Source organism: Aureimonas sp. SK2, from assembly GCF_029813115.1.
Lineage (GTDB): Bacteria > Pseudomonadota > Alphaproteobacteria > Rhizobiales > Rhizobiaceae > Aureimonas.
The window spans coordinates 1-225,644 of sequence record NZ_JAPZDS010000007.1; the positions used below are offsets into that span (position 1 = coordinate 1).

209 protein-coding genes, 3 tRNA genes, 1 pseudogene and 1 riboswitch (1 of these 214 running past the window's edge) are annotated in these 225,644 nt (G+C 67.8%); of the genes and pseudogenes, 85 read left to right on the top strand and 128 right to left on the bottom strand.

Annotated elements, in window-relative coordinates:
• Window position 1 precedes the first annotated feature (1 nt).
• Complete coding sequence (istB, locus tag O5O54_RS10240; protein ID WP_279481386.1) at window positions 2-730, bottom strand: IS21-like element helper ATPase IstB; 729 nt, start codon at window positions 728-730, stop codon at window positions 2-4.
• A gap of 5 nt (window positions 731-735) precedes the next feature.
• Window positions 736-1,757 (bottom strand): annotated as a pseudogene (locus O5O54_RS10245) (transposase); the annotation flags it as partial.
• A gap of 83 nt (window positions 1,758-1,840) precedes the next feature.
• Here O5O54_RS10245 and O5O54_RS10250 point away from each other — a divergent pair.
• Together O5O54_RS10250 and O5O54_RS10255 are read left to right on the top strand one after the other, a co-directional pair.
• On the top strand, window positions 1,841-2,872 hold the full coding sequence (locus O5O54_RS10250; RefSeq protein ID WP_279481388.1) for an IS110 family transposase: 1,032 nt from the start codon (window positions 1,841-1,843) through the stop codon (window positions 2,870-2,872).
• A gap of 388 nt (window positions 2,873-3,260) precedes the next feature.
• Entirely contained in the window at window positions 3,261-4,298 is a 1,038-nt protein-coding gene (locus tag O5O54_RS10255; protein ID WP_279481390.1) for an IS110 family transposase, read from the top strand.
• Between the two features lie 446 nt (window positions 4,299-4,744).
• On the opposite strand, the gene O5O54_RS10260 is transcribed toward O5O54_RS10255, so the two are convergent.
• Both O5O54_RS10260 and O5O54_RS10265 read right to left on the bottom strand, forming a co-directional pair.
• Entirely contained in the window at window positions 4,745-4,996 is a 252-nt protein-coding gene (locus O5O54_RS10260) for a hypothetical protein (RefSeq protein WP_279481391.1), read from the bottom strand.
• Between the two features lie 387 nt (window positions 4,997-5,383).
• Window positions 5,384-6,361, bottom strand: coding sequence for a GNAT family N-acetyltransferase (locus tag O5O54_RS10265; protein WP_279481393.1), 978 nt, complete (start codon window positions 6,359-6,361; stop codon window positions 5,384-5,386).
• Between the two features lie 1,346 nt (window positions 6,362-7,707).
• Here O5O54_RS10265 and O5O54_RS10270 point away from each other — a divergent pair.
• On the top strand, window positions 7,708-8,676 hold the full coding sequence (locus O5O54_RS10270) for an AraC family transcriptional regulator (RefSeq protein ID WP_279481395.1): 969 nt from the start codon (window positions 7,708-7,710) through the stop codon (window positions 8,674-8,676).
• Between the two features lie 94 nt (window positions 8,677-8,770).
• Window positions 8,771-9,757, top strand: a complete 987-nt coding sequence (locus O5O54_RS10275) for an AraC family transcriptional regulator (protein WP_279481396.1) — start codon at window positions 8,771-8,773, stop codon at window positions 9,755-9,757.
• Between the two features lie 27 nt (window positions 9,758-9,784).
• Here the strand turns inward: O5O54_RS10275 and O5O54_RS10280 are convergent, their stop codons facing one another.
• On the bottom strand, window positions 9,785-10,780 hold the full coding sequence (locus tag O5O54_RS10280; protein WP_279481399.1) for an AraC family transcriptional regulator: 996 nt from the start codon (window positions 10,778-10,780) through the stop codon (window positions 9,785-9,787).
• Between the two features lie 219 nt (window positions 10,781-10,999).
• Between O5O54_RS10280 and O5O54_RS10285 the strand changes: the two genes are divergently transcribed.
• Window positions 11,000-12,592 carry a gamma-glutamyltransferase family protein gene (locus O5O54_RS10285; RefSeq protein WP_279481807.1) on the top strand — a complete coding sequence of 531 codons (1,593 nt, stop codon included), beginning with the start codon at window positions 11,000-11,002 and terminating at the stop codon, window positions 12,590-12,592.
• Window positions 12,593-12,651: 59 nt separating this feature from the next.
• On the opposite strand, the gene O5O54_RS10290 is transcribed toward O5O54_RS10285, so the two are convergent.
• Window positions 12,652-12,828, bottom strand: a complete 177-nt coding sequence (locus O5O54_RS10290) for a hypothetical protein (protein ID WP_279481401.1) — start codon at window positions 12,826-12,828, stop codon at window positions 12,652-12,654.
• Window positions 12,829-13,138: 310 nt separating this feature from the next.
• Here O5O54_RS10290 and O5O54_RS10295 point away from each other — a divergent pair, with 310 nt between their 5' ends.
• Complete coding sequence (locus O5O54_RS10295) at window positions 13,139-14,371, top strand: NAD(P)/FAD-dependent oxidoreductase (protein ID WP_279481404.1); 1,233 nt, start codon at window positions 13,139-13,141, stop codon at window positions 14,369-14,371.
• 112 nt (window positions 14,372-14,483) lie between these two features.
• Window positions 14,484-15,563: a hypothetical protein gene (locus O5O54_RS10300; protein ID WP_279481405.1), complete on the top strand. Its 1,080-nt coding sequence runs from the start codon at window positions 14,484-14,486 to the stop codon at window positions 15,561-15,563.
• Between the two features lie 60 nt (window positions 15,564-15,623).
• On the opposite strand, the gene O5O54_RS10305 is transcribed toward O5O54_RS10300, so the two are convergent.
• The 3 genes from O5O54_RS10305 to O5O54_RS10315 all read right to left on the bottom strand — a co-directional run bounded on the left by O5O54_RS10305 (window position 15,624) and on the right by O5O54_RS10315 (window position 17,592).
• Window positions 15,624-15,977: a DUF6481 family protein gene (locus tag O5O54_RS10305; protein WP_347814884.1), complete on the bottom strand. Its 354-nt coding sequence runs from the start codon at window positions 15,975-15,977 to the stop codon at window positions 15,624-15,626.
• 161 nt (window positions 15,978-16,138) lie between these two features.
• The gene (locus tag O5O54_RS10310) at window positions 16,139-16,411 is read right to left on the bottom strand and encodes a hypothetical protein (RefSeq protein WP_279481409.1); all 273 of its coding nucleotides are present in this window, start codon (window positions 16,409-16,411) and stop codon (window positions 16,139-16,141) included.
• 278 nt (window positions 16,412-16,689) lie between these two features.
• A complete protein-coding gene (locus tag O5O54_RS10315) occupies window positions 16,690-17,592 on the bottom strand; it encodes a DMT family transporter (protein ID WP_279481410.1) in 903 nt (300 codons plus the stop codon).
• A 176-nt stretch (window positions 17,593-17,768) separates the two neighbouring features.
• On the opposite strand from O5O54_RS10315, the gene O5O54_RS10320 reads away from it, so the two are divergent.
• Window positions 17,769-18,926 carry a Xaa-Pro peptidase family protein gene (locus tag O5O54_RS10320; RefSeq protein ID WP_279481412.1) on the top strand — a complete coding sequence of 386 codons (1,158 nt, stop codon included), beginning with the start codon at window positions 17,769-17,771 and terminating at the stop codon, window positions 18,924-18,926.
• A gap of 40 nt (window positions 18,927-18,966) precedes the next feature.
• On the opposite strand, the gene zwf is transcribed toward O5O54_RS10320, so the two are convergent.
• Window positions 18,967-20,484, bottom strand: a complete 1,518-nt coding sequence (gene zwf, locus O5O54_RS10325) for a glucose-6-phosphate dehydrogenase (protein ID WP_279481414.1) — start codon at window positions 20,482-20,484, stop codon at window positions 18,967-18,969.
• A 259-nt stretch (window positions 20,485-20,743) separates the two neighbouring features.
• Here zwf and O5O54_RS10330 point away from each other — a divergent pair, with 259 nt between their 5' ends.
• From O5O54_RS10330 to O5O54_RS10340, 3 genes are all read left to right on the top strand, one after another.
• On the top strand, window positions 20,744-21,133 hold the full coding sequence (locus tag O5O54_RS10330) for a DUF2946 family protein (protein ID WP_279481416.1): 390 nt from the start codon (window positions 20,744-20,746) through the stop codon (window positions 21,131-21,133).
• 145 nt (window positions 21,134-21,278) lie between these two features.
• Window positions 21,279-22,643, top strand: coding sequence for a PepSY domain-containing protein (locus tag O5O54_RS10335; protein WP_279481417.1), 1,365 nt, complete (start codon window positions 21,279-21,281; stop codon window positions 22,641-22,643).
• A 102-nt stretch (window positions 22,644-22,745) separates the two neighbouring features.
• A complete protein-coding gene (locus O5O54_RS10340; RefSeq protein ID WP_279481418.1) occupies window positions 22,746-23,492 on the top strand; it encodes a superoxide dismutase in 747 nt (248 codons plus the stop codon).
• A 43-nt stretch (window positions 23,493-23,535) separates the two neighbouring features.
• On the opposite strand, the gene O5O54_RS10345 is transcribed toward O5O54_RS10340, so the two are convergent.
• The gene (locus O5O54_RS10345; protein WP_279481420.1) at window positions 23,536-24,069 is read right to left on the bottom strand and encodes a BLUF domain-containing protein; all 534 of its coding nucleotides are present in this window, start codon (window positions 24,067-24,069) and stop codon (window positions 23,536-23,538) included.
• Here O5O54_RS10345 and O5O54_RS10350 point away from each other — a divergent pair.
• On the top strand, window positions 24,056-25,000 hold the full coding sequence (locus O5O54_RS10350) for an HWE histidine kinase domain-containing protein (RefSeq protein WP_279481422.1): 945 nt from the start codon (window positions 24,056-24,058) through the stop codon (window positions 24,998-25,000). The genes O5O54_RS10345 and O5O54_RS10350 overlap by 14 nt on opposite strands.
• Window positions 25,001-25,006: 6 nt before the next feature.
• Here the strand turns inward: O5O54_RS10350 and O5O54_RS10355 are convergent, their stop codons facing one another.
• The 9 genes from O5O54_RS10355 to O5O54_RS10395 all read right to left on the bottom strand — a co-directional run bounded on the left by O5O54_RS10355 (window position 25,007) and on the right by O5O54_RS10395 (window position 37,257).
• The gene (locus O5O54_RS10355) at window positions 25,007-26,152 is read right to left on the bottom strand and encodes an amidohydrolase (RefSeq protein WP_279481425.1); all 1,146 of its coding nucleotides are present in this window, start codon (window positions 26,150-26,152) and stop codon (window positions 25,007-25,009) included.
• A 140-nt stretch (window positions 26,153-26,292) separates the two neighbouring features.
• Window positions 26,293-26,604: an HU family DNA-binding protein gene (locus tag O5O54_RS10360; RefSeq protein WP_279481426.1), complete on the bottom strand. Its 312-nt coding sequence runs from the start codon at window positions 26,602-26,604 to the stop codon at window positions 26,293-26,295.
• A gap of 170 nt (window positions 26,605-26,774) precedes the next feature.
• Window positions 26,775-29,195, bottom strand: coding sequence for an endopeptidase La (gene lon, locus O5O54_RS10365; protein ID WP_279481427.1), 2,421 nt, complete (start codon window positions 29,193-29,195; stop codon window positions 26,775-26,777).
• A 247-nt stretch (window positions 29,196-29,442) separates the two neighbouring features.
• Entirely contained in the window at window positions 29,443-30,711 is a 1,269-nt protein-coding gene (gene clpX / locus O5O54_RS10370; protein WP_279481429.1) for an ATP-dependent Clp protease ATP-binding subunit ClpX, read from the bottom strand.
• A 241-nt stretch (window positions 30,712-30,952) separates the two neighbouring features.
• On the bottom strand, window positions 30,953-31,585 hold the full coding sequence (locus O5O54_RS10375; RefSeq protein WP_055884034.1) for an ATP-dependent Clp protease proteolytic subunit: 633 nt from the start codon (window positions 31,583-31,585) through the stop codon (window positions 30,953-30,955).
• A 145-nt stretch (window positions 31,586-31,730) separates the two neighbouring features.
• Window positions 31,731-34,145, bottom strand: a complete 2,415-nt coding sequence (locus O5O54_RS10380; protein ID WP_279481433.1) for a mechanosensitive ion channel domain-containing protein — start codon at window positions 34,143-34,145, stop codon at window positions 31,731-31,733.
• A 186-nt stretch (window positions 34,146-34,331) separates the two neighbouring features.
• Entirely contained in the window at window positions 34,332-35,690 is a 1,359-nt protein-coding gene (gene tig / locus O5O54_RS10385; RefSeq protein WP_279481436.1) for a trigger factor, read from the bottom strand.
• A 238-nt stretch (window positions 35,691-35,928) separates the two neighbouring features.
• Window positions 35,929-36,966: an acyltransferase gene (locus O5O54_RS10390; RefSeq protein ID WP_279481438.1), complete on the bottom strand. Its 1,038-nt coding sequence runs from the start codon at window positions 36,964-36,966 to the stop codon at window positions 35,929-35,931.
• A 207-nt stretch (window positions 36,967-37,173) separates the two neighbouring features.
• Window positions 37,174-37,257, bottom strand: a tRNA-Leu gene (locus tag O5O54_RS10395).
• Between the two features lie 354 nt (window positions 37,258-37,611).
• On the opposite strand from O5O54_RS10395, the gene O5O54_RS10400 reads away from it, so the two are divergent.
• Window positions 37,612-37,755, top strand: a complete 144-nt coding sequence (locus O5O54_RS10400; RefSeq protein WP_279481440.1) for a DUF1127 domain-containing protein — start codon at window positions 37,612-37,614, stop codon at window positions 37,753-37,755.
• A 176-nt stretch (window positions 37,756-37,931) separates the two neighbouring features.
• The gene (gene trmFO, locus O5O54_RS10405; protein WP_279481442.1) at window positions 37,932-39,347 is read left to right on the top strand and encodes a methylenetetrahydrofolate--tRNA-(uracil(54)-C(5))-methyltransferase (FADH(2)-oxidizing) TrmFO; all 1,416 of its coding nucleotides are present in this window, start codon (window positions 37,932-37,934) and stop codon (window positions 39,345-39,347) included.
• 3 nt (window positions 39,348-39,350) lie between these two features.
• Here trmFO and O5O54_RS10410 read toward each other — a convergent pair whose 3' ends face one another.
• From O5O54_RS10410 to yajC, 5 genes are all read right to left on the bottom strand, one after another.
• On the bottom strand, window positions 39,351-41,033 hold the full coding sequence (locus tag O5O54_RS10410; RefSeq protein ID WP_279481443.1) for a DUF4153 domain-containing protein: 1,683 nt from the start codon (window positions 41,031-41,033) through the stop codon (window positions 39,351-39,353).
• 71 nt (window positions 41,034-41,104) lie between these two features.
• A complete protein-coding gene (locus O5O54_RS10415; protein WP_279481446.1) occupies window positions 41,105-41,935 on the bottom strand; it encodes a phytoene/squalene synthase family protein in 831 nt (276 codons plus the stop codon).
• Window positions 41,932-42,315: an Mth938-like domain-containing protein gene (locus O5O54_RS10420; protein ID WP_279481448.1), complete on the bottom strand. Its 384-nt coding sequence runs from the start codon at window positions 42,313-42,315 to the stop codon at window positions 41,932-41,934. The genes O5O54_RS10415 and O5O54_RS10420 overlap by 4 nt, the downstream gene beginning before the upstream one ends.
• Window position 42,316: 1 nt before the next feature.
• Window positions 42,317-44,902: a protein translocase subunit SecD gene (secD, locus tag O5O54_RS10425; protein ID WP_279481450.1), complete on the bottom strand. Its 2,586-nt coding sequence runs from the start codon at window positions 44,900-44,902 to the stop codon at window positions 42,317-42,319.
• A 121-nt stretch (window positions 44,903-45,023) separates the two neighbouring features.
• Entirely contained in the window at window positions 45,024-45,365 is a 342-nt protein-coding gene (gene yajC / locus O5O54_RS10430; protein ID WP_279481452.1) for a preprotein translocase subunit YajC, read from the bottom strand.
• 144 nt (window positions 45,366-45,509) lie between these two features.
• On the opposite strand from yajC, the gene O5O54_RS10435 reads away from it, so the two are divergent.
• Entirely contained in the window at window positions 45,510-46,382 is an 873-nt protein-coding gene (locus O5O54_RS10435; protein ID WP_279481454.1) for an ATP-binding protein, read from the top strand.
• A 66-nt stretch (window positions 46,383-46,448) separates the two neighbouring features.
• Here O5O54_RS10435 and O5O54_RS10440 read toward each other — a convergent pair whose 3' ends face one another.
• The 12 genes from O5O54_RS10440 to O5O54_RS10495 all read right to left on the bottom strand — a co-directional run bounded on the left by O5O54_RS10440 (window position 46,449) and on the right by O5O54_RS10495 (window position 59,228).
• The gene (locus tag O5O54_RS10440; RefSeq protein WP_279481455.1) at window positions 46,449-47,741 is read right to left on the bottom strand and encodes a M23 family metallopeptidase; all 1,293 of its coding nucleotides are present in this window, start codon (window positions 47,739-47,741) and stop codon (window positions 46,449-46,451) included.
• Between the two features lie 90 nt (window positions 47,742-47,831).
• Complete coding sequence (locus tag O5O54_RS10445) at window positions 47,832-48,473, bottom strand: protein-L-isoaspartate(D-aspartate) O-methyltransferase (protein WP_279481457.1); 642 nt, start codon at window positions 48,471-48,473, stop codon at window positions 47,832-47,834.
• Between the two features lie 13 nt (window positions 48,474-48,486).
• Window positions 48,487-49,248: a 5'/3'-nucleotidase SurE gene (gene surE, locus O5O54_RS10450; protein WP_279481458.1), complete on the bottom strand. Its 762-nt coding sequence runs from the start codon at window positions 49,246-49,248 to the stop codon at window positions 48,487-48,489.
• Window positions 49,249-49,252: 4 nt separating this feature from the next.
• The gene (serS, locus tag O5O54_RS10455; protein ID WP_279481459.1) at window positions 49,253-50,536 is read right to left on the bottom strand and encodes a serine--tRNA ligase; all 1,284 of its coding nucleotides are present in this window, start codon (window positions 50,534-50,536) and stop codon (window positions 49,253-49,255) included.
• Window positions 50,537-50,576: 40 nt separating this feature from the next.
• On the bottom strand, window positions 50,577-51,389 hold the full coding sequence (gene tatC, locus O5O54_RS10460; protein WP_279481461.1) for a twin-arginine translocase subunit TatC: 813 nt from the start codon (window positions 51,387-51,389) through the stop codon (window positions 50,577-50,579).
• On the bottom strand, window positions 51,386-51,898 hold the full coding sequence (gene tatB / locus O5O54_RS10465; protein ID WP_279481463.1) for a Sec-independent protein translocase protein TatB: 513 nt from the start codon (window positions 51,896-51,898) through the stop codon (window positions 51,386-51,388). The genes tatC and tatB overlap by 4 nt, the downstream gene beginning before the upstream one ends.
• A 47-nt stretch (window positions 51,899-51,945) precedes the next feature.
• Window positions 51,946-52,176, bottom strand: a complete 231-nt coding sequence (locus O5O54_RS10470) for a twin-arginine translocase TatA/TatE family subunit (RefSeq protein ID WP_279481465.1) — start codon at window positions 52,174-52,176, stop codon at window positions 51,946-51,948.
• 38 nt (window positions 52,177-52,214) lie between these two features.
• Entirely contained in the window at window positions 52,215-53,336 is a 1,122-nt protein-coding gene (locus tag O5O54_RS10475) for an ABC transporter ATP-binding protein (protein WP_279481468.1), read from the bottom strand.
• Between the two features lie 70 nt (window positions 53,337-53,406).
• The gene (gene nagZ / locus O5O54_RS10480) at window positions 53,407-54,432 is read right to left on the bottom strand and encodes a beta-N-acetylhexosaminidase (RefSeq protein WP_279481470.1); all 1,026 of its coding nucleotides are present in this window, start codon (window positions 54,430-54,432) and stop codon (window positions 53,407-53,409) included.
• 101 nt (window positions 54,433-54,533) lie between these two features.
• Window positions 54,534-56,075: an SPOR domain-containing protein gene (locus O5O54_RS10485; RefSeq protein WP_279481471.1), complete on the bottom strand. Its 1,542-nt coding sequence runs from the start codon at window positions 56,073-56,075 to the stop codon at window positions 54,534-54,536.
• 98 nt (window positions 56,076-56,173) lie between these two features.
• On the bottom strand, window positions 56,174-57,925 hold the full coding sequence (argS, locus tag O5O54_RS10490; protein WP_279481473.1) for an arginine--tRNA ligase: 1,752 nt from the start codon (window positions 57,923-57,925) through the stop codon (window positions 56,174-56,176).
• An 88-nt stretch (window positions 57,926-58,013) separates the two neighbouring features.
• Window positions 58,014-59,228, bottom strand: coding sequence for a deoxyguanosinetriphosphate triphosphohydrolase (locus O5O54_RS10495; RefSeq protein WP_347814881.1), 1,215 nt, complete (start codon window positions 59,226-59,228; stop codon window positions 58,014-58,016).
• 110 nt (window positions 59,229-59,338) lie between these two features.
• Here O5O54_RS10495 and erpA point away from each other — a divergent pair, with 110 nt between their 5' ends.
• Together erpA and xth are read left to right on the top strand one after the other, a co-directional pair.
• Window positions 59,339-59,680: an iron-sulfur cluster insertion protein ErpA gene (gene erpA, locus O5O54_RS10500; RefSeq protein WP_279481475.1), complete on the top strand. Its 342-nt coding sequence runs from the start codon at window positions 59,339-59,341 to the stop codon at window positions 59,678-59,680.
• A gap of 56 nt (window positions 59,681-59,736) precedes the next feature.
• Window positions 59,737-60,531: an exodeoxyribonuclease III gene (gene xth / locus O5O54_RS10505; RefSeq protein WP_279481809.1), complete on the top strand. Its 795-nt coding sequence runs from the start codon at window positions 59,737-59,739 to the stop codon at window positions 60,529-60,531.
• Window positions 60,532-60,538: 7 nt separating this feature from the next.
• Here xth and O5O54_RS10510 read toward each other — a convergent pair whose 3' ends face one another.
• The 7 genes from O5O54_RS10510 to O5O54_RS10540 form a co-directional block, all read right to left on the bottom strand.
• A complete protein-coding gene (locus tag O5O54_RS10510) occupies window positions 60,539-61,354 on the bottom strand; it encodes a tetratricopeptide repeat protein (protein ID WP_279481478.1) in 816 nt (271 codons plus the stop codon).
• A gap of 356 nt (window positions 61,355-61,710) precedes the next feature.
• Window positions 61,711-63,063 carry a long-chain fatty acid transporter gene (locus O5O54_RS10515; protein WP_279481479.1) on the bottom strand — a complete coding sequence of 451 codons (1,353 nt, stop codon included), beginning with the start codon at window positions 63,061-63,063 and terminating at the stop codon, window positions 61,711-61,713.
• Between the two features lie 322 nt (window positions 63,064-63,385).
• Window positions 63,386-66,157, bottom strand: coding sequence for a valine--tRNA ligase (locus O5O54_RS10520; RefSeq protein WP_279481480.1), 2,772 nt, complete (start codon window positions 66,155-66,157; stop codon window positions 63,386-63,388).
• A 166-nt stretch (window positions 66,158-66,323) separates the two neighbouring features.
• Window positions 66,324-67,193, bottom strand: coding sequence for a PopZ family protein (locus O5O54_RS10525; RefSeq protein WP_279481481.1), 870 nt, complete (start codon window positions 67,191-67,193; stop codon window positions 66,324-66,326).
• Between the two features lie 314 nt (window positions 67,194-67,507).
• The gene (locus O5O54_RS10530; protein WP_279481483.1) at window positions 67,508-68,929 is read right to left on the bottom strand and encodes a TolC family outer membrane protein; all 1,422 of its coding nucleotides are present in this window, start codon (window positions 68,927-68,929) and stop codon (window positions 67,508-67,510) included.
• Window positions 68,930-69,178: 249 nt separating this feature from the next.
• Complete coding sequence (locus tag O5O54_RS10535; protein WP_279481484.1) at window positions 69,179-69,829, bottom strand: protein-L-isoaspartate O-methyltransferase; 651 nt, start codon at window positions 69,827-69,829, stop codon at window positions 69,179-69,181.
• 126 nt (window positions 69,830-69,955) lie between these two features.
• Window positions 69,956-70,029 (bottom strand) — tRNA-Cys (locus O5O54_RS10540).
• 185 nt (window positions 70,030-70,214) lie between these two features.
• Here O5O54_RS10540 and O5O54_RS10545 point away from each other — a divergent pair.
• Window positions 70,215-70,604, top strand: a complete 390-nt coding sequence (locus tag O5O54_RS10545) for a response regulator (protein ID WP_279481485.1) — start codon at window positions 70,215-70,217, stop codon at window positions 70,602-70,604.
• Between the two features lie 28 nt (window positions 70,605-70,632).
• Here the strand turns inward: O5O54_RS10545 and O5O54_RS10550 are convergent, their stop codons facing one another.
• Window positions 70,633-70,917 (bottom strand): hypothetical protein, encoded by a 285-nt coding sequence (locus tag O5O54_RS10550; RefSeq protein ID WP_279481487.1) that lies wholly within the window; start codon window positions 70,915-70,917, stop codon window positions 70,633-70,635.
• 138 nt (window positions 70,918-71,055) lie between these two features.
• On the opposite strand from O5O54_RS10550, the gene O5O54_RS10555 reads away from it, so the two are divergent.
• A complete protein-coding gene (locus O5O54_RS10555) occupies window positions 71,056-71,214 on the top strand; it encodes a DUF3563 family protein (protein WP_279481488.1) in 159 nt (52 codons plus the stop codon).
• 145 nt (window positions 71,215-71,359) lie between these two features.
• On the opposite strand, the gene O5O54_RS10560 is transcribed toward O5O54_RS10555, so the two are convergent.
• Window positions 71,360-71,434 (bottom strand) — tRNA-Asn (locus tag O5O54_RS10560).
• Between the two features lie 282 nt (window positions 71,435-71,716).
• Here O5O54_RS10560 and O5O54_RS22435 point away from each other — a divergent pair.
• Both O5O54_RS22435 and O5O54_RS10570 read left to right on the top strand, forming a co-directional pair.
• Window positions 71,717-71,908 carry a hypothetical protein gene (locus tag O5O54_RS22435; protein WP_407061690.1) on the top strand — a complete coding sequence of 64 codons (192 nt, stop codon included), beginning with the start codon at window positions 71,717-71,719 and terminating at the stop codon, window positions 71,906-71,908.
• Between the two features lie 196 nt (window positions 71,909-72,104).
• Window positions 72,105-73,913: a DEAD/DEAH box helicase gene (locus O5O54_RS10570; protein WP_279481492.1), complete on the top strand. Its 1,809-nt coding sequence runs from the start codon at window positions 72,105-72,107 to the stop codon at window positions 73,911-73,913.
• Window positions 73,914-73,959: 46 nt separating this feature from the next.
• Here the strand turns inward: O5O54_RS10570 and O5O54_RS10575 are convergent, their stop codons facing one another.
• On the bottom strand, window positions 73,960-74,451 hold the full coding sequence (locus tag O5O54_RS10575; protein ID WP_279481493.1) for a hypothetical protein: 492 nt from the start codon (window positions 74,449-74,451) through the stop codon (window positions 73,960-73,962).
• The gene (locus tag O5O54_RS10580) at window positions 74,435-75,331 is read right to left on the bottom strand and encodes a rhodanese-related sulfurtransferase (RefSeq protein ID WP_279481495.1); all 897 of its coding nucleotides are present in this window, start codon (window positions 75,329-75,331) and stop codon (window positions 74,435-74,437) included. Before O5O54_RS10580 ends, O5O54_RS10575 begins: the two co-directional genes overlap by 17 nt.
• On the opposite strand from O5O54_RS10580, the gene O5O54_RS10585 reads away from it, so the two are divergent.
• A complete protein-coding gene (locus O5O54_RS10585) occupies window positions 75,318-76,319 on the top strand; it encodes an MBL fold metallo-hydrolase (RefSeq protein ID WP_407061691.1) in 1,002 nt (333 codons plus the stop codon). The genes O5O54_RS10580 and O5O54_RS10585 overlap by 14 nt on opposite strands.
• An 8-nt stretch (window positions 76,320-76,327) precedes the next feature.
• Here O5O54_RS10585 and O5O54_RS10590 read toward each other — a convergent pair whose 3' ends face one another.
• The 6 genes from O5O54_RS10590 to O5O54_RS10615 form a co-directional block, all read right to left on the bottom strand.
• Complete coding sequence (locus O5O54_RS10590) at window positions 76,328-77,167, bottom strand: DUF1499 domain-containing protein (RefSeq protein ID WP_279481497.1); 840 nt, start codon at window positions 77,165-77,167, stop codon at window positions 76,328-76,330.
• 68 nt (window positions 77,168-77,235) lie between these two features.
• Window positions 77,236-79,914 (bottom strand): pyruvate, phosphate dikinase, encoded by a 2,679-nt coding sequence (ppdK, locus tag O5O54_RS10595; RefSeq protein WP_279481500.1) that lies wholly within the window; start codon window positions 79,912-79,914, stop codon window positions 77,236-77,238.
• 137 nt (window positions 79,915-80,051) lie between these two features.
• Window positions 80,052-80,810, bottom strand: a complete 759-nt coding sequence (locus O5O54_RS10600; RefSeq protein WP_279481501.1) for a DsbA family protein — start codon at window positions 80,808-80,810, stop codon at window positions 80,052-80,054.
• A 118-nt stretch (window positions 80,811-80,928) separates the two neighbouring features.
• Window positions 80,929-81,453, bottom strand: coding sequence for a DUF721 domain-containing protein (locus O5O54_RS10605; protein WP_279481504.1), 525 nt, complete (start codon window positions 81,451-81,453; stop codon window positions 80,929-80,931).
• On the bottom strand, window positions 81,450-82,664 hold the full coding sequence (locus tag O5O54_RS10610) for an O-antigen ligase (RefSeq protein ID WP_279481506.1): 1,215 nt from the start codon (window positions 82,662-82,664) through the stop codon (window positions 81,450-81,452). The genes O5O54_RS10605 and O5O54_RS10610 overlap by 4 nt, the downstream gene beginning before the upstream one ends.
• Window positions 82,661-83,410, bottom strand: a complete 750-nt coding sequence (locus O5O54_RS10615; RefSeq protein ID WP_279481508.1) for a glycosyltransferase family 25 protein — start codon at window positions 83,408-83,410, stop codon at window positions 82,661-82,663. The genes O5O54_RS10610 and O5O54_RS10615 overlap by 4 nt, the downstream gene beginning before the upstream one ends.
• Before the next feature lie 43 nt (window positions 83,411-83,453).
• On the opposite strand from O5O54_RS10615, the gene mutY reads away from it, so the two are divergent.
• The gene (gene mutY, locus O5O54_RS10620) at window positions 83,454-84,569 is read left to right on the top strand and encodes an A/G-specific adenine glycosylase (RefSeq protein ID WP_279481510.1); all 1,116 of its coding nucleotides are present in this window, start codon (window positions 83,454-83,456) and stop codon (window positions 84,567-84,569) included.
• On the opposite strand, the gene O5O54_RS10625 is transcribed toward mutY, so the two are convergent.
• Window positions 84,545-85,690 carry a site-specific DNA-methyltransferase gene (locus O5O54_RS10625; RefSeq protein WP_279481513.1) on the bottom strand — a complete coding sequence of 382 codons (1,146 nt, stop codon included), beginning with the start codon at window positions 85,688-85,690 and terminating at the stop codon, window positions 84,545-84,547. The two genes, mutY and O5O54_RS10625, sit on opposite strands and share 25 nt — an antisense overlap.
• Before the next feature lie 158 nt (window positions 85,691-85,848).
• On the opposite strand from O5O54_RS10625, the gene O5O54_RS10630 reads away from it, so the two are divergent.
• The gene (locus tag O5O54_RS10630; protein ID WP_279481514.1) at window positions 85,849-86,532 is read left to right on the top strand and encodes an HAD family phosphatase; all 684 of its coding nucleotides are present in this window, start codon (window positions 85,849-85,851) and stop codon (window positions 86,530-86,532) included.
• Window positions 86,533-86,548: 16 nt separating this feature from the next.
• On the opposite strand, the gene O5O54_RS10635 is transcribed toward O5O54_RS10630, so the two are convergent.
• Window positions 86,549-87,106 carry a hypothetical protein gene (locus O5O54_RS10635; RefSeq protein ID WP_279481516.1) on the bottom strand — a complete coding sequence of 186 codons (558 nt, stop codon included), beginning with the start codon at window positions 87,104-87,106 and terminating at the stop codon, window positions 86,549-86,551.
• 123 nt (window positions 87,107-87,229) lie between these two features.
• Here O5O54_RS10635 and thrC point away from each other — a divergent pair, with 123 nt between their 5' ends.
• Genes thrC through O5O54_RS10655 form a run of 4 tightly spaced genes read left to right on the top strand, consistent with a single transcriptional unit; the run spans window position 87,230 to window position 93,498 of the window.
• A complete protein-coding gene (gene thrC, locus O5O54_RS10640) occupies window positions 87,230-88,639 on the top strand; it encodes a threonine synthase (protein ID WP_279481518.1) in 1,410 nt (469 codons plus the stop codon).
• Window positions 88,636-89,943, top strand: coding sequence for a pitrilysin family protein (locus O5O54_RS10645; protein ID WP_279481520.1), 1,308 nt, complete (start codon window positions 88,636-88,638; stop codon window positions 89,941-89,943). The genes thrC and O5O54_RS10645 overlap by 4 nt, the downstream gene beginning before the upstream one ends.
• A 14-nt stretch (window positions 89,944-89,957) precedes the next feature.
• Window positions 89,958-90,566: a GNAT family protein gene (locus tag O5O54_RS10650; protein WP_279481521.1), complete on the top strand. Its 609-nt coding sequence runs from the start codon at window positions 89,958-89,960 to the stop codon at window positions 90,564-90,566.
• Window positions 90,567-90,606: 40 nt separating this feature from the next.
• Window positions 90,607-93,498 carry an EAL domain-containing protein gene (locus O5O54_RS10655; RefSeq protein ID WP_279481523.1) on the top strand — a complete coding sequence of 964 codons (2,892 nt, stop codon included), beginning with the start codon at window positions 90,607-90,609 and terminating at the stop codon, window positions 93,496-93,498.
• Window positions 93,499-93,514: 16 nt separating this feature from the next.
• Here the strand turns inward: O5O54_RS10655 and O5O54_RS10660 are convergent, their stop codons facing one another.
• Window positions 93,515-94,111, bottom strand: a complete 597-nt coding sequence (locus O5O54_RS10660) for a YqgE/AlgH family protein (RefSeq protein ID WP_279481525.1) — start codon at window positions 94,109-94,111, stop codon at window positions 93,515-93,517.
• Between the two features lie 99 nt (window positions 94,112-94,210).
• Between O5O54_RS10660 and O5O54_RS10665 the strand changes: the two genes are divergently transcribed.
• Window positions 94,211-94,975, top strand: a complete 765-nt coding sequence (locus O5O54_RS10665) for a protein-disulfide reductase DsbD domain-containing protein (protein WP_279481527.1) — start codon at window positions 94,211-94,213, stop codon at window positions 94,973-94,975.
• A gap of 44 nt (window positions 94,976-95,019) precedes the next feature.
• Window positions 95,020-95,505, top strand: coding sequence for a peroxiredoxin (locus tag O5O54_RS10670; RefSeq protein ID WP_279481530.1), 486 nt, complete (start codon window positions 95,020-95,022; stop codon window positions 95,503-95,505).
• Here O5O54_RS10670 and rnhA read toward each other — a convergent pair.
• The 10 genes from rnhA to coxB form a co-directional block, all read right to left on the bottom strand.
• Window positions 95,502-95,969, bottom strand: a complete 468-nt coding sequence (gene rnhA, locus O5O54_RS10675; protein WP_279481532.1) for a ribonuclease HI — start codon at window positions 95,967-95,969, stop codon at window positions 95,502-95,504. The two genes, O5O54_RS10670 and rnhA, sit on opposite strands and share 4 nt — an antisense overlap.
• Entirely contained in the window at window positions 95,966-96,946 is a 981-nt protein-coding gene (locus O5O54_RS10680) for a homoserine kinase (RefSeq protein WP_279481534.1), read from the bottom strand. Before O5O54_RS10680 ends, rnhA begins: the two co-directional genes overlap by 4 nt.
• Window position 96,947: 1 nt before the next feature.
• A complete protein-coding gene (gene ispH, locus O5O54_RS10685; RefSeq protein ID WP_279481536.1) occupies window positions 96,948-97,979 on the bottom strand; it encodes a 4-hydroxy-3-methylbut-2-enyl diphosphate reductase in 1,032 nt (343 codons plus the stop codon).
• Window positions 97,980-98,028: 49 nt separating this feature from the next.
• Window positions 98,029-98,838: an SURF1 family protein gene (locus O5O54_RS10690; protein WP_279481538.1), complete on the bottom strand. Its 810-nt coding sequence runs from the start codon at window positions 98,836-98,838 to the stop codon at window positions 98,029-98,031.
• Between the two features lie 70 nt (window positions 98,839-98,908).
• Complete coding sequence (locus O5O54_RS10695) at window positions 98,909-99,784, bottom strand: cytochrome c oxidase subunit 3 (RefSeq protein WP_279481541.1); 876 nt, start codon at window positions 99,782-99,784, stop codon at window positions 98,909-98,911.
• A gap of 110 nt (window positions 99,785-99,894) precedes the next feature.
• Complete coding sequence (locus tag O5O54_RS10700; RefSeq protein WP_279481543.1) at window positions 99,895-100,503, bottom strand: cytochrome c oxidase assembly protein; 609 nt, start codon at window positions 100,501-100,503, stop codon at window positions 99,895-99,897.
• Window positions 100,500-100,655, bottom strand: coding sequence for a protoheme IX farnesyltransferase (locus O5O54_RS10705; RefSeq protein WP_279481546.1), 156 nt, complete (start codon window positions 100,653-100,655; stop codon window positions 100,500-100,502). The genes O5O54_RS10700 and O5O54_RS10705 overlap by 4 nt, the downstream gene beginning before the upstream one ends.
• Window positions 100,645-101,595 (bottom strand): heme o synthase, encoded by a 951-nt coding sequence (locus O5O54_RS10710; RefSeq protein WP_407061692.1) that lies wholly within the window; start codon window positions 101,593-101,595, stop codon window positions 100,645-100,647. Before O5O54_RS10710 ends, O5O54_RS10705 begins: the two co-directional genes overlap by 11 nt.
• A gap of 110 nt (window positions 101,596-101,705) precedes the next feature.
• Window positions 101,706-103,304: a cytochrome c oxidase subunit I gene (gene ctaD / locus O5O54_RS10715; protein WP_279481548.1), complete on the bottom strand. Its 1,599-nt coding sequence runs from the start codon at window positions 103,302-103,304 to the stop codon at window positions 101,706-101,708.
• 23 nt (window positions 103,305-103,327) lie between these two features.
• Entirely contained in the window at window positions 103,328-104,272 is a 945-nt protein-coding gene (gene coxB, locus O5O54_RS10720; protein ID WP_407061693.1) for a cytochrome c oxidase subunit II, read from the bottom strand.
• Between the two features lie 317 nt (window positions 104,273-104,589).
• Between coxB and O5O54_RS10725 the strand changes: the two genes are divergently transcribed.
• Together O5O54_RS10725 and O5O54_RS10730 are read left to right on the top strand one after the other, a co-directional pair.
• Window positions 104,590-105,087 carry an invasion associated locus B family protein gene (locus O5O54_RS10725; protein ID WP_279481550.1) on the top strand — a complete coding sequence of 166 codons (498 nt, stop codon included), beginning with the start codon at window positions 104,590-104,592 and terminating at the stop codon, window positions 105,085-105,087.
• Window positions 105,088-105,166: 79 nt separating this feature from the next.
• On the top strand, window positions 105,167-106,582 hold the full coding sequence (locus tag O5O54_RS10730) for a TldD/PmbA family protein (protein ID WP_279481816.1): 1,416 nt from the start codon (window positions 105,167-105,169) through the stop codon (window positions 106,580-106,582).
• Window positions 106,583-106,605: 23 nt separating this feature from the next.
• Here the strand turns inward: O5O54_RS10730 and pdxH are convergent, their stop codons facing one another.
• Window positions 106,606-107,223: a pyridoxamine 5'-phosphate oxidase gene (gene pdxH / locus O5O54_RS10735; protein ID WP_279481552.1), complete on the bottom strand. Its 618-nt coding sequence runs from the start codon at window positions 107,221-107,223 to the stop codon at window positions 106,606-106,608.
• An 88-nt stretch (window positions 107,224-107,311) separates the two neighbouring features.
• On the opposite strand from pdxH, the gene O5O54_RS10740 reads away from it, so the two are divergent.
• The 4 genes from O5O54_RS10740 to O5O54_RS10755 all read left to right on the top strand — a co-directional run bounded on the left by O5O54_RS10740 (window position 107,312) and on the right by O5O54_RS10755 (window position 110,329).
• Window positions 107,312-107,722, top strand: a complete 411-nt coding sequence (locus tag O5O54_RS10740) for an RT0821/Lpp0805 family surface protein (RefSeq protein WP_279481554.1) — start codon at window positions 107,312-107,314, stop codon at window positions 107,720-107,722.
• A 130-nt stretch (window positions 107,723-107,852) separates the two neighbouring features.
• A complete protein-coding gene (locus O5O54_RS10745; protein WP_279481555.1) occupies window positions 107,853-108,794 on the top strand; it encodes a J domain-containing protein in 942 nt (313 codons plus the stop codon).
• A 105-nt stretch (window positions 108,795-108,899) separates the two neighbouring features.
• Window positions 108,900-109,718, top strand: coding sequence for an enoyl-ACP reductase FabI (gene fabI, locus O5O54_RS10750; protein ID WP_279481557.1), 819 nt, complete (start codon window positions 108,900-108,902; stop codon window positions 109,716-109,718).
• Window positions 109,719-109,732: 14 nt separating this feature from the next.
• The gene (locus tag O5O54_RS10755; protein ID WP_279481559.1) at window positions 109,733-110,329 is read left to right on the top strand and encodes a histidine phosphatase family protein; all 597 of its coding nucleotides are present in this window, start codon (window positions 109,733-109,735) and stop codon (window positions 110,327-110,329) included.
• On the opposite strand, the gene O5O54_RS10760 is transcribed toward O5O54_RS10755, so the two are convergent.
• Window positions 110,326-110,550, bottom strand: coding sequence for a DUF1344 domain-containing protein (locus O5O54_RS10760; protein ID WP_279481560.1), 225 nt, complete (start codon window positions 110,548-110,550; stop codon window positions 110,326-110,328). The two genes, O5O54_RS10755 and O5O54_RS10760, sit on opposite strands and share 4 nt — an antisense overlap.
• A 189-nt stretch (window positions 110,551-110,739) precedes the next feature.
• On the opposite strand from O5O54_RS10760, the gene aroC reads away from it, so the two are divergent.
• From aroC to O5O54_RS10795, 7 genes are all read left to right on the top strand, one after another.
• Window positions 110,740-111,831 carry a chorismate synthase gene (gene aroC, locus O5O54_RS10765; protein WP_279481562.1) on the top strand — a complete coding sequence of 364 codons (1,092 nt, stop codon included), beginning with the start codon at window positions 110,740-110,742 and terminating at the stop codon, window positions 111,829-111,831.
• 49 nt (window positions 111,832-111,880) lie between these two features.
• Window positions 111,881-112,807, top strand: a complete 927-nt coding sequence (locus O5O54_RS10770; RefSeq protein ID WP_279481564.1) for a histone deacetylase family protein — start codon at window positions 111,881-111,883, stop codon at window positions 112,805-112,807.
• Window positions 112,808-112,837: 30 nt separating this feature from the next.
• Window positions 112,838-113,104, top strand: coding sequence for an exodeoxyribonuclease VII small subunit (locus O5O54_RS10775; RefSeq protein WP_279481566.1), 267 nt, complete (start codon window positions 112,838-112,840; stop codon window positions 113,102-113,104).
• 92 nt (window positions 113,105-113,196) lie between these two features.
• The gene (dxs, locus tag O5O54_RS10780; protein ID WP_279481568.1) at window positions 113,197-115,119 is read left to right on the top strand and encodes a 1-deoxy-D-xylulose-5-phosphate synthase; all 1,923 of its coding nucleotides are present in this window, start codon (window positions 113,197-113,199) and stop codon (window positions 115,117-115,119) included.
• 11 nt (window positions 115,120-115,130) lie between these two features.
• Entirely contained in the window at window positions 115,131-115,877 is a 747-nt protein-coding gene (locus O5O54_RS10785) for a TlyA family RNA methyltransferase (RefSeq protein WP_279481571.1), read from the top strand.
• The gene (locus tag O5O54_RS10790) at window positions 115,874-117,100 is read left to right on the top strand and encodes a class I SAM-dependent RNA methyltransferase (RefSeq protein ID WP_279481573.1); all 1,227 of its coding nucleotides are present in this window, start codon (window positions 115,874-115,876) and stop codon (window positions 117,098-117,100) included. The genes O5O54_RS10785 and O5O54_RS10790 overlap by 4 nt, the downstream gene beginning before the upstream one ends.
• A 7-nt stretch (window positions 117,101-117,107) precedes the next feature.
• Window positions 117,108-117,719 (top strand): DedA family protein, encoded by a 612-nt coding sequence (locus O5O54_RS10795; RefSeq protein WP_279481574.1) that lies wholly within the window; start codon window positions 117,108-117,110, stop codon window positions 117,717-117,719.
• Between the two features lie 160 nt (window positions 117,720-117,879).
• Here the strand turns inward: O5O54_RS10795 and O5O54_RS10800 are convergent, their stop codons facing one another.
• The 6 genes from O5O54_RS10800 to purD form a co-directional block, all read right to left on the bottom strand.
• Complete coding sequence (locus O5O54_RS10800; RefSeq protein WP_279481576.1) at window positions 117,880-118,617, bottom strand: crotonase/enoyl-CoA hydratase family protein; 738 nt, start codon at window positions 118,615-118,617, stop codon at window positions 117,880-117,882.
• Between the two features lie 8 nt (window positions 118,618-118,625).
• Window positions 118,626-120,398: an acyl-CoA dehydrogenase gene (locus O5O54_RS10805; RefSeq protein WP_279481578.1), complete on the bottom strand. Its 1,773-nt coding sequence runs from the start codon at window positions 120,396-120,398 to the stop codon at window positions 118,626-118,628.
• A gap of 67 nt (window positions 120,399-120,465) precedes the next feature.
• Window positions 120,466-122,559: a 3-hydroxyacyl-CoA dehydrogenase NAD-binding domain-containing protein gene (locus tag O5O54_RS10810; RefSeq protein WP_279481579.1), complete on the bottom strand. Its 2,094-nt coding sequence runs from the start codon at window positions 122,557-122,559 to the stop codon at window positions 120,466-120,468.
• Between the two features lie 56 nt (window positions 122,560-122,615).
• Complete coding sequence (locus O5O54_RS10815) at window positions 122,616-123,899, bottom strand: acetyl-CoA C-acetyltransferase (protein WP_279481581.1); 1,284 nt, start codon at window positions 123,897-123,899, stop codon at window positions 122,616-122,618.
• Window positions 123,896-126,172: an acyl-CoA dehydrogenase gene (locus O5O54_RS10820; RefSeq protein ID WP_279481584.1), complete on the bottom strand. Its 2,277-nt coding sequence runs from the start codon at window positions 126,170-126,172 to the stop codon at window positions 123,896-123,898. The genes O5O54_RS10815 and O5O54_RS10820 overlap by 4 nt, the downstream gene beginning before the upstream one ends.
• Before the next feature lie 101 nt (window positions 126,173-126,273).
• The gene (gene purD / locus O5O54_RS10825; RefSeq protein ID WP_279481586.1) at window positions 126,274-127,533 is read right to left on the bottom strand and encodes a phosphoribosylamine--glycine ligase; all 1,260 of its coding nucleotides are present in this window, start codon (window positions 127,531-127,533) and stop codon (window positions 126,274-126,276) included.
• A gap of 141 nt (window positions 127,534-127,674) precedes the next feature.
• Here purD and ubiA point away from each other — a divergent pair, with 141 nt between their 5' ends.
• Complete coding sequence (gene ubiA, locus O5O54_RS10830; protein ID WP_279481588.1) at window positions 127,675-128,676, top strand: 4-hydroxybenzoate octaprenyltransferase; 1,002 nt, start codon at window positions 127,675-127,677, stop codon at window positions 128,674-128,676.
• Between the two features lie 3 nt (window positions 128,677-128,679).
• Here the strand turns inward: ubiA and O5O54_RS10835 are convergent, their stop codons facing one another.
• From O5O54_RS10835 to O5O54_RS10860, 6 genes are all read right to left on the bottom strand, one after another.
• Complete coding sequence (locus O5O54_RS10835) at window positions 128,680-129,255, bottom strand: DUF6101 family protein (protein WP_279481590.1); 576 nt, start codon at window positions 129,253-129,255, stop codon at window positions 128,680-128,682.
• Window positions 129,256-129,430: 175 nt separating this feature from the next.
• On the bottom strand, window positions 129,431-130,861 hold the full coding sequence (locus O5O54_RS10840; protein ID WP_279481593.1) for an FAD-binding oxidoreductase: 1,431 nt from the start codon (window positions 130,859-130,861) through the stop codon (window positions 129,431-129,433).
• A 37-nt stretch (window positions 130,862-130,898) separates the two neighbouring features.
• Entirely contained in the window at window positions 130,899-131,858 is a 960-nt protein-coding gene (locus O5O54_RS10845; protein WP_279481595.1) for an L-threonylcarbamoyladenylate synthase, read from the bottom strand.
• Window positions 131,859-131,966: 108 nt separating this feature from the next.
• Window positions 131,967-133,484 (bottom strand): glycoside hydrolase family 25 protein, encoded by a 1,518-nt coding sequence (locus tag O5O54_RS10850; RefSeq protein ID WP_279481597.1) that lies wholly within the window; start codon window positions 133,482-133,484, stop codon window positions 131,967-131,969.
• A gap of 299 nt (window positions 133,485-133,783) precedes the next feature.
• Window positions 133,784-135,907 carry a glycine--tRNA ligase subunit beta gene (gene glyS, locus O5O54_RS10855; protein ID WP_279481599.1) on the bottom strand — a complete coding sequence of 708 codons (2,124 nt, stop codon included), beginning with the start codon at window positions 135,905-135,907 and terminating at the stop codon, window positions 133,784-133,786.
• Between the two features lie 92 nt (window positions 135,908-135,999).
• Window positions 136,000-136,887 carry a zinc metallopeptidase gene (locus O5O54_RS10860; protein WP_279481600.1) on the bottom strand — a complete coding sequence of 296 codons (888 nt, stop codon included), beginning with the start codon at window positions 136,885-136,887 and terminating at the stop codon, window positions 136,000-136,002.
• A gap of 150 nt (window positions 136,888-137,037) precedes the next feature.
• Between O5O54_RS10860 and O5O54_RS10865 the strand changes: the two genes are divergently transcribed.
• Window positions 137,038-137,451, top strand: a complete 414-nt coding sequence (locus O5O54_RS10865; protein WP_279481602.1) for a DUF4112 domain-containing protein — start codon at window positions 137,038-137,040, stop codon at window positions 137,449-137,451.
• 4 nt (window positions 137,452-137,455) lie between these two features.
• Here the strand turns inward: O5O54_RS10865 and O5O54_RS10870 are convergent, their stop codons facing one another.
• The 3 genes from O5O54_RS10870 to O5O54_RS10880 form a co-directional block, all read right to left on the bottom strand.
• Window positions 137,456-138,676 carry an alanine racemase gene (locus tag O5O54_RS10870; protein WP_279481606.1) on the bottom strand — a complete coding sequence of 407 codons (1,221 nt, stop codon included), beginning with the start codon at window positions 138,674-138,676 and terminating at the stop codon, window positions 137,456-137,458.
• Between the two features lie 378 nt (window positions 138,677-139,054).
• Window positions 139,055-139,957 carry a methylenetetrahydrofolate reductase [NAD(P)H] gene (metF, locus tag O5O54_RS10875; RefSeq protein ID WP_279481607.1) on the bottom strand — a complete coding sequence of 301 codons (903 nt, stop codon included), beginning with the start codon at window positions 139,955-139,957 and terminating at the stop codon, window positions 139,055-139,057.
• 12 nt (window positions 139,958-139,969) lie between these two features.
• Window positions 139,970-140,977, bottom strand: coding sequence for a metalloregulator ArsR/SmtB family transcription factor (locus tag O5O54_RS10880; RefSeq protein ID WP_279481609.1), 1,008 nt, complete (start codon window positions 140,975-140,977; stop codon window positions 139,970-139,972).
• Window positions 140,978-141,071: 94 nt separating this feature from the next.
• Here O5O54_RS10880 and tsaA point away from each other — a divergent pair, with 94 nt between their 5' ends.
• Complete coding sequence (gene tsaA, locus O5O54_RS10885) at window positions 141,072-141,557, top strand: tRNA (N6-threonylcarbamoyladenosine(37)-N6)-methyltransferase TrmO (RefSeq protein ID WP_279481610.1); 486 nt, start codon at window positions 141,072-141,074, stop codon at window positions 141,555-141,557.
• Window positions 141,557-141,868 carry a DUF2293 domain-containing protein gene (locus O5O54_RS10890; RefSeq protein ID WP_279481612.1) on the top strand — a complete coding sequence of 104 codons (312 nt, stop codon included), beginning with the start codon at window positions 141,557-141,559 and terminating at the stop codon, window positions 141,866-141,868. The genes tsaA and O5O54_RS10890 overlap by 1 nt, the downstream gene beginning before the upstream one ends.
• Window positions 141,869-141,927: 59 nt before the next feature.
• Here O5O54_RS10890 and O5O54_RS10895 read toward each other — a convergent pair whose 3' ends face one another.
• From O5O54_RS10895 to ettA, 5 genes are all read right to left on the bottom strand, one after another.
• Entirely contained in the window at window positions 141,928-142,518 is a 591-nt protein-coding gene (locus O5O54_RS10895) for an MOSC domain-containing protein (RefSeq protein WP_279481614.1), read from the bottom strand.
• Window positions 142,518-143,162 (bottom strand): DedA family protein, encoded by a 645-nt coding sequence (locus O5O54_RS10900; protein WP_279481616.1) that lies wholly within the window; start codon window positions 143,160-143,162, stop codon window positions 142,518-142,520. Before O5O54_RS10900 ends, O5O54_RS10895 begins: the two co-directional genes overlap by 1 nt.
• A gap of 105 nt (window positions 143,163-143,267) precedes the next feature.
• Window positions 143,268-143,660: a response regulator gene (locus tag O5O54_RS10905; protein ID WP_279481618.1), complete on the bottom strand. Its 393-nt coding sequence runs from the start codon at window positions 143,658-143,660 to the stop codon at window positions 143,268-143,270.
• Complete coding sequence (locus O5O54_RS10910; protein WP_279481619.1) at window positions 143,647-145,116, bottom strand: PAS domain-containing protein; 1,470 nt, start codon at window positions 145,114-145,116, stop codon at window positions 143,647-143,649. The genes O5O54_RS10905 and O5O54_RS10910 overlap by 14 nt, the downstream gene beginning before the upstream one ends.
• A gap of 128 nt (window positions 145,117-145,244) precedes the next feature.
• Window positions 145,245-146,894 carry an energy-dependent translational throttle protein EttA gene (gene ettA / locus O5O54_RS10915; RefSeq protein WP_279481622.1) on the bottom strand — a complete coding sequence of 550 codons (1,650 nt, stop codon included), beginning with the start codon at window positions 146,892-146,894 and terminating at the stop codon, window positions 145,245-145,247.
• A 332-nt stretch (window positions 146,895-147,226) separates the two neighbouring features.
• Here ettA and O5O54_RS10920 point away from each other — a divergent pair, with 332 nt between their 5' ends.
• Window positions 147,227-147,523 (top strand): Dabb family protein, encoded by a 297-nt coding sequence (locus O5O54_RS10920; RefSeq protein WP_279481624.1) that lies wholly within the window; start codon window positions 147,227-147,229, stop codon window positions 147,521-147,523.
• Between the two features lie 7 nt (window positions 147,524-147,530).
• Here the strand turns inward: O5O54_RS10920 and O5O54_RS10925 are convergent, their stop codons facing one another.
• Window positions 147,531-148,526, bottom strand: coding sequence for a ribonuclease T2 (locus tag O5O54_RS10925; protein ID WP_279481626.1), 996 nt, complete (start codon window positions 148,524-148,526; stop codon window positions 147,531-147,533).
• Between the two features lie 66 nt (window positions 148,527-148,592).
• On the opposite strand from O5O54_RS10925, the gene O5O54_RS10930 reads away from it, so the two are divergent.
• Window positions 148,593-149,567 (top strand): alpha/beta hydrolase, encoded by a 975-nt coding sequence (locus tag O5O54_RS10930; RefSeq protein WP_279481628.1) that lies wholly within the window; start codon window positions 148,593-148,595, stop codon window positions 149,565-149,567.
• 5 nt (window positions 149,568-149,572) lie between these two features.
• On the opposite strand, the gene O5O54_RS10935 is transcribed toward O5O54_RS10930, so the two are convergent.
• The 8 genes from O5O54_RS10935 to O5O54_RS10970 form a co-directional block, all read right to left on the bottom strand.
• Window positions 149,573-150,421: an ATP-dependent Clp protease proteolytic subunit gene (locus O5O54_RS10935; RefSeq protein ID WP_279481630.1), complete on the bottom strand. Its 849-nt coding sequence runs from the start codon at window positions 150,419-150,421 to the stop codon at window positions 149,573-149,575.
• 5 nt (window positions 150,422-150,426) lie between these two features.
• On the bottom strand, window positions 150,427-151,716 hold the full coding sequence (locus tag O5O54_RS10940) for a hypothetical protein (RefSeq protein ID WP_279481632.1): 1,290 nt from the start codon (window positions 151,714-151,716) through the stop codon (window positions 150,427-150,429).
• A 99-nt stretch (window positions 151,717-151,815) separates the two neighbouring features.
• A complete protein-coding gene (locus O5O54_RS10945) occupies window positions 151,816-152,532 on the bottom strand; it encodes a GntR family transcriptional regulator (RefSeq protein WP_279481633.1) in 717 nt (238 codons plus the stop codon).
• A 109-nt stretch (window positions 152,533-152,641) separates the two neighbouring features.
• Window positions 152,642-153,259 carry a thiamine phosphate synthase gene (locus O5O54_RS10950; protein WP_279481635.1) on the bottom strand — a complete coding sequence of 206 codons (618 nt, stop codon included), beginning with the start codon at window positions 153,257-153,259 and terminating at the stop codon, window positions 152,642-152,644.
• Window positions 153,256-154,029 (bottom strand): thiazole synthase, encoded by a 774-nt coding sequence (locus O5O54_RS10955; protein WP_279481636.1) that lies wholly within the window; start codon window positions 154,027-154,029, stop codon window positions 153,256-153,258. Before O5O54_RS10955 ends, O5O54_RS10950 begins: the two co-directional genes overlap by 4 nt.
• Before the next feature lies 1 nt (window position 154,030).
• Window positions 154,031-154,228 carry a sulfur carrier protein ThiS gene (gene thiS, locus O5O54_RS10960; RefSeq protein ID WP_279481637.1) on the bottom strand — a complete coding sequence of 66 codons (198 nt, stop codon included), beginning with the start codon at window positions 154,226-154,228 and terminating at the stop codon, window positions 154,031-154,033.
• A complete protein-coding gene (locus tag O5O54_RS10965; protein ID WP_279481638.1) occupies window positions 154,225-155,184 on the bottom strand; it encodes an FAD-dependent oxidoreductase in 960 nt (319 codons plus the stop codon). Before O5O54_RS10965 ends, thiS begins: the two co-directional genes overlap by 4 nt.
• Window positions 155,185-155,284: 100 nt before the next feature.
• A riboswitch (TPP riboswitch) is annotated at window positions 155,285-155,397 on the bottom strand.
• Window positions 155,397-157,265: a cation:proton antiporter gene (locus O5O54_RS10970; protein WP_279481640.1), complete on the bottom strand. Its 1,869-nt coding sequence runs from the start codon at window positions 157,263-157,265 to the stop codon at window positions 155,397-155,399. It overlaps the preceding riboswitch by 1 nt.
• Before the next feature lie 472 nt (window positions 157,266-157,737).
• Here O5O54_RS10970 and O5O54_RS10975 point away from each other — a divergent pair, with 472 nt between their 5' ends.
• A complete protein-coding gene (locus O5O54_RS10975) occupies window positions 157,738-158,691 on the top strand; it encodes a choline ABC transporter substrate-binding protein (RefSeq protein WP_279481642.1) in 954 nt (317 codons plus the stop codon).
• Between the two features lie 18 nt (window positions 158,692-158,709).
• On the opposite strand, the gene O5O54_RS10980 is transcribed toward O5O54_RS10975, so the two are convergent.
• The 11 genes from O5O54_RS10980 to araD1 form a co-directional block, all read right to left on the bottom strand.
• Window positions 158,710-158,997 (bottom strand): DUF2218 domain-containing protein, encoded by a 288-nt coding sequence (locus tag O5O54_RS10980; RefSeq protein ID WP_279481645.1) that lies wholly within the window; start codon window positions 158,995-158,997, stop codon window positions 158,710-158,712.
• Window positions 158,998-159,134: 137 nt separating this feature from the next.
• On the bottom strand, window positions 159,135-160,355 hold the full coding sequence (gene mmsB, locus O5O54_RS10985) for a multiple monosaccharide ABC transporter permease (RefSeq protein WP_279481647.1): 1,221 nt from the start codon (window positions 160,353-160,355) through the stop codon (window positions 159,135-159,137).
• Entirely contained in the window at window positions 160,352-161,869 is a 1,518-nt protein-coding gene (gene mmsA / locus O5O54_RS10990) for a multiple monosaccharide ABC transporter ATP-binding protein (protein WP_279481818.1), read from the bottom strand. Before mmsA ends, mmsB (O5O54_RS10985) begins: the two co-directional genes overlap by 4 nt.
• 114 nt (window positions 161,870-161,983) lie before the next feature.
• Entirely contained in the window at window positions 161,984-163,051 is a 1,068-nt protein-coding gene (gene chvE, locus O5O54_RS10995) for a multiple monosaccharide ABC transporter substrate-binding protein (RefSeq protein ID WP_279481649.1), read from the bottom strand.
• A gap of 206 nt (window positions 163,052-163,257) precedes the next feature.
• A complete protein-coding gene (locus O5O54_RS11000; protein ID WP_279481651.1) occupies window positions 163,258-163,905 on the bottom strand; it encodes a 2-dehydro-3-deoxy-6-phosphogalactonate aldolase in 648 nt (215 codons plus the stop codon).
• Window positions 163,902-164,828, bottom strand: coding sequence for a 2-dehydro-3-deoxygalactonokinase (locus O5O54_RS11005; protein ID WP_279481653.1), 927 nt, complete (start codon window positions 164,826-164,828; stop codon window positions 163,902-163,904). The genes O5O54_RS11000 and O5O54_RS11005 overlap by 4 nt, the downstream gene beginning before the upstream one ends.
• Entirely contained in the window at window positions 164,825-165,733 is a 909-nt protein-coding gene (locus tag O5O54_RS11010) for an SMP-30/gluconolactonase/LRE family protein (protein WP_279481656.1), read from the bottom strand. Before O5O54_RS11010 ends, O5O54_RS11005 begins: the two co-directional genes overlap by 4 nt.
• 17 nt (window positions 165,734-165,750) lie before the next feature.
• The gene (locus O5O54_RS11015) at window positions 165,751-167,613 is read right to left on the bottom strand and encodes a dihydroxy-acid dehydratase family protein (protein ID WP_279481657.1); all 1,863 of its coding nucleotides are present in this window, start codon (window positions 167,611-167,613) and stop codon (window positions 165,751-165,753) included.
• Window positions 167,614-167,662: 49 nt separating this feature from the next.
• Window positions 167,663-168,733, bottom strand: coding sequence for a galactose mutarotase (locus O5O54_RS11020; protein ID WP_279481659.1), 1,071 nt, complete (start codon window positions 168,731-168,733; stop codon window positions 167,663-167,665).
• A gap of 2 nt (window positions 168,734-168,735) precedes the next feature.
• Window positions 168,736-169,674, bottom strand: a complete 939-nt coding sequence (locus O5O54_RS11025; RefSeq protein WP_279481820.1) for a Gfo/Idh/MocA family oxidoreductase — start codon at window positions 169,672-169,674, stop codon at window positions 168,736-168,738.
• Window positions 169,671-170,669: an AraD1 family protein gene (gene araD1 / locus O5O54_RS11030; protein WP_279481661.1), complete on the bottom strand. Its 999-nt coding sequence runs from the start codon at window positions 170,667-170,669 to the stop codon at window positions 169,671-169,673. Before araD1 ends, O5O54_RS11025 begins: the two co-directional genes overlap by 4 nt.
• Window positions 170,670-170,943: 274 nt before the next feature.
• Here araD1 and O5O54_RS11035 point away from each other — a divergent pair, with 274 nt between their 5' ends.
• Window positions 170,944-172,362, top strand: a complete 1,419-nt coding sequence (locus O5O54_RS11035) for an MATE family efflux transporter (protein WP_279481662.1) — start codon at window positions 170,944-170,946, stop codon at window positions 172,360-172,362.
• Here O5O54_RS11035 and O5O54_RS11040 read toward each other — a convergent pair.
• Window positions 172,352-173,629: an L-fuconate dehydratase gene (locus O5O54_RS11040; protein WP_279481664.1), complete on the bottom strand. Its 1,278-nt coding sequence runs from the start codon at window positions 173,627-173,629 to the stop codon at window positions 172,352-172,354. The genes O5O54_RS11035 and O5O54_RS11040 overlap by 11 nt on opposite strands.
• A gap of 51 nt (window positions 173,630-173,680) precedes the next feature.
• Between O5O54_RS11040 and O5O54_RS11045 the strand changes: the two genes are divergently transcribed.
• The 7 genes from O5O54_RS11045 (at window position 173,681) to O5O54_RS11075 (ending at window position 180,147) form a co-directional block, all read left to right on the top strand.
• Window positions 173,681-174,532, top strand: coding sequence for an IclR family transcriptional regulator (locus tag O5O54_RS11045; protein ID WP_279481666.1), 852 nt, complete (start codon window positions 173,681-173,683; stop codon window positions 174,530-174,532).
• Complete coding sequence (locus O5O54_RS11050) at window positions 174,529-175,272, top strand: SDR family oxidoreductase (protein WP_279481668.1); 744 nt, start codon at window positions 174,529-174,531, stop codon at window positions 175,270-175,272. Before O5O54_RS11045 ends, O5O54_RS11050 begins: the two co-directional genes overlap by 4 nt.
• 12 nt (window positions 175,273-175,284) lie before the next feature.
• Complete coding sequence (locus O5O54_RS11055) at window positions 175,285-175,707, top strand: RbsD/FucU family protein (protein ID WP_279481670.1); 423 nt, start codon at window positions 175,285-175,287, stop codon at window positions 175,705-175,707.
• A 127-nt stretch (window positions 175,708-175,834) separates the two neighbouring features.
• Window positions 175,835-176,818, top strand: coding sequence for an ABC transporter substrate-binding protein (locus O5O54_RS11060; RefSeq protein WP_279481672.1), 984 nt, complete (start codon window positions 175,835-175,837; stop codon window positions 176,816-176,818).
• 222 nt (window positions 176,819-177,040) lie between these two features.
• Window positions 177,041-178,588, top strand: a complete 1,548-nt coding sequence (locus tag O5O54_RS11065; protein ID WP_347814882.1) for a sugar ABC transporter ATP-binding protein — start codon at window positions 177,041-177,043, stop codon at window positions 178,586-178,588.
• A gap of 12 nt (window positions 178,589-178,600) precedes the next feature.
• Window positions 178,601-179,584 (top strand): ABC transporter permease, encoded by a 984-nt coding sequence (locus tag O5O54_RS11070; RefSeq protein WP_279481675.1) that lies wholly within the window; start codon window positions 178,601-178,603, stop codon window positions 179,582-179,584.
• A 173-nt stretch (window positions 179,585-179,757) separates the two neighbouring features.
• Window positions 179,758-180,147: a response regulator gene (locus tag O5O54_RS11075; protein ID WP_279481677.1), complete on the top strand. Its 390-nt coding sequence runs from the start codon at window positions 179,758-179,760 to the stop codon at window positions 180,145-180,147.
• Window positions 180,148-180,150: 3 nt separating this feature from the next.
• On the opposite strand, the gene O5O54_RS11080 is transcribed toward O5O54_RS11075, so the two are convergent.
• The 3 genes from O5O54_RS11080 to O5O54_RS11090 are packed head-to-tail and all read right to left on the bottom strand — an operon-like array spanning window position 180,151 to window position 183,943.
• Window positions 180,151-181,842, bottom strand: coding sequence for an AMP-binding protein (locus O5O54_RS11080; RefSeq protein ID WP_279481678.1), 1,692 nt, complete (start codon window positions 181,840-181,842; stop codon window positions 180,151-180,153).
• The gene (gene mmsB / locus O5O54_RS11085; RefSeq protein WP_279481680.1) at window positions 181,839-182,756 is read right to left on the bottom strand and encodes a 3-hydroxyisobutyrate dehydrogenase; all 918 of its coding nucleotides are present in this window, start codon (window positions 182,754-182,756) and stop codon (window positions 181,839-181,841) included. The genes O5O54_RS11080 and mmsB (O5O54_RS11085) overlap by 4 nt, the downstream gene beginning before the upstream one ends.
• A gap of 44 nt (window positions 182,757-182,800) precedes the next feature.
• Window positions 182,801-183,943 (bottom strand): acyl-CoA dehydrogenase family protein, encoded by a 1,143-nt coding sequence (locus O5O54_RS11090; protein ID WP_279481682.1) that lies wholly within the window; start codon window positions 183,941-183,943, stop codon window positions 182,801-182,803.
• Between the two features lie 237 nt (window positions 183,944-184,180).
• On the opposite strand from O5O54_RS11090, the gene O5O54_RS11095 reads away from it, so the two are divergent.
• On the top strand, window positions 184,181-184,573 hold the full coding sequence (locus O5O54_RS11095) for a hypothetical protein (RefSeq protein ID WP_279481684.1): 393 nt from the start codon (window positions 184,181-184,183) through the stop codon (window positions 184,571-184,573).
• 65 nt (window positions 184,574-184,638) lie between these two features.
• Here O5O54_RS11095 and O5O54_RS11100 read toward each other — a convergent pair whose 3' ends face one another.
• The 4 genes from O5O54_RS11100 to O5O54_RS11115 form a co-directional block, all read right to left on the bottom strand.
• Complete coding sequence (locus O5O54_RS11100) at window positions 184,639-184,959, bottom strand: plasmid stabilization protein (RefSeq protein WP_279481686.1); 321 nt, start codon at window positions 184,957-184,959, stop codon at window positions 184,639-184,641.
• Between the two features lie 64 nt (window positions 184,960-185,023).
• The gene (locus O5O54_RS11105) at window positions 185,024-185,578 is read right to left on the bottom strand and encodes an SIS domain-containing protein (RefSeq protein ID WP_279481688.1); all 555 of its coding nucleotides are present in this window, start codon (window positions 185,576-185,578) and stop codon (window positions 185,024-185,026) included.
• Between the two features lie 10 nt (window positions 185,579-185,588).
• Window positions 185,589-186,878 carry an L-rhamnose catabolism isomerase gene (rhaI, locus tag O5O54_RS11110; protein WP_279481692.1) on the bottom strand — a complete coding sequence of 430 codons (1,290 nt, stop codon included), beginning with the start codon at window positions 186,876-186,878 and terminating at the stop codon, window positions 185,589-185,591.
• 46 nt (window positions 186,879-186,924) lie between these two features.
• Window positions 186,925-189,012, bottom strand: coding sequence for a bifunctional rhamnulose-1-phosphate aldolase/short-chain dehydrogenase (locus O5O54_RS11115; RefSeq protein WP_279481694.1), 2,088 nt, complete (start codon window positions 189,010-189,012; stop codon window positions 186,925-186,927).
• A gap of 199 nt (window positions 189,013-189,211) precedes the next feature.
• Between O5O54_RS11115 and O5O54_RS11120 the strand changes: the two genes are divergently transcribed.
• From O5O54_RS11120 to O5O54_RS11165, 10 genes are all read left to right on the top strand, one after another.
• On the top strand, window positions 189,212-190,015 hold the full coding sequence (locus O5O54_RS11120; RefSeq protein WP_279481696.1) for a DeoR/GlpR family DNA-binding transcription regulator: 804 nt from the start codon (window positions 189,212-189,214) through the stop codon (window positions 190,013-190,015).
• The gene (locus O5O54_RS11125) at window positions 189,999-190,328 is read left to right on the top strand and encodes an L-rhamnose mutarotase (protein WP_279481698.1); all 330 of its coding nucleotides are present in this window, start codon (window positions 189,999-190,001) and stop codon (window positions 190,326-190,328) included. Before O5O54_RS11120 ends, O5O54_RS11125 begins: the two co-directional genes overlap by 17 nt.
• Before the next feature lie 4 nt (window positions 190,329-190,332).
• On the top strand, window positions 190,333-191,739 hold the full coding sequence (locus tag O5O54_RS11130) for an FGGY-family carbohydrate kinase (RefSeq protein WP_279481700.1): 1,407 nt from the start codon (window positions 190,333-190,335) through the stop codon (window positions 191,737-191,739).
• The gene (locus O5O54_RS11135; protein ID WP_279481702.1) at window positions 191,736-192,668 is read left to right on the top strand and encodes an AraC family transcriptional regulator; all 933 of its coding nucleotides are present in this window, start codon (window positions 191,736-191,738) and stop codon (window positions 192,666-192,668) included. The genes O5O54_RS11130 and O5O54_RS11135 overlap by 4 nt, the downstream gene beginning before the upstream one ends.
• 108 nt (window positions 192,669-192,776) lie before the next feature.
• Window positions 192,777-193,862 carry an NAD(P)-dependent alcohol dehydrogenase gene (locus tag O5O54_RS11140; RefSeq protein ID WP_279481704.1) on the top strand — a complete coding sequence of 362 codons (1,086 nt, stop codon included), beginning with the start codon at window positions 192,777-192,779 and terminating at the stop codon, window positions 193,860-193,862.
• Window positions 193,863-193,900: 38 nt separating this feature from the next.
• Window positions 193,901-194,626 (top strand): SDR family oxidoreductase, encoded by a 726-nt coding sequence (locus tag O5O54_RS11145; RefSeq protein ID WP_279481706.1) that lies wholly within the window; start codon window positions 193,901-193,903, stop codon window positions 194,624-194,626.
• Window positions 194,565-196,124 (top strand): sugar ABC transporter ATP-binding protein, encoded by a 1,560-nt coding sequence (locus tag O5O54_RS11150; RefSeq protein WP_407061694.1) that lies wholly within the window; start codon window positions 194,565-194,567, stop codon window positions 196,122-196,124. Before O5O54_RS11145 ends, O5O54_RS11150 begins: the two co-directional genes overlap by 62 nt.
• Complete coding sequence (locus O5O54_RS11155; protein WP_279481709.1) at window positions 196,121-197,074, top strand: ABC transporter permease; 954 nt, start codon at window positions 196,121-196,123, stop codon at window positions 197,072-197,074. Before O5O54_RS11150 ends, O5O54_RS11155 begins: the two co-directional genes overlap by 4 nt.
• Window positions 197,075-197,088: 14 nt before the next feature.
• Window positions 197,089-198,033, top strand: a complete 945-nt coding sequence (locus tag O5O54_RS11160; RefSeq protein WP_279481710.1) for an ABC transporter permease — start codon at window positions 197,089-197,091, stop codon at window positions 198,031-198,033.
• Between the two features lie 41 nt (window positions 198,034-198,074).
• Complete coding sequence (locus tag O5O54_RS11165; RefSeq protein ID WP_279481712.1) at window positions 198,075-199,178, top strand: substrate-binding domain-containing protein; 1,104 nt, start codon at window positions 198,075-198,077, stop codon at window positions 199,176-199,178.
• Window positions 199,179-199,404: 226 nt separating this feature from the next.
• On the opposite strand, the gene O5O54_RS11170 is transcribed toward O5O54_RS11165, so the two are convergent.
• From O5O54_RS11170 to O5O54_RS11185, 4 genes are all read right to left on the bottom strand, one after another.
• A complete protein-coding gene (locus O5O54_RS11170; RefSeq protein ID WP_279481715.1) occupies window positions 199,405-200,148 on the bottom strand; it encodes a phosphatase PAP2 family protein in 744 nt (247 codons plus the stop codon).
• A 71-nt stretch (window positions 200,149-200,219) separates the two neighbouring features.
• A complete protein-coding gene (locus O5O54_RS11175; RefSeq protein ID WP_279481717.1) occupies window positions 200,220-200,603 on the bottom strand; it encodes a DUF305 domain-containing protein in 384 nt (127 codons plus the stop codon).
• Complete coding sequence (locus O5O54_RS11180; RefSeq protein ID WP_279481719.1) at window positions 200,600-200,938, bottom strand: four-helix bundle copper-binding protein; 339 nt, start codon at window positions 200,936-200,938, stop codon at window positions 200,600-200,602. Before O5O54_RS11180 ends, O5O54_RS11175 begins: the two co-directional genes overlap by 4 nt.
• Before the next feature lie 93 nt (window positions 200,939-201,031).
• Entirely contained in the window at window positions 201,032-201,346 is a 315-nt protein-coding gene (locus tag O5O54_RS11185) for a hypothetical protein (RefSeq protein WP_279481720.1), read from the bottom strand.
• A gap of 176 nt (window positions 201,347-201,522) precedes the next feature.
• On the opposite strand from O5O54_RS11185, the gene O5O54_RS11190 reads away from it, so the two are divergent.
• Window positions 201,523-202,188 carry a sulfite oxidase-like oxidoreductase gene (locus O5O54_RS11190; protein WP_279481722.1) on the top strand — a complete coding sequence of 222 codons (666 nt, stop codon included), beginning with the start codon at window positions 201,523-201,525 and terminating at the stop codon, window positions 202,186-202,188.
• A 95-nt stretch (window positions 202,189-202,283) separates the two neighbouring features.
• On the top strand, window positions 202,284-203,075 hold the full coding sequence (locus tag O5O54_RS11195) for an SDR family NAD(P)-dependent oxidoreductase (RefSeq protein ID WP_279481724.1): 792 nt from the start codon (window positions 202,284-202,286) through the stop codon (window positions 203,073-203,075).
• Window positions 203,076-203,079: 4 nt separating this feature from the next.
• Here O5O54_RS11195 and O5O54_RS11200 read toward each other — a convergent pair whose 3' ends face one another.
• Entirely contained in the window at window positions 203,080-203,991 is a 912-nt protein-coding gene (locus O5O54_RS11200; protein ID WP_279481726.1) for a D-alanyl-D-alanine carboxypeptidase, read from the bottom strand.
• A 163-nt stretch (window positions 203,992-204,154) separates the two neighbouring features.
• Between O5O54_RS11200 and O5O54_RS11205 the strand changes: the two genes are divergently transcribed.
• The gene (locus tag O5O54_RS11205) at window positions 204,155-205,003 is read left to right on the top strand and encodes an oxidoreductase (protein WP_279481728.1); all 849 of its coding nucleotides are present in this window, start codon (window positions 204,155-204,157) and stop codon (window positions 205,001-205,003) included.
• Between the two features lie 6 nt (window positions 205,004-205,009).
• Here O5O54_RS11205 and O5O54_RS22440 read toward each other — a convergent pair whose 3' ends face one another.
• Together O5O54_RS22440 and O5O54_RS11215 are read right to left on the bottom strand one after the other, a co-directional pair.
• Window positions 205,010-205,600: a cell wall hydrolase gene (locus O5O54_RS22440; protein WP_407061695.1), complete on the bottom strand. Its 591-nt coding sequence runs from the start codon at window positions 205,598-205,600 to the stop codon at window positions 205,010-205,012.
• A 218-nt stretch (window positions 205,601-205,818) separates the two neighbouring features.
• Window positions 205,819-206,796, bottom strand: a complete 978-nt coding sequence (locus tag O5O54_RS11215) for a malate dehydrogenase (RefSeq protein WP_279481730.1) — start codon at window positions 206,794-206,796, stop codon at window positions 205,819-205,821.
• A 496-nt stretch (window positions 206,797-207,292) separates the two neighbouring features.
• Between O5O54_RS11215 and O5O54_RS11220 the strand changes: the two genes are divergently transcribed.
• The 4 genes from O5O54_RS11220 (at window position 207,293) to O5O54_RS11235 (ending at window position 211,580) form a co-directional block, all read left to right on the top strand.
• Window positions 207,293-208,336, top strand: coding sequence for a substrate-binding domain-containing protein (locus O5O54_RS11220; protein ID WP_279481732.1), 1,044 nt, complete (start codon window positions 207,293-207,295; stop codon window positions 208,334-208,336).
• A gap of 110 nt (window positions 208,337-208,446) precedes the next feature.
• The gene (locus tag O5O54_RS11225; protein WP_279481734.1) at window positions 208,447-209,496 is read left to right on the top strand and encodes an ABC transporter permease; all 1,050 of its coding nucleotides are present in this window, start codon (window positions 208,447-208,449) and stop codon (window positions 209,494-209,496) included.
• A gap of 46 nt (window positions 209,497-209,542) precedes the next feature.
• A complete protein-coding gene (locus O5O54_RS11230) occupies window positions 209,543-210,547 on the top strand; it encodes a hypothetical protein (protein ID WP_279481736.1) in 1,005 nt (334 codons plus the stop codon).
• 4 nt (window positions 210,548-210,551) lie between these two features.
• A complete protein-coding gene (locus O5O54_RS11235) occupies window positions 210,552-211,580 on the top strand; it encodes a carbohydrate kinase family protein (protein WP_279481738.1) in 1,029 nt (342 codons plus the stop codon).
• A gap of 19 nt (window positions 211,581-211,599) precedes the next feature.
• Here the strand turns inward: O5O54_RS11235 and O5O54_RS11240 are convergent, their stop codons facing one another.
• The 3 genes from O5O54_RS11240 to O5O54_RS11250 form a co-directional block, all read right to left on the bottom strand.
• On the bottom strand, window positions 211,600-213,354 hold the full coding sequence (locus O5O54_RS11240; RefSeq protein ID WP_279481740.1) for an ABC transporter ATP-binding protein: 1,755 nt from the start codon (window positions 213,352-213,354) through the stop codon (window positions 211,600-211,602).
• A gap of 122 nt (window positions 213,355-213,476) precedes the next feature.
• Window positions 213,477-213,923, bottom strand: coding sequence for an RbsD/FucU family protein (locus O5O54_RS11245; RefSeq protein WP_279481741.1), 447 nt, complete (start codon window positions 213,921-213,923; stop codon window positions 213,477-213,479).
• A 9-nt stretch (window positions 213,924-213,932) separates the two neighbouring features.
• Entirely contained in the window at window positions 213,933-214,958 is a 1,026-nt protein-coding gene (locus O5O54_RS11250; RefSeq protein ID WP_279481743.1) for a hydroxyacid dehydrogenase, read from the bottom strand.
• 186 nt (window positions 214,959-215,144) lie between these two features.
• Between O5O54_RS11250 and O5O54_RS11255 the strand changes: the two genes are divergently transcribed.
• From O5O54_RS11255 to O5O54_RS11280, 6 genes are all read left to right on the top strand, one after another.
• Window positions 215,145-216,185 (top strand): Ldh family oxidoreductase, encoded by a 1,041-nt coding sequence (locus tag O5O54_RS11255; RefSeq protein WP_279481744.1) that lies wholly within the window; start codon window positions 215,145-215,147, stop codon window positions 216,183-216,185.
• 93 nt (window positions 216,186-216,278) lie between these two features.
• Complete coding sequence (locus O5O54_RS11260) at window positions 216,279-217,067, top strand: FadR/GntR family transcriptional regulator (RefSeq protein WP_279481747.1); 789 nt, start codon at window positions 216,279-216,281, stop codon at window positions 217,065-217,067.
• Window positions 217,064-218,038 (top strand): sialic acid TRAP transporter substrate-binding protein SiaP, encoded by a 975-nt coding sequence (locus tag O5O54_RS11265; RefSeq protein ID WP_279481749.1) that lies wholly within the window; start codon window positions 217,064-217,066, stop codon window positions 218,036-218,038. Before O5O54_RS11260 ends, O5O54_RS11265 begins: the two co-directional genes overlap by 4 nt.
• 103 nt (window positions 218,039-218,141) lie before the next feature.
• Window positions 218,142-218,714 carry a TRAP transporter small permease gene (locus tag O5O54_RS11270; protein ID WP_279481750.1) on the top strand — a complete coding sequence of 191 codons (573 nt, stop codon included), beginning with the start codon at window positions 218,142-218,144 and terminating at the stop codon, window positions 218,712-218,714.
• A 3-nt stretch (window positions 218,715-218,717) separates the two neighbouring features.
• Window positions 218,718-220,124, top strand: a complete 1,407-nt coding sequence (locus O5O54_RS11275) for a TRAP transporter large permease (RefSeq protein WP_279481752.1) — start codon at window positions 218,718-218,720, stop codon at window positions 220,122-220,124.
• Window positions 220,121-221,155: an L-idonate 5-dehydrogenase gene (locus tag O5O54_RS11280; RefSeq protein WP_279481754.1), complete on the top strand. Its 1,035-nt coding sequence runs from the start codon at window positions 220,121-220,123 to the stop codon at window positions 221,153-221,155. The genes O5O54_RS11275 and O5O54_RS11280 overlap by 4 nt, the downstream gene beginning before the upstream one ends.
• Window positions 221,156-221,162: 7 nt before the next feature.
• On the opposite strand, the gene O5O54_RS11285 is transcribed toward O5O54_RS11280, so the two are convergent.
• Window positions 221,163-222,296, bottom strand: a complete 1,134-nt coding sequence (locus tag O5O54_RS11285; protein ID WP_279481756.1) for a siderophore-interacting protein — start codon at window positions 222,294-222,296, stop codon at window positions 221,163-221,165.
• A 185-nt stretch (window positions 222,297-222,481) separates the two neighbouring features.
• On the opposite strand from O5O54_RS11285, the gene O5O54_RS11290 reads away from it, so the two are divergent.
• The 3 genes in view from O5O54_RS11290 to O5O54_RS11300 are tightly spaced (at most 13 nt apart) and all read left to right on the top strand, a layout consistent with a single transcriptional unit that may run on beyond the window.
• Complete coding sequence (locus tag O5O54_RS11290; RefSeq protein WP_407061696.1) at window positions 222,482-223,987, top strand: ABC transporter substrate-binding protein; 1,506 nt, start codon at window positions 222,482-222,484, stop codon at window positions 223,985-223,987.
• Between the two features lie 13 nt (window positions 223,988-224,000).
• Window positions 224,001-224,948 (top strand): ABC transporter permease, encoded by a 948-nt coding sequence (locus O5O54_RS11295; protein ID WP_279481758.1) that lies wholly within the window; start codon window positions 224,001-224,003, stop codon window positions 224,946-224,948.
• Window positions 224,945-225,644, top strand: the 5' portion of a protein-coding gene (locus O5O54_RS11300) for an ABC transporter permease (protein ID WP_279481762.1). The gene runs 116 nt beyond the window's last position; 700 of the gene's 816 nt are visible here — the first part of the coding sequence; it begins with the start codon at window positions 224,945-224,947; its stop codon lies beyond the right edge, outside the window. The genes O5O54_RS11295 and O5O54_RS11300 overlap by 4 nt, the downstream gene beginning before the upstream one ends.

The window sequence follows — 225,644 nt, forward strand, 5'->3', positions numbered from 1 at the left end:
GTCAGAGGCGGTTCTTGAAGCGCCAGCTTTCGTTGCCGGTCTCGACGATGTCGCAGTGGTGGGTCAGGCGGTCGAGGAGCGCGGTGGTCATCTTGGCGTCGCCGAAGACCGAAGGCCATTCGCCAAAGGCCAGGTTCGTGGTGACGATCACCGAGGTCTGCTCGTAGAGCCGACTGATGAGGTGGAACAGGAGCTGTCCGCCGGACTGGGCGAACGGCAGGTAGCCGAGTTCGTCGAGAACGATGAAGTCCATGCGCGAGAGGTAGTCGGCCATGCGGCCCTGGCGTCCCGCCCGCGTCTCGGCCTCGAGCTTGTTGACGAGGTCGACGACGTTGAAGAAGCGGCCTCGGGCGCCGCCCCGGATGCAGGCTCTTGCGATGGCGATCGCCAGATGGGTCTTGCCGGTGCCCGTGCCCCCGATCAGGACGGCATTGCGCTGATGGGCGATGAAGTTGCCGGACGCCAGGTCGCGCACCAGCGTCTCGTTGATCGGCGTGCCCTGGAACACGAACTCCTCGACGTCCCGGGCCAGCGGCAGCTTGGAGCTGGTGATCTGGTACTTGATCGATCGCGCCTGCTTCTCGGAGATCTCGGCCTGAAGCAGATCGCCGACGACCCGGCTCGGCTCGTGCTGGCGCTTTACGGCCGTCGAGACGATCTCGTCGAAGGCTGCCTTCATGCCGTAGAGCTTCAGCTCGCCCATGGCGCCGAGGATCTCGGAGCGTTCCATCACAGTGCTCTCCTGAGGTTGTCGTAGCGTGCGCAGTCGGCCACCGGCTCGTGGCGAAGCCGCAGCGCGTCCGGGGTCATGATGGTGATCGGACGCACCGGCTCGCGGGCTCGCGCCAGGATGTTGAGAATGACGTCAGCGGAGTGGACACCCTCGCCGAGCGCCTCCAGGCAGGCCGACTCCACCGCCGGCAGACCGTCGCTCAAGACCGCGGTCAGGATGTCGACCATCTGGCGACCGCCGTCGGGTGATGTGTCCAGCTTGCGGCGCACGCGCTCCAAGCCGGAAGGCAGAACCCAATCCTTGAACGGCGCGCCGTTGCGCAAAGCGCCCGGCTTCCTCGCCAGCACGGGTACGTAATGCCAGGGATCGTAGATTGTCTGCTCGCGTCCGAAGCCACGCGTGTGTTCACCCACGATCCGACCCTCCTGGCGGATCTCGATCCGATCGGCATAGGCGCGGATCTCCACCGGACGTCCGACGGCACTGGCCGTGACCGAGTAGCGGTTGCTGTCGAAGCGCACGAGGCACGTCTTCGACACGGCGGCCTGCACTCCATGAAAGCCGTCGAAGCGACCGCGATAGGGCACAAGGCTCCCCCGCTCGGCTTCGAATGCCTCCCACACCGTCCGGTCTCGCAGTTCGGGATGACGGTGCGCCTTGGCAAAGGCGATCGTCCTGTCGAGCAGCCAGGCGTTCAGCTCCTCGTAGTTCTTCACCCGAAGACGGGGCGTGAAGAAGCGCTCGCGCACCAGCCCGACTTGGGTATCTCGACCTGACCCTTCTCCCAGCCCGACGCCGGTGTGCAGGCCACCGGATCGACGAGGTAGTGCCCGCACATCTGGAGGAAGCGCCGGTTGTAGGCGCGCTCGCGGCCGACGAAGATCGTCTTCACCGCCGTCTTCATATTGTCGTAGATGCCCCGCGTGCAGGCACCGCGGAAGAAGGCGAACGCCCGGTCGTGCGCGTCGAACACCATCTCCTGGCTCTCGCGCGGATAGGCCCGGACGAACAGCATCCGAGAATGATGGTGTGGAACGGCCCTTCGAAGCAGCTTCGAGGGCGCCTATCGTGAGAGGGCAACCGGCACGATAGACAGGGAGACGTTCCATGGAGAAGATCACGACGATCGGACTGGATCTGGCCAAGTCGGTCTTCCAGGTTCACGGCATCTCAGAAGATGGCCGCATCATTGTCCGCCGCGCTCTACGGCGATCGCAGGTTCTGGACTTTTTCCGTAACCTCGAACCCTGTCTTGTCGGGATCGAGGCGTGTGCCAGCGCACACCACTGGGCGAATGAGATCGGTGCCTTCGGCCATACCGTCCGCATGATGCCGGCGGCCTATGTCAAAGCGTACGTGAAGCGCAATAAAACCGATGCCGCGGACGCCGAGGCGATCTGCGAGGCGGTGATGCGGCCCACGATGCGCTTCGTGCCGATCAAGGCTCCGGACGAGCAGGCCGCGGGTATGGTGCTCAAGACCCGCGAGCTCTTTGTGCGTCAGCGTACGCAGACGGCGAATGCGATGCGCGCCCATATGGCCGAGCTCGGCATCATTGCTGCGACCGGCATGACCAGTGTCACCAAGCTTATCGCCATCCTGCGCGACGAGAACGAAGCCCGCCTGCCATCTGCGGCTCGGGCCGCGCTTCTGGAGATGGCGGAGCAGGTCGAGAGATTGACGACCCGTATCGAGGCGCTCGACACGAAGATCGTGGCCGCGGTGAAGAGCGACGAGACCGCTCGACGGCTCACCAGCATTCCGGGCGTTGGACCGATCATCGCCGCGACGGTCCGAGCAACGGTCCAGGATCCGGGCGCTTTCCCGACAGGGCGCGATCTGGCGGCCTGGATCGGGATCACCCCGCGAGCTCATTCGAGCGGCGGCAAGGAACGGCTCGGTAGGATATCGAAGCAGGGCAACAAGCAGTTGCGCACCTTGCTGATCGTTGGAGCGACGTCGATCCTGAAGCAGGCCCGCCGAGGGGTGAAGTTGCCGGCTTGGGTCATCTCGCTACTGGCTCGCCGGCCCTACAAGGTCGCGGCCGTGGCGCTGGCCAACAAGATGGCGCGCACGATCTGGGCGTTGCTCGTGAAGGGCGGCGTCTACCAGGCGTCGCCGATCATGGCACGCCTGTAGGGATGGAGGATTCCGGCATCATGATGCCGGGATGACAGCAAGGTGCCAATGCGTGATGAACCCGAGGGACGATACCTCGACGCCGACCAGACCGTCTGACGCAATGCGCCAGCGAGCGCGTGAGAATGATAAGGCGATCGGCATCGCGGATCTCATCGTGGCCAGCGGTCTAGCACCGCGCCAACAGGCCGGACATATGACTGCACCGTCCGACGGCGAATGACGCAGCAACTACCTTGCCAACCGGGCCGTTCCACATATGCGTCAGACCCAAACTTGCACGCCGAATGACAAATCGCAGGTGGCACCTCTCGCCGAGGATGAAGCGGTTCCCCAAGCTGGTCATCCCGCAACGATCGGTGTTGCCGATAAGGGAAGGAGAACAAAGATGCCCTCCTATGCAGCTTTGGATGTGTCGCAGGAGACGACGGCGATCTGCGTCGTCGACGAGGCCGGTCGGATCCTGGCCGAGAAGAAGGTCGCAACCTGTCCGGACGCGATCACCAGCTATCTGACGCAAAAGGCGCCCGCCCTCGTCCGGGTCGGGCTGGAGACGGGCCCGTTGGCGGTGTGGCTCTGGAACGAGCTCGCTGCACGCCGTCTTCCGGTCCTGTGCATCGATGCCCGACATGCCAACGCGGCTCTGACGATGAGACCCGTGAAGACGGACCGCAACGACGCGGCTGGCCTGGCGCAGATCATGCGGACCGGCTGGTTCAAGGAAGTGCGCATCAAGAGCCGCGACAGCTACCAGGTTCGCTCCCTTCTGGTGGCTCGCGAGATGCTGGTGCGGATCCGCGTCAAGATCGAGAACGAGATCCGAGGCCTCCTGCGCACCTTCGGCGTTCTGTTCGGCAAGCGTGTCGGAGGGTTCATCGGCCGAGCCGACGAGATCATCGCCGGCGAACTCGATGCGTCCCCGGAGATGCGTCTCATTGCCGAGACACTGATGAAGGCGAGAGCCTCGATGCTTGATCAGATCAAGGTTCTGGACCGCCGCCTCATGGCGGTCGCAAAAACAAACCCCACGGAGCGCCTGTTCATGACCATGCCGGGCGTCGGCGTCATCACCGCCCTTTCCGTCGCCTCGTCCTTCGACGACGCATCGCGCTTCCAACGATCCTCGAGTGCTGGCGCCTATCTCGGCCTCACACCGCGACGATACGAGTCCGGCGAGACGAGCCGCAACGGGCGCATCTCCAAACAGGGGAGCCTGATGACCAGGAAGCACCTTTACGAGGCGGCCACGACGCTCCTGACGCGCAACCTGCGCTTCTCCACGCTCAAGGCGTGGGGCCTGAAGCTGGCAAAGGCGTCCGGGTTCAAGAAGGCAAGGATCACCGCGGCCCGCAAGATGGCCGTGATCCTGCACGCCATGTGGAAGACCAACACTCCATTCCGCTGGAGTCAGGAGGCAGCGGCCTAACCGTCGCCGTGCCGCTCCACTGACGACAACGGATGCGTCCCCGCCGGGACGTATGGCGCGGATCAGGCCGTCCCTGAAAATGCGGTGCCATCGGCAACCGCGAGGACCACTTCGGTCGATCCAACCATCTGACGCCAACATGCGGCGATCCATCGAGGCCGACCGCGGAGAGAACCATGAACCCGGCGTGTGCGCAGACCTCAGTCAGCCAGCTTGACGAATGCGATCAGAGAACTTTTCAGGGGGAAAACCAGGTTTCGAAACGCCTTAGATGATCGCTACGATTGTACGGATCGGCTTCACAGCGAGTCTTCCTCGCGATCGAGCGGTTTCGATTACGCGAGCTGGCGCAGGGTGTAGCGCGTGACGGGGACGTGTATGCCTGCGGCTTCGGCGCGTGCGATCGCGGCCTCGACATCGGCGACAAGTTGGGCCTTGGCGGCGACCTAGTCTATGAGCTTTTTCGAGGCGGCGAGGGGGAGCCGGATGTAGCCAGTCCTCCACCGCGTGGCGACGCGCTTATCGGCTAAGCCGAACAGCATATGAATTTCGTTGTCCGTGTCGGTCGGGAACAGCTGCTCGACGAGCGGCGCAGCGGCGGGTGTCGTGTGATCGAGCGGCGGCATGTCCGGCTCGTCGCTGGTCGTCGAGCGAGGAAGGTTCCTGAGGCTCAGGCGCGGGCGGGGATCGTCTGGCATGCGGCTGGCCTCCATCGCCAAGGGTCCGATAACCTGCGACTGACGCCCTACCCTCCGCAACCCGCTTTTCAAATGAAATTGAAAAATCCATTATGAATTTCGGTCCGTCAAGCTTGCCGGACGGGTACATCCAGGTGGTACACACGACATCGATAGCGGACTGCGAGATCCCAGCATTTGCAGGGCTTCCAGGGGCGTGCGGGTGGAGCCCCATCCTCTCCGCCACGACCCCGCACAACCGCCCAATCCCCTCCGCTGCAGGATTTGAAGCGCTTCCTGCAAGACATTCCGAGCGACACGGCGTACGCGTCGGCGAAGAACGACGCCGCCGGCGTGCCGCAGGCCTTTCGGTCGCGACGGATCCTTCCCTTCCCGATCCCGGGCCTTTCAGCGCGGATCGATGTCGCGGCGGGACGCCAGGACCATTTCGGTGCGGTCCGCGATTGGCGCGAAGCGGCGGTGGCACAGCGCAAGCATGGCGGGTCGCCCCGTATGGGTCTGGAAATAGGCCGGCGAGGCATGCCCGAAGACTTCGGCCTGGCGTCGGTAGCAGTGATGGAAAGCGCCGATGCCCAGACCGGAGCGCCAGAGCGAGGGTTCCAGGAAGAACTCGGCATACTCCACCGCGGGCATGCGGCCGCGCACGAACTTGCGTGGGGCGGGCAGCGCCACGACCCAGCCGACGACTGCCCCTTCACGGCGGAGCAGGATGCTCGTCTCGGGCACCAGGCGGCCCGAATAGGCGAGCGGTCCGCGCATGCTGCCGATGGCCGGGTCGGCGAGAAGGTTTGCGATCGCGCGCCTGTCCGCCGCGTCGGGTTCGACGGGCGAGAACTGGAAGCCGCTTGGCGGCGACAGGCGGTCGCGGACCGCCGGCCAGCGGCCGACGATGTCGGCCATCACGCCGGCCCGCCCCAGGACCCGCAGGATCAGCGGCTCCGGCGCCGACCAACCCGCGCGCTGGAGGATCGTCCCGAGTGCGCCATGGCCCGTAGCGTCGGACATAAAGGAGAAGACCAAGCGGCGCGCGCCCCGCCGAGCGGCCTCGCGCTGCCATGCGTCCAGGAGGGAAAGCCCGTGACCACGGCGCCGATGGGTCTCCGCCACGCACAAGGATAGGAGGCGGGCGTTGCCGTGCTCGTCGCATTCGCCGAGGGCCAGCCCGATCGGCAGTGTCCCATCCGTAATGCCCACCGCGATCCGGTACGGCCCGGCCGAGGCGAGCTCCTTGCGCAGCCGTCGGAGGGTCAGCGCACCAAACTCACCCGCGTCGTCGTCGAGCGGGATCGCAGGCAGGCGTCCGAAATTGACCGCGAAGTCCGGGGTGAGTCGATGGTCGATCGTCGCGCTCCTGCTATGCTGCAAAACTTGAACCGACCTCCGTCTGCGCGGAGGCGGCGTCCGGTCGCCAGTGGCCCGGCGGAGGTTTCCGAACGGCAGTCGGCCGACCTGGGACAAGGACGGGCGCCCCATCGCGCGGTTCGGGCCGGCGCAGAGACGGCCTGTTCCGCCGAGTTCGATCCGCTTGCGTACGGGACCCGAGTTCCGGCCGGGTATCGAGCCGCCGGACCCTCGGTCGAGCGCCTTCGCGTCTCCTGATCGCTTCTTCCCAATCGGGCTACCCGATGCCTCTCGGACCTCTGCATGACTTGACACAAACGAAATTGCAGCTGGGCGCGCCGTCATCAACGTGGCTTCGCCAACTCTCCAGCCGATGGGACGAAATCCGCGAATTGTGGGACGAAATCGCCGGAAGCCTTGTCGGCGGCAGGCACGACCTTCCCCGACACCGCGCAGGGACTTGCCGGCCTCCCCTCAAGCCGTCGATCTGAAAGGCGGAGCCCATGGGACGTGAGAGCGGCATCGTGGGACGCAATGACGAAGAGGCCGCCTTGCCGTCACTCGCTGCGGCCGGCGAGAGGAACTAGACAGGAAGGCGGGCGGGGCCATCGGAGGCGCTGCCTCTCACCGCCCGCGGCGCGAGGCGGGGGTCCGTCACACGAGGACGAGGGTTCTGGAGCATGGTACGGTCGGCACCCATCGCCACGCGGCCGGCGGCATGACCGCGTTCGGCCTCGACCGGAAAGGGCGGGTTGCGGGCGGGACCCTCGCGTGAGCCCCTATGTCCAGGTCCGTGCCGGCGCCCAATGGTTCCTCCTGCCGTCGAGCTGCGTCGGCGAAATCGGCGTGGCTTTGCCGCGGGCAGCGGGGCGCCGTGTCCTCGACGCCCGCCGCCTCGATCCCGCGCAGGACGATCGAAGACGGGAGAGGCCGGTTGCGCTGGAATGGCGGCGCCCTTCCCTTGTGGTGCTCGTCGATGGGGTGGAAGGCTTGGTGAGCCCCGATCCGCGCGACATCATGTGTCTTCCTCAGGCGCAGACGGGGCTTGGCTCGTTCTTCGACGCGGCATGGTACGATCGGACGAACGGTCGATTCCTCCTGCGTGTGCGAGCGGACGCGGCATCCGCGCATCCGGGCCGGCGCGTTGTCGATCTGATCAGGCGGCTCCGACCGGAAAGGACCTAAGGCGACATGACGACGGCGGCGCCCACGCGCCAAGCTTGCCGGATTCGGGGGATGATCGAGAGCGATAAGGCCCAGCGGCGTGATCGCCGAATCACGGCCGGCGGCTGCGGACCGGTGGCTGGTCGAACGGCCCCGCTCCTAAACGAAGGTTCTCCTCTCCGGCTTCAGCCGTCTGGCCTCGCTCGATGACGGGCTTACCGCTGTTTCGCTGGGAGCGGTTCGTGACCGCCGTCGCGGCGGCAGATCTGGCGACGGCGCTGGCCCCCCTCCTCGCCGTGCCCGATTGGGGCGCGGGCAGCTTCCCCGTTGAGTTCGACGCCCGGGCGACGGGCGGTTCGCTTCTCCTGCGCCTCACCGGCCGGTCGCTGCGGCTGCAGCGCGCGCCGATGGCGGAGCGCAAGGGAGGGTGGGACCATCGGCTGGTCCTCCTTCTCCGCGAGGGGAGGGGCGAACTGTCGTACGACGGGTCGGTCGCCTCCGTCGCGCCCGGTGACCACGTCCTCCTCGATATGAGCAGGGCCTTCGCCTTCTCCGCCTCGGGACGCTTCGAGGTGCTGCTCGTCTTTCAGCCCCGTGGATCGATCGCGGCACCTCTTCCCCACGGCACGCACCGGCCGGCGGCCGAGGGTACGGCGACCCTTTTGGCCAGCCATGCGGACTACCTGCTGCGGGAGGCCGTCCTCCTCGACACGCGCGCGGCGCAGGCCGCAAGCGACGCCTTCGCGCTCCTGGCGCATGACAGGCGTAATGCGACGGGTCAGGAAGGGGATGCGCCGTCCGGCGACCGCCCTGCTCTTCTGCGCCGATATCTGGCGCAGCACGCAGCCTCGCCACAGATCTCGCCTGAGAGCGTGGCGCAGGCGCTCGGCGTGTCACGCGCCGCCCTCTACCGGACCGCCGGCCCGGAAGGCGGCGTCGCGGCCATGCTCCTCGACGCCCGTCTGCGGCATGCGGTCAATTTGTTGTTGTCGTGCAATCATGCCGAAAGCCGGATCGCCGAAGTCGCCCGTGCTGTCGGCTTCTCGTCCCTCAACCTGTTCTCCCGGCGCTTCGGTGAACGCTATGGCCTGAGTCCTATGGCTTTCAGAGCCCTCTTCGAGACCTCCGGCGAGGCACGGGTCGATCCGCGCTTTGCGCTCTGGCTCGCCGGATAGGGGTTCGGCGGCGCCAACCCCGCCGCATTCCTTGCGCTGGCATCTGCCTACGCACCCGGCTAAGAGTTCCGGCATTCGCCTCTCGGGCTCTGTCATGCAGCGGATCGATCTCAACGAACTGCCCACGCGCGAGCGCTTCGACGCCTGGACCGTCCTGACGGATCCGTTCTTCATGGTGTCGCGGCAGCGCAAGTCCGACTTTCATTGCCGGATGTCGACCGCGCAGTGGGACGACACGCTCCTGGTCGAAACCGAGGTCTCCGAACAGCGCTACGAGCACACGGTCCGCCATGCACGCAGCGGCGGATGGGACCAGATCGTCTTCCAGATGTATCGCCGGGGAGCCTTTCGCGGGATCTACGGGGATACCGAGGTCAAGGCCGGTGCCGGCGACATCATCCTGATCGACTTCAGCCAGCCCTTCGCGAAGGAGAGCACGGACGAGGTCGACCTGAACCTCGTCGTGCCGCGCGAGATCGTGCAGCAGCGCCTTCCGTATGCGCAGCACGGCGCCGTCCTGAACCACGGCGCTCCCCTGGCGCGCCTCGCCAATATCCATCTCGAAGGGCTGCGGGTCTGCATGGACAGGCTGGAACCCTTGCAGGCGCATGGCGCCATCGACGCCTTTCTCACGCTCCTATCCGGCGCCGGCTTCGCCGAGATCGCCCCGACCGCACTTCCCTTCGTGCGGGCGACGGCGCGGCGCTGCGCGGAAGACTATGTCCGGCGGCATTTGCACGACACCGGTCTCGACATCGCCGCGATCGTCCGTCACTGCGGGATCTCCCGGGCGACCCTCTACCGGCTGTTCGAGCAGGACGGCGGCATACAGGCCTTCATCCGCAATGAAAGGTTGTCCGTCGCCTGGCGTCTCGTGCGCGAGTGTCCGTCCGCGAAGATGCAGGAGATTGCCGATAGTTGCGGGTTCAACGACGCGGCCGGCTTCTCCCGCGCGTTTCGCCAGGCCTTCGACGCGACGCCGAGCGAAGTCCGGGGCGCAGGGCGCACGGCGGAAGGAACAGGGTTCAAGACGCCGGACGAATGGATCGAAACCGTCCGCCGGTTTCAGAGCGAGGCATGAGTCGTCCCGTCGCCTCAGCGACGGGTGTCAACCGAGCGCCTGTTCCGGGCCGCCGCCTTCGAGCCATGTGCGGCGCCATCGCCCGGCCGTGACGAAGTCATTGGCCGGAACGGCCGAGAGTGCCTTGCTGGGCGCGACGCCGTAGCGATTGCGAAAGGCGCGAGCGAAGGCTGCGTCGCTGGGAAATCCGACGGAAAGCGCCAGACGGGCCACGCTGCCGCGGCCGCCGCCCGCCGCCGCCATCTGCCGCCGCGCGCATTCGAGGCGCCGCTCGCGGATGCAGGCCGCGATCCCGCCGATCGGCTCGAAGAGCCGGTAGAGCGCCGAACGGGACAAGCCGAACTGCCGGCAGATCAGGGCGGGCGACAGATCGGTGCGCGCGAGATTGCCGTCGATGAAGCCGAGGATCGCGGCGATCGACAGGTCCAGGATTTCCGCCTGCGCGGTCGGCCTGGCAGCCGCGAGCAGCGTGGCAGCCAGCGTCCCCACGCTTTCCGACAGCGCCTCTCCTTCCTGCGGTGCGAGCAGCGGGGCGACGTCGGCAAGGAGCGTCAGGTGGCCGCCCAGGAGCTGGCCGAGGCCGCTGCCCCCTTCGATCCGCGTCTCGTGGCAGGCGTCGAGCGCCGTCGGCGACAGGCGCAGCAGACGGCGCTCGATCGCCAGCGCTGTCACGCCCGCCGGCTCGAAGCGGATGTCCTCCATCTGGGCGAGGTCGAGGCACAGGATGTCTCCCGGAGCGGCGACGACGGTCCGAGTCCGCGATCGGTAGCGCGTCTCGGGCGTGCAAAGGATCAGGAGGAGAAGATCGTCCGCCCTGTGCCTCCAGGCTCGTGCGTCCGGCCCGGTCACGACGGGACCGGAGAGATCGATCTTCCCGACCGCGAAGCCGGCGAACGCGGCCATCTCGCCGCTCGGGCCGAACCAGCGTCGAACGGCGGGCGTCTCCGCCCCCGGCCCGCCCGCGAGGTAAGGCGTACCATCGGAGGTGGACAGGGATCGCATGGGTTTGGCTGCAGGCATCATGCAAGTCTTTCAACGGCTTGGGCGTCGCATTGTGCCATCAGGATATCGCGCGCGATCGGAAGGCCGTTAGGCGGGGCGTCTCACCCGCAGGCGCGCGATTTGTCTCTGCGTCTCATTCGAAGGGGTATGCCGATCCGTCCGCGGCCGTCGCCGTGGACGCTCCCATGCGTTACGCTTCGGCCGAAGCCTCCAACGAGGTCAGGCGGGAGCGTGAGCGCGATGCGCAATTTCGAGGAACCGGGTCGTTCGCTGGCCGTGGGGCGGAAGGGGATGGCGGCGACGTCGCATCCGGCGGCGGCGCTGACCGCCGTCGAGATCCTCAAGGCGGGCGGCAACGCAGTGGACGCCGCGGTCGCTGCCTGCGCCGTCCAGAGCGTCGTCGAGGCGGGCTCGACCGGCATCGGCGGCGACTGCTTCGCGCTTTTGGCGCCGGGAGGGCGCGATCGTGTCGTCGCCTACAACGGCTCCGGACGGACGCCCGCCGCACTGACGCCCGAGCGCCTCAAAGCCCGCGGCGTGACCGCGCTGGAGCGATCCTCGCCCCATGTCGTCACGGTGCCGGGCGCCGTGGACGCCTGGACGCGCCTCGTCGTCGACCACGGGCGCATGCCGCTCGCCGACATCCTCGCCCCCGCCGCCGCCATGGCGCGCGAAGGCTATGCGGTGACACCGCGCGTCGCCCACGATATCGACGGCCAGCGCGTGCTGCTGGACGCCGATCCAGCGGCCCGCGACCTGTTCCTCGTGGAGGGCCGCGCCCCGCCCGTCGGCACGCTCCAGCGCCAGGAGGCTCTGGCGGGAACGCTGGAGGCGATCGGCCGGGAAGGGCGCGACGCCTTTTATCGCGGCCCCGTCGCCGCAGATATGGTGGAGCACCTCACCGCGCTCGGCGGCCTGCACACGCTTGCCGACTTCGCGGAAGCTGCCGGCGAGTATGTCGAGCCGATCCGCGCCGACTATCGCGGCTGGACCGTGCACGAATGCCCGCCCAACGGACAGGGCATCATCGCCCTGATGATCCTGAAGATCCTGGAGCGCTTCACGCCGGAGGGCGATCCGCTCTCCGCCGACAATCTCCATGTGGAAGTGGAGGCGACCCGCCTCGCCTATGCCGCGCGCGACGCCTTCGTGGCCGACATGGACGCCGCGCCCGTCCCGGTCGAGCATCTCCTGTCCGATCGGATGGCGGACGAGCTTGCCTCTCGCATCGACCTTTCCCGCGCGCTCGACCCGCTGCCCGTCCTCGACGCGGTGGAGCATTCCGACACGGTCTACATCTCGGTGGTGGACGAGGATCGCAACGCGGTCAGCTTCATCAACTCGATCTTCCACCCCTACGGCAGCGGCATCGTCGCGCCTCGCTCGGGCGTTCTGTTCCACAATCGCGGACAGAGCTTCTCGCTGGAGCCGGGCCACCCCAACCGGATCGGCCCGCGCAAGCGCCCGATGCACACGATCATTCCCGGCATGGTGACGAAGGGCGGACGCGCCGTCATGCCCTTCGGCGTCATGGGCGGCCACTACCAGGCCATGGGCCACGCCCATTTCCTGTCCAAGCTCATCGACCACGGCCTGGACCTTCAGTCCGCCATGGATCTGCCGCGCCTTTTCCCGCTGCCGGGCACCAAGGTCGTGGAAACGGAGGCCCGCCTGCGCGACCTCGTCGGAGAGGAGCTGACGCGTCGCGGCTTTTCGATCCAGCCTCCGAAATCCGCGATCGGCGGCAGCCAAGCCATCTGGATCGACTGGGAGAGCGACGCGCTGCTGGGGGGCTCCGATCACCGCAAGGACGGCTGCGCGCTAGGCTACTGAACGAGATCCGGAGCGTATCTTTCCTGCGCCGAGCTAATCGTCGTTGAGCACAGAGAGGGTCAATCCCGCTCAACCCGTTCCGCGTGCTGCCGGAAAGCCAGGTCGAGACGGAGCAGCTTGTCCGCCAGGTCTTCGGGGATCGCGTCGTCGAGCTTGAAGACCGGCCGGTGGCTCATCGCCTTTCGTACCCGAGCCTGCTCGTTGGCGACGAAGATGGTCCGAAGGGCTTGCGACATGACCATGGTCCCGCTTCCAACCGCGCCACGGGCCGACGATGGCATGCCCTACGCTTACATTTGCCTAACCGATTTAGTGGTCGCGAGCCTTACGTCCACGACTCGCCGCCAAACAATGTCCTTCCTATGGGCATCCCCTATCGGTGGCCCGCAAGACACAGGCGTTCGCGTCCGTCGGACCGCGATTTTCCACGACGATGAATTTGGCCCGCCGGCACCTGCCTCGGCATTCGGCACCGCCAACGGCGGGAACGGAGGGTGCCGTCCGAGCGTATCGGAGGCCCAGCCTCCAACCGAGCGTTTACTCCGCATGGCCGACGACATCGACTTCCTGATCATCGGCGGCGGTGCGGCCGGGATCGGCGCCGCGCGGCGCCTAGCGGCGCTCGGCGCTTCGCCGCTCGACGTGGAAGCGTTGGACCGGATCGGCGGGCGGGCCCATACGATCGAGGCGCGGGGCCAGCGGCTCGATCTCGGCTGCGAATGGCTGCATTCCGGCGACCGCAACGTCTGGACAGGAATCGCGGAAGACCTGGGGTTTCGCGTCGACCGGCGCGATCCGGTGTGGGGCGAGCAGTTCCGGGACCTCGGCTTCCCGGCCGCCGATCAGGCCGCGGCGGGGCGCGCCTTCGACGCCTGGGCCGAACGCCTGATCCGTTCCCCTCCGGCCAGCGACCGCTCCAGCGATGCCTTGGAGCCGAACGGAGAATGGAACGGCTTCATCGCGGCGATGACGGGCTTCATCAGCGGTGCGGCGCCCGAGCGGTTGTCCGCCGAGGATTACGTCGCCTACGAGCGCGCCGCTACGGAGGCGAACTGGCGCCTTCCCGCCGGCTACGGCACCCTGGTCGCCGCCAGCCTTCCCGCCTCCGTCGCCGTTCGGACCGACACGCGCGTCGAAGCGATCGACCTCGCGGCCAGGGGCGTCGTCGTCGTCACGTCTCGCGGCACGCTGCGCGCCCGAGCCGTGATCGTGGCCGTGCCGACGTCCGTGCTGGCGGACGGCGCGATCCGCTTGCCGCCCGAAGTCGATCCCTGGCGCGTCGCGGCGGCGGCGCTGCCGCTCGGCCGCGACGAGAAGGTGTTTCTGGAGATCATCGGCGATGCGCCATTCGAGGACGAGACCTATGTGCTCGGCAACCCGCGAACCGCCCGAACCGGCGGCCACTATATCCGCCCGCTCGGCGCTCCGGTGATCGAATGCTTTCTGGGCGGCGGCGCGGCCGACGTCCTCGACGACGGGCCGGACGCGGGCTTCGCCTTCGCGGTGGACGAGATCGTCGCGCTGTTCGGATCCGACGCGAGGCGCTCTCTGCGCCCGCTTGCGGTGTCGAACTGGAGCCAAATCGCGACGATCGGGGGCGCCTACAGCTATGCCCTGCCGGGGCATGCCGGCGCGCGGGCGCTCCTAGCAAAGCCGTTCGACGATTGCCTCTTCTTTGCCGGCGAGGCGACGCATCCCTTCGACTTCACGACGGCGCACGGCGCCCACGACAGCGGCGTGCGCGCGGCGGACGAGGCTTTCGCATCCGCGAGTCGGTGAAGGCCGGCAGGGCAACGCCATCGATATGCGCCGGGGGCTGCCCTCCCCGGCCGGACGGTGGTAGCCAGCGGAACGGCGCGCAAATCGTCGCCACCGAATGGGACAGGACGGCATGACCAACAGGCAGGATCGGCGCTTCGCCGCCAAGCTCGCGCGACAGGCCGCACGGCGCGGCAAGGCGCCGGCCGAGCGCGCGCTTCTGGTCGCGGCTTCGGCCTACTCGGCGGAGCAGCCGATCGAACTCGATTTCGGGATCGAGGGGATCGACGCCGCCTGGGTCAGGCTGGAACCGGAACTGTGGGACATCCTCGATGACGCCTACGAGGACTTCCGCCGCGACCTTTTCGCGGATGCGGCCTGGGGGCCGATGGTGATGCCGTCGGCCTCCGGCGGCGCAAAGGGCCATGATCTCCAGCCGATCTTCCTGCCGGTGACCGGACGGGCCGGCGACCTTTCGGCCTTCGCGGCGGACGCGGCGCGACGGTCCGCTCTGGCGAACTCGCTGCGCGCCTCAGGCATCTTCCCCGAGGATGCGGGGGTCTGGATCCTACCGGTTCTGCTGGCGCCCGAGGCGGTCGATCTCAGAACGGTCGGCCCCGCGGCGGCCTTTCATCTGACGCTGGGACTGGCCGAGGCCATCGCCGCGCCCGAACCGCCGGAGGCGGATAGTTTGAAGGGCTTGGTCGAGAGAGCCGGCCTGCCGATAATTTCTGTGGCGGACGGAGATACGCCGCTGTCCGCCCTCTTCCTCGGCGTGGCGCTGACGCCGGCCGACGAGCGGGAGATGACCGAGGAGGAGGCGGAGGCGCGACGCCTTTCGATGGCGGCGACGCGGGCCTCCTGGCTCGACACCTATGCGGCCGACCTGCCCTTCCGGCTGGACGAGCCGGTTCTCTGGCACGAGGCGGGATCCTCGTTGGCCTGGCATGGCGTCGTCGGCGAGATCGAAGCGGAGATCGCCCAGAGCGGCGGCGGCGACCGCGTGACGCAGCTCCACGCCTGCCTTCTTCCCGAACAGGGCGAGGCCGTGCTCGCGGCCAAGCTGGGGGACAGGTTCATCGGCCCGTTCCATGCGTCGAAGTCGCTTGTCGCGACCGACGTCGACGGGTTCGCCGGCCTGGCGGAGCACTTCGCCGGAGAGCTCGTCGAGCATGAACCGCCGGAGGCGGTCCTGCGCCTCGTCGGCCGGTAGCTCGCGGGGCGTCGAGAACCCTTGTATGGGACGTGGGCCGCTCGCGAGAGCGGCTCCCGGTCAGCCCTTGCGGCTCTGTCGTGCTGCGTAGCGCGCGTCGCGCTTGGCCTTCTGCGCGGCCTGATCCTCGAGCGCCTTGGCGATCAGCTTGTCGCGCTCGGACACGGCCGCCCGCTCGGCCTCCTCGGCGGCGGCGGCACGCTCGGCCGCGAGGGCTGCCTGACGCTCCTCCTCCTCGAGCTTGCGCTGAGCGCGCTTGGCAGCTTCGCGCTCCTCGCGCGCGGCCACCAGCGCCGCGTGCTCCTCGCGGCGGGCCTTGGCGGCCGGGTCGTTCTGCTTGGCCTTCATCTTCTCGAGGAGCGCAGCCTTTGCGTCCTTGGCCGCCTTCTGGCGCTCGACGAAGTCCTTGTCCACCTGCTTCAAAATCTGTCTCGCTTGATCTTTTTGGGTTCCGGCACCGTGTCAATCGCAGGGGCTCAGATGTGGCCGATGCGGGCGGTGCCGGGCAAGGGCCGGTCGTAAGGGAGCCGGCCTTCGAACGCAATGCCGCACCACGTGGAAGCCCACAGGCCCGGTCAGTCCGTCGACGATCGTTCGCTTCCCGCATCCGCCGGACGATCGTCGCCGGCATCCGCCGCCGAGTGCCCCTTGGACGCCTTGGCAAGCGCCTTCTCCGCCTTCTTCGCGGCTTTGGCCTTCTCGCGCTCACGACGCTCGAAATCGAAATTCGGCTTCTTCACGAGCACCTCCGCTGTTTGCACCGTCACTTGGATATGGTGATACGACGGCTCCATTGCACCCTCTGGGGCGCAGACAAAAAAGGCGCCGACGGGAGCCGACGCCTTCACTTTCCATGCCGCCCGCAACGCGTCGCGCCGGTCGAAACCCGACCGACGACGCGCAGGGCCGACCGTTCGTTCAGGCCTTCTTGCCGCCGGGGGTCGTGCCGCCCTTGAGGCTCGGTGCCGCCGCGATCGTCTTCTCGACGACCTTCTTGGGCTTCCTCGCCTCTTTTCCGCCGCGTCTCTTCTCACCCATGATCGCATCCTCCCGAAGTTGCCGGGTCAGGATGACACGGACGCCGGACAAGACAACATCATTCTTTCACACGGGCCGAGACGCGCGCTCAGCTCGCCCGCCTCCGGCGCGCCGGAAGCGTCATCGCGATCACGCTGACGACCACGAAAACGAGCCCGATCCAGGCGGTCGGCTGCGGCGTTTCGCCAAGCGCCACCATGCCGATGCCCACGCCGATCGGCACGCGCAGATAGGCCTGGGCCGTGGTGCCCACCGAGCCGAGGCGCTTCAGAAGGGTGAAGTAGAGCGTGAAGGCCAAGGCCGTCGAGAAGACGGACAGGGCCACGAGCGCCAGGATCGACTCCCGCGAGGGAGAGATCGTCCAGGGGCGGTCGACCACCAGACTGACCGGGATCAGGATCACGGCGCCCCAGAGCAGCGAACCCGCCGCCGGCACCATGGGGTCGAGATCGCGGAACGTGCGCCCGAAGGTCACCGCCGCGCCATAAGCCACCGCCGCCAGCACGATCGCGCACTCGGCCGCGAACTGCTCGCTGAGGCCGCCCAACGCGGAAGGGCCGATGACGAGGCAGATGCCGAAAAGGCCAGCGGCCACGCCGAACACCTTGGTCGCCGTCACCGCCTCGTGCCGGGTGATGCCCCAGTTGATCAAAAAGGCGAAGACCGGGGTCAGGGAGTTGAGGATCGTCGCAAGGCCCGCATCCACGTGCCGCGTTCCCCAGGCGACGAGGACGAAAGGCACGACCGAGTTGAGGCAGGCCTGAACCAGAAAGCGGCCGAGATTCCGCCGATCGGTCGGTAGGCGCACCCGCCGCAGCCGCAGGACGGCCAGGAGCAGCGAGCCCGCAATCAACGTGCGGGCCGCGATCAGCGTGACGGGCGGGATCGTCTCCACGCCGATCTTGATGAAGGTGAAGGCCGCGCCCCAGAGCGTGGCAAGCGCCAGAAGCAGCGCGAGGCTGACGAGGAGGCGGGGCTGCGCAGGCACCATGGGGGAGCTTTCGGGAACGGGCAGTGTCGGCAGCGGCCGGGAGGCGCGAGCGTCTTCCTGACGGATGAGCCATCGGCTGGCAAGCCGCCGCTCCTGCGATCGACCTTGCGCCGCCACCGGCCGCGCGGCATGTCTGCAACGCGCGAAGCACCGCGCCCCCCGCACCGGAGCCGACCATGTCCTCTTCCGCCGCCTGGATCCACCCTGTGCCGCGCATCGGCGAGGCGGAGCGGACGGAGCGGCTCGACCGTCTCCGCGCGCTCCTTGAAGCCGAGGGGCTGGGCGGGCTCCTGCTCGGCTCGACCGAGAGTCTCCGGTACTTCACTGGGTTGGTCTGGCATGCGAGCGAACGGTTCTGCGGCGCCCTCGTCACCCGCGACAGGCTGATCTACATCGTGCCGGGTTTCGAACACTCGCGGGTCGAGACCCTGCCGCGACTGGCCGGCGACATCCTTCCCTGGCAGGAGGAGGAAGAACCCGTCGCCCTCGTCGCCGACCTCCTCGGGCCGGCCGGCACGCTGGCGCTCGACGAGCAGCTTCCGCTCTTCCAGTATCACCGCCTGGCACGCGCGCTCGGCGTCGATCGCCTGCGAGATGGCGGGCCTGTCGTCTCACGCTTGCGCATGCGCAAGTCGGCGGCAGAGATCGCGCTGATCCGCCACGCCATGGGCCTGACGCTCGGGGTGCATCAAAGCGTGCGGTCGATGATGCGCCCCGGCATCCGCGCGTCCGAGGTCGTCACCTACATCGACGCCGAGCACCGGCGCCTCGGCGCCGACGACGGCTCGAACTTCGCCATCGTCTCCTTCGGTGCGGCGACGGCCCTGCCCCATGGCGCGGACGGCGAGCAGACGCTTCGCGACGGAGACGTGATCCTGGTGGACACGGGCTGCCGGCTCGACGGCTACCATTCCGATCTCACGCGGACCTATGTGCACGGAACACCCTCCGCCGAGGTGGAGCGTATCTGGCGCATCGAACGGGAGGCGCAGGACGCGGTCTTCGCCGCGGCCCGGATCGGCGTGCCCTGCTCCGCTCTCGACGATGCCGCACGCGCCGTACTCGGGTGTCACGGGCTCGGACCGGACTACCGCCTGCCCGGCCTGCCGCATCGGGCGGGGCACGGCCTCGGGCTGGAGATCCACGAGGCGCCCTACATCGTGCGCGGCAACGACACGCCGCTGGAGGCGGGCATGTGCTTCTCGGTCGAGCCGATGATCGTGGTGCCCGAGCGTTTCGGTATCCGGCTCGAGGATCACGTCTACATGACGGACGACGGTCCCGAATGGTTCACGCAGCTCGACGACCGGCCGGCCGTCGCGCGGATGTCATGATCCGGCAGCCGGGAGGCCGGAGCACGGCTCCCTTTAACGTTCAATCGGCAGCCCCTTCGGCCATGCGCCGGCCGGCCCGCCGGTCCGGTTCCGGGGCGAGCGGAGCCCAAGCGCGCCCGTCCCTCGCGAGCAGGGCCTCAGCGCCTTTCGGGCCCGCGCTGCCAGCGGGATAGAGTTCCGGCTCGCCCGTCTTCCAGGCTTCCAGCACCGGCTCCACAGCCCGCCATGGCGCTTCGATCGCGTCCGCGCGCTGGAACAGCGAGGCGTCGCCCATCATGCAGGCATAGAGCAGCGACTCGTAGCCGATATTGGGGACATGCGCGAAGAAGTCGTCGTGGCGGAAGCTCTGCGCGACCGGCGCGATGGCCAGTCCCGGCCCCGGCGCCTTGATCTGGAACTCGGAGCGCAGGCCCTTGTCGCCGTCGATATGCAAGATGAGACGGTTGGGCGCCACGTCGCGGCCGAAGAGCCCGTCCGCGGCAGGCTTGAACTGGAGCACGATCTCCGTCCGGTGCGCGGTCAGGCGCTTGCCGGTGCGCAGGTAGAAGGGCACGCCGGCCCAGCGCGGCGTGTCGATCTCGAGCTTCAGGGCGGCATAGGTCTCGATGCGGCTTTGCGGATCGACGCCAGGTTCTTCGCGATAGCCGATCCGCGCCGTTCCGCTCACCGTGCCGGCGGCATACTGGCCGCGCACCATGTCCTCGGGCTTCACCGGCTGCACGGCGCCGAGCACGCGGCCCTTGGCGTCGCGTACGGCCTGTTCGCCGAGGTCGGCGGGCGCCTCCATCGCCACCATCGCCAGAATCTGGAACAGGTGGTTCGGCACCATGTCGCGAAGCGCGCCGGCACGCTCGTAGAAGCTCCCGCGCCCTTCCACGCCCAGAACCTCGGCCGCGGTGATCTGAACATGGTCGAGATGCTCGGCCGACCAGAGCGGCTCGAAGAGGCGGTTCGCGAAGCGAAGGGCGATGATCGCCTGAACCGTTTCCTTTCCGAGGAAATGGTCGATCCGATAGATCTGGTTTTCCTTGGCCAGCGACAGGAGCCTGGCATCCAGCTCGCGGGCCGAGGCCAGGTCGTCGCCGAAGGGCTTCTCGATGACGATGCGGCGGAAGGCGCCGTCGCGCTCGGCCAGGAGCCCGACCCTGCCCAGCCCCTCGGCGATCGGCGCGAAGAAGCGTCCGGCGACGGCGCAGTAGAAGATGGCGTTGCCCTCGATGCGCTGCGCGAGGGCGTCGAAGGTGGAGGACTGCGTGATGTCGCCCTTCAGGAAGCTCAGGCGGTTCGCGATATCCTGCCAGATGTCGTCGCGGATCGTGCCTGCGTTGAACTCGGCGGCCGGATCGGCCGCCATGTCGTGCAGCGCCTTGCCGATATGCTCGCGCCACGTCTCGTCCGACAGGTCCGCGCGGTCGACGCCGATGATCCGCATGCCGGAATGGAGAACGCCGCTCACGGCAAGGTCGTAGATCGACGGCATCAGGAGCCGTTTCACGAGATCGCCGCCCGCTCCGAAGAGGACGAGCGTGCAGGCCGGAGCGGTGGCAGGTGCGGTCATGGTCTCCCCTTGCATCGATGGCTCGGTCCGAAGGCGCGGCCTGCGCCGAACCTTTGGCGCGGAACGCGATTCGCGCCACCGATCCGTTCCACATTTCCAGGCGGGGCTAAAGACCGAAGCGGTCACTCGCTTCTATCGCCGGGCCTGCGCACGGGATTTCCTCGTCCGTTTCGCGCCGGCGCGGTGGACCAAGCGTCCACGTTTCATCCGACCCTGCCGCGTGCTATCGAACCTCCGTGACGGGTGGGGATACGCGAGCGTGACGGCACGACGCCGAAACTGGAGGGGATGGGTGGTGCGCGTGGTCGCGCTGCTGTTCGCCGTCCAGGGCGTTCTTCTTGCCGTCTCGCAGGGCGCGGCCGCCGACACGGTACGTCTGGACCAGTTCGGCAACGTCCTCTGCCTCGCCAGCGCCGATGCGCACGGCACAGTCCCGAGCGGGACCGGTGACGAGCATCCCGGCCTGATGGACTGCTGCGCGCTCGGCTGTCCGATGTTCGCGAGCCTCGTCGGGCCGCCACAAGGAGTGGTATCGCCGCTGGCGGTGCAGGTGCCGGCCGAGATGGCCGCCTTCGTCTCCTATGCCGACGCTCTTGCCAGCGTGGCGGACAGTCCAAGATGGACGCGAGGGCCTCCGGAAGCGGTTTGAGACTGGCCTAGACGGCCGAACCGCCTGCCTTCGCCCTTCCAACGGATGCCGCTCGCTTCGAACCGGCGAGCATCCGCGAGGCGAGGCATGGCATCCGGCGCGCGGCCCGAGCCGATGCGCTTCCCTCCCCTTTTCTGGATCTCCCATGTCGGACCTCACCCTCGACCGTCCGGAGCGCGCCGCGCGTTCCGGCGGATCGGTCGATCTTTATCGCGCCGTCTGGCGCTGGCACTTCTATGCCGGCCTGTTCGTGCTGCCCTTCCTTGTCTCCCTCTCCATCACGGGCGGCCTCTATCTCTTCCGGGACGAAATCGACGCCTTCGTCCATTCCGACCTCAAGCGTGTGGAGGCAATGGCGGACTCGCCTCGCGCCCTGCCTTCCGCCATGGTGGCGGCCGCCCTCACCGCCCATCCCGGCGCTGCCGTCAAGTTCACCGACCCGGCCGATCCCGGCGCGTCCGCCGAGATCACGGTCCGCACCGAGACCGGCGAGCGGCTTGCGGTCTATGTCGATCCCCACGATGCGTCGGTCCTCGGCGCGCTGCCGGATCGCGGCACGGTCATGTGGACGATCCGCCAGCTCCACAGCCTGAAATACTTCGGCGCCTTCGCGCGCAACGCGGTGGAGATCGCGGCCGGCTGGTCGATCCTGCTCGTCGCGACAGGCGTCTACCTCTGGTGGCCGCGCGGCCAGTCCGGGGGCGTCGTCAGCGTTCGCGGTACCCCGGGCCGCCGCGTCTTCTGGCGCGACGCCCATGCCGTGACCGGCATTGCGGTCGGCGGCTTCATCGTCTTCCTGGCCGTGACCGGCATGCCCTGGTCGCAGGTCTGGGGCGGCCAGGTGAACCAGTGGGCCAACGGCTCCAACTTCGGCTATCCCGAAGGCGTACGCACGAACATTCCGATGTCCGACCGGAAGCTCTCCGCAGAAGGCGCGACGAGCTGGTCGCTGGAGCAGGCCGAGATTCCCGCCTCGACGCCCTCTGCGACCCGGCCAATCGGCCTCGACGCGGCGGTGGCGACCTTCGAACGGCTGGGCCTCCATCGCGGCTATGCCGTGACCATCCCGACCAAGCCGACCGACGTCTTTACCGGGTCGGTCTATCCCGACGCGGTGGCCGAGCAGCGCGTCGTCCATCTCGACCAGTACACCGGCGAGCCGCTGCTCGACATGGGCTATGCGGACTACGGCTCGCTCGGCCGGGCGCTGGAATGGGGCATCAATGTCCATCTCGGGCAGGAGTTCGGTCTCGCCAACCAGCTGGTGCTGCTCCTGGTCTGCATCGGCAATGTCGGCCTGGCGGTCTCGGCGGGCGTGATGTGGTGGAAGCGGCGGCCGAGCCGGTCGATGGGCGTGCCGCCCATGCCCAAGGACAAGCGCGTGTTTCGCGGATTGCTGGCGCTTCTGGCAATCGGCGGCGTCCTGTTTCCGCTGGTCGGAGCCTCGCTCCTTGTCATGCTGGCGCTCGACTTTGCCGTCACCCGCCTGCGCCGACACTCTACGCCGTGAGGCAACCTCTCGCGTCGGACACCTCGATCACAACTTGTTTTTGCAACGCCGGGATCGGGGCACCGTTCCGCAGGAGTCTTTAAGACCCCTGCGGAGTTTTCCATGCGCCGACTGACGACATCCGGATCCATCGCCGTGCTGGCCCTGACGATCGGGGCTCTCGCGCCGACCTTCCCGGCCACCGCACAGCAGAGCGCCCCTGCCGCGAGCGAAGCGGCCGCGCAGACGGAGCCCTTCTCCCTGCCCGAACTCGGCTACGGCTACGATGCCCTGGCCCCTGCGATCGACGCGAAGACGATGGAGCTGCACCACTCCAAGCATCATCAGGCCTTCGTCACGACCCTGAACAACGCGGCCAAGGACGACCCGCAGCTCGCCGGCCAGTCGGTCGAAGAGCTGGTCGCGACGGCAGGCCAGCGCCCCGCCGCGATCCGCAACAATGCGGGCGGACACTGGAACCACACGTTCTTCTGGCAGATCATGGCGCCAGAGGGCCAGCGCGGCGAGCCTTCGCCGGAACTCGCGGCCGCGATCGACGAGACCTTCGGCTCCATGGATGAGTTCAAGAAGGCCTTCCAGACGGCCGGCACCGGCCGCTTCGGCTCCGGCTGGGCTTGGCTGATCGTCGACAGCGACAAGAAGCTCGCCATCACCTCGACGCCCAACCAGGACAACCCGCTGATGGACGTCGCAGAGACGCGGGGCACGCCGGTGCTTGGCAACGACGTATGGGAGCACGCCTACTACCTCACCTACAACAACCGCCGCGCCGACTATCTGTCGGCCTGGTGGGACGTGGTGAACTGGACCAAGGTGTCCGAGAACTACGCGCAGGCCCTCGCCAACTGATCGCGAGGTGCGTCCGGGGGTGCCATGCGGCGCCCCCGGACCTTCAGAGCGTCATCGCCAGCATCACGACATCCACCATGCTGCGGCGGACCATTCCCCAGCTTCCGAAATGGCGTGCTTCGATGAGGCGCCGGTCGATCTCGATGACCTCGTGATGCCGGCCATCGCCACGGATTCGCTCGTAAAGCGCGCTCACGATCTCCGGCGGGCCTTCCAGGATCTGAAGCACGCGGCGACCATCGACTGCGAGCATGCCCGTCACGCCCTGCCGCTCGTTCCGTGCCTGGGACGCTTCCACGATCCGATCGATGCTTTCGGGCGACATGCTTTCGGAAAGAGAGGAAACGTAGGCAATTCTCAGGAACATTCGGGCCTCCAACGCCCCTGACCATTGCCATTCGCACCAGGAGGACGCAAGCAAGAGGCACGCGGCGAAGCGGTGCCGCTCAACCATGAATCGAGACGGAATGAGCGAGCAGGAACGCCTGCGCATCGACAGGGAACTGGACGTCGCCAGTGGGACCACGTCCGATCCCTTCGCTTCGGCGGTGCGCGCCACGCGCATGCCGATGATCATCACCGATCCGAACTCGGACGACAACCCGATCGTCTTCTGCAACGATGCGTTCGTCCGCCTGACCGGCTATGAGCGCGAGGAGATCCTGGGTCGCAACTGCCGCTTCCTGCAGGGGCCGGCGACCAATACGGACGATGTGCGCAAGCTCAGCCGCGCGGTCGAGGCGCGCGAGTCCATCGAGATCGATCTCCTGAACTACCGCAAGGACGGGACGACCTTCTGGAACGCCCTTCTCGTCTCTCCGGTCTTCGAGAACGGGGAGCTGACCTACTTCTTCGCCTCGCAGTTCGACGTGACCGAGCGGAAGCGGGCCGAGGAGCATCGGTTCCTGCTCAATCGCGAACTCGACCATCGGGTCAAGAACACGCTGGCGACGGTGCAGAGCGTGGTCCTCCAGACGCTGCGCGATGCGCAGGTGCCCGCCAACGTCGCCTCGGCCGTTTCCGGGCGCATTCAGGCGATGGCCCGCAGCCACGACGTGCTGACGGCGGAAGCCTGGGCTAGTGCCCTTCTGGCCGACGTCGTGATGGGCGCCCTCGAGCCGCTGCATTCGATCGTCGGCGGCCGGCTCACGGCCGTGGGACCCGACGTGCGCCTCAAGCCACGCATTGCCACCATGCTGTCGCTTGCGGTTCACGAACTGGCCGAAAACGCGCTCAGGCACGGCAGCCTGTCCAATCCCACAGGGCAGATCGACATCCGCTGGGCCGTCCGGGACGACGACCTGGAATTCGAGTGGCGCGAGAGCGGAGGGCCGCAGGTGTCCCGGCCGACCCGAACCGGCTACGGCACCCGCATCGTGGAGCGCGTCCTGGCCGCGGAGTTCGGTGGAACCGCGCGCATCGACTTCGCTGCCGACGGCCTGGTCTTCCACCTGCGCGCGCCGCTCCTGCCGCTCGGGCGTGAAGCGACGATCTGGACCTTTCCGTAAGGGCGATCAGCCGAGGCGGTCGCGGATGACGCGCTCGAACACGCCCGCCCCGATCGGAATGAGCGCATCGGGAAAATCATAGTCGGGATTGTGCAGCCTCGGGTGATCGAGGCCCGCACCGAGAAAGAACATGGCCGAGCGCGCATGATCGGCGAAGCGCCCGAAGTCCTCGGACGCATGCATCGGCTCGCCGGGCTCGTGACGAACGCCTTCGGTGTTCAGCGCCTGCCGAAGGATCTCGACCGCCTCCGGGTGGTTCTCGCTATGGCGGAAGACATCCTCGTAGCCGAGCGAGAGCTCCAGCCCGTGGCGGCAGGCGCAGGCTTGCGCCAGGGCTTCGGCTTCGGCGCAGAGTGCGGCCATTCCCTCGTCTTGCAGGGTCCGCAACGTCGCCCAGACTTCGGCGTATCCCGGCGCGATGCCGAAGGCGGCTTCTCCCAATCGGGCATGCGTGAGGGTCGCCAGCCGAAAATCGCCGTCCAGGGGGCCGCCGGCGCCGAGCTTCGGCAGCGCCTCGAGAAGTTCGATCACCGCTGGCATGGGCGAGAGCCCGTCCCAAGGAGTCGAGGCATGGGCGGTGCGCCCCGTCAGCGCGAGGCGCAAGCCGCGCGAGGCGCAGTTCACAGGCCCCTGTCGCAGGGCGACCTCGCCGAAGGCGAGACCGGGCCGGTTGTGAAGGGAAAAGGCGTAGTCCGGCCGCAGGCTCGCATAGCGCGGATCGGCGATCACGCGCGCCGCCCCTTCGCCCGTTTCCTCGGCCGGCTGGAACAGGAGGATGACGCGCCCCCTCGCCGGCCGCTGCCGGTGCAGACGCGCGGCGACGAGCGCCAGGATCGCGCTGTGTCCATCATGACCGCAGAGATGGCCGACGCCGTCGCGAAGCGAGCGATGCGGCCAGGATCCGATCTCCGGGATCGGAAGGGCGTCGAGCTCCGAGCGCAGGAGAAGGGTCGGGCCGTCGTCAGCGCCATGGAAGACTGCAGCGAGCCCATGACCGCCCAGACCGGTCAGGATCTCGTCCGGCTCGAAGCGTCGGAGAAAGTCGGCGACCGTCCGGGCCGTCGCGGCTTCCTCGTTGGAAACCTCGGGATGAGCATGGAGCCGGTGCCGGAGCGCCACGATCTCCGGCAGGAGCGGGTCGGGCTGTCTCATGTCCGGTCATCCAGGCTGGGGCGGCGGGCGGAAAGGCGCTCCGCGACGAAACCGCCCGGCATCGACGATGCTGCCGGACGGCGTGAATGCGGAAAGGACGAAACGTGAGGCGCCTGGGAGGGCGCCACGCGGTCGTCGAATTACTTGCTCTTGGCCTTGGCCTTCGGTGCGGCGGCTTCGACGTTCACCGCGTCCTTCAGGCCCTTGCCCGGCGTGAACTTAGCGACGTTGCGCGCCGGGATGTCGACCTCGGCGCCCGTGGACGGGTTGCGGCCCTTGGAGGCGGCGCGATGCGAGACGGAGAACGTGCCGAAGCCGACGAGGCGAACGTCGTCGCCCTTGGCCATCGCGTCCTGCAGCGCGTCGAACACGGCATCCACGGCCGTGGTCGCGTCCTGCTTCGAAAGCTTGGCCTTGTCGGCCACGGCGGCGACCAGTTCGTTCTTGTTCATGCACAGACTCCAGCGTTGGTTGTAGTCGGACCGACTCGGTGCGACACACTGCGTAAAAGAAGGGTGGCCTTCAAGGCCGAGATGGGGCCAAACCCGCGGAAACAAGGCCTTTGAACGAAAAATGCCGCCCGGAGGGCGGCATTTTCTGCATTTTGGAGGTCCACGACGCCTCAGTGCGCCATGGCGCCCTGCGAATCGTCGGCCTTGTCGCCGATGCGGGCGGCGGTTTCCTCCTCCGACCACTCGATCGCCTGGGGCATGCGGATCAGCGCGTGCTGGAGCACCTCGCCCATGCGGGCGACCGGCACGATCTCCAGGTTGTTCTTCACGTTGTCCGGAATGTCGGCCAGATCCTTGGCGTTCTCGGCCGGGATCAGGACCTTGGTCATTCCGCCGCGAAGAGCGGCCAGGAGCTTCTCCTTGAGGCCCCCGATGGGCAGCACCCTGCCCCGCAGCGTCACCTCGCCGGTCATGGCGATGTCGCGGCGGACCGGAATGCCGGTCATCACCGAGATGATCGCCGTCGCCATCGCGATGCCGGCGGACGGACCGTCCTTGGGCGTCGCGCCTTCGGGCACGTGGACGTGGATGTCCCGCTTCTCGAAGAGCGGCGGCTCGATGCCATACTCGATCGCGCGGCTCCGGACATAGGACGCGGCGGCGGAGATGGACTCCTTCATCACGTCCTTGAGGTTGCCCGTCACCGTCATCTTGCCCTTGCCGGGCATCATGACGCCTTCGATCGTCAGGAGTTCGCCGCCGACCTCGGTCCAGGCCAGACCCGTGACCACGCCGACCTGATCCTCGGCCTCGGCTTCGCCGTAGCGATAGCGCGGCACGCCGAGATAGTCGGCCAGGTTCGCGGCCGAAACCTCGACCTTGGTCACCTCGCCCTTGAGGATGCTCGTGACGGCCTTTCGCGCCAGCTTGGACAGCTCGCGCTCGTAAGAGCGCACGCCGGCCTCGCGGGTGTAGCGACGGGCGATGTCACGCAGCGCATCCTCGCCGACCGAAAACTCGTGCGGCTGGAGCGCGTGATCCTTGATCGCCTTGGGCAGGAGGTGCCGCTTGGCGATCTCGATCTTCTCGTCCTCCGTGTAGCCGGCGATCCGGATCAGCTCCATGCGGTCCATCAGCGGACCCGGGATGTTGAGCGTATTCGCCGTCGTCACGAACATCGTGGACGAGAGGTCGTACTCGACCTCCAGATAGTGGTCCATGAACGTGGCGTTCTGCTCGGGGTCGAGGACCTCAAGAAGGGCCGACGACGGATCGCCCCGGAAGTCCTGGCCCATCTTGTCGATCTCGTCGAGCAGGAAGAGCGGGTTGTTGCGCTTCGCCTTCTTGAGCGACTGGATCACCTTGCCGGGCATCGAGCCGATATAGGTCCGACGGTGGCCGCGGATCTCGGCCTCGTCGCGCACGCCGCCGAGCGCCATGCGGACGTATTCACGCCCCGTGGCCCGCGCGATCGACTTGGCGAGCGAGGTCTTGCCGACGCCCGGAGGGCCGACGAGGCAGAGGATCGGACCCTTGAGCTTCGCCTGACGGCTCTGCACGGCCAGATACTCGATGATCCGCTCCTTGACCTTGTCGAGGCCGTAGTGCTCCTCCTCGAGGATCTCCTCGGCCTTCTTGAGGTCGATGCGAACCTTAGAGGCCTTGCCCCAGGGCAGGCCCAGCAGCCAGTCGAGATAGTTGCGCACCACCGTCGCCTCGGCCGACATGGGGCTCATCTGCCGCAGCTTCTTCAGCTCGGCCGAGGCCTTCTCCTTGCCTTCCTTGGAGAGCTTGGTCTTCTTGATGCGCTCCTCGATCTCGGCGAGCTCGTCGCGGCCTTCCTCGCCGTCGCCCAGCTCCTTCTGGATCGCCTTCATCTGCTCGTTCAGGTAGTACTCGCGCTGGGTCTTCTCCATCTGGCGCTTGACGCGCGAGCGGATGCGCTTCTCCACTTGGAGAACCGAGATCTCGGCTTCCATGAAGCTGAGGGCGCGCTCCAGGCGCTCCTGCACGCTGACGATCCCGAGCATTTCCTGCTTTTCGGGGATCTTGATCGCCAGATGCGAGGCCACCGTGTCGGCGAGCTTGGAATAGTCGTCGATCTGTCCGGCCGCGCCGACGACCTCGGGCGAGATCTTCTTGTTCAGCTTGACGTAGTTCTCGAACTCCGAGATCACCGAGCGAGCCAGCGCCTCGACCTCGACCGGATCCTCCTCGACCTCCGGCACGATGGTCGCGTTCGCCTCGTGCCAGTCGGTCCGGTCGGTGAAGCCGGAGATGCGGGCGCGCGAGACGCCCTCCACCAGCACCTTCACCGTGCCGTCGGGCAGTTTGAGAAGCTGGAGGACGTTGGCCAGCGTGCCGAGATCGTAGATCGCGTCGGGCGCGGGATCCTCGTCGCCAGCGTTCTTCTGCGTCGCCAGTAGGATCTGCTTATCGGCGCCCATGACCTCCTCGAGAGCCCGGATGGACTTCTCGCGCCCGACGAAGAGCGGGACGATCATATGCGGGAACACCACGATGTCGCGGAGCGGCAGAACCGGATACTGACCGGCCTCGCCGGTGGCGGCAGGGAATGTCTGGTCTGACATGCTTGTCCTTTCTGCGGCTTATGCCGCCGGAGGCCCTTTCGGATCGGCCCATTTGGCACCGGATCGAAAGGCCTCTTCGCACTGGCAATGTGGTCGCCGTTCCCCCTCCGTTCAACCCATCGCAGGTGGCGGGATCCGTTCGGGAGGTGAACGGTGCGGTCGTGAAACCGCTCCTTCGAAAAGTTAAGCCCGCCCCGGCGCTCCGGAGCGGGCTCAGATGGTTCAGACGATCCGGTCGGAGCGTGCGTCAGGCACTCGCGGTCTCTTTCTCGTCCTTGCGGTCCGAGTAGATGTAGAGGGGCCGCGCGTTGCCATCGATGACCTCTTCCGAGATCACGACCTCCTGCACGCCTTCCAGCGTCGGCAGATCGAACATCGTGTCCAGCAGCATGGCTTCCATGATGGAGCGCAGGCCGCGGGCGCCGGTCTTGCGCTCGATCGCCTTGCGGGCGATCGCCTTCAGCGCGTCCTCATGGAAGGAGAGCTCGACGTTCTCCATCTCGAAAAGCCGCTGGTACTGCTTGACCAGGGCGTTCTTCGGCTCGACCAGGATCTGGACCAGCGCAGGCTCATCGAGATCCTCCAGCGTCGCGAGGACCGGCAGACGGCCGACGAACTCGGGGATCAGGCCGAACTTCAGGAGATCCTCGGGCTCAACCTTGCGGAAGAGCTCACCCGTGCGTCGATCCTCGGGGCTCTCGACATTGGCGCCGAAGCCGATCGAGGTCTTGCGGCCGCGATCCGAGATGATCCGGTCGAGGCCCGCGAAGGCGCCGCCGCAGATGAAGAGGATGTTGGCCGTGTCCACCTGCAGGAACTCCTGCTGCGGATGCTTGCGGCCGCCCTGCGGCGGGACCGAGGCCACGGTGCCTTCCATGATCTTCAGGAGCGCCTGCTGGACGCCCTCGCCCGACACGTCGCGCGTGATGGACGGGTTGTCCGACTTGCGGCTGATCTTGTCGATCTCGTCGATGTAGACGATGCCGCGCTGCGCGCGCTCGACGTTGTAGTCGGCCGACTGCAAGAGCTTCAGGATGATGTTCTCGACGTCCTCGCCGACATAGCCGGCTTCTGTCAGCGTCGTCGCGTCCGACATCGTGAAGGGCACGTCGAGGATACGGGCGAGAGTCTGCGCGAGCAGCGTCTTGCCGCAGCCGGTCGGGCCGATCAGCAGGATGTTGGACTTCGCCAGCTCGACGTCGTTGTTCTTCGACGCGTGGGCCAGGCGCTTGTAGTGATTGTGGACCGCGACGGACAGGACCTTTTTGGCGAAGGACTGGCCGATGACGTAATCGTCGAGGACCTTGATGATCTCCTGCGGGGTCGGCACGCCCTCGCGCGACTTCACCATGGAGGACTTGTTTTCCTCCCGGATGATGTCCATGCAGAGTTCGACGCACTCGTCGCAGATGAAGACCGTCGGCCCGGCGATCAGCTTGCGGACTTCGTGTTGGCTCTTTCCGCAGAAAGAGCAGTAGAGCGTGTTCTTGCTGTCGCCGCCGCTCACTTTGCTCATCGTTCTTCCTTCCGTTCCGCACCCCGGACGTGGAGGTTCGGAGATAGGTCGAGTGACCCGTGACTCATCCTATGCTGCAACGCGCACAAAGCAACCGCCTGTCACGAACGCGATTCCGGCCTCGACCCTCTCGCATCCGTGACAGTCTAGCGACGCTATCCTTGATCGACGCTTAATACGGGCCAAGCTGGAGATGCTATGGCCGCCTCGTGGCGAGATCAAGGAAAGGAGCACGAAAGGCTCAGGACGAGATAGCCGCCTCGACCGCCTCGCGCGTCGAGTGCACCTTGTCGATCAGGCCGAAGTCCTTGGCCTCGTCCGCCGTCATGAAGTGGTCACGATCCAGCGTCCGTTCAATGGTCTCGTAGTCCTGGCCGGTGTGCTGGACGTAGACCTCGTTGAGGCGGCGCTTCAGCTTGATGATGTCGAGCGCATGACGCTCGATGTCCGACGCCTGGCCAGAGAAACCGCCGGACGGCTGGTGCACCATGATGCGCGCGTTGGGGGTGGCGAAGCGCATGTCCTTGTGGCCGGCGCAGAGAAGCAGCGAGCCCATCGACGCCGCCTGGCCGATGCAGAGCGTCGACACGGCCGGCTTGATGAACTGCATCGTGTCGTAGATCGCCATGCCGCTCGTCACCACGCCGCCGGGCGAGTTGATGTAGAGCGCGATCTCCTTCTTCGGGTTCTCGGCCTCGAGGAAGAGGAGCTGGGCGCAGACCAGCGTCGCCATCCCGTCCTCGATCGGGCCGGTGATGAAGATCACGCGCTCCTTCAGGAGGCGGGAGAAGATGTCATAGGCCCGCTCGCCCCGGTTCGTCTGCTCGACGACCATCGGAACAAGGTTCATCATGGTCTCGACGGGATGCTTCATGGTGGTCTCTCGTGAAGGGGGGCCGGCCGGCGGCTTGCCGGTCGAATCGGGCTTCGTTACTTCGCTTGCCTAGATAGGGTGCGCGGGGCGGCCAGCGCAAGCAGCGCCATCGGCACGGGGAAAGCTCCGCGCAGGCAGGCCGGATTCATCGTGAAGGATCCCCTTCGTCGCCGTCGTCGTCCTTCGGGTCGGGCGGGATCATCGTACCGTCGGGGTTGCGCGTGACGACCTGGATCTCGTTGTCGCTCAGTCGTCGGCGGTCCTGCGACGATCGCGCCTCGCCCCTCCCCGCGGCCTCGACGACCGGCGCTTCGAGGCCGGCGACCCGAAGTGGCGGGGCGTCGTGCGCCTTCGTCTCGCCGAACCAGACCGTCGTCTGCGGGAACGGGATTTCGATGCCGCGTTCGTCCATCAGGCGCTTGATGAACTCCCGGTAGAGCCGGCCGACGCCCCATTGCTTGCCGGGAAGCGTGCGGATCCGGCCCCGAATGACCACCGCGTTGTCACCCAGCATCTCGACGCCCAGCATCTCGAAGTCGGCAATGATGCTGACGCCCTCGCCGCTTTCGCGCACGCGTTGGAAGGCTTCCTGCATCAGCGCCTTCACCTCGGAAACGTCCTCGCGGTAGGCAACGGACACATCGGCGACGAAATGCGAGAAATCCTTCGTCATGTTGGCGACCTGATCCACGGAAGAGAACGGGATCAGGTGGTAGGTCCCGTCCACCGAGCGCAGGCTGACCGAGCGGATCGTTAGCTTCTCCACGACGCCCGACACCCCGCCGAGCTGCACGACGTCGCCTTCGTTGAGCGCGTTCTCGATCTGGATGAAGGCGCCGGTGATGATGTCCTGCACCAGCTTCTGCGCGCCGAAGCCGACTGCGAGGCCGACGACGCCGGCGCCGGCCAGGAGCGGCGCGATGTTGATGCCGATCTGCGAGAGCACCAGCATCAGCACGATCAGCGCCAGAGCGATGGTCAGGGCATTCCGGAACAAGGAGAGCAGCGTGCGCTCGCGCGCCGTCGGCACCGAGCCGAAATTCGGATTGAGCCGGTATTCGACCCAGGACGAGAACACGAGATGGATCGCGAAGCCGACGGTCAGGATCACTAGCGCGCCGACGAGACCGGTTGAAAAGCGCTGACCGAGCTGGCTGGAGGCGAAGCTGTCGAGCTCGATGATGGACCAGGCATCGAGGATCACACCGACAACCACCCCGATCGTGATGACCCGCAGAACGAGAAGCATCTTCGGGATGAAAGAGTTGATCCGGCGCTCCAGAAGCGGAAACCGCTCCCGCGTGGCCGTGGACACGCGGATCCCCCGCGCGATCACCTTGGTCAGGATCGAGACGACCAGCCCTCCGACCGCCATCGCCGCGACGGAAATCAGGGACGCGCCGAGCATGAACTGGAAGCCGTTGCGCGGGCTCGAGATCCACAGGGCGAAGAGCGCCGTGACGAAGGACGCGCCGAGTAGCCACCACACCGTGCCAAGGAGATGGTAGAAGCGCGCCTGCGGGTTGCGGGCGCCCTCGCGATAGGAGCGCTGCAGCCTTGCCTTCACCCGCTCGCGATTGGCGAGGATCAGCCAGAGCGTGAACAGGAACGAGGCCGTTACGACCAGGAACCGCACGGCGTTGGCGGCTACGAAGCTGGAGATGGATTGCACGACCGGCGCCACGAACAGGAACGTGTAGCCGAGGAGGGTGATGACGAGCGCGAGGCGCCGATACCAGTAGCGCGCCTGACCGTCGCTGAATGGGGTCAGTCGTAGCGCGGGGACGTGCGGCGAGACGAAGGCGGCAAGGCCCACCTTGATCAGCTCCGTCAGCGCGAAGGCGTTCAGGAACAGCGCCTCGTTGATGTCCGGAGGCCCGCCCGTCAGGAACAGCGAGGTGGCGTGGCCCGCCGCCGCCGCGAGGATCACCGTCAGGGCGTCGGCCAGCATCGCGCCGGCAGCCAGCGCCAGGCGCAGGACGGGCGCCTTGGGCTTTGCCTTGGATCCGAGCCAGCGCGCGAAACGCGCCCGAAGGATCGACAGGAGGCCAAGCGACAGGAGCGTCGCGAAGGCGATGGTGGACACCGGCAGGATGGCGCTCCACACCCGCGGCAGGTTGATGTGGGTGGCGCCGGACAGAAAATAACCGGCCTGGGTCGCAAGGGCGCCCACCTCGTTCGCTCCCTGCTGAACGGCCGCGACCGCCGAGCGCGTGTAGCTCGCCAGATGCGCCGGCACGGAGTTGGCGAGGTCTCCCTCGGCTGCCAACACCGACGTCTCGCCGCCCTGTGCCGCTTGGGCCGTCGGCTGATAGGCTGTGGCCTTGAGAGATTCGATCAGCCGGTTTCGCGTCTCTTCGGTTTCGAGGATCCGAATGAGATCGTCGAGTTCCTGTCGCTGCTGCTCGGACGGGGCGTCCGCTTCGGCCTGCGGGGTCTCCGCTGGCGAAATGCTTGGCAGGAGGTTCGTTTGGGCAGAACTTGTTCCGCCGCCGATCAGGAAGGCGAACAAGAGAAGAAGCGCCAGAAGCGGCACTCGGACAACGGTGTGTCGGATCATGAAGCTCCGGTCCGTGGGAGGCATGGCTGGGCGAAGGTCGGCCGCAGTCGAGGCGCCCGGTCGATTCACCTGCCGAACTAGAGTCCGGATGCGACGATGCCATGGCATCCGCGCGAATCTCTTCGCAGATGCGAACAAAAAAGGCCGCCCCGAGGGGCGGCCTTCGAAATCTCGATGCAGGAAGCCTCAGGCGGCCGAGGACAACTCTTCCTCGTCGTCCTTCATCAGCTCTTCCTTGGTGACGGTCTTGTCCGTCACGTCGACCGTGGCGAGGAGGTGGTCGACCACCTTCTCCTCGTAGATCGGCGCGCGCAGGCTCTGGATCGCCTCCGGCGTCTTGCGGAAGTAATCGTAGACCTGCTGCTCCTGACCGGGATACTGGCGGACCTGATCGATCACCGCGCGCTGCAGTTCCTCGTCCGACACGGTGACGCCGGCCTTCTCGCCGATCTCCGAAAGGACGAGGCCGAGACGGACGCGCCGCTCGGCGAGCTTGCGGTACTCCGCGCGCGCCTTTTCCTCGGTCGTGTCCTCGTCCTCGAAGGTCTTGCCGCTCTGCTCGAGCTCGCGCGACACCTGGTTCCAGATGTTGTTGAACTCGGCTTCGACGAGCTTCTCCGGCAACTCGAACGAGTACTCGGCGTCGAGCTGGTCGAGAAGCTGGCGCTTCACCTTCTGGCGCGTCGCCTGGCCGAACTGGCTCTCGATCTGGCCGCGCACGATCTCGCGCAGGCGGGCGATCGACTCGAGGCCGAGCTTCTTGGCCATCTCGTCGTCGAGTTCCATCGCGTCCGGCGCGGCGACCGCCTTCACGGTCACGTCGAACACCGCGTCCTTGCCGGCGAGATGCGCGGCGCCGTAGTCGGCGGGGAACGTCACGTTCACCTGCTTCTCGTCGCCGGCCTTTACGCCGACCAGCTGGTCCTCGAAGCCCGGAATGAACTGGCCCGAGCCGAGCACGAGGTTGGAATCCTCGGCCGAACCGCCCTGGAACGCCTCGCCGTCGACCTTGCCGACGAAGTCCATGGTGACGCGGTCGCCGTTTTCGGCCGCGCCGTCTTTGGGCTGGAAGGTGCGCGCGCTCTCGGCGATGCGCTTCACCTGCTCCTCGACCTCCTCGTCGGCGATCTCGACCACCGGACGCTCGATCTTGATGCCGTCCGTCTCCTTCAGGTCGAAGGTCGGCAGGGTCTCGTAGGCGACGGTGAAGCGGAAGTCGCTCTCGCCGCGCAGGACCTTCTCGGCCTCGCCCTCGTCCTCGGTCATCTGGATTTCGGGCATCATGGCCGAGCGCTCGTTGCGCTCCGCGATCACCGAACGCGGCGTGTCGTTGATGATCTGGTTGACGATCTCGGCCATGACCGAGCGGCCATAGGACTTGCGCATGTGGCTCATCGGCACCTTGCCGGGGCGGAAGCCCTTGAGCTTGACCTGGTCCTTGATCTCGAAGAGGCGGGTCTGCAGCCGCGCTTCCAGATCGGACGCCGGCACGACGATCTCGATCTCGCGCTTCAGGCCTTCGGCCTTGGTTTCCCTAACCTGCATCGTCAACCCTTCATGGTCTCGACCGGCGACCGTTCGATCCCGCCGCCGATCCTGATTGAATTTCGTTGTTGCCGCTCTGGCGCGGGCCGGGGAACCAGCCCCGCCACGCCGCAGTCAGGCGGACTGCATACCCGCCACCCGGCCATCGGCGCCTTTTAGTTGAGGGGGCCTAGGGGATCAAGGGGCTATGCCCGCCGAGCGCGCGCGTGTCCGTGCGGCACCGCACGCTTCGTGCGGGTCAGTTCGATGCGCTCGCTTCGCGAAGCCCGGCCGAGCCGCCCCGCCCCCTGCCGCGGGTCAGCTCGAGGATCGGCCGCTCCAGGAAGCGCCAGGACAGCATCGATAGGGGAACGGAGATGCCGGCCGTCAGCACGAAGTTCTCCAGCGGCCCGAAACCCGCGACATAGAAGATCGCGGCCAGCGGGAAGTGATAGAGGTAGAGACCGTAGGAGATGCGCCCGAGATAGGTCAACGCCGGCAGGGACAGGGCATCGTTCAGCGTCGTCGCGGAACCGCCGATCACGCCGAGGATCAAGACGGCCGAGATCGCGTTGGACCAGTAGTGCTCCCAGGTCGAGGGGACGAACAGGGCGCAGGCGAAGCCTGCCGTGGCGGCCCAGGTCACCGTCGCCGGCAGCTTGAACGACGGGACGGCGCGAAGGGTGACGGCGATCATGCAGCCGTAGAGAAGACCGTCGCCCCGCGCGTCGAGCGACCGCCAGTTCCAGATCGTGTCGTGGGTGGCGTAGCGCGACGTCCAGACGCCGACGACGGCGACCGCCAGGGTCGCCAGAAGCGCCCGCGTGCCCCCGCCGCAGGATCTCACCGCGAAGTAGACGACCGGCCAGAGCAGATAGAACTGCCATTCCGTCGCCAGGCTCCATGTGTGGCCGAAGCCGGTCGGGAAGCCGAGACCCGCCGCCTGGGTGTAGTTGGACACCATCATCAGCGAGGCGGCGACCGATCGCGGCGCGTCCCCGTCGAACCATGGGAAGGCGGTCGCCAGGCCGGCATAAAGAAGACAGGCGAGGATGAGCGCCGGGTAGAGACGAAAGAAGCGCCGCTTGAAGAAGCCTGGAAAGAAGCGCGTGGGGCCGTCGTCATAGCCGCGGGCGATGATGTCGGTGATGAGAAACCCACTGAGAACAAAGAACAGATCGACGCCGATCCGCCCCGCCTCCGGAATGTTGGACGTATGGCAGGCCAGAACCGCCAGAACCGCGATTCCGCGCAGTCCGTCCAAAGGCTCGAAGCGGCCCTCGCCTACCCTCTGCATATCGCCCCCCACAGGATGTCGGGATGGAAATACGCGCCAGAGGCGATGTAACGCAAGCTCTAGTTGAAAATTCCTTTCGCATTTCAACGCCGATAAACGACGATCGTCGCAGAACGATCGCGGAGGATCGCCACCTGTCCGGCGCGGAGGCTCGAAAAGGAGGCGCCAAACATCTTGGCTTCGCGTACAGCAGGGCTGGAACAAGGATGGTGCGGGTGGAGGGACTCGAACCCCCACGCTTTTGGCGCTAGAACCTAAATCTAGTGCGTCTACCAGTTTCGCCACACCCGCAACCGCCACGCTTCGGGCGAGGAAGCGGACGGGCGCCTCTATATCATTCGATCCTTGTGACCGCCACGGCGAAAAGATCGAGCGCTGTTTCGGCTTGGCCCGAGTTGCTGCATTGCACTTGCCTCGCCCTTCTGCGGGGAACGACGGCTGGCCCCAAGCAAGACAATGTTGACCAAGCGTTAATGAAACACGAAGGCGGCGCGCATGAACGCGATTGTGCATTGCACCAATCGCAGGGCTGCCATGCAGCCAAGGGTGTAACTGCCGGCGCTTCAACCGATTATATTCACCTCATCGAAGCGACGCACTGAGGTTTCGCTTCTCCACGACAACCACCGAGCCTTTGGCAAAAAGATGAACATCGTTCGCTCCTACAACAACTGGCGTCGTTACCGCGAGACCTGCGCGGAGCTGAACCGTCTTTCCAGCCGCGAGCTGTCCGATCTCGGCATCGCCCGTTCGGACATCCGCGAACTGGCCCGCCAGGCGACGCGCTGAGATAGAATTCCGCTTTCGCGAAGGCCCATCCTCCTCCCAAAGGGCCCGAGCGGATCCGAGCCTGCGGTCTCCTCCTCCCATCCGCAGGCTTCCAAACGACACCCGCCGGTCCTCCCCCGGCGGGTGTTGTTCTTTGTGGGTGTTCCGTGCACGGCCGGCCGGTGCTATCAAGCCGCATGACACACGATCCCATCCACATCGTCGGCGGCGGCCTCGCCGGTTCCGAAGCCGCTTGGCAATTGGCGCAGAGCGGCGTTCCCGTCATCCTGCACGAGATGCGCGGCACCCGCGGCACCGACGCGCACAAGACCGACGCGCTGGCCGAACTGGTCTGTTCCAACTCCTTCCGTTCCGACGACGCCGAGACCAACGCCGTCGGCGTGCTCCATGCCGAGATGCGGCTGGCCGGCTCCCTGATCATGCGCTGCGCCGATGCGAACCAGGTACCGGCCGGCGGCGCGCTGGCGGTGGACCGCGACGGGTTCGCCGACGCGGTGACGGCCGCGCTCGACGCCCATCCGCTGGTGAGCGTGGTGCGAGAGGAAGTTGCGACGCTGCCGCCCGCCGAATGGGGTCGCACCATCGTCGCCACCGGCCCCCTCACGGCCGAAAGCCTTGCCGAGGCGATCCGGGCCGAAACGGGCGCCGACGCCCTCGCCTTTTTCGACGCGATCGCCCCGATCGTCCATTTCGACTCGATCGACATGGACAAGGCCTGGTTCCAGTCGCGCTACGACAAGGTCGGACCGGGCGGCACCGGCAAGGACTACGTCAACTGCCCCATGGACCGGGCACAGTACGAGGCTTTCGTCGCCGCGCTCGTGGCAGGCGACAAGACCGAGTTCCGCGAGTGGGAGGGCACGCCCTATTTCGACGGTTGCCTGCCGATCGAGGTGATGGCCGAGCGCGGCCCGGAGACGCTGCGCCACGGGCCGATGAAGCCGATGGGCCTGACCAACGCGCACGAGCCGACCGTCAAGGCCTACGCCGTCGTGCAGCTCCGCCAGGACAATGCGCTGGGCACGCTCTACAACATGGTCGGCTTCCAGACGAAGCTGAAATACGCCGAACAGGTGCGCATCTTCCGCACCATTCCTGGCTTGGAAAACGCCGAGTTCGCCCGGCTCGGCGGCCTTCATCGAAACACCTACCTCAATTCGCCGACGCTGCTCGACGGCACGCTGCGCCTTCGGAGCCGGCCTTCGCTGCGCTTCGCCGGACAGATCACGGGCTGCGAGGGCTATGTCGAGTCCGCCTCCGTCGGCCTGATGGCCGGCCGGTTCGCTGCAGCCGAGGCGCTTGGCCGCCCGGCCGCGCCGCCCCCGCCGACGACGGCCATGGGCGCGCTTCTCGCCCATATCACCGGCGGCCACCTGGCGACCGAGGAAGAGGGCGGCAAGCGCTCCTTTCAGCCGATGAACGTCAATTTCGGCCTGTTTCCGCCGGTCGAAGTGCCACGCGAAGAGGGCAAGCGCCTGCGCGGCAAGGAGAAGACGATCGCCAAGAAGCGCGCCCTGTCGCGCCGGGCGCTGAGCGACTTCTCGGCCTGGCTCGCGGGCGAACGCGACGCGTTGCCGGTCGCCGCGGAATAGGTTTCAGGGGCCGGCCCATTCGCCGTGGCGAAGGGCGAGCCATCCCTGGACGAGGACCGGTTGGCCGGCCGCGTTCCAGCGTGCATGGGTCACGCGCAACCGGATATCCCGCCCCTCCGCGGAGCGAAGGTCCAGAACCAGCATCGGCAAGGTGGCTCCCTCGTCACGAGGGGCCGCTTCCAGTGCGGCTGCGAGAGCGAACCGATCGGTCCGGCCGCGATAGGTGACGACGAGCTCGCCGCCATCGAGGCTGGTCGGCGGCACCGCGTCGCCCGCATGGGCCGAAGCGCTGATCGGCGCGAGCATGCGGTCGAAGCCGCCGGTGTCCCAGGCCTCCTCGATCGAGAAGCTCTGATCCCGCTCCTGCACGGTCTTTGCCTCCGCCACCGCGGCGGCGTCGAGGGCGCGGCGGAGATCCGCCAACCGTTCGGCGGGTCCGACGCCGGCAAAGGCGCCGAGCACTTGAGCCAGTCGCTCTTCTTCGGCCACGTCCTCGATCGCGCCGATCCGTGACTGGAGTTCGGCCCGTGCGGCGCCGTCCAGGCCGCGCGTCGCTTCCGGCCCGCGTTCAAGGACGCTGCCGTGGCGGAGGACGATCAACGCCGTCTGGCTTCGCCCGACCGTGTCGGCGACACCCCAAGGGCCGAAGGTCGAGAGCACCAGAAGGATCGGCGCTATCGCGACGATCGCGCGAATATCCCCCCGCGTCCTCGGCAGGACTTGAAGGAAGACCGCGATCGCTGCCGCGAGCCCGTAGACGGCGGAGAAGTAACGCTCGATCGTCCAGCCCTCGCTGCCGACGCGTAGCGCCAGCGCATAGCCGAGAAGCGCGAGCGGAACGACAAGCATGGTGGCCCAGAACCGCGCGAAGAAGCGTGCCGGGTGCGGAAGGTCGGCTAGATAGGGCTCGAGCCCGACCCGCAGCGAGAGCATGAAGCCGGAATAAAGAAGGACGATCCAGCCGATCTCGTTGGTCGGCACGTCGCCTGTCAGAACGATCCGCGCGGCGTAGACGTGGATGATTACGCCCGCCGCCAGGACCAGCGGCGCCGTGACCCATTCGAACAGCGGCCGCACGGCGCGCTCCAGCCGCTCGCTCGCACGGTCCTCCGCCGGCGTTTCGTCGGGATGGGGAATGCGCCCCAGAGCGAAAAGCGGCCCCACGAGGGTCAGCCCGGTCGTGAAGAGGTGCGCATAGGCGTCGCCCCCGAGACCGACCCCGAAGAGGGTGCGGATCATCTCGAAAATGGCGGTGAAGCCGAGCAGGAAGATCAGCACCGACAGCCAGCCGAGTGTTGCGCCAAGCGCCGTCCACAGCGTGAAGTCCCAGAAGGCGCGTGAGGAGCCCCGCCCCACGAAGGGCGCCAGCGGCACCGCCGCGACGATGGCGATCGTCAGCGCCGGCCCGGTCAGCAGGAACGGATGCGCGAATCCGACCGCCGCGCCAAGGAGTGCCAGCCCGAAACAGCCCGCAAGCCGCGCCGCACCCAGCCCAGCGCCCCGACTTTCCGCAAACAGCGTGGCGGCAACGGAGGCCGCCGCGCCGGCCGTCAGCGCGAGCAGCGCGCGTGCCCAAGGGTCGGTCGATTCGAGATCGAAGGCGACGGCCCAATTGGCGATGGCGGCGACCACGCAGATCGCCGCGGCGGCGGCGGGAAACCGATAGGTCGCCTGTCCAGCGCGCAAGGCAAGAGATCGAAGGAGACGAACCGGGCGGGACAGGGTGAATCTCACGTCGGACACTCCACGGCGGCGCTTCAGCGCCGCATCGTCCGCCAGTAGAACCAGAGGCGACGGATCGCCTCCCCTCGACCTTCGCCTTTCTGGTCGAGCCCCCGCGCGGCAAACAGGGCCGGCAGGAGAGCGGCGCGAACCGAGCGTGGAAGACGGGGGATCTGCGCCTCGGCCTGGGCCAGGTGCTCGCGGCCATAGGCGAACATGGCTCTTTCAGCGGGATGGGCCTTCGCTCCGCCCGCCAGCCAGCCCGACGCGTCGAGCCCGGTCGCGGCCAGAATATCCGCCGGCACGAAGACCTGATGGCGCGAACGATGGCGTTCCACGTCACGCACCGTGAGGGCGGCGCAGGCGGCGACGCCAGCATGGCCTGCGGCGTCCGCGACCTTCGGCGCCTCCGCACGGTCGAGGACCATAGCGGCCAACATCACGATGGCGGACTGCGTTTCGCCGGCATAGGCCTCGAAGTCGGTCCGGCTTCCCATCGGATCGGCGTAGAGATCGAAGATCCGCGCGTCGAGATAGCGATCGAACGCGTCGAGCGGCAGGTCGTAGCGGCGCACCGTGTCGATCAGCGCCGTCGCCACCGGAGAGCCCTGCCCTGCCGCCTCGGCCTCCGTCTCGTCGGCGTTCAGCCGGTCGCGCCACCACTGGAGACGGATCTCGCCGGGCAGCGGCTGGCTGACATGGTCGCGCACGCGCGCCGTCTCCAGCGCGAAGGCGTAGAGCGCCCAGAGTCCGTCCCGCCGGTCGGCGGAGGCGAAGCCGACGGAGACAGCCCGGTCCGGGTCGCCTTCCTGCACGATGCGGGCGCATTCGGCATAGGCGGCGGCGTGCGCCGAGGCGCCGCTCATTCCACCGCCACGAGAGCCGCTGCGACCGGCCGCCCTTCGAGCAGCATGATGTTGAAAGTGCGCACGGCGGCGCCCGTGGACATCGGATCGCAGGAGATGCCACGTTCGCGCAGACGCGCCAGAAGCGCGGCAGGCGGGCGACGGATGTCCTTGCCCGTGCCGAACAGGAGGAAGCGGATGTCGTCCGCCTCGTCCAGCACCTTCATGAGCCGCTCGCCGGAGAATGGCTGCTCCTCGGTCGCCGTCCAGCCGTAGATGCCGGACGGCAGGCAGAGGATCGAGCCGCGATGCGACATGTCGGCGAAGCGGAACCCGCCATTGCCGTAGGCGTCGATCGGGGCACGACGCGGATAGTGCGCGTCGCGAATTTCGCTGCTCACCTCAGGCCTGCCCGGCCCGGGGCGTGTTGCCGATGCGAGTCTTTTCGCCTTCGACGGCTTCCTTCTGATCGCCGCCGCGGATCATCTCCGGTCGAAGCTTGAAGTAGATCAGGACAGGTGCCGCAATGAAGATCGAGGAGTAGACGCCCACCAGCACGCCCGCCAGCATCGGTGCCACGAAGACACGGATCACGTCGCCGCCGAACCCGTAGAGCGCGACGAGCGCGAGCACCAGCGTCACTGCGGTTAGGATTGTTCGCGACAGCGTCTCGTTCAGAGAGCGATCGATGATTTCCGAGATCGGCATCTTCTTGTACTTGCGGAGGTTCTCGCGGATGCGGTCGAACACGACGACCGTATCGTTGAGCGAGTAGCCGACGATGGTCAGAAGCGCCGCGATCGACGTCAGGTTGAACTCGAGTTGCGTCACGACGAGGAAGCCCATCGTCATGGCCACGTCGTGAGCCGTCGCCAGCAGCGCGCCAATGGCGAACTGCCACTCGAAGCGAACCCAGACATAGGCCGCGATCGCCAGAAGCGACGCGCCGACGCCCACGATCGCGGCCCAGGCCAGTTCGCCGGAAACGGTAGGCCCGACGACCTCGACGCGTTCGAACGTGTAGTCCGCCTCCAGCGCCGTACGAACGGCGTTGACGCTCGCCTGCGGCGTCTGGGCATCCTGCTCCTGCACGGCGTAGCGTATGAGAACGTCGCGCGCGGAACCGAACTCCTGGACCTGAACGTCGCCTTCGACGATGGGCGAGAGATCCTGGCGGATCCGTGCGACATCTGCTTCGGGAGCCTTCGAGCGGACCTCGAGCACCGTACCGCCGGTAAAGTCGATGCCGAAGTTGAGACCGCCGACGAACAGGCTGCCGATCGAGACCAGCGACAGGCCGATCGTGATGGCGAAGGCCCATTTGCGGATCGCCATGAAGCGGATGTTCGTGCCGTGCGGCACGAAGGACACCCAGCCCTTCGGCACCTCCTTCGGACGACGCTTCTTCACCCAGAAGGCGACCATCCAGCGCGTCAGCGTCAGCGCGGTGAAGATGGTGGTGAAGATGCCGAGCGCCAGCGTGACGGCAAAGCCGCGCACCGGGCCGGAGCCGAGGAAGAACAGGATCACGGCCGCGATCAGCGTGGTGACGTTGGCGTCCATGATCGTGCCGAGCGCCTTGTTGAAGCCCGCATCGATGGCTTGGATGACGGATCGCCCGTTTCGCCGCTCCTCCAGGATGCGCTCGTAGATCAGGACGTTCGAATCGACCGCCATGCCCATCGTCAGCACGATGCCGGCGATGCCGGGCAGCGTGAGCGTCGAGCCCAGCACCGACAGGAGCGCGACGAGGATGATCACGTTCACCAGCAGCGCGATATTCGCGATGATGCCGAGGAAGCCGTAGGCGATGAACATGAAGGCGATGACGAAGACGCCGCCGATGATGCCGGCGTTCTGGCCGGCGGCGATCGAATCGGCTCCGAGGCCGGGTCCGACCGTCCGCTCCTCAATGATGTCGAGCGTCGCGGGCAGCGCGCCGGCGCGCAGTAGCACCGAGAGATCGTTGGCCGACTGAACCGTGAAGTTGCCCGAGATCTGAGCCTGGCCCCCGAGGATAGGCTCGCGGATATTGGGCGCGGACAGAACCTTGTCGTCAAGGACGATGGCGAAGGGCCGGCCGACATTCTGCTGCGTCACCTCGCCGAAGCGCTGCGCGCCGCGCGAATCGAAGCGGATATTGACCACCGGCTGATTGGTCTGCTGGTCAAATCCGGCCTGGGCGTCGGTCAGGTTCTCCCCGGAGATCATCACCTGCCGCTGCACCAGCACGGGCACCGGCGGCGTATCGTTGGTCTCCAGAAGCTCCGATCCGGCCGGGACGGGCTGCTGCCCCGCCTTCACGGCCTCCGGCGAATTGTTGATGTCGACCAGGCGGAAGGTCAGGCGCGCGGTCTGGTTGAGCAACGCCTTGAGGCGGGCGGGATCCTGGAGACCCGGCACCTGCACCATGATGCGGTCGAGGCCCTGGCGCTGGATGACCGGCTCGGTGGTGCCGAGTTCGTCGACGCGACGGCGCACCACCTCGATCGACTGCGCCACGGCGGTCGAGAGGCGGTAATTGATTCCGGCGTCGGTCAGCGTGAGGCGGAAAGAGCCGGGCTGCGGCTCGACGAGGTCCGTCTCGGTGACGGAGCCGCCGGCGAGAAGGCTGGTGGAAACGGGCGAGGTCAGGTTCTGCAGAGCTGTACGGGCCGCCGCGCCCTGCGTCGGATCGCGCAGGGTGAACTCGATGCCGCCGTCCCGCTCAGTCAGATTCGCGAAGCCCACATTGGCGTTGCGGAGAGAGAGCTGCACGTCGTCGCGCAGACCCTGCAGCCGGTCGTTGACCAGCGAGGCGCGGTCCACTTCGAGAAGGACGTAGGATCCGCCCTGCAGATCGAGGCCGAGCGTCATCGGCCGGTCGGGCAGGAAGCCGGGCAGCGCGTCGCGCTGCGCCTGGGTCAGGAGGTTCGGCATCGCGAACAGGACGCCAGCGACCACCGCGAGCCAGATGAGGACGGTTTTCCAGCGGGAGAAGTGAAGCATGACGTCCTCGACTCATGACGAGGGGCGAGAAGCCCGAAGCCCTCGCCCGCTACCGCCCTCAGGCGGATCGGCTAGGAGAAGACCGGTCGTCCCGGCCTTCCGAATGCAACCCCGAAAGTGGTTATTTCGTGTTGGCCGCGACGGGCTCGCCCTTTGTCCGCACGTCGGCGATCATGGACTGCAGCACACGGATCTTAGTCTGCTCCGAAATCTGCACCTCGAGCTCGCCGTTCTCCATCACCTTCGTCACCTTGGCGATGATGCCGCCGCCCGTCACCACCGTGTCGCCGCGGCGGATGTTGCGGAGCATCTCGTCGCGCTTCTTGGCCGCCGAACGCTGCGGGCGGATGATCAGGAAATACATGATCGCGAAGACCGCGATGAACGGCAGGATGCTGATGAGGATGCTCTCCGGCCCCCCGGCTGCGGCGGCGGTCTGGGCGAAAGCCGTCGTGACGAACATCAACTACTCCTTGGGCAGAACGGAAACGGGCGATGGCGCCCTTCACAAGTCGGCCGCAATATACGAACGGTCCGCCCGATTGCAACATGAGCGGACGGGGCGCCGGACTCCGTTTCGTCGGCACCATAAGGACATAGCGAGACTGTGACCTCGACCGAAGACACCCAGCTCGTTCTCCTGCGTCGCATCGCGGATGCGCTGGACCGCCTGGCCCCCACCCCCCTGCCCGCCGCCGACCTCGCCCGCGCCGACTGTTTCGTGTTCCAGCCGCCGACGACGCTGCAGCCGGTGCCGAAGGTCAACCGGGTGCCGGTCGAGCTCCTGCGCGGCATCGACCGCTCGCGCGAAATCCTGCTGGAGAACACCCGTCGCTTCGCCGCCGGTCTTTCAGCCAACAACGCGCTCCTTTGGGGCGCGCGGGGTATGGGCAAGTCGTCGCTGGTGAAGGCCGCGCACGAATGGACCAACCGGGAGGCGGGAACCGGCGACCGGCCGCTGAAGCTGATCGAGATCCACCGCGAGGACATCGACCACCTGCCCGGCCTGATGCATGTCCTGCGCGCGCAGCCGTTCCAGATTCTGCTGTTCTGCGACGACCTGTCCTTCGACCACGACGACACGAGCTACAAGTCGCTGAAAGCCGCGCTGGACGGCGGCGTCGAGGGGCGCCCGGCCAACGTCCTCTTCTATGCGACCTCCAACCGCCGGCATCTCCTGCCGCGCACCATGATGGAGAACGAGCAGTCGACCGCCATCAATCCCGGCGAGGCTGTGGAGGAGAAGGTGTCGCTGTCCGACCGCTTCGGCCTCTGGCTCGGCTTCCACAAGTGCTCGCAGGACGACTATCTCGCGATGATCGCGGGCTATGTCCGGCAGGCCGGGATCGCCATCGACGCCGAGGCGCTCCGGGCCGAGGCTTTGGAATGGTCCACGACGCGCGGTAACCGCTCGGGCCGCGTCGCCTACCAGTTCGTGCAGGACCTTGCCGGCCGGCTCGGCCACCGGCTCGACATCTGACCCTTGAACGATAAAGGCCCCGACGCTGAACGCCGGGGCCTTTTCGAACCGTCGTCTGTCGCGCGCTCAGCGCAGGTAGGTCATCGGGTTGACCGGCGACGAGTCCTTGCGCACCTCGAAGTGCAGCATAGGTGCGTCGGTGTCGCCCGTCATGCCAGCCTTCGCGATCTCCTGGCCGCGCTTCACGGTCGAGCCGCGCTGCACGAGGATGTCGTCGGCATGGCCGTAGACGGTCACGAGGCCGTTGTCGTGCTTCACGAGCACGGTCTTGCCGAACTCCTTGAGCCCCTCGCCGGCATAGATCACGACGCCGTTCTCGGCCGCCTTGATCGGGGTGCCACGCGGTACGGAGATGTTGAGGCCGTCGTTGCGGCGTGAGCCGACCTTGTCGCCAAAGTTCTTGACGACCCGGCCCTGGACCGGCCAGCGGAACTGGTCGATGCCGGTGGAGGCGGGCGCCAGCGAGGCCTCTTCCTTGGCCTCTTCCTTGGCGACGGTGGTGGGCGCGGCCGGCGCGGCGGCGGCAACGGCCGTGTCGCTCGCCTTGGGCGCGGCAGGAGCGGCAGGAGCCGCAGCCGCCGGCGCAGCGGCGGTCGCCGGCTGGTAGGGCTTGGGGCTCTGCGCCGTCGCGGCATGGGCGGGCGCAGCGGCAGCCGGAGCCGCGGCTGGCGCGGCAGCCGCCGGACGGTTGGCCGGCGCCGAGCGCGGCGCCGGAATGGCGGCGGCCTGGGCCTGGAGAGTCGTCGGCGGAGCGCCGAGAGAGGCCACGCGGGTGTTGGATGCCGCGGCCGGCGCCGAGCCGCCCGGCACCACGAGGGTCTGGCCGATGCGGATATTGTCGCCGCTCAGGCCGTTCGCGGCGCGGAGGTCCGCGACGCTGACGCCTGTGCGGCGCGCGATGCCGAGAAGCGAGTCGCCCGGCTCGACCTTGACGCTGGCGCTGCGCGAGGACGAAGCCGCCGGCGCGGCCGGCATGGCGCGAGAGACGGAGGTCTGCGCGACCTGCGGCTGGCCGACGGGTGCAGCCGCCTGGACCGGAGCCGGCGGGGGATAGGACGAGGGGGCCGTCGGTGCGTTGCCGTAGGACGAGGCCGGCGGGGGCGGCAGCGACGAACGGCTGACGGCCGGGGTCTCGACGGCGGCGTAGGTCTGCTGCGGCTCAGCCTGATAGGTCGGAGCGGCCGGAGCGGCGGCGACCTGCGTGTTCTGGATCGGCGCCTTCGGGATCGCACCCGTGTAGAAGCCGTCCTGAAGTCGCGTCGCATCCGCGCTGCAGCCGGCGGTGATGGAGACCACCGACACCAGTGCGGCAGACCGAACGAGCCTCTGCCGGAAAAGCCGCATAACGTGCGTGCGCATCTCAGTCCCCATGCCTTGCCAACCTTGTCCCATTGAACCGCGTTAATGTTACCCGGCGGTTAAGCGCGACAGGAAAAAGGAGCTATTCCTTTACAGGATGGAGGCTTTTCCGATTTCGAGAGGCTGAAGTCGGATGGGAAAGAGCGGCGTCAGTTCGAAGCGGCTTCCCTGCTTGTGGTGGCGCACGACCTGCTGCTCGCCGTCGCCGGGGCCGATCGGCGCAACCAGCATGGCACCGGACGCCATCTGCTCGACGAAGGTCTTCGGCAGCTCGTCGAAACAGCCGTGGACGACGATGCGGTCGAACGGCCCGGCCTCCATATAGCCCGCCCGCCCGTCCTCCTGCACAAGGGTCACGTTGCTGAGCGAGCAGTTGCGCAGGCGATCGGCAGCCGCGCTCGAGAGCGTCCGGTATCGCTCCAGCGTGACGACATGCAGCGCGAGGCGGGCAAGGAGCGCGGTGACGTAGCCGCTGCCCGTCCCGATCTCGAGGACGCGGTGCTCCGGCTGGATCCGCAGCGCGGCGGCGAGCCTGACGGCGGTGCGCGCGCTCGGCATGGTCTGGCCGCAGGGCAGCGGAAACGAATGCTCGCCATAGGGGTCGGCCACGTCGGCCGGCACGAAGAGACGCCGCGGAACGGCCTCCACCGCCTCCATCAACCGTCCGGCGACGAAGTCCTCCGAGCGCACGCGCATCAGAAGCGCCGCGAGCCCTTCGCGATCCCCCGGCATCTCCATGGCGCCGTCAGCCCGCCGAGAAGACGGACCGCATCTCCTCGCGCAGCGCGTGGTGCGTGAGGTCGAGCTGGAGCGGCGTCACGGAGATGAAGCCGTCGCGCAGGGCGGCGAGGTCCGAGCCTTCCATTTCCGGCCCGGACTGGCGCCCGAACTTCAGCCAGAAATAGGGCAGCCCCCGTCCGTCCTGGCGCTCTTCGATCCCAAGCGCGTAGTCGAGCTTGCCCTGCCGCGTGACCTTGGTGCCCTTCACGGCCTCCGGCGCGACGGCCGGGAAGTTGACGTTGAACAGCGTGCCCTCGGGCGCAGAGACGGCCAGAAGCTTGCGGATGATCTCCGCGCCGTGGCGCTCGGCCGTCTCCCATTGCAGCTCGCGCGCGCCGTCGGCCCGGAAGCTCTGGCTGAGCGCCACCGAGCGATAGCCCAGCATCATGCCCTCGATCGCCCCGGCGACCGTGCCGGAATAGCTCACGTCGTCGCACACGTTCTGCCCGGCATTGACGCCCGACAGGACGAGGTCGGGCTCCTCCGGCATCAGATGCTTGGCCGCCATGATCACGCAGTCGGTCGGCGTACCGGTCACGGCGAAGCGCCGGTCCCCCTCCCGGCGCACGCGCAGCGGAGAGGACAGGGTGAGCGAATGCGACAGGCCGCTCTGGTCGGTCTCGGGCGCGACCGTCCAGACATCGTCCGACAACTGGCGCGCGATCGCCTCCAGCGTCTTCAAACCGGGTGCGTGGATCCCGTCGTCGTTGGTGAGAAGGATCCGCATCGTGTCACTCCCGGCCGATGATCTCGAGCCCGCCCATATAGGGCCGCAACACCTCGGGAACGCGGATCTCGCCGACCTCGGTCTGATAGTTTTCCATCACCGCGATGAGCGCACGCCCGACGGCGGTGCCCGAGCCGTTCAGCGTGTGGACGAAGCGCGGCGCGACTTTCTCGCCGGACGGGCGGAAGCGCGCGTTCATGCGCCGGGCCTGGAAATCGCCGCAGACGGAGCAGCTCGAAATCTCGCGGAACGTGTCCTGGCCGGGCAGCCAGACCTCGATGTCGTAGGTCTTCTGCGAGGAAAAGCCCATGTCGCCGGTGCACAGGACAACCGTGCGATAGTGAAGGCCGAGCCGCTCCAGAACCGTCTCGGCGGCGCGGGTCATCCGCTCGTGTTCGGCCAGCGAGGTTTCCGGCGTCGTGATCGAGACGAGCTCGGCCTTGTAGAACTGGTGCTGGCGCAGCATGCCGCGGGTGTCGCGGCCCGCCGATCCCGCCTCGGACCGGAAGGACGGGGTCAGCGCGGTGAAGCGCAATGGTAGGGACGCCTCGTCCAGCACCGCCTCGCGCACGAGATTGGTGAGGGACACCTCGGCCGTCGGGATCATCCAGCGGCCGTCGGTGGTGCGGAACAGATCCTCGGCGAATTTCGGAAGCTGGCCGGTGCCGTAGAGCGCGTCGTCTCGTACGAGAAGCGGCGGGGACACCTCCTCGTAGCCGAACTCACTCGTATGGACGTCGAGCATGAACTGGCCGAGCGCGCGCTCCAGCCGAGCCAGCTTGCCGCGAAGCACTGTGAAGCGGGAGCCGGACATTCGGGCGGCGGCGTCGAAGTCCATCTGGCCGAGCGCCTCGCCCAGCTCGAAATGTTCCTTCGGCTTGAAGGAGAAGGCCGGGCGCTGACCGGAACGGCGGACCTCGACATTGTCGGCTTCGTCGGCGCCACGCGGCACCTCGGGCAAGGGGGCGTTGGGCAGGGTCGCGAGGAAGCCGTTCAGCTCTTCGTCAAGCCGACGCTCCTCGCGCTCGCCGTCCTGGATCTTCGCCTTGAGGTCGGAGACCTCGGCCATGATCGCGTCGGCCCGGGCGGCGTCGCCGGAGGCCTTGGCCTTGCCGATCTCCTTGGACGCCTCGTTGCGGCGGCTCTGCCACTCCTGCAGGACCTTGAGGTGCTCGCGCCGCGCCTCGTCGAGCCGGCGCACCTCGGGCGAGGCGGCGGCAGCACCTCGGCGCTCGAGCGCCTCGTCCAAGGCCTGCGGGTTCTCGCGGATCCATTTCAGGTCGAGCATGTCTCTCCAGTCCGCGCCGACGCGAACCGGAGCCGGAGGGTCACTCCGTAGGCGCTTCCGCTTCCGCCAGGCGCTCGGCTCGCTTCTTTTCGATCAACCGTGCCGTGATGATCGAGACCTCGTAGAGAATGATCGCAGGGATCGCAAGGCCGATCTGGGACAGCGGATCGGGGGGCGTCAGCACGGCCGCCACGATGAAGGCGATGACGATGGCATACTTGCGCTTGTCGGCCAGCCCGGCCGTCGTCACCATGCCGGCACGTACCAGAAGCGAGCAGATCACGGGCAGCTGGAACACGAGCCCGAAGGCCACGATCAGCGTCATGATCAGCGACAGGTATTCCGACACGCGCGGCAGGAGCAGGATGGCCGCGTCGCCCCCCTCGCCCGTCTGCTGCATCGACAGGAAGAACCACATCACCATCGGGGTGAAGAAGAAGTAGACGAGCAACGCCCCCAGCAGGAACAGGAGCGGAGTCGCGACGAGGAACGGAATGAACGCCGCACGCTCGTCCCGATAGAGGCCAGGCGCCACGAACTTGTAGACCTGAATGGCGATCAGCGGGAAGGCGAGGAAAAAGCCACCGAAGGCCGCCACCTTCACCTGCGTGAAGAAGTACTCCTGCGGCGCGGTGTAGATCAGCTCCACCGACGCGGGATCCATGCCGGCCCAAGAGGTCGCGATTTGGTACGGCACGACCAGCACATTGAAGATCTGCTTGGCGAAGAAGAAGCAGATCAGGAACATCCCGAAGAAGCCGGCAATCGCCCAGATCAGGCGTCGACGCAACTCGATGAGGTGGTCGATGAGCGGCGCGGAAGAGGCTTCGATGTCGGCTTCCGAACGCTTCACGAAATCTCTCCAGCGCGCGCGGGCGCCTCGGGTCTGACTGGGGCAGCGGCCGGTGCCTCGACCGGCTGCGGATCGGACGCCGGCGCGACGGGCGCGATGTCCACCTGAGCGGATGCGGCTGCACCTGCCGGGTTGGACGACATCGCGACCGTCGGCTCGGCCGGCACGGCCGGCTCGCCCGCCTGCGGAACGCGAGGCGGCGGCGACGCCGTCGCAGCGCGCAGCGTCGAGCGAATCTCGTCGCCGACGGCCCGGATCGGGTTGAGGTTCTTCGAGATGCTCTCGCGCGGGTCGAGCGAGCGCACGTCCTGCGCGGTCTTGCGCAGCTCGTCCAGCTCGGCCTCGTTGAGAGCTTCGTCGAACTGCTTGCGGAAGTCGCCTGCCATGCGCCGCATCTGCGTGGTCATGCGGCCGAAGGTCCGAAGCATCTTGGGAAGATCCTTCGGCCCGACCACCACGATCAGCACGATGGCGATGACGAGGAGTTCAAGTCCACCGATATCGAGCATGGTGGTGTCGAATCAGGCATGGCGGCGCGTGGGCGCCGCCATGGCCTTCAGATCCGCGACTTCTCGACGGGAGTCTCGGTCGCCAGCGGCTCGCCGTCGCGGTTTTCCAGCGTGCGGCGCTCCTGGACCGTCGCCGCATCGTCGTCGGCCATGCCCTTCTTGAAGTTCTTGATGCCCTTGGCAACGTCGCCCATCAGCTCCGGAATCTTGCCGCGGCCAAAGAGAAGCAGCACCACCGCCAGAACGATGAGCCAATGCCAGATGCTGAAGCTACCCATGCTAGTCTCCTATGAGCGCCTTGCGCCCGAGATCCGGTTCAAGCCGATCCGCTGGACTCTTCAAACACGAAAGCTTCTTGCGGATCAACGGATACGAAGACCTCATGCACACCGTCCGGCAGGTCGTTCGGGCGGATACGAGCCTTGATCCGCTGATCGACGCCGTCCACGGCGAGGGACAGAAGGTCAGCTCTGCCCACGAACTGCCGCGAAAGCACGCGTGCCTGCACCGCCCCCTCGTCCGGCGAAACGCGCACACCTTCCAACCGCAGTCCGACGGTGACCAGCGTGCCATTCGATCGTGGCGAGTCTGCGACGGGACCGAGAGGTCCGACCACGCGCCCTGCCTTTACCACGCCCGGCAAGACGTTGATTTCGGAGAAGAAGCCTGCGGTGAAGAGGTCGACCGGCCGACGATAGAGGTCGCGTCCCGTCCCGTACTGGACGATCCGCCCCTCGCGCATCAGCGCGATCCGGTCGCCGAGCCGCATCGCCTCCTCGGCGTCGTGCGTCACGATGACCGCCGTGGCGCGCGTCTCGCGCAGGATCGCCACCGTCTCGGACCGCATCTCGTCGCGCAGGCGACTGTCGAGCCCGGAAAACGGCTCGTCCATAAGGAGAACCTGAGGACGGGGCACCAGCGCGCGCGCCATGGCGACGCGCTGCTGCTCGCCGCCAGAAAGATTGTGGGGATAGCTTTCCGCCAGCCGCTCCAGCCCGACCCGGCGCAGCGCGGACAGGGCCGTATGGCGCTGCTGCTCCTTCGGCAGGGCGCGCAGGCCGTAGCGCACGTTGTCGATCAGCGTCATGTGCGGAAACAGCGCGAAGTCCTGGAACATCAAGCCGACGCCCCGGCCCTCCGGCGGCACGAAGCGGCCTGGACCGGACACCTCTTCCCCGCCGATGAACACCTGCCCTTCCGTCTGCCGCTCGATGCCGGAAGCGATTCGCAGAAGGCTGGTCTTCCCCGAGCCCGACGGGCCGAGAAGACAGAGGATTCTCCCGGCGGGAACGGTCAGGTCGATGCCGGAGAGGATCGCGCGGCGCCCGGCGCGGAAGCCGACCGAGCGGAATTCGAGGTCCGCCGCGAAACTGACGCCCGTCCTGCCGGCGCCCTCCGCCGAGGCGCTCCGCCGCTCGCTCGTGCCGGTCTGTGCCATGCCCATCCTTCCGCCGGACGGGAGGATCACCCTCCCCGTCCTTCGGACCTAACCTCTCATGGGAGCGGGCTCAAGCCGTGAGACCTAACAGCTCCGCGAACTCGGCGCGCATCGCTTCGTCGGCGGGCACGGACGGGCCGCAGCGGATGACGTCCCTTGCCCGCTCGGCGCGCGCCAGGCTCTCGCCCGTCAGCTCGGGCACGGCGGAAGCGACGGCACGCATCTCGGTCATGTCGCCGTTGCAATGGAGCGCGAGGTCGCAGCCTGCGTCGATCGCGGCGCGCGCGAGGTCCGCCATGTCGCCCTGCAGTGCCTTCATCGACATGTCGTCGCTCATCAGAAGGCCGTCGAAGCGCAGCGTGCCGCGAATGATGCCGGATATGACGCGCGGCGAAAGGGTGGCCGGTCGGTCCGGATCGAGCGCCTCGAAGCGGATATGAGCGGTCATGCCGGCAGGAAGGTCGGCGAGCTCTGCGAAGGGCAGGAAATCGTGCGCCTCCAGTTCAGCCCGGCCGGCGCGCACGGTCGGCAGTTCGAGATGGCTGTCCGCTTCGGCGCGCCCATGGCCGGGGATGTGCTTCATCACCGGCAGAACGCCGCCAGCGGCGAGACCGGTGGCGGCGGCGCGGCCGAGAAGGGCCACGATCTCCGGACGGTCGCCGTAGGCCCGGTCGCCGATGATCGAATGCGAGCCCGGCGCGGGAAGGTCGAGGCAGGGAATGCAGTTGGTGTTGATGCCGTAGCCGTTCAGCAGATCGTCGGCGAGAAGCCGGCCCTGAAGCCAAGCGGCGCGCCGCCCGGCCGCCTCGTCCGCCAGATAGACCCGCCCGACCTCCGCCGTCGGGGGAAAGCGCGGGGCGAAGGGCGGTCGCAGCCGCTGGACCCGGCCGCCTTCCTGGTCGATCAGGATCGGAACGTGCTCGCCGCCGCGAACCTCCTTCAGCTCGGCCACAAGGTCGCGCACCTGCTGCGGCTCGCCGATGTTGCGTCCGAACAGGATGAAGCCCCACGGCCGTTCGTCCGCGAAGAACGCGCGCTCGTCGGCGTTCAGCCGTTGGCCGATGCAGCCCGAGATCCAGGCCTTCGATCCGCTCATCGCACGCGTCCTGCCGGAAGTGGAAGCTTTGTATTCGTCTGCCGGACCCAATGTCCTGCGCCATGCCGCCCCGACCCCGAGGGCCGCGGCGGCGCCGAGGGTCAGCGCGTCACGAAGCAGCTGCCGCCGGCCGATTTCAGGCTTTCGCACAAGGAGTTCGCCTCGCTTCTGGATGCCGTCGCCACGCGCACGCGGTAGTAGGTGCCCTTGCCGGGAATTTCCGCCGACTTGATGCCGAGGCTCCGACCGCCGATGACGCTGGAATAGCGCTTGCCGAGGTTCGACAGCGACTGCTGCGCCGCCTCCTGCGACGGCTGGGAGGCGATCTGCACGAAGAACGCGTCGGCGGGTGCCGGGGCTTCCTCCAGAGCCGCCACCTGCTGGGGCGCCGTCTCCGGAGCGGCGGCCGGCACCTCCACGGGGGCCGGAGCGGCGGCGGCTTCGACAGGCTGGGGAGCGGTCGAAGCGGTGGTGATCTCGGGCTGGTCCATGCCGAAGGGCATCTGCGGCGCGATGCCGGCGACGGGGTCGAGCGTCGCTGCATGCGCCTCCATAGAGGTCGCGGCCGTCAGCAGCGAGGTGCCGGCGGCGGGAACCTCGGTAGCGACCAGCGTGCCGTCGGGCCGAACGGAGAGCGTGCGCACCTTGCGCGGCTGCAGGGTGCCGTCGTCCGCCTTGGGCTTGGCCGCCTCGGCCGTCTCCTTGCCCGGAAGCGGAATCTGCTCGCCCACCTCGACGCCTGGGAGCGAATCGACGGGCGCATCGTCCTCGTCGGCGATGTCGATCGGCTCTTCCATGGCGGTCACCAGCGCCTCCTGCTTCGGCGGGGTCGCCGAGGAAACGCCCGACACCTTCTGGTACACGGCCTTGTTCTGGTTGGGGATCGTCTTGCCGCCGGGATCGACCGGCGCGATCTTGTAGGGCTCGGCGTCCGCCTTGATCAGCAGCGACCCGTCACCCGAGCTCCCCACGCCGCCGCCGCCGAGCAGCAGCGTCGAGGCGCCGGCCACGGCGACGATCGCCACCACGGCGACGCCACCCATCAGCATCACGCCGCGCAACCGCGACGGCTTGCGAACGGGATAGTCGTCATAGGGCTCGTAGTGGCCCTCTGCATCCAGTTCGTCATCGAACATCTGCGCGAACGCCTCGTCGCGCTGCGTGGGCTGAGGCGTCGGATTGCGGATGGCGGCCAGCTCGCTGTTGATCAGCTCGTCGAAGTCGTCGAGCGTGATGGGCTGACGCGGCTCCAGTTCGAAATCGGAATCGCGGGCGGGCGCGAAGGACTGCGTCTCCGCCGGATTGGTGTTGCGCGGACGCGCGGGCATGCTGAGGCCGAGAAGCGCCTCTTCGATCTGCCGGTCGGCATCGCCGCTGCCGCGGATGCCGCGCGGCAGCGACCCGGGCGCGGGAGCCGCAGCGGCGCGATCTCCGGCACCGACCTGAATCTGGGGCGCAGTGCCCTTCGGCTCGTAGGTGAAGCTCTCCCAGTCGTCGGAGCGGACTTCGACGGGCTCGAAGCCGCTATAGGGACCGGCCTGGGAGCGTGCGGGGGCCATGGGCGGATCGACGTGGCGGGCCACGTCGGAATAGCGATCGCCCTCGCCCGCGCTGCGACCGCCGAAACCCTTCGCGTCCTTCATGACCAGACCCCATTTTCGCAAGACGAGCCGCACACCCGGACCGTGCGATCGAACGAGGTCCGCCTCTAGGGCGCGAACTTGTTCAAAGCGTGGTCCGGTCAGCGCATCTCCTCGGGTGCCTGAACCCCTACGAGACGCAGGCCGGAGGCGATGACGAAGGCCACGGCCTGCACCAGTCCGAGACGCGCTGCGCTTGTTTTCGCATCGTTAGCCTTAACGAAGCGTAACTCGGGGTGGTCCTTGCCCCGATTGTACTGGCCGTGGAACGCCGAAGCGAGGTCGTAGAGATAGAAGGCCAGCCGATGCGGCTCCTTGGCCTGCGAAGCGGCCTGGATCAGGCGCGGATACTCGGCCAGCTTGCGGATCAGCGCGAGTTCGCCCTCGTCGGTCAGGAGCGCCAAGGTCTCGGCGTCCACACCATCGAGGGCCGATGTGTCGATGCCCTCGCCCTCCGCCTGCCGCATGATCGAGCGGGCGCGGGCGTGCGCGTACTGGACGTAGAAGACCGGATTGTCCTTGGACTGCTCCGTCACCTTCTGGAAGTCGAAGTCAAGCGGCGCGTCGCTTTTGCGGAACAGCATCATGAAGCGCACGGGGTCGCGCCCAACCTCGTTCACGACGTCGGCGAGCGTGACGAACTCCCCTGCGCGCTTGGACATGCGCACCGGCTCGCCGTTGCGGAAGAGCTTGACGAGCTGGCACAGCACCACGTCGACATGCGCCTTGTCGCCGGCCACCGCCTTGGCGACGGCTTCCAGCCGCTTGACGTAGCCGCCATGGTCGGCGCCCAGCACATAGACCATCTCGTCGAAGCCGCGGGCGAACTTGTCGGCGAAGTAGGCGACGTCGGCGGCGAAGTAGGTGTAGGTGCCGTCGGACTTCACCAGCGGCCGATCGACATCGTCGCCCACATCGGTGGAGCGCAGAAGCGTCTGCTCTCGGTCTTCCCAGTCCTCCGGAAGCTGGCCCTTGGGCGGCGGCAGGGTGCCCTGGTAGACGAAGCCCTTCTCGCGCAGGTCCTCGACCGCCCGGGTGATCCGGCTCGGGTCGCCCTCGTGCAGCGTCTTCTCCGAGAAGAACACGTCCTGCACGATATCCAGCGCCTTCAGGTCGTCGCGGATCGACATCATCATGGCCGCGATCGCATAGGCCTTCACGGTCGGCAGCCATTCCGACTCGTCCTGGTCCAGGAACTCGCGGCCGTAGCGGATCGCGAGCGCGGCGCCGACGGTCTTGAGATAGTCGCCGGGATAGAGGCCGGCCGGAATCTCGCCGATCGTCTCGCCCAGCGCCTCGCGATAACGAAGGAAGGTCGAGCGCGCGAGCACCTCGATCTGGGCGCCCGCGTCGTTGATGTAGTATTCCTTCGAAACGTCGTTGCCGGCAAAGGCCATGACATTGGCGATGGCATCGCCCACGACCGCGCCCCGGCAATGGCCGACATGCAGCGGCCCGGTCGGATTGGCCGAGACGTATTCGACATTCACCTTATGACCGGTCGCCTCGCCCCGGCCATAGTCGAGGCCACGCGCCAGAAGGCCGTGCAGGTGCTGCGTCCAGAAGGCGGTCTTGAGCCGCAGGTTGATGAAGCCGGGGCCGGCGACCTCCACCGTCTCGACGTCTGCATCCTCGCGCAGCGCCTCGGCGAAGGCGTCAGCCAGCTCGCGCGGCTTGGCGCCGAGCGGCTTTGCCAGAACCATGGCGGCATTGGTCGACAGGTCTCCGTGCGACGGGTCGCGCGGCGGCTCGACGCCGATGCGCGACAGATCCGCATCCGCCGTTCCGCGAGCGCGCAGAACCGCTTCGACCCGTTCCCGAATGCGCTGCTCGAAGTCGGCGAAGATGTTCATCAGATATGTCCGGCTCTGGCGAGAACGGGCGCTTGCGCCGCGCCGCGCGCTGGAATGGGCGGCCCGAAGGCCCTTGCGAGCGGCGGCGCTAGCGCAAATCGGGCGTAGCGTCAAACAATCGGCGGTGCTCGGCGAGCGCGAAACTGTCGGTCATTCCCGAGAGATAGTCCCCGACATGCCGCACCAGCCGCTCCGGCGGAAGGCCGATGGCCTTCTCGGCCCAGCCGTCGGGAAGAAGGCTCGGCGTTTCCACGAACCGGTCGAACAGGGCCTCCACGACCCGTTCCGCCTGCTCCATCGCCCCGAACACCTTGGGGTTGCGATAGACCCGCCGGAACAGGAAGGCACGGGTCTGCGCCACCTGCTCGCGCATCGGGCCGGAGAAATCGACGATCGTCCGGGAAGCGGCGCGCACGTCCTCGGCACTGCCGATTCCGTCCGCGTCGAGACGCGCCAGCGTCGTGGCGATCACGTCCTCGACCATGCGCGTGATGTGCCGCCGCATGATCTCGTGGCCGGTGCGCACCGGGTCGAGACCGGGATGCCGGGCGCGCACCTCGCGCAGGATGTCGCCGGCCAGTTCGAGTTGCTCGAGGTCGTCCAGCGCGATCAGTCCGGCGCGCAACCCGTCGTCCAGGTCGTGGGTGTTGTAGGCGATGTCGTCAGAGATCGCAGCGGCTTGCGCCTCGAGGCTCGCAAATCGGTCGAGCGCCAGGGGGAAGCGCGCGTCGAAGGCGGCGATCTGCGGCGGGACGGGATGGGGCGACGGCGCGTTCGGCCCCGTCAGCGGCCCGTTGTGCTTCACGAGCCCTTCCAGCGTCTCGAAGGTGAGGTTCAGCCCGTCGAACTCGGCATAGCGCCGCTCCAGCGCGGTGACGATCCGCAGCGACTGCGCGTTGTGGTCGAAGCCGCCGAAGGCCTCGAGCTTGCGGTCGAGCGCGCGTTCCCCGGCATGGCCGAAGGGCGTGTGGCCGAAGTCGTGGACGAGCGCGACGGCTTCGGTCAAATCCTCGTCCAGCCGCAGCGCGCGGGCGAAGGCGCGGGCGATCTGCGAGACCTCGATCGTGTGGGTCAGGCGTGTGCGGTAGTGGTCGCCCTCGTAGGCGACGAAGACCTGCGTCTTGTGCTTGAGGCGCCGAAAGGCGGTGGAATGGACGATGCGGTCGCGGTCGCGCTGGAAGGGCGTGCGGGTGCGGCTGTCCGGCTCGGGAAACAGCCGCCCGCGCGACTCCTCGGCATGGACGGCGAAGGACGCCAGCCCGTCATGGCCCGTCCCGATGCGATGCTCCGTCCAGTCCGACATGCGGCCCCGTGCTTTCGGGCGAGATTGACCCTCCCCGTTCGCGTCCATACCTTAGAGGCACGACCCCAACAACAAGAGGCCGAAGCGCGCCAAGCGGTTTCGGATCAGCCATGAGCGACACGCTCGCCACCAACATCACCGTGTCCGACGCGGCTGCCCGCCGGATCAAGGCGATCCTCGCCAGGAGCCAGTCCGACAACGCGCTGCGCATCTCCGTGGAAGGCGGCGGCTGCTCGGGCTTCTCCTACAAGTTCGACCTCACCCACGAGACCGAGAGCGACGACCTCGTGATCGAGAAGGACGGCGCGCGCGTTCTCGTGGACCAGACCTCGCTCGCCTATCTCGACGGCTCGGTGGTCGATTTCGTCGACGACCTGATGGGCCAGTCGTTCCAGATCCGCAACCCGAACGCTACCGCTTCCTGCGGCTGTGGAACCTCCTTCGCGATTTGACAGGGACGGGAGCGGAGGGCATGGCCTCCGCGACCCTTCTGCGTTCGGACAAGCCCATGCTGCTCGCCACCTGGAACATCAACGGCGTCAAGGCCCGGTTCGACACGCTCCTCGCTTGGCTCGACGAGCGCCAGCCCGACATCGTCGGCCTGCAGGAGATCAAGAGCGTCGACGAGGGGTTCCCGCGCGCCGAACTCGAATCGCGCGGCTGGCATGTCGAGACCCACGGCCAGAAGGGCTTCAACGGCGTCGCGCTGCTGTCGCGCACGCCGCCGGTCGCAGTCGAGCGCGGCCTTCCCGGTGACGACGCCGACGAGCAGGCTCGCTTCATCGAGGGCACCTGGGAAATCGGGGCCAAGCGGCTGCGGTTCGCCTCGCTCTACCTGCCGAACGGCAATCCGATCGGCACGAAGAAGTTCACCTACAAGCTGGCCTGGATGAAGCGGCTGGAGGCCCATGCGCGCCGGGCTCTCGCCGCCGAACTGCCTTTCGTCCTCGCCGGGGACTACAACGTCATTCCGCAGCCAGAGGACGTGAAGAACCCGGCCGCCTGGACGGAGGACGCCCTCTTCCAGCCGGAGAGCCGCGAGGCCTATCGGCGCCTTCTCAACCTCGGCCTGACGGACGCGCTACGCGCTTCGACCGACGCCGCCGGAACCTTCACGTTCTGGGATTACCAGGCGGGCGCTTGGCAGAAGAACAACGGCATCCGGATCGACCACGTGGTCCTCTCGCCCGAAGCGGCGGCGGCCCTCCGGTCGGTCTCGATCGACAAGCATGTGCGCGGCTGGGAGAAGCCGTCGGACCACGTTCCGGTGGTCGTGCAGATCGATCCGGCGGCGCTGCGATAGCGACGCCTCACTTCGCCGGATCGGCGCTTGCGGCAAAGGCGATGGCCGTCTTGCGGTCGTCCTCCGAGGACAGCGAGAACGCCTCCTCCTGAAGCGGGCGGATCCACTCGCGGTCCTTCGGCGTCGCGACCTTGTAGGCGCGCGTCAGCATGGCCAACCCGCGCGCCGGTTCGGCCCGCATCGAGATCGCCTCGCCGTCGAAGATCAGATAGCCGAGCAGCGCTTCGGCCTTGGCATAGCCCTTGTGCGCCGACAGCTTGAGCCAGCGCGCCGCCTGGCGCGGATTGGCCCGGCCGCCCTCGCCCGCCAGCAGCATGCGACCCAGCTCGAACTGAGCGCGGGCGTCGCCGAAATAGGTGGCGGCGTGCGTGTAGAGCTGGCGCGCCTGCGCCGCGTCCGCCTTCACCGGCGTTCCCGAAATGCCGGAGCGCACGTATTCGGCGAGCGCCAGGACGGCGCTGACGACATAGGGTGCGTTGGGCGAGGACGCCGTGTCGTCCTCCTGGTCGCGCACGATCTGCTCGAACATCTTGAAGGCTTCGAAGTCGTTCTCGACCACCCCGTCGCCGGCCGCATACATCTGGCCGAGCTTCCAGCGCGCGCCGGCATGGCCGAGCTCGGCGGCATGCTGGAGGGCGTCGATGGCCGCCGCCGTCTCGCCGCGCTTGTAGGCGGCAAAGCCGAGCGAGAAGACGTCGCGCGGGCTGGACGGCTTGGCGAGAACGGGATTCGATGTCGGATCGAGGGCCAGCGCGGGCGCGGCGACTGACAGAAGCGACGCCAGCAGGAGCCGGCCGACGGTCCTAGAGCGAACGATCGTCATGCGTCGCATCGGAAACGAGGGAGAGACGGCGAACCAACGCGGAGCGGCCGGTCAAACGGCCCGAGGCCGTCGCGGCCCCGCTGCCATCGGATTGTGTCTTCATGGTCCGTCCCCCCACATCGGGTTTCGGAAAAACAGCTCGCGCCATCATGCCCTGCGAATTCCGTCCCCGTGCTTCGAGATCGTGGGTGGTCCGCCTTTATGGCGGCAGCACGGCATTCGTCCCCCACCCCACTTATAGGCGATGCTTGCCTGCAATAGTGTTGCCGCCGCTCCACAGTTTCGGGAAGCTTGGACGCGGAAACGAAAACGCCGGCCCGAAGGCCGGCGTTGGAGGTCGAACGATATGCGCTGGTTCAGAACGAGAGCTTGAGCGACGCGTTCACGGCGTAGACCCAGTCGTCGCCGACCGAGCCGTCGAACACGGCGCCGCTGGTCCGGCGCTGCTCGCCGTCCGTCCAGTAGCCGACGAGGCCGCCGACGCGGAGTTCGGCCCAGTCGGTGTTCTTGAGCGCGAGACCGCCGGACAGCGTGTAGAGGTCGGTATAGGTCGTCTCGGCGCCCGTCGAGACGCCGCTGTCGTAGCCGATCGAGATGCTGCCCGAGACGTTCTCGTTGAAGGCGCGGCCGATGCCGATCGTGGCCGTATAGCCATCGTCCCAGTAGTAGGGGCTGACGTTGGAGTTGCCGGCAACCGTGGTCACGACCGCGCGGTTGGTGCTCCAGTCCGTCCAGCGGAAGGAAGCGAGGAGCAGCGTGCCCTCGGCGATGCCCGTCTGGGCGTTGATGTAGAGACTCTGCGGGCTGGTCGCCGTGTTCTGGAAGGCCGGCAGGTTGCTCCCCAGAACGGTGCCGGCGGTGGGCAGGGCCGAGACCAGCGATGCGGGAACGTTGATGCCGCGCTGCGCCAGGAAGGCGGCCGCGGTCGGGATCGACAGCTGGCGCCCGTCGGCGAGCTGCACAAAGGCGTTGTTCGAAGCCACCAGCGTGCCGGTGCCCGTGATGTTGTCGTGCTCGACCTCCGACCGGTAGAGCACCTGCGCGCGCAGGGCGATCTCGGGGATCTCGAAGGCCGCACCGATGCGGAAGCCGGCGGCAAACCCCTCGCTGGTGTCGGCCGTGAGCGCGACCGGCAGCAGGAGCTGACCACCCAGCGCGCCGAGCGCGCCCTGGAGGGCGGCCGGCAGCGTCGGGCCGAGGTTGCGGGTCGCAAGGCTCGTGCCGTTGAAGTTGAAGTCCTCGCCGAAGACACCGCCGAGCAGGCTGAAGCGCATGCCGTTGGTGGAGTAGCTTATGCGGCAGGTGCCGCTGATCTCGTCCGAGTCGACCTTGAGATCGCGGACACGCGGCCCGCCCGGAAAGGCCGCCGGCTGGGCGCCGCCCGGAAGCGACCGGTAGTCACCCTCGGCCGCGAAGGCCTCGACATAGTTGCCGACGCAGGCGACCGTATCGTTGCCGAGCTTCAGCGCGGCGCTCGGGATCATGTAGGTGCCGGTATAGGTGCCGAAGTCGCCCGACACGCCCTCGACCCGATCGAAGCCGCGCTGCGGGTTGACGTAGGTGAAGCCGAGACGCGTGCTGAACGGAGCTGCCTCGTAGAGGACGTCCGTATCGGCCGTGCCGCGCTGGAAGCCACCGGCCTGAGCCGCGCCGACACCCATCAGCACCAGGAAAGTCGTCTGCGCCAGCCGCGTCTTGAAACCCGTCATGTTCCCCCCGGACACATAGTCGTTCTGCGGGTGCCCGCACCCTTGTGACCGAACCGTGTCATGTCGCGGCGGCGTTGGGAATATGGGTCACAACACGGCGACAGGTTGGCGAAAGAAGGATTTCGACGGTGAAAACGATCACCCGATACGGCAGGAAAGCGCGCTAACCCAAATATATATAATATGAATTCTCTTCGGCTCCTGAGCCGCAACTAGCTCTCGCCGAACTCTCGGACCTGACCGCCAAGTCTTCCGTAAACGGAAGAAGTCCACGACCGTTGCCGGAACGCTACAGCGTCCGGCAACGGTCGCGGCGACCTCGCTAGCGGAGCATCGCGAGGGCGGCTTCCAGTTTCTCGGCCTCGGCGAGGTAGGCCGCCCGCTTCTCGCGCTCCTGCTCGACCACGTCGTCCGGCGCGTTGGCGACGAACTTCTCGTTCGAGAGCTTCTTGTCGATCCGCTCCACTTCGCCCCTCGCCTTGCCGGCCGCCTTGGACAGGCGCGCGATCTCGGCGTCGATGTCGACCATCCCGGCGAGCGGAAGGGCGTAGGACCGCTTGTCCAGAACGAACTGCACCGACTGGGGCGGTGCGGCGTCGAGGGTTTCGATGCTCGACAGGCGCGCGAGACGCTTCAGCGCAGCCTCGTGACGGCCGACGCGCTCGCGCGTCAGCGGATCGGCATCCACCACCACGAGCGGCGCCTCGGCGCCCGGCGGCACATTCATCTCGGCGCGGATGGAGCGAATCTCTCCGACCAGGCCGACGAGCCAATTCAAGTCGTCCGACGCTTCCTTGTCGTAGAAGACGAGCGACGGCCATTCGGCATGGCACAGGAGGCCCTCGCGCGGCCGCGGCCCCGCCGTCGCGGCCCAAAGCTCTTCCGTGAGGAAGGGCATGAACGGATGCAGCAGCGCATAGACCCGATCGAGCACGAAGCCGGTGACACGCCGCGTCTCGACCTTTGCCGCTTCGTCCCCCCCCAGATAGACGGGCTTGGCGAGTTCCAGGTACCAGTCGCAGACGGTGTTCCAGGTGAAGCGGTAGATCGCGGCGGCGGCGTCGTTGAAGCGGTAGGAGAGAAGCGCGTCGTCCACTTCCGAGATCGCTGTCGCCAGCTCGCTCATCAGCCAGCGGTTCAAAGGCAGCGTCAGCGCATCGGGGTCGACGGCCACATTGTGTTCGGCCCCGTTCATTTCGGCGAAGCGCGTGGCGTTCCAGAGCTTGGTGCCGAAGTTGCGGTAGCCGCCGATCCGCTGAGGATCGAGCTTCACGTCGCGCCCCTGCGCCGCCATGATCGCCAGAGTGAAGCGCAGCGCGTCGGCGCCGAACTCCTCGACGAGGTCCAGCGGATCGACCACATTGCCCTTGGACTTCGACATCTTGGCCCCGTTCTTGTCGCGAACGAGGGCGTGCATGTAGACGGTCCCGAAGGGCTCCTGACCGGTGAAGTGCAGGCCCATCATCATCATCCGGGCGACCCAGAAGAAGATGATGTCGAAGCCGCTGACGAGGACGCTGGTCGGGTAATAGGTCGCAAGCTCCGGCGTCTCGTCCGGCCAGCCGAGCGTCGAGAAGGGCCAGAGCGCCGACGAGAACCACGTATCCAGCACGTCCTCGTCGCGGCGCAGGAAGCCGTCGAAGAGCGAGCCGGTCTCGGCCATCTCACGAGCCTGCGCATCCGTCAGCGTCCCGTTCGTGACGTAATGGGCGAGCGCCGCCCCGGCGACCGATTCCTCGTCCTCATCGACGAAGACCATGCCGTCCGGGCCGTACCAGGCTGGGATCTGGTGCCCCCACCAGAGCTGGCGCGAGATGCACCAGGGCTGGATGTTCTCCATCCAGTCGAAATAGGTCTTTTCCCAGTTGCGCGGCACGAAAGTCGTGCGGCCCTCGCGCACGCTCGCGATAGCCGGCTCGGCCAGCGTCTTAGTGTCGACATACCACTGGTCGGTCAGGAACGGCTCGATCGGGACGCCGCCCCGGTCGCCGTGCGGCACCATGTGGACATGGTCCTCGACCTTGGCGAGATAGCCCTCGCTCTCCATCCAGTCGACCAGGAGCTTGCGCGCGGCGAAGCGGTCGAGCCCCTCGAACATGCCGACCGCCCGCTCGCCGTCGGCCGGGAAAAGGCCTTCCAGGAATTCGGCATTGTCGCGGATGGAGATCGTCGCGTCCGGCGCCAGGACCGAAATGCGCGCCAGCCCGTGGCGCTCGCCGACCTCGAAGTCGTTGAAGTCGTGCGCCGGCGTGATCTTCACCGCGCCGGACCCCGCTTCCGGATCGGCGTAGTCGTCGGCGACGACCGGAATGACGCGTCCGACCAGCGGCAGGCGCACATGCTTGCCGACCAGCGCCTCGTAGCGCTCGTCGGACCCGTTCACCGCGACGCCCGAGTCGCCGAGCATGGTCTCGGGGCGCGTGGTCGCGACCGTGATGAACGTCTCGGGATTCGCGGGGTCGTAGTCGCGCCCTTCCACGGGATAGCGGAAGTGCCAGAGGTTGCCCTTGATCTCGCGCTGCTCGACCTCGATGTCCGAGATCGCGGTGAGAAGCTTCGGGTCCCAATTGACCAGCCGCTTGTCGCGATAGATCAGCCCTTCGCGATGAAGGCGCACGAACACGCGGCGCACCGCGCGCGACAGGCCCTCGTCCATCGTGAAGCGCTCGCGCGACCAGTCGCACGAGGCGCCGAGGCGGCGGAGCTGGCCGAGGATCGCGCCGCCCGACTCGCCCTTCCATTTCCAGACGCGCTCGATGAAGGCCTCGCGGCCCATCTGGCGGCGGCCCGGCTCCTTGCGCTCGGCAAGCTGACGCTCGACCACCATCTGGGTCGCGATGCCGGCATGGTCCAGACCCGGCTGCCAGAGGACGTTCTGCCCCAGCATCCGGCGATGCCGGACCAGGATGTCCTGCAGCGTGTTGTTCAGGGCATGCCCGATATGAAGCGAACCGGTGACGTTGGGTGGCGGAATGACGATGGAGAACGGGTCTGCGCCGGGTTTCGCCCCTGCCCCGGCGCGAAATGCGTCGGCGGCCTCCCAGCGATCGGCCACGCGGGGCTCGATCGCGGCGGCATCGTATGTCTTCTCCATCGGCGGGCATCCAGCTCTGTCGAAATCGCGACCGGGTTTCAGGGAAGTTCCCGGCATTGTCAACGAACGGCGCGGACGGCGCGGGAACGATCCGGCGAAACGAAAAAGGGGCGCGCCGCGATGGCGGCACGCCCCTTGAACCGTATCGCGCCGGACGGCGTGCGGATCAGCGCTTCGCGCCGCCCCGCGCCAGCCGCTCGATCTCCTCGCGGATCAGGCGCTCGACCATCTTCGGCAGGTTGTCATCGAGCCATTCACGGAGCATGGGCTGGAGCATCTCCTGCGCCATCGCCTCGAGCGAGCGCAACTCGCCCTGCCGAATGGCCTCCGCCAGTTCGTTGAAGGATGCGCCGACGAGTTGGCCGGTCGCGGGGGACACCAGCGGCGGCGGCGTGTCGCCGTAGCGCGACGAGGCGGCCTGGGTCTCCTCCTGCAAGCGCGCATCGGTATTGGCGGGCTCGAAGGCGGTTCGCTCCATCGACGTCTCGTAGTTGGCCGCGGGCTCGGCGGCGGCGGGCGCGTGCGCCTGAGCCTCGGCGCGGTTGGGGAAGGGATAGGGCTCGGCCTGGCCGGCGAAAGGACGCGTGTAAGGCTCGTTGCTCATCGCCTCATTCCTCGTGAACGGATCTGCCGTCGCCTGCTGGCCGGCCGCATCGGGGACCTCGCCGCGCTCGCGACCGATCTCGATACGCTCCCAGGTCGCGGCGAGTTCCGTCTCGAGCTCCGCCGTCAGGGCATCGTCCTCGGCGGCGGGCGCGAAGACCGGCATCGCCTGTTCGCGAGCCGGGCGGACGGTCGCGGACGCGTCGGCGAAGCGAAGCGGCTGCGGAGGAACGGGGTCGGCCGGAGCCGCATGGACGTCTGCCGCTTCCCGAACGGGTGCACCGGCGAGGAAAGCGGGAATCTGCCGCGCCGCGCCGACCGCCGCCTCCCGATTGGCGCCGACCGCCTTCTCGTCGCCGGTCTCGATGATCTTCCGGATCGATGCGAGGATCTCGTCCATCGACGGTTCCTGCGCGACACTGGCCTTGCTCATGAAATCCGCACCCGCTCCAGACTCGCGGCCGCCACCCGACGCGAGTCAGGAACCACCCTACCCCTTGCGCCAGGCCATCGGAATCCCCCGCTCGTGCGAAGGGCGAATTATAAACGAATTTTTAAGGCCTTGCCCTGCCGTAAGGTTGCCTTCCGCTTAACGCTCCACGCCTCTTCGTCGCGACCGGATGCCCCGGAAAGCCGCTTGAAGTGCCACGCGCAATCCCCACCCGGAAACGCGTTCGCCCACGACGAAGCGCCGTGGGCGAAGACATGCGGTCGGAATGCCGATGCAGCTCGGCGACGGATCAGACGTCAGCGGCCGTCGGGCGTGCGCAGGCCGTACCACTTGTCCTGGACGGCCTGATAGTGCTCCTCGGGCTCGTAGCGATCCACCGCCAGCGCGAGACGTTCGGGCTGCAGGCTGCCGACGGCGGAAGCCAGCGTATAGGCGGCGACGATCGAATCGCGCTGCGCGCCCGCGAGCAGGATCTGCGCGGTGATGACGTCGGACTGCGCGTTCAGGACGTCCAGCGTCGTGCGCTGGCCGACATTGCGCTCCTCCACCACGCCGTTGAGCGCGAGCTGCGCGGCGGCCACCTGGGCGCGATAGCCCTGCACGTTGGCCTCGGCGGCCTGCCGCTGCGCCCAAGCGCTGGCGACGGCCGAGCGGACCTGATCCCGCACGTTGTCGACCTCGATACGCCGCTGCGACAGGATTTCCTTGGCCTGGCGCACGCGCGAGGCCACGAGGCCGCCCTGGTAGATCGGCACCGAGAGCTGCGCCGACACCGTGCCCGACACCTCGTTCTGGGTGACGACGTCGACACCCGGAAGATTGTTCGGATCCTGATCGTTCAGGGCATAGGTGTTGTCGAGCTGTCCCTGGACGCTGAGCGTGGGAAGCCGCTCGCCTTCCGCCGACTTCACCTGGAAGGAGGCGGCGTCCACGGCGAACTTCGTCGCCTGGATCGCGGGGTGCTGATCCTGCGAAACGCGGATCGCCTCGGCGACCGACGACGGGATCGCGCTGCGGCCCGGCGGGGTGCCGGCTTCCAGCGTGCCCGGCGGATCGCCTATGACGTCGAGATACTGCGCCTCGCTGCTGGCCACCTGTGACAACGCGGTGTTGAGAAGCGCGGTCGCCAGGGCCTGCTCGGCCTGCGCCTGCGCCACGTCCGTGCGCGTGCCCTCGCCGACGTCGAAGCGAGCCTGCGCGGCGCGCACCTGCTCGTTCAGGAAGGCGAGGCTCTGCCGGCGGAAGGCCGCGATCTCGCGGTCGCGCCGGACGTTCATGAACACGGTCACGGTGTTCAGCAACGTGTCCTGCACCGTGTTGTCGAGGTTCTTCTGGGCCGCCCGCACTTGCGCCTGCGCAGCGTTGACGTTGTTCGGCGTCTGGAAGCCGTCGAACAACGTCTGGTTGATGCGGATGCCGCCGACCAGCGCGCCGGTGCGGTCGTTGACGGTCGGGAGATTGTCGCCACGAGTGGTGCGCGAACGCGACCCCTGCGCCGTGGCGATGCCGGTCACGGTCGGCCGCAGGCCGGCGCGCGCCTGGGGCACGTTCTCGTCGGTGGCGCGCAACTGCGCCCGGGCGGCGTTGAGGGTCTGGCTGTTGGCGTAGGCTTTGGCCAGCGCCTCGCGCAACGTATCGGCGCTCGCCAGATCGACGCTCGTCGCCATGAGGAGCGCCGAGAGAGAGGCCAGGATCCACGTCTTCTTGCGCAAATGCATTCTCCGAGATCTGACGCGCACCATCAACTCGGGCGCGCGCAGGATACGGACGAAGCTCGTCCGAACCATGCCGATAAGCAAATGTACCGACCGAAGTGTGAACGCCAGACTGCTGCGCCAGCGTTTCAACCTTTTGCCAGGCTGGTGTGGCCCGACTATAACACTTCATGAATGTATCGGAGCGGCCACACCGGCTTGATCCACAGCGGGCACACTCAGCCCGGCCGCCCGTCCGACATGCCTATCGGTTCAGAACACGAACTCGCGCGGCTTGGCGAAGCCAGGCAACGCGGGAATATGGCAGTTGAAGGCGAAACGGTCGGACACGATGCCGTCCTCCTTCGTGTAGAGCTTGGCCATTCCCGAAGCGCCCGACCGCTCCACCACCACCAGCCGGCCCCGGTCCTTGAGCTGGTCGAGATGGGTGCGCGGCAGTTCCTCGACCGACCCCTGGAACAGGATCACGTCGTAGGGCGCCTCGCCGGCCCAGCCGGCGGCGAGCGACCCGGCGACGACGGCCGCGTTGACGATGCCCAGCGAATCGAAGGTCTCCGTGGCCTTGGCGGCGAGCTCGGCATCCTCTTCCAGCGCCACGACGGAACCGGCAAGCTTGGAGACCACGGCCGACGAGTAGCCCGTGCCGCATCCGACATCGAGGACGACGTCCTGCGGCCCGATCTGCGCCAGCTGAATCATCTTGGCCAAAGGCGACGGCGAGATCAGGAAGCGGTTGTGGCCGAGCGGAATGTCGCTGTCGATATAGGCCAGCGCCTTGCGCTCGTCCGGCACGAACGCCTCGCGCGGCACGCTCAGGAAGGCGCGCAGCGTCTCGTGGGAGGTGACGTCGGTCGTGCGAATCTGGTTGTCGACCATCTTCACGCGGGCGGCAGCGAAATCCATGTTGGGCCTCGGATCGTTTGCTCGGCCCATCCCTTAGGCGCCGCCCTCGCCCCTGACAAGCGAACCAGGCACGCGACACGGCCGGAAAATGCCGAGCGCTGGACGAAAGGGTAAGGGCTGGGGTGCTGGAGGCCTCGCCGGGAATCGAACCCGGGTGCAAGGATTTGCAGTCCTCTGCGTCACCACTCCGCCACGAGGCCTCAACGGGGCGCTAGGTACTGGCAGCCAGGCGTTTGCGCAAGCCCTCAAATCTCATTCTGGAAAGCGGTGGTCGGCCCGTTCCGAAAAGTCGACCTCACGCCACTCTTCGGGCGAACCGAAGCGGGCCGGCTGCGTTCAACGCCCTGTTCCACCGTTCCACGACGCGCAGTCCAGGCCTTACCCCATGCTCGAAAACAAACAGATCCTGCTTGTCGAAGACGACTTCCTGATCGCGCGCCCATTGGCCGAGAAGTTGGAGGACGCGGGCGCTTCCGTAATCGGCCCGACCGGGACGATCGAGGAGGGCATCGCGCTGATCGCCGGCAATCCGGACATCGACGGGGCGCTGATGGACGTCAACCTGGGCGGCGAGATGAGCTATCCCGTCGCCTATGACCTTCTGCGTCGCGGCGTGCCCTTCGTGTTTCTCACGGCATACGATCCGTCCCTCGTCGCGGCGCGCTTCCGCGACGTGCCGGTCTTCGCCAAGCCCGTCGAGTTCGAGCGCGTGCTGGAAGCGCTTCAGACCGCCACCGAATCCCGGCAGCAGAGGTCGGTTGCCTCGAACGGCTGACGCCGCCACCGTCCGAAGTAGATGGCGGTCAGATCGAGAGATGGCCGCTCAGAATGACGATGTTCGCGATGGCCATCCAGATCGCCGTCGAGATCAGACATCCAAGGATGAGGCCGCGAGCGGTACCGAGCGGTGCGTACGAAGGATTCATCCGTTCATTCTCCCCCGCCTCTCCCCATTCGGCGAAGAGTTCCGAGATCGAAGTGTAATAAAGACCGCCGCCGTGGCAATTCCGTTCGACGGCCTGCCGAGACGAAGCGACAATGCACGCAAGTTTCGGACAGGGTTCGCGGACGTCGCCGACTTGAGGCATGCAGAAGGACTGCGGGCGAACGGAAGACGTTAACCACGGCTGCGTCTATCGCATAGCGGCCTTGCGCTATGCTGCATTGCAACAAGCGCTGCTCAGGACCATTCTTGCCGGAGGACAACACAACCGAAGGCAACGATCATGAACATCGCCCGCCGCTTGCGCGCAGCGCTCAGAACGCCCGGCACCGAAGAAAGGGCACTCGCCTATCTCAACGAATCCACCTCGATCGCGGATCTGGAGCGCCGCGAGCGCGAAATCGATGCCGGGCGCTTCCGGCGCGATCGCTTTCCGTTCTGACATCGTGAAGCAGGATTCGACGAGCGGCCGCGCGCTTCAAAGCATGGCCGTTCGATCCCGGCACTTCTGAAGGATCAGTAGACGACGCGGCAATGCAAGGCCGGCGTCGGACGCCAATCTCTACCAGCGATGTCTTTGCTTTGAGTGGCTCCCCGGGCCGGATTCGAACCAGCGACCGATCGATTAACAGTCGATTGCTCTACCACTGAGCTACCGGGGAAAAGTTCGCCCTGCGAACGAGGGTGCGTATACCCACGAGCTTCCGATTTGCCAAGGCCCGATCGCGCCTTTGTCGAAAAAATCTTCGCCCGCCTCGCTTCTGTCGTGGTTGTCCGCCATCTGCGCTAACCTCACATCCAAGGCTCCGACGGGAGTCAGGCGGAGACCGATGGACGGCGTCGACGAAACGGCAGGCAAGCGGCGGGAGTTCTTCCGCCTGCGCGGACATACCGTGCATATCCTGGGGCGTAGGTTCGCGCTCCCGTCCAATAGGCTTGCCCGAATGGGGGTCGGGATCGCATTCATCATCGGCGGCTTCCTGAGCTTCCTGCCGGTGCTGGGCATCTGGATGCTGCCGCTGGGGCTCCTGATTCTGTCGATCGACCTTGCCTTCGTGCGCCGCATGCGTCGCCGCACGGACGTTCGATGGGAGCGCCGCCGGCGCCGCAAGTCGGTGACGAAGCCGCAAGGCTAGAAGCCTCTCGCCTTTCGGCCCGCAAGCTTCTATAGCGTGGGGCATACGGACGGCGGCTCGCATCTGCGGGCCGCCGTCTTTCTGATTTCGTGCCCGTCGACCGCCGTTCCATCCGGCGCCGGGGCCTCTCCACACAGCGGCATCGCCATTGCGGATGCCGTGCCCGCAAGGGCCGAACATTCCAAGGACGATCCCGTTGGCCTTCCCCCCGATTCACCCCGCTCTCGCACGCGCCCTCGAAGCCCGCGACTACCGCGACCCCACGCCCGTGCAGAAGAGCGTCGTCGAAGCCGCCGCCGCGGAGCGCGACCTTCTCGTTTCCGCGCAGACCGGGTCGGGCAAGACGGTGGCCTACGGCCTCGCCATAGGCGAGACGCTGCTGGCCGATGCCGACACCCTTCCCGAGCCTAGCAGCCCGCTCGGCCTCGTCATCGCGCCGACGCGCGAGCTGGCGATGCAGGTCAGCGACGAGCTATCCTGGCTCTATGCCGGCGCCAATGCGCGCATCGTCACGTGCGTCGGCGGCATGGACGCGCGAACGGAGCAGCGCGCCCTGGCGCGCGGGACGCACCTCGTGGTCGGCACGCCGGGGCGCCTGCGCGACCATCTGGAGCGCGGCAACCTGCGCACCGGCGACCTCAAGGTCGTGGTCCTGGACGAAGCCGACGAGATGCTGAACCTCGGCTTCCGCGAGGACCTGGAGTTCATCCTCGAGGCGACGCCGGCCGAGCGGCGCACCCTCCTCTTCTCGGCGACGCTGCCGAAGCCCATCGTCGCCCTGACGAAGCGCTACCAGAGCAACGCGCTGCGGATCGAGGTCGCGAACCAGACCTCCAGCCATTCGGACATCGAGTATCGCGCCATTCGCGTGGCACCGACCGAGATCGAGCACGCGGTGGTCAACCTCCTGCGCCAGGCCGAATCGCCGACCGCCATCGTGTTCTGCAACACGCGCGAGCAAGTGCGCCATCTCCACACCGGGCTTCTCGATCGCGGCTTCGGCGCGGTTTCGCTGTCGGGCGAGCTCGGCCAGGCGGAGCGCAACCAGGCGCTCCAGGCGCTGCGCGACGGGCGCTCGCGCGTGTGCGTGGCGACCGACGTCGCCGCGCGCGGCATCGACCTTCCCAACCTCGGCCTGGTGATCCATGCCGAGCTGCCCAACGACGCGGAAACCCTCCAGCATCGCAGCGGGCGCACTGGCCGCGCCGGGCGCAAGGGCGTCTCGGTTCTCCTCGTGCCGCTGTCGCGCAAGCGCAAGGCCGACCGGCTGCTGACGGATGCCAAGATCCGTCCGGTCTGGAGCGCCCCGCCCTCAGCCGACGAGATCCGCGCGCTCGACCGCGAGCGGCTGATGACGGACCCGCTCTTCACCGAAGAGGCGGGCGAGGACGACATGGCGACGGCCGGCGCCCTTCTGGAGCGCTTTTCCGCCATGGACATCGCCTCGGCCTTCGCGCGGCTCTACCGCCAGAAGCTGCCGGCGCCCGAGGACATCTACGATCCGGGTCCGGGCCGCGACGACAAGGCCGGCCGCAAGCAGGCCGGCGAGCCTCGCCCGCGCCGCGAAGGCGAGAGGGAAGAAGGTGGCGGTCGCCGTTCGATCGGCCCGTCCGTCTGGTTCCACCTCGATATCGGCCGTCGCAACAACGCCGATCCGAAGTGGCTGCTGCCCCTCCTCTGCCGCCGGGGCAAGGTGACGCGCGACGACATCGGCGCCATCCGCATCTTCGACAAGGAGACCAAGGTGGAGATCAGGGCCGATGCGGCCGAGCGCTTCGCCTCCGCCGCGCAGGGCAGCGACGACGACATCACGGTGACCCCGCTGGAAGGCGGCGCGCCGCCGCCGGCCGGGCGCGACCGGGACGGAGGCAAGGGCGGCCGCCCGCCCCGCGCCCAAAAGGCCTTCGCGCGCCGCAACGACGGCGACGCGCCGCGCAAAGGGCCGAGCAAGTTCAAGGGCAAGGGTCCCGGCAAGGGCCAGGGAAAGCCGCGCCGCCCCGAATGACGCGACAGGCCCGCTCGGATCGACTCCGGGCGGGCATAGGTCCGCTTCAGCCGCAGACGGTGGCGTCGAGATGCGTCGAGGACGCAGCCCCGCCCTGGCGGTAGCGGTACTCGACCTCCTGCACATCGCCGCGCCGAAGCGCCGAACGCCATAGCGCGCAGCGCCGGTCGCGTCCGCTGTCGCGCAGGAGCTGAAGATCGACCCGCTCGTCGGCGACGAATTCCAGGCTGAGCTTGCGCCCGTCGAAGACGACGTTCTCGAGCACCGACCCGTCGGACTGCGCCGAAGGCAGGTCGGCGCGCAGGTCCGCGATCAAGGTCGTCGCGTCCGAGGACGAACCGTAGAAGCCACGAGCGTCGATCTCGCGGACAAGCAGTGCCGTTGCCGTCAGGCTGACCCCCGCAAGTCCGGCCAGACGAAGCTTGCGATTGCGAAACGCTTGCACGACGAACCTCCCAAAGCGGAGCAGTTGCGGTTTAAACGTTTCAATACGGAAATTGTTGCAATGCAGTGAAGACGGGCTAACCGTCGTCACCAAGTTTATTCACACTCGTCATCTGCGCATGTCGGCGTCGAAGGCGCTCTCGGCGTTCGGGGTTCAGTCGGTCGCTACAATGCGGGCATGACACACCCGCCTCGAACGTCGCATCGGCGCGGTCGGCGGGGGAAAGCGGACTGCCGCAGCCGAAACAGGCGAGCCAGTCCGCCTCCCGCACCGCCGCTCCCACCGCCGTGCGATTGTCGAACACGTAGCAGTCGCCGCGCCAGAGGCTCTCCTCCTCGGGTACCGTCTCGAGATATTTGAGGATCCCGCCCTTCAGGTGGCGCACGTCGGAGAAGCCATGGGCGAGCAGGTAGCTCGACGCCTTCTCGCAGCGGATGCCGCCGGTGCAGAACATGGCGATCGTCCGATGCCGCGAGGGGTCGAGTTCGCGAGTGGCGAAGTCCTTGAACTGCGTGAAGCTGTCGATGCCGGGATCGACGGCCCCCTCGAAGGTGCCGACGCGGGTCTCGTAGCCGTTGCGCGTATCGAGCACGAGCGTTTCGGGATCGGCGATCAGCGCGTTCCAGTCGGCGGGCTCGACATAGGCGCCGACCTGCCGCGTCGGATCGGCCTCGGGCGCGCGCATGGTGATGATCTCCGGCCGGACGCGCACCCGCAGGCGGCCGAAGGGCTTGTCCACCGAGCGGGAGAACTTCACCTCGCCCTTTCGAATCTCCACTTTGCGATCGAGCAGATCGAGGACCGCGTCGATCGCCTCCTGCGAGCCGGCCACGGTTCCGTTGACGCCTTCCGTCGCGATCAGGATCGTGCCGCAGACGCCGTGGCGCGAGCACAGGTCGAGAAGCGACTGGCGCAGCCCGACGGGATCGGCGATGGACACGAAACGATAGAGTGCGGCAATGGTCCAGGTCATCGGGCCGCTATATCCCGAAGCCTCGGCGACGGCCAAGCCGGATCGGCGCATCGGCCCGCGCCAGCCCCTGACGGAACGCATCATGAGTCTCGACCTCGACACGCGATTCGACCCCCGCCACGGAGAGGCCGTCTTGGTGGAGCCCGGCATTCGGCGGATCACGGCGCCCAATGCCGGACCGATGACCTTCCACGGCACCAATTCCTATCTCGTCGGGAACGAGCGGCTGGTGATCGTCGATCCCGGCCCGGACGACGATGCGCATCTCGCTGCCCTGCTTGCGGCCGTGGACGGCCGTCCGGTGGACGCGATCCTGGTGACTCACACCCATCTCGACCATTCGGCGCTGTCCGCACGGCTGGCGAAGGCCACGGCAGCGCCCCTCGTCGCGCAGGGGCCGCACCGGATCTCCCGCGAGCTCGCAGACGGCGAGGTCAACCCGCTCGACGCCGCGTCCGACCGGGCCTTCGCGCCCGACATCGTTCTCGCCGACGAGGCTGTGATGCGCTTGGGCGAGACCCTCGTGCGCGGCATTCACACGCCCGGCCACACCGGAAACCACATGGCCTTCGCTCTGGAGGGAACAGGGACCGTCTTCTCCGGGGACCATGTCATGGCCTGGGCGACGAGCGTAATCGCGCCGCCAGACGGCAGCATGAGCGACTATTTCCGCTCGCTCGACCGGTTCCTCGCTCGAGACGACCGCCGCTACCTGCCCGGCCATGGCGGCCCGGTGGAGACGCCAGCCACCTTCGTGAGAGGACTGAGGACGCACCGGCGCATGCGCGAAAGCGCGATCCTCGAAAAGGTTCGCGCAGGCGTCCAGACGGTGCCGGAAATCGTCGCCGCCATTTACCACACGACCGACAGGCGACTGCACGGGGCCGCCGCGCTGTCCGTGCTTGCCCATTTGGAAAGCCTGATCGAGCGCGGTCTCGTGGTGCTCGACGGCTCGTTCGGTGTGGCGGGCCGGTTCCTGCCAGCCTGATGCTTTAGCTATTCCTCCGGGACGATGCCCTCGGCCGCGCGCATCGCCTCGTCCACGCCGTCGAGGAGAGACAGGATGATGCGGCGGTTCTGGCCGAGGTCGCGCTCAAGGTCGCGCGAGGCGGAGCGCATGTCGACAAAGGTCTGCGGGCCTTCTTCCGTGATACGGATCGTCACGTCGCTCGGAAAGCCGAAGACCGGGGCATAGGCGACCGCCTGGATCGTGTACTCGCTGGCATCCTTGAGATCGAACGGATCGGCCGGCTCGGCGGCGAGGCTGCCCCGCAATGTCGGAATCGGCACGAGCACGGTGCCGCTCACGCCGAGGTCGTCGCTGTCGCGCGCCGGCGTCAGATTGGTCTGGACGTCGACGATCTCCACGCCTTTGTCGTCCAGCGCCGCGCGCGTCGCCTCGTAGACCATGGAGGCGGTCGCCTGATAGTCGCGGCCCGGCACGACGGCCTGAGGCACATCGGGGGAGACGGGCACCAGCGCCGCGCCGTTGAGGCCGACGGTCTCCGCGCTCGTTCCTTCCGGAAACAGCCGGTAGAGATAGGCCGCGCCCCCGAAAGGCAGCAGCGCGAGGGCGGCGACGACCAGCGCGGCGACAGCGCGGCCCCCGCCGGCCGCGCCCTTGCGCCAGACGACGGCGATGGCCCCAAGCGCCATAAGCAGGGCGAGCGAAGCCAGCCCCCCGGCCAACAGCAGCGTCCAGGACAGGTTGGCGAGGTCCAGCAGCTGCAGCCGGAAGAGGAGGATGCCGACGGGAATGAGGATCAGGGAAAAGGCCGCGACGCTCCAGGCCCATCCGGCCGTGCGCGCTTGCGCCCTGATGTAGTGTCCGGCCACGCCGCGTCTCTCCGATTTCGTCTTCGCCGGCGGACGTTACCGCAACCGGCTACCCCGTGACATAGGCTCTAATGGCGCCCGCGTGTCTTCGGCGCCGCCGCGGCGCGCAGGGCTCGCTCGAAGCGGATGGCGGCCTGCGCGGCGGCGAGCCGCGCGATCGGCACGCGGTAGGGAGAGCAGGACACGTAATCGAGGCCCGTGCGCTCGAAGAAGGCGATGGAGTTAGGGTCGCCGCCCTGCTCGCCGCAGACGCCGAGCGAGATATCGGGCCGCGTGCGCCGCGCCTTCTCGACGCCCATGGCGATCAACTCGCCCACTCCCTCGATGTCCAGCGTCTGGAACGGGTCGCGCTCGATGATGCCCTGCCGTTCGTAGGTCGAGAGGAAGTTGGCTGCGTCGTCGCGCGAGATGCCGTAGACGGTCTGGGTCAGATCGTTGGTGCCGAAGGAGAAGAAGTCGGCGACCTCGGCGATCGTATCGGCTCGCACGATGGCGCGCGGCAGCTCGATCATGGTGCCGACGAGATACTCGACCGTCTTGCCGCGCTCCTGCATCACGAGATCGGCGACGCGCTCGATGCGGGCCTTCACGAAGTCAAGCTCGCGGCGCAGGCCAACCAGCGGCACCATGATCTCGGGCACCACCGCCTTGCCCTTGCGCTCTCCGGCCTCGATCGCCGCCTCGAAGATGGCACGGGCCTGCATCTCGACGATCTCGGGATGGGAGATGGCGAGGCGGCAGCCGCGATGGCCGAGCATCGGGTTGAACTCGTGGAGCGCGTCGATCCGCTCCGCGACGACGGCCGCGCTGATGCTCAGCATCTTCGCCGTCTCGGCGATCTCCTGCTCGCCCTTGGGCAGGAATTCGTGCAGCGGCGGGTCGAGCAGGCGGATTGTGACGGGCATGCCCGCCATGATCTCGAAAAGCTCGATGAAGTCCGAGCGCTGGACGGGCAGAAGCTGCTCCAGCGCCGCGCGCCGACCGGCCTCGTCCGAGGCGAGGATCATCTCGCGCATCATGGAGATGCGCTCGCCCTCGAAGAACATGTGCTCGGTGCGGCAGAGGCCGATGCCTTCGGCGCCGAAGGCGCGCGCAGCCCGTGCCTCGGCCGGCGTTTCCGCGTTGGTCCGCACCTCCATGCGCCGCGCCCGGTCGGCGAAGCCCATGAGGGTGGCGAAATCGCCGGCCAGCGAAGGGCGCTTGAGCTTGGGTGAGCCGAGGATCACCTCGCCCGAGGTGCCGTCGATCGTGATCTGGTCGCCGGCGTGCAGGGTCCGGCCCATGGCGATCACGGTGCCCGCTTCCTGGTTGATGCGGATCGAGCCCGCGCCGGTCACGCAGGGCTTGCCGATGCCGCGCGCGACGACTGCCGCATGGCTGGTCGTGCCGCCGCGCACGGTGAGGACGCCCTCGGTGACATGCATGCCGTGCACGTCTTCCGGCAGGGTCTCGTTGCGCACGAGAATGGTCGGACGCCCTTCCGCCGCGACCGCGATCGCCTGTTCGGACGAGAACACGATCTCGCCGCTGGCGGCCCCGGGCGACGCCGGCATGCCCTTGGCGATCACGAGGATCTCCTCGCCCCGCTCGATGGTCGGGTGGAGGAGCTGGTCGAGCGACGAAGGCTCGATGCGCAGGAGCGCGTCCTCCTCCGCGATCTGCCCTTCGCGCACCATCTCCACCGCGATGCGAATGGCTTCCGCCACGTTGCGGCGAGCGACGCGCGACTGAAGGAAGAAGAGGTCTCCGTCGCCGACCATGAAGTCGACCTCGGTCGCATCGCCCATATGGGCTTCGATGCGGCGCACATAGTCGGTCAGGGCTCGCAGGTCGGACGGGAAGAGATCAGGCTCGCCTTCGATCCGCTTCAGATCCAGCGGCCCACCGACGCCGGACGGGCCAGCGCCCTCCCGGTTTCCGAAGACGAACTCGCCGGTCAGGCGCGGCTGACCGGTCTTCAGGTCGCGCGACAGGGCACGTCCCGTGCCGGACTTCTCGCCCCGCTCGTTGAAGATCATGGCATGGACGGTGATGGCGACACCCGCGTTCTCGGCGATCCCATGCGCCAAACGGAAGGCCCGGGCCACCGGTCCGCGCCAGCTCGCGAAGCTCGCCTCGATCACGTGGTAAAGCTGCTCCAGCGGCGTCTGCGGCATGGGGCTGCCGACCTCATCCTCGACGAAGCGCAGATAGGCGGCGATCAAGGCGCGCCAGTCCACCAGCGAGCGCGGCTCGTCGCCGGCCCATCCGGCGCGCGCGCGCTCCGCCTCCGCCACGTCCTCGAAGTCGCTGGAATCGACGGAGTGGATGAGGTTGCAGTAGCTCTCGATGAACCGGCGATAGGCGCGGAAGGCGAAGCCGACATCGCCGAGTTCGAGCGCCAGGAGTTCCACGGTCCGGCTGTTCAGCCCGAGGTCGAGTACGGTGTCGGCCAGGCCCGGCGTGACCGAGCGCGCGCTCGTGCGAACGGCGAGAAGCAACGGCTTCTGCTCGCCGCCGAGCGTGCGTCCCGTGACGCCTTCCAGCCATTCGATGGCGGCCAGGATCTCGTTGCGCAAGGCGGGCGGCAGCCCCTCGCCGGCCTCCGCCTCGCGCCAGGCCGCCGTCGAGATGGTGAAGCCGGGCGGGACCGGCAGGTCGAGCGAGGCCAGGAGCGCGAGGTTCGAGCCCTTCAGCCCGAGCGCCTCCGCCGGGTCGGCCGTGCGATCCGCGGCGCCACGCTTGAACGTGAACAATCTCTTGGCCATGGGAAACCGGGACGCCGTGGGGCTAGATCGAAAACCAACAGCGCCAGACATATGTCATAGCCATGTCCGCGCCAATTGCTGCGGTGCAAAAGTTTTGCGCCCGCAACCGGAAGGCCACGGGCGCAAGTTGGAAGATGTTACAGGTGCTTCTCGATCACCGCCGCCATTTCGTCGGCCGAGAGAGCGCCGGAATACTTGTCCCCGTTGATGAAGAAGGTCGGCGTCGCGTTAACGCCGAATTCGTTCTGGCCGGCGGTCTGCACGGCGACGACCTTGCCCTGCAGCTCCGTGTCCTTCAGGCAGGCGGCGAACTGGTCCTGCGTCATCCCGGCGAGCTGCGCGATCTTGAGGAGCGCGGCGGAGGCGTTCTCGGCGCCGGCCCATTCGCGCTGCTGGTCGAACAGGACGCCGACCATCGCCGTGCGCTTGTCGTCGCCCGCGCAGCGCGCCAGCATGAAGGCGCCGAGCGCGCGCGGATCGAAGGGGAACTCCCGCAGGATCATCTTGGCCTTGCCGGTGTCGATGTAGTCGGCCTTGATCTTCGGGTAGCTCTGGACATGGAAGTCGCGGCAGTGGCTGCAGGTCATTGAGGCGTACTCGACGATCGTGACGGGCGCGTCGGCGTTGCCGACCACGATGTCGGGCAGCGCCTGCGGAGCCATCAGCTTCGACACGTCGACCGTACCCTCGGGGCTCGGCGCGGTTGCGGCGGACGGGTTGGTCTGCGGCGCGGCGGGTGTGGACGCCGCCGGAGCGGTCGCGGCGGGAGCGGCAGTCTCGGCCTGAGCGAAGGCCGGTACCGCGCCGCCGAGAGCGATGCCCGCCGTCAGGAGGCCGGCCGCCAGCACACGGGCGCCACGGGGAAGGGTCCGGGACCGGTTCGGAGCAACGAGCATGAGGATTTCAGCCTTTCGCATAAGCCACGATTCGTTTTTGCTTATGCCACGTAGTCGGGCAAATGTGGCGATCCAACGGGGGTGAACGGAACGTGCGCGCGAATGACGCCCTGCCCGCTCAGCGATGCCGGTTCTTCGCCGCCGCGTTGCGTGCGAGCACGCTCTCGCCCAGGCGCTCCAGTGCCGCGCGGAGCTTGTCGCTCTCGATCCGGGCCGTCGCCTCGTGAATGGTCCGGCGGTGTCCCGCGTCGAGCGGCGCGGTGGCCGGCTTCCGGTTCGGCCGCTCGATGCGCACGGCGCGCTGCACGATGCGGACCTTGGACACGGCCCGGTATCCGAAGAAGTCGTTGACGCGCGCGATGATCGTCTCGACCTGATGCTGAAGGCGGAGCGCGAACGCGCCCTCGCAGGCGATGACGAGCGTCGCGGGCTCCATGTCGTCGTCGTTGTAGGCCTTCGGCCAGACCAGCTTCTCGGGACGGCACCCCTCTTCGAGCCTCGGTCCGACGATTTCCGGCCAGGCCCCGAGGAGATCGAGCGACATCCCCGCCTTGCGCGCGACCACGGGCTCCACCAGCGCCGAGACGAGGTCGCCGATCGGCCGGACGCCGCGACGGGCAGGCTTTGCACCCGCCGGCTTCATGCCGGGTTGCCGAAGGGTCGGGGCCGACGGAGTTCCACGAGGATGATGCCCATGCCTGCGAAGATGACGAGAACCATCCATTCGTTCAACAGGACGCCGTGAAACAGGCCGAAGACGAAGGTGAAGGCGACAAGGGCCACGCAGGCGTCGCGCACGGCGGGATCGCCAGCCCGCCGGAAGACGCCGGACAGGAAGGCGACGAGGACCGACCCCATGAGCGCCAGGCCGATCAGGCCGCTGGAAAGGGCCTCGTCCAGCACGATATTATGAAGGTGCTGATAGCGCAGCACCTGGGCGCCGTTCGGTCCGGCCTCCTCCGCCACGCGCATCATGCGCTCGGTGCCGCCGACGCCGACGAACGGATGCTCCGAGAGGACGCGCACCGCGGCCGACCACATGGCGAGTCGCGTGTCCACCGAACCCACGGCGAGGCCGGTAGTTTCGTAGGCATCCATTTCGCTGACGCCCTGCTCCACCCGGTCGATCAGGAAGCCGCCCACCGGAACCGCGGCCGCTGTCGCCGCCATGAGGCCGCCGACGAGGGCGACCGCAGCGCGTTTGCCGTGCGACCGCAGGCGCGGAACGGAGCGGCGGAGGTCGAGAAGCGCAGTGATGACGAAGAGCAGCATGGCGGCTCGGGTGCCCGAGAGGGCGATCGGCACGGCGCCGAGATAGGTCCAGAAGCGACCGTCGGGGAGGTAGCGCAGCCGACCCCCCGTCGGCAGGCGCGCGAGCACGGCGACCGCGCCGACCACGAAGGCGAAGATCGCCTCGTTTTTCCCGAGCCCCACCCGCATTCCGGTCAGGGCGTATTCGATCGGCGCCAGCACCGCCAGCGCGAGGAGGCCGATGCGGGCGCCGAAGGCGAGCATCATTGCCGGGTGGCGAACCAGCGCGAGGCCGAGCGGCAGCACGGCGCAGGCGAACTGCAGGCCGGCATAGGAGAGGACCCGGTTTCCATCGAGCGGCTCGCCGCGAAGGAGGCTGAGGCCGATCTGCCAAAGCGCCCAGGCTGCGAGCGCGCCCATGAAGACCGTCGGCGCCCCCCGCAGGCTGCGCGGCCGGGCGACGAGGAGGTAGAGCCCGCAAAGGGCGAAGAACAGAAATGCGATCTTGCCCGCCGAGACCAGCAGCGACAGGCAGAGCGTGCCGGCGCCGAGGATCGCCGGGTCCCACCGGCGGCGGCGCAGGAGAAGGGATGCTAGCGTCATCGCGCCCGGCCCTGGCCCAAGGCGTAGACGATCCGACGCACGAGATCCGTCGCACGGAAGACCAGTGTCGGCAGGCGGCGCCAGGGCTTCAGCTTGCGTGCGCCGTAGCGTCCGCCGACCTCGATCTGGCTGGTCTTGGACTGCGCGTTGAAGGCGATCAGGTCGTCCCAGATGTCGAGGGTGCGCAGGCCGGTGGCCCAGCCGCGCTCCAAGGCGACGTCGAAAGGCAGCGACATGGGCCTGAGCGCCGCCGACAGCCGCGCAGCGGCGGATCGACGCACGATATAGGCGGCGCCGCTGCCCGTCGGGCCGAAGAAGGCGGCCGAGAGGTGACGTCCCTCCGGCAGCGCCCGAAGGCGTCGGCGCGCCGGGCGACGGTGATGCGCGAAGCGGACGACATCCCAGTCGTCCCGCTCGGCGAGTGCCTGAAGAACCGGCAGCATCTCGGGTCGCGGTCGCACGTCGTCCTCGAACACCACCCCGGCATCCGCCTCGCCCGCCTCGATGGCGTCGATGGCCTTGAGATGGCCGAGATAGCAGCCGTACTCTCCCGGAACCGGTCGCTTCCCGTGCTGGCGCAGGAAGGCCGGCACGTCGAGAAGCGTGCGGCCCTCCTCCGGGATCGCCTTCCCATCGACGCCCGCGATCCGTATCAGGTCGATGCCCTCCGCGGCCATGTCGGCGCGGATGTCCGCCAGGCGTTGCGGCGACCGATCGAGATTGATGACGAAGAAATCGATGCGCACGAAGCCGGCCCGTTCGAGGGGCGACGAAGGCCCGGAACCGCGGTTGGATGGACGCGCCCCCCCGGGAAGTCAAGCCGAGGCGCCGGCGGGCGCCTTCGCCGCCGCGCTGCTCGAATGGTACGACCGCCACGCCCGCACCCTGCCCTGGCGCGTGTCGCCGGCCGACCTCGCCGCGGGGGTCCGTCCCGATCCGTATCGCGTCTGGATGTCGGAGATCATGCTCCAGCAGACCACGGTCGCGGCGGTGAAGAGCTATTTCGCGGCCTTCACAGAGCGCTGGCCGACCGTCGAAGCCCTGGCCGGTGCGAACGACGCCGCCGTCATGGGGGCCTGGGCGGGCCTCGGCTACTACGCACGGGCGCGCAACCTGCTGGCCTGCGCCCGAACCGTCGCGAACGAGCGCGGCGGGCGCTTTCCGGACACGGCGAGCGAACTGCGCACCCTTCCCGGCGTCGGCGAGTATACGTCGGCGGCCATCGCGGCGATCGCCTTCGACGAACCGGTCGCGGTCGTGGACGGCAATATCGAGCGGATCGCGACGCGCATCGCCTGCATCGAGACGCCCCTGCCCGCCGCGCGCAAGCCGATCCGTGCCCTGGTCCAGACGCTGACGCCGGTGAAGCGGCCGGGCGATTTCGCGCAGGCGATGATGGATCTTGGCGCCACGATCTGTACGCCGCGCAAGCCCGCCTGCGTGCTCTGCCCCGTGACGGACCATTGCGAGGCGCGCCGGCTCGGGCGCCAGGAGGAGTTTCCGGTCAAGGCGGCGAAGACGGCGAAGCCCGCCCGCGTCGGCGCTGCGTTCGTCCTGCGCCGCCCGGCCGACGGTGCCGTGTGGCTCCGCCGTCGTCCCGCTTTGGGCATGCTCGGGGGCATGAGCGAGCCGCCGTCGACGGCCTGGAATTCGCGCGCCGACGGCGCGACGGGCGCCGGAGCCGCGCCGGTGGCGGCCGACTGGCACCTCGCCGGCTTCGTGCGGCACGGCTTCACGCATTTCGACCTGACGCTGGAGGTCTGGGCCGCCGAGGCGAGCGGCGATCCTGCGATCGAAGGCTGGTGGGCCGCGCCTTCCACATTGGAAGGCGAAGCCCTGCCGACGCTCATGCGGAAGGTCTTGGAGCGGGCGGAAGGATTTCAGGCGGACACGGCCGCCATCTGATCCCGAACGATCTGTCGCAGCTCGTCGATTACCCGCAGGCGGCCGTTCTCGCGCACATGCCAGAAAGTCCAACCGTTGCAGGCTTCCAGGCCCTGCACCTTGGCGCCGATGCGGTGGATCGATGCCGCTTCGCCGCCAAAGGCGATCGTGCCGTCCGCTCGCACGCTGGCGCGCCAGCGGCCCTTGGCGTCGGTCAGCTCGGCCCCCGGTGCCACGAGGCCGGCCTCGACGAGACTGGCGAAGGGCACGCGCGGCTCCGCCCGCTTGCCGCCGGAGATGCGCAGCACGTCGGCGTCCAACGGCTCGACCGAGAGGATCCGGTCGCTCGCCGCCTCGATATATTCGTCCTGCCGCTCGATGCCGACGAAGTTGCGGCCGAGCCGCTTGGCCACCGCACCCGTCGTTCCCGTTCCGAAGAACGGGTCGAGAATCGTGTCGCCCGGCTTGGTGGAGGACAGGATCACCCGCGCGAGGAGGGCTTCGGGCTTTTGGGTCGGGTGGACCTTCTGCCCCTCACCGTCCTTCAGCCGCTCGGCACCCGAGCAGATCGGGAACATCCAGTCCGACCGCATCTGCGTGTCGTCGTTGGCGGCCTTCATGGCGTCGTAGTTGAACGTGTAGCTCTTCGCGTCTGCGCTCTTGGAAGCCCAGATCATGGTCTCGTGGGCGTTCTGGAAGCGGCGGCCGCGGAAGTTCGGCATCGGGTTGGCCTTGCGCCACACGATGTCGTTCAGCATCCAGAACCCGAGGTCCTGCATGATCGCGCCGACGCGGAAGATGTTATGATAGGAGCCGATCACCCAGATCGTGCCGTTGGGCTTCAGAAGCCGACGCGCCGCCAGAAGCCAGGCGCGGGTGAAGGCGTCGTAGGCCGCGAAGCTCTCGAACTGGTCCCAGGCGTCGTCCACGGCGTCGACCTTGGACTGGTCGGGCCGGTGCAGGTCGCCGCCGAGCTGGAGATTGTAGGGCGGGTCGGCGAAGATCGCGTCGACCGATTTCTCCGGCAACATCGCCATGCGCGAGACGCAGTCGCCCTTGATGATCGTGTTTAACCATTCGGGCGCCGGGGCGGGTCCGGCCGGCTCGACGGAAAGACGACGCACGGTCTGCAGTTTCGACATCGGGCCACCTGAACTCGCTACTCGGATACGGCTGTCATGGTTACCGAACGAGCTTAACGATCGGTGAAGCCCGCGCGGGTGGTCAGCGCGGCGGGGTCGTGCTAGGCGGTCGCCGTTCCCTCGATTGTTCCTTCTTCCTTCTGCCGGAGGGCAGTTCCATGCCTGTTTCCCTCGTGCTGTTCGATTGCGACGGCGTCCTCGTCGATTCCGAGATCATCGCGGCCAAGGTCGACTCGAAGATGCTGAAGGAAGTCGGCTACGAGATTTCGCCGACCGAGATCGCAGAGCGCTTCGCCGGCCTGACGCAGGACCGGATCGCGGAGCTCCTCCAGGAAGAGGCCGGCATCCGCCTGCCGGACGACTACAACGCCCGTCAGAAGCAGGCGCTGGACGAACGGCTCGCCGCCGAGGTGGAAGCCATTGCGGGCGTCAACGAGATGCTGGACCGGATCGATCTGCCGCGCGCTATATGCTCCAACTCGTCGGGCGAGCGGCTGAAGATGATGCTGGAGCGGGTGAAACTCTGGGACCGGTTCCGCCCCTATGTCTTTCCGGCGCGCGAGGTCGGCACCAAGAAGACCAAGCCCGCGCCGGACGTCTACCTCTACGGCTGCCGAGAGTTCGACGCCAAGCCGGCCGAGACGGTCGTGCTGGAGGACTCCGTCCATGGTGTGGCCGCCGCCGTGGCCGCCGGCTGCCGCGTCGTCGGCTTCGTCGGCGCGGGCCACACCTACCCCGGCCATGCGGATTCCTTGAGCGACGCGGGCGCCGAAACGATCATCCGGCGCCTGTCGGAGTTCCCGGCGGTCGTGGACGCCTTTGCCGACTGGGAGCGGGTCTGACGCTCCCGGCCGAAGGTCAGGAACCGGGACGCTTGGCGCCGTTCTGCGGCCCTTCGTCGAAGCCGGCATAGACCGTCAGCGAGCGGCCTTCCGGCACGGCGATGCGAATGGCGCGATCGACATAGCGGAAGTCCTTCGGCCCACCGGCGGGATCGGTCGAGATCGGCTGCTGGCCGAGCTGGCTGTACACGAGCTGGCCGGCGTTCAGGATCGCAACGCGGATCGGAAGCTGGACCGATCCCGGCCGTGCCGCCGGCCCCGGAACGAGGCGCCCCGCGATGCCGACCTCCATGAAGAGCTGTCCGTCGCGCACGCGGCAGGAGCGCGTCGTGGCGGCGATGGACGCGATGTACTGCAGGTCGTCGCCCGACCCCTTGCGCAGGATCGCGGTGCCCTCGCGAAGGCTCACCTGCGGGCAGTAGTCGGGAACGATCCCGGCGCTGTTGGCCACCGCCGCCGGCGATGGCGCGCTTCGGCCGAGCGACGGACCGGTGCTGTTGCAGGCGCTGAGGGCGAGCGCCGCCACGACGAGGCCGGCTGCGTTGCGGGCGACGGTCTGCTTGGACATATGCATGCGGCGGTTCTTCCCATACCGTGTCGAGCCGTTCTATATCAGGCCCCTACGCGGGTTTCGACCGGGCGGCTTGCGAAAACGCGCCGTCGACGGTTTGCCGGGCCGAAGGCTTTGGGAGTGGTCGTGAAGTATGTCAGCTCACGGGGCGAGGCCCCGATCCTCGGGTTCGCCGACGTTCTGCTCGCAGGCCTTGCCAGCGACGGAGGCCTGTACGTGCCGGAGACCTGGCCGCAGATCGCGCCGGAGACCATCGCCTCCTTCGCCGGTCGCCCCTATGCCGAGGTCGCGCTGGAAGTTCTGAAGCCGTTCGTCGGCGACGAAGTCGCGCCGGACGCGCTCGAGCGCATGGTGCACGAGGCCTACGCGACGTTCCGCCACCCGGCCGTCGCACCGCTCGTCCAGATCGCCGACCGCCACTTCGTGCTGGAGCTGTTCCACGGCCCGACGCTCGCCTTCAAGGACGTGGCGATGCAGCTCCTGGCGCGGCTGATGGACCATGTCCTGGCCCAGCGCGGCCAGCGCGCGACGGTCGTGGGCGCCACGTCCGGCGACACGGGCGGCGCCGCCATCGCGGCCTTCGCAGCCAGCGACCGAACGGACATGTTCATCCTGTTCCCCAAGGGCCGGGTGTCGCCGGTGCAGCAGCGCCAGATGACGACGTCGGGGTCGGGCACCGTCCACGCCGTGGCAATCGAGGGCACGTTCGACGACTGCCAGGCGCTGGTGAAGGCGATGTTCAACGACGCCGCCTTCCGCCGCGAAAGCGCGCTGTCGGGCGTCAACTCAATCAACTGGGCGCGGATCATGGCCCAGATCGTCTACTATTTCACCGCCGCCGCCAGCGTCGGCGCGCCGCAGCGCCGGGTATCCTTCACCGTGCCGACCGGCAATTTCGGCGACATCTTCGCCGGATACTCGGCCAAGCGAATGGGCCTTCCGGTCGATCGCCTGATCGTCGCCACCAACGCGAACGACATCCTGGAGCGCACGCTGCGGACCGGCCGGTACGAGATGGAGGGCGTCCACGCCACCACTTCGCCGTCCATGGACATCGAGATCTCGTCCAATTTCGAGCGCCTCCTGTTCGAGGCGAGCGGACGGGACGCCGCGACGATCCGCCGTCTGATGCAGCAGTTGCAGCAGTCGCGCGCCTTTACCCTTCCGGACGACATCCTGTCCGCCATCCGCTCGGAGTTCGACGCCGGGCGGACGGGCGAGGAGGAGACGGCCGAGACGATCCGCGAGCAGCTCGCGACGACGGCCTATCTCCTCGACCCGCACACGGCGGTCGCGGTGGCCGTCGCGGAGAAGCGCATCGCCGACGCGCCGATGATCTCGCTCGGCACCGCGCACCCCGCGAAGTTCCCGGCGGCGGTCAAGGCGGCCTGCGGCACCGAGCCCGCCCTGCCCCCCAGCCATGCCGACCTGATGACCAGGGGCGAGCGCTTCGACGTCCTGCCCAACGATCTCGGCGCCCTCCAGGCCTATATCCGCGAGCGCAGCCGCGCCGTGCGCCTAGGGGCCGCTGCATGAGCGTTGAGGTCACGCGCCTTTCCAACGGGCTGACGATCGCCACCGAAAACATGCCGACGCTGGAAAGCGCGGCACTCGGCATCTGGGTCAAGGCCGGGGCGCGTGACGAGGCGGAGGGCGAGCACGGCATCGCCCACCTGCTGGAGCACATGGCCTTCAAGGGCACCAACCGGCGCAATGCGCGCCGGATCGCCGAGGAGATCGAGGACGTCGGCGGCGAGCTGAACGCCTCCACCAGCGTCGAGACGACCGCCTATTACGCGCGCGTGATGAAGGACGACGTCCCACTCGCGATCGACATCCTGACCGACATCCTGATCGATTCCCGCTTCGACGAGGACGAGCTCGCCCGCGAGCAGCATGTCATCCTGCAGGAGATCGGCGCGGCGGAGGACACGCCGGACGACATCGTCTTCGACCACTTCCAGAGCGCCGCCTATCGCGATCAGATCCTCGGCCGGCCGATCCTCGGCACGCGCGAGAGCGTGAGCGGCTTCACGCCGGAAGAGATCCGGGCCTATCTGAAGCGCCACTATTCGCCCGACCAGATGGTCGTGTCGGCGGCGGGCGCCGTGTCCCACGACGACATCGTCAAGCGCGTCGAGGCTGCCTTCAGCACCACGGCGGCGGCGCCGGACGGCCTTCATCGCCGCGAGCCGGCGCGCTACACCGGCGGCGAGTTCCGCGAGGAGCGCGACCTCGCCGACGCCCAGATGGTGCTCGGCTTTCCCGGCCGCCCCTACTACCAGCGCGACTTCTATGCCGCGCAGGTCCTGTCGATCATCCTCGGCGGCGGCATGTCCTCGCGGCTCTTCCAGGAGATCCGCGAGACCCGCGGCCTCTGCTACGCCATCTCCGCGTTCCACTGGAGTTTCTCCGATACCGGCATCTTCGGTGTCCATGCCGCCACCGGCGAAGAGGAGATGGCCGAGCTCGCGCCGGTGATCGTCTCGGAACTCGTGCGCGCGACCGAAGGCATCACCGAGAAGGAAGTGAACCGCGCCCGCGCCCAGATGCGCTCCAGCCTCCTGATGAGCCAGGAAAGTCCCGCTTCCCGCGCCGGGCAGATCGCCCGGCAACTGATGTTCAAGGGATCCGTCCTGGAGAACGGCGAACTTCTGGAACGGCTGGCCGCCATCGATGCGCCGCGCCTCACCGACCTTGCGGCGCGTATCTTCCTCGGAACGGTGCCGACGCTCGCGGCGATCGGCCCCATCTCCCGCCTGCCCGCCGTCGGCGAGATCTCGACCGGCGTCGCCGTCAGCTCCTTGGCCGCACCGGTCCGCAACCTCGTCTCGATCTAGGCGCCCGTTCCGACATGGCGTTTCTCGACTGGGTTCAGCCTGCGACCCAACCCGTTCTGACGGGGCCGGGCGTCCTCCTGCGCTCGCCCCGAAGCGCAGACTACGAGGCTTGGCGCGAGTTGCGCGGCCGCAGCCGCGCCTTCCTGACGCCGTGGGAGCCGAGCTGGACCGAGGACGAGCTCGGCCGGACCGCGTACCGCCTGCGCCTGCGTCGCTATCGACTGGATGCGCGGCAAAGGACCAGCTACACCTATTTCGTCTTCGACCGGGAGGGATCGGTGCTGATGGGTGGCCTCACGCTCGGTCGGATCCAACGCGGCGTCGCCCAGACCGGAACGCTCGGCTACTGGATGGGCCAGCCCTATGCCGGGCGGGGCGTCATGTCCCAGGCCGTCGCGGTCGTCTGCGGCTTCGCCTTTGACGTGCTGGGGCTGCATCGACTGGAGGCGGCGTGCCTGCCGCGCAACGGGGCCTCGATCCGGCTTCTGGAGAAGTCCGGGTTCTCGCGCGAGGGGCATCTTCGCCAGTATCTCAAAATCGCCGGTGTCTGGGAGGATCACCTTCTCTTCTCGCTCCTGGCCGAGGATCGGGCGCCGGGCCGCGCCTTGTCCTTGACCGCGTGAAACCCCTCGCCTTCAGCGAACAAAGGCCCGATCGCGCTCGATGCAGCCATCCCTCCACCTGATCCGTCGCGCTCTGTGCCTCCTGGCCGTCCTGATCGGATGCCTGGCGGCCGAGCCGGGATACGCCCTGTCGCCCGTCTCGATCGGGCGCGAGGACATCGCGATCGACCTCGAGCCGGCGGTGGAGATCTTCCGGGACCGCGGCAGCAACTTCCAGGTTTCGACCGTGCCGGGGGCGGACGGCATCGTGCGCCGCATCGAGGTCGAATCGACCGCGCCCAACCCCTCCGGCGACTGGGCCGTATTTGCGCTGGCCAACAACACGGACGAGCAGATCGACCGCATCGTCGTCGCGCCCCATTTCCGCCTAGCAAATTCCGGCTTCTTCTGGCCGGACCTCGGCTCGCAGCGGATCGTCGCGATCACCCCCTCGGAAGGCTTCGCGCTGGACCGGCAGGAGAGCCCGGAAGCCGACGTCTTTCAGGTCACGCTCGATCCCGGCGCGATCATCACCTTCGTGGCCGAACTGTCGTCCGATCGCCTGCCGGAAATCCGTCTGTGGGAGCCCAACGCCTACAAGGACACGGTCAACGCCTTCACCCTGTATCGCGGCATCGTGCTCGGCATCGCCGGCCTTCTGGCGGTGTTCCTGACGATCCTCTTCGTGGTGAAGGGCTCGCCCATGTTCCCCGCCACCGCCGCCCTCGCCTGGGCGGTGCTGGCCTATATCTGCATCGACTTCGACTTCTGGCAGAAGCTCGTGCCCATCGTGCCGGGCCAGGAGCGCATATGGCGGGCCGGCACGGAGGTGGCGCTCGCCTTCACGCTGGTCGTCTTCCTCTACGCCTATCTCCACCTCAACCGATGGCACGGCGTCCTGTCCGCCTTCACGGCGCTCTGGCTGGTTGGGCTTGGCGCGCTCGGCGTGCTGGCCGCCTTCGACCCGCCCATGGCGGCTGGGATCGCGCGCATGTCGATGACGGCGACGGCCGGATTCGGTCTGCTCCTGATCCTCTACCTGTCATTCATGCGCTTCGACCGCGCGATCATGCTGATCCCGACATGGCTCCTGATCGTCGTGTGGATCGCCGGCGGCTGGCTGACGGTGACCGGCCGCATCGACAACGACATCATCCAGCCGGCGCTAGGCGGCGGCCTCGTCCTGATCGTTCTCCTGATCGGCTTTACGGTGATGCAGCACGCCTTCGCCGGCGGCTCCTTCGCGGGAGGCCTCCTGTCCGACATGGAACGGCGCTCGCTGGCGCTCGCCGGCACCGGCGACGCGATCTGGGACTGGGACGTGACGCGCGACCGGATCTTCGCCGGCTGCGACACCGAAGGGCTGGACGGCATGCCGGTGTCGGCCATGAACGGGCCGGCGCGCGACTGGCTGCCGATCCTCCATCCGGACGACCGCGACCGGTTCAAGGTCACGCTGGACACGATCCTGGAGCACCGGCGCGGCCGCATCGCGCAAGACTTCCGCCTGCGCGGCGACGACGGGCAATACCACTGGATGAGCCTCCAGGCTCGGCCCGTCCTCGGCAGCAACGGCGAGGTGGTCCGCTGCGTCGGAACCCTAAAGGACGTGACCGACCGCAAGAAGGCCGAAGAGCGCCTCCTGCACGACGCGCTCCACGACCAGCTCACGGGCCTTCCCAATCGCGAGCTCTTCATCGACCGGCTGGACTCGATCTCCTGCCTCGCGGCGACGCGGCCCGACGTGCGGCCCACGCTCTTCACCGTCGATATCGACCGCTTCAAACAGGTCAACGACGAGTTCGGCATCGCCACGGGCGACACGATCCTCCTCACCGTGGGACGTCGCCTCAAGCGCGTCCTCAAGCCGCAGGATTCGCTGGCCCGCCTGTCGGGCGACCAGTTCGGCGTGATCCTGATGTCGGAAAGCGAAGTTTCCGCCGTAGCGGCCTTCGCCGAAACGCTGCGCGACGCCGTGCGCGCGCCCATCACCTTCGCCAATCAGGACATCATCCTGACGGCCTCCATCGGCCTGACCGGCTGGACGGAAGGTGCCGGGGCCGACGAGGTGCTGCGCGAGGCGGAACTCGCGATGTATCAGGCCAAGCGCCTCGGCGGCGATCGGATCGAGCCGTTCCGCCCGGCCTTCAAGACCCACAGTTCCGGCCGCGTCGAGCTGGAGTCGGACCTGCGCCGCGCCTTCGGGCGCAACGAGCTGTCGCTCGTGTTCCAGCCGATCATCCGCCTTTCGACCGGCGAGATCGCCGGCTTCGAGGCCCTGATGCGCTGGCAGCATGCCAAGCGCGGCTTCGTTTCACCCGTCGAGTTCATTCCGCTGGCCGAGAGCACGGGGCTGATCGTCCAGCTCGGCCAGTTCGCGCTGGACGAGGCGGCGCGGCGGCTGGCCGACTGGCAGCGCCTGCCCGGACAGGCCAAGCTCTTCTGCTCGGTCAACATTTCCAGCCGCCAGCTGATCCGCCAGGATCTCCTGAACGACGTACGGCAGATCCTGAAGCGCTACCATCTCGCGCCGGAATCGCTGAAGCTTGAACTGACCGAATCCCTCGTGATGGACAATCCGGAACGCTCGGCGCAGCTTCTGGCGCGGCTCAAGGAAATGGGCGTCGGCCTCTCGCTGGACGACTTCGGGACCGGCTATTCCTCGCTGTCCTATCTCATGCGTTTTCCGTTCGACACGCTGAAGATCGACCAGTCCTTCCTGCGCGGCGAGCAGGTCCCGCAACGCTCGATCCTGGTCCATTCCATCGTGACGATGGCGCACGAGCTGGGCCTCGCCGTCGTCGCAGAGGGAGTCGACAACGACATGGACGCGGCGCAACTGCGCAAGCTGAACTGCGAATACGCCCAGAGCTTCATGTACGGCCAGCCACTATCGGCCGAGGAAGCCCGGCGGCGGCTTCAGGAACGCGGCACGAAACGCGGCTCGGCCTGAGGCGCGCCGCCGCGTTTCAGGCGTGGCCGGCGTCGGCTGCCAGGAAGGCAGGATCGACGCCGAGGATCGCCAGCGCCCGCGCGTATTTCGCGTCGAGTTCGTTGGCGAAGACGATGTCGAGGTCGGCCGCGCAGGTGAGCCAGCCGTTTGACGCGATCTCGGACTCGAGCTGGCCCGCGCTCCAGCCGGAATAGCCGAGAACCATGATCGCGCTCGCCGGCCCCTCGCCGCGCGAGATGGCCTTCAGGATGTCGAGCGTCGGGGTCAAGGAAATGCCGTCGTCCACCTCCACGGTGGATTCCGAATCGTAGTCGTCGGAATGCAGGACGAAGCCACGCCCCTGCTCCACCGGGCCGCCGTTGCAGACCGACACTTCCCGGCCCTTCTGCGGCAGACGAATCTCCTCGGCATCGTCGACGATCTCGAGCTGCTTCAGAAGCGTGGGGAAGCTCAGGGGCTGCGCCTTGTTGATGATGAACCCCATGGCGCCGTTGGGCGAATGCGCGCAGACATAGACCACGCTGCGGGCGAAGCGCTCGTCGTGCATGCCCGGCATCGCGATCAGGAAGTGTCCTTCCAGCGAAGGGGTGTCGTCATTGGAGCGGCTGCGCATGTTTTTCAGGTCCATACGATGAAGATAGACACGTCCCGGCGGTTTTGCACCTGCACAGACGGCGCAGGATCGGGTCCTCTTGCCGTGATGGTGACCGGGATGTTGGCCGGCGCTCTTCTGTTCGCCGCGCCCGCCCGCGCCGCCGAGGACATGTACCGTCAGGAGGGCGCGACGATTCGCCTTGTGGCGCTGGCGCCTGATGGGGTCGGCAACGTTCACGGCGCGCTCTCGATCGAACTCGAGCCCGGCTGGAAGACCTACTGGATCGCGCCCGGCCCGGTCGGCCTCGCGCCGCGGCTGGACTTCTCCGGCAGCACCGATCTTTCCGATCCGTCGGTGGATTACCCCCCGCCGATCCGCTTCGCCGAAGGAAACGACGAGAGCGTCGGCTATGCCGAGCCCACCGCCTTCGCGATCAGCGCCAAGGCCGCGCCCGGCGCGACTCCGACCCTGCGCCTTTCGGCGTTTCTCGGCATCTGCCGCGAGCTCTGCGTTCCGGTGCAGGTCCAGCTCGCGGCCGAGCCGACGGACAGCCTGTCGGACCGCGCGCTGGTGCGCCGTGCGCAGGCGACACTCCCGGAGGATGGGGGCGCGCCTCCGCCGTCCCTGCGCTGGAACCACGATCGCTCCGCACTCGTGATGGACGCCGACACTACGGGGTCGCCTCTCGCCGACGTCTTCGTTTCGGCGGGAGACGGCTGGTCCTTTGGCCGTCCGACGGCAGTCGGCAACTCCGGCCGCGCCCTGTCGCTCCCAGTTCTTGCGCGCCCGGCGCCCGGCGCAGAGCTCGGCCCTGTGAATATCCTGTTGACGCGAGCGGACAGCGCCCAACAATTTCGCGCTGTAACGATCCCTCCGCGCTGAATCGCTCGGAGCGGGTTCGGTTTCGTCAGAAAGGATTTCCGCGAATGACCATTTCCATCGGCGAGCGCCTGCCGAACGCTTCCTTTCGCGTACCCGCCGAGGAAGGGACAACGGTCGTCTCGACGGACGATGTCTTCTCGGGCAAGCGCGTCGTGCTCTTCGCCGTGCCCGGCGCCTTCACCCCGACCTGCTCGATGAACCACCTTCCGGGCTTCCTCGAACACAACGACGCCTTGCGCGCCAAGGGCGTCGATACGATCGCCGTGGTCGCGGTCAACGACGTGCATGTCATGAAGGCGTGGAGAAAGGCGACCGAAGCGGGCGACCGCATCCTCTTCCTGTCGGACGGCAACGGCGAGTTCGCCAAGGCCGTGGGCCTCGACGCCGACCTTTCGGCCGGCGGCCTTGGTTTGCGTTCCAAACGCTATTCGATGCTGGTGGAAGACGGCGTGGTGCGGCAGCTCAACATCGAGCCCGGCCCAGGCCAGGCGGACGCCTCGTCGGCCGAGACGATCCTCGGCCAGATCTAGCCGGCCACCGTCCGACGAGCCTTCTTGAACGGCTCCATGCCGGCGCGCGCCAGCGCGTCGGCGCGCTCGTTCTCCACATGGCCGGCATGTCCGCGCACCCAGTGAAACGTCACCTCGTGCCGCTGGCGCTCGGCATCCAGCCGCTGCCAGAGCTCGGCGTTCTTCACGGGCTTCTTGTCGGCCGTGCGCCAGCCGTTGCGCTTCCAGCCGTGAATCCACTTGGTGATGCCGTCGCGCAGATATTGCGAGTCGGAATGGAGATGCACGGAGCATCCGCGCTTCAGCGCACCCAAGCCCTCGATGGCCGCGAGCAGCTCCATCCGGTTGTTGGTGGTCATGGGCTCGCCGCCAGAGAGTTCCTTCTCCGTCTCGCCGAAGCGCAGGATCGCGCCCCAGCCGCCCGGCCCCGGATTGCCCGAGCAGGCGCCGTCCGTGAAGATGTCGACCCGCGACGCCTCGCTCATGCCGCTGCTTCCCGCTTCTGGAACCCGTAGTCCGCCACCGAGGCGACGCCGCGATGGAACCGATTCTTGCGTAAGTATTCCTTCGGATCCTTCTTGGTGACGAAGGACGTGTCGGGAATGTGGATCCAGTCGTAGAGCCGGGTCAGCAGGAAGCGCAGCGACGCACCGCGCGCCAAGAGCGGCAGCGCCGCAAGCTCGGCTTCCGACAGCGGGCGCACAGCGTCGTAGCCCTCGATCATCGCCCGCCCCTTCGTGACGTTGAAGGCCCCGTCGTGCTCGAAGCACCAGGCGCAGAGGCAGATGGCGAGATCGTAGGCGAGGATATCGTTGCAGGCGAAATAGAAGTCGATCAGGCCCGACAGCTCGCCGTTCAGGAAGAACACGTTGTCCGGGAAGAGATCCGCGTGGATGACGCCACGCGGCAGATCGGTCGGCCAATGCGCTTCGAGATGGGCAAGCTCGGCCGCGATCTCCTCGCCAAGACCCTCGGCGACCCTGTCGGCCGCCGGGTCGCAGCCGTCGAACAGCGGTCGCCAGCCATCGACGGAAAGCGCGTTCTTCCGCATCATCCCGAAGTCGGCGGACTTCGCATGGAGGTCGGCGAGCGCCCGGCCGACGTCACGGCAATGATCGGCTGTCGGCCGGCGCGTCCACATGCCTTCCAGGAAGGTGAACAGCGCCGCCGGGCGGCCCGCGAGTTCGCCGAGCGTCTGGCCGTCCGCCGGCTGTACGGGGAGCGGGCAGGATAGGCCGCGCTCCGCAAGATGTTCGAGAAGGCCGATGAAGAACGGCAGGTCGTTCCGGTCGACCCGCTTCTCGTAGAGCGTCAAGATGAAGGTGCCGCCATCCGTTCGCACCAGGAAGTTGGAGTTCTCCACCCCTTCCGCGATGCCCTTGTAGCTCAGGAGGCGCCCGATGTCGTAGCGGGCGACGAAGGCGGCGAGATCGCCTTCCGCGACTTCCGTATAGACGGCCATGTCAGCCCTGCCTGACGTTGGGAAGCGGACGATCGCCGTTGACGAAGGCCATGTCGGCCGCGGTCAGCGGGACGTCGCGGAGCGAGCGCATGACGGGAAAGTTCTCGTCCTCAACGGCGGTCTGCACCAGCTCGATCCGCACCGCGAAGCGTTCGCGAAGGGCCGCGATGATCTCGTCCGTCAGAACCTCCGGCGCCGAGGCGCCAGCCGACATGCCGATCACCGAGCCGGGCTCGATCGCCTCGATCGGAACCTCCTGCCGCCCCTGCACCAGCAGCGCCCGGCGCGCCCCAGCGCGCTCGGCCACTTCCACGAGGCGGCGCGAGTTCGAGGAGTTCGGCGCGCCGACGACCAGGAACAGGTCGGCGCCGGGCGCAGACGCCTTCACCGCGTCCTGGCGGTTGGTGGTGGCGTAGCAGATGGATTCGGAAGAGGGCGCCTGCATCTCCGGGAACTTGCGCTGCAAGGCCTCGATGATGCCCGCCGTATCCTCGACCGAAAGCGTCGTCTGCGTGACGAAGCCGAGCGCGGCGGGATCAGCCGGATCGAAGGCCGCGACGTCCTCCTCCGTCTCGATCAGAGTGACCGCGCCTTCGGGCAGTTGCCCCATCGTTCCGACCACTTCCGGATGGCCGCGATGGCCGATCAGGAGAACCTGCCGGCCGAGCCGCATGTGGCGCATGGCCTGCTTGTGAACCTTTGAGACGAGCGGACAGGTGGCGTCGAGATAGAGAAGCTCGCGGCGCTCCGCCTCGGCCGGCACCGATTTCGGCACGCCGTGCGCGGAGAAGACGACCGGCTGTCCGTCATCGGGGATCGAGTCGAGTTCCTTGACGAAGACGGCGCCCATCTCGCGCAGCCCATCGACCACGTACTTGTTGTGTACGATCTCATGCCGGACATAGACCGGCGCGCCATAGCGCTTCAGCGCGAGCACCACGATCTGGATCGCGCGGTCGACACCGGCGCAGAAGCCGCGCGGCTCGCACAGGCGGATCGTGAGGGGCGGCTTGTCCGCGATCGCTGTCACCATGGTCTCCAGGGTCCGTTCGGCGCGAATGAAGGGATCGCCACCCCTGCTGTCAACCCTTACGGCCCCGCCCGCCTTGACGGCGCAAATGGTTCAGGAAGATGACGAGGATGACGAACAGCGCGAGGGCGAGGCTGTACCAGGTGATCGCGTATTCGAGATGGCTGTTGGGGATGTCGATCACCGTGGTGCCGCCGATGGGCGCGTCCGGCCCAGCCTGCCCCTCGCCCGCGTCCACGATGAAGGGTAGGAGGCGGGCGCCGGCTGGAAGCTCGAGCCCCTCGGCCATGTCCGGCACGCTGCGCCAGAAGAAGGCATTCTTGGCCGGGTCGTTGTCGGGAACGAACGGGTTCGGCTTGGCGTCCGGCGCCGTGCGGGCCAAGCCCGTCACCGACACGACGCCGTCCGGATTGCCGTCGGCGCGCGTGGCGGGGTCCTTGCGCTCATAGGGCACGAACCCCCGGTTGACGAAGACCACCGAACCGTCACCGAGCACCAGCGGCGTCAGCACGTGCCAGCCGGCCGCGCCCTCGTGCGTCGCCAGGAAATAGCGCTCGCCGGCGTGGAGAAAGCGTCCGCTCGCACTCGCGGGCACATAGTCGATGTCTTCGCCGGCCGCCGCACGTCGCGCAACCTCCGAGACATCCACCGGCGGCGCATGGATGCGCGCGTCGATCGTCGCGATGAGGCCCTGCTTCCAGTGGAGGCGCTCGACCTGCCACGTCCCCAGCGACAGGAGGATGCCCAGCGCGACGACACCGAGAACGAGGATCGCGGCAATCCGGCCGCGCGTCAGCGGGCGGGAATCGAGTTCCTGGTCGGCATCGATGGCCTGATCGTCACGCATGGACCACTCGCTCACGCACCCCTGTTCCCTCAACGAAAAAAGCGGCCGGGTCGCGGCCGCTTTTCGATGTTCGTGGCGTACGGCGTCAGCCGTGGATCGGCGCGCCCCAGCCACCCCAGACATAGATGGCGAAGAAGAGGAACAGCCAGACCACGTCCACGAAGTGCCAGTACCAGGCGGCGGCCTCGAAGCCGAAATGCTTGGACGGCGTGAAGTGGCCGCGGATCGCGCGCAGCAGGCAGACGGCGAGGAAGATCACGCCGACGAAGACGTGGAAGCCGTGGAAGCCCGTCGCCATGAAGAAGGTGGCGCCGTAGATCGAGCCCGAGAACTCGAACGGGGCGTGCGCGTATTCGTAGAACTGGACGTAGGAGAAGATCACGCCGAGCGCGACGGTGAGCGCAAGGCCGGTGATCAGCGACTTGCGGTCGTTCTCCAGCATCGCGTGGTGCGCCCAGGTGGCCGTGGTGCCGGAGAGCAGAAGCGTGATCGTGTTGAACAGCGGCAGGTGCAGCGGGTCGATCACTTCGATGCCGACCGGAGGCCACTGACCGCCGAGGGCCTGGACGCGGGCCGCCTGGACGGCCTCGTGCGGGAAGAGGCTGGCGTCGAAGAACGCCCAGAACCACGCGACGAAGAACATCACCTCCGAGGCGATGAACATGATCATGCCGTAGCGCAGGTGCATCGACACGACCGGCGTGTGGTAGCCCTGCTGTCCTTCCTTGATGGCGTCCGCCCACCAGGCGTACATCGTGTAGAGCACGATCGCGAGGCCGATCGCGAAGATCCAGGGCGTCGCGAGGTTCATCCCGAAGATGTTGAACGGCGTGCCCGAGGTCCATCGGAACAGACCGACCGCACCGAACAGGAGGAAGAACGCGCCGACGGAGGCGACGAACGGCCACGGGCTTGGCTCGATGACGTGGTAGTCGTGATGCTTGATATGCGTGTCAGCCATGGTCCGTCCCACTTGTCCCGCATCGCCCCGGATTTGGGCAGCCTATGCGGCTGGATGTCAAATTCCCGTCGTCGCCCGCCGCGCCGTTCCCCGACAGCGAGGCGGTGAAGTCAAAGTCCCTGCGCCGCGCCCGGCTCCTTCGTCGCGGCCACCGGCGTCGTCGGGCCGGCCAGCGGGAAGAAGGTGTAGGACAGCGTAATTGTCGGAACCTCCTTGAGGTCCGGGTCGTCCTTGATCGCCGGATCCACGAAGAAGACGACCGGCATGTCGACCTCCTCGCCCGGCTGCAGGGTCTGCTCGGAGAAGCAGAAGCACTGCACCTTGTTGAAGTAGATGCCGGCGGTCAGCGGCGTGACGTTGAACGTCGCCTGGGCGGTCACCGCCCTGTCGGACCGGTTGCGCACGCGATAGGCCGTCTCGCGGGTCTCGCCGAGCTTCAGCGTGATCTGGCGCTCGACCGGCTGGAAGGTCCAAGGCACCTGCGGCGAGGCGTTGGCGTCGAAGCGCACCGTGACCGGCCGATCCACGACGTTGGTCGAGGCAGTCTCGGCGCGCTGCGTCGTGCCGCCGTAGCCTGTCACCTGGCAGAACAGCTCGTAGAGCGGCACCGACGCATAGGCGGCGCCGACCATACCGCAGACGAAGAGACCGCAGGACAAGGCGATCGTACGGGCCGTGCGGGCCGCTTGCGCGGGCGTGCGGCGAGGCGTTGCGGTCATCCGGCCCCTCCTCCGATGCGAAACAGGCTGACGACGTAGAACAGCACGACCAACACGGCGAGCGTAAGCCCGATCGCCAGCGAGCGGCGGCGGCGGGCGCGCTGCTCGGCCGGCGTCAGTTCGATGGTCTCGTCGCGAGGCTCAGGCGACATGGAAACCCCACACCTGAGCCAGGGCGCCTTCCACCAGCAGCCAGGCGAACAGGGCGAAGAGATAGACGATCGAGAAGGCGAAGAGCTTCTTGGCCGGCCCCATGGTCGCGTCGCCGTCGTCCATGCGCAGGACGTTGAAGGCAAGGCGCAGGAAGTTCAACCCGAGAAGCGCCGAGGCGATGCCGTAGGCCGGGCTCGCGAAGCCGAGCACATAAGGCAGCACGCCGACCGGCGCGAGGATCAACGAATAGGCGAAGATGTGCCGGCGCGTCGAACGCTCGCCCGCGACATTGGGCAGCATCGGAATGCCGGCCGCGCCGTAGTCCTTCATCTTGAACAGCGCCAGCGCCCAGAAATGGGGCGGCGTCCAAAGAAAGATGATCAGGAAAAGGACGAAGCCTTCCCACGACACGCCGGCGGTGACCGCCGCCCAGGCGACCATCGGAGGGAAGGAGCCGGCGGCGCCGCCGATCACGATGTTCTGCGCCGTCGAGCGCTTCAGCCACATCGTGTAGAACACGGCATAGAAGGCGATCGTGAAGGCCAGGAAGCCGGCGGCGAACCAGTTGGCGACGAGGCCGAGCAGCATCACCGAGAAGCCGGACAGAACGAGGCCGAAGGCCAGCGCGTTCTCCGGCGAGACGCGCCCGGCCGGGATCGGACGCTTGGCCGTGCGGGTCATGATGCGGTCGATGTCGCGGTCGTACCACATGTTGAGCGCGCCCGAGCCGCCCGCGCCGAGCGCGATCGCGAGCAGGGACACGAAGGCGAGGAACGGGTTCATCTCGCCCGGCGCCGCGAGCAACCCTGTCGCAGCCGTCAGCACCACCAGCGACATGACGCGCGGCTTGAGCAGGGCGAAATAGTCGCCCGGCTCCGCCAGGCTGATGCCGGGACGGGCTTCGCTCGCAACGGGAAAATCGATGGCGCTCAACGTCATGCCTTTCGCGGTCCGACCTTCCCTCGGTGCCCTCAAGGGAAGGCACCCGGAGCCGATCGTTCAGACGGGTGATCCCGGCCGGAGCCGGGATCGATCTTCGGGTTCGCCTCTCAGCGGATGCGCGGCAGCTCTTCCCACTGGTGGAACGGCGGCGGCGAGGACAGGTGCCACTCGAGGGTCGTCGCACCGGCACCCCAGGGGTTCGCCCCGGCCAGACGCTTACGGGCGAAGGCCTCGTAGACGATGTAGAGGAACAGGATCACCGACAAGCCCGAGATGTAGGAGCCCATCGAGGACACGAAATTCCAGCCGGCGAACGCGTCGGGATAATCGGCATAGCGGCGCGGCATGCCGGCGGCGCCCAGGAAGTGCTGCGGGAAGAACACGAGGTTCACGCCCACGAACATGACCCAGAAATGCACCTTGCCGAGCGTCTCGTTGTACATGTAGCCGCTCATCTTCGGGAACCAGTAGTACCAGCCCGCGAAGATCGCGAAGACGGCGCCGAGCGACAGCACGTAGTGGAAGTGCGCGACGACGTAGTAGGTGTCGTGAAGCACGCGGTCCATGCCGGCGTTGGCGAGCTTGACGCCCGTGACGCCGCCGACCGTGAACAGGAAGATGAAGCCGATCGACCAGAGCATCGGGGTCGTGAAGCGAAGCGAGCCGCCCCACATCGTCGCGATCCAGGAGAAGATCTTGATGCCGGTCGGCACCGCGATCACCATCGTAGCGAACACGAAGTAGCGCTGCGTGTTCAGCGAGATTCCGCTCGTGTACATATGGTGCGCCCACACGACGAAGCCGACGACGCCGATGGCGACCATGGCGTAGGCCATGCCGAGGTAGCCGAAGACCGGCTTCTTCGAGAAGGTCGAGATGATGTGCGAGACGATGCCGAAGGCCGGCAGGATCATGATGTAGACTTCGGGGTGGCCGAAGAACCAGAACAGGTGCTGGTAGAGGATCGGATCGCCGCCGCCTTCAGGGGCGAAGAAGGTCGTGCCGAAGTTGCGATCGGTCAGCACCATGGTGATGGCGCCGGCGAGCACGGGCAGCGACAGGAGCAACAGGAAGGCGGTCACGAGCTGCGACCAGGCGAAGAGCGGCATCTTGTGCAGCGTCATGCCGGGGGCGCGCATGTTGAGGATCGTCGTGATCATGTTGATCGCGCCGAGGATCGACGAGGCGCCCGAGAGGTGAAGCGCGAAGATCGCGAGATCCACAGCCGGGCCGGGATGACCGGCGGTCGACAGCGGCGGATAGAGCGTCCAGCCCGTGCCCGCGCCGTTCGCGCCCGGCGCACCCTCGACGAACATCGAGAGGATCAGGAGCAGCAGCGAGGGCGGCAACAGCCAGAAGGCGATGTTGTTGACGCGCGGGAACGCCGTGTCCGGCGCACCGATCATGATCGGCACGAAATAGTTGCCGAAGCCGCCGATCAGGGCGGGCATGACCATGAAGAACACCATCACGAGGCCATGGGCCGTCGTGAAGACGTTGAAGATCTGCGGGTTGCCGAAGATCTGCAGGCCTGGCTCCTGAAGCTCAGCGCGGATCGCGACCGAAAGGCTGCCGCCGATCAGGCCCGCGACGATCGCGAAGATCAGGTAGAGGATGCCGATGTCTTTGTGGTTGGTCGAGTTCACCCAGCGCACCCAGCCGGTCGGGTGGTGCGGGTGCGCGTCGTGGGAAGCTGCGTGAGCCATGGGTATGTTCCCTGGAAGGGGGTTCAGCGCTGCGCCACGACCGAGCTCGCGGAAGCGATTTCGGCGGTCAGCTGAGCGTTGGCGTTGTCGAGGTTCTCGGCGGCCGCCGCGAGCCACGTGTCGAACTGCTGCTGGCTCACCACCCGCACCGCGATCGGCATGTTGTAGTGGTCGCGCCCGCAGAGCTCGGAGCACTGGCCGTAGAAGATGCCTTCCCGGTTGGCCTCGAACCAGTATTCGTTGATGCGTCCGGGCACCGCGTCCACCTTCACGCCGAGCGAGGGCATGGCGAAGGAGTGGATCACGTCGCCGCCCGTGGTGAGAAGACGCACGACGGTGTTAACCGGCACGACCATCTCGTTGTCCACGGCGAGCAGGCGAGGATAGGCGGCACGGTCTTCCTTGCCGGCGGCCGCGCGCGCGTCCTCGGCGAGCGGATAGGACAGGAAGGACACGGGCTCCGCGGCCGGATCGGCCGGGTTGGCCTCCGTTCCCGCGGCGGCGGACGCCGCGGCGGCGACCGTCTGGGCCGGCTGATACTCGTAGCCCCAGTACCACTGGTAGCCGGTGGCCTTCACCGTCAGTTCGGGCTCGCGCGGCGGGTTGTACTGCGCGGTGAGAAGCTGGAACGAGGGAATCGCGAGGCAGAGCAGGATGAGCACCGGCGCGAGGGTCCAGACGACCTCGATGACGGTGTTGTGGCTGGTGCGCGAGGGCGTCGGGTTGCGCTTCTCGTTGTAGCGGATCACGACCCAGGCCAACAGTGCGGCCACGAGGATCACGACCGGCACCAGGAACCACAGCGTGTAGTTGCTGAACCAGTGGATCTGCTCTTCGATCGGCGACAGTGCCTCCTGAAGATTGATCTGCCAGGGATGCGGCTGACCGGGGTGCAGCACGCCCTCTTGGGCGCTCGCCGCCACGGTCGAGCCGGCCAGCGCGGCGGCGGCTAGGGCTGGTCTCTTCACGAATGCTCTCCCTCGTGGCAGGCTTTTCTCAACCGGACCCACGCCCCCTCCAGCGGGAACGAACCGGGCCGTGTGGGCCGAAAAATCGAATGCCGCTAATGTGCAGGTACCTCCTGCGCTTCAACCATGAAACCGCCCACTTCGCAACAAGCCGCCGTCATGAGTCCTTGCGACAAAGTGCGAATGTTGCAGCCCGTCCGCGTCTTCGGGAAGCCTTGCGCGAAGCTGTCCGAGCCCGTCTCGACGCGGCCGGGCGCCTTGGCTAGTTTCACGCGCTAATGTCGGACCGCCTGCCGTCCGGTCCCTGGAAAGAATCGATGAAGCTAACGATCGCCACCGCCCTGGCCGCCCTCCCTCTTCTGCTGGCCGCTCCGGCCGTGGCGCAGACCGGCACGGTCAAGTCGCAGCACGGCGCCTGGGCGGTGGTGTGCGACCAGCCCGCCGGCGCGGCCGGAGAGCAGTGCGCCCTTCTCCAGAACGTCGTCGCGGAGGACCGACCGGAGGTCGGGCTGTCCGTCCTCGCGCTCAAGACGGCGGACGGCAAGGCGCGCATCCTGCGGGTCCTCGCGCCGCTCGGAATCCTTCTGCCCAACGGGCTCGGCCTCTACGTGGACGGCAAGGACATCGGGCGCGCGCAGTTCGTGCGCTGCTTCGAGGACGGCTGCTATGCCGAGGTTATTCTGGAGGACACGCTGCGCGACACGCTGTCGACCGGCCAGTCCGCAACCTTCATCGTGTTCCAGACACCGGAGGAAGGCATCGGCATCCCCGTCGACCTCGCAGGCTTCCGCGAAGGCTTCGACGCGCTGCCCTGAACAGCGCCCGGCCGTGACATCCCCTCCCCGCCCGCCTATCTCTCGCGGCAGGCATATAGAGAGTCCAGCGGAGCGGATGATGGCTTCTTCCCTGATCGATCACTTCGACCTGTCGCGCGCGGAGGTCGAGGCGATCGTGTCCGACACGCTGCAGGGTGCGGACGACGGCGAACTGTTCCTGGAATATCGCGAGCAGGAATCGCTCCTCTTCGACAACGGCCGGCTCAAGGCCGGCGACTTCTCGACCGAACAGGGCTTCGGCCTGCGCTGCGTGGCCGGCGAGACGATCGGCTTCGCCCATTCCGGCGACCTGTCCGGCGCGGCGCTCAAGCGCGCGGCGTCTTCCGTCGGCGCCGTCCGGTCCGGCCATTCGGGCGTGGCGTCCGAGGGGCCGAAGGGCACCAACCGGCATCTCTATGGCGCCGAGAACCCGATTCCCGAGCCGTCCTTCGCCGAAAAGGTGAAGCTTCTCGAAGAGATAAACGCCTATCTTCGCGATGCGGACGAAGCCGTGCGCCAGGTCAGCGCCTCGCTTGCCTCGCAGTGGCAGGTGGTCGAGATCCTGCGGGCCGACGGGCGTCTCGTGCGTGACGTCCGCCCTCTCGTCCGGCTCAACGTCTCGGTGGTCGCTGGGCGCGGCGACCGGCAGGAGACCGGCTCCGGCGGCGCGGGCGGTCGCCACGGCTTCACGCGGCTGGTGGAAGGCGGCGGCTGGCGCAGCATCGCCGACGAGGCGCTGCGCCAGGCTCGGCTGAACCTCGAGGCCGTGCCTGCTCCCGCCGGCACGTTCGACACCGTGTTGGCCTCCGGCTGGCCGGGCGTCATGCTGCACGAGGCCGTCGGCCACGGCCTGGAGGGCGACTACAACCGCAAGAAGACGTCGGCCTTCTCGGGCCTCCTCGGCCAACAGGTCGCCGCGCGGGGCGTGACGGTGGTGGACGACGGCACGATCGCGGAGCGGCGCGGCTCGCTGTCGGTGGACGACGAGGGCACGCCCACCAACCGCACCGTCCTGATCGAGGACGGCAAGCTCGTTAACTACATGCAGGACCGGCAGAACGCGCGGCTGATGGGCATGGAGGTCACCGGCAACGGCCGTCGCCAGTCCTTCGCCCATGCGCCGATGCCGCGCATGACAAACACGATGATGCTGAACGGGCCGCACTCGCCTGAGGAGATCCTCGCTTCGGTCAAGGACGGCGTCTATGCCGTGTCGTTCAACGGCGGGCAGGTGGACATCACCTCCGGCAAGTTCGTCTTCAACTGCACCGAGGCCTACCGCATCCGCGACGGCAAGGTGTCCGAGCCGCTGCGGGGCGTCATGCTGATCGGCAACGGGCCGGACGCGATGCACCGGGTTTCGATGGTCGGCAACGACGTCGAACTCGATCTCGGCATCGGCAATTGCGGCAAGGCCGGCCAGTGGGTGCCGGTCGGCGTCGGACAGCCGCACCTGCGCATGGACCAGATGACGGTGGGCGGCACGGAAGCGTGACGCCCGGCCGTCTGCCGGAGGGATCAAGGATAAAGGCGCTGGATCGCCCACTCCCGGTCGCCGGCTGCGCGCGTGAAGCGGAACCGGTCGTGCAGCCGGAACTCGCCGTCCTGCCAGAACTCGATCTCGACGGGCATGATGCGAAAGCCCGACCAATGCGGCGGGCGCGGCACGGCTTCGCCATAGCGCGCCTCGACATCCGCGACCTGGCCTTCCAGGACGGCGCGGCTCGCCAGCGGGCGGCTCTGCTGCGAGGCCCAGGCGCCGATGCGGCTTCCATGCGGGCGCCCGTCGAAATAGGCGTCCGCCTCTTCCTTCGTCACGATCTCGACGGGACCGCGTGCCCGGAACTGGCGCCGTCGGCTTTTCCAGTGCATGCAGAGGGCCGCCTTGCGGCTGCCGAGAATCTGTTCGCCCTTGCGGCTCTCGAAATTCGTGTAGAAGACGAGGCCGCGCTCGTCGAACGCCTTGAGGAGGACCATCCGCACATCGGGCAGGCCCTCCGTGTCGACGCTGGCCAGCGCCATCGCCGTCGGATCGTTGATCTCGGTTTCTTCCGCCTCCCCGAGCCAGACGGCCAGGGCTTCGTATGGGTCGAGCGGCAAGCCGCCTTCACCGAACATTAAGGTCGAATTGTTCATTCTTGGGTCCGAATTTACGAAGGATGCTCCACCGGTACCTACGTCAGGTCGGTTCGGTGGCAAAGACCGAGTTTCGATGATGAAAGGAATGCGCCTCGTTCTCGTCTGCACCTTCGCGGCAAGCCTGACGGGCTGCACGGTCATCAGCGGCAAGGGGCTGGAGGAGGTCGCGGTGGACAAGTCGCTCCTCACCGCTTCCATTCCGCCGATCGACCCGGCCGTCGCGGCGGAAACGTTGTCGGACAGCCGCACTGTCCGCAACGCCGTCTCGGCCGCCGACATCGCGCGCGTGGATTCCGAGCCCCTCGCCTGGACCAATGCCGACACCGGCGCCAGCGGCATGATCACGGCCATCAGCGAGACGCGCGCGGGCGACAACGTCTGCCGCCGCTTCAAGACCTCGCGCCAGCGCTTCGACGGCGTGGCGCTCTATGCCGGCGAGGCCTGCACGACCGGCCAGGGCGTCTGGACCCTCACCCGCTTTTCCGAGGATCAGTGACGGCGCGCGGCCGGGACTTCAAATTTCGGCGACGGCTCGCCATATAGTCGGCCATCGCCCGGTCTTGCGGGCGATTCCCGATGATGCCCAACGGGAGACCCGTCCCCGACGACCAGGAAGCCGATCTCGCATGCGCGACCCCTATACCGTTCTCGGCGTGGCCCGTACCGCCAGCGAGGCGGAGATCAAGTCCGCCTTCCGCAAGCTGGCCAAGAAGTATCATCCCGACGCCAACGGCGACGATGCCGGCGCCAGCGCCCGGTTCAACGAGGCCAACCAGGCCTACGAGATCCTGGGCGACAAGGAAAAGCGCGGGCAGTTCGACCGGGGCGAGATCGACGGCGACGGCAAGCCGAAATTCCAGGGCTTTTCCGGCTTCGGCGGGGGCGGCGGCGCCAACCCCTTCGGTGGCGGGCCGAACAACGGTTCGTTCGAGTTCCGCTCGGGCGGGGCCGAGTTCGGCGGCGCGGACAACATCTTCGGCGACTTCTTCGAGCAGGCGTTCGGCGGAAAGCGCAATGCCCGCTCCGGCTTCACCGCCGCGCGCAACACGCCGACGAAAGGCGACGACATCAACGCCACGCTGAAGGTGCGGCTCGAGGACATCGTGTCCGACGAGAAGGTCGAGGCAATCTTCCCGAACGGCAAGCGGCTGGCGATTCGCCTGCCGGAGGGCGTGGAGGACGGACAGGTCATCCGCCTTCGCGGCCAGGGCCAGCCGGCCGTCTTCAACGGCGGCCCGCCGGGCGACGCGCTGGTCACCATCTCCTTCGCCGACCACGCACGTTTCAGCGTGTCCGGCCGCGATCTTCTTCTGGAACAGGACATCGACCTGGAGACCGCCGTTCTCGGCGGCCGGGTCACGATCGAGACGCTGGACGGGCGCGTCGCCACCAAGATCCAGCCCTGGACCACGTCCGGCCGCACCTTGCGCCTCAAGGGCAAGGGGCTGACGCGCAAGGACGGCGGGCGCGGCGACATCCTCGTCACCCTGTCGATCGCCCTGCCCGAGCGGCCCGATCCCGAACTCACCGCCCTCTTCGAGAAGCGCCGCGACGGTCTCGATCGATAACGGACGGTTACCGATCGTCGTCAAGCTCGTCTTGCTGGCTGGGGACGCCTATGCCATACGCCGCCCCGACCGGAAAATTTGAAACGAAACAAGGGAGTTCAGGCCATGGTGGATTCGTTGGGCCTGATGAAGGGTAAGCGGGGCGTCATTCTCGGCGTCGCCAACAACCGCTCCATCGCCTTCGGAATCGCCAAGGCCCTTGCCGCCCAAGGCGCCGAAATCGCCTTCACCTATCAGGGGGACGCGTTGCGCAAGCGGGTGGAGCCGCTGGCCGCCGAACTCGGCGCCTTCGTCTGCGGCCATTGCGACGTGGGCGATCCCGCCACGATCGACGCCTGCTTCCAGGCGCTGGAAGAGAAGTGGGGCAAGCTCGACTTCCTGGTCCACGCCATCGGCTTCTCCGACAAGGACGAGCTGACGGGCCGCTACGTCGACACGACCGAAGCGAACTTCAACAAGACCATGAACATCTCGGTCTATTCCTTCACGGCGGTCGCCCAGCGCGCCGAGAAGCTGATGACCGACGGCGGCTCCATGCTGACCCTCACCTACTACGGTGCCGAGAAGGTCATGCCGAACTACAACGTCATGGGCGTCGCCAAGGCCGCGCTGGAAGCCAGCGTGAAGTATCTGGCCGTCGATCTCGGCCCCAAGAACATCCGCGTCAACGCGATCTCGGCCGGCCCGATCAAGACGCTCGCCGCATCGGGCATCGGTGACTTCCGCTACATTCTCAAGTGGAACGAGTACAACGCCCCGCTACGCCGCACGGTTACGATCGAGGAAGTCGGCGACGTCGGCCTCTACCTCCTGTCCGACCTGTCGCGCTCGGTGACGGGCGAAGTGCATCATGCGGACTCCGGCTACCACGTCGTCGGCATGAAGGCCGTGGACGCGCCGGACATCTCGGTCGTCAAGGACTGACGGAACCGCGCATCGTGAAGAGCCTTCCCTTGATCTACCTCTGCCGTCACGGGCAGACGGACTGGAATGCTAGTGCGCGACTGCAGGGCCAGAGCGACATTCCGCTCAACCGGCAGGGCGTCGCGCAGGCGCAACGCAACGGACGCTACCTCGCCAACGTGCTGAAATCGGAATGCGCGGCGTTCGACTTCGTCTCCAGCCCGATGCGGCGCGCGGCCGATACGATGCGGGGAATCCGGCGCGAGATGGGCCTCGAGTCCGAAGCCTTCCGCACGGACGAGCGGCTGAAGGAGATCCATTTCGGCGACTGGCAGGGCTACACCGTGCCGGAACTGCACCAGCGCTTCCCCACGGAGGCCGCCCGGCGCGAGGCCGACAAGTGGAACTTCCTGCCGCCGGGCACGGGTGCGGAGACCTACGCCGGCCTCGCCGAGCGCATCGCACCGGTGTTCCGCGGACTCGACCGCCCGTCGATCGTGGTCGCGCATGGCGGCGTGACGCGCGCCTTCCTCAATGTCTTCGCAGGCCTGTCGCCTGTCGAGGCCTCGCATCTCGACATTCCGCAGGACCGCATCCTGCGGGTTCGGGACGGCCGGATCGACTGGGTCTAGGCGGAGGCGTCGTAAACGACGACCACCTCCATGCCGGGCCGCACGACGGAATAATCGAACGCCTCCGGCAGGCGATAGGTCGCACCGTCCGAGAGCTTGATCGACGCATCGTCACGATCGATCGCCTCGATCGTCCCCCCCGTTTCCAGAGCCGCAGCCGGATAGGTCGCGGAAACGCTCAGGAAGGAACAGGCGAAGAAGGCGACGACACGTCTCGTCATCGGTGGGCTCCGGCTTGGATGCGAAGGGCGGAAAGCTCCGCATCCGCGATTCGATCGGGAGAGGTTCACCGGCGATTATGGTTTTTTCGGGCGCCAGGCGGCTTGCCCCGCTGGCAAATTCGCTGCATCACCCGCCCGGTATGGGCGCCGCGCGGATGGGCGCGCGCCAACGGGATCGGCAGGCCTTCTATGTCGCACAACAGCTTCGGCCATCTCTTCCGCGTCACCACCTGGGGTGAGAGCCACGGCCCCGCCATCGGCTGCGTGGTGGACGGCACGCCGCCGGGCCTCCGCTTCTCCGAAAGCCACATTCAGCGCTTTCTCGACGAGCGCCGCCCCGGCCAGTCTCGCTACACGACCCAGCGCCAGGAGCCCGATCAGGTCCGCGTCCTCTCGGGCGTCATGCCGAGCGAGACCGAGGGCGAGCTGATCTCCACCGGCACGCCGATCGCGCTCCACATCGACAACGTGGACCAGCGCTCGAAGGACTATTCCGACATCGCGCGCCGCTATCGGCCGGGCCACGCCGACATCACCTACGACATGAAGTACGGCGTGCGCGACTATCGAGGCGGCGGGCGCTCCTCGGCGCGCGAGACCGCGACGCGCGTCGCAGCCGGCGCCATCGCGCGCCTCGTCGTGCCCGGCCTCGTGGTCCGCGGCGCGTTGGTCCAGATCGGCGACGTGGCGATCGACCGCTCCCGCTTCGACTGGGACGAGACGCGCCGCAACCCGTTCTTCTGCCCGGATGCGCGGACGGCCGAACGCTGGGCCGAGCTTCTCGACGGCGTGCGCAAGCGCGGCTCCTCCATCGGCGCGGTGGTCGAGGTCGTAGCCGAGGGCGTTCCGGCCGGGATCGGCGCCCCGCTCTACGGGAAGCTCGACGCCGACATCGCCGCCGGCCTCATGTCTATCAACGCAGTCAAGGGCGTCGAGATCGGCGACGGCTTCGCCTCGGCCGCCCTATCGGGCGAGGACAATGCCGACGAGATCCGCATGGGCAACGACGGACGGCCCCAGTTCCTGTCCAACCACGCGGGCGGCATCCTCGGCGGCATCGCGACGGGCCAGCCCGTCGTCGCGCGCTTCGCCGTGAAGCCGACCTCCTCCATCCTCACCCCACGCCGCTCGGTCGACGCCGACGGCCAAGAGGTGGACGTGATGACCAAGGGCCGCCACGACCCCTGCGTCGGCATCCGCGCCGTGCCGATCGGCGAAGCGATGGTGGCCTGCGCGATCGCGGACCACTATCTCCGGCACCGCGCGCAGACGGGCCGCTGACTCCGGTGATCCCCCGCTTCCCCTGCCCCGCGTTCGGAGACGTTCCCGCATGATGACGCGTCTCTACCACCATCCGATCTTCGCCGAGCACCTGACCGGGCCCGGCCACCCGGAGCGGCCGGAGCGCATGGCGGCCGTCGCCGCCGCGCTGGAGGCCGAGCCCTTCCAGAACCTCGACCGGGTGCTGGCGCCCGAGGGGTCGGTGGAGGCGGTGTACCGCTGCCATTCGGTGGATCACGTGCGCAAGATCGCGCGCGCGACGCCGACGGAGGGCATGACCCGCATCGACGGCGACACGGTGGTGAGCCCGAAGAGCTTCTCCGCCGCGCTTCATGCCGTCGGCGCCGCCTGCGCGGGCGTGGACGACGTGATGTTGGGCGAGGCGCGCAACGTCTTCGTCGCGGCCCGCCCGCCCGGCCATCATGCCGAGCGCGAGACCGCCATGGGCTTCTGCCTGTTCAACCAGGCCGCCGTCGCGGCGCGCCACGCCCAGGCCGTGCATGGGCTTGAGCGCGTGGCGATCGTCGACTGGGACGTCCACCACGGCAACGGCACGCAGGACATCTTCTGGAGCGATCCGTCCGTCCTCTACGTCTCGACGCATCAGGCGCCGCTCTACCCCGGCACCGGCGCGGAAACCGAGACGGGCGCCGGCAACATCGTCAACGTGCCGCTCGGCGAGGGCGACGGGACGGACGAGTTCCGCGCCGCCTTCTCGGCCAAGGTTCTGCCGGCTTTGAACGCGTTCCGGCCTGACCTCGTCATCATTTCCGCCGGTTTCGACGCCCATCATCGCGATCCGCTGGCCGGGCTGAACCTCGTCGAAGGCGACTTCGACTGGGCCACCGGCAAGCTCCTCGAGGTCGCCTCGCGCCATGCGGCGAACCGTCTCATCAGCGTGCTCGAGGGCGGCTACGACCTCGTCGGCCTGCAGCGTTCCGTCGCAGCCCACGTCCAGCGGCTGATGGTCGGCTGACCGGTCTTCGCATCACAGGTAAGGTTCGCCATGTCCGATCTCTCCGCCCTCCCCGCCGACGATTCCGACATCCGCCGCATGAGCTTCGAGGAGGCGCTGTCGGCGCTGGAGCGGATCGTCTCGGATCTGGAGCGCGGCGACGTCGCGCTGGAGCACTCGATCCGCATCTACGAGCGCGGCGAAAAGCTGAAGTCCCATTGCGACCGCCTTCTGTCGGCCGCCGAGGACAAGGTGGAGAAGATCAAGCTGTCGCGCGGCGGCAAGCCGGTGGACGTCGAGCCGCTCGATCCCGCCTGACAGCCGGGGCGCCGGTGGACAAGCCATGTTGAAACCGGTCTAACAAGGCCCACCTTCAGGGCGCCCGCGCCCGCCGGCTCCCGCATCAGGAGATGCCTTTGTCCCAGCGTCCGTCCACGCCGCTCCTCGACCAGATCGCATCGCCCGCCGACCTGCGGCGGATGCCGGAATCGGCGCTGCGGCAGGTCGCCGACGAGCTGCGCCAGGACCTGATCGACGCCGTCTCGCGCACCGGCGGGCACCTCGGCGCCGGCCTCGGCGTGGTGGAGCTGACGGTCGCCATCCACGCCGTGTTCGACACGCCCGCCGACCGTCTGATCTGGGACGTCGGCCATCAGGCCTATCCGCACAAGATCCTCACCGGCCGCCGCGAGGCGATGCGCACCGTGCGCCAGGAAGGCGGCGTCTCCGGCTTCGCCAAGCGCACGGAGAGCGAATACGACCCGTTCGGCGCCGGCCACTCGTCTACCTCGATCTCCGCCGGCCTCGGCATGGCTGTGGCATCCGAGCTGGACGGTCGCCGCAACAACGTCATCGCCGTCATCGGCGACGGCGCGATGAGCGCGGGCATGGCCTACGAGGCGATGAACAATGCGGGCGCGCTGGATGCGCGGCTGATCGTCATCCTCAACGACAACGATATGTCGATCGCCCCGCCGACGGGCGCGCTCAGCGCCTATCTGGCGCGGCTCGTCTCCGGCAAGACCTACCGCACCCTGCGCAACCGGGCGAAGACGGTGACGAGCCGCCTGCCCGAGTTCATGCGCGAGGGCGCGCGCAAGACCGAGGAGTATACGCGCGGTTTCTTCACCGGCGGCACGATGTTCGAGGAGCTGGGCTTCTACTATGTCGGCCCGATCGACGGGCACGACCTCGACCATCTCCTTCCCGTCCTCAAGAACGTGCGCGACAACGGCGACGGGCCGGTGCTGATCCACGTCGTCACCCGCAAGGGCAAGGGCTACCCGCCGGCCGAGGCGAGCGCCGACAAGTACCATGGCGTGTCGAAGTTCGACGTCATCACCGGCGCGCAGTCCAAGCCCAAGTCCAACGCGCCGAGCTATACCAAGGTCTTCGCCGAAAGCCTGATCCAGGAGGCCCGCGAGGACGAGAAGATCGTCGCGATCAACGCCGCGATGCCGGACGGCACAGGCCTCGATCTCTTCGGCCAGGCCTTTCCGAAGCGCACCTTCGACGTCGGCATCGCCGAGCAGCACGCCGTGACCTTCGCGGCGGGCCTCGCCACCGAGGGCTACAAGCCCTTCGTCGCGATCTACTCGACCTTCCTCCAGCGCGCCTACGACCAGATCGTCCACGACGTCGCGATCCAGCACCTGCCGGTGCGCTTCGCCATCGATCGCGCCGGGTTCGTCGGCGCCGACGGGCCGACCCATGCGGGCTCGTTCGATACCGGCTTTCTCTGTCCGCTGCCCGGCATGGTCGTGATGGCCGCCGCCGACGAGGCGGAGCTGCGCCACATGGTGCGCACCGCCGTCGAACACGAGGACGGCCCCATCTCCTTCCGCTACCCCCGCGGCAACGGCACGGGCGTGGACCTGCCCGAGCGCGGCCGCGCGCTGGACATCGGCAAGGGCCGCGTCGTGCGGGAGGGCACGAAGGTCGCGATCCTCTCCTTCGGCTCGCGGCTGGCCGATGCCGTCGCGGCCGGCGAGGAGCTGGAAGGCTTCGGCCTGTCCACCACGGTCGCCGACGCTCGCTTCGCCAAGCCGCTGGACGCGGATCTCATCCACCGCCTCGCCAACGAACACGAAGTTCTCGTGCTGATCGAGGAAGGCGCCTCGGGCGGCTTCGCGGCCCAGGTGCTGGAGCATATGGCGCGGCACGGGCTCATGGATCGTGGGCTGAAGGTTCGGCCGATGACCATGCCCGACCGCTTCGTCGATCATGCCGCGCCCGAGGCGATGATCAAGGCGTCCGGCCTCGATCGCGCGGCCATTGTCGAGACCGTGTTCCGCGCGCTCGGCGATTCGGCGCAGCGCGTCATGCGAGCCTGAGCTGAGGCGCCATGAACGCGTCGCGCGTCCGCCTGGATCAGCTTGTCGCCGAGCGCCGGCTTCTCGATTCGCGCGCCCGCGCGCGCGACGCGATCCTGCGCGGGCGCGTCCGAGTCGAGGGCGTCGTTGTCTCGAAGCCCGGCCAGACGGTGGACGAAGGCGCACGGATCGAGCTGGACGATCCGGCGGCCGCCTTTGTCTCACGCGCCGCGCTCAAGCTGCTCGCAGGCCTCGACGCCTTCGGCATCTCGCCCGAAGGGCTGACCGCGCTCGACATCGGCGCCTCCACCGGCGGCTTCACGCAGGTGCTGCTGGAGCGCGGCGCGGCGCATGTCGTCGCCGTCGATGTCGGCCACGGCCAGTTCCATACGTCGCTCGCCGACGACGCGCGCGTCACCAGCCTGGAAGGCTTGAACGCGCGCGACCTCGCGCCCGCCCATCTCGGCGGGCGGCCGATCGGGCTCGTGGTCTCCGATGTCAGCTTCATCTCGCTGCGCCTCGCCCTTCCGCCTGCCCTAGACCTGGCCGAGCCCGGCGCGAAGGCGGTACTTCTGGTGAAGCCGCAGTTCGAGGCCGGGCGCGAGGCGATCGGCAAGGGCGGCCTCCTGCGCGACCCGTCGCGCGCACCGGAGATTGCGGCCGAACTGTCCGATTGGCTGGACACACAGTCCGGCTGGCGTTCGCTCGGCCTGGCGCCCTCGCCGATCGCGGGCGGCGACGGCAACGTGGAATTCCTGTTGGGTGGAGTGAAGGCGTGAGCGAACAGGTCGCGATCGATGCGCTGGGCACGCGCGGCGACGGCATCGCGCGCGAGCCGACCACCGTCTTCGTGCCTTTCGCCCTGCCGGGCGAACGGGTGACGATCGAGCGCCAGGGCGGTCGCGGGCAGCTCCTGTCCGTCGACACCGCTTCGCCGGAACGGCGCGAGGCCCCCTGCCCCCATTTCGGCCGTTGCGGCGGCTGCGACCTCCAGCACCTCAGCGACACGCTCTATGCCGGCTTCAAGCGCAACCTCGTGGTCGAGGCGCTGCGGCGCGAGGGTCTGTCGGCCGACGTGGCGCCGCTCGTCCCCTGCGCACCGAACTCGCGCCGCCGTGCGGTCTTCACCGCCGTGCGCGCCGGACCGCGTGTTCTCTTCGGCTTCCACGAGGCGCTGAGCTACCGCATCGCGCCGATCGAAACCTGCCTCGTCGTCGTGCCGGAGATCGTCGCGCGGTTAAAGCGCTTCGAGCGGCTCGCGACACTGCTGATCGACCGCAAGCGCGAGCTGCGCATGACGGTGACGCGCACTCAGACCGGCCTCGACGTCGCTATCGAGCAGACGGCCAAGCTGACGGGTGACCTTCGCCAAGCGACCATCGCCTGGGGTGCCGAGGACCAGGCCGTCGCGCGTCTTTCGGTGGACGGCGAGACGCTGATCGAGAACCGTGTACCGGTCATCGACGTCGCCGGCACCGGCGTCCCCTTCCCGCCCGGCTCCTTCCTCCAGGCGGTCGTCAGGGCGGAGGATCACATGGCGGAGCTCGCGCTCGCCCATCTCGCCCCGGCCAAGACGGTTGCCGACCTCTTCTGCGGCTTCGGCGCCTTCACGCTGCGGCTTGCCCGTCGTCAGGCGGTCCACGCCGCCGAGTTCGACGCGCCGGCGCTGGCCGCGCTCGACAAGGCCCGGCGCGGCACCTCAGGCCTCAAGCCGATCACCACCGAACGGCGCGATCTCTACCGGCGTCCGCTGACCGTCAAGGAGCTGTCGAAGTTCGACGGCGTGCTGTTCGACCCGCCGCGCGCGGGCGCCGAGGCGCAGGCGCGCGAACTGGCGGGCTCCGGGGTGAAGCGCATCGCGGCGGTCTCCTGCAACCCGGTGACGCTCGCACGCGACGCCGCGATCCTCGTTGGCGGCGGCTACAGGCTCCTGTCCGTCACGCCGATCGATCAGTTTCTCTGGTCTCACCACGTCGAGGCGGTGGCGCTGTTCGAGCGCTAGGCGGCCCATGCTGGAGACGATCACGGGTTTCCTGCAGGATTACGGCTACGGTATCCTGTTCCTGTCGATCTTCCTCGAATCGACCGGCCTGCCCTTTCCCGGCGAAAGCATCCTGATCGCCGCCGGCATCATGGCCGGCCACGGGCAGCTCGACATCTGGGGCGTGTTCCTGTCGGCCTGGCTTGGCGGCACGATGGGAGACAATCTCGGCTACTGGCTCGGCCTTCGCTACGGCCGCCGCTTCGTCAGCCGTTACGGCCACCGGGTCGGGCTGACGGAAGAGAAGTTCGCCTATGTCGAGCAGCGGTTTCGACAAGTCGGTCCACCGATCGTCCTGATCGCCCGCTTCATCCTGATCCTGCGGCAGGTCTGCGGCTTCGCCTCCGGCACGCTCCGCTTCCCCTGGTGGTCGTTCCTCTTCTACAACGCGCTCGGCGCCGCGCTCTGGTCGGGCGCCTACGGCTTCGGGTCGTTCATTCTCGGCGACCGGATCGACGCCTACCTCCACGGTAGTCCGTGGGCCTATGCGGCGATCGCGGCGGTGTTCCTGGCGTTGAGCGGCGGAACGGTGATCCAGTTCCGCCGCAAGCTGAAGGCCGAGCGCGGGAAGTCGCCTTAGAGCCCGCCTGGAAAGTCCCCGGCGGAGGATCGGCGAGTGATTTTCGTCGCCGGTGAGACGCCGAACGTAGTCGATGCCGGCGGCATCGGCGAGGATCGGCAACGAAATGGGCGGCGGAAAGCACCGCCGAGCCGACCCGGCGGACTTTTCGGACGGTCTCTCAGCGCTTGAGGAAGGCGGCAAACGCTGCCTGCGCCTCCCGCGAGCGAAGGCGCTCCTTGAAATGGTCGGCCTCCAATCCGATCCGCTCGCGCACCGTGTCCGGCGCCGTGCGCAGGAGCGCCCGCCCGATGCGAACCGCCTCGCGCGGTTTGGCGGCGAGTTTGCGCGCTGCGGCCACCGCGTCCGCTTCGGCGCTCTCGCTCACAGCGTAAACGATGCCCGCCTCGTGGGCTGCCGCGGCATCCCAAGTCTCGCCCATCACCAGCAACGCGAAGGCGCGCTGGTGACCCATGGCGAGCGGGCCAAGGAGGCTGGAAGCGGCTTCCGGCACGATGCCGAGGTCGGAGAACGGCGTGCGGAAGAGCGAGCGCGGCGTCGAGTAGACGAGGTCGCAGTGAAGGAGCAGCGTGGTTCCGATCCCGATGGCGAGCCCGTCGACCGCCGCCACCATGGGCTTGCCGATGCCGGCCAGCGTGTGGAGGAAGTCGAGGAGTTCCCCCATCGGCCGATCTGAGCCGGCGAAGGCGACGAAATCGGCGATGTCGTTGCCGGCCGAGAAGGCCCCTGGAACACCGGTGAAGAGAATGCAGCCGACCGTGTCGTCGGCTTCCGCCTGCGCCAGCGCCTTGTCCAGCGCCTCGTACATCGCCCGGTCGAGTGCGTTTTTCTTGTCGGGCCGTTCGATGCCGATGCGGCAGACGCCGTCCGCGACCTTTACGGTTACATGCGGGCTCATGGCGGTCCTCAGTTCAGCGCGGCGGTCGCGGCGCGCAGGCTTTCGCCGCCGTCGAGCACCTGCGCCGACAGCGACCGGACATCCGGGAGCAGCGTCTCGGCCATGAAGCGGGCGAGCGCGGCACGGGTTGGGTCGTCGGCATCGGCCAGCGCGCCCTTGGCGAGATAGCAATTGCCGGCCGTCAGCGAGAACAGCCGCTGGTAAGCGGTGGCACCGGCGAGCGCGGAGCTGGTCTCGCCGCTGGACATCCACTCGAGCAGCCGGTCCGTCGTCTCGCGCAGCGCTCCGATGGCCTCGCGCAGGCGCGCAGCCGTACCGCCAAAATCGGGCCGATTGCTCTGCTCCACGCCGGTGACGATCTCTTCCAGTTCGCCGATATAGGTGCGCACCGCCTCGCCGCCGGAGAGCGGCAGCTTGCGCGTCACGAGGTCGATGGCCTGGATGCCGTTGGTGCCCTCGTAGATCGGCGCGATGCGCGCGTCGCGCAGGAGACGCGCGGCGCCGGTCTCTTCCACGAAGCCCATGCCGCCATGGACCTGGATGCCGAGCGAGGCGACCTCGACGCCGACATCGGTCGGGAAGCTCTTGGCCATGGGCGTCAGCAGGCTGGCGCGCTCGGCCCAGAAGCGCTTGTCCTCGCCGCCCTGCCGCGAGCGGTCGATCGCGTGGCCGCAGGAATAGGCGATGGCGCGGGCGGAAGCGACCAGCGCCTTCATGGTCAGGAGCATACGTGCGACATCGGCATGCTCGACGATCGGCGCCATTTCGGTCGCGCCCTTGACGGACGAACGGCCCTGCCGGCGCTCCCGGGCGAAGTCCAAAGCCTTTTGAAACGCCGCCTGCGCGACGCCGAGGCCTTGGATGCCGACATAAAGGCGCGCCGAGTTCATCATCGTGAACATGCAGGCGAGGCCCTGGTTCTCCTGCCCGACCAGCCAGCCGACGGCGCCGGCTTCGCCCGTCTCGCCGATGCCGTCGCCGTAGACCATGGTGCAGGTCGGCGAGGCGTGGATGCCGAGCTTGTGCTCGATCGACTGGCAGAACACGTCGTTGCGCGGCCCCAGCGACCCGTCGGCGTTGACGAGGTGCTTCGGGACGAGGAAGAGCGAGATGCCCTTCACGCCCGCAGGCGCGTCCGGCAGGCGTGCCAGCACGAGATGGACGATGTTGTCCGTCAGGTCGTGCTCGCCGAAGGTGATGAAGATCTTGGAGCCGAAGATGCGATACGTGCCGTCGTCGCGGCGTTCGGCGCGGGTGCGCAGGGCCGAAAGGTCCGAGCCTGCCTGCGGCTCGGTCAGGTTCATCGTGCCCATCCACTCGCCCGAGACGAGCTTGTCGAGATAGGTGGCGCGCAAGGCCTCGCTGCCGTGCGCCTCCAGGGCGTCGACCGCGCCGAGCGTCAAAGTCGGGCCGATGCCGAAGGCCATGGAAGCGCCGTTCCACATCTCGTAGATCGCGGCCGAAAGCGAGGTCGGCAGGCCCTGCCCGCCATGATCCACAGGCCCGGTCAGCCCGTTCCAACCGCCTTCGGTCCAGCGATGGTAGAGATCGCGCCAGCCGGGCGGCATGGTGACCGCGCCGTCCTTCCAGACGGCCCCGGCCTTGTCGCCGACGGCGGCGAGCGGCGCGACCTCGCTGTCTGCGAAGCGTCCTGCTTCGTCGAGGATGGCGTCAAGGAGATCGGGCGTCAGGTCGCCCGTCGTCCCCTGCCGCATCGCCTCTTCCAGCCCGGCCACGTGCCGAAGCGTGAAGCCGATCTCACCCACCGGTGCTCGATACATTCGCCGTCCTCCCGAACGAAACTGTCAGGGTGATTGCGTACCGAATTTTGACGTATGCGTCAAAGCACTACAGCCGGTCCCAGCCGGGATCCGGCTTGAAGCGCGGGCCGTGCGCCATCTCGAGTTCGCGCAGCCGGGCGATCACCGCGTCGACGCCGCGCTCGCGGGCATAGCGGATCGGACCGCCGCGGAAGGGTGCGAAGCCGGTGCCGAAGATCATGGCGCCGTCGGCGATCTCCTCGCTCTCGACCACGCCCTCGCGCAGGCAGGCGACCACGGTGTTGACCATGGGCAGGATCAGGCGATCGAGGAGATCGGGGTCGATCGGCGCGCCGTCCGGCAGCGCATCGAGATGGATCTTCTTCGGCTTGCCCTCGGCGTCGTATTCATAAAGGCCTGCGCCGGTCTTCTGCCCCAGCCTGCCCTCGCGGACCATCTGATGGAGCCAGCCCGGCATTTCAGGCAGCGGCATGCCGAGCCGTTCGGCGAGGGTCTGCGCAACTTCGACCGCGATGTCGAGTCCGACACGATCGGCGAGTTCGATCGGCCCCATCGGCATGCCGAAGGCCTCGGCTTCGGCGTCGATCCGCTCCTTCGGAACGCCTTCGCCCGCGAGGAGGATGGCTTCGGCGATGTAGGGCGTCAGGGCGCGGTTCACGAGAAAGCCGGCCGTCGGCCGCACGGGCGCCGGAAGGCGCGACAGCTCGGCGACGAAGTTCGTCGCGCGGCGCAGCGTCTCGGGCGACAGCGCGTCATGTTTCACGACCTCGACCAGCTGCATCCGCGACACCGGGTTGAAGAAGTGGACCCCGACGAAGCGCGAAGGATCGGAGAGCGCGGCCGCCAAGTCCGGCAGCGGCAAAGCCGAGGTGTTGGTGGCGAGGATCGCGCCCGGCTTCATGCGGGCCTCGGCCTCGCGCAGGATGGACTGCTTGAGCTCCAGCCGCTCCGGCGCCGCCTCGATCACGAGATCGGCGCCCGCGATTCCGACGCCGCCGGGGTCAGGTACCAGCCGGTCCAGCGCGTCTCGGACCTTCAGCCTGTCCTTCAGCGTCTTGTCCAGCATGGTCACCGCCTTGCGCAGCGCCTGCCCGATCGGTCTTGGATCGATGTCGGACAACGAGACCCGGAAGCCCTCACGGGCGGCCCAGGCCGCGATATCACCGCCCATCGCCCCGGCACCGATCACATGGACACGCTTGATGTCCGATGCGCCGTCCTTCAGCCCGCGCATCGCCTCGCGCAGGAAGAAGACGCGCACCAGATTGCGCGAGGTCGGCGTCTCGATCAGTTCCGAGAAGCTTTCGAGCTCGGCCGCCCGCATGCGCTCCGGGCTGCCGCCATGGGTTTCCCATAGGTCGATCAGGCGGAAGGGCGCCGGATAATGCTCCGGTTTCGCAGCCCTGGCGGCTTCCGCCCGCATGCGCCGCGCGGCCAGGCTGCGCGCGGGCTTCAGGGCGAAGGCCCTGGCCTTCCAGCCACCGCCGGCCGGGTGGAGTTCGCCGCCCACCGCCGCGCGCACGGCATTGAGGACATGCCGCTCCTCGACAACCGCATCGACGAGGCCGATCCGGCGGGCGCGCCGGGCGGGCGCGGCCTTGCCGGTCAGCATCATGGTCATCGCTTCCAGCGGATCGGCGACGGCGAGCGAGCGGAAGGTGCCGCCGAGACCGGGATGGAGACCGAGCATGACCTCGGGAAAGCCGAGCGAGGCGCCGGGTGTCGCCAGCCGCATCCGGCAGGCCAGCGCCAACTCGAGCCCGGCACCGAGGCAATGCCCATGGATGACGGCAACGGTCGGCATGGACAAGGCGGCCAACCGGTCGAGCACGCGGTGACCCTCGTTCAGCATCGCGGCGATCTCGGGCGTCGTGGCGCTTTCGAACTGGGCGATGTCGGCGCCTGCCGCGAAACCGGAAGGCTTGGCCGAGCGGATCACCACCCCGCGTGGCGGGGCGGTTTCGGCCTGGTCGAGCAGGCCGTTCAGTTCCTCCAGCACGCTGCGGTCGATCGTGTTGACCGACTTGCCGGGGCGGTCGAGCACCCACCAGGCGATTCCGTCCTCGTCGGTCGCCGCGCGCCAGTTGCCTCGGGCCTCGACCGTCGTCGCCGCCGAAAGTTCCAGCGCGCGATCGGCCAGCGTATCGAGGAGTCCGGCCATCGCGCGCGTTTCCGTCTGCTGGACCGGGCTTGCGTTCTTCCGGGGGCGAGCGGCTTTCATGCGGCCTCCAGAAGCAGGGCTCCGCCCTGACCACCGCCCACACACTGGCTGGCGATGCCGTAGCGCGTACCGCCGCGTCGCATGGCGTTGGCAAGATGGAGCGTGATGCGGTTGCCGGACGTGCCGACGGGATGGCCGAGCGCGATGGCTCCGCCATCGACATTCAGCCGGTCGGGCGGGATCTGGCCGACCGCCCCGTCGAAACCGAGCACTTCGCGTCCGACGCGCTCGTCGGCCAGAGCACGAACGCAGCCCAGGACCTGCGCGGCGAAGGCCTCGTTGATCTCGAACAGGCCGATCTCGTGCAGAGACAGGCTGTTGCGCTTGAGAAGCGCGGCGATGGCGACCACGGGGCCGAGCCCCATGATCGACGGGTCGAGCGCGCTCCAGCGGCAATCCACGACGCGCGCCAGCGGCTGCAAGCCGTGGCGCTTCACCGCCTCTTCCGACGCGAGGATCGTCCAGCTCGCCCCGTCGGTGATCTGCGAGGAATTGCCCGCCGTGACATTGCCGTAGGGCCGCTCGAAGGCGGGCTTCAGGCCGCCGAGCTTGCGGGCGGAGGAATCGGGACGCACGCCGTCGTCGTGGTCGTAGACCGTGCCGTCGCAGGCGAAGGCGGGCATGACCTCACCTTCCAACGTTCCAGCCTCTTGGGCGGCCGCTAGGCGGCGATGGCTCTCGGCGGCATATTCGTCGGCCTCGCGGCGCGTCACGCCGAAGAGATGGCCGACCTTTTCGGCGGTCTGCCCCATATTGAGGTCGGTGATCGGGTCCGTCAGTCCCCTCTCGAGGCCGATGACGGGCTTCAGGAAGCCCGGCTTCAGGCCGGACAGGACCTTGAGCTTGGCCCCTGTCGAGCGGGCTCCGTTCAACCGTGCGAACCATTGCACCGCGTCGCCGCTGAGAACGAGCGGCGAATGGCTGAGCGCCTCCGCCCCTCCGGCCAGCGCGATCTCGGACCGCCCGTCGGCCACGGCGCGCAACGCGTCGTCGATCGCCAGCATGCCGGAGCCGCAGTTGATCTGCACTGTGTGCGCCGGAACCGTGTCGGACAGGCCGAGGCGGAGCGCCGCGACCCGCGCCGGGTTCATCTCGTCGGCGATCACGTTGACGCAGCCGAGCACCACGAGGTCGATCAACGCCGGATCGAAGGCTTGACGCATCAGAAGCGGCCGCCCGCACTGGACGGCGAGATCGACCGGCGTGAACGGGCCGGGCTTGCCGCGCGCCTTGATGAAGGGCGTGCGCGCACCGTCGACGAGATAGACGGCTCGGCTCATTCGGCGGCCTCCTTGCGCGCGTCGTTCCCGGCCGCATCCTCCGGCGGCCGGCGGTGCTGGGCCGCGATGGGAGACACCATCTCCATCGGGAAGCTGTCGACGGCGATGGCTCGCGCCACGGCTGCCTCGGCGGCCGAAAGCTCTTCGAACTCCTCGCCCGTGATGATGCCGCGCTCCAGTGCTACGGCGGGATCGCGGACCTTGGCTTCGCGCATGCGCTTGGCGATGGGCGCGGCTTCCGTCACCTTCGCGAACGCGTCTTCCAGAACGGCGATCGGATGGTCGGACCGCCCTTCGCCGAGGTAGAGATCCGGCGTCAGCCGGTCGCGCTGCATGGACGGGCGCATCAGGATCTCGGCGACTTCCGTCACCAGCTCGTCGGCGGGCGGGCGCAGGGGCACGCCGAGCGGAAAGGCGACGAGCCGCGCGCCGAGCGCCGCCCAGCGCGCGGGCAGGTTGGCGAAGACGCCGGCGAAGGCGAGGCCCATGCGATTGAAGCCGCGCTGCATCACGAACTCGACCACCGGCTTGTCGACCTCCGGCCGCCCCTCGGTCTCGAAGCGCTTCAGCGTCGCGCCGAGCAGATAGAGTTCGGACAGAATGTCGCCGAGCCGCGCCGAAATCATCTCGCGGCGCTTGAGACTGCCGCCGAGCGTCAGGAGCGCGAGGTCGGAGAGCATCGAGAAGGTCGCGGCATAGCGCGAAAGCTGGCGCCAGTGGCTGGTGAAGGCCGAGCCACGCGGCGCGGGCGCCGCCAGTCCGCCCGTCCAACCGAACAGGAAGGTGCGCAGGAGGTTGGTCGTGGCGTGCCCGACATGCTTCCAGAAATGGCGGTCGAACTCGGCCAGCCCCTGTTCCCGGTCGGGGTTCGACAGGGCGCGCATCTCGTCCAGCATGTGCGGATGGGCGCGGATCGCGCCCTGCCCGAAGATCATCAGGTTGCGCGTCAGGATGTTGGCGCCCTCGACCGTGATGCCGATGGGCACGGAGCGGTGCGAAGAGCCGATCGGATTGGCCGGTCCGTCGATGATCGCCTTGCCGCCCATGATGTCCATCGCATGAGCGACGGACTTGCGCATGAGTTCGGTGGCGTTGAACTTCATGATCGCCGAGACGACGGAGGGCCGGTGCCCTTCGTCCAGCGCCGCCACTGTCAGCCGGCGTGCGGCGTCGACCTGATAGGCGTTGGCGGCGAGTTCGGCGAGCGGTTCCTGGATGCCCTCGAACATGCCGATCGGCAGGCCGAACTGCTGGCGGATGCGCGCATAGGCGCCGGTCATGCGGGCGGTCATCGCCGTGGCCGACGCAGCCTGAGAAGGAAGCGAGATGCCGCGCCCGGTGGCGAGCGCCTTCATCAGCATGGTCCAGCCTTCGCCGACCTGCGCCTCGCCGCCGAGGATCCAGTCCATAGGAATGAATACGTCCTCGCCGTAGAGCGGGCCGTTCTGGAAGAAGGTGAACTGCGGGATATGGCGGTCGCCGTGGCGCACGCCCGCCGTCGATGTCGGGATCAAGGCGACCGTGATCCCAAGTTCCTCGCCTCGGCCCAGATGGTTGTCCGGGTCGTAGAGCTTGAAGGCGAGGCCCATGACCGTCGCGACGGGGGCGAGCGTGATGTAGCGCTTGGCGAAGTTGAGGCGAATGCCGAGCACCCTTTGCCCCTCGTGCTCGCCGTATTCCACCACCCCTCGGTCTGTCATCGCGGCGGCGTCGGAGCCGGCGCGGTCGGACGTCAGGCCGAAGCAGGGAATCTCGCGGCCATCGGCAAGGCGCGGCAGCCAGTGATCGCGCTGCGCCTGGGTGCCGAAGTGGAGCATCAGCTCGCCCGGGCCGAGCGAGTTGGGCACCATGACGGTGACTCCGACGGCGACGCTGGCCGACGAGACCTTGCGCACGACCTCCGAATGCGCCGTGTTCGAAAAGCCGAGGCCGCCATACTCCTTTGGGATGATCATCCCGAAGAACTTCTCGCGCTTCAGGAAATCCCAAATCTCCGGCGGAAGATCGTGGTCCTCCCAAACGATCTTCCATTCGTCGATCATGGCGCAGAGTTCGACCACCGGGCCGTCGAGGAAGGCCTGCTCCTCGTCCGTCAGCTTGGCCGGCGGCATGGCGAGGAGCTTGTCCCAGTCGGGCGCGCCGCTGAACAGCTCACCGTCCCACCAGACGGTGCCGGCGTCGATCGCCTTGCTCTCGGTGTCCGAGATCGGCGGCATGACGGTCTTCGCCCAGGCGAAGATCGGGCGGGTCAGCCTATCCTTCCGAAACGACATGGCTCTCCTCCCATGGATTGTCTGGCGTGGAACGGGTGCTCGGGCGTCAGATATGGTCGCGAAGCCGCTTTGCCATGCCGTTCACGTCAAAGTCGGAATGCCTAACCGGCTGCCCGGTGGGCGATATCGCGGCGGCAGAAGCCATCGGGCCAGTCGATGCGGTCGACGAGGGCATAGGCCTTCGCGATGGCGCGCTTCACGTCGGCATCTCGTGCGGTGGCGTTGAGGACCCGGCCGCCGTTGGCGACGAGCGCACCGTCCCGCAACGCGGTGCCGGCGTGGAAGACGATCTCGCCCTCGCCCTCGGCCGGAAGCGCGCCGATCGGCGTGCCCTTCGTCACCGCACCGGGATAGCCATTGGCCGCGAGCACCACCGTCACAGCCGGATCGGGCGACCAACGCGGCTCGACGCCGGACAGCGAGCCCGTCGCGGCCGTATGGAGGATCGGCAGGAGATCGCTTTCGAGACGCATCATCAGGACCTGGGCTTCCGGGTCGCCGAAGCGGACATTGTATTCGATCAGCTTGGGGCCGTAGGCCGTCAGCATCAGGCCGGCATAGAGGACGCCCCGAAACGGCGTGCCCATTTCGCGCATGCCCTCCAGCGTCGGGCGCACGATCTCGCGCATGGCCCGCTCGGTCATCTCCGGCGTCATCAGACCGGAGGGGGAATAGGCGCCCATGCCGCCGGTGTTCGGTCCCCGGTCGCCGTCATAGGCGCGCTTGTGATCCTCCGCCGTGCCGAAGGGCAGCGCCATGTCGCCGTCGCACAGGCAGAAGAGCGAGGCCTCCGGCCCCGTCATGCATTCCTCGACAACGACTTCCACATCCGCCTCGCCGCCCGCGAAGCAATCGGCCACGGCTCGGGTCGCCTCCTCGACCGTGGCGGCCACGGTCACGCCCTTGCCGGCCGCAAGACCATCAGCCTTGACGACGATCGGCGCGCCTTCGGCTTCGATATAGGCCTTCGCTTCGGCCGCATCCTTGAACCGGCGGTAGCGCGCTGTCGGGATCGACTTCCTCGCGCAGAGGTCCTTGGTGAAGCCCTTGGAGCCTTCGAGCTGCGCGGCCGCGGCGCTCGGCCCGAACACGGCCACGCCCGCGTCCCGCAGGGTATCGGCGAGGCCGGCCACGAGTGGCACTTCCGGACCGACGACGACGAGGCCGATCGCGTTCTCCCGGCAGAACGCGACCACGGCCGATTGGTCGGCCGGATCCAGGGCGACACAGTCGGCGACGCTTGCGATGCCGGGATTGCCGGGCGCGGCGAAAAGGCGGCCGAGCTCGGGCGACTGCCGCAGCTTCCAGGCCAGCGCATGCTCGCGGCCGCCGGAGCCGATCAGGAGAACGTCGAGTGCCATGATGGAAGAAAACCTCGTGCGCGCGGATAGGCGATGGCGCGGCGATAGAGGCTCGGGGGCCGGCGGGCAAGTCATTTGCCGGCCGCGAAGGCCGGCGCGGGGCTTGACGCGGCGTGCGGCGATGGGGCTTCTCCCTGCCTCATGCGCTCAACCGACGATTCATCGGAAACCGCGGCCGACCGGGTTGTGGATGCCCCGTCCGAGAACTGGGTCTATCGCCTCCTGCCGCGGGCGCTCTGGCCCTATGCGCAGCTCGCGCGCTGGGACCGGCCGATCGGCTGGCAGCTTCTCCTTTGGCCCTGCTGGTGGTCGGCGGCGCTGGCGCCGCAATGGGCGGCCCCTTCGGCGGTGCATACCGGCCTGCCCGACCTCTGGCACCTAATCCTGTTCCTGATCGGCTCGATCGCGATGCGCGGCGCGGGCTGCACCTACAACGACCTCGTGGATCAGGACATCGACGCCAAGGTCGCGCGCACACGATCACGCCCCCTGCCCTCCGGGCGGGTTTCGCCACAGCGCGCCAAGGCGTTCCTGGTGGCGCAGGCCCTGGTCGGACTTCTCGTCCTCGTTCAGTTCAATCTGTTCGCGATCCTGCTCGGCATCGCGTCTCTCGGCGTCGTCGCCGTCTATCCGTTCCTGAAACGGGTCACGGACTGGCCGCAGCTCGGCCTCGGCTTCGCCTTTTCCTGGGGCGCGCTGATGGGCTGGGCGGCCTTCTGGGGCACCTTGTCCTGGAGCCCGCTGCTTCTGTATTGCGGCGCGGTGCTGTGGACGGTCGGCTACGACACGATCTACGCCCATCAGGACCGAGAGGACGACGCGCTGGTCGGCGTGCGATCCACCGCGCGGCTCTTCGGACGGCGCACCAAGATGGCGCTCGTCCTGCTTTATGGCGGAGCGGTCGCCTTGTTCGCCCTGTCCTATCTCCTGGCGGGCAACGGCAGCGCCGGCCCGTCCTGGCCGGCCTATGCCGGCCTTCTCCTCGGCGCCACGCAGATGGCCTGGCAGATCCGCAACCTCGACATCGACAATGCCGACGACTGCCTGAAGCTCTTCAAGTCCAACGGGCTGTTCGGCTGGATCATCTTCCTCGGACTGGTCTTCTCCAGCCTCTGGATGCTGTCCTTCCCGCGTCTCTATTGAGTGTCAGGTGCGGGCGATGATCTCTTCGCCCTGCACCACGAGGCGCATGCCGAGGCCACCGGGCTTGCGGCGGGCGAGGAAGCGCGGGCGGCGGCCGCGATGGGCGCTGTGGCGGCGTTCGATCGGGTCGCTGCGGCGAACCTGGCCGAGCGTGTCCTCCAGCGCGGTGACCGTGCCGTCGGCTTCCACCATCAGCATGGGCAGGCGGAAGAGCTCGGACCAGCCGCGCCAGTCGGCGGCGACGTCGTAGAGGTCGGAGGCGACTAGGAGCGGCACCGACATGCTCGCGTCCTCGTGGTGAAGCTCCAACGTCACGGTGATCTCGCCGTCGCCGTTCTCCATGGCGCGGGCGGCGACGCCGCGGAAGGACCGGGCCGCCAGCGCGACGGACACCGGCAGGCCGCTCTTCTCGAGCTTGCGCCCGATCACCGCGCCGCGACGGTCGATGCGATAGCTGACGACTTCCCCGTCCTGGACGAGTTCGAAGCTCTGCTTGCGATCGGCCAGCGCCGGGTCCATGCGGATCGGCATGCTCGCCCACTCGGGCTTCGACGTATTCTGATGGTGAACAACGCTCATGTCGCGTCCTCGTCTGTCGATCGGAAGTCCCGGAGAGATCTTCCTGGCTCGGCCGATGTATCCCGGCCTTTGATGCTTGCAGACTACCGACGGCGCGTTGCGCTCGCCCTAAGAAGTTCAGTTAAACGAACCTGACCAGAATTACGGTATCCGAATTGTAATTTTGAAGAGAACTTTAAACGACCTTGCCGGGATTCAGAATCCCGTAAGGATCGAACAGGCGCTTGATGCCCCGCATCAACTCCATCTCCACCAGGGGTTTGGTACGCGAAAGCTCGTCGCGCTTAAGCTGGCCGATTCCGTGCTCGGCGGCGAAGCTGCCTCCGAGATCGGCGACGATGGCGTGGACCAGCGCGTTGATCTCGCCCCAGCGATCGAGAAAGGCTCCTTTGTCGGCGCCGACCGGCTGCGACAGGTTGTAATGAATGTTGCCGTCGCCGAGATGGCCGAAGGAAACGATTCGCACTCCCGGAATGGCCGCCTGGACGGCGGTGTCGGCGCGGCGCAGGAACTCCGGCACGAGCGCCACCGGCACGGACACGTCGTGCTTGATCGAGCCGCCCTCCGGCTTCTGCGCCCAGCTCATTTCCTCTCGCATCCGCCAGAACAGGGTCGCGTCGGCGCTCGAACGGGCAATCGTCGCATCCTCGATCTCGCCGGCCTCCAGCGCGCCGGAAAGGATCGCCTCCAGCGTCGAGGTCGCATCCTCCGCCGAACGGTTGGACGAGACTTCCAGAAGCACGTACCAGTCGTGCGACGAGACGAGCGGATCGCGCGCACCCTTCGTGTGCTTGAGGGTGAACTCCATTGCCAGGCGGGGCATGATCTCGAAGGCGGTGAGTTGGGTGCCCGCCTCCCCTTGCGCGCGCGCCAGGAGCTTCAGCATCGCCTCGGCGCTGCCGAGGCCGGCATAGGCGACCTCGCGGCCTCGCGGCTTGGGGAAGAGCCGCAGCACCGCGCCGGTGATGATCCCGAGCGTGCCTTCCGACCCGATCAGAAGCTGGCGCAGATCGTAGCCGCGATTGTCCTTCTTCAACCGGCGCAACCCGTGGAACACCTCGCCCGATGCCAGCACGGCCTCGATGCCCAGACACAGTTCGCGGCTGTTGCCATAGGCGATGACGCCCGTTCCGCCCGCATTGGACGCGAGGTTGCCGCCGATCTGGCAGGAGCCTTCTGAGCCGAGCGACAGGGGAAACAGGAGCCCCGCCGCGTCCGCCGCCTCCTGAACGCGCGCGAGCACGACGCCGGCGTCCACCGTGATCGTATGCCCCGCCGGGTCGATGTCGCGGATCCGGTCCAGCCGGGAAAGGGAAACGACGATCTCCGCCTCCGAACGCGGCATCTGGCCGCCGACATGGCCGGTGTTGCCGCCCTGCGGCACGACGGGCGTGCGCGTTTCCGAGGCGAGCCGCAGGATGGCAGAGACCTCCTCCACCGTGCCCGGGCGCAGGACGAGGCGCGAGCGGCCGGGGAAGAGGTCGCGCGTTTCCTTGAGGTAGGGAGCGAGATCCTGCGGCTCCGTCAGCGCACGGCCGGGCGGCACAAGAGCGGCGAAGCGGTCCCGCAGGGCGTCGGACAGGGGCGATGCGTCGGGCTGGGTCATGCCCGAGGTTTAGGCCTCGCCAGCCGCGCCGTCGAGATCAGCGGTGGGCGGCCGCGCGCGACAGGCGGTCGTTGATCGCCTCGCCGAGCCCGTCCGTAGGGATGGGCGCCACGGCGATGCGTTCGATGTCCGGCGCGTCGAAGGTGCTCAAGGCGTCGAACAGGCGACTGGCGGCTTCGCGAAGGTCGCGGGTCTCGCTGAGCTGGAACACGGCACGCGGACGGACGCCATCCGGCAGCGGGCCGAAGGCGATGTAGTGGTCCTCTTCGCCGGGTTCCGCGACGTCGAGCCGCACCCGCCCGTGCGGCGCGTAGTGGGAGCGCATCTGGCCCGGCGCCGTGATGTGGGTACCGTCGTCGCGCAGGACGGCCAACCCGGTTGCCGCCTCGATCTCCCCGGCGGTCACCGCGCCCGGACGCAGAAGCACGACATGGTCCACCATCGGTCGCACGATCGTGGATTCGATCCCGTGCGGGGCGGCCCCACCGTCCGCCACCGCCTCGATACGCCCGTCCAGGGTGCGCAGCACATGAGCCGCCGTGGTGGGACTGACGCGGCCCGAGCGATTGGCGCTCGGCGCGGCGACAGCCCGGTCGAGGCGGGCGAGAACACCGGCCAGACCGCCGCGCGGTGCGCGCAGGGCGACGGTCGGCAGTCCAGCGGTGACGAGCGGATGGAGCGGCGACCCTTCGCGAAGCGGCAGGACGACCGTCAGCGGGCCGGGCCAGAAGAGTTCGATCAGGCGTGCGGCGAGAGGGCTCATCTCGGCATAGCGCTCGGCCATCGCCCGTCCGGTCACATGGGCGATCAGAGGGTTGAAGCGCGGCCGTCCCTTGGCCTCGAAGATGCGCGCGACCGCCTCGCCGTTCGCGGCATCCGCGGCAAGGCCGTAGACGGTCTCCGTGGGCACGGCGACGAGCTGCCCGCGCGCAAGGCGCTCGGCCACCTCCTGCTCGGCTGCTTCGTCCACCAACGGAATGGTTCGCGTTTCGATCATGCGGGCTGTCTAAAACCTGCCGCGCCCGACGGAAAGCACCTCACGCCATTTTGGCGCAAGGCGAGAGGCGAAGAATCAGTCGTGTGAGATCACCAAGGGTGGGATGCGTCAGCGGGTCGCCCGAAACGCGACGGCAACGCGCCGCTCGGGCGCCGCGAAGCCGGACAGGATCGTCCAGCCCCCGCGCGGCGCGGCAAGGCTGGCCTGTTCCTCCGGCTTCTCCTCTTCGACCGGCTTCTCAGCCGGCACGCCCTGGACGGCGGCCTCCGCGGCCTTCATCAGCTCGAGGATTCGCGACTTCAGCTCGGCGCCCTTGATGGGCCCGGCCGCGGCCGCCGGAACGGTCGCCGCGGCATCGCCCTCGGCCTTTTCGTCGCTCAGGATCTGGCGGACGGCCTGCATCTCCTCCCGGAGCTGGCCGATCGTGCCGATCGCCTGCGCGGCGGCTTCCGGCCGGTCGGCCGGGGGCGCCGGCTCGGTCTTGGGTCCCTGGGTGACGGCCGAGAGGACCGGGGCGGGGTGAGCCGCGGCACGCTTCTCTTGGAGAGCGGTCTCGGTAAGAAGCTGGAGCGGGTCAACCGGAGCGTGGGTGGAAGGTCCATAGGCCGCCGCCAGCGTGCCGGAGACCGCGGACGCGGGAGCGCCCTCCTCGGCATTCGCCTCGTTCGGGCTTGCCAGTTCCGCGACCTCGCGGCCGATCTCCGCTACGGCATCGCGCGTCGCCTTGCCGGCCTCGGCGATCAGCGCGCCCGCATCCGGCACCGTCTCCGGCTCGGGTGCGACCAGGCCATCGAAGGGCCAGGCCTTGCGAAGCTCCTCGACGTTCATCGACGCGACGTTGACGTCAATGTCGTCCTTGGCGCCCGCCACGCGATAGGGGCAGGCACGCTTGTTGCAATTATGCATGGAGGAGAACTGCCACAGGGCGTACTTGTCCCAGTGGCCTTCCGGGAACACGCCGGTCAGGTCGTCGCGATAGCGCGCGTACCAGAGCTGCAGACGCGACAGGAGCGGATAGGTCTCCTTGTTCTGCGCGATGTAGGCGGCGGTCGAACCGTTGGTGTAGAGCACTGGATAGCGGTCGAGCCGGATCTTGATCTGGCGGGCGAACTCCTCGGCCTCGGCCAGCGACATCCACTGCGTCGGATCGTTGTCCTCGATGTCGAGGGCGATCAGCTCGTCGGCTTCCGGCTTGGCGAAGTCGATGAAGTGGTCGGCCTGCTCACGCGGATTGCCGGGGCGGCCGAGGTGGTAGGCACCCCACTTCAGACCCAGCGTCTTCGCCATCTCGCGGCGGGTCATGTAGAGTTCCTGCGTGACGGAATACTTCCACCACCGGTTCTTGCAGAGGTTCTGGTCGTCGCCCGACAGGCCGCGGCAGCTCCAGGCCGGCGGCAGGCCGTCAGAGGCCTTGTTGATGAAGGCGCCGATCCGCTTGTCGCTGGTCAGCTCCTTCCAGTTGATCGGGTTGAACTCGTAGGCGTCGATCACGAGGGCACGGGTCTCGTCGCGCCAGGGTCGGTCCCATTCCGCCTTCGCGGGGCTGAAGCCGGCCACCATCGTTCCTGCTGCGATGGCGCAAACCCAGCGCATGGCAACCGCACAGGCGGCGCGCATCTTCGGCATTCGGGCATCCCCTCGTCGGGCTCGCACGACTTTTGAGGCGTGCAAGCGAGATCAGGTCAGTCGAAACGAAGCCGTACCAGTCGTCGGCAGGCCCCACCCCTCCGTGGAAAGATCGACAAGCCCAGGGCTCTGACGATCGCAGCGATGTTTCACCCGCCAATCGGGCAGGTTGCAGGCGCCGCGATCACATTTTGTTTCACGAAAGCGGGAACTTATCGCAGCGCCACATGCAATCCTTGCGCGCAAGGCTTGCGCAGGGCTTTGGCGTCAGACGAACGATTTGCCGAGCCGGCGAATCATCACCCGACGACGCGCGACAGATCGGCCAGCCGCCCGGCCGCCGAGCGGATGCGCGACAGAAGCGCGAGCCGGTTGGCTCGAATCGCCTCGTCCTCGGCGTTGACCAGCACCTTCTCGAAGAAGGCGTCCGCCGGCTGGCGCAGGCGGGCAAGCGCGGCCGTGGCGCGCGTATAGTCCTCCGCACCCATCGCCGCTTCCAGCTCGGCCTCCGCCTGCTCGATGGCGCCGAGCAGCTCACGCTCTTCGTCCTCCGCGAACAGGGACGAATCGACGCGCGGCGCGACGGTCGTGCCCTTCTTTTCCTCCGCGGCCAGGATGTTGGCCGCGCGGCGGAAAGCGGCGAGGAGGTTCATGCCGTCGTCGGTCTCAAGGAGGCGCCCGAGTTCGGCCACCCGGCGCGACACGTCGAGGAGATCGTCCTTGCCCTCGCCCGCCCCGCCGAGCACCGCGTCCACGAGATCGTGGCGCGCGCCCTGGTCGCGGAGCTGCACTTTCAGGCGGTCGTGGAAGAAGGACAGGAGATCGCCCGAGGTGATCAGCGTGCCCAGGCGCAGCCGCAGCTCGTTGTCGAGGATGATGCGGATCACGCCGAGCGCGGCGCGGCGCAGCGCGTAGGGGTCCTTCGAGCCCGTCGGCTTCTCGTCGATCGACCAGAAGCCGACCAGCGTATCGAGCTTGTCCGCCAGCGCCACGGCGATCGCGACGGGGTCGGACGGCACGGTGTCGCCCGGACCCTGCGGCTTGTAGTGATCGACGATCGCACGCTGGACCGAGGCGCCCTCGCCTTGGAGCGCCGCGTATTTCTGGCCCATCAGGCCCTGCAGCTCAGGAAACTCACCGACGGCCTCGGTCGTGAGGTCGGCCTTGGCGAGGACGGCCGCGCGGCGGGCCTCGCTCGCATCAGCGCCCACCATCGGGGCGAGAACCGCCGCAAGATCCGCGATGCGGGCGACGCGCGCACCTTGCGTTCCGAGCTTGGCGTGGAAGGTGACGCCGAGCGCGTCGAGCTTGGCCATGCGCTGGTCGAGCGGCTTGGCGAGGTCGAGGCCGAAGCGCGAGGCGGAGGCCTCCAGCCCTGCCATGTCCGGCAGCGCGCCCTGGTCGGTCTTCCAGAAGTAGAGCGCGTCGGACAGACGGGCGCGCACGACCTTGCCGTTGCCGCGTGCGATCTCGGCGCCGTGGTCGGCGGCCTCGATATTGGCGACCATCAGGAAGCGGTTGGACAGCCCGTCCGCGCCGCGACGGCGCGTGACGAAGCACTTCTGGTTGGTGCGGATGGTGAGCTGGATCATCTCCGGGGGAATGTCGAGGAAGGTCTCCTCGAACTCGCCGACCAGAACGACCGGCCATTCCACGAGGCCGGACACCTCCTCCAGCAGCCCCTCGTCGGCCACGACCTCCAGCCCCAGCGCGAAGGCCAGGTTGTCGGCGTCGGTGCGGATGATCTCCTTCCGCCGCTCCGCGTCGAGCACGACATAGGCCTTCTCGAGCTGAGCGATGTAGTCCTCGAAGCGGCGGACCTCGAACTCGGCAGGCGCGTGGAAGCGGTGGCCGACGGTCCGGTCGCCCGAGCGGATGCCGGAGACTTCGAAATCGATTACCGCCGTCTCGCCGTTCTCCGGTCCGAAAACGCAGAGGATCGACTGAAGGGGGCGAACCCAGCGCAGGGAGCCCGGCTCGCGCGAAGCGGCGCCCCAGCGCATCGATTTGGGCCAGGGAAAGTCGCGGATGATTCCGGGCATCGCCTCGGCGACGATCTCCTCGGCCGGCCGGCCCGGCTTGTCGATCACGGCGACGAAGAACTCGCCCTTCTTGCCGTCGCTGCGGCGCTCCGCCTGATCGACGGACGCGAGCCCCGCGCCTTTCAGGAAGCCTTCGATCGCCTTTTCCGGCGCGTCCGTGCGCGGCCCCTTGCGCTCTTCGCGCGTGTCCTTCGATCGTGCATCGAGGCCGCGGATGTCGAGCGCGATGCGGCGCGGCGTCCAGTACTCGCGGGCACCCTCGTAGGTGAGGCCGGCGGCGACGAGCGCGTCGGTCACGGCCTTCTTCAGGTCGCCCGCCGCCTTGCGCTGCATGCGGGCGGGTATCTCTTCGGAACGAAGCTCGAGAAGAAGGTCGGGCATGGGCTGTCACACGTCGCGGCGGGAGGCAATCGCGCGGGACACACCATGCCGCCGGCCGGATTGCAAGCTCCGGCCGGCCTTTCGAGCTGCGGTCAGAGCTGCCCCTGGAACGTATCGCACTGGTTCATGTCGCCCGACGTCAGGCCCCGCCGGAACCACTCGACGCGCTGGGCGGAGGTGCCGTGCGTGAAGCTGTCGGGAACGACGGTACCCTGGCTGCGCTGCTGGAGCGTGTCGTCGCCGATCTGGCTGGCGGCGTTCAGCGCCTCCTCGATGTCGCCGTCCTCCACGAAACCGGCCTGGTTCGTGTCATGCGCCCAGATGCCGGCATAGCAGTCCGCCTGGAGCTCGACGCGCACGGAGATCGCGTTGGCGTCGGCCTCGGACGATTGCTGCCGCAACTGCGTCGTGCGCTGGAGCGTGCCGAGGAGGTTCTGGACATGGTGTCCGACCTCGTGCGCGATCACATAGGCCTGCGCGAAGTCGCCCGGCGCATTGAGCTGGCCCTGGAGCTGGCGGAAGAAGCTGAGGTCGATGTAGAGCTTCTGGTCGTTGGGGCAGTAGAAGGGGCCGGAGGCGGACGTCGCGTTGCCGCAGGCCGAGCTCACCTGCCGGTCGAAGAGGACCAGGGTCGGCTCGCGATAGGTCTGGCCCATCTGCTGGAAGCGCGCGTTCCAGACATCCTCCGTGTCGCCCAGGACGACGGCGACGAAGTCATCGGTCTCGTCGGCGGTGCCCGAGACGCCCGGCCCGGAGCGCTGTGCCGTCTGCGTCGTGCTGGTGCCGTCGTCCATCCCGATGACGGAAAGCGGGTTGATGCCGAAGCCGATCCAGAGAATGGCGAGGATGATGATGAGGCCGATGCCGCCTCCCCCGCCGGCCCGGATCGGAATGCGCATGCCGCCGCCGCCGAAGCCGCCGCCCCCGGAGCCGCGCCGGTCCTCGATGTTGCTGCTTTCCCGCCGACCGCGCCATTCCATGGCCGCTCTCCCACCAAGTGTCCCTTGCGTTCGGGAGATAGGGGGGTGCCGTCACGAGGGAATGACGAAAACGTGCTCGCAACGCGAGGCCGGCCTCACCACATGGGGTCCCGGACGTCGCCCAACGTTGCGACAGGAGGTCGAAACGCCATGACTGCTGCCTTTGCCGACACCGGAACCGGCTGGGTCGAGACCCGCGAGCGCCGTATCGCGAGGCTGAACGCGCTTGCTCGACTGATGGACACCGCCATCCGCGTGCCCGGCACCGACATTCGCTTCGGCGCCGACGCGCTGCTCGGCCTCGTGCCGGGTATCGGCGACGCCGGCGGTGCGCTGATCGGCCTCTTCATCGTCAACGAGGCCCGACGCCTCGGGCTCCCGAAGCGCAAGCTGGCCCGCATGATCGGCAACCTCGGCGTGGATGCCCTGTTCGGCGCGGTGCCGCTGGCGGGCGACGTCTTCGACGTCTACTTCAAGGCCCACAAGCGCAACATCCAGGTGATCCTCGACCACTTCGACATGGAGCGCTCGGACCTGAAGGACGTGACGCCGAAGCGGCCTTGACCCTTCAGTCCGCCATGGTCTCCAGGCTCGCGAACCCTTCGGCGCGCTCGCCCGCGTCGAAGGGCGTCGTCACCTCCACGAACGTGTCGGGGTAGAAGCCGTTGAAGCGGGTGCGCAGCGACAGCGAGTAGGCGCCGATGTGGCCGATCTCGATCCAGTCGCCCGTGTCCACCGTTTCAGGCAGCCAGAACGGGCGGGACAGGATGTCCACCGAATCGCAGGTCGCGCCGCAGACCCGGAAGGCGCTGATCGTCTCCGGGTTGCCGTTGCGCGCGACGCGCGCCGGGTCCGGGATGAAGCGGGCGGGCAGCGTGATCTTGCCGGTCCAGGAATCCGACAGGGACGCCCAGATTCCGTCGTTGATGTAGAGCCGCCGACCCTTGCGCAGGAGCACGCGCACGATCAGCGAGAAGGCCCGTGCGACGACGACGCGGCCGGGCTCGGCGACCAGCGGCATGTCGGCAAAACCGTATTCCGCGATGTCGGAACGCAAGCGCGCCATGATCTCGTCGAGGCCCGGCATGTCCCGCTTCTTGCGACGCGGGTCGTGGCCGTATTCGGCGGGAAAGCCGCCGCCGACGTCGAGCCCGGCAAGCGGCACGTCGGCGCGATTGCGAACCCAATCGGCCGAGGCGAGCGCCCGTTCGTAGGTTTCGGGCTCCTCGATCTGCGAGCCGACATGGAAGCACAGGCCGACCTTAAAGCCGATCTTGTGGCAGCGCTGGAGAAGCTCCACCGCGTGGGCCGGCGCCGCGCCGAACTTCTTGGAGAGTTCGTAGGCGGCGTGGCCCTTGGTCTGGAGGCGCACGAAGAGCGTGATGCCGCCGGGATCGAGGTCCAGCGCGCGCACGATGCGCAGGATTTTGGCGACCTCGTCCTCATGGTCGAGCGCCAGGACGCGGATGCCGTAGCGCTCCAATGCAAGGCGAATGTCGGACTGCGCCTTGATCGGATGCATGTAGAGCATCTCGGCGTCCGGCGCGACGGCGCGCACCGCCTCGAACTCGCCGGGCGAAGCGACATCGAAGGTCTTCACACCGGCCTTCGCCAGGGCTTCGAGGACGAGCGGCTCGCCGTTGGTCTTCACCGCATAGGCGGTCTCGCCGGGAAATGCGTCCATGAACTGCCGCGCGTCGGCCTTCAGCACATCGGGCCGGAAGCAGTAGACCGGAACGTCGGGGCGAAGGCTGAGCGCGGCGTCCTTGGCGGTCTCGAATCGTTGCAATGGGGCTCTCCGCAGCATGGAATTGCGGGAGATAGCCGCCCCGCATGTCAGGAGGAAGACCGAAGCCCCCCGCGCGATTTTTCAAGAATGCGACGATTGGAAGACGTTTTTGCTCCACCGCCTATCGGCTTCGGCAACGAAACGGCTTTTACGAAGTTGAAGGTTTGATTAACATCCGTAACAACTCGTGAGCAGGAGGCTGGTTTTGGAAATCACACGGTCGGTGAACGTCCTCATGATCTGCGCGGCCTTCGCCTTCATCGCCGCCATGGTGACGGGGGTGATCTCCTGACGGGGCGATCGCACGGTTCCACATGACGAGAAAAGGCCGGGTCCCGCGACCCGGCCTTTTTGCTACGGCCTATTCGACCTTGCCCATCAGGCCGCGGCTTCCGCGGGCGTCGGCGCCGTCTCGCGCAGGCCGAGAATATGGCAGATGGAATAGACAAGGTCCGCCCGGTTCATCGTGTAGAAGTGGAAGTCCGAGACGCCTCGCTCCACGAGATCGAGCACCTGCTCGGCGCAGACCGCCGCCGCCACGTGGCTGCGGGTCTGGGCGTCGTTCTCCAAGCCCTCGAAGCGCTCGGCGAGCCAGAGCGGAATGGAGGTCCCGGTCGCGGCCGAGAAGCGGGCGATCTTGGAGAAGTCATGGATCGGCACGATGCCCGGCACGATCGGCACGTAGATGCCGGCCCGGCGCGCCCGCTCGACGTAGCGCTCGTAGAGGTCGTTGTCGAAGAAGAACTGGGTGATTGCGCGCGTCGCGCCGTTGTCGACCTTGCGCTTGAGAAGGTCGATGTCGGTGGCGAAGTCCGGGCTCTCCGGGTGCTTCTCGGGATAGGCCGAGACCGAGACCTCGATCTCCGGATCGATCGCCTTGATGCCGGCCGTCAGTTCGGCGCCGTTCCGGTAGCCGGCCGGGTGCGGCTCGTAGACGCTGCCCGCCCCGCCCTGCCCGTCCCCGCGCAGCGCCACGAAGTGCTTCACGCCGGTCGCGCGATACTGGCGCACCACCTCGTCGACCTCCTCGCGGCTCGCGTCGACGCAGGTCAGGTGTGCGGCAGGGGCGATGTCGGTCTCCTTCAGGATGCGCTCGACCGTGTGATGCGTGCGCTCGCGGGTCGAACCGCCGGCGCCGTAGGTGACCGAGACGAAGTCCGGCCGCAGCGGCGCGAGGCGCTGGATGGCGGCCCAGAGCGATTCCTCCATGGCCGGCGTCTTGGGCGGGAAGAATTCGAAGGAGACGCTGATGGAAGAGCGCGCGTTGCGGCGTTGGACCATGGTTCTTCTCCTTCAGGCGACGGCAAGAGCGGACGGGGCGTCCGCGAGTTCGGTCTGGGGTTCGGACGGGCGGCGGCCGACGACGACCGTCACGGTCAGACGTCCAGCTTCGCCATCGAGCGGCGGCAGGATGTCGAGGCTCTCGACGTCGAGACCGGCCCCGCGCATCAGCTGGCGAAGCGTCGATTCGCTGAAGCCGAGCCGAAGGTGGGCGTGCTCCGCCCGCAGGAACTCGAGTGTATGAGGCGCGAAATCGACCACCGCGAGCCGCCCGCCCGGCCGCAGGGCGCCCGCGCATTCGCGGATCGCCGCCGCCGGGTCGTCGAGATAGTGAAGGACCTGATGCAGGGTCACGAGGTCGAAGCCGCCGCGTGGTCCCGGCAGCCTGTAGACGTCGCCCTGGCGCACCGTCGATTGCGTTACGCCCGCCGCGTCCAGCTTGGCACGCGCGATGGCCAGCATCTCGCGCGAGGCGTCGATGCCGATGGCCCGATCGCACAGAGGAGCGAGAAGCTCCAGCATCCGCCCGGTGCCCGTGCCGACGTCGAGGTGCAATTCGAAGCGGCCGGCGGGCCGCAGGGCGCCGAGGAGCGCCTGCTCGACCTCCGCGTCCGGCACGTGGAGCGAGCGGATGCGGTCCCATTGGGCGGCATTGCGGGCGAAGTAGCTGGCGGCCCGGTCGGCGCGCTCGCGGCGCACCGCAGCCAGCCGCTCGGCGTCGCGCGCCAGGGCGCCGTCCTCGTCGCGGACGCTGTCCTTCAGCGACTGGACGAGACGCGCGGCCAGCGGTTGGTCGGACAGCCGGAAATAAGCCCAGGATCCCTCCTGGTGCCGCACCACGACGCCAGCCTCCACCAGGAGCTTGAGATGACGGGAGATGCGGGGTTGCGACTGGCCGAGGATGGCGGTCAAATCCGAGACCGTGAGGTCCTGGTCGGAGACCAGAAGCACGAGCCGGAACCGCGTAGGCTCGGCCAGGGCCTTCAGCATTTCCACGGCCGCGTCGAAGGAGGCGTGCATGGGGTCCTCCTGTCCCGAAGCCCAAACGATATAAAGATATGTTTATATGTGTTCCGCCCTCCTCGCAAGCCTGCCGGGCGTCGGCGGAGCGTCGATGAGCGAAGACCTTCCCCGTCCGGGCGAAGTCGCCCTCACCGTCGATCCGGCAGGCCTCCGGCATGCGACGCTCGCCTTCGTCGGGCACATCCGCTCCCCCTGGACCGAACGCCGTTTATGTCCTCGAAACCTGCGGGAGGCGCGCGAGCGGGGGCTTGGGGCAAGCCTGAAGATCGACCTACCTTTCCGCCCTGCCCTCGCAGGGCTCTCGGCAGGCGACGCTGTGCATGTCCTCTCCTGGCTGCACCAGAGCCGGCGCGACCTCGCGCTGCAGATGCCGCGCCATGCGGAAATGCCCAAAGGCACGTTCGCTCTGCGCTCGCCCGTGCGCCCCAATCCGGTCGGCCTTCATCTCGTGCGCATCCGGGCTCTGGATGTGGCGGAGGGCATCGTCGAAATCGACGCGATCGATGTCCTGGACGGAACGCCCCTTCTCGACATCAAACCCTATCTGCCGAGCGTGGACCGGCTGCCGGAGACCTGATGCCGACCGAACGCCAGAAATCGATCGCGCGGCAACTGACGCTCCTGATCCCGCGCGTACCCTTCATCGACGCGGAGGCGATCCGCGACGCCGCGGGCTCGCGGCACATGAAGGACCTGCCGACGGCGAGTGCCCTCTGGCTGGCGACGCTCGCGCATGTGCGCCACCAGCACACGGAGTACGACACGCTCCGTGACGACGGCTACGACCGGGACGAGGCGCTGTTCTTCGTGCTGGACGAGGTGAACGCTGTGCTCGATCGCTGGGGCGCGACAAGACGGCTGTCCTCCGAACCGGGCAACGACGAGTAGGGCGATATCCCCGACCCCGACCGGGCCTCGCTCAAGCGCCGCCCCCGACCGGACGCCGATTAGCGGTAGATCCACTGCTCCGGCAGGCGGATGTCCACGCGCTCGCCGAGCGCGACGCGGCCGGGCTTCTCGACCCAGGCGACGAGGCCCCGCCGGTGCCGCCCTTCGCGCACGAAGGCCCGCTCGACCTCCGGCCGGTCGTCCAGGCGGCGTGCGACGGCGCGGCCGGAGGCACGGCAGGGCGCATTGTCGCCGTCCACCTTGATCGTCGCGCCGCCAGAGAAGAACAGAAGCGTGCGCGGCGGAAGCCAGCTCAGGCGATCGACCCCGGCGAGCGTCATGTTGGCGCCGATCCACTCCGGCTCCAGGCGCTCGATCGCCAGCCCTTGCGCAATGGCGGCCAACTCGGCGCGCGAGACGATGGAAATCTGCCGCTCGTTGCGGATTTCGGTGCGACGGGGATACCAGGGCTCGCGCCCGCCCGTGCGCCGCGTCGGGCCGCCGTGACGGTCGCCGGCGAGCCCGTCGAAGGAAAAGTCGAGTGCCTCGACGGCCTCGGTCTCGAAACTCGCGCCGGCCCCGGAAAAGAGGCCGTCCACGCGCGCTTCGATCGTGCGTGCCGGGATGCGGGTCGGCGCTTCGCCCGCCATCAACGGGCGCTGTCGTCGCCGGCCTGGAGATCGACGGGACGGCTGCGCTTCGACGGCTTGAAGGTGACGACCCGGTAGACGTAGATCACCACAACCGCCACGATCACCGCGTTGGAGACCGGTCCGACATACTGGTCCACCAGCTCGTACTGCTGGGCCAGGAGGTAGCCGGCGAGCGCCAGGCCCGTGGTCCAGGCGAGCGTGCCGATAGCGGAGAAGAACAGGAACGTGTGAAGCGGCATGCGGGCGAGACCGGCCGGCACCGAGATCAGGGTGCGGACAGTCGGAACGAGGCGTCCGAACAGGACCGCCCAAAGCCCGTACTTGCGGAACCAGCGATCGGCGGCCTCGACGTCCTCTGCCGTCATGGTCATCCAGCGGCCGAAGCGGTCGGCGAGACGCACGATGCGCTCCTCGCCGAACCAAAGGCCGAGATAATACCAGGGCATGATGCCGAGGATGGAGCCCAGCGTTCCCGCCAGGACGACCGCGAAGAAGGAATGGTTGCCGGTGGCGGCCTGGTAGCCCGCGAGCGGCATGATGATTTCGGAGGGAATGGGCGGGAAGATGTTCTCCAGAAACATCAGGAAACCGATGCCGAAGACACCGTAGTCCTGCATCAGGTTCTGAACGAACGTATCCATCGGCGTTTCGACCTCGTGGCGCAGCGTCGCGGGAAGCGGGCTCGGCGTGCGCAGTGCCCTATCACGAGCAGGCGCGCGATGAAACGCGGCTGCGCGGCTCGCCTGTCAGGCCGTCGCGGGAGCCGGGCGCGCGGCCAGGATAGCGGCGGCGATCTGGTCGGGCGTATAGGGCTTCTGCACCACGGGACGCTCGGGCCACCGCCCTTCGAGGCCCGGCCGGCCGTAGCCCGTGGCGAACAGGAAAGGCACGCCCGCCGCCTCCAGCCGCTCGGCGACCGGGTAGACCTTTTCGCCCGCGATGTTGACGTCGAGGATCGCGACATCGATCGCGTCCCCACGGTCCAGCATCTCGAACGCCCGCCGCACGCGCATCGCAGGTCCGACCACCCGGCAGCCGAGTTCGTCCAGCATGTCCTCCAACTGCATGGCGACGAGGCTCTCGTCCTCCACCACGAACACGCGCAGACCTTCCAGGGAGCTTCGGTCAGGAGAGGGCAAGGTGCGGGATGTCCTCGATCTCGATGGCGGGAAGGACGATGGTCCATGCCAGCCCGTTGCGGCCGCAGTCGGCTTCGAGCCGACCTTCCAGTTCGCCGGTCACGATACGCTCCAGCATGCGCATGCCGAAGCCGGGCCGGATGGCGACCGGCTCGGGCGACTCCCAGCTCTCGCGCCATTCCAGCGCCACGGAACTCTCCCGCCGCTGCCAGCCGATCGCGAGACGCCCTCCGGCCATGTTCAACGCTCCATATTTCAGGCCGTTGGATGCCAGCTCGTGGAAGATCATCGCCATTGCGATGGCGGCCTTGGGGTTGAGCCTGATCGGCGGGCCGGAAATTTCCGTCCGGTCGAGGTCGAGCGCTCGCAGCTCGGCACGCAGGACGGTTTCGAGATCGGCCGATTCCCAATGCTGGTCGCTTAGAAGGTTGTGGGCATTGGACAAGGCGACGATCCGCGCCTCGAAGGCGCGACGCGCCTCGTCGCGATCCCGGTCGGCGCGGAAGCTCGGCCGCGCCAGGGACTGGATCGTCGACAGCGTGTTCTTCACGCGATGGTTCAGCTCGTCGATCAGAAGCCGTTGGCGCTGATGTGCCCGCACGCTTTCCGTACGGTCATAGCCCTGGACGAAGATCCCCTCCACCTCGCCCGCCTCGCCGCGCACCGGGTGGAAGGAGACGTCGAGGAACAATTCGCGTGGGCCGCCCGAGGGGTAGCTTGCCAGGACCCGCAGGTCCTTGCCCTCGAAGACCTCGCCCGTGGAATAGACACGGTGCAGAAGATCGAGAAGCCCCTTGGCCTCCGCTTCCGGAAAGACGTCGCGCATCGGCAACCCGCCCAGTTCCCGATCTCCGGCCAGAACTCGGAAGGCCCGGTTGGCGAAGGTGAAGCTGTGGTCCGGCCCGCGCAGAAGCGCGACCAGCCCGGGCGCCTGCTCGAACAGATGACGGAACCGGTCGAGCTGGCTGCGAGAGGTGCGGTAGGCTTCCTCGATCTCGCGCGTGCGCTCCAGAAGCGACATCTCCTGCGCCGGAACGGAGGCCGCGCTTCCCGCGACGGTGCGAAGGCGGACGAGTTCGGTGATGTCCACCGTGTTCTGCAGGACAAAGATCACCTTGCCGTCCGTGTCGCAGAGCGGCGAATGGACCGCGGACCAGTAGCGCTTCTCGAACCCGTCGGCGGGGTTGGAGGACAGAGGAATCTCATATTCGATGAAGGCGAGCGTGTCAGGCTTGCCGCTCTCGAAGACGCGGCGGATCGAGTTCTCCAGCCGCGCGCGCTCGGGATTTTCGTTGGGGAAGCAGTCGAACAGGTTTCTGCCGACCAGTTCGTCGCGCGGGCGGCCCGTCGCACCCTCGTAGGCCGGATTGGCGGCAATATAGTTGAGATCGCCATCGACGATCATATGCGGGCTCGGCAGCGCATCGAACAGTTGATGGAAATTCAGTCTGTTCATGTCATGCGTCTCGCGGCGGCGCCCTTGCCACAAACTGTTCCGGCGCATCGTTGCGATCCGGAGTGGAACCGGAGGCTCCAGATAGAGGCGGGACGGCGCGCGGAAAGGTGTCCGCGCGCCGCTTCGCGTTAGCGCGTCAGGCGCTTGTAGGTCGGACGCTTGGGGTTGACGCTCTCTGGGCCGAGACGCCGGATCTTGTCCTGCTCGTAGTCCTCGAAGTTGCCCTCGAACCACTCGACATGGCTGTCGCCCTCGAAGGCCAGGATGTGCGTCGCCAGACGGTCGAGGAACATGCGATCGTGGCTGATGACCACGGCGCAGCCGGCGTATTCCTCCAGCGCATCCTCCAGCGCGGCCAGCGTCTCGGTGTCGAGGTCGTTGGTCGGCTCGTCGAGAAGGATGACGTTGGAGCCGGTCTTCAGCATCTTGGCGAGGTGCACGCGGTTGCGCTGACCGCCCGACAGGGTGCCGACCTTCTGCTGCTGGTCCGGCCCCTTGAAGTTGAAGTTGCCGACATAGGCACGGGAGTTCATCTCGTACTTGCCGAGCTTCATGATATCGACCGCGCCCGTCACCTCTTCCCAGACGTTCTTGTTGGGATCGAGGTGGTCGCGGCTCTGGTCGACATAGCCGAGATCGACGGTCTCGCCGATCTTGATGTCGCCGGAATCCGGCTTCTCCTGTCCGGTCAGCATCTTGAACAGCGTCGACTTGCCGGCGCCGTTCGGGCCGATGACGCCCACGATGCCGCCCGGCGGCAGCTTGAACGAGAGGTTCTCGATCAGCACCCGGTCGCCGTAGCTCTTGGTGATGTTCTCGACCTCGATGACCCGGTTGCCGAGGCGCTCGCCCGTCGGGATGACGATCTTGCCGTCGGCGGGCTTGCGGTTCTCCGCCAGCTCGACCAGCTCGTGATAGGCCTTGATGCGCGCCTTGGACTTGGTCTGGCGGGCCTTGGCGCCCTGCCCCATCCACTCGCGCTCGCGCGTGAGGGCGCGCATGCGGGCGTCCTCCTCGCGACCTTCCTGGGCCATGCGCTTGGCCTTCTTCTCCAGATAGGTGGAGTAATTGCCCTCGTAGGGCACGCCGCGGCCGCGATCGAGCTCGAGAATCCAGCCCGTCACGTTGTCGAGGAAGTAGCGATCGTGCGTGATCATCAGCACGGCGCCCTCGTATTCGCGCAGGTGCTTCTCCAGCCAGGCGATGGTCTCGGCGTCGAGATGGTTGGTGGGCTCGTCGAGGAGCAGGATGTCCGGCTTCGACAGGAGGAGCTTGCACAGCGCCACGCGGCGCTTCTCGCCGCCCGAGAGCGGTCCGACCTCGGCGTCGCGCGGCGGGCAGCGCAGCGCGTCCATCGCCATCTCGACCTGGCTTTCGAGGTCCCAGAGGTTCTGGCTGTCGATCTGGTCCTGAAGCTTGGCGCCCTCCTCGGCCGTCTCGTCCGAGTAGTTCATCATGAGTTCGTTGTAACGGTCGAGGATGGCCTGCTTGTCGGCCACACCTTCCATCACGTTCTCGAAGACGGTCTTCGATTCGTCGAGCCTGGGCTCCTGCGGCAGGTAGCCGACGGTGGCGCCCTCGGCGGCCCAGGCCTCGCCCGTGAACTCCTTGTCGGTGCCCGCCATGATCTTGAGCAGTGTCGACTTACCCGCGCCGTTGGGGCCGAGAATGCCGATCTTGGCATCGGGGTAGAAGGAGAGATGGATGTTCTCCAGAACCTTCTTGGTGCCGTAGGCCTTGGTGAGTCCGGCCATATGGTAGATGAACTGGCGAGCCATCGCGCGCGCGTCTCCGGTTTGTTCGATGCAGGATAAGAACCGGGGAAAGGACCCTGCGGCGGAGGACCGGCGAGGACTTTTCGCTGCCGGCAAGGCGCCGAGCGCAGCCGATACAGCGCATCGGCTGATGTCGGCAACGATGTCCGGCGACGGAAAGGACCGGCGGGCCGACCCGCAGGGTTCTTTCCCCGGTTCTAAGTTGGCGCACAGGTAAGGCATGCGCCTGCGATGAGCAACAAACCGCGCTCGAAAATCGAGACGCCGCCCGCCGGGTTGACCTTGGCGCCCGCACGGCCGAAGACGCACCGACCGACAGAGCACGGGACCGATCCATGATCCGCCACATCGTCTTCTTCAGCGCACGGGACAAGGCCGATCTGCCGGCCATCAAGGAAGGGCTCCAGACGCTGGCGGGCATCGCGCATCACGACCATTTCGAGGTGGTCGAGAACGCGCGCGTCGACCCGATGGGCAACGACGTGGACATCGTCGTCTATGCCGAGTTCCGCGACCGCGCGGCGCTGGCTGCCTACAAGGCCGATCCGATCTACGAGGCCTCGACGCGCCGCGTGCGCCCCTTGCGCGAGATCCGCTATTCCGCCGACTACGAGGTGCCCGACCGGGCCTGACGAGACATTAGTCGAACCCGGGCGCGTCCACGCGTCCTTCCCGACAGCCGCGCCCGGTCTCCTCGCCGGCTCGGATCAGCTCGGCGAGCGGCACCTCCCGCGACAAGTCGCCCGCCAGCGCGATGCGCAGTTCGCGGATCATCGGCTCGCCGGACGGATCGTCCCCGCAGTCCACGAGCACCCGCCGCCCGGCGCCGCGGCCGAAGGCCTGGTCGAAGCTCGCCCGCACCGCATCGGCCGTCAGCGTGTCGCCGATCGAAGCCTCGAACAGGCGGCGGATGGGAGAGCGGTTCAGTTCCTCCAAAAGGCGGATCGACTGCGCGAAATAGGCCTCGGCATCGCCCTTGAAGCACGTGCCGTGGACCCACCACTCGTGCCGGTCAAGGCCGGACTGCACGCCCGGCATGACTTCGGAGAGCGCCTGCCGCGTGCCCGCCGAGACTTCGAAGTCCGGCAGCCGACGCCAGTCGCCGCGCTCGTCCACGCGTCGGACGTCATCGGGCACGCCGCAATATTCGCGGCCGCGCGGCTGGGGCCAGAGGCCATGCAGGGAGAAGCCGTTGCCAGCCGTGCCACCGCTCCGGCACTCGCGCACCGAGGGGCGGGTCTCGCAGAAGGCCGGCTGCCAGCTGGCGGCCAGGACATAGCTGTCGTGTCCCCCGCTCCGCGTCTTCGGGGCCGGCCTCGCGTCGGCCGACTGGCTCGCGTCCTCCACCCGGCCGCAGCCGAAGGCCACCCATCGCCTCTCCGGTTCGGCGCCCGGCACGCGGATCAGATAGTGGCTGCCGGGCGAAGCGTTGCGGCCGATCAGGGCATAAGACGTGCCCGGTTCCGTGACGATCCGGCCCGGATTGTCCTCCGAGCGGATCGAAGGCGTCGCAAAGCAGCTTGCCTCCGCCACGAAGACGCCCACCATCGGCACCTGTGCCCGCGCCGCCACAGACGGCAGCGCGAATGCGGCGACGCACGCTCCGATGATCGCCAAGCCTGTTGCGCGCGGCATGTCCCATGCTCCTCTCGACGGCATCCGTCGTTACCCCTTACCGATTTGCCGCGAGCTTTCCCACCGATGGTCTCTCCCGCGCGCCGCTTCGTGATCGACAGCCCGACGGGCGCCGCGCTCTGCGTGCGCGCCTGGGAGCCGGAGGTCGAGACGAGCGCCGTGCTCCTGATCTTCCACGGGCTCGCGGAGCACGGCGCCCGCTACGACCGCACAGCGCGGGACCTCGGCCGCCGAGGCATCGCCGTCTATGCGCACGACCATCGGGGCCATGGCTCGACCACGGCCTTCGACGCGCCACTGCGGCGCTTCGCCTCGCGCGACGGCGTGCGCAAGGTCGTGCGGGACTGCCACGCCGTTCGCGAACAGGCCCAGCGGGACAAGCCCGGCCTGCCCGTCTTCGCGCTCGGCCATTCCCTGGGCGGCGCGATCGCGCTTCATTACGTCAGGCGCTTCGGTGGCGGGCTGTCGGGCTGCCTCGTCTGGAATTCCGGCGCATCGTTCGGCTGGCAGGCGCGGCTGGGGGTCGCGGCGCTGCGGATGGAGAGGATGCTGAAGGGTTCGGACGTCGCCAGCCAGCTCTTCGCCCGAGCGACCTTCGAGACATGGGCGAGGTCGGTGCCCGACCGCCGTACCGACGCCGACTGGCTGAGCCACGATCCGACCGTGGCCGACGCCTATATCCGCGATCCGCTCTGCGGCTGGACGCCGACCGTCTCCATGGCCGAGGACATCGTCGCCATGGCCCGCGAGAACGTGAGCCACGAGGCGCTCTCGCAGATCCCGCACGACCTCGCCCTGCATCTTCTCGGCGGCTCCGACGATCCCGCGACGGAGGGCGGAACGGAGGTCGCAAAGCTCGCCGACCGCCTGCGCGAGGCCGGATCGCGCAAGGTCGAACTCATGCGCGTCGAAGGCGCACGTCACGAGACGCTGAACGAGGCGGAGCCCTGGCGCTCGCAAGCTCTCACCGCCATCGAACGCTTCGTCGAGAGCCGCCTGAACAGGCCACCGGCCTCGGTCGCCGCCGTCGATCCCGACTGACGGCTTCAGGCGGCGTCCGCGTCCGTTGCGCCGACCAGCTTGAACTCGCCGAGTTCGTCGGGCGTCAGCACGTAGAGTTCGTCGGCCGGCGTCTGCATCGCGTGGATCCAGAGGCGCGGATCGACGCCCATCTCGACAAGGAGGCTCTGGCATTCGGCGATGGTCGCCTGGATGTCCGCGATCGAGCGGTCGAGATCGCGCAGGCGGTTCGACGCCGCGTCCGACACGGCATAGACCTGATGCACGCCGACCCAGGCCGCCTCGCCCGCCGTGCGACGGGTGCCGCCGGCGAGAACCAGCGGACAGGCCGAGGCGCAGTAGCCGTCGGCCGGCACGGCGGTTTCCAGCTTCCGCTCGCGCACCAACCGCGACATGGCGATGGCGTCGCGCACCGAGCCGCCCGGCGAATGGAGAACGATCCGGCGGACCCCCGCCCCGTCCTCGCCGAGGAAACGCTTGAAGGCCTCGGCCGTGCCGGCATCGATGCGGCCGACTGCCGAGGCGACGCCGTCTTCCCCGAGATGGAACGACATGGCGCGCGCCATGGCGTCGGCGGGCGGCGCGCCGTCATAACCCGGCAGAACCGGCTCGCCCCGGTTGGGCGCCACGGGCACCGCGCGCGGCAGATAGGGGCGGATCTGGTCACCGGGCTTGGGGGCCGGCAGGCGTAACGGCTCGGTGCGGGTCAGCCGCTCGCGGTCGCCCGCGTGGCCGGCGACCTCGAGCACGTCCTGCGCCAGCATCGAAGCGCCCATCGCGAGCACCGCGAGGAACGCAATTCTGAGCACGGTGCCGTCCGGCAGAGACAGGAACCACCGCTCCAGCCGACCCGGCGAGGTTCGGACGTCGCTCACCTTCCCTAGAGCCTGGCCGTCTTCGGGAAGCCGGCCGGCTCGTTCTGCTGAACGATGTCGTCGGCTCCGTCCATCGGCGGCGCCTCGATCGGGGTCGCACCGCCGGCTTCGGCCATCAGCCGCCGCTGGATGCGCATGGCGCGCATCATGTCCACTGCGCTCATGTCACCGATCTCGGCATCCTCCTCGCCTTCCTCGCGGCGGATCTGGTCCTGCACGATGCACAGGATGAAGACGAGGACCGCCGGCAGGACGTCGATCGCGATGGCTCCCGCCCAGGACGGCAGGAAGTCGCGGGCGTACATGACGACCGCGTCCGGCGCCGAAAGCGGCGTGAAGCGCACGGTCTCGACGCGCGGCCGGTCGAGGATCGCGTCGGCCGCGGCGGCCAGCGCCTGGCTCTGCTGGCGCACGGCCGTCTCGACCTGGCCGACCACGGCGGTCTGCCGGTCCTGCAGCCCGGCCGTCGTGCCGCCGGCAGCCGGTGCGATGAAGCTGCGGCCGAGATCCTCGGCAGCGCGCTTCACCGACGGGGCAACGGAAGTCTGTTGGAGCGAGCCGATGATGCCGGCAAGCTCGGTTGCCTGCGCGGCGTAGTCGGTGCCGCGCTCCTTGACGCTGCCGTCGGCAGCCACCAACCTGCGCATCTCGCCGAGGCGCTGGCCGCCTTCGGCAAAGAGCGTGCTCACGTCGTTGCGCGAGGCCTCGATCTCTTGGGCCAGATTCACGAGTTGCGTCGACATCTGGCTGAGGAGCTGGACCACGGTGCCCGAGCCCGACGTGCCCGTGAGCGCGCCCGACGAACGTTCCTGGTCGGCGAGATTCGAGAAGCGCTGCGCGGCGAGCTGGATGTCCGGCAGGAGGCTCTGCGCCGCGAGCGCGTTCTCATGCGCCTCGTTGAGCTTGCCCTGATACTCCTCCGTAGTAATCGACATGTGCTGCTCCAGCGCCGCCGCGCCGGCCAGCGCCGCGGCGTTGAGCCAGGCGGACATCGCCATGATCATCGCGCAGCCGATCGCCATCGCGACGTACAGAAGGCGCCGCCCCGACGGGCGACGGACATGCGGCATGATACGGATCAGGTAGGACCAGAAGGCGTAGATGCCGACCGACACGGACACCGAATAGATCACCGCTCCGAAGAAGACCGTGGAGGCGTCGCCGTCGAGCAGTTCGCGCACGCCGAGATAGGTGAAGATTCCGCTCGCCGTCGCCAGGATCGCCAGCGTCATGCGGGTGGTCAGCTCCAGCCGAGCGACCTGGCCGCGCAGCGTGTAGGAATGAGAAGCGGCCATGCGGCTCCCTGACGAACGAGGCGCGGACCGGGATGCCGCTCCTCGACCGTTAAGGGAAAATTAAGGCGGTGGCGAGCCTGCCGCGCGCGACCTCCGGGATCAACTCGTCGCGTAGACGAGGTCGTTCCCGAGATGGCAACGCGCGATACGCAGTTCGAGCGGACGGTCCTGATAGGAGCAGATGACCCGCTGGAGGCGGAGGATGGCCGCATCCCCCGTCAACTTGAAGTTGCGCTTGTCGGTAGCCGTCGCCGCTTCGGCCGTCGCCTTCTCGCGCTTGTGCGTGGCGAGATCCTGTCCGGTCCAGCGCGCGCTGGCCATGCGCTCCAGCCCCTCCTGCGGCATGGTCTTGGCCGATGCGTCGACCCGCAGGAACACCTCCTCCGTCATGAAGAGCCGACCGAGATGGGTGCGCCGGCGCTCGAACTGGAGAACCGGCGTCCGACCGTTGACCCCCAGGATCTCCGACGCCTCGGGCGGCGCCATGCCGAGCTCGACCTTCGACACCGCCACTTCGCCCGAAACGCGGTTGCCGGCGCGGTCGAAGATGTTGGAGAAGCGGCTGCGCATCTTGCCGCCCTCGAAATCGGCGACGATCGTGCCCTTGCCCTGATGGCGTTCCAGGAGCTTGTGCTCCGTCAGGATGTCGAACGCCTTGCGCACCGTGCCGAGGCTGATGCCCAGCGAACGCGCGATCTCCGCCTCGTTCTCGATCGCCTGTCCGGGCGCCCAGGTCTTGGAGACGATCCGCGCGATGAATTCGTCGGCGACCTGCTGATAGAGAGGACGGGTATTGAAGGGTTTTGCGAGCGACACGGGCCGTTTCCTGTTCCCTATCCTTCGGATGACGGCCACTGTAGATGCAACCTATGCGAGAATGCAACCTATGCGCGTGCGATCCCGCCAATATTTTCGTGTGAAACGATCAGCCCTCCGATCGCCGCGCCTCGGTCGCCGCGATCCACTCGCGCACCCGCTCCTCGGGGCGCTCGTGGCGGACGATGTCGGTGACCACGGCGGCGCTGTCGGCCCCGCCTTCCCAGACTGCGGGTAGGCGCTCCACCGTGATGCCGCCGATGGCGACCAGCGGCAGTGTGCCGATCCGCTCGCGCCATACCCGCAGGCGTTCCGGCGTCTGCGGCGCCCACTTCATCGCCTTCAGGACCGTCGGCCAGACCGGCCCAAGCGCGACGTAGTCGGGCCTTGCCGCGAGCGCCGTGGCCAGCTCGGCCCCGTCATGGGTCGAAAGGCCGAGCCTCAGCCCTGCGCTGCGAATCGCGGCCAGATCCGCCACGGCAAGATCCTCCTGGCCGAGATGAACGAAGTCGGCCCCCTCCTCGATCGCCAAGCGCCAATGGTCGTTGACGACGAGCGTGCAGCCATGCGCGGCGCAGACGGCCTGCGAACGCCGGATCTGGCGCCGCAGTTCGTCGGGCGCCATATCCTTTGCGCGCAACTGCACGAGCCGGATGCCGAGCGGCACCAGGCGCTCGATCCAGTCGGCGTCCGGCAGGACGGGATAGAACGGGTCCAGCGCGCTCATGCCAGCACCGCCTGCCCAAAGACGGGCGTCGAGGGTGCGGCCATGTCGCGCGGCTCCATGGCGCCCGCCTCGAAGCCGAGCCGCCCCGCCTCCACCGCGAGACGAAAGGCCCTGGCCATCGCCACCGGATCGGCTGCGCTCGCCACCGCCGTGTTGAGGAGCACGCCGTCGTAGCCGAGTTCCATCGCGTCGGCCGAGTGCGAGGGCCTGCCGAGCCCGGCATCGACGATCAGCGTTACGTCCGGAAACTGCGCCCGCAGCGACCGCAGTCCGTAGCGGTTGTTGAGCCCGAGGCCGGAGCCGATCGGCGAGCCCCAGGGCATCAGCACCTCGCAGCCGGCATGGAGAAGCCGCTCGGCGACGACGAGGTCTTCCGTCGTATAGGGCAGCACCTTGAACCCCTCGTTCGACAGGATGCGCGCCGCCTCGACCAGCCCGAACACGTCCGGCTGAAGCGTGTCGGCATGGCCGATCACCTCCAGCTTGACGAGATCGGTGCCGAGAAGCTCACGCGCCATCTGCGCCGTGGTGACCGCTTCCTTCACCGTGTGGCACCCGGCGGTGTTGGGCAGGAAGGCGAGGCCGAGGTCGCGGATCTCGTCCCAGAAGCCCGGCCCCCTTTCGCCCATCCCCGCGCCCTCGCGGCGCAGGGAGACCGTGACGATCGCGGCACCCGAGGCGGCGATGGCGGCCCGCATTACGGCCGGCGAGGGATAGAGCGCCGTGCCGAGCATCAGCCGCGAGTCGAAGGTCCTGTCGTAGAGGCGCATCTCACCCTCCCTTCATCGGCGACAGCACCTCCACCGCATCGCCCGGCGCGATGGCGGTATCGGCACGCGCGGCGCGGGGCACAAACTCGCGATTCAAAGCGGTTGCGACCGCGTCCGGCTGGTAGTCGAGTTCCCGGAGAAGCGCGGCGAGATCGCTCGCCGCGACCTCTCGTGCCTCGCCGTTGAGCGTGATCTTCATGCGAGCTCCTTCGCGCCGACGAGCATGTCGGCGGCAAGCTGGGAAAAGGCGGGCGAGAGCAGGAATCCGTGTCGATACAGGCCTGAAAACGCGACGCCCGAGGCCGTGCGCTCGACGCGCGGCAGGTTGTCCGGCAAGGCGGGCCGACGCCCGCTGCCGACTTCGAGCACCTCGGCCTCGGCGAAGGCGGGGTGGAGGGCGAAGGCCGCGGTCAGGAGCTCGACCGCCGAGCGCAGAGTGATCGGGCCCGCCGCCGCGCTCTCCACCATGGTGGCACCGATCATGAAGACGTGGCCGGCGCGCGGCACGACATAGATCGGCCAGCGCGGATGGAGAAGGCGCACCGGCCGACGGAGCGTCACGTCGGGGCACCGCACGAGCGCCATCTCGCCGCGCACCGAGCGCAGGCGCGGCAGCGCGGCGGCAAGGCCGCAGCAGTCGACGACGGGCTGGCCGGCAAAGGCTTCGGGCTCGACCGGCTCGGAGAACCGCACCGAACCGCCCCGAGCTTCGATGCGGCGGACGAGCGACGCCAGCGTGCGTCGCGGGTCGAGATGGGCCTCCTGCTCGAAGAACAGAGCCTGTGCGAAACGCCCCGCGAGGTCGGGCTCTAAGCCTGCCAGCTCGTCCGCCCCGACGCTCCGATGCGAGCGGGTCCGCGCCCCGAACTGTCGGAGGTCGCCGGCATCGCGCCCGCCGGCGACCACCAGCGTACCATGGCGCTCCACCTCGGTGACGCGGGCCCAGAAACCGATGCCCTCCAGCCCCGGCGCGACGATACTGTCGTCCGCCACGCTCGCCTCGCAGAAGGGCGCCAGCATGCCACCGGCCAGCCATGAGGCCGAAGCGGAAAGATCGGTCCCGCGCTCGTGGACGACCACGCGCTCCCCCGCCTCGCAGAGGCGGAGCGCGGTGGTCAGCCCCGCGACCCCGGCGCCCAGGACATGGATGGTCATCGCCGCTCCCGCGTCGCGACCCACCGCACCCGTCGCCGGAGAAAGCTCGCCCGCGTGACGGAGGGACCGGCCGCTGGAACGGCGTCTCGAGGTCCCTCGTCGGAGCGGGTCACTCCATCCCTACGCCAGTGCGAACTGGATCAGGTTCTTGGGTTCGCCGGGCGCTTCTCGCCGGCCTCTCAGTTCCCTGCCGGAACTCCCCCTGGAAGCGGTCAGGGTAAGCGATCGGAACCGGCTGTCAATGCCGCCTCGCGCATCGGCTCGTCGGCGGGCAGGATCGGCCCGTCTGCCAGGGGCGCACCGGCGCGCGCCTGCAGAAGATGGTCGGCGATCGCCTGCGCGGTCACCTCGTCGCCGTTGACGACCGTATCCGCCCCCGCCTGGATCAGGCGCTCACGCTGCTCGCCGGAATGGACGCGCGCCGTGATGCGGATATTTGGATTGGCGGCGCGGGCGGCATTGATGATCGCGACGGCTTCGAAGCTGTTGGGGAAGGCCAGCACGATATCGCGCGCCTCCGCGACGTTGGCGGCGGCCAGCACCTCGGCCTTGACCGCATTGCCGACGATCGCCTCGATGCCGGCATTGCGGATGCGCGCCACGCGCTTGTCGGCGTCCTCGATGACGACGAACGGGCGGCCGACGTCGATGAGCCGCTCGGCGATCTTGGAGCCGACCCGTCCGTAGCCTACCAGGACGAGATGATCGGCCAGACCCGTCGGGCGGAGGTCGTCGGCCTCGATCGCAACGCTTCCCGCAGGGATGTGCGAGGGGACCACGACCGAAGGCTGATGCTGCATCTCGCGCGTACCCTTGCCGTCGGCGGGCGTGGCGGGCGCGACTACCACCGCTTCCTCGGCCGGCGTGCGATCCAACCGCTGCCGCAGCGTGTCGATGGAGGAGAACAGGATGGGGTTGAGCATGATCGACAGGATCGCGCCCGCCAGGATCAGGTCGCGCGCATCGGGTGGCAGGATTTCCAATCGGCCGCCGAGTTCCGCCAGGATGAAGGAGAACTCGCCGATCTGCGCGAGGGACACGGAAATCGTCAGCGCCGTGGTCACGGGATAGCCGAAGGCGCGCACGATGACGAAGGCGGCGATCGACTTGCCGAAGACGATGATCAGCACCGTCGCCAGGATCGGGAGCGGATCTTCGATCAGGCTCCGCGGATCGAACAGCATGCCCACCGAGACGAAGAACAGTACGGCGAAGGCGTCGCGCAGTGGCAGCGTGTCTTCCGCCGCCCGGTGGCTGAGGTCGGACTCAGCCATGATCATGCCGGCGAAGAAGGCACCGAGCGCCAGGGACACGCCGAAGAGCGAGGCCGCGCCGAAAGCGACGCCGAGCGTGATCGCCAACACCGCCAGCCGGAAGAGTTCGCGCGAGCCCGAACTCGCCGTCATCTGGAGCGCCCAGGGAATGACCCGGCGCCCGACCAGAAGCATCAGCATCACGAAGAGGCAGAGCTTGAAGACGGTCATCAGGATGACGCCGGACACGCCAAGCCCGAGATCGTAGAAGACGCCGGTGCCGCCCGACGGCGCCGCGCCGCCGAGCGCGGTGGAGAAGGCCGGCAGCAGCACGAGGGCAAGAACCATGGCGAGGTCCTCGACGATCAGCCAACCGACGGCGATGCGCCCCTTTCCCGTCTCGATCAGGCGCCGTTCCTGCATGGCGCGCAGAAGCACGACCGTGGAGGCGACCGACAGGGCAAGGCCGAAGACAAGGCCGGCGCCGACCGGCCATCCCAGGAGCCAGGCGAGTCCCATGCCGAGCAGCGTCGCGCAGCCGATCTGCACCATGGCGCCCGGCACCGCGATGGCACGCACCGAAAGGAGGTCGTTCAGCGAGAAATGCAGACCGACGCCGAACATCAGGAGGATGACGCCGAGTTCGGCCAGTTCCGTCGCGAGCCCTTGGTCGGCGACGAAGCCGGGCGTGAAGGGGCCGACGCTGACACCCGCCAGGAGATAGCCGACGATGGGCGAGATGCCGAACCGGTTCGCCAGGGTGCCGAGCACGAAGGCGAGGCCGAGGCCCGCTGCGATCGTCTCGATCAACGGCATGTGGTGCAGCATTCGCCAGGCCTTCCGCTTCGAATCTCTCCAGTCTGCGCTCCCCTATCCGGATAGGGGAACGAGGCCCGCGTTGCAGCACAAAAGTCGTGTCACGCACGGCGGATCGCGGCTTTTCCTGCCCGTCCGAGCCAAGCAAGCCAAGGCGAGCGGCACGCTCCGACGAGCGCACATTTTGCGAATCGGCCGCGCGGCGCCGATCGAGGGCGTCGCCGGAACTCGGTTCGGCCTTGCCTGAACGATCGAACTATTTTCCAGGCGTGGACGCCGCTTCCGTCGCCCGGCCACCATCGGACCGGCGCTCCAGTGCCACGCGAACAAGCTCGAACAAACGTTCAAGGCCAAGCGCCAAGCATCTGTCCGAGCTTGTCATTTTCCCGTCATCAAAGCCGAGCTGCACCTCCCGGCCATCGACCGTCTGCGTTAGGATCCGCACTCCATCGCCCACCGTGGCGACCACTTCGGGACATGCCCCATGCGACACCGCCGCCCCCTGGCCCTTCTCGGCTTCGCCCTTGCGCTCGGCGCCGTGGCCCCGGCCGCTGCCCAGGCCGCCGATCCCGCGAGCTGCCAGACCGTGCGCCTGGCCGATGTCGGCTGGACGGACATCACCGCCACCACCGCCGCCGTCTCCGCCGTCCTCCAGGGTCTCGGCTACCAGCCCCGAACCGACGTCCTCGCCCTGCCCGTCACCTTCGCCTCCATGAAGAACGGCGACATCGACGTGTTTCTGGGCAACTGGATGCCGACCATGGAGGCCGACCTCGCCCCCTACAAGGCGGACGGATCGATCGAGACCATCCGCGCCAACTTGGAGGGCGCCAAGTACACGCTCGCCGTCCCGACCTATCTCTACGACCAGGGCCTCAAGTCCTTCGCCGACATCGCCAGGTTCCACGACCAGCTGGACGGCAAGATCTACGGCATCGAGCCCGGCAACGACGGCAACCGCCTGATCCTCGGCATGATCGAGACCGACCAGTTCGGTCTGGGCCAGTTCGAGCTGGTGGAATCCTCCGAGCAGGGCATGCTCTCGCAGGTCGCCCGCCAGACGCGGGGAGAGAAGCCGGTGGTCTTCCTCGGCTGGGAGCCCCATCCGATGAACGCCAACTTCCAGCTGTCCTACCTGTCGGGCGGGGACGCGGTGTTCGGGCCGAACTACGGTGGGGCGACGATCTACACGCTGACGCGTAAGGGCCTGTCGGCGGAATGCCCGAACCTCGGCAAGCTTCTCGCCAACGTGGTGTTCTCGCTCAAGATGGAGAACGAGATCATGGGCGCGATCCTGAACGACGGCGAGGCGGCGGAGGCGGCGGCCACCAAATGGCTGGCGGCCAACCCCGAGACCTGGAAGCCCTGGCTCGCGGGCGTCACCACCTTCGACGGTCAGCCGGCCGACGCCGCCCTCGAGACGGCGCTGGAAGGCTGACACCGTCGGGAGGCCGCCTCAGGCCTCCCGCTTCCAGTCGAAGGCCAGTTCCTCCCGAAAGGCGAAGCGGACGATGTGCTCTGCGACGGCGCCTTCCATGCGGTCGAGGATGGCCGGATCGTCCGCCGTCACGACGACACCAAGCCGCCCCTCGCCCGCTTCCAGAGCGACCCTGGCACTCGGCATATCGATCGTCCCGCGCTGCGGATCGAACTCCACGGTGAACTTGTGCGCCCAGTGCTTGCAGAGCTGCTGGAGATAGCGGCTGGCATGCTCGGTGGGAACGTCGGCGCGGCTGAGGGGCATCGTGCTCTCCATGTTCTGGTGACCCCGTCCCTACCCTCGCGCCGACTGCAACCGCAAGAAACATGATAACGGCGCTCAATGAAAAGCGCGGCGCCGGTTTCCCGGCGCCGCGCCTTGGCGTCGTCCGCGTGCTGCGGTCAGGCCTTGTTGCGGTTGTAGACGTCGAAGCAGACGGCGGCGAGGAGCACGAGGCCCTTCACGAGCTGCTGGTAGTCGATCGAGAGCTGCATGGACGTCTGCATGCCCATGTTCAGCGCGCCCATGATGAAGGCGCCGATCACCGCGCCCGTCACCTTGCCGACGCCGCCATAGGCCGAGGCACCGCCGATGAAGCAGGCCGCGATGACGTCGAGTTCCAGGCCCGTGCCGTTCTTGGCCGTCGCCGAGCCGACGCGGGCGAAGAAGACGAGGCCGGCGACCGCGGCGAGCACGCCCATGTTGACGAAGGCGAGGAAGACGATCCGCTCGGTCTTCACGCCCGAGAGCTTGGCCGCCTTCTCGTTACCGCCGACGGCATAGACGCGGCGGCCGATCGTGGTGCGCGAGGTGACGAAGGCGTAGATCGCGATCAGGACGGCCATCAGGATCAGGACGTTCGGCAGGCCGCGATTGGTGGCGAGCAGATAGCCCATGAAGAGGATGGCGAGCGTGACAAGCGCGATGCGGCCGTAGAAGAAGGAGAGCGGCTCCGCGACCGGAGCGACGCGGGCCCTCGCATTCCGCTTCACTATGGCGAAGAGCGCGAAGCCGACCGCGAGCACGATAGCGAGGATCAGGGTCGTGGAATTAGCGAGGTCCATGACCGGCAGGAGGTCGGGGATCGTACCCGTGGAGATCGCGCGCAGCGACGCCGGGATCGGCGAGATCGACGACGACGAGCCGAGCGTCATGAAGGTCAGCCCCCGGAAGACCAGCATACCGGCAAGTGTAACGATAAAGGACGGGATGCGCAGGAAGGCGACGAAATAGCCCTGGATCGCTCCGATCACCGCACCGACGACGAGGCACATGGCCACCGCAATGGGTACGGGGATGTTGTAGATGACCATTAGGACGGCGCCGACGGCGCCGATGAAGCCGACGATCGATCCGACGGACAGGTCGATATTGCCGGTGATGATGATCAGCAGCATGCCGATCGCCATGATGATGACGTAGCTGTTCTGGAGGAACAGGTTGGTGAGGTTAGAGGCCGAGACGAAGGTCGGGCGGCCCGTCGCGGCGGAATAGGCCGCGAAGAACAGGATGATCGCGACCAGCGCGACCAGCATGCCGTATTCGCGCAGATGGCTTTTGAAGTAGTCGAGGCTCGCCCCGCCGCCCTGCCCGCTCGGGGCGTCCACGGTCTTGATGCTCATGCCGCGTGTCTCCCTGCGGTACGAATGATGGCGCGCATGATGCTTTCCTGCGTTGCCTCGCCGCGCGGCAGCTCGGCCACGAAGCGCCCTTCGTTCATGACGTAGATGCGGTCGCACATGCCGAGAAGCTCAGGCATTTCCGACGAGATCATCAGAATGCCCTTACCCTCGGATGCCAGCCGCTCGATGATGGAATAGATCTCGAACTTGGCGCCCACGTCGATGCCGCGCGTCGGCTCGTCGAGGATCAGGAGCTCGGGGTTCGAGAAGAGCCATTTCGACAGCACGACCTTTTGCTGGTTGCCGCCCGAAAGGTTCAGCGTCTTGTGGAAGATGTCGGAGGATCGAATGCGCAGGGAACCGCGATAATCCTCCGCCACCTTGCGCTCGCGGTCCTCGTCGATCACGCCGCTCTTGGCGATGCCCGGAAGGTTGGCGAGCGAGATGTTCTGGCGGATGTCGTCCTCGAGGAGCAGGCCGTACTGCTTGCGGTCCTCCGTGACGTAGGCGAGCCCGGCGTCGATCGCCCGCGGAATGGTCGACACGTCCACCGGCTTGCCGTGCATGAAGGCTTCGCCGGACACGTTGCGCCCGTAAGACTTGCCGAACACGCTCATGGCGAGTTCGGTGCGCCCGGCGCCCATCAGGCCGGCGATGCCGACGATCTCGCCCTTGCGCACGTTGAAGGAAACGTCCTTCACGATCTGACGCTGGGTGTTGAGGTGGTGATAGGCGTTCCAGCCCTTCACCTCGAACAGGACCTCGCCGATCTTCGGATGGCGGGGCGGATAGCGGTCGTCGAGCTGGCGGCCCACCATGTCGCGGATGATCTGATCCTCGCTGACCCCGTTTCGGCAGTCGAGCGTCGAGACGGTGGAGCCGTCGCGGATCACGGTGATCGAGTCGGCGACGCGCGAGATCTCGTTCAGCTTGTGGCTGATCATGATCGAGGTCAGCCCCTGCTTCTTGAACTCGAGAAGGAGGTCGAGAAGCGCCTGGCTGTCGCGCTCGTTGAGGCTAGCGGTCGGCTCGTCGAGGATGAGGAGGCGCACTTTCTTGGAGAGCGCCTTGGCGATCTCGACGAGCTGCTGCTTGCCGACGCCCATGTCCTTGATCAGCGTCGTGGGCGGCTCGGAAAGGCCCACTTGGCGGAGGAGCTCGTCGGACCGGCGGAACGCCTCGTCCCAGTTGATCACGCCGCCGCGCGAGATTTCGTTGCCCAGAAAGATATTCTCGGCGATCGACAGGAGCGGCACGAGCGCCAGCTCCTGATGGATGATGATGATGCCGACATGCTCGCTATCGCGGATGCCGCGGAAGGACCGAACCTCGCCGTCGTAGACGATGTCGCCCTCATAGGTGCCGTGCGGATAGACACCCGAAAGGACTTTCATCAGCGTCGACTTGCCGGCGCCGTTCTCGCCGCAGATCGCGTGGATCTCGCCCTTCTCGACGACGAGATTGACGTTGTCGAGCGCCTTCACGCCCGGGAACGTCTTGGTGATGCCGCGCATCTCTAGGATCGGTGCCAAAGCGTTCTTCCCGGTCTTCGGAACGATGGAGCGGGAGCCCCGAGGGCTCCCGCCGATACGTGAACAGGGCACCGGAGCGCCCTGCCGGAAGGCCGATCAGGGCTTGATCTGGTCTTCGGTGTAGTAGCCGCTGTCGACCAGCACGGACTTGATGTTGTCCTTGGTCACCAGCACCGGCTTCAGGAGGTAGGACGGCACGACCTTGACGCCGTTGTCGTAGGTCTGGGTGTCGTTGACCTCCGGCTCCTTGCCCTGGCCGATCGCGTCGATCATGTCGACCGTGACCTTGGCCAGCTCGCGCGTGTCCTTGAAGATCGTCGAGTACTGCTGGTCGTTCTGGATCGACTTGACCGAAGGCACTTCGGCATCCTGGCCGGAGACGATCGGCATCGGCTTGTCGCCCGAGCCGTAGCCGACGGCGGTCAGCGCCGAGATGATGCCGATGGACAGGCCGTCATAGGGCGAGAGGACCGCGTTCACGGTCTTGTCGCCGTAGTAGGACGAGAGGAGGTTGTCCATGCGGGCCTGGGCCACGGCCGGGTCCCAGCGCAGGGTGCCGACGCGGTCCATGCCGGTCTCGCCCGACGGGATCACGAGCTTGCCCTGGTCGATATAGGGCTGGAGCACGCTCATCGCGCCGTTGTAGAAGAAGAAGGCGTTGTTGTCGTCCGGCGAGCCGCCGAACAGCTCGATGTTGAACGGGCCGGCCTCACTCTCGAGCTTCAGGCCCTGCACGATCGACTGCGCTTGGAGGACGCCGACCTGGAAGTTGTCGAAGGTCGTGTAGTAGTCGACGTTCGGCGAGTTGCGGATCAGGCGGTCGTAGGCGATGACCTTGATGCCCTTGTCGTGCGCCTGCTGGAGCACGTCGGTCAGCGTGGTGCCGTCGATGGAGGCGATCACCAGCGACTGGACGCCGGCCGCCACCATGTTCTCGAGCTGGCTGATCTGCGTCGGGATGTCGTCCTCGGCATACTGCAGATCGGTCTTGTAGCCGCGCTCCTGCAGCTGCTTCACCATGTTGTCGCCGTCGGCGATCCAGCGGGCCGAGGCCTTGGTCGGCATCAGCACGCCGACGGTGCCCTTTTCCTGCGCGAAAGCGCCGCCGGTGAGGGTCATCGCGCCGAGGGCCACGGCCGCCAGCAGGGTCTTCATACGGATCATACTCTTCCTCCCATCGCGACGCCGCGACAGCGGGCGTCCGAAAGCGCGAACCCCTCGCGCCGAGCTTTCCGCATCGTGCGGACACGGCCCGCACGATGCCTTCGGCCCCTCCCCCTCTGCCTGACGGCCCGGTAGTGGCGACCAATTGTCTGATGAATTAACGCATCGGCGACCCGGTCGCCAATGAATTTTTTCGGCGCTCTGATTTATCGTAAACCGCAAACGCGGTCGTAGAGCAAGACAGCTTTATCGGCCCTTTCCCGGATCTCCCCAACCGTCATTCCCGGCTTGTAAAGCGAGGAGCCGAGGCCGAAGGTCCGCACCCCGACGGCGGCGTAGCCCTCGAAGTCCGCTTCCGACACGCCGCCGACGACGCCGATCTCGCGATCCTTCGGCAGAACGGCGCGAATCGCCGAGACGCCCGACGGGCCAAGCACGCTGGCGGGAAAGAACTTCAGCGCCGAAGCGCCCGCAGCGATCGCCTGGAAAGCTTCGGTCGGAGTGAAAACGCCCGGCATCGTCACCATGCCGTGGCCGGCCGCCCGCTTCAGAACTGCGGCGTAGACATTGGGCGAGACGAGGAGGTTTCCGCCGGCCTCGGCGAGACGATCGACGTCTTCCGGCGTCAGCACCGTGCCGGCGCCGATATAGTGGCCGGGGCCGCCGAGGCGGACGGCCGACGCGATGGAGCGGAAGGCGTCGGGCGAGTTCAGGGGGATCTCGATCGCCTCGAACCCAGCCTCGATCAAGGTCGCAACGGCGCCTTCCGCCTCTTCCGGCTTGACGCCGCGCAGGATGGCCACCAGCGAACGACGCAGCTCGGGCCACGGCACATGGGATGAAACCTGGCTCATGTCGAACTCCGGTCGGGATGCAGGAGGCGGACGGCGGCGCGCAGGCCGTGGCGCACGCAATGATCGGCGTCGAGCCGGCGCTCCAGCGTGAGGCCCGCCGCGGTCGCGACCGCCTCGTAGAGCGCGGCAATCGGTCCGGAGGCAAGAAGCGCCAGACGGTCGGGGCGGCCGTAGCGGGCGAGCGCACCCGCGAACTCCAGCCCGATCAGGAGGCCGGACAGGCGCGCTGACTGCGCCTGCGGGACGGCACCCTCGAGAAGCCAGCCGGCCCGCAGTTGAAAAAGCGCGTTGGTCGCCTCGGCCGGACGTGAGAGCCCGGCTGCCAGCCCTTCCGCAAAGGCCGGATCGTCGGAATCGGGCCGCGCATCGGTCTCCACGGCCTGTTTCAGGATCGAGCCGCTGCGCAGGAGCTGGAACAGCTCGCCCGTCATGAAGGTCGAGAAACCGGTAACGGCCCCCTCCTCCAGCCGCACCCACTTGGAATGGGTGCCGGGCATACAGACGAGGCCAGTGCGGAAGCCTTCCGCGACGACGCCCAGAAGCTGCGTCTCTTCGCCGCGCATCACGTCGGGCGCCGCCCCGCGCTGCGCCAAACCCGGAAGAATGTGGATCGGCCGCGCCGGCGACGGCACCGGGATCGCCTGCGTCGCGAGATCGTCCAGCCTCGTCGGAACCGCGAGATAGGCCGCCTCGACCCAGCCCGTGCGCGAGCCGACCATGCCGCACAGAACGGCCGGAGCGCCCAGCCGCACGCCCATCGCCTCAAGATGGCCTTCCAGGACGCCCGAGAAGTCGCCGTTCCGCACGCCGGTCAGCCCGTCCGGCGCTCGGCGCTCGGCGAGGACCGTCCCGTCGGCGGCGCAGGCCCAGGCGCGGAACGAAGTCGTGCCCCAGTCGACCAGGGCGGTGGCCGCCTCGCTCATGGCGCCAGCCGCACGCGCGGCTCCGCGACTCCCTTCACGCCGGCCTGGACGATGAAGGTGCGACCGGCGTTGGGGTCGTCGGCGCGGTCTGCGTCGTCCATGCCCTCATAGGCGGTGGTGACGAGAAGCTGATCGAGGTTCCGACCGGTAAAGGCCGGGCAGCTCGGCTGGAGCGCCGGCACCGAAAGGGAGCGGAGATGCTTGCCCTCTGGCGAGAAGACCTCGATGCGGCCGGCTCCCCAGCGGGCGTTCCAGACATTGCCTTCGGCATCCGTCACCGCGCCGTCGGGTCCGCCCGCGAAGGCTCCGTCCGGCACGAACACTGCCGGCTCGCCGCTCGGCAGACCGGTTTCCGGATCGAGGGGAACGCGGTGGATGTCGCCGCGAGCGGTGTCGGCGAAATAGCCGACCGTGCCGTCCGGCGAGAAGCAGATGGCGTTGGGAATGGAGACCTGTGCGTAGAGCCTGCGCAACTCGCCGTCTCGGAACCAGTAGATCGAACCGCGGCCCTCTTCGGCCTTGCGCCCCATCGTGCCGATCCAGAGCGCGCCCGAAGGGTGCACCCGCCCGTCGTTGGAGCGCGTGTCCGTCTCGTCGGGTTCCAAAGCCGTGTGGAGAGTCAGCCTTCCCGTCGCGACGTCGCGGACATGAAGGCCCCTCTCGGTCGCAAGGAGCTGCGTCCGGTCGTCCACCGTGCAGAGCTGGCTGGCCATCAGCGGCAGGTCGTGGACCCGCACATCCGGGCTCGCCGACGACTTCTCGAACAGCTTGCGTCCGAGGATGTCGAACCACCAGGCCTTGTCGGTGGCCGGGTCGTAGGTCGGCCCCTCGCCGAGGTGGCAGGCCGGGGCATCCAGAATGTGAAGGGGGGCGGCTTCGCCCGCCCCCGTCTTGCCGTTCGCCATGTCCTGCATCGCCGCCTTCAGTGGTTGTCGCGGGGCACGCCCCTCGTCTGCGCCAGACGCTGGTATTGCACGGCGTTTTCCAGAACGGCACCCGTCTCCATCTGGCCAACCAGCGTGCGCTGAATTTCCTGCCACGGCGTCTGGTGCTCGGGATACTTGTAGCCGCCCTCGGCCTTGAGCGCCGCGCGGCGCTCGGCCAGCTCGTCGTCCGAGATCAGGATGTTGGCGGTGCCGCGCCCGAGGTCGATGCGCACCCGATCGCCCGTCTTCAGGACGGCGAGGTTGCCGCCGGCCGCCGCTTCCGGCGAGGCGTTCAAGATCGACGGCGAGCCCGAGGTGCCGGACTGGCGCCCGTCGCCGATGCAGGCGAGCGAGGTCACGCCCCTCTTGATGAGGTAGTCGGGCGCACGCATGTTCACGACCTCCGCCGCGCCGGGATACCCGATCGGACCGGCGCCGCGCATGAAGAGGATCGTGTTCTCGTCGATGGCGAGCGCGGGATCGTCGATCCGGTGGTGGTAGTCCTCCGGACCGTCGAAGACCACGGCTTTGCCCTCGAAGGCATTGGGATCGTTCGGGTTGTTCAGGTAGCGGTCGCGGAATTCGGGGCTGATCACCGAGGTCTTCATGATCGCCGACGAGAAGAGGTTCCCCTTCAGCACCAGGAAGCCCGCCTTGGCCTTGAGCGGCTTGTCGTAGGGCTTGATGACGTTTTCATCCTCGATCGGCGCGCCGCGGCAGTTCTCGCCGATGGTGCGACCGTTGGCGGTGATCGCGTTCTCCTTGATGAGGCCCTGCTCCATGAGCTGGTTCACCACCGCCGGAACGCCGCCGGCATGGTAGTAGTCCTCGCCAAGATACTCGCCGGCCGGCTGAAGGTTGACCAGCAGCGGGATCTCCTCGCCGAACTCCTGCCAGTCGTCCACCGTCAGGTCGACGCCGATGTGGCGGGCGAGCGCGTTGAGGTGGATCGGCGCGTTGGTGGAGCCGCCGATCGCCGAGTTGACGCGGATCGCGTTGATGAAGGCGTCCTTGGTCATGATGTCGGACGGCTTCAGATCCTCGCGCACCATGTCCACGATGCGAAGGCCGGTGCGGTAGGCGACTTCCTGCCGGTCGCGGTAGGGCGCGGGGATGGCGGCCGAGCCGGGAAGCTGCATGCCCAGCGCCTCGGCCAGCGAGTTCATGGTGGAGGCTGTGCCCATCGTGTTGCAGTAGCCGGTGGAGGGCGCGGAGGAAGCGACGAGCTTGATGAAGCCGGCATAGTCGATCTCGCCCTTGGCCATCAGCTCCCTCGCCTTCCAGACGATGGTGCCGGAGCCCGTGCGCTGGCCGCGGAACCAGCCGTTCAGCATCGGCCCGACCGAAAGCGCGATCGCCGGAATGTTCACCGTCGCCGCCGCCATCAGGCAGGCGGGCGTGGTCTTGTCGCAGCCGATCGTCAGCACCACGCCGTCCAGCGGGTAGCCGTAGAGGATCTCGACGAGGCCGAGATAGGCAAGGTTGCGGTCGAGGCCGGCGGTCGGGCGCTTGCCCGTCTCCTGGATCGGATGGACCGGGAACTCGATCGCGATGCCGCCCGCCTCGCGGATTCCTTCGCGCAGGCGCTGCGCCAGCTCGATATGGTGGCGGTTGCAGGGGCTGAGATCGGAGCCGGTCTGCGCGATGCCGATGATCGGTCGGCCGGACTGCAGCTCTTCCTGGCTGAGGCCGAAGTTCATGTAGCGCTCGAGATAGAGCGCGGTCATGTCGGCATTGTCCGGGTTGTCGAACCAGGCGCGCGAGCGCAGCGTCGTGCCGGCGCGGCCGTGGCCGCGGTTGCCGCCCGGCGTCTTCAGCTCATCAGCGTCCTCGATCACGGTCGTCAGGTCGTTCGACATGGTCATTTCTCCTTCGGCCCCGACACCCTAGAGGGCGAGGCCTGTCACGTCAGGCATGCTTGAAGCGATAGAGGGACCGGTGGCGATAGGTCGCGCCGGGATCGAGCCGCGCGGACGGGAAGTCCGGGCGGTTGGGCGTGTCGGGGTAGAGCTGCGGCTCCAGGCAGAGCGCATCGCCCATTCGATATGTCAGGCCGTTCTTGCCGACCGACGTTCCGTCCAGGAAGTTGCCGGAATAGAATTGGACGCCCGACTGGTCGGTCAGGAGTTCCATGACGCGGCCGTTGGACGGGTGGCGCAGCGTCGCCGCCAGCCTCGGCTTCCCACCGGCGGCGCCCCGCAGGCACCAGTTGTGGTCGTAGCCCCGGCCCTGTCTGATCTGCTCTTCCGCCGCGCGCACGCGGGTGCCGACGGGCGTCGCCTCACGAAAGTCGAAAGCCGTGCCCGCGACATCCGCCGGACCGCCTACGGGGATGGCGCCCTCGCCGACGGAGAGGAACTCGTCGGCCTCGATCGTCAGCTCATGACCGAGAATGTCCGTCAACCGCTCCGTCCCGCCGAGGTTGAAGAAGGCGTGGTTGGTGAGGTTCACCACGGTCGATCGGTCGGTTCGCGCCTCGAAGGCGATCTCCAATTCGCCCGCGCGTACGCGGTAGGTGACATCGACGTCGAGCCGTCCGGGAAAGCCGCATTCGCCGTCGGGACTGGTGCGCGACAGGCGCACGAAGGGCTCGGCCCCCTCGCCGGTCCCAGCGATCTCCCAGAGCTGCCGGTCGAAGCCGTCCGGCCCGCCATGCAGCGCGTTGGGACCGTCGTTGGCCGGAACCTGGAACCGCTCGCCGTCGATGGAGAAGGTTCCGCCCGCGATACGGTTCGCGTAGCGACCGATCGTGGCGCCGTAGAAGCTCCGGGCGGCGACATAGCCGTCGAGGTCGTCGTGACCGAGCACGATATCGTCGACGCGGCCTTCGCGGTCCGGGACCAGAAGCGCCTGCAAGGTGGCGCCATAGGTCAGGACGCGCGCCTCGATGCCTTGCGCCCGCAGGTGCACGATCTCGACGGCGCGGCCGTCCGGCAGCGCTCCGAAGGTCCGGCGTTCGAGACCTTGCACGTCGCTCACCCTCAAGCCTCCACGAAGGCTTCGACCACGTGCCGGCGCCCGAGCAGGAAGGCGTCCGCGACGTGCTGGAGCGGCGAAAGATCGACGTTGATGCGCCCGCCGGCCGCCAGTTCGGCGAAGCGGCGGTAGATGCCGGCATATTCGCGATCCGGCTCGTCGAGGCGCAGGGCGCCGTCCACCAGCATCCGCTTGCCGCCGTCCGCGACGATCAGCGAGCCCGCATCCGTCTCGACCATGATGTTCCAGATCTCGCCGCGCGTCTCGCGCCAGTCGAACTCGGCCTCGACCGGAACGCCATGCCCGTCGGAGAAGGTCATGCTCGCCGCGATGGGGGCGGCGCGGTTCTCCGGGAAGGAGAGGTCCGAGCGCGTGAGGAACACAGGCCGCGGAAGTATGGCGGTGAGGATGGACAGCGCGTTGATGCCGGGGTCGAAGACGCCGAGGCCGCCCGGCTCCCAGATCCATTCCTGGCCAGGGTGCCACTTGCGCACGTCCTCCTTCCACTCGATCCGCACGGAGCGCACCGTCGTGGAAGCGAGGAATGACCGGGCCGGCTCGACCGCCGGCGCGAAGCGCGAATGCCAGGTGGCGAAGAGCGCGACACCCTTCTCACGCGCCAGCGCTTCCAACGGACGGACCTCGCTCACCGTCGCGCCGGGCGACTTTTCCAGAAGCACATGCTTCCCGGCGGAGAGCACCGCCGAGGCCTGCTCGTTCCGACCCTGCGGCGGGGTGCAGAGCGCCACCGCGTCGAAGAGGTCGGGTCGGGCCAGCAGCTCGTCCAGCGTCGAGAAGCACGCAACGCCTTCGAGCGACGCATTGCGGCTGGCGACGGCGGTGAGTTCCACGCCATCGACAGCGGCGATCGAGGGAACGTGCTGATCGCGGGCGATCTTGCCGAGACCGAGAATGGCGACGCGCAGGGTCATGGACGATCTCAGAGCGAGCGAACGGCGACGGGCGTCTCGGTGCCCGCCGTCTCGGCCAGCGGGTTGACGAGCGGCAACCGGAACGGCCGGGCCTCGATCTCGAACCGGTCGCCTTTCTGCGTCTTCACGCCATGGGTGACCGAAAGGGTCGCCGTGCCGAAGAAATGGACATGCAGATCGCCCGGGCGGCGGAACAGGTCGTACTTGAAATGGTGGTGCTCGAGATTGGCGATCGTGTGGGACATGTTCGCCTCGCCCGACAGGAAGGGCTTGTCGAACACCAGCTCCCCGTCGCGGCGGATACGCGAGGTGCCCTCGACGTGGTCGGGCAGATCACCGACCAGAAGCTCGGGGCCGAGCGAGGCCTGCCGCAGCTTGGAGTGGGCGAGCCAGAGGTAGTTGCCGCGCTCGACGACGTGGTCGGAGAACTCGTTGGACAGGCAGAAGCCGAGGCGGAAGGGCGTCCCGTCCGGGCCGATCAGGTAGATGCCGGCCAGCTCCGGCTCCTCGCCGCCGTCCTTGGCGAAGACGGGCGAGGTCAGGGGCTCGCCCGGGCCGACGAGGCAGGAACCGTCGCCCTTGTAGAACCATTCGGGCTGCACGCCGATCTCGCCCGCCGCCGGCTTGCCGCCCTCAAGGCCCATGCGGAACATGCGCATGGAATCGGTGAGTTGCTCGCCCGCCTGCGCCTTATGCATCTTGTCGCGCCCGTCGGCCGAGCCGAGATGCGTGAGGCCCGTACCCGCCACAATGAAGTGCGCTGGATTCGGATGATGGATCGGCATCAGGATCCGGCTTTCGGCGAGCGCCGCATCGAGGTCCACCGCCTCCCCGCGCCCGGCGCGCTCGACCTCGTCGGCCAGCGTCGAGCCGCGCGCGACGGTCGCCTGCGCCAGGTCATAGGCCGAGAAGTAACCCGGCACGACATGGCCCATGCCTTCGTCGCCGGCCGCCACGACCTGCAGCGAGCCGGACGCGTCTTTCACTTGGAGGATTCGCAGGGCCATGACCATTCCACGCAATCGGATAGCGACGAAGAAACCCCGGCTGTCCGGGGCACGCGAGGGATCCGCGAGGAACGGATCCCAATTGTCTGCGTTATTTCGAACCGCTCCAGTCTTGTCAATCAAGTACGCGGCGCACGGGTGCATGTCCCGAACAATTCGTCGCTGCATCGCAGCAGCGGACGGGGCGCGTGCTCGCGCCGCGAAGCTGGACAGGGGCGCCGACCGGGTCTACCCACCGCCGTTCAAACCGGGAACAGCAGCGGGGGTCGGAACGATGGTGGCGCTTGGCACGAATGCCGAAGCCGGCGCGCCCGCGTCCGTCTCGTGGGGCGCGCACCTGCGCGCGATGCTCCTGCTCGGCCTGCCGCTGATCGGGGCGCAGCTCGCGCAGATGTCGATCAACGTCACCAACACCGTGCTGATCGGACGGCTCGGCCCGGTGGAGCTCGCCGCCGCCGTCCTCACCTCGCAGACCTTCTACGTTTTCTGGATGTTCGGTTCGGGCTTCGCCTATGCGGTGATGCCGATGGCGGCGGCCGCCAACGGGCGGGGCGACACGCGCGCGGTGCGCCGCTCGGTGCGCATGGGACTCTGGGTGGTCGGCTTCTACAGCGCCGCGGTGATGGTGCCGCTCTGGTTCACGCGCGACATCTTCCTCGCCCTCGGCCAGGACGCCCGCGTCGCCGACCTCGGCGGCCACTACATGCGCATCCTTCAGTGGTCGATGCTGCCCTATCTCATGACCTTCGTGCTGCGGTCCTATCTCAGCGCGCTGGAACGGCCGCGGGCCGTGCTGGCGATCACCGTCGCCGGCGCTCTCGTCAACGCGCTGGGCAACTATGCGCTGATCTTCGGCCATTTCGGCTTTCCGGCCCTCGGCCTGACGGGGTCGGGTATCGCCTCCGTCACGACCTCCGTCTTCATCGTGGGCGCGCTTTTCGCCTACACCCGCCTGGTGCTGGCCCTCCAACCCTACGACCTCTGGCGCCGGTTCCACCTGCCGGACTGGGAGGCGTTCCGCGAGGTGGCGCGCCTCGGCTGGCCGATCGGCGCAACCATCGTCGCCGAGGTCGGCCTGTTCACGGCGGCCTCGGTGATGATGGGCTGGATCGGCACGGTGGAGCTGGCCGCACACGGCATCGCCCTTCAGCTCGCCTCCATCTCCTTCATGATCCCGCTCGGCCTTTCCAGCGCGGCGACCGTTCGCGTCGGCTCGGCCTACGGGCGCGGCAGTGCGGAGGACGTCGCGCGGGCGGCGCGGGTGGCAATGATGGTGGCGGTCGGCATCGCCTTCTTCGCCGCCCTTCTGTTCTGGCTGATGCCGGAGAGGCTGATCGGCCTCTATCTCGACCTGCGACAGCCGGACGCCGCGCGGGTCCTCGCGACCGCCATTCCGCTCCTGTTCGTCGCGGCCGCTTTCCAGCTCATTGACGCCGCGCAGGTGACCGCCAACGGGGTCCTGCGCGGGCTGAAGGACACGCGCACGCCCATGCTGATCGCCGTGGCAAGCTATTGGGCCGTCGGCATGCCGATCGCCTACACGCTCGCCTTCCCCCTCGGCTGGCAAGGGGTCGGCGTCTGGTGGGGCCTCGCCGCAGGGCTCGCGGTGGCGGCGGTCTCCATGACCGCGCGCTACCTTCAGCGCGAGCGCAGCGGACAGATCACGGCCAGAGCCGAGCCCCTCACCCCCTGAACAGATGCGCCTCGATGGAGGCGCGCTTCATCTCGATGGAGAAGCCCGGCGCGCGCGGCGGCATGTAGCGCCCGCCGCGCACGTCGCAGGGGTGCACGAAGTGCTCGTGCAGATGGTCGACATACTCGGCCACCCGCCCTTCCATCGTGCCGGAGACGACGAGATAGTCGATCATCGACAGGTGCTGGACGTATTCGCACAGGCCCACGCCCCCGGCGTGCGGGCAGACCGGCTTTCCGAACTTGGCGGCCATCAGCATGATCGCGAGGTTCTCGTTGAGGCCCCCGACCCGAGCCGCGTCGATCTGCACCACGTCGATCGCGTCGGCCTGCAGGAACTGCTTGAACATGATGCGGTTCTGGCACATCTCGCCCGTCGCCACCTTGACCGGCGCGACGCCGGCCTTGATCTGGCCGTGGCCGATGACGTCGTCCGGCGAAGTCGGCTCCTCGATGAACCAGGGGCGGAACTCGGCCAGCCGGTTCACCCAGTCGATCGCCTCGCCGACCTCCCAGACCTGGTTGGCGTCGATCATCAGCGTGCGGTCCGGGCCGATCTCCTCGCGCACGATGCGGCAGCGGCGGATGTCGTCGTCGAGGTCGCGGCCGACCTTGAGCTTGAAGTGCGTCCAGCCTTCCGCCATGCCCTCACGGCAAAGGCGGCGCATCTTCTCGTCGTCGTATCCGAGCCAGCCGGCTGAGGTCGTGTAGGTCGGATAGCCCTTGTCGGACAGGATCGCCAGACGCTCGGCCTTGCCCTCCGCCGCGCGCTCCAGGATCGCGCGCGCTTCGTCGCGCGTCAGCGCGTTGCCGAGATAGCGGAAGTCCACGAGATCGAGGACCTGGTCGGGCGCCATGTCGGCGATGAGCTGCCAGACCGGCTTGCCTTCGTGCTTCGCCCACAGGTCCCAGACCGCGTTCACCACGGCGCCGATCGCCATGTGCATCACGCCCTTGTCCGGCCCAAGCCAGCGCAACTGGCTGTCGCCGGTGATTCGCCGCCAGAAACCGCCCATGTCGGCGGCGATCTCCTCGATCGACAGGCCCACCACCCGCTCGGCCGCCGCCGAGATCGCCGCCGTCACGAGATCGTTGCCCCGGCCGATGGTGAAGGCGAGGCCGTGCCCCTCCAGGGCGCTTCCCGTGCGCAGCACGACATAAGCGGCGGAATAGTCGGGGTCGGGGTTCATGGCGTCCGACCCGTCCAGCTTCATCGACGTGGCGAAGCGGATGTCGAAGGTCTCGAAACCAGCGATAGTGGTGGACATGCCGGAAAATCCCTGTTCATATATGAAAACTGAAATCACCAGCGGAAACGCATGTCAACCGATCGCCAGGAAGCGTCCGAGGATGCCGCCCGCTACAGCGCCCCGGCGCTGGAGAAGGGGCTCGACATCCTGGAACACCTGTCGGCGACGCGCGCGGCGCTGAACCTCGGCGAACTGGCCGAGGCGCTCGGCCGCACGCGCAGCGAGATCTTCCGCATGGTCGCCGTCCTGGAAGCGCGCGGCTACCTCGACCGCGACGGACCGGACCGATTCGTCGTCGCCGACAAGCTGTTCCGCCTTGGCCTCAACCGGCCGCTGCACCGCTCGCTGACCGACGCGGCTCTCCCGGTCATGCGCGACTTCGCCGAAACGACGGGCTATTCCTGCCACCTCGCGGTGCCGAGCGGCACGCAGATGGTCGTGATCGCGCGGGTGGAGAGCGTGTCGCATATCGGCTTCTCCGTGCGCATCGGCTATCGGCAACCGCTGGTGCGAACGGGCTCGGGACATTGCCTCCTCGCCTTCATGAGCAAGCGCCGGCGCGAGCGCACGTTCGAGGCCATCGCCGCGGAGGACCGGGGTTTCGACTTCGCCGACCTCCAGGCGCGCCTCGACCGGTTCCGCCAGGCGGGCCGGGTCGTGCGCGCGTCCGGCATCACCGAAGGCGTGACCGACGTCTCGCTGCCGATCTTCGACCCGGAGGACACGGGTGCCGTCGCCGCGCTCACCTGCCCTCACCTTCGGATCCTGAACGACCCGGTGGAGCCCGAGGCCTTGGGCGACGAGATCGCACGGGCGGCAGAGCGCATCAGCGCCGCGCTCGCCGCGCCGGTCTCGGCCCCATCGGACGAGGGTTCCGCCATCATGCCGCGCCCCCCGGCGCCAAAAGGAGAACGCCAGTGACGAACCGTCTGGCCGGACAGCGCGCGGTGGTCACCGCCGCCGCACAGGGCATCGGGCGCGCCACCGCCCTTGCCTTCGCCCGCGAGGGCGCCGAGGTGATCGCCTCCGACATCAACGAGGAGAAGCTCGCCGAGCTCGGCTCCGAATCCGGCATCACGGTGCGCCGCCTCGACGTGCGCGACGGGGCGGCGGTCGCCGCCTTTGCCCGCGAGGTCGGACGCGCCGACATTCTCTTCAACTGCGCCGGCTTCGTCCATGCCGGCACGATCCTCGACTGCACGGAGGAGGAGTTCGACTTCGCCTTCGATCTCAACGTCCGCTCCATGTTCCGCATGGTGCGCGCCTTCCTGCCGGCCATGATCGAGGGCGGCGGCGGTTCGATCGTCAACATCGCCTCGGTCGCCTCGTCGGTGATCGCGGCGCCCAACCGCTTCGTCTACGGCGCGTCCAAGGCGGCGGTGATCGGCCTGACGAAATCGGTCGCGGCCGATTTCGTCGGCCAGGGCATCCGCGCCAACGCGATCTGTCCGGGAACGGTGGAGAGTCCGTCCCTGGAGGACCGGATGCGCGCGACCGGCGATCTCGAAGCGGCGCGCGCCGCATTCGCCGCCCGCCAGCCCATGGGCCGACTCGGCAAGCCCGAGGAGATCGCCGCCCTTGCCGTCTACCTCGCCTCGCGCGAATCGGGCTTCGTCACCGGCCAGGCGATTTCGATCGACGGCGGCTGGACCAACATCTGAGGGAGGCAAGCGATGCTGCGAAACATCCATCCGCTTCTGGGCCCCGATCTCCTCCACGCGCTGCGCTCGCTCGGGCACGGCGACGAGATGGTGATCGCCGACGCCAACTTCCCCGCCCATTCGCTGGGGCCGCGGGTGGTGCGTCTCGACGGAGTGGACGCGGTGACCGCCGCGGCCGCGATCCTGGCGCACCTGCCGCTCGACACGTTCGTGGAGGACGCGGCCTTCCGCATGGAAGTGGTCGGAGATCCCGGCGCGGTTCCGCCGATCGCCGAAGAGTTCGCCGAAGTCGTCCGCCGCCGCGCGGGCGACTTCCCGATCCGCTCGCTGGAACGTTTCGCGTTCTACGAGCGGGCAAAAACGGCATGTCTGATCGTCTCGACAGGGGAAACCCGCCATTACGGCAACTTGATCCTGAAGACGGGCGTGCTCTGAACCGCTGTATTCCGGGGGTTTCGGGCGAGCAAGGCTCTTGCCAAGGCTGCGGACCGCCGATACGGTATGTTTATCTCAGTTTGAACAAGAACCGGAACAACCGGTCTATTTTGGGAGAGGAAACCCGATGACCACTCTGACTCTGACTCGCCGGCTTGCCCTGGCCGGTATCGCCGCCGCGACGCTCGCCCTCGGCATCCCGAGCGCGCCCGCCCTGGCGCAGCAGCCGACCATCCCGATCATCGTGAAGGACACAACCTCCTTCTACTGGCAGATCGTTCTGGCCGGCGCCCGCAAGGCGGGCCAGGACCTCGGCGTCAACGTGCCCGAGCTCGGCGCCCAGGCCGAGACCGACATCAACGGCCAGATCTCGATTCTCGAGAACGCCGTGGCCGGCAACCCGGCCGCGATCGTGATCGCCCCGACCGAGCGCACCGCCCTCGGCCCCCCGATCACCGAGGCCGCCAAGTCGGTCCCGGTCATCGGCATCGACTCCTCGGCCGAGTCGGACGCCTTCACCTCGTTCCTGACGACGGACAACGTCCAGGGCGGCCGCATCGCCGCCGACGGCCTCGCGGCCGCCATCAAGGCGAAGACCGGCAAGGAGGAAGGCGAGGTCGCGCTCATCACCAACGCGCCGAACGCCGGCTCGCTGGAAGAGCGCAAGAAGGGCTTCATCGAGCAGCTCGCCAAGTATCCCGGCCTGAAGCTCGTGGCCGACCGCTATGCCGACGGCCAGGCCGCGACCGGTCTCAACATCACGACCGACCTTCTCACGGCGAACCCGAACCTCGTCGGCATCTTCGCCTCGAACCTGATCATGGCGCAGGGCGCCGGCCAGGCGATCGCCGAGAACAATGCCAAGGACAAGGTCGCCCTGATCGGCTTCGACAGCGACGACCGCCTCGTGGGCTTCCTGAAGGACGGCGTCATCTCCGCCCTCGTGGTGCAGGACCCCTACCGGATGGGTTACGACGGCATCAAGACGGCGCTCGCCGCCTCCAAGAAGGAGTCGGTGGAGAAGAACGTCGACACCGGCGCCAACCTCATCACGACCGAGAACATGAACGAGGCCCGCTCGCAGGAGCTTCTGAACCCGAAGGTCAACTAAGGGTCCCGGCCGGAGGGCGGCGCTGGCCGCCCTCCGGCTCGAAGCGTCCGAACGCGCCGCAGTCCGCCGCCCCGCCTTGCCGGGACGGCCGCCGACGGCTCCCATCCCCGTTCTCCGTTCCAGCCCTCGCCGCAGGGCCTCCCGGACGCTTCCGACGCATGTTCGCGCCCGCTCTCCGCGCAAACGGAGGGCGCGCCCCGATGCAGCCCTTCGGAGGGTGCCATGTCCTCGACGCATCACGACCCCCTTCCCGTCGATCTCCACCCGACCGACGATCCGCTACCGGCCGCCGGCACCACGATCCTGGAGCTGAGGCAGCTCGAGAAGCGCTACGGCCCGGTCCTGGCCCTGAAGCCCGCGTCGCTCGCCTTCCAGGCTGGCGAGGTGCATGCGATCGTCGGCGAGAACGGGGCGGGCAAATCGACCCTGATCAAGCTCCTGACCGGCGTCATCCGGCGCTCCGGCGGCGAGATCCTGTGGCAGGGCAAGCCGGTCGATCTTGCCACCCCGCAGGAGGCGATCGACCATGGCATCAACGCCGTGCACCAGGAGGTGGTCCTCTGCCGGCACTTGTCGGTTGCCGCCAACATCTTCCTCGGCGACGAGACGGTACGCTTCGGGCTCCTGCAGAAGCGCAAGATGAACGAGGCCGCGCAGGCGATCCTCGACGATCTCGGCTTCCACCTGCCGGCCGAGGCGGAACTCGGCTCGCTCACCATCGGCCAGCAGCAGCTCGTGGCCACCGCCCGCGCTTCGTTGCGCGGCACCCGCTTCCTGATCTTCGACGAGCCGACCGCCTATCTGACCCGCCAGGAAGCCGCTCAGCTCTTCACGCTGATCCGGCGCCTCAAGGCCGAAGGCGTTACGATCGTCTATATCAGTCACCGCATGGAGGAGATCTTCGAGCTGGCCGACCGCGTGTCGGTGCTGCGCGACGGGACCCATGTCGGCACGCGCCTGATCGGCGAGACCAACGACGCCGAACTCGTCGCCATGATGATCAACCGCTCGCTGGAACAGATCTACCACAAGGAGGAGGTCGCCCTCGGCGCGCCGCTGATCGAGGCCCGGAACCTGTCCGGCGCCGGCTTCTCCGACGTATCGCTGACGGTGCGCGCGGGCGAGATCGTCGGGCTCTACGGCCTGATCGGCGCGGGACGCAGCGAGTTCGCGCTCAGCCTCTTCGGCCGCAATCCGAAGACCGGCGGCGAGATCTTCTGGAAGGGGCAGCCGGTCGAGATCAGCAGCGAGCGCAAGGCGATCGACCTCGGCATTGCGCTGGCGCCCGAAAGCCGGCGCGACCAAGGCCTGGCGCTGAACCTTCCCATCGGCCTCAACCTCAACCTTCCAATCTACGACCGGCTGACGCGCGGCATCACGATCAGCTCGCGCCTCGAAGCCGAGCACGCCGACCAGCAGATCCGGAACCTCGCGATCAAGACGCCGAGCCGGCGCTCTCTCGCGTCCTCCATGTCGGGCGGCAACCAGCAGAAGATCGTGATCGGCAAGTGGCTAAACCACGGCGCCGAGGTCTTCATCTTCGACGAGCCGACGGTGGGCGTAGACGTCGGCACCAAGGCCGAAATCTATCGCCTCTTCGGGCAGCTCCTCAAGAACGGCGCCGGCATCCTCCTGATTTCGTCCTACCTGCCCGAAGTCTACGAACTCGCCGACACGCTGCACGTCTTCCGCGGCGGGCGGCTCGTCGGCACCAGCGCTTTTCACCAGTCCACGCACGAGGACATTCTCACCCAGGCGATCGGCGTCTGAACGAGGTTACCCATGACCCTTCAAAGCTCCAATGCCGACGCCGTCGCCGCTCTCAAGAAGCCGCGCCGCAACTTCGGATTCCTCTTCGCGCTGACCCTGCTCGGCCTCCTCGTCGCGCTCTGGGTGTTCCTCGCCTTCGCGACGCCGACCTTCGCCACGGCCAACAACATCTCGAACCTGCTGCGCCAAGGGTCGATGATCGCGATCCTGGCCATCGGGCAGACCTTCGTCATCATCACGGCCGGCATCGACCTGTCGGTCGGTGCCGTGGTCGGCTTCTCCACCACCGTGATCGCCTGGCTCCTTCAGGCGGGCGTGCCGGTCTGGATCGCTGTGATCCTCACCCTCGTCATGGGCCTCGCCATCGGCCTGTTCCACGGGTTCGGCATCGTGAAGATGGGCCTGCCGCCCTTCATCATCACCCTGGCGACGCTGACGGCGCTGCGCGGCATCGGCCTCGTCATCACCAACGGCTCGACCATCTCGATCACCGATCCCGCCTTCAACGAGTTCTCGCGCGGCGCCTTTCTCGGCATTCCCAACCTGTTCTGGATGGTGATCCTGGTCGCGGTGCCGGCCTTCGTCTTCCTCCATCGCTCGCGGTTCGGGCGATATCTCTTCGCCGTCGGCTCCAACCCGGAGGCGGCGCGCCTCTCCGGCGTCAACGTGTCGCGCACCATCTACATGGCCTACTCGCTCTCGGCGATCTGCGCGGCCTTCGTCGGCATCCTTCTCGCCACCCGCATCGGCGTCGGCAATGCCACGCAGGCCGAGGGCTGGGAGCTTCAGGCCATCGCCTCCTCCGTGATCGGCGGCACCAGCCTCTTCGGCGCGGTCGGCTCGATCCACGGCCCGCTGATCGGCGCCTTCATCCTCGCGACGATCAACAACGGCGCCAATCTCTTGAACGTGAACTCGTTCTGGCAGCGCATCATCACCGGCGTCCTGATCATCGTCATCGTCTACTTCGACCAGCTCCGCCGCCGCCGCGGTTGACGTGGCAGCAAGGCGACAGGCGGCCGGAAACCCCCAGCGGTTTTCGGCCGCTTATCTGTTCGGAAGGAACTTTTGTCTCATGCTGTGCCTTTGACACGCGGACCCATCATCGGCCAAAGGCGTTTCCTCCCGCCGTCGGTGCGGGCGGGTCGGGTTTTGTAGGAACGAGTATCTTGGCGGCAGCGACTGGAACCGCACTGGCAGGCAAGCATGTGCTCGTCGTGGAAGACGAGTTCCTGGTCGCCATCGATATCGAGGCGGAACTTCACGAGAACGGCGCGCGCGTGACCTGCGCCGGCACGCTCGCGATCGCGGAAGCTTGCGCCAAGCGCGAGCGCTTCGACGCTGCGATCCTCGACGTGAACCTGCACGGCAAGGTGTCCTATCCCGTGGCCGACATCCTCCGGCAGGAACACGTGCCCTTCGTCTTTCACACCGGCCAGGGCGAGAAGCGGACCTTGAGCGAGCGCTATCCCGGCGTCGAGGTCTGCAACAAACCGTGTGACGGCACGGCCCTCGTCAGCGTTCTCGGCCGGGTCCTCGCCGACGAGAACGCGGCCTGAGCCTCACACCCCGAGATCGCGTTCGGAGAACTGCGCCAGCACCGTCTCGTCGCGGATCTCGCCCTTCTCCTTGCGGCGCAGCTCGACGCGTCGGATCTTGCCGGACACGGTCTTGGGCAGATCCTCCACGATCACCAGTTCGCGGATACGCTTGAAGGGGGCAAGCCGCTGGGCTGCATGCGCGTGGATCGAGCGAGCGGTCTCGAGGTCGGCGCGCGCGCCTTCCGCCAGCGCCACGAAGGCGCGCGGCACCGCAAGCCGCAGCTCGTCGGGCAGGGGCACCACGGCCGCCTCCCGCACGCTCGGGTGCTCGACCAGGACGCTTTCCAGCTCGAACGGGCTGATCCGATAGTCCGACGACTTGAACACGTCGTCCGAGCGGCCGACGAAGGTCAGCCCGCCTCCTTCGTCGCGGAAGGCGACGTCGCCGGTCCGGTAGACCTCGCCGTCGGTCCCGGCCAGCGTGCCGTCGTCGCGCAGGTAACCCGCCATCAATCCGGCCGGACGGGACGCCCCGAGCCGCAGGCAGACCTCGCCCTCCTCCGCCGGTCGGTCGTCCGCGTCGAGGATCTCCACGTCGTAGCCCGGCAGCGGCTGCCCCATCGACCCCGGCGCGGCGTCGAGGCCGGGCGCGTTGGCGACCATCGCCGTCGTTTCGGTCTGGCCGTAGCCGTCGCGGATGCGCAGGCCCCAGGCCGCCCTCACGCGCTCTATCACCTCCGGGTTCAGCGGTTCGCCCGCCGCGCACAGCTCGCGCAGGCTGTGCCGGACGGCGCCGAGATCCTCCTGCACGATGTGCCGCCAGACGGTCGGCGGCGCGCAGAGCGTGGTCGCGCCGGCCGTGCCGATCGCCTCCAGCAGGACCTTTGCGTCGAAGCGCGGCTGATTGACGATCAGGATGCAGGCGCCGGCGTTCCACGGGGCGAAGAAGGAACTCCAGGCGTGCTTGGCCCAGCCGGGCGACGACACGTTGAGATGCACGTCGCCCGGCCGAAGGCCGAGCCAGTACATCGTGGTCAGCGCGCCGATCGGATAGCTGCGGTGCGTATGGAGCACGAGCTTCGGTTTCGCCGTGGTGCCGGAGGTGAAGTAGAGAAGCAGCGGATCGTCGGCGCGCGTCTCCCCGTCCGAGCGGAAGGCCGCCGGCGCATCATGACGCGCGTCGAGCGAGGTCCATCCCTGCGGCATGGCCGAACCGGACACCAGCCTGAGCCCGCCGAAGCCCGCCTCGTCCACCTTGGCGCACTGGCCGGGGTCGGTGACCACCGCCTTCACGCCGCCCCGCGCGATCCGGTCGGCCAGTTCGCTCGCCGTCAGCAGAAGTGTCGCGGGAATGACGACCACGCCGAGTTTGAAGGCCGCGAGCATGACCTCCCAGAGCAGCGGCTCGTTGCCGAGCAGGAGCAGCAGCCGGTCGCCGCGCGCCAGACCCTTTTCGCGCAGGAAACCCGCGAGCCGGTTCGACCGTTCGGAGAGTTCGCCGAAGGAAAGGCTCGTCTCGCGCGCTTCCGCGCAGTCGACGATCCGCAGCGCCGGTCGGTCGCGGGTGGCGGGATCGGCGGCCAGCACGCCGTCGAACCAGTCCAGTGCCCAGTTGAAGGTCTGCGGGTCGGGCCAGCGGAAGCCCGCACGGGCGGCGTCCAGGCCGTTGCGATGGGCGAGCAGGAAATCCCGCGCTTCCAAAAGCGTGGTCATCGGGCCGCTCCTCCGGGGCGGGCCGGGCCGCCGGCGCGCAGGAACTCGATCATGGCCGAGAAGTCCTGATCTCCGCCCCCCTCGCCGACCAGATGGTCGTAGAGAGAGCGCGCCAGCGCACCCATGGGCGTCGAGACGCCCGCATCGTCCGCGGCGGCCTGCGACAGGCCCAGATCCTTGGCCATCAGCGCGCTCGCGAAGCCCGGCTTGTAACCGTTGTTTGCGGGCGAGGCCGGCACCGGACCCGGCACCGGGCAGTAGCTCGTCAGCGACCAGCATTGACCGGACGACTTGGAGGCCACGTCGAACAGCGCCTGGTGCGAGAGGCCGAGCTTCTCGGCGAGCGCGAAGGCCTCGCAGACGCCGATCATCGAGATGCCGAGGATCATGTTGTTGCAGATCTTGGCCGCCTGGCCCGCCGCCGCCTCTCCGCATTGGACGATGCGTCCGGCCATCGGCTGGAGGATCGGCCGCGCCACCTCTACGGCGCGCGCCTCGCCACCCAGCATGAAGGTCAGCGTACCCGCCTCCGCGCCGCCCGTACCGCCGGAAACGGGAGCGTCTACCGACAGAAGGCCGCGAGCCCCAGCCGACGCGTGGACCGCCTTCGCGCTGGCGATATCGATGGACGAGCAGTCGATGTGCAGCGCACCGACGCCGAGCCGGGGATAGGCCTCCTCGCAGACCGAGACGACATGCCGCCCGGCCGGGAGCATGGTGATCAGGACATCCGCCCCCTCCAATGCTTCGGACAGCGAGCCGGCGGTCGGCACGCCGGCCGTGCGGATGGCCTCCATCGCGGCCGTCGACGCGTCGAAGGCCCGCACCTGGGCGCCGGCGGCGGACAGCCGGCCTACCATGGGGCGCCCCATATTGCCGAGGCCCACGAAGGCGATGATCGGATTGGCTGTCATGAATGCACTCCTCCAAAGACCGGACGCGGCAGGACGGAACGGGCCTAGCGGCCGAGCACGTGCCGCGACACGATCACGCGCATGATCTCGTTGGTGCCTTCGAGGATCTGGTGGACGCGCAGGTCCCGAACGATCTTCTCCAGCCCGTATTCGGCGAGGTAGCCGTAGCCGCCATGCATCTGCAGGGCTTCGTTGGCGATCGCGAAGCCCTTGTCGGTGCAGACGCGCTTGGCCATGGCGCAGAGCACGGTGGCCCCCGGATCACCCGCACCCAGCGCCGCGGCGGCGCGCCACAGGATGCTGCGGCCGACTTCGAGATCGGTCGCCGCGTCGGCCATCCGGAAGCGCAGCGCCTGATGCTCCGCAAGCGGCTTTCCGAAGGCCCGGCGGTCGTTCATGTAGGCCACGGCCTTGTCCAGCGCCGCCGAGGCGCCGCCGAGCGAGCAGGCCGCGATGTTGAGGCGGCCGCCGTCGAGCCCTGCCATGGCGATCGAGAAACCCTGCCCTTCCGCGCCCAGGAGGTTGGCCGCGGGGACCCGGCAACCTTCGAAGATCAGGGCGCGTGTTGGCTGGGCGTTCCAGCCCATCTTGCGCTCGTTCGGCCCGAAGGAGAGTCCCGGCGCGTCGCCCGGCACCAGAAGGGCGGATACTCCGCCCGCCCCCTCGCCGCCCGTGCGCGCCATCACGACATAGGCATCGGCCAGGCCACCGCCGGAGATGAACTGTTTGGCTCCATCAATTCGATAGGTGTCCCCATCCAGCGTCGCGCGGGTTCGCAGCGAGACGGCATCCGATCCGGCGTCCGGCTCGGTCAGCGCATAGGCTGCTATCGCGTCCATGCTTGCGAGGCGCGACAACCAGGCGTCGCGCAGGGCCTCGCCGCCGAAGCGCGAGATCATCCAGGTCGCCATGTTGTGGATCGAGAGGAACGCCGCGACGCTGGGGCAGCCGGTCGCCAGGGCCTCGAAGATCAGCGCGGCGTCGAGCCTGCCAAGGCCGGAGCCGCCGAGCGCCTCGTCCACGTAGATCGCGCCCATGCCGAGCGCAGCCGCCTCGCGGAGCGTCTCAACCGGGAGCCTACGCTCTTCGTCCCAGGTCCCGGCGAAAGGCGCCATCTTTTCGGCGGCGAACTGCAGGGCCATCGCACGGACGGCCTCCTGATCGGCGCTCAGCGCGAATGCGTTCATGCCCGTTCCTCCCGCCCGGCCGCATCTTCGTCGGCCTTCGGCGATTCACGGGGAACGATAGCCCGACGAAAACGGATCGGCCAAGGGCAGATCCAGGAAATGAGCTGGCGAAAGCCTGCTGCGTGAACTTGTTGTGGAACCAAATATCACGGACGCAGTTGTTAGGAAGATCCGAAGATTGCGACGGGAACGAGCGTCGCTCGCGGCGGGTTCGCTTGTCATTATCGGGAGTATTCCATGAACCGCCTTATCATTGCCTTGGCCACGACCGCCGCCCTGTCCACGGGCGCTCTGGCCCAGACCACGGCCGGCAACGCGCCGGTTGCGACCACCACCCAGGGCACGAGCCAGGTGCCGGTGCCGGGCAACGACTCGGCCATCGAATCGGCCGTTCCGGCCGAAGCCGCAAGCACGGTGATCGTGCCGACCGACGCCCCCCCGGCCTCGACCGCCGAGAACACGAGCCAGGTCCCGGTTCCGGGCAATAGCTCGGGCATCGACTCCACGATGCCGGTCGAAGCCGCCAGCACCGTTGTCGTGCCCACCGACGCGACCCCGGTTCCCGCCGATCCGGCCGCTCCGGTCCCCGGTAACAGCCAGGGCGAGACGGCCATCCCGCCGGCACGCTGAGTTCTTCAAGCCGCGTTCAAGACGCCAGCCCTCGGGCTGGCGTCTTTCGTTTGACCGCACCTTGCTCAATGATGGGCGTGGCTCGCTTCGACGTTGCGTTTGCGCGTGGCAGCCGCCTTTTTGGCCGAGGCCGAGCGCTCCGCCGCGGTGCGCGAGGCGGACGCTTTGCCGCCCTTCTCCCCGCCCTTGTGGGCGGATGCGTGGGACTCGGCGTGGCCCTTTCCTGAGCCGCCTTTGTTGCCGCCGCCGCTGACCTTGTTGACGGTGGCCCAGGCACGCCGTTCGGCTTCCTTTTCCGACACGCCGCGGTCCTCGTAGCCCTCGGCGATATGCTCGGCCTTCCGCTTCTGCTTGTCGGTGTATTTCGACTTGTCGCCCTGTGGCATGGGGGCCTCCTTCGGCATGGATATCCGCAGGGAAACCCGTGCTCCGCCGGCCGGTTCCTGTCGCCTATTCCATGTTCGTGTGGTTGGCGCGCATCGCTTCGGGACTGACGCCGAGGCGGGTCTTGAGCTTCAGCACCATCGCTTCGAAGAGAACGAAGAGCGCGCCCTCGAACAGGGAGCCCATCGGCAGGACGGACGTCGCCGCCGCGCCCTGGTCGTTCGCCATGGTCTGGGCCGGCACGGTCAGCACGAAATCCGCCATCTGCGGCACGCGGCCCTGCGGCTGGGCCGTCACCACCACGACCTCGGCCCCCGCCGCTCGGGCGACGCCGACAAGGGCGACGGCCGTGGAAATCTCACCCGGCCCGCAGACGACGAAGAAGAGATCGCCCGGCCCGAGGGCCGGCGTCGTCATGTCGCCGACCACGGAGACCGAGCGCCCGAGATGGAACAGGCGCATGGCAAAGCCCTTCACCTGCAGCCCTTCGCGCCCGCCCGCATAGACGCAGACATGGCGTGCGGCTGCGATGCGCCGGCAGGCTTCATCCACCGCGACGTCGTCGATCGCGTCGGCGACACGGCTGAGTTCTTCGATCGCGGCGCGATACAGATTGGTCATTGAGGTCTCCTCAGACGATTCCGCCGCCGGATGCCTTCGCGGCCGGGCGCTCGGCCGCAACCTGAGCGCGGTAGCCGCTCGTCCGGTATGCGGCGATAGGATCGATGGCTCCGCCCGCTTCCAGACGCGCCCGCACCAGGATCGGCTCGACATCCAGCCGGAAGCCGGCCTTCAGCGTCTCGGATGCCATCAGAGCGTCGTTCTCGTCCTGATAGCCGCGCAAGGCGGCGCGATCGACCAGCAGCGCCTGTGCATAGGCGCGGCGGATCTCGCCGGCCGAGCGGATCAGGCTCTCGATCGGGTCCGTCACGTTGTGCGACTGATCGATCATGTAGGAGGGCGCCAGCGCATCCAGCCGCGCACCCGCCTCCACCAGCTCGTTGAAGACGAGGAAGAGGCGGAACGGATCGATCGAGCCGGCGTCGAGATCGTCGTCGCCGTACTTGGAATCGTTGAAGTGGAAGCCGCCGAGCTTGCCGGCATGGATCAGCCGCGCCACGATCTGCTCGATGTTGACGTTGGGCGCATGGTGGCCGAGGTCCACGAGACAGAAGGCCTTGTCCCCGAGTTCCATGGCCGTCAGGTAGCTCGTGCCCCAGTCGGCCATGACGGTGGAGTAGAAGGCCGGCTCGTACATCTTGTGCTCGGAGAAGATGCGCCAGTCCGCCGGAAGGCGGGCGACGATCTCCTTCATCGCGCCGAGATAGCGTTCGAACGCCCGGCCGAGGTCGCTCTGGCCGGGGAAGTTGGAGCCGTCGCCGATCCAGACTGTGAGGGCCTTGGAGCCGATCGCTCGGCCGAGCTCGACCGTTTCCAAATTGTGCTCGACCGCCTGGGCGCGAACGGCCGGGTCGCCATGCGACAGCGAGCCGAACTTGTAGGACAGCGGCTGGCGCGGATCGTCCGGATGGTCCTGGAAGGTGTTGGAGTTCATGGCGTCGAAGCCGAGGCCGAGCTCCTCGCCCTTGGCGCGCAAGTCGGCGGCGGGTGCCTTGTCCCAGGGGTAGTGCAGCGAGACGGCGGGCGTTGCGCCGCCGAGATCGTTGATCACCGCGCAGTCGTCGAGCTTCTCGAAGATGCCGCGCGGCTCACCCGGCCCCGGAAAGCGCGCGAAGCGCGTGCCGCCCGTGCCGACGCCCCAGGAGGGAACTGCGACGGAAAACTCCGCCACCTGCCGCGTCACGGCGTCGATCGATACGCCCCGACGCGCCAGCTTCTCGCCAAGCGCGGCGTAGTCCGCCTCGTGCTCCCCGCGCAGCTTGTCGTTGGCCGCCGCGATGACGTCCCGGCCGATTCTCATGGCGTGCCCTCCCGGCTGCCGGATGGATGCGCGCGAAGCGTCTCGCTCAGCGCGTAAAGGAAATCTGGTTGCCGGCGTCCACGTTCAGGATGTTGCCGGTGGACTTGGCCGAGAGGTCGCTCGACAGGAAGTAGACGGCTTCCGCAATGTCCTCCGGGAAAACCGAGCGCTTCAGGAGCGAGCGCTGGCGGTAGTGCTCTTCCAACTGGTCGGTCTGGAGCTTCGAGGAGGCCGCCCGCTGCTCGCGCCATTCGCCGCTCCAGATCTTCGAGCCGCGCAGCACCGCGTCGGGGTTCACCGTGTTGACCCGAATGCCCGCCTCCGCGCCTTCCAGCGCAAGGCAGCGAGCGAGATGGATCTCCGCCGCCTTGGCCGTGCAGTAGGCCGATGCCCCGGCCGAGGCGGCGAGACCGTTCTTTGAGGCGATAAAGACGATCGACCCGCCGAGCTTCTGGCGACGGAACAACCGGAAGGCCTCCCGCGACACGAGGAAATAGCCGGTCGCCAGGATGTCGATGTTGCGGTTCCAGACCTCCAGCGTCGTGTCCTCGACCGGGGACGCGGACGCGATGCCGGCATTGGAGACGAGGATGTCGAGCCCGCCGTATTCGGCCACGGCATCCATGAACCCCTTCTCGACCGCCGCCTCGTCCGTGACGTTGACGAGGACGCCGCGCACCTGGTCCGCCCCGAAGGTCTGCGAAAGCTCGGCCCTCGCCGCATCGAGCGATCCGGTGTCGATGTCGGCGAGCACCACGCAGGCTCCTTCGCGCAGAAGCCGCTCCGCCGTCGCCCGGCCGATGCCGCCCGCCCCGCCCGTCACGAAGGCGATGCGACCGGCCAGCGACTTGGGCTTTGGCATGCGCTGCAGCTTGGCCTCCTCCAGAAGCCAGTATTCGATGTCGAAGGCCTCCTGCTCGGGAAGGCCCTGGTAAGTATCGACGCCGGATGCCCCGCGCATCACGTTGATGGCGTTAACGTAGAACTCTGCCGCGATGCGGGCCGTGGCCTTATCCTTCGCAAAGGACAACATGCCGACTCGCGGAACGAGATAGATGACCGCATTCGGGTCGCGGACCGCCGGGCTGTTCGGATGCCGGCAGCGCTCGTAATAGGCGCGGTAGCCTTCGCGATAGGCCTCGATCGAAGCGTCGAGGCCAGACACGACCGCCTCGACGTCGCCTGCGAAGGGCAGGACCAGCGGCCGGATCTTGGTGCGCAGGAAATGGTCGGGGCAGGACGTGCCGAGCGCGGCCAGGGGCTCGAGGTCGCGCGAGCCGACGAACTGGAGCACGGCGTCCGAATCGTCGAAATGGCCGATCTTGCGCTCGTCGCCGCCGATGCGGGCGCGAATTTCCGGCATCAATCGTGCGGCGATCCGGCGCCGTTCGGCGGCCGGACGCGGTGCCGTGACCTCCCCCCCAAAAGCCACCTTGCCCGCGAGTTGCCCCTCGAACCACTCGATCGCGCGGTTGATGATCCGCAGCGTCGTCTCGTAGCAGTCCTTGGCCGTGTCGCCCCAGGTGAAGAGGCCGTGGCTCTCCAGGACGACGCCCTTGGCCTCGGGATGGGCGGCAGCGAAGCGGGAAAGTTCGAGGCCGAGTTCGAAGCCGGGGCGCCGCCAGCCGAGCCAGCCGATCTCATTGCCGTAGATCTCATGCGTCAGTTCGCGGCTGCGCCCGGTTGCGGCGATGGCGATCACGGCGTCGGGATGCATGTGATCGACGTGGGCATAAGGCAGATAGGCGTGGAGCGACGTGTCGATGGAAGCCGCGCGCGGATTGAGGTCGAAGGTGCAGTGGCTGAGGAGGCCGACCATCTCGTCCTCCTGGTCGAGGCCGCGATAGATGGCGCGCAGCCGTTCCAGCTTGTCCATGTAGAGCGTGGCGAAGCCGTCGAGCTTCATCGTGCCGACGTCGCCGCCCGAGCCCTTCACCCAGAGCACCGTCACGTCCTCGCCGGTGAGCGGATCCGCATGGCGGACCTTGGCCGACGTGTTGCCGCCGCCGTAGTTGGTGATGCGCTTGTCGGAGCCGAGAAGGTTGGAGCGGTAGAGCAGCCGCTCCGGCTCGCTCATGGCCGCAGCGCGCGCGTCATCCCAACGGTTCTCCAAGAGTTTCGTCGCCGCGCTCATCACCAACCTCGTTCGGGATCCGCCGCCCGCCTCGCGTGTGGTCTGCGGGGATCGGCGGCCGGACAATCCGCCGAACGCGGCAGAGTGTCAACAGAAACGATCATCTTCGATCATGATGCAGCGCACAATGATCGAAGATGATCAAGTGTGATTGACAGGCTCGTGGGAGCGCGCAATCTTGCGCTTCGGGAGGAAACGGATGCACGAGCGCGAACGCCAGCGGATGATTCTCAGCGCCCTCAAGGGGCGCTCCGTCGGCACGGTGCAGGAATTCGCCGCTCTGACCGGCGCATCCGAGGCGACGATCCGACGCGACATCCAGGCCCTTTCGACCGCGCGCCGCCTGCGCAAGGTGCGCGGCGGTGCGGAGGCACTCGCCCCTTCCGCCATTCCCGGCCTGCCGGACGGCTCGAACCTCGCGCTCGCCCAGACCCTGAAGGTCGCAGAGAAGCGGGCCATCGCCCGCGAGGCCGCGCGGCTGTGCGAGGAGGACGACGCCGCCATCATCAACGGCGGCTCCACCACGTTTCAGATGGTCCATTTCCTGACGGACGCGAGCTTTCAGGTGATGACGAACTCCTTCCCCATCGCCGAGCACCTGCTCCAGCATTCGCGCTGCACCGTGCTCCTGCCGGCCGGGGCGGTGTACCGGGCGCAAGGGCTTATCCTCTCGCCCTTCGAGGCCGACGGAACCGCGCATTTTCGAGCCCGGCGCATGTTCTTGGGCGTTCAGAGCGTATCGGCCCTCGGGCTCGCCGAGACCGATCCTCTGATCATCCAGTCCGAGCAGCGCCTCATGCGCCAGGCCGACGAGCTGGTGATCCTCGCCGACAGTTCGAAGTTCGCCAACCGTTCCAGCCTGCTCCTCGCTCCGCTGGAGCGCGCCCATGTGCTCGTCACCGACGAGGGCATCAGCGACCGCGATGCCGCCATGGTGGAGGCAGCGGGCGTGAACCTCATCGTCGCCAAGATCGAGGGAGGCGCGAATGGCCACAGGCTCTGAGGAGACGATCGCCTTCCGCATGATGCTGCGCCCCGGCCAGGCCGAGGCCTACCGCCGCCGTCACGATGCGATCCCGGCCGATCTCGTCGCCCTCCTGCGGGAAGCCGGCATCCGAGACTACTCGATCCATCTTGATCCCGAGACGAACCACCTCTTCGCCATCCTCAAGCGCCGGGCCGACCACGGGATGGACGCCCTGCCCGGCCACGAGGTCATGCGCCGCTGGTGGACGATGATGGCCGAGATCATGGAGACCAATCCGGACGCCTCGCCCAAGATCGTTCCCCTCGAACCCATGTTCCGGATGGACTGAGCGGATGAAGACCGTCGCACGCCATGTCGCCGTGATCGATGTCGGCAAGACCAACGCAAAGGTCGTGCTGCACGACCTGGCGGAGCGCCGCGACCTCGCCTTCCGCTCCACGGCCAACGAGGTGCGCCGGGACGGACCCTACCCGCATTTCGACCTCGACGGGCTCTTCGCCTTTATCGTTAGATCTCTCGGCGAGGTGGCCGAAGGCCATCCGCTGGACGCGATCGCCATCACCACCCACGGCGCGTCCATCGTGCTGGTCGATAGCGAAGGCCTCGCCCTTCCGATGCTGGACTACGAGACCGACCTCGCCGGCCCGGAAAGCGACGCCTACGACGCCTTGCGGCCCGACTTCTCCGAAACGCTTTCGCCCGGCATGGGCGGAGGGCTGAATGTCGGGCGCCAGCTCTACTGGCTCGAGCGCCGCTTCCCCGACGCATTCGCCCGCACGCGGCATATGCTCACCTACCCACAATACTGGGCCTGGCGGCTGTCGGGCGTGGCCTCGGTCGAGACGACCTCCCTCGCGTGCCACACCGACCTCTGGTCGCCCCCGCGCGGCACCTATTCCGCTCTCGTCGAGCGCGCCGGCTGGACCTCGCTCCTGCCCCAGCGCCGGAGCGCCTTCGACGTGCTCGGGCCGCTCCGCCCGGAGATCACGGAGCGTGCGGGCCTTCTCGATCGCGGAGCGATCCCGGTGCTCTGCGGCATCCACGATTCCAACGCCTCGCTCCTGCCGCATCTCCTGTCGCGCCCGGCGCCCTTCGCAGTGGTCTCGACCGGCACCTGGGTCGTCTCCTTCGCCATCGGCGGCCGCTCCGTTCCGCTCGATCCGGGCCGTGGCACGTTCAGCAACGTCAACGCCTTCGGCGATCCCGTGCCGTCCGGCATCTTTATGGGCGGGCGCGAGTTCGACCTCCTGACCGATCACGCGCCGGAGAAGCCGAGCGAGGAAACGATCGCCGACGTGATCCGGCGGGGCATCATGGCCCTGCCCGGCCAGACGCGCGGCAGCGGATCGCTTCCCGAAGGCCTGGGCGGCTGGTCGGCGGAACCATCGACGCTTTCACCTGCCGAGCGAACGGCCGCCGCCAGCCTCTACTGCGCCCTGGCGACGCAGGCGGTGCTCGCCCTGATCGGCGCCGACGGCCCGACGGTGGTGGAAGGCCCCTTCGCGCGCAACGACCTCTATCTGCGAGCGCTCGGCCAGTTGACGGGGCGCCGGGTCGCCGCTCCGCTGGAAGGGACCGGCACGAGCGCGGGAGCGGCTCTCCTTGCGCTTGGACCCCAGGCCACGATCGAGCGGGCGGCGGAGCGGCCGATATCAGAGTCCCCACTGCCCGATCTTGCGGACTATCGCCGCGCATGGCTCGGCGTGGTTCATGCCCCCAAGCAAGAGGTGACGGCATGACACAAGGTCGCCCCGACGCTGCCGCCCACGCCAGCGATCCCGCGCTGGAGATCATCCTGCGCGGGCCGGGAGAATCCTTCCGCTGGGCCAAGCACGACTACCCCCATCATCTGGCGAAATGGCACCGGCACCCAGAATACGAGCTGCACCTCGTCACGGCGGGGCGCGGGCGGATGATGATCGGCGACTATGTCGGGCCGTTCGGGGAAGGATGCCTCGTGCTGGCGGGGCCGAACCTGCCGCACAACTGGATCAGCGACATGGAGCCGGGTGCCAGCCTGCCCGGCCGCGACGTCCTCGTGCAGTTCGACGCCGCCGTCACGGAAACGCTGGTCAACGGATTCACCGAATTCGCCGACCTGCGCGCCCTCCTGCGCGATGCCGCGTTCGGTGTCGAGTTCTCCGGGGACACGGCGGAGCAGGCACGCAGAAAACTTTGCGCCATGGAGCACGAGCGCGGCGCCGGACGCCTCGTTTCGTTCCTGTCGCTGCTGGCCGGTCTCGCGGCCCGGCCGGACGACCGACGCATCCTCGCGCGGTGCGCACCCTCCCTCGGACTCCACACATCGGCCTCGCGCCGGCTCGACCGGGTGATCGCCTTCATCACCGAGCGCTTCGCCAGCGACATCTCCTTGAGCGACGCGGCGGCCGTCTGCCATATGGAGGTGACGGCGTTTTCCCGTTTCTTCAAGCACCAGACGGGCCACAACTTCACGTCTTACGTGAACCGCATGCGCGTGCAGCAGGCCTGCGCGCTTCTGGCGGGGACCGATATGCCCGTGACGCAGATCTGCTACGAGGTAGGCTACAACAACACGGCGAACTTCAATCGCCAGTTTCACGCCGTCTGCGGCCAGACCCCGTCAGCCTATCGCGACGAGTCCCGCCGCATCCGCACGAACCGGTCCGGGGAAACCCGGGCCGCCTGACGTGTCGGCCAAGAAAGTTTGCAACGACGCCGCTTGATGCGTCGTCAGCGTGGTGCCCGAACCGTAGCGTCGCAGGCTCGGACGAGGTCGGTGGGAGGAGATTCGGCCATGCGGAACATCGACGACCTGAGGGCAAGCACCCAAAGCGACCGTCGCGCCTTAGTACTGGAGGCTAAGGACAAGCTCGCTTTGCGCGACTGCCCGGTCGAGGAGACGCTCGGGTCCCACGACGTGCGGATCGCGATCCACACGGTCGGCATCTGCGGCTCCGACGTCCACTACTACACCCATGGCGCGATCGGTCCCTTCGTGGTGCGCGAGCCGATGATCCTCGGACACGAGGCGTCCGGCATCGTCACGGAGGTGGGTTCGGGCGTCACGACGCTGAAGCCCGGCGACCGCGTCTGCATGGAGCCCGGCATTCCCGATCCCAACAGCCGCGCGACGCGCCTCGGCCTCTACAATCTCGATCCGGCCGTCCGGTTCTGGGCGACGCCGCCCGTCCACGGCGTGCTGCGCCCGAGCGTGGTCCATCCGGAAGCATTCACCTTCAAGCTGCCGGACAACGTGTCCTTCGCCGCCGCGGCGATGGTCGAGCCGCTCGCCGTGGGCGTCCATGCGGTGACCAAGGCCAAGGCGGCGCCAGGCAACGTCGCGGTGGTGATCGGCGCCGGGCCGATCGGTCTCGTCACAGTGCTGGCGGCTCTGGCCGGCGGCTGCGCCCATGTGATCGTCTCGGACATCGACGACACCAAACTCGGCATCGCGGCCAAGCTCGGCTCGGTCTCCACCGTCAACGTGGCGCGCGAGAGCCTGGCGGAGGCCGTGAAGGCCCGCACCGAAGGCTGGGGCGCCGACGTGATCTACGAATGCGCCGGCTCGGAAAAGGCGATCGCCACGATCTTCGAGCCGCTGTGCCCCGGCGGCGTCGTGGTGTTCGTCGGCATTCCCTTGTCCAACCCGTCCTACGACGTGTCGCAGGCCATGCTGAAGGAAGCCCGCGTCGAGCACGTGTTCCGCTACGCCCACGTCTTCCCGCGCTGCGTCGCCATGCTGGCGTCCGGGGCCGTGGACGTGTCGCCGCTGATCACCCGCACATTCACCTTCGAGCAGAGCGTCGAGGCGTTCGAACTCGCGGCCAAGGCGCCCAAGGGCGAAGTGAAGATGCAGATCGAGATGGGACTGGGCGACTAGGCCCCCATCCGATCCGCCGCGTTTTGGGAGGAACGGGGATGGATTTCAAAGGCAAGACGGCGATCGTCACCGGTGCGGGCAAGGGCATCGGCCGCCATGTCGCGACGCTTCTGAAGGAACGCGGCGCGGAAGTCGTCGCGCTCGGCCGCACCAGCGCCGACCTCGATACGCTGGCGGCCGAGATCGGCTGCCGCACCATCACGGTCGAGTTGGCCGACGCGGCAGCCGCGCGGATGGCCGCGACGGAGGCCCTGCCCGCCGATCTCCTGGTCAACTGCGCTGGAATCAACATCCTGGAGCCGTTCCTTGAGATGAAGGACGAGTCCTTCGACATGATCCAGGCCGTCAATGTCCGTTCGGCCGCGATCGTGTCCCAGGTCTTCGCCCGCGACCTGATCCGGCGCAACGCGCCGGGCGCGATCGTCAACGTCTCCTCGATCTCGTCCTTTCTCGGCTTCCGGGATCACGCTGCTTACTGCGCCTCCAAGGGCGCACTGGACGGGCTGACGCGGGTCATGGCCAACGAGCTTGGGCCTCACCGAATCCGCGTCAACGCCGTGAACCCCGGCATCACGCTGACAGAGCTTGCCCGCGTCGCCTGGAGCGCGCCGGAAAAGGGCGGCCCGATGCTGGCGCGCACGCCGGTCGGGCGCTTCGCCGAGACCAAGGACGTGGCGGAGGGCATCCTGTTCCTCCTTTCCGATGCCGCCGCCATGGTCCACGGCCATACCCTGCCGATCGAGGGTGGCTTCCTTGTCAACTGATGCGGCGCCCATCATCGCGCTCCGCGGCATCGAGAAGGCCTTCGGCCCCGTCTCGGTGCTGAAGGGCGTCGATTTCGACCTGCGGCCCGGCGAGGTCCATGCCCTGATGGGCGAGAACGGCGCCGGCAAGTCCACGATGATCCGCATCATGTCCGGCGCGCACCAGCCGAACGCCGGCGCGGTGGAGATCGACGGGCAGGCGCGCAGGCTGGACGGGCCGCGCGACGCGCAGGACCGGGGCATCGCAGTCGTCCACCAGGAACTGCTCCTGTTCCCGGCGCTGACGGTGGCCGAGAACATCTTCGTCGGCCACGCGCCGCGCACGTCGCGCGGCACACTGGACTGGTCCGCCATGCGCCGCCGCGCCCGTGAGATCCTCGACAGGCTCGACTGTCCGGACCTCGACGTTGACGAGACGGTGTCGAAGCTCTCCGTCGCCAACCGCCAGCGCGTCGAGATCGCCCGTGCCCTGTCGAAGAACGCGCGCGCCCTGATCATGGATGAGCCGACCGCCGCGCTCGCCGAGGCCGACGTGCGTCGCCTTCTCGACGTGGTGCGCTCGCTCCGGGCCGAGGGCGTCGGCGTCATCTATGTCAGCCACCGGATGAACGAGATCTTCGAGATCTCCGACCGGGTGACGGTGCTTCGCGACGGCAAGACCATCGCGACGCGCCCGACCGCCGAGGTCACGGAGGCCAGCCTCGTATCCATGATGGTCGGCCGCGACATCGACGAGCTGTTCCCTAAGGAAGACATCCCGATCGGCGAGACGGTGCTGGAAGTGCGCGGCCTCGCCCATGCCGGCAAGGTGCGCGACGTGTCCTTCTCCGTGCGCGCCGGCGAAATCCTCGGCATCGCCGGCCTCGTGGGCTCCGGCCGGACCGAACTCGCGCAGACGATCTTCGGTGTGACCCCGGCAACGGCCGGCGAGATCCTGATCGACGGCGAGCCGGTGACGGTCGGCAGTGTGCGCGAGGCGATCGACAAGCGCATCGCCTACGTGCCCGAGGACCGAGCCCAGCATGGTCTCGTGAGGCCCCAGACCATCCGCGAGAACGTCTCCATGGCGATCCTCGACCGCCTGACGCGCCGATCGGTGGTGGACACGGCGCGCGAAAAGGCCCTGGCCGAGGACGCGATCCGGCGCTTTTCCATCCGCGCGCGCGGACCCGGCCAGGTCGTGGCGCAGCTTTCGGGCGGCAACCAGCAGAAGGTCGTGATCGCCAAGTGGCTCGCGACCGACCCGCGCATCCTGATCCTCGACGAGCCGACGCGCGGAGTCGACGTCGGCGCCAAGACCGAGATCCACAAGCTCATGAACCAGCTCGCCCGACAGGGGCTCGCCATCATCATGATTTCGAGCGAACTGCCCGAGGTGCTCGGCATGAGCGACCGCGTCCTCGTGATGAACGGTGGGCGCATGACCGCCATCCTCGACCGCGCCGAGGCGACGCCCGACGCGGTCGGCACCGCCATGATGACGGGACACGCGGCATGAGAGGTCCGACGCTCTCGCGCCGCCTCTCCTCGTCCGGCCAGGAGATCCTTCTGGTCCTGGCGATCGTCGCCCTGTTCCTCGTGGTCGGCTGGATCAACCCGCGCTTCGTCTCGCAGAACAACCTGACCTCGATCTTCGTCGGCAACGCGTACATCGCGGTCGCCGCCATCGGCATGTCGATGGTGATCATTTCCGGCCATATCGACGTGTCCGTCGGCGCGCTGATCGGCGTCCTGGCCACGATCTCGGGCCTTCTGGTCACCAACGGCTATCCCGTCTGGCTCTCCTGGTTGCTGCCGGTGCTGATCGGCGGCGCGGTGAACGCCGGGCTCGGCACCCTGATCGCCTATCTCAAGGTGCCGTCGATCATCGCGACGCTGGCGATGCTCTCGATCCTGCGCGGCGGCCTCATCACGGTCACCGGCGGCGCCTGGATCTCGGGCCTGCCGCCGGAGTTCCAGCTCGCGCAATTCCGCCTCTTCGACGTGCCCTCCCCTGTCTGGTTCATGATCGTGATGACGATCGGCTTCGCCTTCATGCTGCGATCGACGGCCTTCGGCCGCTCAATCTATGCCGTCGGCGGCAACCCGGAAGCGGCCGAGGCGTCGGGCATCCCCTACAAGGCGACGATCGTGAAAGTGTTCGCCTTGCACGGCCTGATCGCCGGTGTGTCCGCCATCCTCTTCGCGACGCAGCTCCAGGTCATCCAGTCCACCGTGCCGAACGGGCTGGAACTCATCGTCATCACCGCCTCGGTGGTCGGCGGCGTCTCGATCCTGGGCGGCATCGGGACGGTCGTCGGCTCGACGCTGGCCGCGATCCTCTTCGCCGCCATCGGCTCGTCGCTGATCTTCCTGAACGTCTCGGCCTACTGGCTGCGGGCGGTGCAGGGCATTCTCATTCTCGCGACGGTGCTGGCCGACATGGCCCGGCGCGGGCGGGCGAGCTGAGGAGGAGAGACACGATGACCCTTCGCTCCCTGCTCCGCCACGAGGCTATCCTCGCCCTGATCCTGGCGCTCGCCCTGGCGGTTCTGGCCATCGATAACGAGCGCTTCTTCACCGCCGCCAACCTCCTCAACCAGGGGCGTCTTCTGACCGAGGTGGGGCTGATCGCTGTGGTCATGACCTTCGTGATCGTGACCGGCGGCATCGACCTGTCGGTCGGCTCGATCCTCGGCCTCTGCGCCATTCTGATCGGGGTGTTCTGGAAGACCCTCGGCCTGCCGCTCCCCGTTGCCATCGGCCTGTCCATGGTGGTCGGCACGCTCGCCGGTTTCTTCAACGGCCTCATCATCACGCGCTTCCGCGTGCCGCCGCTGATCGCGACGCTGGCGACGCTCGCTCTTTATCGGGGCCTTGCCGAGGGCATCAGCCAGGCGCAATCGATCCGCGGCTACCCGAAGTGGTTCTTCGAGCTCGGCCAGGGCGAGGTGCTCGGCATTCCGACGCAGCTCTGGCTCCTCGCCCTCGTCGCCTTCGCCGGGTTCTTCATCCTGCGCTACACCGCCTTCGGACGCGCGACCTACGCCATCGGCAACAACGAGCAGGGCGCAGCCTTTTCCGGCATCGACGTCGCCCGGACCAAGCTCTGGATCTACTCGGCCTCCGGCTTCGTCTCGGCGCTGGCGGCGGTGGTCTTCGTCAGCCGCGTCTCGACGACCCGCTCGGACATGGGCTCGGGCATCGAGCTCGACGTCATCACCGCCGTGGTGCTGGGAGGCACCTCGATCTTCGGCGGTCGGGGGCTCGTGGTCGGCACACTGCTCGGCTTGTGCCTCGTGCAGGTCCTGAAGAACGGCCTCGCCCTCTCGGGCGTGCGGGGCGACGGGACCATCGTCATCATCGGCGTAGTCCTGATCGCGGCCGTTCTCATCTCGAATTTCCTCAGCCGCTATTCCGGCGACTGAGGAGGAAACGCCGTCAACGTCATCGTGGAGGAGACAACGACATGCGCACGCTTCTGGCCTTCTTTCTCGGAACCAGCCTTCTGACCGCACCCGCCATGGCGCAGAGCGCCTGGACGGGCGGCGACGACCAGCCGGCCAATCCGCTCGCCTGCGACGCGAGCGTGACCGCCGTCCCGCCGGGCGACTACAATGGCGGCGAGCCGACCAACGCGCCGGACCGCAAGGGCAAGCCGCTGCGCGTCGTCGATATCCCGAAGCTGGTCGGCGTCGGCTACTTCAACTCCACCGCCTCCGGCATCCAGGAAGCGGCCAAGGAGCTCGGCTCGCTGACCGTCACCACCGACGGTCCGACCAAGGCGAACATCGACGAGCAGATCACCTTCATCGACAACTACATCACGTCAGGCGTCGACGGCATCCTGTTCGCCGCCAACGACCCGGTCGCCATCGCGCCCGTGCTGAAGCGCGCGCTGGAAGCTGGCATCAACGTCGTCGGCTACGACGCAGATGCCGAGCCCGACGCCCGCCAGTGGTTCGTCAACCAGGCCGAGCCCAACGGCGTCGCCAAGTCGATGATCGACCAGCTCGCCTCCGAGATCGGCGAAGAAGGCTCGTTCGCGATCGTCACCTCGACCTTCACCACGCCCAACCAGGCGCGCTGGATCACCGAAATGGCGGCCTATGCAGAGAAGTGCCACCCGAAACTGAAGTTCCTGGAGACGGTCGAGGCGCAGGAAGACAACATCCTGTCCTTCAACCAGGCGCAGACGCTGATCAACAAGTACGGCGACGAACTGAAGGGCATTCTCGGCATGACCTCGGTCGCCACCCCGGCCGCGTCGGAAGCCGTTCAGCAGAACAATCTCTGCGGCAAGGTTTCGGTGGTCGGTCTCGCGCTGCCCAACGCCATGAAGCCCTATGTCAACAACGACTGCATCAAGTCGACCATCCTGTGGTCGACGGTCGATCTCGGCTATGCCGCCGGCATGGCCATGCGCGCGGTGGCCGACGGCACGCTGAAGCCGGGCGACACGAGCTTCAAGGCCGGGCGCCTGGGAGAGCTGCAGATCGTGAACCAGAGCCAGATCCTGCTTGGCGCGCCGAAAGTCTTCACCAAGGCGGACATCAACGACTTCGACTTCTGAGCTCGAGGATCGCTTGAAGGGGCGCCGGCTCGAAAGGGCCGGCGCCCCAGCCTCTTGGCCCCTTCCCTTTCCGCCGTCATGCTCGGTCTCGACCCCAGCATCTGCGACGGATCAGCGTGACGAACGTGGCAGATCCTCGGGTCGAGCCCGAGGATGACGACATCTGGGAGGGGTTCGTCCCAAAATCATGCGCGCGGGCTCCGACAGGCGCCGGCGCATTTTCGTGTCAGGTGCTCGGCTCGACGCTGCCGCGCCGCTGCAGCCAGCGCGCCATCCACCAGCACAGGAAGGCCCAGGCCGAGCCCGCACACCAGCCAGCCAGCACGTCGGTCGGATAGTGGACACCGAGATAGACTCGGCTTGCCCCAATCAGCAGCGTCAGCGCAATGGCGACCCCGATGAAGTAGCCGCGCATAATGATGCCTCGCTCAGAGCGCGCCAGAAGCGCGCCAAGTGTCAGGTAGGTGGCGGCCGAAAGCATGGCATGGCCGCTCGGGAAGCTGAGGCTGTGCACATCGACGAGATGGGCGACGACGTCCGGCCGCTGCCGGTCGAAGCCGATCTTGAGGAGGTTCGACAGAACCATGCCGCCCAACGCCGCGACTCCGATCAGCACCGCCGAGGCGCGCTTGCCCTTCATCAGCAGGTAGGCGATGGCGAGCACCGTGATGAGCGCGAGGACGGTGTAGCCACCGAGCGCTGTGAGGTCGCGCATGATGGCCTCGACCCAGAAGGGTCCGATCGGATCGGCCGGATCGGTCGGGCTGCGCAACGCCCGCAGGATGGCTTCGTCGAAGGCGTGGGTCTCGCCCTCCCGCATCTCGCTTGCGATGGTGAGAAACGCGAAGAGAAGAGCCGACACGAGGCCGAGGACCAGCAGGCCCCGCACCTCCACCTTGCGTAGGATCGGCACGCGGCCGATGTCGAAGCGCGGTCTGAACGAGGTGGCGGTGCGGTCGATCGGTTCCATGGATGCCTAGATAACGCGGCGGAATATCGCGGCGAGACGGGCGGGCCACGGGTGGACCCGCCCGCATTCTGTTACCGGCCGCGGTTCGCCTCGATCCAGGCGCGCAGTTCGGCGATCTCCTTTTCCTGCGAGGAGATCACGTCGCGCGAGATGCGCGTGAGGGTCGGATCGGTCTCGCCACTGGCGAGATAGGCCTCGGCCATGTCGATCGCGCTCTGGTGATGCGGGATCATCATGGCGGCGAAGTCGAGGCCGGGCTTGCCGGTCATCGGGGTCTTCGCCATGGCGGCGTCCATGGTCTCCATCGCCTGCATCATCCGTTGGCTGGCCGGGTGTCCGGCCGCCTGACCGTGGGCGCCGTGATCCATGGCGCCTTGGTTCATTTCCTGCGCCCGAGCGACAGCGGGCAGGAGGGCCAGGGCCAGCGCGGCGGCAAGGATGGCCGGCGCCCTCATTGGACGCCTCCCATCTCGCGGCAGAGACGGGCGCATTCGCGACAGGCGGCGACGCAGTCCTCCATGCCGCCGACGCGCTCGCAATCGTCGGCGCAAGAAGCGCAGATCTGCGCGCAGGCGGCACAGGAATGGCGATGCGCGTCCGATCCGGTCAACATGATGTGGGCTGAGGCCCGGCACATCTCGGCACAGGCCGTCATGAGCCGGAAATGCCCGGGCTCCGTGTGCTTCCCACCGGCCTCCAGGCAATGGTGCATGGCGGTGCTGAGGCAGGTTCGATAGCAGGCGAGGCAGGCGTCGATACAGGCCTGCATGTCGTGGGACTGATGGGTCATGATCGGGTTCCGTTTGATCGATTGAGATCGACCGCCGTCGCGGCGCTCCTCGGCACCGGCTCGGAGACGGTCGGCCTTCGGCACGCGGCTCGGTCAGGCGCGCGGGGGCGGCAGGAGAACCGGCGCGGCCCAGCCATCTCCCCTTTCATCGTGCAGCGGAGCGTCGGCACGTTCGGCGGCGGGAGGTGCCGCTGCGGGCGGCAGGGGCGCAGGCATGGCGGGCAGGCAATGGGCGACGCAGCAGGCGGCGGAGACCCGCGCTGCGCCGCCGTCGGACCCATGTCCGCGCGCCTCCAAGCAGCCCGCATCCATCGCGGCATGCACCGTCGCGGAATGCGCGGACAGGCTTGTCGGCGCGCCGTAGGCGAAGGCGAAAAGGCACAGCGTCAACGCCAGGACGCAGCGCATCCATCCAGCCGTCGTGCGGGCCGTCCTGCAAATGGTCATACAAGGCAAGGTGCCGTCGTTCCCGGCCGTTTCAAGGCCGCCCCGTGCTTGGCGGGCCAAAGATCGTCCTCGCGCACCGGTGACCTTGCGCCCGCCCGCCCCATCCTTCTCCCTGTTGCCAGAACGGAACCGCAGCCATGGCCGACTCGCCCGACGACACGCCCCCCGAATCCAAGCTGACCCGCACCAAGCAGGAATGGGCACGCCTCGGCCGCTTCCTCACCGGGCGCCAGGAGCGGCCCGAGGCCGAACGCCTGCCGCCCGGCCAGCACCTCGTGAAGAACTGGCCGGTGCTCGATCTGGGGCTGCAGCCCGACGTCTCGCCGGAGCGCTGGCGTCTCCAGATCAACGGCGCGGTGGAGGAACCGCAGATCTGGGACTGGGCGCGGTTCCAAAGCCAGCCGCAGAGCGAGGAAACCTCGGACATGCATTGCGTGACGACATGGTCGCGCTACGACAACCGTTGGGGCGGCGTTCTGACGCGGGACCTCATGGCGATCGTGCGACCGCGCGAGGACGCGGCCTTCGTCGTCCTCGGCTCCTACGACGGCTACACCACCAACCTCCCGCTGGCCGACTTCGCCGCCGAGAACGCCATGCTCGTCCACTCCTGGGAGGGGCGCCCGCTCGCCAAGGAGCACGGCGGCCCGGTGCGCCTCCTCGTGCCGCATCTCTACCTCTGGAAGAGCGCGAAGTGGCTGCGCTCCATCGAGTTCCGCACCGCCGACCAGCCGGGCTACTGGGAGGTGCGCGGCTATCACAATCGTGGCGACCCCTGGGCGGAGGAGCGCTACTCCGACTAACGAACCTGCGCGCTTCGCGCTGGCCTTAACCGCCCTGCCCGGCCCACAATCAACCTCACGATTCGGCCGGAAGGGCCGCACGGGAGGGAATGCGCATGGACATGGGTCTCAAGGGTAAGGTCGCCATCGTCACCGGCGGATCGGTCGGCATCGGTCTGGCGGTGGCGGAAGGGCTGGCGGCGGAAGGCGCGAGTGTGATCCTCGCGGCACGCGGTGGGGAACGGGCGGACGCCGAGGCGAAACGGATCGCCGAGACGCATGGCGTCGAGGCGCTGGGCGTCGGGGCCGACGTCTCGACCGCGGAAGGTGTCGACGCCGTCGTAAGCGCCGCCGAAGAGTGGTTCGGCGGGGCGGACATCCTGATCAACAATGCTGGGACCGGCTCCAACGAGACGGTGATGGATGCGCCGGACGACAAGTGGCAGGCCTACTGGGACCTCCACGTCATGGCAGCGGTGCGCCTCGCGCGCGGCGTGGTGCCACAGATGCGCCGGCGCGGCGGCGGGGTCATCCTGCACAACGCGTCGATCTGCGCGGTGCAGCCGCTCTGGTACGAGCCGATCTACAACGTCACCAAGTCGGCTCTGATGATGTTCTCCAAATGCCTCGCGACGGAGGTCGTCGGCGACAACATCCGCGTCAACTGCATCAATCCCGGCCTGATCCTGACACCCGACTGGAAGAAGACGGCCCGTCAGCTCACGGAGAATTCCGGCGGCGACTGGGAAGGCTATCTCCAGGGCGTCGCCGACGAGCACGCGCCGATCAAGCGCTTCGGCACGCCCGAGGAACTCGCGAACTTCTTCGTGTTCCTGTGCTCCGACAAGGCGACCTATTCGATCGGCTCGACCTATTTCGTCGATGGCGGCATGCAGAAGGGGCTCTGACCAGTCAGGAGCCGGGACCGAGATAGGTGTCGATCAGCGCCTCGACGCTGGAGTCGCGCTCGCGCCCCGTCCGGCCGCCCAGCACCACCACGATGACGCCGCGCCCGTTGCGCCGGGCGCTGGCGACGAGGTTGAAGCCGGACGCGTTGACGAAACCGGTCTTCATGCCGTCGACGCCCGCGACACGGCCGAGGAGCTTGTTGGTGGCCGTGTAGTGGCGGCCGCCGTAGTCGAAGCTTTCGACCTTGAAGAGCGCGGCATATTGCGGGAAGCGCTTGCGGATCTCGAAGCCGAGGCGGGCCATGTCGCGCGCGGTCGAGATCTGCGCCTCGTCGGGCAGGCCGCTCGGATTGGCGAAGTTGGTGCGCGTCATGCCGAGTTGGCGGGCCTTGCGCGTCATCGCGAGTGCGAACGCGTCGTCCGTGCCGCCGAGCGCCTCCGCGACGACGGAGGCCACATCGTTGGCCGACTTCACCGCGAGGCCGTACATGGCGTCCCGCACCCGGATCGTCTCGCCGGGCCGCAGGCCGAGCTTGGAGGGCGCGCGCGCCGCGGCATAGGCAGTCACCGGCATCGCATCGTCGAGCCCGATCCGCCGTGCCTCGATCGCCTCGAACAGGAGGTAAAGCGTCATCAACTTGGTGAGAGACGCCGGACGGCGCAGACCGTCGGGGTCCTCGGCATGCAGGACCCGGCCGGTGTCCATGTCGACAACGATGGCGGCCGGCATCCGCTCGGCCACGACCTCCGCTCCGACGGTCAGCGCAGGCGCCTTCGTGGGCGGAATGAGCCCCGCGCGAACGTCGCTGCGCGACAGGTCCATGGACTGGCACGACGCCAGCGCGAGGGACAGGAGCAGCGCCGAGGCGAGGCGCAGGCGCCGGGCGACGGACGGGCGGCCGAGGGGATGAGACAAGGGCTGAGGGTCCGGCAGAAGGGTGGATCGAACCACGGAGTAGCACGGCAAACGTTTCATTAGGCTTGCCGAATCGATTAGCGGCTCCGATCGTCTGGCCGAACCGGCGGCGGCCTCCAGATAAGAGCGCCACCGCCATCCCCTCGTGATCGAAGGCCGACCCATGTCCTCCATCGAAACGCCCGTCTGGTTCATCACCGGCTGCTCCACCGGCTTCGGCCACGAACTCGCCAAGCTGGTGATCGGTCGGGGCTGGCGCCTCGTCGCCACCGCGCGCGACAAGGAGCGGCTGTCGAGCCTCGTGGATCTCGGCGGCGACCGCGTCCTGCCCCTGTCGCTCGACGTCACCGATCGCGTGGCCATCGACGCGGCCGTGAAGGCGGCGGAGGAGCGGTTCGGACGGATCGACGTCCTCGTCAACAATGCGGGCTACGGCTACCAGGCCTCGATCGAGGAAGGCGACGACGCGGAAATCCGCGAGCAGTTCGACGCCAACGTGTTCGGCCTCTTCGCCATGACGCGCGCCGTCCTGCCGATCATGCGGCGCCAGAAGTCCGGCCATATCCTGAACCTCACCAGTCAGGCTGGCTTCATCGGCTTCCCAGGCTCGGGCTACTACGCCGCCACCAAGCATGCGGTGGAGGGCTTCTCCGATGCGCTCGCCGCCGAGGTCAGGCCGTTCGGCGTGCAGGTGACCTGCGTCGCGCCCGGTCCCTTCCGCACCGACTGGGCCGGCCGCTCCCTGCGCCAGACGCCGAACCGGATCGCCGAATATACCGAGACGGCCGGCGCCCGGCTGAAGATGACCTCCGACATCAGCGGCCGCCAAGCCGGCGATCCCGTGCGCGCTGGCGAGGCGATGATCCGCGTGACGGAGATGGACAAGGCGCCGCGCCACCTCGTGCTCGGCAAGGTCGCCTACGAGGGAGTGACGGCCAAGCTGAAGCAGCGGCTGGCCGAGATCGAGGGGCTGAAGGACGAAAGCCTGTCGGCCGACTTCCCGGACGCCTGATCCGGCTCAGCCGCCGCCGAGGCGGATGGCCTCCTCGATGCTCATGGGCTCCGCCGAAGCGCTCGGTTGAGGCGCGGCGAGCTGGCGCGCGATCCGGCTCTGGCGGACCGGCGCCCGCATCACGGCGGGAGCCGGCGCGCGCGCGTCGGTCTGCGCACGCTCGGGCGGCGTGAACGGCAGGCGCCCTTCCTTTTCCGCCTTCAGGCGCTCGGCGACCATGGACTGGCTCGCCGTCGCGTCCCGGCGCTTCTCGTAGAACGAGTTGCCGCCCTGGATCGTGACGTAATGCATGTTGGTGTAGGGGAAGGCGTAACCGGCCGTGTGGAAGAACATGGCCTTCTGCACCTCGGGGTGGCGCGCGCCGCGCAAGACGCGCTTGGCCGTCCGGGTCGCGAGATCGCGCCCCTTGCCCATGGGCTTGGTCAGCACGCCGGACGCGAACTGGTTCTTCTGGCCGACGATGCCGCAGACGGACTTCGGGTACCGGCCGGATTCCAGCCGGTTCATCACCACGGTCCCGACCGCCAGCATCCCCTCCTCCGACGAGCGGTTGGACTCGAAGTACATGGCGCGCGCGAGGCATTCCTCGGCGCTCATGGGCGCTTCCATCCGGGCGCAACCACCGGCGAGACCGAGGGCCGCGACGGAGAGGACGAGGGAAAGACTACGGCTCCGGGACATTCTGCGGCCTGCTTGCAACGTCGCTCGAATTTCGCGCCGGAAGCTTAAGAAGGCGTTGAACATTCCGGACGCGAAAGGGCCGCCCCGCCGGCTGGCGGAGCGGCCCCCTAAGGTTCGACGGTCGTGAGGATGGCTTAGAGCAGGGCCGAAACGGCCTCGCGCTCTTCCGACAGCTCGGCCACCGTGCGGTCGAGCATCTGGCGCTGGAAGGCGTCGAGCTCGAGACCGGTGACGCGCTTGTAGGAGCCGCCCTCGCAGACGACCGGCACGCCGGCCATCAGGCCTTCAGGAATGCCGTAGGAGCCGTCCGACGAGACGCCCATGGAGACCCAGTCGCCGTTCGAGCCCTGGATCCAGTCGCGCATATGGTCGATGGCGGCGTTGGCGGCCGAGGCGGCCGACGAAGCGCCGCGCGCCTCGATGATCGCCGTGCCGCGCTTGGCGACGGTCGGGATCAGCGTCTCCTTGTACCAGTTCTCGTCGCCGATCAGCTCGGAGAGCTTGCGCCCGTCCGCGGTGGCGTTGGACCAGTCGGCGAACATGGTCGGCGAGTGGTTGCCCCAGACGACGAACTTCTTGATCGCGTCGACCGAGACGCCGGCCTTCTGGGCGAACTGCGTCAGGGCGCGGTTGTGGTCGAGCCGGAGCATCGCGGTGACGTTCTCGGTCGGAAAGTCCTTGGCGTTGGCGGCCAGGATCATGGCGTTGGTGTTGGCGGGGTTGCCGACCACGATCACCTTGGCGTCGCGCTTGGCGCCCTCGTTCAGGGCCTCGCCCTGCACGCGGAAGATCTCGGCGTTGGCGTTCAGGAGGTCGCGGCGCTCCATGCCCTGCGTACGCGGACGCGAGCCGACGAAGAAGCCGGCGTCGATGTCGCGGAAGGCGGCCTTCGGGTCGTCGGTGATCATGACGTCCTGCAGCAGCGGGAAGGCGCAGTCCTCCAGCTCCATCACCACACCCTTCACGGCCTTCTGGGCCTGGGGCAGGTCGAGGAGCTGCAGCGCGACAGGCGTGTCCTTGCCGTAGACGTCTCCGTTGGCGATGCGGAACAGGAGGGAATAGCAGATCTGACCGGCCGCGCCGGTGACGGCGATGCGTTTGGGCTGCGTCATGGATGAACCTTTCGTACCTGTCGGTCGAGGCGATGGTGCGGCCCTGCCCTAGCGCGACTTGTCTCTGCAATCCATGACGAAGTTCGCTCGATTGCGAAGTTTGGCACCACCCCACGGACGGCTTGACCGCCCAATATCGCGTGCAGTCCCATCGTTGACGCGTTTCGGGAGCTTTTGCGCAGTTGCGAAGGGAGAATTGCCGATTTGCATCGATTTAGACGCTCCCAAAACCCGCGATACCGATAAATCTTTCAAACCTGCGCAAAAACCCTTGAAGGTGCGCAGAATGCGATTGTCTTTCCGCTCGTTCGCGATTTTACTCTCGTGGCAGAAGCGTCTCCCGCAGAAGAGGCGCGAGCACCGCTCGGCGAGAGGCCGGCGGCGGGGAAACAGGTCTCGGCGGACGCCGCCGGGCCACACGGGAGCGCCGGGCGCGAATCGCCCGGTCAATGGCAAGGCGCTCATCGAAGTCGGCGCCGATTACAAGGGAGGACGCATGACGTCGCGCATCACCATCCGCCGCCTCGCCGGTCTCGTCGCAGGCACCGCCATCGCCGCAGGCCTCCTGACCTCAGCCCCCGCCCGGGCGCAGGAGGACGTTCTGGTCGGCCTCGTCGTGAAGACCGAGGCCAACCCGTTCTTCGCCAAGATGCGCGAGGGCGCGAGCCAGAAGGCCGCCGAGCTGGGCGTCAAGTTCCAGAGCTTCGCCGGCAAGTACGACGGCGACCACGATTCCCAGGTCACGGCCGTCGAGAACCTGATCTCCGCCGGCGCCAGCGGCATCCTGATCGCCGCCAGCGACCCGAAGGCGATCGCGCCGGTGCTGGAGCAGGCCCGGCAGGCCGGCATCCTCGTCATCGCGCTCGACACGCCGCTCGATCCGGCCGACGCCGCCGATCAGACCTTCGCCACGGACAACGTGAAGGCGGGCGAGCTGATCGGGCAATGGGCCGCCAAGACGGTCTCCGATCCCGCGACCGCTAAGGTCGGCTTCCTCGACGCGATCGAGACCCAGCCGACGGTGGACGTCCAGCGCGACCAGGGCTTCATGAAGGGCTTCGGCATCGACCCGAAGGACATGAGCCGCTACCTCGACGAGGACGATCCGCGCATCGTCGGCCACCAGTGGGGCGCGGGCTCGGAAGAAGGCGGGCGCACGGGCGCCGAGCTGCTGCTCCAGAAGGAGCCGGACCTCAACGTTCTCTATACCATCAACGAGCCGACAGCGGCGGGTGCCTACGAGGCGATCAGGGCGGCCGGCAAGGAAGGCTCGGTCGTCATCACCTCCGTGGACGGCGGCTGCCCAGGCGTAGAGAACGTCAAGGCCGGCGTGATCGGCGCGACCGCCATGCAGTATCCGCTGCTGATGGCGTCCAAAGGCGTCGAGGCGGTGGTGAACTTCAAGAAGACGGGCGAGAAGCCGGCGGCGACGCAGGGGCTCGACTTCTTCGACACGGGCGTGACGCTCGTGACCGACAAGCCGGTGGACGGTGTGGAATCCATCACCTCCGAGGAGGCGCTGAAGAAGTGCTGGGGCTAATCCCCTTCGCCTGACACCATGGGCGCCTAAGGCGGCGCCCGATCGAACCGATGCGGGACAGGCATCCCGCATCGGCCGCCTCACCGGTCGCAGACGAAAGGTCGGAACCCATGTCCCCCATCGACCCGGCCGCGAACAATGCGGACGCGGTGGCCCATTTCGCGGAGGAGCGGCGATCGCCCCTTCGGCGGCTGCAGCATGTCCTGCACCAGTATCCGACGATCGTGCCCTTCGTGGTCCTCGTCGTCGGCCTTCTCGTGTTCAGCCTGATCGTCGGCTCGCGCTTCTTCCAGCCCTTCAACCTGTCGCTGATCATGCAGCAGGTGACGATCATCGCCATCATCGGCATTGCCCAGACGCTGGTCATCCTCACCGCCGGCATCGACCTGTCGGTCGGTGCGATCATGATCCTGGCGACCGTCGTCATGGGCCGTCTGGCCGTGGTGATGGGCGTTCCGGCGGAGCTCGCCTTCTGCATCGGCCTCGGCGTCGGCCTGGCCTGCGGCGCGCTGAACGGACTGCTCATCACCTATGTGAAGCTTCCGCCCTTCATCGTTACATTGGGGACCTGGAGTATCTTCGGCGCGATCTTCCTCTGGTACAGCGGCTCGCAGACGATCCGCTCGCAGGAAGTCGCAGCCGAGGCGCCCTTCCTCCAGCTCACCGCGACCGCCATCCAGGGCGGCGGCGCGCGTCTGACCTTCGGCACCATCTTCACGCTGCTCGTGGCGGCGGCCGTCTGGTACATCCTGAACCGAACCGCCTTCGGCCGCCACGTCTACGCGACGGGCGACGATCCCGAGGCCGCGCGCCTGTCCGGCATCGACACGCGGCGCGTGCTCCTGGCGGTGTATTCGCTGGCGGGGGTCATCTGCGCACTCGGGGCCTGGGTGCTGATCGGCCGCGTCGGCGCCATCAGCCCGACTTCGGGCGGCACGGCGAACCTCGATTCCATCACGGCCGTGGTGATCGGCGGTACCTCGCTCTTCGGCGGGCGCGGCTCGATCGTCGGCACGCTGATCGGCGCCCTGATCGTCGGCGTCTTCCGCAACGGCCTCGCCCTTTCCGGTCTCGACGCCCTCTGGCAGGAGTTCGCCGTCGGTTTCCTGATCATCGTGGCCGTCGGCCTCGACCAGTGGATCCGCAAGGTCTCGGCCTGAGGCTCCCTCCTCTCCTCATCATCCGCATCATTCGGAGCGCATACCCATGAACACCGCCAAGACCATGGACCTCAAGCTCGCCCGCATCCGGCGCGGCGAGTACACGCCAAAGGACTTCATCATCGCCGACGCCAAGGACGGCGACATGGCGCTGGGCGTCGGCACGGCCGGGCCGGAACTCGATGCCGAGGGCAAGCCGACCGGCCGCATGCGCCCCATCAAGGTCTATCGCGACGGGATGGAGGAGATGGTGAAGTCCGGCCTCGTCGACATCATGCTGACGTCGCTCTCCTCGGCCGAATACCTTCAGGAGCGCGGGACCTATGCCAATTCCGACGTGACGGCGGCGGTGCGGCTCAACGACGGCAGCGACATCTGGCACTGGCGCGGCGCGAACTACAAGCACCTGCCGACCGTGCCCTTCCGCACCGCGCGGCTCGATCGGGTGAAGCCGGTATCGGATCTCGGCCTCTATGCCGTGACCTTCTTCAACGACCTCGATCAGGACCTGCGCACCATCGAGGCCTATGCGAAGTTCCGCGACGAGGCCTCGTCGGCGGGCGTGCGCCACTTCCTGGAGGTGTTCAATCCGCAGTTCGAGGTGAAGGCGCCGGGCTCGGACTTCTACACCTACAACAACGACTTCATCGCCAAGATCCTGGCGGGCGTCTCGAAGCACGATCGGCCGGAGTTCCTGAAGGTCGTCTACAACGGCCCGAAGGCGACGGAGGAGCTGGCCTCCTACGACCCCGGCAACCTGATCGTCGGCATCCTCGGCGGCGCCTCCTCCACCAATCGCGACACGCTGGAGATGGTGAAGCAGGCGGAGAAGTACGGCGCGCGGGTCGCGCTGTTCGGCCGCAAGATCTTCTTCGCCGAGGACTCCAAGGCCATCGTGCGCGCCATGCGCTCGGTGATCGAGGACGACATCTCCTCCGAGGAGGCGACCAAGGCCTATCATGACCACCTCCAGAAGAACGGCATCCGGCCGAAGAAGCCGCTGGCCGAGGACCTGGAAATCACCGATCCGTCGCTGAAGATGGGAGCCTGAGCCCATGTCGGCGGCGCAGCGGCGCGGCTTTCTCACCGGGGGAACCTGGTGCGCCGATCACAACAAACTCCTCGACCGCTGGCCGGTCGAGGAAACCGTCACGCGCATCCTCGAGGAGACGGTTGAAGGCGGCGGCTCGGCCTGCAACTTCGGCATCGACATCCGGCGGCTCGACCCGTCCATGCCGGTGGCAACCATCGGCTGCGTCGGCGACGACGAGGACGGCCGCATCCTCCTGCGATATGCCGACGAGAACGGCATCGAGCGCAGCGGCATGCGTGTGATCGAGGGCGGGCGCACGAACTACACCGACGCCTACAGCGCGCGGGACACCGGCAAGCGGACGCACATCTTCCACCAGGGGACGAGCGCCCTCCTCTCGCCCGACCACTTCGACTTCTCGCAGACCACGGCGCGCATCTTCCATCTTGGCCTTCCGGGCATCCACGACGTCATGGACAATGCCTGGAAGGGAGAGGTGAACGGCTGGGTCGCGACGCTGAAGGCGGCTCGGGCGGCGGGGTTGGAGACCAATTTCGAGCTGCTCCAGATCGCACCGGAGCGCCTGCGCGAACTGACCGAGCCCTGCCTGCCGCATCTCGATACGCTGGTCATCAACGACTACGAGATCGGCGCCATCACAGGCACGCAGACGACGCAAGGCGGCGAGACCGACCTTGCGGCCTGCGAAGCGGCCGGTCGGCGCATCATGGAGGGCACCGCCATAAAGGCGCTTGCCATCCACTTCCCGCGCGCGGCCATCGCCTTCACCCGCGACGGCGCGGTGCACCGCCACCCGTCGGTGAACGTGCCGCAGGGCGAGGTGCGCGGCGCCAACGGGGCCGGCGACGCCTTCGCGGCGGGCTTCATGTACGGCTACCACGAGGCTCGGCCGGTGGAGGAGTGCCTGAAGCTCGCCCATGCCAGCGCCGCCGCTTCGCTGCGCAGCGTCGGCACGACCGGCAGCGTCGAGACCGCCGCCAATTGCCTCGCGCTCGCGGAACGCTGGGGCTGGCGGTCGATGCCGGCCTGACGCGGAATGGCTCCGGCGGCTATTCGGCCGCCGGACGCTCCCGCGCGTCCGTTCCCGTGTGGAGGCGCTCCTGCGCCGCCGTCAGCCGCCGATAGGCGCCGCCCAGAGCTGTCAGTTCGGCATGAGTGCCGAGTTCGGCGATCCGCCCGTCCACCACCACGGCGATCCGGTCGGCATGGCGGATGGTGGAAAGGCGGTGGGCGATGACGAGCGTGGTGCGGCCCTTGGCGAGTTCGCCGAGCGAGGCCTGGATCGCCCGCTCCGTCTCCGTATCGAGAGCCGAGGTCGCCTCGTCGAGGATCAGGATCTCGGGGTTCTTCAGAAACATGCGGGCAATCGACAGGCGCTGCTTCTGGCCGCCCGACAGCTTGACACCTCGCTCGCCGACCACCGTGTCGAGCCCGTCCGGGAGGGCGGCGATCGTCTCCGTCAGATGGGCGCGCTCGACGGCCTGCGCAATCTCGGCCTCGGAAGCGTCCAGCCGGCCATAGGCGATGTTCTCGCGCACCGTACCGCCGAACAGGAACACGTCCTGCTGCACGATGCCAATATGGCGGCGGAGCGAGGCAAGCGTCAGGGTCCGGATGTCCTGCCCGTCGATCAGGATCGCGCCGCCGCTGACGTCGTAGAAGCGCGGCACGAGCGAGCAGATCGTGGTCTTGCCGGCGCCGGACGGGCCGACGAAGGCGATCGTCTCGCCGGCGCGGATGTCCAGGTCGATGCCCTTGAGGACGGGGCGGGAGTCCTTGTAGGCGAAGCGGACGTCGCGAAAGGCGATCGCGCCCTTCGCACCCCGAAGCTCTCTTGCGTTCGGTGCGTCGGCGATCTCGGGCTTCGTGTCCAGGAACTCGGTGTAGCGGCGAAAGCCCGCGATGCCCTTCGGATAGGTCTCGAGGACGGCCGCGATCTTTTCGACCGGACGGAAGAAGACGCCGACGAGCAGCAGGAAGCCGACGAAGCCGCCGTAGCTCAGTTCGCCCGCCATGACGTACCAGGTGCCGGCCAGCATCACGATGACCTGCGTCAGGCGCATGGTCAGGTAGTTCAGCGACTGGCTGACCGCCATGATGCGGTAGGCGTCGAGCTTGCGCGCGCGGTAGCCGACATTGTTGCGGGCGAAGAGCGCGCGCTCGTACTCCTCGTTGGCGAAGCTCTTCACCACCCGGATGCCGCCGACATTCTCTTCGATCCGCGCGTTGAAGTCGCCGATCGAGCCGTAGATCGCCTGCCAGGTGGCCGTCATGCGGCTGCCGTAGCGCGTCGTCACCCAGGAGCCGACGGGCACCACGACGGCGGTGATCAGCGCCAGTTCGACATGGACGCTCAGCATCAGGAAGAACGCGCCGATAAAGGTCATTACGGCGATGAAGAGGTCTTCCGGGCCGTGATGGGCGACCTCGCCGATCTCCTCCAGATCCTTGGTCAGGCGGCCGACGAGGTGGCCGGTCTTCTGGTTGTCGAAGAAGCCGAAGGAGAGGGTCTGGAGATGCTCGAAGGCCTTGCGGCGCATCTCCGTCTCGATGTTGATGCCGAGCATGTGGCCCCAGTAGGTGACCACGGCCATCAGCCCCGTGTTGAGGACGTAGATCGCGAGAAGCCCGAGGGACGCGACGACGATCAGGCTCCAGTTGCCGCTCGGCAGGAGGTCGTCGACGAACAGCTTCACCGCGATCGGAAAGCCGAGCTCCAGGAGGCCCGACAGAACCGCGCAGGAGAAGTCGAGCACGAAGAGCCCGCGCCACGGGGCGTAGTAGGAGAAGAATCGCGCGAGCATGGCACCCTCTTGGGCCGGGCACGCGCCCGTCGCGCGTTGCCCGGTCTCCGTATCATGGGCTCGGAAGAGCCGTCGGGCGAGCTGTAGAAAACCTGACTTCTCCCGTCAAATTTCCTGTGGGTTCAGTCGAAGATCACGCCCTTCTTGAAGATGAAGCAGCCATGCGGCCGCGCCTCGCTGGTGCGCACCACGGCATAGGCAGTCTTGGCGGCGTCGTAGAAGGCGAAGCGCTCGACACGTTCGATCGCGATCGCCTTGCCCTCCGCCTGATCCACGACCTCCTGCATCTCGGCATGGACGGCCGGCACGGCGTCCGGGTCGCCGACCACGGCCATCAGGCGCACCGGCGCTTCGACATAGGAGTCGAGTGGGAACAGCGACAGGATGGCGCGCGCCGCCTCCGTCGTGCCGACGCCGGAGAGCTGGACGCAGGTTCCTGTCACCGTCTCCGCGGCGGTCGATTCGGCTGGGTAGTTGCGATCGACCAGCACGAGATCGTCGCCATGACCCATCTCGGCGAGGATTGTCAGGAGTTCGGCCGTGATGATCGGCGGGATGTTCTTCAGCATCGGAGGCTCTCAGCTCTTGGAAACGGGTTTGGAGCGCATGCGGCGGACGGTCTTGCGCTCGGCGCGGCGGCAGCGCACCGCCGGCAGCCCCCCGTCCATCAGCTCGAGATCGTCGAGCAGCATATCGCCCATGCGCTTGAAGACGACATCCAGCGCGCCGGCGCGATGTGCCGACAGGAGCATGTTCGGCGCGGAACGCACGGGGTCATCGGCGGCCGGCGGCTCGTCCGGGAACACATCGGTCGCGACCTTGATGCGCCCGCTTGCGGCCGCCTCGCGCATGGCGTCGAAATCCACGATCCTCGCGCGGCTGAGGAGGACGAAGGCGGCGCCCGGCTTCATCGCGGCGAAGGCCCTGGCGTCGAAGAGGTGCTGATTGTCGGCCGTCACCGAAGCCGTGACGAAGACCGTGTCCGACTTCGCCAGAATGTCGTCGAGCGAGGTGCCCTTCGCGCCGTGCTCGGCGATGACGGCGTTGGGAAGCCAGGGATCGTAGATGCGCACCTTGGCGCGGAACCCCGTGAGTAGACGGCAGACGGCACGGCCGAGATCGCCGAAGCCGACGATGCCGATACGCGATCGCGACAGGAGCTGCGCCGATCCGTTGCCGTCGAGGCCCCAGACCTCGTCGCCTCGCTTGAAGGCTGCGTCGCTTTGGGCGATCTGCCGATGCAGCGACAGCGCCATGCCGAGACCCATCTCGGCCACGGGCTCGGCGAAGACCGAACTCGTGATCAGGACGTGGATGCCCCGCTCGAAACAAGCCGCATAGGGCATGTTATCGGTGAAGTTGCCCTCGACGTTGACGATGGCGCGAAGGCCCGTCATTGCCGCGAGAAGCGTGTCGGAGATGTCCGGCTGGCCGACGAGATAACGCGCGCGAGCCAGCACTTCCGACGGCAGCGCATCGATCGCTCCGGTCGTCGTCTCGACAAGTTCGTAGCGCTCGCGGAACTCGGCCAGCGCCTCGGGCGTGAAGATCATGTCCAGCGTCCGCGGATGCGGCGCCACGATCACCAAGGGCCGTTCGCTCATTCGTCCTCCCCCGGAGCCTCTCGACGGCGGCGGCCCCTCACCTCCTGCGATAGCCGCGAACGGCGTCGGCCTCAAACGGCTTCTGCCTCCATCCCCACGATCAGCCGGCTGACGGAACGGTCGTTTGCGCCGGGAGGGCGGATCGCGCTACGGCGGGCCATCCAGGACATCGGGAGGATACGGGACATGACGAGCGCGATTCTGATCGACGCGGCACGGCTTGAGGGCAGCGTCCGGGCGGCGCTGGAGGGCGCGGGCGCCTCCGCCGAATCGGTCGATGCCACCACGCGGGCGCTGATGCACGCCTCGCGCGTCGGGGTGGACAGCCACGGCGTCCGGCTCGTTCCGCACTACTGCAAGGTCATGGCCGGCGGACGCGTCAACCCGCGCCCCAACGTGACGGTCAAGCGCACGGCGGCGGCGACCGGCACGGTGGACGGCGACGACGGGCTCGGGCACCTCACGAGCTACCGCGCCGCGGCCTTCGCGGTGGAGCTTGCGCGCGAGAGCGGGATCGGGGCGGTCGGCGCGGTGCGCTCGTCGCATCTCGGCGCGGCCGGCGCCTATGCCGCGGCCATCGCCGAGGCCGGCATGATCGGCTTCGCCACGACCAACACCGATTCGGTGGTGGGGCTCTTCGACGGGACCAAAGCCTTCCACGGGACCAACCCGCTGGCCTTCGCCGCGCCTGTGGCGGGCGAAAAGCCCTGGCTCCTCGACATGGCGACCTCGTCCATCCCGATGAACCGCGTTCTCCTCTACCGCTCGCTCGACCAGATCCTGCCGCCGGGCGTGGCCGCCGACACCAACGGGTTGGCCACGCGCGACCCGAAGGCCGCCGACATGCTGCTGCCGCTCGGCGGCGAGGGCTACGGCTTCAAGGGCGCCGCGCTGGCGGGCGTCGCGACGCTGCTGACCGGCATTCTCAACGGCACCACGCTCGACCACGAGTTCATTCCGATGGTCGGCGACGTCGACATCTCGACGCCGCGCAACATGGGCCACTTCTTCCTGGCGATCGATCCGGAGCGATTCGCGGGCGCCGCGCTGTTTGCCGACGGCATGCGGCGCTACCTCGACGCGCTGCGGGCCGTCGCGCCGGTCGAGGGCGGCAAGGTCATGGCACCCGGCGATCGCGAATGGGACGTCGAGGCTCGGCGCGCCATGGAGGGCATCCCCGTCGATCCCGACACGGCAGCCTTCCTCCGCCTCACCCCCGCCAAGTAACGAAGGCTTGACGAGCACGTCAGCGGGCGACAGTATCTGGCCAATTGGTCAGATCAATTGGCCAGGATGCGGCTTGGGAGGGTTGCAGCCGACATGCCGCTCGAAGCCATCGAACCGCGCCGCCTCTACCGCCAGGTCGCCGACCAACTCCGTCACCTCATCGAAACGGGCGAGTACGGGGTCGGCGACCGCCTGCCAACGGAGCGTGAGCTGGCGGAGCGGCTCGGCATCTCGCGCCCGACGGTCCGAGAGGCGCTGATCGCGCTGGAGGTCGAGGGCCGCATCCGCATCCGCGTCGGTTCGGGGATCTACGTGACGGCGCCGCCGGCCGAAGAACCGATGCCCGGCGAGATTGCCGGGCCTTTCGAACTCCTGCGGGCGCGCGAGCTGATCGAGGGCGCGCTCGTGCGCGAGGCGGCCGAGAAGGCGACGGCCGAGGACGTGGCCGCGCTGGACGACTTGCTCCACAGGATGGAGGACGGAACCCATCCGTCGCCGGAGACGATCGCGCTCGACCGGGAATTCCACGTCGCCGTCGCCGGCATTCTCGGCAACGGCGTCATCACGCGCTTCATCGGCGATCTCTTCGACCAGCGCATGACGCCCTACTTCGCGCGGCTCTCGGAGTATTTCGAGACGGGACAGACCTGGCGCGTCGCCTTCGCCGAGCACCAAGCGGTGCGCGATGCGATCGCCGCCGGCGACCCGGCCGAGGCCGAGGCCGCGATGCGCCGCCACCTGCAGCAGTCGCAGGTCCGCTTCCAACACAGTTTCGGCGAGGACGCCGGCTTGGGCAAGGACGGCAGGAGGACGCCGGCCAAGTCCGCACCACGGCGCGCGGCAAAGGCCGGCGCCGGATCCAACGGGAGGAACCACATATGAGCACGAAGACGACCTGGGCGCTCGGCGCACTTGCCCTCGCCACCCTGATGTCGGGCAGTGCCCTGGCGCAGACCAAGCTCACCTGGGGCCATGTCTACGAGGTGACCGAGCCCTTCCACACCGAGTCCGTCTGGGCGGCCGAGGAGATCAAGAAGCGCACGGACGGTCGCTACGAGATCAACGTCTTCCCGGCGTCGCAGCTCGGCAAGGAGGCCGACCTCAACCAGGGCCTGACGCTCGGCACGGTGGACATCATCATTTCCGGCTCGAGCTTCGCCTCGCGCGAGTTCACCCCGATCGGCGTGACCTACTACCCATACATCTTCCGCAACCCGGAACACCTCCTCGCCTATACGAAAAGCGACATCTTCCGCGAGCTCGCCAAGGGATACGAGGAGGAATCCGGCCACCACATCACGGCCGTGACCTACTACGGCACGCGCCACACCACAGCGAACAAGGACATCAAGACCTGCGCCGACCTGCAGGGCGTGAAAATGCGGGTGCCTGATGTGCCGGCCTATCTCGCCATGCCCCGCGCCTGCGGCGCCAACACGGCACCGATCGCCTTCGCGGAAGTCTATCTCGCCCTCCAGAACGGCACCGTCGAGGCGCAGGAGAACCCGTTGACGGCCATCGAGGCCAAGAAGTTCTACGAGGTTCAGAAGACGATCGCCCTCACAGGCCACATCGTCGACCACCTCAACACGGTGGTCTCGCAGACCCGCTGGGCGTCGCTTTCGGACGAGGACAAGCAAATTTTCACCGACGTTATGCTGGAAGCCGCCGAGCGCGCGACCAAGGTCGTGCAGGAGCGCGAGGCCAAGCTCGTCCAGACCTTCAAGGACAAGGGACTGAACGTCGTCGAGGTGGACAAGGCCGACTTCGAGAAGAACGTGAAGGAGAAGTCGCCGCTCGAGAGCTACGGCTACCGCCAGGCGGACTACGACGCGATCCGCGCCGTCCAGTAACGTCTCTTGCCGCCGCGCCTCTGCCCATCGGGGCGCGGCGGGGCGGCTACCGTCCTTCCGCGCCGAACGTCAGGCCGGGCCGAGCGCCCGGCGAGGAACCGTCATGGCCATAGAGCCCCATACCCAAGCGACACCCGAAGAGATCGCCCATGCCTTCGAGGATCCGGCTCCCACGGCCGATCTCAGCCCCTACGCGTTCGAAGACTGGGTCACGCTCCTCGTCTTCTGGGGCATGGCGGTCTGCGTCTTCCTGCAGTTCTTCACGCGCTACGTCCTGAACAACAGCCTGGCCTGGACGGAGGAGATCGCGATCAACTGCCTGATCGTGGTCGTTTTTCTCGGCGCCGTCGCCTGCGTGCGCATGTCCCGGCACATTCAGGTGGACGTGCTCTACCATTACATTCCGGCCGGATGGGCGCGCGTCTTGTCCACCTTCGTGGACGTCCTGCGCATCGCCTTCTTCGCCTATGCCTCGTACCTCCTGTGGCGATACGTCAACATCGTCTCGCGCGAGCGGATGGTCACGGTCGACCTGCCGCGCTCCATCGTCTTCTACACCGTCTTCGGCGCCTTCGTGCTGATGCTCCTGCGCGCGATCCAAGTGGCTTGGGGCAACTGGCGGCGGGGCTATTCCGTACTCGAGCGCCCCGGCGCCTTCGACGGCCTGGGGGAATAATCCATGCTGCTTCTCATCGGCGCCTTTCTCGTTCTCATGGTGGTGGGCGTGCCCGTCGCCATCTCCATGTTCGTGGCCTCGGGCCTTTATCTCGCGATCTACGGCGTCGCGCCCGACATCATCATCGCCCAGCGCATGATGGCCGGCGTCGAGAGCTTCCCGCTGCTGGCTGTGCCCTTCTTCATCCTGGCCGGCAACTTGATGAACATCGCGGGCGTGACGGGCCGCATCTACGCCTTCGCCGTCGCGCTCGTCGGCTGGATGAAGGGCGGCCTCGCGCAGGTGAACATCATCGGCTCGGTGATCTTCTCCGGTATGTCGGGAACCGCCCTGGCGGATGCCGCCGGCATCGGCACGATCGAGATCAAGGCGATGAAGGACCACGGCTATCCCGTGGAGGCCGCCGTCGGCGTCACCGCCGCCTCGGCGACGCTCGGACCGATCTTCCCGCCGTCGCTGCCCTTCGTCATCTACGGCATGATGGCGAACGTCTCGATTGGCGCTCTCTTCATGGCCGGCATCGTCCCCGGCGTGGTGATGACGGTGCTGATGATGATCACCGTCGCGATCTTCGCCTATCGCAAGGGCTGGGGATCCGACACGCCGTTCGAGATCCGCAGGCTGATGTCGGCCTCGCTCGAAATCCTTATCGTCGCCCTCTTCCCGATCTCGGTCTACCTGCTGGTCTATCTCGGCCTGTCCTTGAACCTCTCGGTTCTGATCGCGCTTGCGGCGCTCGTCGCGCTTGACTGGTACTACGACTTCTCGGCCGTAATGGCGCTGATGACGCCGGTCATCCTGATCGGCGGCATGACGATGGGCTGGTTCACGCCGACGGAAGCCGCCGTCGCGGCGGTCATCTGGTCGTTGTTCCTGGGCCTCGTGCGCTACCGCAGCATGACCTTTCGAACGCTGGCCAAGGCGAGCTTCGACACGATCGAGACGACGGCCTCCGTTCTTTTCATCGTCACCGCGGCCTCCGTCTTCGCCTGGCTTCTGACGGTCAGTCAGGCGGCGCAGCTCATGTCCGACGCGATCCTGGCGATCACCGACAATCCGTGGGTCTTCCTGATCCTCGTGAACGTCCTTCTCCTCGTCATCGGCTGCTTTCTGGACACGATCGCGGCCATCACCATCGTCGTGCCGATCCTCCTTCCGATCGCGCTGCGCCTCGGCATCGACCCCGTACATTTTGGGCTGATCCTGACGCTGAACCTGATGATCGGCCTGCTCCACCCGCCGCTCGGCATGGTGCTCTTCGTCTTGTCGCGCGTGGCCAAGCTCTCCGTCGAGCGAACGACGATAGCCATCCTGCCCTGGCTCGTGCCGCTCTTCGTCGCGCTGCTGGTCATCACCTTCTTCCCCGTAGTAACGCTCTGGCTTCCGACGCAGATGGGACTCATCCAATGAACAGCGCGCGCGCAGCGACGATCTTCAGCGCAGAGGACCTTCGGGTCGTGGATCGCGACCTCGGCGACCTCGCACCCGGCCTCGTGCGCATCCGCTTCGGGGCGGGCGGCATCTGCGGCTCGGACATGCACTACTTCCGCCACGGCAAGACGGGCGACTACGTGGTGCGCGAGCCGCTGGTGCTCGGCCACGAGATTTCCGGCATCGTCGAGGCGGTCGGCGCCGAGGTCACGGGCCTCCAGCCCGGCACGCGCGTTGCGGTCAACCCGTTCCGGCCCTGCGGCCATTGCCCCCGCTGCCGCGAGGGCCGCGCCAACCTCTGCGAGAACGTGTTCTTCATGGGTTCGGCCTCGAAGAACCCGCACATGCAGGGCGGCTTCTCCAGCTATTTCGACACGACGCCGGGGCAATGCGTTCCGGTGCCCGACCACGTCTCGATCGAAGCCGCCGCGCTGGCCGAACCGCTCGCGGTCTGCCTCCATGCCGTGAAGCGTGCCGGCGACCTGACGGGCCGTTCGGTCGCGATCGTCGGCGCCGGGCCAATCGGGCTGTTCACCCTGCTTTCGGCACGACTGAAAGGCGCCGGCCACCTCACGGTGATCGACATGGCCGCCGCCCCCCTCGCCTTCGCCACCAAGCTCGGCGCGGACGCGGTAATCGACCTGTCGCAGGATGCGGACGGCTTCTCGAGGATCACGCCGCCCGAAGTTGTGTTCGAGGTCTCCGGCACGCCGGCCGGCCTGTCCTCGGCCATCCAGAACGTGCGCCGGGGCGGCATCGTGGTGCAAGTCGGCAATCTCGCGGCCGGGCCGCTGCCGATCCCGGCGAACTCCGTGATGTCCAAGGAACTCGACCTCCGCGGCTCCTTCCGCTTCGACGTGGAGTTCGCCGAAGCGGTCGGGCTGATCTCGGAGGGCAAGGTCGATGTCCTGCAGATCGTCACCGCCCGCCGGCCGCTGACGGAGGCGCCGGACGCGTTCCGCCTGGCGCTCGACCGCAGCCAGAGCGTCAAGGTCGTGCTGACGGCCTGACGGCTGGTCACTCCTCGTCGGCGGTGGGCTCGTCGTCCTGCCGCCGGCCGCGCCGCCAGTAGGCGACGACGAGGTGGCCGTTCTTCTTGAGGCCGAGCTCCTTGCGGCAGAACCGGCGGATCGCCTTGAACGCCTCGAACTCGCAGCCGGCCCAGACGAAGGGCGGAGGGCCGCCCGGCGTGACCACGGTGCGAAGGGCATCCTCCAGAAGGGTCGTCGTTCCCGCCGGGGCTCCGTTGCGATGCAGCCAGCGCAGCGCGACGCCCGGCGGGTGGTGAAGCGGCTGCTCGTCGTCCGGCCCATCCACCTCGATCAGCGCGTGGCCCCTCGCCTCGGCCGGCATCTCCTCCAGAATGCGGCCGATGGCCGGAAGCGCGGTCTCGTCACCGAGGAGGATCGTGCTCTCGGCCTGGCCGACATCGCCGCCTCCCGGCCCGAGCATGCCGACGGGATCTCCAGGCTGCGCCTCGCGCGACCAACGGCAGCCGGCGCCCGGCGGATCATGCAGCACGACATCTATGTCGACGTGGCCGGCGGCTGGGTCGATTCGGCGGATCGTGTAGACGCGGGTGACGAGCTGGTCATCGCCCTCCGGCCAGACGGGCAGCGCGGCCGGCCCCGCATGGGGCCAGACCGGCACCCGCCCCTTCGGCGGGAACAAGAGGCGCACATGGAGGCCGCCGGTCGAAAACCGCGCCAGATCGGTGCCGGACAGGCGAACGCGGCGCATGTGCGGCGTGAGCTGGTGGGACGAGACGACCCGCATCTCGCGGAAATGGGCGAGCTCGCGGGTATTCGCACCATCGCCGAACCAGACCAGCGGCGGGCAGGCCTCGCCCAGGATATGTTGGAGATAATAGGCGACGACGCCTTTGGCGACGCCGTGCTGCCCGGCCTCCCGGCCCTCGACCACGACCGACAGGGTCTCGCCGGAAAAGCGCAGGCGCGTGTCGCAGTTGTAGATCGTCAGCCGCGTCTCGCCCTCGGGATCGACGGACTGAGCGCCTTCCTCGTCGAGATGCTCCAGGAGGTGGCGCAGGAACCCCGCACGATCCGCGACGGGAGCCGAAAGGCGCGAGACCAGCCGACGGGCGGAAGGTGCCGGGGCCAGCGGGGTCACGCTCGGTTCGATCTGGTCCATGCCGGCTCCTCTTGCATGGCCCGGCCTACGATTTGTTGAACTGTTTCGTCAAGTTTCTGTCGCCGGGAGGATACCGACTTTCTTCGCAGCGCACTCTCGACTTTCGCGGACGCCTATGGTGCCTATGGCCGCCCTCAGACGGGCTTGGACGGTGCGCGAAGTGCCGCGAAGGGAGATCCACAGGCATGCCGATCCTCTCGTCCCAATTCCTGCGCATGACGGCCGGCGCGCTGGCGCTCCTCGCCATGGCGTCGCCCGCCGCCGCCGAGCCGCGCGACACGATCACGCTCGGCATGGCCATCGAGCCGGCGGGGCTCGATCCGACCATCGCCGCGCCCGTCGCGATCGGTCAGGTGGTCTGGCAGAACGTCTTCGAGGGACTGACGCGGATCGACGCCAAGGGGCAGGTTCTGCCGCAGCTCGCCGAGAGCTGGACCGTCTCGGACGACGGGAAGACCGTGACGTTCCGCCTTCGCGAGAACGTCGCCTTCCACAACGGGGCGGCCTTCGATTCGGCGACCGCCAAGTTCACGCTGGACCGCGCGCGGGGCGAGGCCTCCACCAACCCGCAGAAGCAGTTCTTCCAGGTCATCGACCGGATCGAGACGCCGGACGCGGCGACCCTGGTGCTCCACCTGAAGGAGCCGTCCGGCAACCTTCTCTACTGGCTCGCGTGGCCGGCCTCCGTGATGGTGGAGCCCGGCTCCGCCGAGACCAACCGCGCCCAGCCGGTGGGCACCGGGCCGTTCCGCTTCGCCGAATGGCGGCCGGGCGACCGGGTGCGACTGGAGCGCGCTGATCGCTACTGGGACGATGCGAACCGCCCGGCCCTTCGGGAGGCACAATTCCGCTTCATCGCGGACGCGCAGGCCCAGGCCGCCGCGATCCGCTCGGGCGACGTCGACGCGATCCCAGAGTTCGGCGCGCCGGAGCTCTACAAGAGCTTCGAGGACGACCCGCGGCTCGCGAGCGTCGTCGGCAACACCGAGCTGAAGGTGGTGGCCGGCATGAACGCCCGCCGCAAGCCCTTCGACGACGCCCGCGTGCGCCGCGCCCTGATGATGGCGGTGGACCGCGCCGGGCTGGTCGAGGCGGCGATGAGCGGCTACGGCACGCCGATCGGCAGCCACTATACGCCGAACGATCCCGGCTACGTGGACCTAACCGGCGTCGCGCCCTACGACCCGGAAGCGGCCAAGGCGCTGCTGGCCGAGGCGGGCTATCCCGACGGGTTCAAGACGACGATTCGCACCCCGCAGATGACCTATGCCACGCGCTCGTCGGAAATCCTGCAGGCCCTGCTGGCCGAGATCGGCGTGACGCTGGAGATCGTGCCGACGGAGTTTCCGGCGGTCTGGGTCGATCAGGTGCTCAAGGGGCACGACTTCGACATGACGATCGTCGCCCATGCCGAGCCGCTCGACATCGGCATCTACGCTCGCGACAACTACTATTTCGGCTATCGCAGCGAGGCCTTCAACGCCGCGAACCAGGAGGCGGAGCGCGCGCTCGACGAGGCGACGCGTCTGGCCCATTACGGCCGGGCGCAGGAGATCCTGGCCCAGGATCTGCCGGCCCTCTACCTCTTCGTGATGCCCAAGCTCGGCCTCTGGGACAAGCGGATCACCGGCCTCTGGGCCGACGAGCCCATTCCGTCCAACGACCTGACCGACGTCCGCTGGACGGAGTAGCTCGGCCATCGCCTTGACGGCTCTTCTCCTTCGCCGGCTCGCCGGGCTCCTCGCCCTTCTCGTCGTCGTGTCGCTCCTGGTCTTCGTGGTCTTCGACCTCCTGCCGGGCGATCCGGCGGCGGTGATGCTCGGGACCTCGGCGCGGCCGGACACGCTGGCCGCGCTCCGGGCGGAGCTTGGGCTGGACCGGCCCCTTCTCCTGCGCTGGCTCGGCTGGCTCGGCGGCGCGCTGACCGGCGACTTCGGGCGTTCGATCACCTACGGCATGCCGGTGGCCGGCCTGATCGCGCAGCGGGTGGCGGTGACGCTGCCACTGGCGCTGCTGGCGCTTCTCCTGGCACTGGGTCTGGGTCTTTCGGCCGGCTTCCTCGCGGCGCGTCGCCCCGGCGGCGCGGCCGACCGGCTGGCCGTCGTCTTCGCGCAGGCGGGCATGGCGGTGCCGAACTTCTGGATCGGCCTTCTCCTGATCCTCCTTTTCGCCACCACGCTCAACTGGATGCCCGCCGGCGGCTTTCCCGGCTGGGACGCGGGGATCGGAGCGGCGCTGCGCTCGCTCGCGATGCCGGCGGTGGCGCTGGCGCTGCCCCAGGCGGCCGTGCTCTGCCGCGTGACGCGCGGCGCGCTTCTGGAGACGGCCGGCGAAGACTTCCTGCGCACCGCGCGCGCCAAGGGCCTGTCCCACACGGCGGCACTCCTGCGCCACGGCGGGCCGAACGCCCTGCCGCCGATCCTCACAATCGTCGGCTTCCAGTTCGCCTTCCTGATTGCGGGCGCGGTGCTGGTGGAGAACGTTTTCGCCCTGCCCGGCCTCGGACAGCTCGCCTACCAGGCGCTGGCCCAGCGCGACCTCGTGACCCTGCAGGCGGTGGCGCTGCTCCTGGCGGCGAGCGTTGTTGTGGTCAACGGCGCCGTCGATCTCGCACAAGCCTGGATCGATCCGCGCGTGAGGCCGGGCGCGTGAGGCGCGGGACCGTGCGCCTCCTTTCGGGCTCCCTGATCGCGGCGGGGCTGGCCGGCGCAGCATTGGTGGCGCCCTATTGGACACCGTCCCCCGCGCCGTTGCGCCTTCGCATCGCCGAGCGGCTGGAGGCCCCCTTGTCGAGCGGGCTGCTCGGCACCGACCAGCTCGGGCGGGACGTTCTGTCTCTCCTGATGCTCGGCGCGGGCAACAGCCTGGGCACCGCGCTCGTGGCCGTGCTTCTCGGCGCATTCGCCGGCGGGCTGATCGGGCTTCTCGCGGCGGAGAGCGGGGGGCGGATCGGCGGCGCGCTGATGCGCGGCGTGGACGTTCTCTTCGCCTTCCCGCCCCTCCTGTCCGCGATGATGCTGGCAGCGGTGCTCGGCACTGGCTTCTGGAGCGCGACGGTAGCGATCGCGCTCTTCACGACGCCGGTCTTCGCGCGGGTGACCCGCGCGACGACGCTCCAGATCCTGGCACGGGACTTCGTGGCGGCCGCGCGCGCCCTGGGGCGCAGCGGGCCGGCCATCGCGCGGCATCATGTCCTGCCCAACATCGCCGGCGCGATGGCCATCCAGGTCTCGCTCCAGATGGGTCTCGCGATCCTCACGGAAGCCGGGCTCGGCTATCTCGGCCTCGGTCGTCCGCCCCCGGCGCCCTCCTGGGGCCGGATGCTGGCGGACGCGCAGACATATATGG

Bases quoted from the DNA above. Each gene is read 5' to 3' on its own strand.
- O5O54_RS11000 (WP_279481651.1), bottom strand. From the start codon at position 163,905: ATGAGCCAGGTTTCATCCCATGTGCCGTGGCCCGAGCTGCGTCGTTCG.
- O5O54_RS11235 (WP_279481738.1), top strand. From the start codon at position 210,552: ATGTCGGCGGCGCAGCGGCGCGGCTTTCTCACCGGGGGAACCTGGTGC.
- O5O54_RS10605 (WP_279481504.1), bottom strand. From the start codon at position 81,453: ATGAAGCCGGCGGGTGCAAAGCCTGCCCGTCGCGGCGTCCGGCCGATC.
- O5O54_RS10700 (WP_279481543.1), bottom strand. From the start codon at position 100,503: ATGACCGCAACGCCTCGCCGCACGCCCGCGCAAGCGGCCCGCACGGCC.
- purD (WP_279481586.1), bottom strand. From the start codon at position 127,533: ATGGCACTCGACGTTCTCCTGATCGGCTCCGGCGGCCGCGAGCATGCG.
- O5O54_RS10520 (WP_279481480.1), bottom strand. From the start codon at position 66,157: ATGGAGAAGACATACGATGCCGCCGCGATCGAGCCCCGCGTGGCCGAT.
- O5O54_RS11160 (WP_279481710.1), top strand. From the start codon at position 197,089: ATGACCCTTCGCTCCCTGCTCCGCCACGAGGCTATCCTCGCCCTGATC.
- O5O54_RS10900 (WP_279481616.1), bottom strand. From the start codon at position 143,162: ATGGATACGTTCGTTCAGAACCTGATGCAGGACTACGGTGTCTTCGGC.
- O5O54_RS11175 (WP_279481717.1), bottom strand. From the start codon at position 200,603: ATGAGGGCGCCGGCCATCCTTGCCGCCGCGCTGGCCCTGGCCCTCCTG.
- O5O54_RS10645 (WP_279481520.1), top strand. From the start codon at position 88,636: ATGAGCGTTGAGGTCACGCGCCTTTCCAACGGGCTGACGATCGCCACC.
- tatB (WP_279481463.1), bottom strand. From the start codon at position 51,898: ATGCTCGATATCGGTGGACTTGAACTCCTCGTCATCGCCATCGTGCTG.
- O5O54_RS11125 (WP_279481698.1), top strand. From the start codon at position 189,999: ATGGCCACAGGCTCTGAGGAGACGATCGCCTTCCGCATGATGCTGCGC.
- O5O54_RS10390 (WP_279481438.1), bottom strand. From the start codon at position 36,966: ATGCAGAGGGTAGGCGAGGGCCGCTTCGAGCCTTTGGACGGACTGCGC.
- O5O54_RS11280 (WP_279481754.1), top strand. From the start codon at position 220,121: ATGAACAGCGCGCGCGCAGCGACGATCTTCAGCGCAGAGGACCTTCGG.
- nagZ (WP_279481470.1), bottom strand. From the start codon at position 54,432: ATGAGCGGATCGAAGGCCTGGATCTCGGGCTGCATCGGCCAACGGCTG.
- O5O54_RS11260 (WP_279481747.1), top strand. From the start codon at position 216,279: ATGCCGCTCGAAGCCATCGAACCGCGCCGCCTCTACCGCCAGGTCGCC.
- pdxH (WP_279481552.1), bottom strand. From the start codon at position 107,223: ATGAACAATTCGACCTTAATGTTCGGTGAAGGCGGCTTGCCGCTCGAC.
- O5O54_RS11185 (WP_279481720.1), bottom strand. From the start codon at position 201,346: ATGCGCTGCGTCCTGGCGTTGACGCTGTGCCTTTTCGCCTTCGCCTAC.
- xth (WP_279481809.1), top strand. From the start codon at position 59,737: ATGCTGCTCGCCACCTGGAACATCAACGGCGTCAAGGCCCGGTTCGAC.
- O5O54_RS10660 (WP_279481525.1), bottom strand. From the start codon at position 94,111: ATGCGCAGCCGCTCCAATGACGACACCCCTTCGCTGGAAGGACACTTC.
- thiS (WP_279481637.1), bottom strand. From the start codon at position 154,228: ATGAAGATCACGCTCAACGGCGAGGCACGAGAGGTCGCGGCGAGCGAT.
- O5O54_RS10980 (WP_279481645.1), bottom strand. From the start codon at position 158,997: ATGCCCCTCAGCCGCGCCGACGTTCCCACCGAGCATGCCAGCCGCTAT.
- O5O54_RS10745 (WP_279481555.1), top strand. From the start codon at position 107,853: ATGCGCGACCCCTATACCGTTCTCGGCGTGGCCCGTACCGCCAGCGAG.
- O5O54_RS10725 (WP_279481550.1), top strand. From the start codon at position 104,590: ATGAAGCTAACGATCGCCACCGCCCTGGCCGCCCTCCCTCTTCTGCTG.
- O5O54_RS10250 (WP_279481388.1), top strand. From the start codon at position 1,841: ATGGAGAAGATCACGACGATCGGACTGGATCTGGCCAAGTCGGTCTTC.
- O5O54_RS11060 (WP_279481672.1), top strand. From the start codon at position 175,835: ATGACCACTCTGACTCTGACTCGCCGGCTTGCCCTGGCCGGTATCGCC.
- O5O54_RS10795 (WP_279481574.1), top strand. From the start codon at position 117,108: ATGCTGGAGACGATCACGGGTTTCCTGCAGGATTACGGCTACGGTATC.
- O5O54_RS11150 (WP_407061694.1), top strand. From the start codon at position 194,565: ATGCCGCCGCCATGGTCCACGGCCATACCCTGCCGATCGAGGGTGGCT.
- O5O54_RS11230 (WP_279481736.1), top strand. From the start codon at position 209,543: ATGAACACCGCCAAGACCATGGACCTCAAGCTCGCCCGCATCCGGCGC.
- O5O54_RS11065 (WP_347814882.1), top strand. From the start codon at position 177,041: ATGTCCTCGACGCATCACGACCCCCTTCCCGTCGATCTCCACCCGACC.
- O5O54_RS10585 (WP_407061691.1), top strand. From the start codon at position 75,318: ATGGTCCAGGTCATCGGGCCGCTATATCCCGAAGCCTCGGCGACGGCC.
- O5O54_RS10260 (WP_279481391.1), bottom strand. From the start codon at position 4,996: ATGCCAGACGATCCCCGCCCGCGCCTGAGCCTCAGGAACCTTCCTCGC.
- chvE (WP_279481649.1), bottom strand. From the start codon at position 163,051: ATGATCCGTATGAAGACCCTGCTGGCGGCCGTGGCCCTCGGCGCGATG.
- O5O54_RS10650 (WP_279481521.1), top strand. From the start codon at position 89,958: ATGGCGTTTCTCGACTGGGTTCAGCCTGCGACCCAACCCGTTCTGACG.
- O5O54_RS10355 (WP_279481425.1), bottom strand. From the start codon at position 26,152: ATGAGACAGCCCGACCCGCTCCTGCCGGAGATCGTGGCGCTCCGGCAC.
- trmFO (WP_279481442.1), top strand. From the start codon at position 37,932: ATGACACACGATCCCATCCACATCGTCGGCGGCGGCCTCGCCGGTTCC.
- mmsB (WP_279481680.1), bottom strand. From the start codon at position 182,756: ATGACAGCCAATCCGATCATCGCCTTCGTGGGCCTCGGCAATATGGGG.
- O5O54_RS10485 (WP_279481471.1), bottom strand. From the start codon at position 56,075: ATGAAGGACGCGAAGGGTTTCGGCGGTCGCAGCGCGGGCGAGGGCGAT.
- O5O54_RS10840 (WP_279481593.1), bottom strand. From the start codon at position 130,861: ATGACCCAGCCCGACGCATCGCCCCTGTCCGACGCCCTGCGGGACCGC.
- O5O54_RS10665 (WP_279481527.1), top strand. From the start codon at position 94,211: ATGTTGGCCGGCGCTCTTCTGTTCGCCGCGCCCGCCCGCGCCGCCGAG.
- O5O54_RS11240 (WP_279481740.1), bottom strand. From the start codon at position 213,354: ATGCTCGCGCGATTCTTCTCCTACTACGCCCCGTGGCGCGGGCTCTTC.
- secD (WP_279481450.1), bottom strand. From the start codon at position 44,902: ATGCTTCACTTCTCCCGCTGGAAAACCGTCCTCATCTGGCTCGCGGTG.
- O5O54_RS10655 (WP_279481523.1), top strand. From the start codon at position 90,607: ATGCAGCCATCCCTCCACCTGATCCGTCGCGCTCTGTGCCTCCTGGCC.
- O5O54_RS11225 (WP_279481734.1), top strand. From the start codon at position 208,447: ATGTCCCCCATCGACCCGGCCGCGAACAATGCGGACGCGGTGGCCCAT.
- O5O54_RS10895 (WP_279481614.1), bottom strand. From the start codon at position 142,518: ATGGCGGGCGAAGCGCCGACCCGCATCCCGGCACGCACGATCGAAGCG.
- O5O54_RS11120 (WP_279481696.1), top strand. From the start codon at position 189,212: ATGCACGAGCGCGAACGCCAGCGGATGATTCTCAGCGCCCTCAAGGGG.
- O5O54_RS10710 (WP_407061692.1), bottom strand. From the start codon at position 101,595: ATGACGTTGAGCGCCATCGATTTTCCCGTTGCGAGCGAAGCCCGTCCC.
- O5O54_RS10515 (WP_279481479.1), bottom strand. From the start codon at position 63,063: ATGACGGGTTTCAAGACGCGGCTGGCGCAGACGACTTTCCTGGTGCTG.
- O5O54_RS11105 (WP_279481688.1), bottom strand. From the start codon at position 185,578: ATGACCAATCTGTATCGCGCCGCGATCGAAGAACTCAGCCGTGTCGCC.
- O5O54_RS10320 (WP_279481412.1), top strand. From the start codon at position 17,769: ATGTCCTCTTCCGCCGCCTGGATCCACCCTGTGCCGCGCATCGGCGAG.
- O5O54_RS10535 (WP_279481484.1), bottom strand. From the start codon at position 69,829: ATGGATTTCGCTGCCGCCCGCGTGAAGATGGTCGACAACCAGATTCGC.
- O5O54_RS11195 (WP_279481724.1), top strand. From the start codon at position 202,284: ATGGACATGGGTCTCAAGGGTAAGGTCGCCATCGTCACCGGCGGATCG.
- O5O54_RS10925 (WP_279481626.1), bottom strand. From the start codon at position 148,526: ATGCCGCGCGCAACAGGCTTGGCGATCATCGGAGCGTGCGTCGCCGCA.
- O5O54_RS10815 (WP_279481581.1), bottom strand. From the start codon at position 123,899: ATGAGCCGAGCCGTCTATCTCGTCGACGGTGCGCGCACGCCCTTCATC.
- erpA (WP_279481475.1), top strand. From the start codon at position 59,339: ATGAGCGACACGCTCGCCACCAACATCACCGTGTCCGACGCGGCTGCC.
- yajC (WP_279481452.1), bottom strand. From the start codon at position 45,365: ATGTTCGTCACGACGGCTTTCGCCCAGACCGCCGCCGCAGCCGGGGGG.
- O5O54_RS10295 (WP_279481404.1), top strand. From the start codon at position 13,139: ATGGCCGACGACATCGACTTCCTGATCATCGGCGGCGGTGCGGCCGGG.
- O5O54_RS10555 (WP_279481488.1), top strand. From the start codon at position 71,056: ATGAACATCGCCCGCCGCTTGCGCGCAGCGCTCAGAACGCCCGGCACC.
- ispH (WP_279481536.1), bottom strand. From the start codon at position 97,979: ATGGTGACAGCGATCGCGGACAAGCCGCCCCTCACGATCCGCCTGTGC.
- O5O54_RS11095 (WP_279481684.1), top strand. From the start codon at position 184,181: ATGAACCGCCTTATCATTGCCTTGGCCACGACCGCCGCCCTGTCCACG.
- O5O54_RS10510 (WP_279481478.1), bottom strand. From the start codon at position 61,354: ATGACGATCGTTCGCTCTAGGACCGTCGGCCGGCTCCTGCTGGCGTCG.
- O5O54_RS10380 (WP_279481433.1), bottom strand. From the start codon at position 34,145: ATGATCCGACACACCGTTGTCCGAGTGCCGCTTCTGGCGCTTCTTCTC.
- O5O54_RS10285 (WP_279481807.1), top strand. From the start codon at position 11,000: ATGCGCAATTTCGAGGAACCGGGTCGTTCGCTGGCCGTGGGGCGGAAG.
- O5O54_RS11255 (WP_279481744.1), top strand. From the start codon at position 215,145: ATGACGAGCGCGATTCTGATCGACGCGGCACGGCTTGAGGGCAGCGTC.
- surE (WP_279481458.1), bottom strand. From the start codon at position 49,248: ATGCGGATCCTTCTCACCAACGACGACGGGATCCACGCACCCGGTTTG.
- O5O54_RS11005 (WP_279481653.1), bottom strand. From the start codon at position 164,828: ATGAGCGAGGCGGCCACCGCCCTGGTCGACTGGGGCACGACTTCGTTC.
- O5O54_RS10255 (WP_279481390.1), top strand. From the start codon at position 3,261: ATGCCCTCCTATGCAGCTTTGGATGTGTCGCAGGAGACGACGGCGATC.
- O5O54_RS10800 (WP_279481576.1), bottom strand. From the start codon at position 118,617: ATGAGCCCGCATGTAACCGTAAAGGTCGCGGACGGCGTCTGCCGCATC.
- O5O54_RS10300 (WP_279481405.1), top strand. From the start codon at position 14,484: ATGACCAACAGGCAGGATCGGCGCTTCGCCGCCAAGCTCGCGCGACAG.
- argS (WP_279481473.1), bottom strand. From the start codon at position 57,925: ATGAACATCTTCGCCGACTTCGAGCAGCGCATTCGGGAACGGGTCGAA.
- O5O54_RS10940 (WP_279481632.1), bottom strand. From the start codon at position 151,716: ATGGCCGCTTCTCATTCCTACACGCTGCGCGGCCAGGTCGCTCGGCTG.
- O5O54_RS11250 (WP_279481743.1), bottom strand. From the start codon at position 214,958: ATGAGCGAACGGCCCTTGGTGATCGTGGCGCCGCATCCGCGGACGCTG.
- O5O54_RS10880 (WP_279481609.1), bottom strand. From the start codon at position 140,977: ATGCACGCCTCCTTCGACGCGGCCGTGGAAATGCTGAAGGCCCTGGCC.
- O5O54_RS10610 (WP_279481506.1), bottom strand. From the start codon at position 82,664: ATGACGCTAGCATCCCTTCTCCTGCGCCGCCGCCGGTGGGACCCGGCG.
- O5O54_RS10955 (WP_279481636.1), bottom strand. From the start codon at position 154,029: ATGCGCCTCTACGACAGGACCTTCGACTCGCGGCTGATGCTCGGCACG.
- O5O54_RS10290 (WP_279481401.1), bottom strand. From the start codon at position 12,828: ATGTCGCAAGCCCTTCGGACCATCTTCGTCGCCAACGAGCAGGCTCGG.
- ubiA (WP_279481588.1), top strand. From the start codon at position 127,675: ATGCGCTCAACCGACGATTCATCGGAAACCGCGGCCGACCGGGTTGTG.
- clpX (WP_279481429.1), bottom strand. From the start codon at position 30,711: ATGAGCAAAGTGAGCGGCGGCGACAGCAAGAACACGCTCTACTGCTCT.
- O5O54_RS10820 (WP_279481584.1), bottom strand. From the start codon at position 126,172: ATGTCGTTTCGGAAGGATAGGCTGACCCGCCCGATCTTCGCCTGGGCG.
- dxs (WP_279481568.1), top strand. From the start codon at position 113,197: ATGCCTTTGTCCCAGCGTCCGTCCACGCCGCTCCTCGACCAGATCGCA.
- O5O54_RS11170 (WP_279481715.1), bottom strand. From the start codon at position 200,148: ATGGAACCGATCGACCGCACCGCCACCTCGTTCAGACCGCGCTTCGAC.
- O5O54_RS10440 (WP_279481455.1), bottom strand. From the start codon at position 47,741: ATGCGCACGCACGTTATGCGGCTTTTCCGGCAGAGGCTCGTTCGGTCT.
- O5O54_RS10350 (WP_279481422.1), top strand. From the start codon at position 24,056: ATGCCGATGATCATCACCGATCCGAACTCGGACGACAACCCGATCGTC.
- O5O54_RS10270 (WP_279481395.1), top strand. From the start codon at position 7,708: ATGACGGGCTTACCGCTGTTTCGCTGGGAGCGGTTCGTGACCGCCGTC.
- O5O54_RS10340 (WP_279481418.1), top strand. From the start codon at position 22,746: ATGCGCCGACTGACGACATCCGGATCCATCGCCGTGCTGGCCCTGACG.
- serS (WP_279481459.1), bottom strand. From the start codon at position 50,536: ATGCTCGACCTGAAATGGATCCGCGAGAACCCGCAGGCCTTGGACGAG.
- O5O54_RS10930 (WP_279481628.1), top strand. From the start codon at position 148,593: ATGGTCTCTCCCGCGCGCCGCTTCGTGATCGACAGCCCGACGGGCGCC.
- O5O54_RS11265 (WP_279481749.1), top strand. From the start codon at position 217,064: ATGAGCACGAAGACGACCTGGGCGCTCGGCGCACTTGCCCTCGCCACC.
- ppdK (WP_279481500.1), bottom strand. From the start codon at position 79,914: ATGGCCAAGAGATTGTTCACGTTCAAGCGTGGCGCCGCGGATCGCACG.
- tsaA (WP_279481610.1), top strand. From the start codon at position 141,072: ATGAGCGAAGACCTTCCCCGTCCGGGCGAAGTCGCCCTCACCGTCGAT.
- O5O54_RS10445 (WP_279481457.1), bottom strand. From the start codon at position 48,473: ATGCCGGGGGATCGCGAAGGGCTCGCGGCGCTTCTGATGCGCGTGCGC.
- O5O54_RS11155 (WP_279481709.1), top strand. From the start codon at position 196,121: ATGAGAGGTCCGACGCTCTCGCGCCGCCTCTCCTCGTCCGGCCAGGAG.
- O5O54_RS11100 (WP_279481686.1), bottom strand. From the start codon at position 184,959: ATGCCACAGGGCGACAAGTCGAAATACACCGACAAGCAGAAGCGGAAG.
- araD1 (WP_279481661.1), bottom strand. From the start codon at position 170,669: ATGGCCCTGCGAATCCTCCAAGTGAAAGACGCGTCCGGCTCGCTGCAG.
- O5O54_RS10345 (WP_279481420.1), bottom strand. From the start codon at position 24,069: ATGATCATCGGCATGCGCGTGGCGCGCACCGCCGAAGCGAAGGGATCG.
- O5O54_RS11205 (WP_279481728.1), top strand. From the start codon at position 204,155: ATGTCCTCCATCGAAACGCCCGTCTGGTTCATCACCGGCTGCTCCACC.
- zwf (WP_279481414.1), bottom strand. From the start codon at position 20,484: ATGACCGCACCTGCCACCGCTCCGGCCTGCACGCTCGTCCTCTTCGGA.
- O5O54_RS10775 (WP_279481566.1), top strand. From the start codon at position 112,838: ATGTCCGATCTCTCCGCCCTCCCCGCCGACGATTCCGACATCCGCCGC.
- O5O54_RS10805 (WP_279481578.1), bottom strand. From the start codon at position 120,398: ATGTATCGAGCACCGGTGGGTGAGATCGGCTTCACGCTTCGGCACGTG.
- O5O54_RS11285 (WP_279481756.1), bottom strand. From the start codon at position 222,296: ATGGACCAGATCGAACCGAGCGTGACCCCGCTGGCCCCGGCACCTTCC.
- O5O54_RS11220 (WP_279481732.1), top strand. From the start codon at position 207,293: ATGACGTCGCGCATCACCATCCGCCGCCTCGCCGGTCTCGTCGCAGGC.
- O5O54_RS10835 (WP_279481590.1), bottom strand. From the start codon at position 129,255: ATGAGCGTTGTTCACCATCAGAATACGTCGAAGCCCGAGTGGGCGAGC.
- O5O54_RS10785 (WP_279481571.1), top strand. From the start codon at position 115,131: ATGAACGCGTCGCGCGTCCGCCTGGATCAGCTTGTCGCCGAGCGCCGG.
- O5O54_RS10360 (WP_279481426.1), bottom strand. From the start codon at position 26,604: ATGAACAAGAACGAACTGGTCGCCGCCGTGGCCGACAAGGCCAAGCTT.
- O5O54_RS11090 (WP_279481682.1), bottom strand. From the start codon at position 183,943: ATGAACGCATTCGCGCTGAGCGCCGATCAGGAGGCCGTCCGTGCGATG.
- O5O54_RS10600 (WP_279481501.1), bottom strand. From the start codon at position 80,810: ATGCTCGTTGCTCCGAACCGGTCCCGGACCCTTCCCCGTGGCGCCCGT.
- O5O54_RS10760 (WP_279481560.1), bottom strand. From the start codon at position 110,550: ATGACGAGACGTGTCGTCGCCTTCTTCGCCTGTTCCTTCCTGAGCGTT.
- mmsB (WP_279481647.1), bottom strand. From the start codon at position 160,355: ATGAGCATCAAGACCGTGGACGCCCCGAGCGGGCAGGGCGGCGGGGCG.
- O5O54_RS11145 (WP_279481706.1), top strand. From the start codon at position 193,901: ATGGATTTCAAAGGCAAGACGGCGATCGTCACCGGTGCGGGCAAGGGC.
- O5O54_RS10545 (WP_279481485.1), top strand. From the start codon at position 70,215: ATGCTCGAAAACAAACAGATCCTGCTTGTCGAAGACGACTTCCTGATC.
- O5O54_RS11010 (WP_279481656.1), bottom strand. From the start codon at position 165,733: ATGGCGAACGGCAAGACGGGGGCGGGCGAAGCCGCCCCCCTTCACATT.
- O5O54_RS11215 (WP_279481730.1), bottom strand. From the start codon at position 206,796: ATGACGCAGCCCAAACGCATCGCCGTCACCGGCGCGGCCGGTCAGATC.
- lon (WP_279481427.1), bottom strand. From the start codon at position 29,195: ATGTCAGACCAGACATTCCCTGCCGCCACCGGCGAGGCCGGTCAGTAT.
- O5O54_RS10845 (WP_279481595.1), bottom strand. From the start codon at position 131,858: ATGATCGAAACGCGAACCATTCCGTTGGTGGACGAAGCAGCCGAGCAG.
- O5O54_RS11070 (WP_279481675.1), top strand. From the start codon at position 178,601: ATGACCCTTCAAAGCTCCAATGCCGACGCCGTCGCCGCTCTCAAGAAG.
- O5O54_RS11130 (WP_279481700.1), top strand. From the start codon at position 190,333: ATGAAGACCGTCGCACGCCATGTCGCCGTGATCGATGTCGGCAAGACC.
- metF (WP_279481607.1), bottom strand. From the start codon at position 139,957: ATGGTCCAACGCCGCAACGCGCGCTCTTCCATCAGCGTCTCCTTCGAA.
- O5O54_RS11055 (WP_279481670.1), top strand. From the start codon at position 175,285: ATGCTGCGAAACATCCATCCGCTTCTGGGCCCCGATCTCCTCCACGCG.
- mmsA (WP_279481818.1), bottom strand. From the start codon at position 161,869: ATGCGCGGCATCACCAAGACGTTCCCGGGCGTGAAGGCGCTCGACAAC.
- O5O54_RS10415 (WP_279481446.1), bottom strand. From the start codon at position 41,935: ATGAGCGGCGCCTCGGCGCACGCCGCCGCCTATGCCGAATGCGCCCGC.
- O5O54_RS10475 (WP_279481468.1), bottom strand. From the start codon at position 53,336: ATGGCACAGACCGGCACGAGCGAGCGGCGGAGCGCCTCGGCGGAGGGC.
- O5O54_RS10975 (WP_279481642.1), top strand. From the start codon at position 157,738: ATGCGACACCGCCGCCCCCTGGCCCTTCTCGGCTTCGCCCTTGCGCTC.
- O5O54_RS10680 (WP_279481534.1), bottom strand. From the start codon at position 96,946: ATGGCCGTCTATACGGAAGTCGCGGAAGGCGATCTCGCCGCCTTCGTC.
- O5O54_RS10770 (WP_279481564.1), top strand. From the start codon at position 111,881: ATGATGACGCGTCTCTACCACCATCCGATCTTCGCCGAGCACCTGACC.
- rnhA (WP_279481532.1), bottom strand. From the start codon at position 95,969: ATGAGCGAGGCGTCGCGGGTCGACATCTTCACGGACGGCGCCTGCTCG.
- O5O54_RS11115 (WP_279481694.1), bottom strand. From the start codon at position 189,012: ATGAGCGCGGCGACGAAACTCTTGGAGAACCGTTGGGATGACGCGCGC.
- O5O54_RS11270 (WP_279481750.1), top strand. From the start codon at position 218,142: ATGGCCATAGAGCCCCATACCCAAGCGACACCCGAAGAGATCGCCCAT.
- O5O54_RS10400 (WP_279481440.1), top strand. From the start codon at position 37,612: ATGAACATCGTTCGCTCCTACAACAACTGGCGTCGTTACCGCGAGACC.
- O5O54_RS10910 (WP_279481619.1), bottom strand. From the start codon at position 145,116: ATGAACAGACTGAATTTCCATCAACTGTTCGATGCGCTGCCGAGCCCG.
- O5O54_RS11245 (WP_279481741.1), bottom strand. From the start codon at position 213,923: ATGCTGAAGAACATCCCGCCGATCATCACGGCCGAACTCCTGACAATC.
- O5O54_RS22435 (WP_407061690.1), top strand. From the start codon at position 71,717: ATGGGGGTCGGGATCGCATTCATCATCGGCGGCTTCCTGAGCTTCCTG.
- O5O54_RS10950 (WP_279481635.1), bottom strand. From the start codon at position 153,259: ATGAGCGCGCTGGACCCGTTCTATCCCGTCCTGCCGGACGCCGACTGG.
- O5O54_RS10550 (WP_279481487.1), bottom strand. From the start codon at position 70,917: ATGCCTCAAGTCGGCGACGTCCGCGAACCCTGTCCGAAACTTGCGTGC.
- O5O54_RS11135 (WP_279481702.1), top strand. From the start codon at position 191,736: ATGACACAAGGTCGCCCCGACGCTGCCGCCCACGCCAGCGATCCCGCG.
- O5O54_RS10335 (WP_279481417.1), top strand. From the start codon at position 21,279: ATGTCGGACCTCACCCTCGACCGTCCGGAGCGCGCCGCGCGTTCCGGC.
- O5O54_RS10530 (WP_279481483.1), bottom strand. From the start codon at position 68,929: ATGCATTTGCGCAAGAAGACGTGGATCCTGGCCTCTCTCTCGGCGCTC.
- fabI (WP_279481557.1), top strand. From the start codon at position 108,900: ATGGTGGATTCGTTGGGCCTGATGAAGGGTAAGCGGGGCGTCATTCTC.
- O5O54_RS11045 (WP_279481666.1), top strand. From the start codon at position 173,681: ATGTCAACCGATCGCCAGGAAGCGTCCGAGGATGCCGCCCGCTACAGC.
- O5O54_RS10525 (WP_279481481.1), bottom strand. From the start codon at position 67,193: ATGAGCAAGGCCAGTGTCGCGCAGGAACCGTCGATGGACGAGATCCTC.
- O5O54_RS10740 (WP_279481554.1), top strand. From the start codon at position 107,312: ATGCGCCTCGTTCTCGTCTGCACCTTCGCGGCAAGCCTGACGGGCTGC.
- O5O54_RS11190 (WP_279481722.1), top strand. From the start codon at position 201,523: ATGGCCGACTCGCCCGACGACACGCCCCCCGAATCCAAGCTGACCCGC.
- O5O54_RS11165 (WP_279481712.1), top strand. From the start codon at position 198,075: ATGCGCACGCTTCTGGCCTTCTTTCTCGGAACCAGCCTTCTGACCGCA.
- O5O54_RS10695 (WP_279481541.1), bottom strand. From the start codon at position 99,784: ATGGCTGACACGCATATCAAGCATCACGACTACCACGTCATCGAGCCA.
- O5O54_RS10630 (WP_279481514.1), top strand. From the start codon at position 85,849: ATGCCTGTTTCCCTCGTGCTGTTCGATTGCGACGGCGTCCTCGTCGAT.
- O5O54_RS10470 (WP_279481465.1), bottom strand. From the start codon at position 52,176: ATGGGTAGCTTCAGCATCTGGCATTGGCTCATCGTTCTGGCGGTGGTG.
- O5O54_RS11015 (WP_279481657.1), bottom strand. From the start codon at position 167,613: ATGTCGAACGACCTGACGACCGTGATCGAGGACGCTGATGAGCTGAAG.
- O5O54_RS10865 (WP_279481602.1), top strand. From the start codon at position 137,038: ATGACTGCTGCCTTTGCCGACACCGGAACCGGCTGGGTCGAGACCCGC.
- O5O54_RS10375 (WP_055884034.1), bottom strand. From the start codon at position 31,585: ATGAAGCATCCCGTCGAGACCATGATGAACCTTGTTCCGATGGTCGTC.
- O5O54_RS10965 (WP_279481638.1), bottom strand. From the start codon at position 155,184: ATGACCATCCATGTCCTGGGCGCCGGGGTCGCGGGGCTGACCACCGCG.
- O5O54_RS10730 (WP_279481816.1), top strand. From the start codon at position 105,167: ATGGCTTCTTCCCTGATCGATCACTTCGACCTGTCGCGCGCGGAGGTC.
- O5O54_RS10625 (WP_279481513.1), bottom strand. From the start codon at position 85,690: ATGTCGAAACTGCAGACCGTGCGTCGTCTTTCCGTCGAGCCGGCCGGA.
- O5O54_RS10850 (WP_279481597.1), bottom strand. From the start codon at position 133,484: ATGCCGAAGATGCGCGCCGCCTGTGCGGTTGCCATGCGCTGGGTTTGC.
- O5O54_RS10495 (WP_347814881.1), bottom strand. From the start codon at position 59,228: ATGTCGGACTGGACGGAGCATCGCATCGGGACGGGCCATGACGGGCTG.
- O5O54_RS11080 (WP_279481678.1), bottom strand. From the start codon at position 181,842: ATGACCACGCTTTTGGAAGCGCGGGATTTCCTGCTCGCCCATCGCAAC.
- O5O54_RS10890 (WP_279481612.1), top strand. From the start codon at position 141,557: ATGCCGACCGAACGCCAGAAATCGATCGCGCGGCAACTGACGCTCCTG.
- O5O54_RS10670 (WP_279481530.1), top strand. From the start codon at position 95,020: ATGACCATTTCCATCGGCGAGCGCCTGCCGAACGCTTCCTTTCGCGTA.
- O5O54_RS10860 (WP_279481600.1), bottom strand. From the start codon at position 136,887: ATGGAATGGCGCGGTCGGCGGGAAAGCAGCAACATCGAGGACCGGCGC.
- O5O54_RS22440 (WP_407061695.1), bottom strand. From the start codon at position 205,600: ATGAGCGCCGAGGAATGCCTCGCGCGCGCCATGTACTTCGAGTCCAAC.
- O5O54_RS10810 (WP_279481579.1), bottom strand. From the start codon at position 122,559: ATGGCCGGACTCCTCGATACGCTGGCCGATCGCGCGCTGGAACTTTCG.
- tig (WP_279481436.1), bottom strand. From the start codon at position 35,690: ATGCAGGTTAGGGAAACCAAGGCCGAAGGCCTGAAGCGCGAGATCGAG.
- O5O54_RS11140 (WP_279481704.1), top strand. From the start codon at position 192,777: ATGCGGAACATCGACGACCTGAGGGCAAGCACCCAAAGCGACCGTCGC.
- O5O54_RS11290 (WP_407061696.1), top strand. From the start codon at position 222,482: ATGCCGATCCTCTCGTCCCAATTCCTGCGCATGACGGCCGGCGCGCTG.
- O5O54_RS10635 (WP_279481516.1), bottom strand. From the start codon at position 87,106: ATGCATATGTCCAAGCAGACCGTCGCCCGCAACGCAGCCGGCCTCGTC.
- O5O54_RS10970 (WP_279481640.1), bottom strand. From the start codon at position 157,265: ATGCTGCACCACATGCCGTTGATCGAGACGATCGCAGCGGGCCTCGGC.
- O5O54_RS11275 (WP_279481752.1), top strand. From the start codon at position 218,718: ATGCTGCTTCTCATCGGCGCCTTTCTCGTTCTCATGGTGGTGGGCGTG.
- aroC (WP_279481562.1), top strand. From the start codon at position 110,740: ATGTCGCACAACAGCTTCGGCCATCTCTTCCGCGTCACCACCTGGGGT.
- istB (WP_279481386.1), bottom strand. From the start codon at position 730: ATGGAACGCTCCGAGATCCTCGGCGCCATGGGCGAGCTGAAGCTCTAC.
- rhaI (WP_279481692.1), bottom strand. From the start codon at position 186,878: ATGAGAATCGGCCGGGACGTCATCGCGGCGGCCAACGACAAGCTGCGC.
- O5O54_RS11180 (WP_279481719.1), bottom strand. From the start codon at position 200,938: ATGACCCATCAGTCCCACGACATGCAGGCCTGTATCGACGCCTGCCTC.
- ctaD (WP_279481548.1), bottom strand. From the start codon at position 103,304: ATGGCTCACGCAGCTTCCCACGACGCGCACCCGCACCACCCGACCGGC.
- O5O54_RS11035 (WP_279481662.1), top strand. From the start codon at position 170,944: ATGGTGGCGCTTGGCACGAATGCCGAAGCCGGCGCGCCCGCGTCCGTC.
- O5O54_RS10275 (WP_279481396.1), top strand. From the start codon at position 8,771: ATGCAGCGGATCGATCTCAACGAACTGCCCACGCGCGAGCGCTTCGAC.
- O5O54_RS10280 (WP_279481399.1), bottom strand. From the start codon at position 10,780: ATGATGCCTGCAGCCAAACCCATGCGATCCCTGTCCACCTCCGATGGT.
- O5O54_RS11040 (WP_279481664.1), bottom strand. From the start codon at position 173,629: ATGTCCACCACTATCGCTGGTTTCGAGACCTTCGACATCCGCTTCGCC.
- O5O54_RS10920 (WP_279481624.1), top strand. From the start codon at position 147,227: ATGATCCGCCACATCGTCTTCTTCAGCGCACGGGACAAGGCCGATCTG.
- O5O54_RS10705 (WP_279481546.1), bottom strand. From the start codon at position 100,655: ATGTCGCCTGAGCCTCGCGACGAGACCATCGAACTGACGCCGGCCGAG.
- ettA (WP_279481622.1), bottom strand. From the start codon at position 146,894: ATGGCTCGCCAGTTCATCTACCATATGGCCGGACTCACCAAGGCCTAC.
- O5O54_RS10315 (WP_279481410.1), bottom strand. From the start codon at position 17,592: ATGGTGCCTGCGCAGCCCCGCCTCCTCGTCAGCCTCGCGCTGCTTCTG.
- glyS (WP_279481599.1), bottom strand. From the start codon at position 135,907: ATGCCCGACCTTCTTCTCGAGCTTCGTTCCGAAGAGATACCCGCCCGC.
- O5O54_RS10580 (WP_279481495.1), bottom strand. From the start codon at position 75,331: ATGACCTGGACCATTGCCGCACTCTATCGTTTCGTGTCCATCGCCGAT.